Origin of the sequence: Sphingomonas sp. DC4900, from assembly GCF_049896485.1 — a bacterium.
GTDB lineage: Bacteria > Pseudomonadota > Alphaproteobacteria > Sphingomonadales > Sphingomonadaceae > Sphingomonas > Sphingomonas aquatilis.
Window position 1 is genome coordinate 1 of record NZ_JAFCUK010000001.1, and the last position, 223934, is coordinate 223934.

General features: G+C 68.2%; 218 protein-coding genes and 3 tRNA genes. 85 read left to right on the plus strand and 136 right to left on the minus strand.

Annotated features, from left to right (window positions below):
• Nucleotides 1-341: 341 nt before the first annotated feature.
• Nucleotides 342-1823 (plus strand): lipopolysaccharide biosynthesis protein, encoded by a 1482-nt coding sequence (locus ACP690_RS00005; RefSeq protein ID WP_426259764.1) that lies wholly within the window; start codon nt 342-344, stop codon nt 1821-1823.
• Between the two features lie 19 nt (nt 1824-1842).
• On the opposite strand, the gene ACP690_RS00010 is transcribed toward ACP690_RS00005, so the two are convergent.
• Complete coding sequence (locus ACP690_RS00010; protein WP_018250558.1) at nt 1843-2271, minus strand: CBS domain-containing protein; 429 nt, start codon at nt 2269-2271, stop codon at nt 1843-1845.
• A 96-nt stretch (nt 2272-2367) separates the two neighbouring features.
• On the opposite strand from ACP690_RS00010, the gene ACP690_RS00015 reads away from it, so the two are divergent.
• Nucleotides 2368-2676, plus strand: coding sequence for a hypothetical protein (locus ACP690_RS00015; RefSeq protein WP_043061179.1), 309 nt, complete (start codon nt 2368-2370; stop codon nt 2674-2676).
• A 214-nt stretch (nt 2677-2890) separates the two neighbouring features.
• Here ACP690_RS00015 and ACP690_RS00020 read toward each other — a convergent pair whose 3' ends face one another.
• The 4 genes from ACP690_RS00020 to hisS all read right to left on the minus strand — a co-directional run bounded on the left by ACP690_RS00020 (nt 2891) and on the right by hisS (nt 7509).
• Nucleotides 2891-3811: a DUF4167 domain-containing protein gene (locus tag ACP690_RS00020; protein WP_426259765.1), complete on the minus strand. Its 921-nt coding sequence runs from the start codon at nt 3809-3811 to the stop codon at nt 2891-2893.
• A gap of 280 nt (nt 3812-4091) precedes the next feature.
• Nucleotides 4092-4922, minus strand: coding sequence for a peptide chain release factor N(5)-glutamine methyltransferase (gene prmC / locus ACP690_RS00025; protein WP_426259766.1), 831 nt, complete (start codon nt 4920-4922; stop codon nt 4092-4094).
• A 144-nt stretch (nt 4923-5066) separates the two neighbouring features.
• Entirely contained in the window at nt 5067-6143 is a 1077-nt protein-coding gene (gene prfA, locus ACP690_RS00030) for a peptide chain release factor 1 (protein WP_017980675.1), read from the minus strand.
• A gap of 121 nt (nt 6144-6264) precedes the next feature.
• Complete coding sequence (gene hisS, locus ACP690_RS00035; RefSeq protein WP_426259767.1) at nt 6265-7509, minus strand: histidine--tRNA ligase; 1245 nt, start codon at nt 7507-7509, stop codon at nt 6265-6267.
• Nucleotides 7510-7827: 318 nt separating this feature from the next.
• On the opposite strand from hisS, the gene ACP690_RS00040 reads away from it, so the two are divergent.
• From ACP690_RS00040 to ppa, 3 genes are all read left to right on the plus strand, one after another.
• Nucleotides 7828-8487, plus strand: a complete 660-nt coding sequence (locus ACP690_RS00040; protein ID WP_426259768.1) for a DUF1345 domain-containing protein — start codon at nt 7828-7830, stop codon at nt 8485-8487.
• Between the two features lie 217 nt (nt 8488-8704).
• Nucleotides 8705-10621, plus strand: a complete 1917-nt coding sequence (locus ACP690_RS00045; protein WP_043061174.1) for a M61 family metallopeptidase — start codon at nt 8705-8707, stop codon at nt 10619-10621.
• Between the two features lie 34 nt (nt 10622-10655).
• Nucleotides 10656-11234 (plus strand): inorganic diphosphatase, encoded by a 579-nt coding sequence (gene ppa, locus ACP690_RS00050; RefSeq protein WP_017980671.1) that lies wholly within the window; start codon nt 10656-10658, stop codon nt 11232-11234.
• A 260-nt stretch (nt 11235-11494) separates the two neighbouring features.
• Here the strand turns inward: ppa and ACP690_RS00055 are convergent, their stop codons facing one another.
• The 5 genes from ACP690_RS00055 to ispG are packed head-to-tail and all read right to left on the minus strand — an operon-like array spanning nt 11495 to nt 14683.
• Nucleotides 11495-11977 (minus strand): GNAT family N-acetyltransferase, encoded by a 483-nt coding sequence (locus ACP690_RS00055; protein WP_426259769.1) that lies wholly within the window; start codon nt 11975-11977, stop codon nt 11495-11497.
• Nucleotides 11974-12867 (minus strand): DMT family transporter, encoded by an 894-nt coding sequence (locus tag ACP690_RS00060; RefSeq protein ID WP_426259770.1) that lies wholly within the window; start codon nt 12865-12867, stop codon nt 11974-11976. Before ACP690_RS00060 ends, ACP690_RS00055 begins: the two co-directional genes overlap by 4 nt.
• The gene (locus ACP690_RS00065) at nt 12864-13247 is read right to left on the minus strand and encodes a type II toxin-antitoxin system VapC family toxin (RefSeq protein WP_426259771.1); all 384 of its coding nucleotides are present in this window, start codon (nt 13245-13247) and stop codon (nt 12864-12866) included. Before ACP690_RS00065 ends, ACP690_RS00060 begins: the two co-directional genes overlap by 4 nt.
• Nucleotides 13244-13519 carry an AbrB/MazE/SpoVT family DNA-binding domain-containing protein gene (locus ACP690_RS00070; RefSeq protein WP_017980667.1) on the minus strand — a complete coding sequence of 92 codons (276 nt, stop codon included), beginning with the start codon at nt 13517-13519 and terminating at the stop codon, nt 13244-13246. Before ACP690_RS00070 ends, ACP690_RS00065 begins: the two co-directional genes overlap by 4 nt.
• A gap of 36 nt (nt 13520-13555) precedes the next feature.
• On the minus strand, nt 13556-14683 hold the full coding sequence (gene ispG / locus ACP690_RS00075) for a flavodoxin-dependent (E)-4-hydroxy-3-methylbut-2-enyl-diphosphate synthase (RefSeq protein WP_426259772.1): 1128 nt from the start codon (nt 14681-14683) through the stop codon (nt 13556-13558).
• A 63-nt stretch (nt 14684-14746) separates the two neighbouring features.
• On the opposite strand from ispG, the gene ACP690_RS00080 reads away from it, so the two are divergent.
• Genes ACP690_RS00080 through ACP690_RS00095 form a run of 4 tightly spaced genes read left to right on the plus strand, consistent with a single transcriptional unit; the run spans nt 14747 to nt 18774 of the window.
• Nucleotides 14747-15895 (plus strand): acyltransferase family protein, encoded by a 1149-nt coding sequence (locus ACP690_RS00080; RefSeq protein ID WP_426259773.1) that lies wholly within the window; start codon nt 14747-14749, stop codon nt 15893-15895.
• A complete protein-coding gene (locus tag ACP690_RS00085) occupies nt 15892-16809 on the plus strand; it encodes an isoaspartyl peptidase/L-asparaginase family protein (RefSeq protein ID WP_426259774.1) in 918 nt (305 codons plus the stop codon). The genes ACP690_RS00080 and ACP690_RS00085 overlap by 4 nt, the downstream gene beginning before the upstream one ends.
• Before the next feature lie 16 nt (nt 16810-16825).
• Nucleotides 16826-17866 (plus strand): DUF6624 domain-containing protein, encoded by a 1041-nt coding sequence (locus ACP690_RS00090; RefSeq protein WP_426259775.1) that lies wholly within the window; start codon nt 16826-16828, stop codon nt 17864-17866.
• 47 nt (nt 17867-17913) lie between these two features.
• Nucleotides 17914-18774, plus strand: a complete 861-nt coding sequence (locus ACP690_RS00095) for a S1/P1 nuclease (RefSeq protein ID WP_426259776.1) — start codon at nt 17914-17916, stop codon at nt 18772-18774.
• A gap of 84 nt (nt 18775-18858) precedes the next feature.
• Here ACP690_RS00095 and ACP690_RS00100 read toward each other — a convergent pair whose 3' ends face one another.
• The 12 genes from ACP690_RS00100 to ACP690_RS00155 all read right to left on the minus strand — a co-directional run bounded on the left by ACP690_RS00100 (nt 18859) and on the right by ACP690_RS00155 (nt 28641).
• The gene (locus ACP690_RS00100) at nt 18859-19104 is read right to left on the minus strand and encodes a hypothetical protein (protein WP_318842609.1); all 246 of its coding nucleotides are present in this window, start codon (nt 19102-19104) and stop codon (nt 18859-18861) included.
• On the minus strand, nt 19088-19309 hold the full coding sequence (locus ACP690_RS00105) for a hypothetical protein (RefSeq protein ID WP_017980660.1): 222 nt from the start codon (nt 19307-19309) through the stop codon (nt 19088-19090). The genes ACP690_RS00100 and ACP690_RS00105 overlap by 17 nt, the downstream gene beginning before the upstream one ends.
• A gap of 12 nt (nt 19310-19321) precedes the next feature.
• Complete coding sequence (locus ACP690_RS00110) at nt 19322-20218, minus strand: SPFH domain-containing protein (RefSeq protein ID WP_020493471.1); 897 nt, start codon at nt 20216-20218, stop codon at nt 19322-19324.
• Nucleotides 20219-20437: 219 nt separating this feature from the next.
• Complete coding sequence (gene pal, locus ACP690_RS00115; RefSeq protein WP_017980658.1) at nt 20438-20962, minus strand: peptidoglycan-associated lipoprotein Pal; 525 nt, start codon at nt 20960-20962, stop codon at nt 20438-20440.
• A 56-nt stretch (nt 20963-21018) separates the two neighbouring features.
• A complete protein-coding gene (tolB, locus tag ACP690_RS00120; protein WP_426259777.1) occupies nt 21019-22434 on the minus strand; it encodes a Tol-Pal system beta propeller repeat protein TolB in 1416 nt (471 codons plus the stop codon).
• A gap of 178 nt (nt 22435-22612) precedes the next feature.
• Nucleotides 22613-23629, minus strand: coding sequence for a cell envelope biogenesis protein TolA (locus tag ACP690_RS00125; RefSeq protein WP_426259778.1), 1017 nt, complete (start codon nt 23627-23629; stop codon nt 22613-22615).
• On the minus strand, nt 23629-24069 hold the full coding sequence (tolR, locus tag ACP690_RS00130) for a protein TolR (protein ID WP_426259779.1): 441 nt from the start codon (nt 24067-24069) through the stop codon (nt 23629-23631). The genes ACP690_RS00125 and tolR overlap by 1 nt, the downstream gene beginning before the upstream one ends.
• Before the next feature lie 50 nt (nt 24070-24119).
• Entirely contained in the window at nt 24120-24812 is a 693-nt protein-coding gene (tolQ, locus tag ACP690_RS00135; protein ID WP_017980654.1) for a protein TolQ, read from the minus strand.
• A complete protein-coding gene (locus ACP690_RS00140; RefSeq protein WP_017980653.1) occupies nt 24809-25273 on the minus strand; it encodes a YbgC/FadM family acyl-CoA thioesterase in 465 nt (154 codons plus the stop codon). Before ACP690_RS00140 ends, tolQ begins: the two co-directional genes overlap by 4 nt.
• A gap of 63 nt (nt 25274-25336) precedes the next feature.
• Nucleotides 25337-26086 (minus strand): hypothetical protein, encoded by a 750-nt coding sequence (locus tag ACP690_RS00145; protein ID WP_426259780.1) that lies wholly within the window; start codon nt 26084-26086, stop codon nt 25337-25339.
• 279 nt (nt 26087-26365) lie between these two features.
• Entirely contained in the window at nt 26366-27352 is a 987-nt protein-coding gene (locus ACP690_RS00150) for an NAD(P)H-dependent flavin oxidoreductase (RefSeq protein ID WP_426260012.1), read from the minus strand.
• A 29-nt stretch (nt 27353-27381) separates the two neighbouring features.
• A complete protein-coding gene (locus tag ACP690_RS00155; protein ID WP_017980650.1) occupies nt 27382-28641 on the minus strand; it encodes an aspartate kinase in 1260 nt (419 codons plus the stop codon).
• Nucleotides 28642-28694: 53 nt separating this feature from the next.
• Between ACP690_RS00155 and ubiG the strand changes: the two genes are divergently transcribed.
• From ubiG to ACP690_RS00170, 3 genes are all read left to right on the plus strand, one after another.
• Nucleotides 28695-29456 (plus strand): bifunctional 2-polyprenyl-6-hydroxyphenol methylase/3-demethylubiquinol 3-O-methyltransferase UbiG, encoded by a 762-nt coding sequence (gene ubiG / locus ACP690_RS00160; RefSeq protein ID WP_426259781.1) that lies wholly within the window; start codon nt 28695-28697, stop codon nt 29454-29456.
• Between the two features lie 159 nt (nt 29457-29615).
• Nucleotides 29616-31025, plus strand: coding sequence for a hypothetical protein (locus tag ACP690_RS00165; protein ID WP_244057354.1), 1410 nt, complete (start codon nt 29616-29618; stop codon nt 31023-31025).
• The gene (locus ACP690_RS00170; protein ID WP_017980647.1) at nt 31022-31741 is read left to right on the plus strand and encodes a polysaccharide deacetylase family protein; all 720 of its coding nucleotides are present in this window, start codon (nt 31022-31024) and stop codon (nt 31739-31741) included. Before ACP690_RS00165 ends, ACP690_RS00170 begins: the two co-directional genes overlap by 4 nt.
• A 371-nt stretch (nt 31742-32112) precedes the next feature.
• On the opposite strand, the gene ACP690_RS00175 is transcribed toward ACP690_RS00170, so the two are convergent.
• Genes ACP690_RS00175 through ACP690_RS00185 form a run of 3 tightly spaced genes read right to left on the minus strand, consistent with a single transcriptional unit; the run spans nt 32113 to nt 34775 of the window.
• Nucleotides 32113-33297: a glycosyltransferase gene (locus ACP690_RS00175; protein WP_017980646.1), complete on the minus strand. Its 1185-nt coding sequence runs from the start codon at nt 33295-33297 to the stop codon at nt 32113-32115.
• A gap of 3 nt (nt 33298-33300) precedes the next feature.
• The gene (locus tag ACP690_RS00180) at nt 33301-33834 is read right to left on the minus strand and encodes a DUF2141 domain-containing protein (protein ID WP_043061156.1); all 534 of its coding nucleotides are present in this window, start codon (nt 33832-33834) and stop codon (nt 33301-33303) included.
• Nucleotides 33831-34775, minus strand: coding sequence for a hypothetical protein (locus tag ACP690_RS00185; RefSeq protein WP_017980644.1), 945 nt, complete (start codon nt 34773-34775; stop codon nt 33831-33833). The genes ACP690_RS00180 and ACP690_RS00185 overlap by 4 nt, the downstream gene beginning before the upstream one ends.
• A 113-nt stretch (nt 34776-34888) precedes the next feature.
• Between ACP690_RS00185 and ACP690_RS00190 the strand changes: the two genes are divergently transcribed.
• Nucleotides 34889-36031, plus strand: coding sequence for a glycosyltransferase (locus tag ACP690_RS00190; protein WP_426259782.1), 1143 nt, complete (start codon nt 34889-34891; stop codon nt 36029-36031).
• Nucleotides 36032-36037: 6 nt separating this feature from the next.
• Here the strand turns inward: ACP690_RS00190 and ACP690_RS00195 are convergent, their stop codons facing one another.
• The 5 genes from ACP690_RS00195 to pyrE are packed head-to-tail and all read right to left on the minus strand — an operon-like array spanning nt 36038 to nt 39836.
• On the minus strand, nt 36038-37102 hold the full coding sequence (locus ACP690_RS00195; protein ID WP_043061155.1) for an AI-2E family transporter: 1065 nt from the start codon (nt 37100-37102) through the stop codon (nt 36038-36040).
• 16 nt (nt 37103-37118) lie between these two features.
• Nucleotides 37119-38072, minus strand: a complete 954-nt coding sequence (lepB, locus tag ACP690_RS00200) for a signal peptidase I (RefSeq protein WP_244057347.1) — start codon at nt 38070-38072, stop codon at nt 37119-37121.
• Nucleotides 38069-38479 carry a holo-ACP synthase gene (acpS, locus tag ACP690_RS00205; protein ID WP_017980640.1) on the minus strand — a complete coding sequence of 137 codons (411 nt, stop codon included), beginning with the start codon at nt 38477-38479 and terminating at the stop codon, nt 38069-38071. The genes lepB and acpS overlap by 4 nt, the downstream gene beginning before the upstream one ends.
• Nucleotides 38480-38526: 47 nt before the next feature.
• Nucleotides 38527-39258: a pyridoxine 5'-phosphate synthase gene (locus ACP690_RS00210; protein WP_017980639.1), complete on the minus strand. Its 732-nt coding sequence runs from the start codon at nt 39256-39258 to the stop codon at nt 38527-38529.
• On the minus strand, nt 39255-39836 hold the full coding sequence (pyrE, locus tag ACP690_RS00215) for an orotate phosphoribosyltransferase (RefSeq protein WP_024310309.1): 582 nt from the start codon (nt 39834-39836) through the stop codon (nt 39255-39257). Before pyrE ends, ACP690_RS00210 begins: the two co-directional genes overlap by 4 nt.
• A gap of 214 nt (nt 39837-40050) precedes the next feature.
• On the opposite strand from pyrE, the gene coxB reads away from it, so the two are divergent.
• The 4 genes from coxB (at nt 40051) to ACP690_RS00235 (ending at nt 46448) form a co-directional block, all read left to right on the plus strand.
• Complete coding sequence (gene coxB, locus ACP690_RS00220; RefSeq protein ID WP_408022265.1) at nt 40051-41202, plus strand: cytochrome c oxidase subunit II; 1152 nt, start codon at nt 40051-40053, stop codon at nt 41200-41202.
• Nucleotide 41203: 1 nt separating this feature from the next.
• Complete coding sequence (gene ctaD, locus ACP690_RS00225) at nt 41204-42865, plus strand: cytochrome c oxidase subunit I (protein ID WP_043061152.1); 1662 nt, start codon at nt 41204-41206, stop codon at nt 42863-42865.
• 443 nt (nt 42866-43308) lie between these two features.
• Entirely contained in the window at nt 43309-45057 is a 1749-nt protein-coding gene (locus ACP690_RS00230) for a DUF1800 domain-containing protein (protein ID WP_426259783.1), read from the plus strand.
• Nucleotides 45058-45062: 5 nt separating this feature from the next.
• The gene (locus ACP690_RS00235; protein ID WP_426259784.1) at nt 45063-46448 is read left to right on the plus strand and encodes a DUF1501 domain-containing protein; all 1386 of its coding nucleotides are present in this window, start codon (nt 45063-45065) and stop codon (nt 46446-46448) included.
• Between the two features lie 3 nt (nt 46449-46451).
• Here the strand turns inward: ACP690_RS00235 and ACP690_RS00240 are convergent, their stop codons facing one another.
• The 13 genes from ACP690_RS00240 to ACP690_RS00300 all read right to left on the minus strand — a co-directional run bounded on the left by ACP690_RS00240 (nt 46452) and on the right by ACP690_RS00300 (nt 60608).
• On the minus strand, nt 46452-47153 hold the full coding sequence (locus ACP690_RS00240) for a GIN domain-containing protein (RefSeq protein WP_426259785.1): 702 nt from the start codon (nt 47151-47153) through the stop codon (nt 46452-46454).
• Between the two features lie 44 nt (nt 47154-47197).
• Nucleotides 47198-47923 carry a head GIN domain-containing protein gene (locus tag ACP690_RS00245; protein ID WP_426259786.1) on the minus strand — a complete coding sequence of 242 codons (726 nt, stop codon included), beginning with the start codon at nt 47921-47923 and terminating at the stop codon, nt 47198-47200.
• 66 nt (nt 47924-47989) lie between these two features.
• Nucleotides 47990-48718 carry a GIN domain-containing protein gene (locus ACP690_RS00250; protein ID WP_426259787.1) on the minus strand — a complete coding sequence of 243 codons (729 nt, stop codon included), beginning with the start codon at nt 48716-48718 and terminating at the stop codon, nt 47990-47992.
• 148 nt (nt 48719-48866) lie between these two features.
• The gene (locus ACP690_RS00255; protein WP_017980630.1) at nt 48867-49400 is read right to left on the minus strand and encodes a CarD family transcriptional regulator; all 534 of its coding nucleotides are present in this window, start codon (nt 49398-49400) and stop codon (nt 48867-48869) included.
• 209 nt (nt 49401-49609) lie between these two features.
• Nucleotides 49610-49951 (minus strand): ferredoxin FdxA, encoded by a 342-nt coding sequence (fdxA, locus tag ACP690_RS00260; RefSeq protein WP_017980629.1) that lies wholly within the window; start codon nt 49949-49951, stop codon nt 49610-49612.
• Between the two features lie 102 nt (nt 49952-50053).
• The gene (locus tag ACP690_RS00265) at nt 50054-50347 is read right to left on the minus strand and encodes an RNA-binding S4 domain-containing protein (protein ID WP_426255379.1); all 294 of its coding nucleotides are present in this window, start codon (nt 50345-50347) and stop codon (nt 50054-50056) included.
• A complete protein-coding gene (locus tag ACP690_RS00270) occupies nt 50340-52814 on the minus strand; it encodes a helicase-related protein (RefSeq protein WP_426259788.1) in 2475 nt (824 codons plus the stop codon). The genes ACP690_RS00265 and ACP690_RS00270 overlap by 8 nt, the downstream gene beginning before the upstream one ends.
• A gap of 58 nt (nt 52815-52872) precedes the next feature.
• Nucleotides 52873-53049, minus strand: a complete 177-nt coding sequence (locus tag ACP690_RS00275; protein ID WP_426259789.1) for a Trm112 family protein — start codon at nt 53047-53049, stop codon at nt 52873-52875.
• Nucleotides 53046-53672, minus strand: coding sequence for an LON peptidase substrate-binding domain-containing protein (locus tag ACP690_RS00280; RefSeq protein WP_426259790.1), 627 nt, complete (start codon nt 53670-53672; stop codon nt 53046-53048). The genes ACP690_RS00275 and ACP690_RS00280 overlap by 4 nt, the downstream gene beginning before the upstream one ends.
• The gene (locus ACP690_RS00285; protein WP_426259791.1) at nt 53669-54577 is read right to left on the minus strand and encodes a tetratricopeptide repeat protein; all 909 of its coding nucleotides are present in this window, start codon (nt 54575-54577) and stop codon (nt 53669-53671) included. The genes ACP690_RS00280 and ACP690_RS00285 overlap by 4 nt, the downstream gene beginning before the upstream one ends.
• A 320-nt stretch (nt 54578-54897) precedes the next feature.
• Entirely contained in the window at nt 54898-58230 is a 3333-nt protein-coding gene (locus ACP690_RS00290) for an error-prone DNA polymerase (protein WP_426259792.1), read from the minus strand.
• 157 nt (nt 58231-58387) lie between these two features.
• A complete protein-coding gene (locus ACP690_RS00295) occupies nt 58388-59941 on the minus strand; it encodes a Y-family DNA polymerase (protein WP_426259793.1) in 1554 nt (517 codons plus the stop codon).
• Nucleotides 59838-60608 carry an ImuA family protein gene (locus tag ACP690_RS00300; RefSeq protein ID WP_426259794.1) on the minus strand — a complete coding sequence of 257 codons (771 nt, stop codon included), beginning with the start codon at nt 60606-60608 and terminating at the stop codon, nt 59838-59840. Before ACP690_RS00300 ends, ACP690_RS00295 begins: the two co-directional genes overlap by 104 nt.
• A 152-nt stretch (nt 60609-60760) precedes the next feature.
• Here ACP690_RS00300 and ACP690_RS00305 point away from each other — a divergent pair.
• Nucleotides 60761-60835: transfer RNA gene (locus ACP690_RS00305), tRNA-Gly, on the plus strand.
• Nucleotides 60836-61115: 280 nt separating this feature from the next.
• On the opposite strand, the gene ACP690_RS00310 is transcribed toward ACP690_RS00305, so the two are convergent.
• Nucleotides 61116-61511 (minus strand): VOC family protein, encoded by a 396-nt coding sequence (locus ACP690_RS00310; protein ID WP_426259795.1) that lies wholly within the window; start codon nt 61509-61511, stop codon nt 61116-61118.
• A 267-nt stretch (nt 61512-61778) separates the two neighbouring features.
• Between ACP690_RS00310 and ACP690_RS00315 the strand changes: the two genes are divergently transcribed.
• On the plus strand, nt 61779-62426 hold the full coding sequence (locus ACP690_RS00315; RefSeq protein WP_426259796.1) for a YoaK family protein: 648 nt from the start codon (nt 61779-61781) through the stop codon (nt 62424-62426).
• Between the two features lie 31 nt (nt 62427-62457).
• On the opposite strand, the gene ACP690_RS00320 is transcribed toward ACP690_RS00315, so the two are convergent.
• The 7 genes from ACP690_RS00320 to ACP690_RS00350 form a co-directional block, all read right to left on the minus strand.
• A complete protein-coding gene (locus ACP690_RS00320; protein ID WP_426259797.1) occupies nt 62458-64479 on the minus strand; it encodes a biotin carboxylase N-terminal domain-containing protein in 2022 nt (673 codons plus the stop codon).
• 126 nt (nt 64480-64605) lie between these two features.
• The gene (locus tag ACP690_RS00325; protein WP_017980617.1) at nt 64606-64845 is read right to left on the minus strand and encodes a hypothetical protein; all 240 of its coding nucleotides are present in this window, start codon (nt 64843-64845) and stop codon (nt 64606-64608) included.
• Nucleotides 64842-65927, minus strand: coding sequence for a biotin synthase BioB (bioB, locus tag ACP690_RS00330; protein WP_426259798.1), 1086 nt, complete (start codon nt 65925-65927; stop codon nt 64842-64844). Before bioB ends, ACP690_RS00325 begins: the two co-directional genes overlap by 4 nt.
• 56 nt (nt 65928-65983) lie before the next feature.
• Nucleotides 65984-68188: a methylmalonyl-CoA mutase gene (gene scpA, locus ACP690_RS00335; RefSeq protein WP_426259799.1), complete on the minus strand. Its 2205-nt coding sequence runs from the start codon at nt 68186-68188 to the stop codon at nt 65984-65986.
• Nucleotides 68175-68594: a methylmalonyl-CoA epimerase gene (gene mce, locus ACP690_RS00340; protein ID WP_017980613.1), complete on the minus strand. Its 420-nt coding sequence runs from the start codon at nt 68592-68594 to the stop codon at nt 68175-68177. Before mce ends, scpA begins: the two co-directional genes overlap by 14 nt.
• Nucleotides 68591-68851 (minus strand): hypothetical protein, encoded by a 261-nt coding sequence (locus tag ACP690_RS00345; RefSeq protein ID WP_244057320.1) that lies wholly within the window; start codon nt 68849-68851, stop codon nt 68591-68593. Before ACP690_RS00345 ends, mce begins: the two co-directional genes overlap by 4 nt.
• The gene (locus ACP690_RS00350; RefSeq protein ID WP_426259800.1) at nt 68832-70358 is read right to left on the minus strand and encodes an acyl-CoA carboxylase subunit beta; all 1527 of its coding nucleotides are present in this window, start codon (nt 70356-70358) and stop codon (nt 68832-68834) included. The genes ACP690_RS00345 and ACP690_RS00350 overlap by 20 nt, the downstream gene beginning before the upstream one ends.
• Nucleotides 70359-70458: 100 nt before the next feature.
• Here ACP690_RS00350 and ACP690_RS00355 point away from each other — a divergent pair, with 100 nt between their 5' ends.
• The 3 genes from ACP690_RS00355 to ACP690_RS00365 all read left to right on the plus strand — a co-directional run bounded on the left by ACP690_RS00355 (nt 70459) and on the right by ACP690_RS00365 (nt 73270).
• The gene (locus ACP690_RS00355; protein ID WP_426259801.1) at nt 70459-71859 is read left to right on the plus strand and encodes a helix-turn-helix domain-containing protein; all 1401 of its coding nucleotides are present in this window, start codon (nt 70459-70461) and stop codon (nt 71857-71859) included.
• Between the two features lie 177 nt (nt 71860-72036).
• Complete coding sequence (locus tag ACP690_RS00360; protein WP_426259802.1) at nt 72037-72840, plus strand: DUF72 domain-containing protein; 804 nt, start codon at nt 72037-72039, stop codon at nt 72838-72840.
• A gap of 58 nt (nt 72841-72898) precedes the next feature.
• Nucleotides 72899-73270, plus strand: a complete 372-nt coding sequence (locus ACP690_RS00365) for a hypothetical protein (protein ID WP_426259803.1) — start codon at nt 72899-72901, stop codon at nt 73268-73270.
• Between the two features lie 70 nt (nt 73271-73340).
• Here the strand turns inward: ACP690_RS00365 and ACP690_RS00370 are convergent, their stop codons facing one another.
• Both ACP690_RS00370 and ACP690_RS00375 read right to left on the minus strand, forming a co-directional pair.
• Nucleotides 73341-73859 carry a YceD family protein gene (locus tag ACP690_RS00370; RefSeq protein ID WP_426259804.1) on the minus strand — a complete coding sequence of 173 codons (519 nt, stop codon included), beginning with the start codon at nt 73857-73859 and terminating at the stop codon, nt 73341-73343.
• Nucleotides 73856-74362, minus strand: coding sequence for a ubiquinol-cytochrome C chaperone family protein (locus tag ACP690_RS00375; protein ID WP_226341879.1), 507 nt, complete (start codon nt 74360-74362; stop codon nt 73856-73858). The genes ACP690_RS00370 and ACP690_RS00375 overlap by 4 nt, the downstream gene beginning before the upstream one ends.
• Nucleotides 74363-74501: 139 nt before the next feature.
• On the opposite strand from ACP690_RS00375, the gene ACP690_RS00380 reads away from it, so the two are divergent.
• On the plus strand, nt 74502-75020 hold the full coding sequence (locus ACP690_RS00380; RefSeq protein WP_244304953.1) for an outer membrane protein assembly factor BamE: 519 nt from the start codon (nt 74502-74504) through the stop codon (nt 75018-75020).
• 159 nt (nt 75021-75179) lie between these two features.
• Here ACP690_RS00380 and pbpC read toward each other — a convergent pair whose 3' ends face one another.
• Nucleotides 75180-77300, minus strand: a complete 2121-nt coding sequence (pbpC, locus tag ACP690_RS00385) for a penicillin-binding protein 1C (protein WP_426259805.1) — start codon at nt 77298-77300, stop codon at nt 75180-75182.
• Between the two features lie 255 nt (nt 77301-77555).
• A complete protein-coding gene (locus ACP690_RS00390; protein WP_426259806.1) occupies nt 77556-83312 on the minus strand; it encodes an alpha-2-macroglobulin family protein in 5757 nt (1918 codons plus the stop codon).
• 240 nt (nt 83313-83552) lie between these two features.
• Here ACP690_RS00390 and ACP690_RS00395 point away from each other — a divergent pair, with 240 nt between their 5' ends.
• From ACP690_RS00395 to ACP690_RS00415, 5 genes are all read left to right on the plus strand, one after another.
• The gene (locus ACP690_RS00395) at nt 83553-84923 is read left to right on the plus strand and encodes a glycosyl transferase family protein (RefSeq protein ID WP_426259807.1); all 1371 of its coding nucleotides are present in this window, start codon (nt 83553-83555) and stop codon (nt 84921-84923) included.
• Complete coding sequence (locus tag ACP690_RS00400; protein ID WP_426259808.1) at nt 84920-85930, plus strand: hypothetical protein; 1011 nt, start codon at nt 84920-84922, stop codon at nt 85928-85930. Before ACP690_RS00395 ends, ACP690_RS00400 begins: the two co-directional genes overlap by 4 nt.
• A gap of 197 nt (nt 85931-86127) precedes the next feature.
• Nucleotides 86128-87042 carry a sulfite exporter TauE/SafE family protein gene (locus ACP690_RS00405; RefSeq protein ID WP_043061052.1) on the plus strand — a complete coding sequence of 305 codons (915 nt, stop codon included), beginning with the start codon at nt 86128-86130 and terminating at the stop codon, nt 87040-87042.
• The gene (locus ACP690_RS00410) at nt 87039-87827 is read left to right on the plus strand and encodes a TIGR02186 family protein (protein WP_017980544.1); all 789 of its coding nucleotides are present in this window, start codon (nt 87039-87041) and stop codon (nt 87825-87827) included. The genes ACP690_RS00405 and ACP690_RS00410 overlap by 4 nt, the downstream gene beginning before the upstream one ends.
• A 67-nt stretch (nt 87828-87894) precedes the next feature.
• On the plus strand, nt 87895-89580 hold the full coding sequence (locus tag ACP690_RS00415) for an ATP-binding protein (RefSeq protein ID WP_017980543.1): 1686 nt from the start codon (nt 87895-87897) through the stop codon (nt 89578-89580).
• A gap of 138 nt (nt 89581-89718) precedes the next feature.
• On the opposite strand, the gene ACP690_RS00420 is transcribed toward ACP690_RS00415, so the two are convergent.
• The 3 genes from ACP690_RS00420 to ACP690_RS00430 form a co-directional block, all read right to left on the minus strand.
• Nucleotides 89719-91206: a peptidoglycan DD-metalloendopeptidase family protein gene (locus tag ACP690_RS00420; RefSeq protein WP_426259809.1), complete on the minus strand. Its 1488-nt coding sequence runs from the start codon at nt 91204-91206 to the stop codon at nt 89719-89721.
• 151 nt (nt 91207-91357) lie between these two features.
• Nucleotides 91358-91903 carry an MAPEG family protein gene (locus tag ACP690_RS00425; protein ID WP_426259810.1) on the minus strand — a complete coding sequence of 182 codons (546 nt, stop codon included), beginning with the start codon at nt 91901-91903 and terminating at the stop codon, nt 91358-91360.
• Nucleotides 91900-93114: a UbiH/UbiF/VisC/COQ6 family ubiquinone biosynthesis hydroxylase gene (locus tag ACP690_RS00430; RefSeq protein ID WP_426259811.1), complete on the minus strand. Its 1215-nt coding sequence runs from the start codon at nt 93112-93114 to the stop codon at nt 91900-91902. Before ACP690_RS00430 ends, ACP690_RS00425 begins: the two co-directional genes overlap by 4 nt.
• A gap of 555 nt (nt 93115-93669) precedes the next feature.
• Here ACP690_RS00430 and ACP690_RS00435 point away from each other — a divergent pair.
• Entirely contained in the window at nt 93670-95997 is a 2328-nt protein-coding gene (locus ACP690_RS00435) for a DNA translocase FtsK (protein ID WP_426259812.1), read from the plus strand.
• A gap of 9 nt (nt 95998-96006) precedes the next feature.
• On the opposite strand, the gene ACP690_RS00440 is transcribed toward ACP690_RS00435, so the two are convergent.
• Complete coding sequence (locus ACP690_RS00440) at nt 96007-96393, minus strand: STAS/SEC14 domain-containing protein (protein WP_244057304.1); 387 nt, start codon at nt 96391-96393, stop codon at nt 96007-96009.
• 42 nt (nt 96394-96435) lie between these two features.
• Nucleotides 96436-97164 (minus strand): Crp/Fnr family transcriptional regulator, encoded by a 729-nt coding sequence (locus ACP690_RS00445; RefSeq protein WP_426259813.1) that lies wholly within the window; start codon nt 97162-97164, stop codon nt 96436-96438.
• 106 nt (nt 97165-97270) lie between these two features.
• Here ACP690_RS00445 and ACP690_RS00450 point away from each other — a divergent pair, with 106 nt between their 5' ends.
• From ACP690_RS00450 to ribA, 5 genes are all read left to right on the plus strand, one after another.
• Complete coding sequence (locus ACP690_RS00450) at nt 97271-97759, plus strand: hypothetical protein (RefSeq protein ID WP_426259814.1); 489 nt, start codon at nt 97271-97273, stop codon at nt 97757-97759.
• 92 nt (nt 97760-97851) lie between these two features.
• A complete protein-coding gene (locus ACP690_RS00455) occupies nt 97852-99777 on the plus strand; it encodes a S9 family peptidase (protein WP_426259815.1) in 1926 nt (641 codons plus the stop codon).
• A 299-nt stretch (nt 99778-100076) separates the two neighbouring features.
• Nucleotides 100077-100691, plus strand: a complete 615-nt coding sequence (locus tag ACP690_RS00460; protein ID WP_426259816.1) for a LolA family protein — start codon at nt 100077-100079, stop codon at nt 100689-100691.
• A gap of 421 nt (nt 100692-101112) precedes the next feature.
• Nucleotides 101113-101895 (plus strand): exodeoxyribonuclease III, encoded by a 783-nt coding sequence (locus ACP690_RS00465; protein WP_017980531.1) that lies wholly within the window; start codon nt 101113-101115, stop codon nt 101893-101895.
• The gene (gene ribA, locus ACP690_RS00470; RefSeq protein ID WP_426259817.1) at nt 101895-102959 is read left to right on the plus strand and encodes a GTP cyclohydrolase II; all 1065 of its coding nucleotides are present in this window, start codon (nt 101895-101897) and stop codon (nt 102957-102959) included. The genes ACP690_RS00465 and ribA overlap by 1 nt, the downstream gene beginning before the upstream one ends.
• A 6-nt stretch (nt 102960-102965) precedes the next feature.
• On the opposite strand, the gene ACP690_RS00475 is transcribed toward ribA, so the two are convergent.
• The 12 genes from ACP690_RS00475 to ACP690_RS00530 form a co-directional block, all read right to left on the minus strand.
• Nucleotides 102966-103454 carry an MmcB family DNA repair protein gene (locus ACP690_RS00475; RefSeq protein ID WP_017980529.1) on the minus strand — a complete coding sequence of 163 codons (489 nt, stop codon included), beginning with the start codon at nt 103452-103454 and terminating at the stop codon, nt 102966-102968.
• Between the two features lie 49 nt (nt 103455-103503).
• On the minus strand, nt 103504-104166 hold the full coding sequence (locus ACP690_RS00480) for a cell wall hydrolase (protein WP_017980528.1): 663 nt from the start codon (nt 104164-104166) through the stop codon (nt 103504-103506).
• Nucleotides 104167-104319: 153 nt separating this feature from the next.
• On the minus strand, nt 104320-104646 hold the full coding sequence (locus ACP690_RS00485) for a DUF1491 family protein (protein ID WP_426259818.1): 327 nt from the start codon (nt 104644-104646) through the stop codon (nt 104320-104322).
• Nucleotides 104643-105110, minus strand: coding sequence for a PaaI family thioesterase (locus ACP690_RS00490; protein WP_017980526.1), 468 nt, complete (start codon nt 105108-105110; stop codon nt 104643-104645). The genes ACP690_RS00485 and ACP690_RS00490 overlap by 4 nt, the downstream gene beginning before the upstream one ends.
• A complete protein-coding gene (locus tag ACP690_RS00495) occupies nt 105107-105571 on the minus strand; it encodes a PTS sugar transporter subunit IIA (RefSeq protein ID WP_295561969.1) in 465 nt (154 codons plus the stop codon). The genes ACP690_RS00490 and ACP690_RS00495 overlap by 4 nt, the downstream gene beginning before the upstream one ends.
• Before the next feature lie 66 nt (nt 105572-105637).
• Complete coding sequence (gene hpf / locus ACP690_RS00500) at nt 105638-106252, minus strand: ribosome hibernation-promoting factor, HPF/YfiA family (RefSeq protein WP_426255440.1); 615 nt, start codon at nt 106250-106252, stop codon at nt 105638-105640.
• Nucleotides 106253-106302: 50 nt separating this feature from the next.
• The gene (dnaQ, locus tag ACP690_RS00505) at nt 106303-106998 is read right to left on the minus strand and encodes a DNA polymerase III subunit epsilon (protein ID WP_043061066.1); all 696 of its coding nucleotides are present in this window, start codon (nt 106996-106998) and stop codon (nt 106303-106305) included.
• Between the two features lie 7 nt (nt 106999-107005).
• Nucleotides 107006-107608, minus strand: a complete 603-nt coding sequence (gene coaE / locus ACP690_RS00510) for a dephospho-CoA kinase (protein ID WP_426255659.1) — start codon at nt 107606-107608, stop codon at nt 107006-107008.
• A gap of 11 nt (nt 107609-107619) precedes the next feature.
• Nucleotides 107620-108432 carry a shikimate dehydrogenase gene (gene aroE / locus ACP690_RS00515; RefSeq protein ID WP_426259819.1) on the minus strand — a complete coding sequence of 271 codons (813 nt, stop codon included), beginning with the start codon at nt 108430-108432 and terminating at the stop codon, nt 107620-107622.
• Nucleotides 108429-108776, minus strand: coding sequence for a hypothetical protein (locus tag ACP690_RS00520; RefSeq protein ID WP_426255442.1), 348 nt, complete (start codon nt 108774-108776; stop codon nt 108429-108431). The genes aroE and ACP690_RS00520 overlap by 4 nt, the downstream gene beginning before the upstream one ends.
• Entirely contained in the window at nt 108773-109366 is a 594-nt protein-coding gene (locus ACP690_RS00525; RefSeq protein ID WP_426259820.1) for a Maf family protein, read from the minus strand. The genes ACP690_RS00520 and ACP690_RS00525 overlap by 4 nt, the downstream gene beginning before the upstream one ends.
• A gap of 132 nt (nt 109367-109498) precedes the next feature.
• Nucleotides 109499-110308 (minus strand): pyruvate, water dikinase regulatory protein, encoded by an 810-nt coding sequence (locus ACP690_RS00530; RefSeq protein WP_426259821.1) that lies wholly within the window; start codon nt 110306-110308, stop codon nt 109499-109501.
• A gap of 366 nt (nt 110309-110674) precedes the next feature.
• On the opposite strand from ACP690_RS00530, the gene hemE reads away from it, so the two are divergent.
• From hemE to ACP690_RS00550, 4 genes are all read left to right on the plus strand, one after another.
• Nucleotides 110675-111640 carry a uroporphyrinogen decarboxylase gene (hemE, locus tag ACP690_RS00535; protein WP_426260013.1) on the plus strand — a complete coding sequence of 322 codons (966 nt, stop codon included), beginning with the start codon at nt 110675-110677 and terminating at the stop codon, nt 111638-111640.
• The gene (locus ACP690_RS00540) at nt 111640-112086 is read left to right on the plus strand and encodes a CopD family protein (RefSeq protein WP_426259822.1); all 447 of its coding nucleotides are present in this window, start codon (nt 111640-111642) and stop codon (nt 112084-112086) included. Before hemE ends, ACP690_RS00540 begins: the two co-directional genes overlap by 1 nt.
• 169 nt (nt 112087-112255) lie before the next feature.
• Nucleotides 112256-113512, plus strand: a complete 1257-nt coding sequence (rho, locus tag ACP690_RS00545) for a transcription termination factor Rho (RefSeq protein ID WP_024310316.1) — start codon at nt 112256-112258, stop codon at nt 113510-113512.
• Nucleotides 113513-113846: 334 nt separating this feature from the next.
• Nucleotides 113847-114551, plus strand: a complete 705-nt coding sequence (locus tag ACP690_RS00550; RefSeq protein WP_029720500.1) for a TerC family protein — start codon at nt 113847-113849, stop codon at nt 114549-114551.
• 33 nt (nt 114552-114584) lie between these two features.
• Here the strand turns inward: ACP690_RS00550 and ACP690_RS00555 are convergent, their stop codons facing one another.
• A complete protein-coding gene (locus ACP690_RS00555; protein WP_426259823.1) occupies nt 114585-115295 on the minus strand; it encodes a dienelactone hydrolase family protein in 711 nt (236 codons plus the stop codon).
• 72 nt (nt 115296-115367) lie between these two features.
• Between ACP690_RS00555 and ACP690_RS00560 the strand changes: the two genes are divergently transcribed.
• Genes ACP690_RS00560 through ACP690_RS00590 form a run of 7 tightly spaced genes read left to right on the plus strand, consistent with a single transcriptional unit; the run spans nt 115368 to nt 121812 of the window.
• Nucleotides 115368-115613 (plus strand): DUF6489 family protein, encoded by a 246-nt coding sequence (locus ACP690_RS00560; protein WP_024310317.1) that lies wholly within the window; start codon nt 115368-115370, stop codon nt 115611-115613.
• Nucleotides 115613-116887, plus strand: a complete 1275-nt coding sequence (gene mnmE / locus ACP690_RS00565; RefSeq protein ID WP_426259824.1) for a tRNA uridine-5-carboxymethylaminomethyl(34) synthesis GTPase MnmE — start codon at nt 115613-115615, stop codon at nt 116885-116887. The genes ACP690_RS00560 and mnmE overlap by 1 nt, the downstream gene beginning before the upstream one ends.
• A gap of 54 nt (nt 116888-116941) precedes the next feature.
• Nucleotides 116942-118777: a tRNA uridine-5-carboxymethylaminomethyl(34) synthesis enzyme MnmG gene (gene mnmG / locus ACP690_RS00570; RefSeq protein WP_426259825.1), complete on the plus strand. Its 1836-nt coding sequence runs from the start codon at nt 116942-116944 to the stop codon at nt 118775-118777.
• Nucleotides 118774-119391: a 16S rRNA (guanine(527)-N(7))-methyltransferase RsmG gene (gene rsmG, locus ACP690_RS00575; RefSeq protein ID WP_426259826.1), complete on the plus strand. Its 618-nt coding sequence runs from the start codon at nt 118774-118776 to the stop codon at nt 119389-119391. The genes mnmG and rsmG overlap by 4 nt, the downstream gene beginning before the upstream one ends.
• The gene (locus ACP690_RS00580) at nt 119388-120170 is read left to right on the plus strand and encodes a ParA family protein (RefSeq protein ID WP_017980507.1); all 783 of its coding nucleotides are present in this window, start codon (nt 119388-119390) and stop codon (nt 120168-120170) included. Before rsmG ends, ACP690_RS00580 begins: the two co-directional genes overlap by 4 nt.
• Nucleotides 120167-121072 (plus strand): ParB/RepB/Spo0J family partition protein, encoded by a 906-nt coding sequence (locus tag ACP690_RS00585; protein ID WP_147036238.1) that lies wholly within the window; start codon nt 120167-120169, stop codon nt 121070-121072. The genes ACP690_RS00580 and ACP690_RS00585 overlap by 4 nt, the downstream gene beginning before the upstream one ends.
• Nucleotides 121069-121812, plus strand: a complete 744-nt coding sequence (locus ACP690_RS00590; protein ID WP_426259827.1) for a dienelactone hydrolase family protein — start codon at nt 121069-121071, stop codon at nt 121810-121812. The genes ACP690_RS00585 and ACP690_RS00590 overlap by 4 nt, the downstream gene beginning before the upstream one ends.
• A 100-nt stretch (nt 121813-121912) precedes the next feature.
• Here the strand turns inward: ACP690_RS00590 and holA are convergent, their stop codons facing one another.
• The 4 genes from holA to ACP690_RS00610 form a co-directional block, all read right to left on the minus strand.
• Nucleotides 121913-122932, minus strand: coding sequence for a DNA polymerase III subunit delta (holA, locus tag ACP690_RS00595; protein ID WP_426259828.1), 1020 nt, complete (start codon nt 122930-122932; stop codon nt 121913-121915).
• Nucleotides 122929-123444, minus strand: a complete 516-nt coding sequence (gene lptE, locus ACP690_RS00600) for an LPS assembly lipoprotein LptE (protein WP_063687028.1) — start codon at nt 123442-123444, stop codon at nt 122929-122931. The genes holA and lptE overlap by 4 nt, the downstream gene beginning before the upstream one ends.
• Complete coding sequence (leuS, locus tag ACP690_RS00605) at nt 123441-125939, minus strand: leucine--tRNA ligase (protein ID WP_426259829.1); 2499 nt, start codon at nt 125937-125939, stop codon at nt 123441-123443. Before leuS ends, lptE begins: the two co-directional genes overlap by 4 nt.
• A gap of 62 nt (nt 125940-126001) precedes the next feature.
• Nucleotides 126002-126445 (minus strand): DUF3576 domain-containing protein, encoded by a 444-nt coding sequence (locus ACP690_RS00610; RefSeq protein WP_017980501.1) that lies wholly within the window; start codon nt 126443-126445, stop codon nt 126002-126004.
• Nucleotides 126446-126698: 253 nt separating this feature from the next.
• On the opposite strand from ACP690_RS00610, the gene ACP690_RS00615 reads away from it, so the two are divergent.
• Nucleotides 126699-127394 carry a hypothetical protein gene (locus ACP690_RS00615; protein ID WP_426259830.1) on the plus strand — a complete coding sequence of 232 codons (696 nt, stop codon included), beginning with the start codon at nt 126699-126701 and terminating at the stop codon, nt 127392-127394.
• A 157-nt stretch (nt 127395-127551) separates the two neighbouring features.
• Here ACP690_RS00615 and ACP690_RS00620 read toward each other — a convergent pair whose 3' ends face one another.
• On the minus strand, nt 127552-128028 hold the full coding sequence (locus tag ACP690_RS00620) for a thiamine phosphate synthase (protein ID WP_426257143.1): 477 nt from the start codon (nt 128026-128028) through the stop codon (nt 127552-127554).
• A gap of 69 nt (nt 128029-128097) precedes the next feature.
• Here ACP690_RS00620 and ACP690_RS00625 point away from each other — a divergent pair, with 69 nt between their 5' ends.
• Together ACP690_RS00625 and ACP690_RS00630 are read left to right on the plus strand one after the other, a co-directional pair.
• Nucleotides 128098-128790, plus strand: a complete 693-nt coding sequence (locus ACP690_RS00625; RefSeq protein ID WP_426255458.1) for a YggS family pyridoxal phosphate-dependent enzyme — start codon at nt 128098-128100, stop codon at nt 128788-128790.
• Nucleotides 128787-129452, plus strand: a complete 666-nt coding sequence (locus ACP690_RS00630; RefSeq protein WP_426255459.1) for an HAD family hydrolase — start codon at nt 128787-128789, stop codon at nt 129450-129452. The genes ACP690_RS00625 and ACP690_RS00630 overlap by 4 nt, the downstream gene beginning before the upstream one ends.
• Before the next feature lie 209 nt (nt 129453-129661).
• Here ACP690_RS00630 and ACP690_RS00635 read toward each other — a convergent pair whose 3' ends face one another.
• Nucleotides 129662-130261 (minus strand): ankyrin repeat domain-containing protein, encoded by a 600-nt coding sequence (locus tag ACP690_RS00635; protein WP_017980496.1) that lies wholly within the window; start codon nt 130259-130261, stop codon nt 129662-129664.
• A gap of 60 nt (nt 130262-130321) precedes the next feature.
• Between ACP690_RS00635 and ACP690_RS00640 the strand changes: the two genes are divergently transcribed.
• The 3 genes from ACP690_RS00640 to ACP690_RS00650 are packed head-to-tail and all read left to right on the plus strand — an operon-like array spanning nt 130322 to nt 132011.
• On the plus strand, nt 130322-130915 hold the full coding sequence (locus tag ACP690_RS00640) for an SCO family protein (RefSeq protein ID WP_426255460.1): 594 nt from the start codon (nt 130322-130324) through the stop codon (nt 130913-130915).
• Complete coding sequence (locus tag ACP690_RS00645) at nt 130912-131340, plus strand: YcgN family cysteine cluster protein (protein ID WP_043061080.1); 429 nt, start codon at nt 130912-130914, stop codon at nt 131338-131340. The genes ACP690_RS00640 and ACP690_RS00645 overlap by 4 nt, the downstream gene beginning before the upstream one ends.
• Complete coding sequence (locus ACP690_RS00650) at nt 131337-132011, plus strand: M48 family metallopeptidase (RefSeq protein WP_426259831.1); 675 nt, start codon at nt 131337-131339, stop codon at nt 132009-132011. Before ACP690_RS00645 ends, ACP690_RS00650 begins: the two co-directional genes overlap by 4 nt.
• On the opposite strand, the gene ACP690_RS00655 is transcribed toward ACP690_RS00650, so the two are convergent.
• From ACP690_RS00655 to ACP690_RS00670, 4 genes are all read right to left on the minus strand, one after another.
• A complete protein-coding gene (locus ACP690_RS00655; RefSeq protein ID WP_043061082.1) occupies nt 131987-134185 on the minus strand; it encodes a transglycosylase domain-containing protein in 2199 nt (732 codons plus the stop codon). The genes ACP690_RS00650 and ACP690_RS00655 overlap by 25 nt on opposite strands.
• A gap of 94 nt (nt 134186-134279) precedes the next feature.
• Nucleotides 134280-135362, minus strand: coding sequence for an NAD(P)/FAD-dependent oxidoreductase (locus ACP690_RS00660; RefSeq protein ID WP_426259832.1), 1083 nt, complete (start codon nt 135360-135362; stop codon nt 134280-134282).
• Complete coding sequence (locus ACP690_RS00665) at nt 135341-136030, minus strand: methyltransferase domain-containing protein (RefSeq protein ID WP_426259833.1); 690 nt, start codon at nt 136028-136030, stop codon at nt 135341-135343. Before ACP690_RS00665 ends, ACP690_RS00660 begins: the two co-directional genes overlap by 22 nt.
• Entirely contained in the window at nt 136027-137103 is a 1077-nt protein-coding gene (locus ACP690_RS00670) for a type III polyketide synthase (protein ID WP_426259834.1), read from the minus strand. The genes ACP690_RS00665 and ACP690_RS00670 overlap by 4 nt, the downstream gene beginning before the upstream one ends.
• 204 nt (nt 137104-137307) lie before the next feature.
• Between ACP690_RS00670 and ACP690_RS00675 the strand changes: the two genes are divergently transcribed.
• The gene (locus tag ACP690_RS00675) at nt 137308-137796 is read left to right on the plus strand and encodes a hypothetical protein (protein WP_294313789.1); all 489 of its coding nucleotides are present in this window, start codon (nt 137308-137310) and stop codon (nt 137794-137796) included.
• Between the two features lie 31 nt (nt 137797-137827).
• Here ACP690_RS00675 and ACP690_RS00680 read toward each other — a convergent pair.
• A tRNA-Leu gene (locus ACP690_RS00680) sits at nt 137828-137914 on the minus strand.
• Nucleotides 137915-138037: 123 nt separating this feature from the next.
• On the opposite strand from ACP690_RS00680, the gene ACP690_RS00685 reads away from it, so the two are divergent.
• Nucleotides 138038-139402, plus strand: a complete 1365-nt coding sequence (locus tag ACP690_RS00685; RefSeq protein ID WP_426259835.1) for an MATE family efflux transporter — start codon at nt 138038-138040, stop codon at nt 139400-139402.
• Here the strand turns inward: ACP690_RS00685 and ACP690_RS00690 are convergent.
• Complete coding sequence (locus ACP690_RS00690; protein ID WP_426259836.1) at nt 139371-140159, minus strand: MJ0042-type zinc finger domain-containing protein; 789 nt, start codon at nt 140157-140159, stop codon at nt 139371-139373. The two genes, ACP690_RS00685 and ACP690_RS00690, sit on opposite strands and share 32 nt — an antisense overlap.
• 181 nt (nt 140160-140340) lie before the next feature.
• Here ACP690_RS00690 and ftsE point away from each other — a divergent pair, with 181 nt between their 5' ends.
• From ftsE to ACP690_RS00710, 4 genes are read left to right on the plus strand one after another with little or no spacing between them, the layout of a single operon-like run.
• On the plus strand, nt 140341-141051 hold the full coding sequence (ftsE, locus tag ACP690_RS00695) for a cell division ATP-binding protein FtsE (RefSeq protein ID WP_426259837.1): 711 nt from the start codon (nt 140341-140343) through the stop codon (nt 141049-141051).
• A complete protein-coding gene (locus ACP690_RS00700) occupies nt 141048-141932 on the plus strand; it encodes a cell division protein FtsX (RefSeq protein WP_426259838.1) in 885 nt (294 codons plus the stop codon). Before ftsE ends, ACP690_RS00700 begins: the two co-directional genes overlap by 4 nt.
• Before the next feature lie 13 nt (nt 141933-141945).
• On the plus strand, nt 141946-142482 hold the full coding sequence (locus ACP690_RS00705; protein WP_017980483.1) for a YdcF family protein: 537 nt from the start codon (nt 141946-141948) through the stop codon (nt 142480-142482).
• Nucleotides 142479-143162, plus strand: coding sequence for a lysophospholipid acyltransferase family protein (locus tag ACP690_RS00710; RefSeq protein ID WP_426259839.1), 684 nt, complete (start codon nt 142479-142481; stop codon nt 143160-143162). The genes ACP690_RS00705 and ACP690_RS00710 overlap by 4 nt, the downstream gene beginning before the upstream one ends.
• A 206-nt stretch (nt 143163-143368) precedes the next feature.
• Here the strand turns inward: ACP690_RS00710 and ACP690_RS00715 are convergent, their stop codons facing one another.
• Both ACP690_RS00715 and hisC read right to left on the minus strand, forming a co-directional pair.
• Nucleotides 143369-144274: a prephenate/arogenate dehydrogenase family protein gene (locus ACP690_RS00715; protein WP_426259840.1), complete on the minus strand. Its 906-nt coding sequence runs from the start codon at nt 144272-144274 to the stop codon at nt 143369-143371.
• Entirely contained in the window at nt 144274-145380 is a 1107-nt protein-coding gene (gene hisC / locus ACP690_RS00720) for a histidinol-phosphate transaminase (protein WP_426259841.1), read from the minus strand. Before hisC ends, ACP690_RS00715 begins: the two co-directional genes overlap by 1 nt.
• Nucleotides 145381-145455: 75 nt before the next feature.
• Here hisC and metX point away from each other — a divergent pair, with 75 nt between their 5' ends.
• The 4 genes from metX to ACP690_RS00740 all read left to right on the plus strand — a co-directional run bounded on the left by metX (nt 145456) and on the right by ACP690_RS00740 (nt 148103).
• A complete protein-coding gene (gene metX / locus ACP690_RS00725) occupies nt 145456-146586 on the plus strand; it encodes a homoserine O-acetyltransferase MetX (protein WP_426259842.1) in 1131 nt (376 codons plus the stop codon).
• Entirely contained in the window at nt 146586-147026 is a 441-nt protein-coding gene (locus ACP690_RS00730; protein WP_426260014.1) for a GNAT family N-acetyltransferase, read from the plus strand. The genes metX and ACP690_RS00730 overlap by 1 nt, the downstream gene beginning before the upstream one ends.
• Nucleotides 147023-147610 (plus strand): methionine biosynthesis protein MetW, encoded by a 588-nt coding sequence (metW, locus tag ACP690_RS00735; RefSeq protein WP_244057242.1) that lies wholly within the window; start codon nt 147023-147025, stop codon nt 147608-147610. Before ACP690_RS00730 ends, metW begins: the two co-directional genes overlap by 4 nt.
• Before the next feature lie 85 nt (nt 147611-147695).
• Nucleotides 147696-148103, plus strand: coding sequence for a response regulator (locus ACP690_RS00740; protein ID WP_017980476.1), 408 nt, complete (start codon nt 147696-147698; stop codon nt 148101-148103).
• Here ACP690_RS00740 and ACP690_RS00745 read toward each other — a convergent pair.
• From ACP690_RS00745 to ACP690_RS00770, 6 genes are all read right to left on the minus strand, one after another.
• Nucleotides 148100-149623 (minus strand): sensor histidine kinase, encoded by a 1524-nt coding sequence (locus ACP690_RS00745; protein WP_426255473.1) that lies wholly within the window; start codon nt 149621-149623, stop codon nt 148100-148102. The two genes, ACP690_RS00740 and ACP690_RS00745, sit on opposite strands and share 4 nt — an antisense overlap.
• A 14-nt stretch (nt 149624-149637) precedes the next feature.
• The gene (ssb, locus tag ACP690_RS00750; RefSeq protein ID WP_017980474.1) at nt 149638-150213 is read right to left on the minus strand and encodes a single-stranded DNA-binding protein; all 576 of its coding nucleotides are present in this window, start codon (nt 150211-150213) and stop codon (nt 149638-149640) included.
• A 168-nt stretch (nt 150214-150381) separates the two neighbouring features.
• Nucleotides 150382-152244 (minus strand): ferrous iron transporter B, encoded by a 1863-nt coding sequence (gene feoB, locus ACP690_RS00755; RefSeq protein WP_426259843.1) that lies wholly within the window; start codon nt 152242-152244, stop codon nt 150382-150384.
• 13 nt (nt 152245-152257) lie between these two features.
• Nucleotides 152258-152530: a FeoA family protein gene (locus ACP690_RS00760; RefSeq protein WP_063686980.1), complete on the minus strand. Its 273-nt coding sequence runs from the start codon at nt 152528-152530 to the stop codon at nt 152258-152260.
• A gap of 121 nt (nt 152531-152651) precedes the next feature.
• Nucleotides 152652-153323, minus strand: a complete 672-nt coding sequence (locus ACP690_RS00765; protein ID WP_426255476.1) for a COQ9 family protein — start codon at nt 153321-153323, stop codon at nt 152652-152654.
• Nucleotides 153320-154273, minus strand: a complete 954-nt coding sequence (locus tag ACP690_RS00770; protein ID WP_426259844.1) for a DMT family transporter — start codon at nt 154271-154273, stop codon at nt 153320-153322. The genes ACP690_RS00765 and ACP690_RS00770 overlap by 4 nt, the downstream gene beginning before the upstream one ends.
• A gap of 52 nt (nt 154274-154325) precedes the next feature.
• Between ACP690_RS00770 and ACP690_RS00775 the strand changes: the two genes are divergently transcribed.
• Nucleotides 154326-155399 carry an alkene reductase gene (locus ACP690_RS00775; RefSeq protein ID WP_426259845.1) on the plus strand — a complete coding sequence of 358 codons (1074 nt, stop codon included), beginning with the start codon at nt 154326-154328 and terminating at the stop codon, nt 155397-155399.
• Nucleotides 155400-155444: 45 nt separating this feature from the next.
• Here the strand turns inward: ACP690_RS00775 and ACP690_RS00780 are convergent, their stop codons facing one another.
• The 3 genes from ACP690_RS00780 to recQ all read right to left on the minus strand — a co-directional run bounded on the left by ACP690_RS00780 (nt 155445) and on the right by recQ (nt 158274).
• Nucleotides 155445-155864 carry a hypothetical protein gene (locus ACP690_RS00780; protein WP_426259846.1) on the minus strand — a complete coding sequence of 140 codons (420 nt, stop codon included), beginning with the start codon at nt 155862-155864 and terminating at the stop codon, nt 155445-155447.
• 7 nt (nt 155865-155871) lie between these two features.
• Nucleotides 155872-156306 carry a TIGR01244 family sulfur transferase gene (locus ACP690_RS00785; RefSeq protein WP_426259847.1) on the minus strand — a complete coding sequence of 145 codons (435 nt, stop codon included), beginning with the start codon at nt 156304-156306 and terminating at the stop codon, nt 155872-155874.
• A gap of 198 nt (nt 156307-156504) precedes the next feature.
• Nucleotides 156505-158274 carry a DNA helicase RecQ gene (gene recQ / locus ACP690_RS00790; RefSeq protein ID WP_426259848.1) on the minus strand — a complete coding sequence of 590 codons (1770 nt, stop codon included), beginning with the start codon at nt 158272-158274 and terminating at the stop codon, nt 156505-156507.
• Between the two features lie 152 nt (nt 158275-158426).
• Here recQ and ACP690_RS00795 point away from each other — a divergent pair, with 152 nt between their 5' ends.
• Nucleotides 158427-159326 carry a hypothetical protein gene (locus ACP690_RS00795; RefSeq protein WP_426259849.1) on the plus strand — a complete coding sequence of 300 codons (900 nt, stop codon included), beginning with the start codon at nt 158427-158429 and terminating at the stop codon, nt 159324-159326.
• On the opposite strand, the gene ACP690_RS00800 is transcribed toward ACP690_RS00795, so the two are convergent.
• On the minus strand, nt 159327-161174 hold the full coding sequence (locus ACP690_RS00800) for an ABCB family ABC transporter ATP-binding protein/permease (protein ID WP_426259850.1): 1848 nt from the start codon (nt 161172-161174) through the stop codon (nt 159327-159329).
• A gap of 96 nt (nt 161175-161270) precedes the next feature.
• On the opposite strand from ACP690_RS00800, the gene ACP690_RS00805 reads away from it, so the two are divergent.
• Nucleotides 161271-161501 (plus strand): hypothetical protein, encoded by a 231-nt coding sequence (locus tag ACP690_RS00805; RefSeq protein ID WP_043061008.1) that lies wholly within the window; start codon nt 161271-161273, stop codon nt 161499-161501.
• A gap of 141 nt (nt 161502-161642) precedes the next feature.
• Here the strand turns inward: ACP690_RS00805 and ACP690_RS00810 are convergent, their stop codons facing one another.
• Nucleotides 161643-162317, minus strand: a complete 675-nt coding sequence (locus tag ACP690_RS00810; protein ID WP_426259851.1) for an energy transducer TonB — start codon at nt 162315-162317, stop codon at nt 161643-161645.
• Nucleotides 162318-162541: 224 nt separating this feature from the next.
• The gene (locus ACP690_RS00815; protein ID WP_426259852.1) at nt 162542-163888 is read right to left on the minus strand and encodes a glutamate--tRNA ligase; all 1347 of its coding nucleotides are present in this window, start codon (nt 163886-163888) and stop codon (nt 162542-162544) included.
• Nucleotides 163889-163979: 91 nt separating this feature from the next.
• On the opposite strand from ACP690_RS00815, the gene ACP690_RS00820 reads away from it, so the two are divergent.
• Nucleotides 163980-164915 carry a ribose-phosphate pyrophosphokinase gene (locus tag ACP690_RS00820; RefSeq protein WP_024310320.1) on the plus strand — a complete coding sequence of 312 codons (936 nt, stop codon included), beginning with the start codon at nt 163980-163982 and terminating at the stop codon, nt 164913-164915.
• Nucleotides 164916-165026: 111 nt separating this feature from the next.
• Here the strand turns inward: ACP690_RS00820 and ACP690_RS00825 are convergent, their stop codons facing one another.
• Nucleotides 165027-165377, minus strand: coding sequence for a PilZ domain-containing protein (locus tag ACP690_RS00825; RefSeq protein WP_017980458.1), 351 nt, complete (start codon nt 165375-165377; stop codon nt 165027-165029).
• A 24-nt stretch (nt 165378-165401) separates the two neighbouring features.
• A complete protein-coding gene (locus tag ACP690_RS00830) occupies nt 165402-165917 on the minus strand; it encodes a sterol desaturase family protein (protein WP_294313763.1) in 516 nt (171 codons plus the stop codon).
• A gap of 131 nt (nt 165918-166048) precedes the next feature.
• On the opposite strand from ACP690_RS00830, the gene sucC reads away from it, so the two are divergent.
• The 3 genes from sucC (at nt 166049) to ACP690_RS00845 (ending at nt 169254) form a co-directional block, all read left to right on the plus strand.
• Entirely contained in the window at nt 166049-167248 is a 1200-nt protein-coding gene (gene sucC, locus ACP690_RS00835) for an ADP-forming succinate--CoA ligase subunit beta (protein ID WP_017980456.1), read from the plus strand.
• 333 nt (nt 167249-167581) lie between these two features.
• A complete protein-coding gene (locus tag ACP690_RS00840) occupies nt 167582-168328 on the plus strand; it encodes an electron transfer flavoprotein subunit beta/FixA family protein (protein ID WP_017980455.1) in 747 nt (248 codons plus the stop codon).
• Nucleotides 168325-169254: an electron transfer flavoprotein subunit alpha/FixB family protein gene (locus ACP690_RS00845; RefSeq protein WP_426259853.1), complete on the plus strand. Its 930-nt coding sequence runs from the start codon at nt 168325-168327 to the stop codon at nt 169252-169254. Before ACP690_RS00840 ends, ACP690_RS00845 begins: the two co-directional genes overlap by 4 nt.
• A 423-nt stretch (nt 169255-169677) precedes the next feature.
• Here ACP690_RS00845 and ACP690_RS00850 read toward each other — a convergent pair whose 3' ends face one another.
• The 8 genes from ACP690_RS00850 to ACP690_RS00885 form a co-directional block, all read right to left on the minus strand.
• Nucleotides 169678-169917, minus strand: a complete 240-nt coding sequence (locus tag ACP690_RS00850; protein ID WP_426259854.1) for a hypothetical protein — start codon at nt 169915-169917, stop codon at nt 169678-169680.
• Between the two features lie 12 nt (nt 169918-169929).
• Nucleotides 169930-170667, minus strand: coding sequence for a gamma-glutamyl-gamma-aminobutyrate hydrolase family protein (locus tag ACP690_RS00855; RefSeq protein ID WP_426260015.1), 738 nt, complete (start codon nt 170665-170667; stop codon nt 169930-169932).
• 41 nt (nt 170668-170708) lie between these two features.
• Nucleotides 170709-171677 carry a serine O-acetyltransferase EpsC gene (gene epsC, locus ACP690_RS00860; protein WP_426259855.1) on the minus strand — a complete coding sequence of 323 codons (969 nt, stop codon included), beginning with the start codon at nt 171675-171677 and terminating at the stop codon, nt 170709-170711.
• 90 nt (nt 171678-171767) lie between these two features.
• The gene (locus ACP690_RS00865; protein WP_426259856.1) at nt 171768-173006 is read right to left on the minus strand and encodes an MFS transporter; all 1239 of its coding nucleotides are present in this window, start codon (nt 173004-173006) and stop codon (nt 171768-171770) included.
• Nucleotides 172993-174186, minus strand: a complete 1194-nt coding sequence (gene nhaA, locus ACP690_RS00870) for a Na+/H+ antiporter NhaA (protein WP_426259857.1) — start codon at nt 174184-174186, stop codon at nt 172993-172995. The genes ACP690_RS00865 and nhaA overlap by 14 nt, the downstream gene beginning before the upstream one ends.
• Nucleotides 174183-175397: an MFS transporter gene (locus ACP690_RS00875; RefSeq protein WP_426255490.1), complete on the minus strand. Its 1215-nt coding sequence runs from the start codon at nt 175395-175397 to the stop codon at nt 174183-174185. Before ACP690_RS00875 ends, nhaA begins: the two co-directional genes overlap by 4 nt.
• Nucleotides 175398-175612: 215 nt before the next feature.
• Complete coding sequence (locus tag ACP690_RS00880) at nt 175613-177196, minus strand: lysine--tRNA ligase (RefSeq protein ID WP_426259858.1); 1584 nt, start codon at nt 177194-177196, stop codon at nt 175613-175615.
• A gap of 58 nt (nt 177197-177254) precedes the next feature.
• Complete coding sequence (locus ACP690_RS00885; RefSeq protein ID WP_043060996.1) at nt 177255-177566, minus strand: hypothetical protein; 312 nt, start codon at nt 177564-177566, stop codon at nt 177255-177257.
• 136 nt (nt 177567-177702) lie between these two features.
• Here ACP690_RS00885 and ACP690_RS00890 point away from each other — a divergent pair, with 136 nt between their 5' ends.
• The 3 genes from ACP690_RS00890 (at nt 177703) to ACP690_RS00900 (ending at nt 182138) form a co-directional block, all read left to right on the plus strand.
• Nucleotides 177703-180432: an ATP-dependent DNA helicase gene (locus ACP690_RS00890; RefSeq protein WP_426259859.1), complete on the plus strand. Its 2730-nt coding sequence runs from the start codon at nt 177703-177705 to the stop codon at nt 180430-180432.
• A complete protein-coding gene (locus ACP690_RS00895; RefSeq protein WP_426259860.1) occupies nt 180429-180968 on the plus strand; it encodes a SixA phosphatase family protein in 540 nt (179 codons plus the stop codon). The genes ACP690_RS00890 and ACP690_RS00895 overlap by 4 nt, the downstream gene beginning before the upstream one ends.
• A gap of 69 nt (nt 180969-181037) precedes the next feature.
• Nucleotides 181038-182138 (plus strand): AI-2E family transporter, encoded by a 1101-nt coding sequence (locus ACP690_RS00900; protein WP_426259861.1) that lies wholly within the window; start codon nt 181038-181040, stop codon nt 182136-182138.
• Nucleotides 182139-182254: 116 nt separating this feature from the next.
• Here ACP690_RS00900 and ACP690_RS00905 read toward each other — a convergent pair whose 3' ends face one another.
• The 12 genes from ACP690_RS00905 to ACP690_RS00960 all read right to left on the minus strand — a co-directional run bounded on the left by ACP690_RS00905 (nt 182255) and on the right by ACP690_RS00960 (nt 194159).
• On the minus strand, nt 182255-182629 hold the full coding sequence (locus ACP690_RS00905) for a hypothetical protein (RefSeq protein WP_145957884.1): 375 nt from the start codon (nt 182627-182629) through the stop codon (nt 182255-182257).
• A gap of 85 nt (nt 182630-182714) precedes the next feature.
• Complete coding sequence (ftsH, locus tag ACP690_RS00910; protein WP_017980441.1) at nt 182715-184694, minus strand: ATP-dependent zinc metalloprotease FtsH; 1980 nt, start codon at nt 184692-184694, stop codon at nt 182715-182717.
• A 74-nt stretch (nt 184695-184768) separates the two neighbouring features.
• Entirely contained in the window at nt 184769-185794 is a 1026-nt protein-coding gene (gene tilS / locus ACP690_RS00915) for a tRNA lysidine(34) synthetase TilS (protein WP_426255495.1), read from the minus strand.
• The gene (locus tag ACP690_RS00920) at nt 185757-186701 is read right to left on the minus strand and encodes a hypothetical protein (protein WP_426255496.1); all 945 of its coding nucleotides are present in this window, start codon (nt 186699-186701) and stop codon (nt 185757-185759) included. Before ACP690_RS00920 ends, tilS begins: the two co-directional genes overlap by 38 nt.
• 76 nt (nt 186702-186777) lie before the next feature.
• Nucleotides 186778-187761: a helix-turn-helix domain-containing protein gene (locus ACP690_RS00925; protein WP_426255497.1), complete on the minus strand. Its 984-nt coding sequence runs from the start codon at nt 187759-187761 to the stop codon at nt 186778-186780.
• Nucleotides 187762-187863: 102 nt separating this feature from the next.
• Entirely contained in the window at nt 187864-190137 is a 2274-nt protein-coding gene (gene ptsP / locus ACP690_RS00930; protein WP_043060989.1) for a phosphoenolpyruvate--protein phosphotransferase, read from the minus strand.
• 45 nt (nt 190138-190182) lie between these two features.
• On the minus strand, nt 190183-190371 hold the full coding sequence (locus ACP690_RS00935; protein WP_244057197.1) for a hypothetical protein: 189 nt from the start codon (nt 190369-190371) through the stop codon (nt 190183-190185).
• Nucleotides 190364-191389 carry a Holliday junction branch migration DNA helicase RuvB gene (ruvB, locus tag ACP690_RS00940; RefSeq protein WP_426255498.1) on the minus strand — a complete coding sequence of 342 codons (1026 nt, stop codon included), beginning with the start codon at nt 191387-191389 and terminating at the stop codon, nt 190364-190366. The genes ACP690_RS00935 and ruvB overlap by 8 nt, the downstream gene beginning before the upstream one ends.
• Nucleotides 191390-191592: 203 nt before the next feature.
• Nucleotides 191593-192189, minus strand: a complete 597-nt coding sequence (gene ruvA, locus ACP690_RS00945) for a Holliday junction branch migration protein RuvA (protein ID WP_063686924.1) — start codon at nt 192187-192189, stop codon at nt 191593-191595.
• The gene (gene ruvC, locus ACP690_RS00950) at nt 192186-192692 is read right to left on the minus strand and encodes a crossover junction endodeoxyribonuclease RuvC (RefSeq protein ID WP_017980431.1); all 507 of its coding nucleotides are present in this window, start codon (nt 192690-192692) and stop codon (nt 192186-192188) included. The genes ruvA and ruvC overlap by 4 nt, the downstream gene beginning before the upstream one ends.
• Nucleotides 192693-192846: 154 nt before the next feature.
• Nucleotides 192847-193590, minus strand: coding sequence for a YebC/PmpR family DNA-binding transcriptional regulator (locus ACP690_RS00955; RefSeq protein WP_017980430.1), 744 nt, complete (start codon nt 193588-193590; stop codon nt 192847-192849).
• Nucleotides 193591-193619: 29 nt separating this feature from the next.
• Nucleotides 193620-194159 carry a DUF1003 domain-containing protein gene (locus ACP690_RS00960; RefSeq protein ID WP_116460241.1) on the minus strand — a complete coding sequence of 180 codons (540 nt, stop codon included), beginning with the start codon at nt 194157-194159 and terminating at the stop codon, nt 193620-193622.
• Nucleotides 194160-194281: 122 nt separating this feature from the next.
• On the opposite strand from ACP690_RS00960, the gene ACP690_RS00965 reads away from it, so the two are divergent.
• Complete coding sequence (locus tag ACP690_RS00965; protein WP_063686920.1) at nt 194282-195745, plus strand: ATP-binding protein; 1464 nt, start codon at nt 194282-194284, stop codon at nt 195743-195745.
• Nucleotides 195746-195751: 6 nt separating this feature from the next.
• On the opposite strand, the gene ACP690_RS00970 is transcribed toward ACP690_RS00965, so the two are convergent.
• From ACP690_RS00970 to ACP690_RS00985, 4 genes are all read right to left on the minus strand, one after another.
• A complete protein-coding gene (locus ACP690_RS00970; RefSeq protein WP_426259862.1) occupies nt 195752-196189 on the minus strand; it encodes a nuclear transport factor 2 family protein in 438 nt (145 codons plus the stop codon).
• 68 nt (nt 196190-196257) lie between these two features.
• On the minus strand, nt 196258-196548 hold the full coding sequence (locus ACP690_RS00975) for a DUF1294 domain-containing protein (RefSeq protein WP_426259863.1): 291 nt from the start codon (nt 196546-196548) through the stop codon (nt 196258-196260).
• Between the two features lie 52 nt (nt 196549-196600).
• Nucleotides 196601-196864: a DUF2312 domain-containing protein gene (locus ACP690_RS00980; RefSeq protein WP_018250588.1), complete on the minus strand. Its 264-nt coding sequence runs from the start codon at nt 196862-196864 to the stop codon at nt 196601-196603.
• A 118-nt stretch (nt 196865-196982) separates the two neighbouring features.
• Nucleotides 196983-197372, minus strand: coding sequence for a DUF1244 domain-containing protein (locus ACP690_RS00985; RefSeq protein ID WP_063689793.1), 390 nt, complete (start codon nt 197370-197372; stop codon nt 196983-196985).
• A gap of 75 nt (nt 197373-197447) precedes the next feature.
• Here ACP690_RS00985 and pyk point away from each other — a divergent pair, with 75 nt between their 5' ends.
• Nucleotides 197448-198902 carry a pyruvate kinase gene (gene pyk, locus ACP690_RS00990; protein ID WP_017980423.1) on the plus strand — a complete coding sequence of 485 codons (1455 nt, stop codon included), beginning with the start codon at nt 197448-197450 and terminating at the stop codon, nt 198900-198902.
• Between the two features lie 166 nt (nt 198903-199068).
• Nucleotides 199069-200088: a glycosyltransferase family 2 protein gene (locus ACP690_RS00995; RefSeq protein WP_426259864.1), complete on the plus strand. Its 1020-nt coding sequence runs from the start codon at nt 199069-199071 to the stop codon at nt 200086-200088.
• A 178-nt stretch (nt 200089-200266) separates the two neighbouring features.
• Here ACP690_RS00995 and ACP690_RS01000 read toward each other — a convergent pair whose 3' ends face one another.
• Complete coding sequence (locus tag ACP690_RS01000; protein ID WP_295563550.1) at nt 200267-200995, minus strand: class I SAM-dependent methyltransferase; 729 nt, start codon at nt 200993-200995, stop codon at nt 200267-200269.
• 3 nt (nt 200996-200998) lie between these two features.
• Complete coding sequence (locus tag ACP690_RS01005) at nt 200999-201430, minus strand: GtrA family protein (protein ID WP_043060904.1); 432 nt, start codon at nt 201428-201430, stop codon at nt 200999-201001.
• A 59-nt stretch (nt 201431-201489) separates the two neighbouring features.
• Here ACP690_RS01005 and ACP690_RS01010 point away from each other — a divergent pair, with 59 nt between their 5' ends.
• Nucleotides 201490-203271 (plus strand): AcrB/AcrD/AcrF family protein, encoded by a 1782-nt coding sequence (locus tag ACP690_RS01010; protein WP_426259865.1) that lies wholly within the window; start codon nt 201490-201492, stop codon nt 203269-203271.
• 133 nt (nt 203272-203404) lie between these two features.
• On the opposite strand, the gene ACP690_RS01015 is transcribed toward ACP690_RS01010, so the two are convergent.
• Complete coding sequence (locus ACP690_RS01015) at nt 203405-204676, minus strand: dicarboxylate/amino acid:cation symporter (protein WP_017980418.1); 1272 nt, start codon at nt 204674-204676, stop codon at nt 203405-203407.
• Nucleotides 204677-205003: 327 nt separating this feature from the next.
• On the opposite strand from ACP690_RS01015, the gene ACP690_RS01020 reads away from it, so the two are divergent.
• Nucleotides 205004-205564 (plus strand): hypothetical protein, encoded by a 561-nt coding sequence (locus tag ACP690_RS01020; RefSeq protein WP_426255504.1) that lies wholly within the window; start codon nt 205004-205006, stop codon nt 205562-205564.
• A 226-nt stretch (nt 205565-205790) separates the two neighbouring features.
• On the opposite strand, the gene ACP690_RS01025 is transcribed toward ACP690_RS01020, so the two are convergent.
• Nucleotides 205791-205865: transfer RNA gene (locus tag ACP690_RS01025), tRNA-Thr, on the minus strand.
• Nucleotides 205866-205960: 95 nt separating this feature from the next.
• On the opposite strand from ACP690_RS01025, the gene ACP690_RS01030 reads away from it, so the two are divergent.
• Nucleotides 205961-206116: a hypothetical protein gene (locus tag ACP690_RS01030; RefSeq protein ID WP_244057170.1), complete on the plus strand. Its 156-nt coding sequence runs from the start codon at nt 205961-205963 to the stop codon at nt 206114-206116.
• On the opposite strand, the gene ACP690_RS01035 is transcribed toward ACP690_RS01030, so the two are convergent.
• Nucleotides 206113-207915: an aminopeptidase P family protein gene (locus ACP690_RS01035; RefSeq protein WP_426259866.1), complete on the minus strand. Its 1803-nt coding sequence runs from the start codon at nt 207913-207915 to the stop codon at nt 206113-206115. The genes ACP690_RS01030 and ACP690_RS01035 overlap by 4 nt on opposite strands.
• Nucleotides 207916-208067: 152 nt before the next feature.
• On the minus strand, nt 208068-208997 hold the full coding sequence (locus ACP690_RS01040) for a DUF808 domain-containing protein (RefSeq protein WP_426259867.1): 930 nt from the start codon (nt 208995-208997) through the stop codon (nt 208068-208070).
• A gap of 186 nt (nt 208998-209183) precedes the next feature.
• Here ACP690_RS01040 and ACP690_RS01045 point away from each other — a divergent pair, with 186 nt between their 5' ends.
• From ACP690_RS01045 to ACP690_RS01055, 3 genes are read left to right on the plus strand one after another with little or no spacing between them, the layout of a single operon-like run.
• Nucleotides 209184-211259, plus strand: coding sequence for a S9 family peptidase (locus ACP690_RS01045; RefSeq protein ID WP_426260016.1), 2076 nt, complete (start codon nt 209184-209186; stop codon nt 211257-211259).
• The gene (locus ACP690_RS01050) at nt 211256-211822 is read left to right on the plus strand and encodes a DedA family protein (RefSeq protein WP_426260017.1); all 567 of its coding nucleotides are present in this window, start codon (nt 211256-211258) and stop codon (nt 211820-211822) included. Before ACP690_RS01045 ends, ACP690_RS01050 begins: the two co-directional genes overlap by 4 nt.
• The gene (locus ACP690_RS01055; protein WP_426259868.1) at nt 211819-212217 is read left to right on the plus strand and encodes an acyl-CoA thioesterase; all 399 of its coding nucleotides are present in this window, start codon (nt 211819-211821) and stop codon (nt 212215-212217) included. The genes ACP690_RS01050 and ACP690_RS01055 overlap by 4 nt, the downstream gene beginning before the upstream one ends.
• A gap of 1334 nt (nt 212218-213551) precedes the next feature.
• Here ACP690_RS01055 and ppc read toward each other — a convergent pair.
• From ppc to ACP690_RS01070, 3 genes are all read right to left on the minus strand, one after another.
• Nucleotides 213552-216236: a phosphoenolpyruvate carboxylase gene (gene ppc / locus ACP690_RS01060; RefSeq protein WP_426259869.1), complete on the minus strand. Its 2685-nt coding sequence runs from the start codon at nt 216234-216236 to the stop codon at nt 213552-213554.
• A 323-nt stretch (nt 216237-216559) separates the two neighbouring features.
• Complete coding sequence (locus ACP690_RS01065) at nt 216560-217015, minus strand: hypothetical protein (protein WP_017980403.1); 456 nt, start codon at nt 217013-217015, stop codon at nt 216560-216562.
• 28 nt (nt 217016-217043) lie between these two features.
• On the minus strand, nt 217044-217610 hold the full coding sequence (locus tag ACP690_RS01070; RefSeq protein WP_017980402.1) for an HNH endonuclease: 567 nt from the start codon (nt 217608-217610) through the stop codon (nt 217044-217046).
• Nucleotides 217611-217726: 116 nt separating this feature from the next.
• Between ACP690_RS01070 and gluQRS the strand changes: the two genes are divergently transcribed.
• From gluQRS to ACP690_RS01095, 5 genes are all read left to right on the plus strand, one after another.
• Nucleotides 217727-218620, plus strand: a complete 894-nt coding sequence (gene gluQRS / locus ACP690_RS01075; RefSeq protein ID WP_426259870.1) for a tRNA glutamyl-Q(34) synthetase GluQRS — start codon at nt 217727-217729, stop codon at nt 218618-218620.
• Nucleotides 218621-218629: 9 nt separating this feature from the next.
• Nucleotides 218630-218860, plus strand: a complete 231-nt coding sequence (locus ACP690_RS01080; protein ID WP_017980400.1) for a twin transmembrane helix small protein — start codon at nt 218630-218632, stop codon at nt 218858-218860.
• An 18-nt stretch (nt 218861-218878) separates the two neighbouring features.
• Complete coding sequence (locus ACP690_RS01085; protein WP_147037443.1) at nt 218879-219427, plus strand: cob(I)yrinic acid a,c-diamide adenosyltransferase; 549 nt, start codon at nt 218879-218881, stop codon at nt 219425-219427.
• 584 nt (nt 219428-220011) lie between these two features.
• Nucleotides 220012-221346 (plus strand): NupC/NupG family nucleoside CNT transporter, encoded by a 1335-nt coding sequence (locus tag ACP690_RS01090; RefSeq protein ID WP_294213785.1) that lies wholly within the window; start codon nt 220012-220014, stop codon nt 221344-221346.
• A 159-nt stretch (nt 221347-221505) separates the two neighbouring features.
• Nucleotides 221506-222825, plus strand: a complete 1320-nt coding sequence (locus tag ACP690_RS01095; protein ID WP_426259871.1) for an amino acid permease — start codon at nt 221506-221508, stop codon at nt 222823-222825.
• A 71-nt stretch (nt 222826-222896) separates the two neighbouring features.
• Here the strand turns inward: ACP690_RS01095 and ACP690_RS01100 are convergent, their stop codons facing one another.
• Entirely contained in the window at nt 222897-223043 is a 147-nt protein-coding gene (locus tag ACP690_RS01100) for a hypothetical protein (RefSeq protein ID WP_017980396.1), read from the minus strand.
• An 11-nt stretch (nt 223044-223054) separates the two neighbouring features.
• Nucleotides 223055-223924, minus strand: a complete 870-nt coding sequence (locus ACP690_RS01105; RefSeq protein ID WP_426260018.1) for a 3-hydroxybutyryl-CoA dehydrogenase — start codon at nt 223922-223924, stop codon at nt 223055-223057.
• Nucleotides 223925-223934: the final 10 nt, after the last annotated feature.

Sequence of the window (223934 nt, forward strand, 5' to 3'; positions counted from 1 at the left end):
AGGACATGGAACGGCTTGTTAGCTTAACGTGCGCTTCGAGCCTTGAGGACCCAAAACACACGAGCCGCCGCCCACATGTCCCTTCATCTTACCTACAATGTCAAAGAGCCGACAAAAACCGACGCCCAGTCAATCCCTCTTTTTGGAGGGCGACCCCGGCGCCTGGATTTCGGTGACCGTAGAAGCGAACCGTGTGGTCCGTCGCTGCGGTGACGTCCCTCTAGGCGGGGTGTTCCGAACGGTCAAACACTTTTTTGCATTTTTCTTTCAGGGGACGTGCAAACCCGCAGAAAAGCTGGGATTTACGGGATGTGAAGACCCCCTCCCCTACCCCCCGCCAGATGGCCACTACCGCGAATCATGCCGACAACCGGCGCGAATCACTCGAGAATCAGGTGCGACGCGCGATTCTGTGGCGATCGGGCAGCCAGATTTTCGCCCAGACGGTGCAATGGGCCGCGACCTTCCTGGTCATCCGGATTCTCGATCCACGCGATTACGGCCTGTACGCGATGACCTCGGTCGTGCTGGTGTTCCTTAACATGCTCAATGGCTACGGCCTAGCGAGCGGGCTGATCCAGCGCGACGACGTGACGCCGCATCAGACGCGGCAGCTGTTCGGGATGCTGATCGCGCTGAACGGGACGCTCGCGATCGTGCAGCTGATCCTCGCGCCGGTCGCCGCCGCCTATTACCGCCAGCCCGAAGTCGCACAGCTGCTGCGCGTGCAGGCGCTGATCTATTGCGTCACCCCCTTTGCAGCGCTGCCCTATGCGCTGCTCAGCCGGCAGATGGAGTTCCGGCGGCAGGCGACCGCCAATGTCGCGGCTTCGCTGGCGGGTGCGGCGACGGCGCTCGCGGGCGCGCTCGCCGGTCTTGGCGTTTGGACATTGGTGTGGGCGCCGATCGCGCTGTTCGCGGTGCGCGCGGCGATGCTGACCTGGGGCGCCCGATCGCTGATGTGGCCGAGCTTCGACTTTCGCGGCGCCGGCCACCTCGCCCGCTATGGCGGGGTGATGGCGGCGGGGCAGTTCTTCTGGTTCCTGCAGAGCCAGGCCGACGTGTTCATCGGCGGACGCTGGTTCAGCGCCCACCAGCTCGGCATCTACACCACCGCGCTGTTTCTGGCGCAGATCTTCGTGTCGAAGTTCGTGCCGCCGCTCAACGAAGTGGCGTTCAGCGCCTATGCGCGCATCCAGCATGACGACGCCGCGGTGTCGCGCGCCTTCGTGCGATCGGTGCGGATCATCATGCTGGCGGCGATGCCCTTCTACGCCGGCCTTGCCGTCACCGCCTATCCGCTGGTGCTGACGGTGCTCGACGCGAAATGGGTGGAGGTGGCGCCGGTGGTGCAGATCATCGCGCTGGCGATGCCGTTCATGACGATCCAGGTCCTCTATTCCCCCGCCTGCGATGCGCGCGGGCGGCCGGGAATCGGTGCGCGCAACGGCGCGTTCGGCGCGCTGGTGCTCGCCACGACCTTCCTGGTCGGGGTGCATTGGGGGCCGGTCGGGCTCGCATGGAGCTGGGTGGTGGCCTACCCGGTGTATCTGGCGGTGAGCAGCTGGCGGTCGCTGCCGGTGATCGGCGTCGCACCGCTGGCGCTGATCCGGGCGGTCGCGCCAGCGGTAGTCGCCGCCGCCGTGATGGCGGGCGTCGTCCGACTGGTGGAAGCGCTGCTGCCGCCGCTGGCGCCGCCGGTGCAGCTGGCGATCCTCGTCGGCGTGGGGGCCGCGACCTATGGCGGCTGGCTCGCGCTGTTCGCGCGCGGCACGGTGCGCGAGCTGATCGCGATCCTGCGCAAGCGGCCGCTGCCCGCCTGACAGCGCCGTTCGACCCGTCCTATCCCTGCTGGATATAGTCGCGCATCGCTGCGGCATCCGCCTCGATCCGGTCGATGCGGTATTTGACCAGATCGCCGATCGAGACGAAGCCGACCATCCGCCCGTCCTCGACCACCGGCAGATGACGGATGCGCCGCCGCGTCATCAGCGACAGTGCGCCGATGACGTTTTCCTGCGCGCCGACGCTCTGCACGGGCTGCGTCATCACCTCGGACAACGGCCGGTCGAGCGCGCCCGCGCCGGCTTGCGCCAGGCAATGAACGACGTCGCGTTCGGAGAAGATGCCCACCGGCACGCCATCGTCGCAGACCGGCACCGCGCCGATCCGCTTCTCCGCCAGCACCGCCACCGCCTCGCCGACGCGCGTCTGCGGGGTCAGCGCGATGACATCGTCGCCCTTGGTGCGCAGGATTGCCGCGATCGTCATGTTCATCCTCCTCCGTCACATCCGACTCGGTCCCGTCCGACTCTTCGGGCCGGATCGGGGTTGAGCAGATCATGTTTGCGCGTCATTGGCAAAGCCATGGATCAGCGCCCCGCCGGACTGGACGATCCCGCGCTCGCGGCGCACGCCTGGGCGCGGTTTCGCAGCATCATGGCGTGGATGATCGCCGTCGCCGCGGCGTGCAGCGCGGGCGCGATCGTCGGCCTTGCCTGGGTGCATGGGCCGTTGCGGCTGATCACCATGGCGGCGGTAATTGGCGGGGTCGGCGGATCGATCGCGCTCGCCGGCGCGCTGATGGGTCTGGTGTTCCTGAGTTCGGGCACCGGGCATGACGAACACGTCGAGCGCCACGATCCGCCCGCGCCGGGACCGCGGCACGATCGCTAGGCGGCGGGCGCAGAGGCACGCGTCCCCCCGCATCTTTGCATAACGATCCCCTCGTCGGCGTGAGCGGGGTCACGCGGCGCTCCCCCCGCATGCGTTGCGGCGAACGCCCGCCGGTGCAGGAGCGGCGTTTCCGGGTGAGTGCCGCGACCACCAAAGCAAAAAGGGCCGGCTCCTCGTCGGAACCGGCCCCTTCTGGCGTTCGGATAGCGCGCGCTTATTCGGCGGCGGGCACTTCCACCGCGGGCGTGCGCGGGGTGCGACGGCGGCGCGGCTTGGGCGCCTCTTCGTCGGAATCGTTCGCCGCAGCGATGTTGAGCGAGGGCGGCAGGCGATCGGCGTCGACGCCATTGCCCTGATCCTCGGCCGCGGGCGCTTCGACCTGCGCATCCCGACGCGGGCGACCGCGGCGCTTGGGCGCGGGGGCGTCGGCGGCGATCACGGTCTCGGCGCGCTCGGTGAGCGATTCGCCCTCTGCGATCGGATCGGCACGATGCTGGCCGGCAACCTCGACCGGCGCCTGCTCCGCCTCGAAGCGGGGCCGGCGGACGCGGTCCTCGCGCTGGGGACGGTCTTCACGCTGAGGGCGATCGTCACGCTGCTGGCGATCGTCGCGATTGCCGCGCTCTTCGCGATTGCCGCGATCGTCCCAGGTCCGGCCCTGGCGCTGGTCGCCGTCCTGGCGGTCGCGATCCTGGCGATCCTGACGGTCGCGGCTCTGGCGCTGCGGGCGATCCTCGCGGCCCTGCCCATCGCGCGCCTGCACCTCACCGTCCTGCTCGCCGGCCCGGATCGGTTCGCCTTCGTCGCCGTAATCCTCGTCGTCGTTCAGGTCGAACGGCTGCTGGCGGCGCGGCTGATTATCCTCGAAGCGGCCGCGCTGATCGGCGAGCACGCGGAAATAATGGTCGGCGAACTGCAGATAATATTCGGTGTTGACGCGGTCGCCCTGGCGCTGCGCCTCCATGGCGAGGTTCTTGTACTTCTCGAACAGCTGGTTCGCGTTGCCGCGTGCGCGGCTATCGATGCGGTTGCCGTTGTCGGGACGCCCCTGGCCACCCTGCCGCGGCCCGTTGTTGCCGCCGCCGTTGTTGCCACCACGGCCGCGACGGCGGCCGTTCTGCCGATTGTTAATCAAGCTGATGTCCCATGATCTGAGTAATGGTCCTCAAAACCAATCCGGCCCTTCGGGCCTGACGCACGGTCAAACGGTGCCATCCTTTGCGTCCGCGGCGTGCCCTTCGAGGCGACGCTGGAGCCTGTCACGGCCCCCGCCCATGCGGCGACCTGATGACGAAAGAATGCGGGTGACCGTCCTACGACCCCTTGTGATCGTCGATGGTGCTTGCCCCGGCCCGACCAATAGCTGGCGCGAGGGCGTTCCTACAAGCGAAATATGTGGATGGTCGTGCCATCTTTCAACCGGCGGCGCGGGGCGTGACGAGAAGGCAGCGGTCGCGCTGCCCCAGATCGCGATGGACGACGCTGTCGAGGCCGGCTGCATCAAACAGCGCGGCGACCGCCGCGGCCTGGGTATGGCCGATCTCCACCGCCGCACAGCCGCCGGGCGCGATCAACCGCGCGAGTTGCGCCGCAAGCAGGCGATAATCGTCGAGGCCATCGGTGCCCGCAAACAAGGCGGAGCCCGGTTCGTGGCGGCGCACTTCGTCGGGCAGCGGCTCGTCGGTGCCGATATAGGGCGGGTTGGCGAGGACGAGATCGAAGCGCGCATCGATCGCCGCCGCCCAGTCGCCGCGGACGAAGGCGGTGCGGTGCGCCATCCCCAATGTGACGGCGTTGGATGTGGCGAACGCCAGCGCCTGCGCGGAGCGATCGACACCGATCCCGTGCGCCGGCCATTCGTCGAGGGCGGCGAGCAACAGCGTCCCCGGACCGGTGCCGAGATCGAGCACGGTCGCGGGCGCGCGGTTGCCGAAATGCGCGAGCGCGGCGATCAGCAGCGTCTCGCTGTCGGGTCGCGGCACCAACGCGCCGGGACCGACGGATAGGTCGATCGTCCAGAAGCCGCGCGTGCCGGTAATATAGGCCACCGGCTCGTGCGCGGCGCGCCGTTCGACCAGGCCTGCAAAGGTGGCGGGGACGGGCCGCTCCATGTCGAGCAGCAGCGCGTTGCGATCGATCCCCAGCGCGTGCGCCATGAGCAATTCCGCATCGAGCCGCGCGGTGGGGGAAAAGCCGAAGCGCGCGGTGGCGTCGGCGAGCGCAGTGCGGAGGTTGGCGGCGCTCACCGTCCACCCGCTTCGTCATCCCGGCGAACGCCGGGAACCATGGACACGCGACGCATCGGTTTCACCCTTACGCTGGCCACACCGCCGTCCATGGATCCCGGCGTTCGCCGGGATGACGGAGGAAGGAAGCGGGGCCCCGCGCCCTCACCCATCCAGCGACGCCAGCCGCTCCGCCTCGTCCTCGGCGATCAGCGCGCCGATCAGTTCGTCCATCTCGCCCTGCAGGATTTCGGGCAGGCGATGCAGCGTCAGGTTGATGCGATGGTCCGTCACGCGGCCTTGCGGGAAATTGTACGTCCGGATGCGCTCGGATCGGTCGCCCGATCCCACCATCGCGCGTCGCGTGCCCGAGCGTTCGCTCGCCAGCCGCTCGCGTTCGGCTTCGTACAGGCGCGTGCGCAGCACCTTCAGCGCCTTGGCCTTGTTCTTGTGCTGCGACTTTTCATCCTGCTGGATCACGACGAGGCCGGTCGGCAAGTGCGTGATGCGCACCGCGCTGTCGGTGGTGTTGACCGACTGGCCGCCGGGGCCCGACGAACGGTACACGTCGATGCGCAGGTCCTTGTCGTCGATGCGCACGTCGACCTCTTCGGCTTCGGGCAGCACCGCGACGGTGGCGGCGGAGGTGTGGATGCGTCCGCCCGCCTCGGTGACGGGCACGCGCTGGACGCGATGGACGCCCGCCTCGAACTTCAGTTTCGCGAACACGCCCGTGCCGGTGACGCTGGCGACGACTTCCTTGAACCCGCCCGCATCGGACGACGAGCTGGAGATCACCTCGACCCGCCAGCCCTGTGTTTCGGCATAGCGCTGGTACATGCGCAACAGGTCGCCCGCGAACAGCGCCGCCTCGTCACCGCCGGTGCCGGCGCGGATTTCGAGCATCGCCGCGCGTTCGTCCGCCGCATCGCGCGGCAGCAGCGCGAGCGCGAGCCGCCGGTCCGCTGCCTCCAGCGCGCGGGCGTTGTCGCGCAACTCCTCCGCCGCCAGGCTGCGCAATTCCTCGTCGCCGGTATCCTCCGCCATATAGGCGAGGCTGTCCGCCTCCTGCCGCAGCCGCCGCACCTCGCTCGCCGCCTGCGCGACGGGTTCCAGCTCGGCATATTCCTTCGACACCGCGACGAAGCGGTCGGAGGGCAGGTCGCCGGTCGCCATCTGCGCCTGCAACTCGTCCCGCCGCGCCTCGATCTGCGCGATCCGTTCGGGGGAGATGGTGGTCATGCGCGTGCCGCTCCCACTCCGTCATTCCCGCGCAGGCGGGAATCCAGACGCGCAGACGCTGCGGCTCCTGCCAGACGGCAGCGGTTATGGATCCCCGCCTGCGCGGGGATGACGACGGGGGTCATCGCAGCGCCTCGGCCACGTCCGCAAAGGCGACCTTCCGCTGGTCCCCCGTCGCCAGATCCTTCACCGCCACGACGCCCGCCGCCAGTTCGTCGTCGCCCAGGATAAGGGCATAGCGCGCGCCGAGGGCATCCGCCTTGGCGAGCCGCTGCTTCATCTTGCCCTTATACGCCATGTCGACCGCAACGCCGCCGCGCCGCAGATCGGCAAGCAGACCGAGCGCCCGCGCTTCTGCGGCCGCCCCCATGGGCACGATCACCGCATCGATCGTCGCCTTCGCCGGCTCGTCCAGCAACATCGCCAGCCGCTCGACGCCAGCCGCCCAGCCGACGCCCGCGGTGGGTGCGCCGCCTAGGCTCTCGACCAGCCCATCGTACCGCCCGCCGGCGAGCACCGTGCCCTGCGCGCCCAGCCGGTCGGTGACGAACTCGAACGCCGTGTGCCGGTAATAGTCCAGCCCGCGCACCAGCCGCGGGTTGCGCGTCCACCGCACCCCCGCCGCATCCAGCCCCGCCGTCACCGCATCGAAGAACGCGCGCGCTTCATCGGTCAGATAGGCGTCGATATCGGGCGCCGCATCGGCGATCGGCCGGTCGCGTGGGTCCTTCGAATCGAGGATGCGCATCGGGTTCTTCTCGAGCCGGGTCAGGCTGTCTTCGGACAGCGCCCCGCGATGCGCTTCGAAATGCGCGACGAGGCCCGCGCGCCATGCGTCCCGCGTCTCGGCGTCGCCCAAGGTATTGAGCTGCAACGTCACGCCCTCGGCAATGCCCAGCTCGTGCAGCAGCTGGTCCGCCATCACCAGCAGCTCGACATCCGCCGCCGGCTCGGGCGCGCCCAAAATCTCGGCGTCGATCTGGTGGAACTGACGATACCGCCCCTTCTGCGGGCGTTCGTATCGGAACACCGCACCGCTGGTTGCGACCTTCAGCGGCGCATATTGCTGCCAGCCTTCGGTCAGGAACGCGCGCGCGATACCCGCGGTGAACTCCGGCCGCAGGGTCAGCGAATCGCCGCCGCGGTCGGGGAAGGTGTACATCTCCTTCGACACGACGTCGGTCGTCTCGCCGATCGAGCGGGCGAAGACCTCGGTCGCCTCGAACACCGGCAGGTCGACGCGCTGGAAGCAGTACAGGCGGCGGACGCGTTCGAACGTCTCGATCACGGTCGCGAAACGGCGCTGCTCGTCGCCGAAGATATCCTGGGTTCCGCGCACCCGGCGCGGCGTTTCGATACGGGCCATATGGTGGCGGTATCTAGGGTCCAGACCCATAACTGACAACGGCCGTGACGGAGCCGTATTTGGCGCCAGGCCAGGAGCAGGGAGGGAGCGATGCCGAAGCATCGTAACCGACGCGCGACGCCGCCCGGCGCCAAATACGGCCCGCCGCACAGCGGTCGCGCGGAGCCGCCCGCCGGACGGCGTCGCTTGCTTGCGCGTGGCGCAGCCACGCGTCTGCGCTGCGCTCCTTGCCGGCGGGCGGCTCCGCGCGATCACGGTCATTGGCAGTTGTGGGTCTGGACCCTAGGCGACGCCGATGCCAAGCGCTAGCACCCCAACATGACCAATCCGCGCCGCTATTGGGGAATCGGCAACCGCATCGCACCGCCGCGCTTCGCGCTGTTCGGGGCGATCTTCGCCATCGGGCTAGCCGCCCTGATCCCTGTCGTCGGCAAGGGGCGCGGGATCATGGGGGCGTTCGATGCCGCCGCGATCGTCTTCCTCCTGTCGCTCGTCTCGCTGTTCCGCCACGCCAATGCCGCGCGGATGCGGCGGGCGACGCGCGAGAACGACGCCAATCGCGCGCTGCTGCTGGCGATCACCGCGGCGACGATGGGCGTGATCCTGGTCGCGGTGGCAGGCGAGCTGAAGGGCCGCAACGACACGCTGGCGATCGTGCTGGTCGTGACGACGCTGGCGCTGAGCTGGCTGTTTTCGAACATGGTCTACGCCATGCATTACGCGCATCTGTTCTACAGCGCCGATGACGATGGCGAGGGGGACGCGGGCGGCATCGACTTTCCGGGGTGCAAGGAACCCGATTACTGGGACTTCCTGTATTTCAGCGCCACGCTGGGCATGACGTTCCAGACGTCGGACGTCTCCATCACCTCGCGGCGCATCCGCCGCGTCGTGCTGGGACAGTGCCTCGCCGCCTTCGTCTTCAATCTTGGCGTGATCGCCTTCACCATTAACGTGCTGGGCGGCGGCGGAAACTAAGTCCTTCTCGTCTCGTCACCCCGGATTTGATCCGGGGTCCCGCTGTTGCCCACAGGGAAAGAAGAAGCGGGATCCCGGCTCAAGGCCGGGATGACGGGTGTGGATATCGGATGGTGCCAGATCACGGGGCGGAATTCCCCGTTGCCCGCGTAAGGGCTGGACGCCGCGGCTTTGCGAAGCTTACACCGGCGTATTCGTTTCTTGCCGAAGGCTCGCCATGCTCCGTTCCATCGCCGTCGCCTCCCTGCTCCTGTCCACCGCCGCGCCGGCCCTTGCACAGGTCCCGCCGGGCAATTCGGCACCGCAGCCGGTGCCCTTCGTCGACACGATCCCGGCGCCGCAGGATACGCCCTATCCCGGCACGATCCTGCTCAACGTCGATGCGACCAACACCGAACAGGGCATCTTCCGCGTGAAGGAGACGATCCCCGTCGCCAAGGCGGGGCCGATGGCGCTGCTGTTCCCCAAGTGGCTGCCCGGCGCGCATAGCCCGCGCGGTGAGATCGAGAAGCTAGCCGGCCTCGTCATCAAGGCGAATGGCCGCGTCATTCCGTGGACGCGCGACATGGTCGACGTCTTCGCCTTCCATATCGACGTGCCGCAGGGCGCGCGCAATCTGGACGTCGAATTCCAGTTCATTTCGGCCACCAAGCCCGATCAGGGCCGCATCGTCGCGACGCCCAACATGATCAGCCTCGAACCCAATTCGGTCAGCCTGTATCCTGCGGGCTATTTCACCCGTCAGATCCCGATCCAGATGACGGTGAAGTTCCCGACCGGCTGGACCGCGGCGGGCGCGGTGCCGGCCAAGGCGAACGGCTCAACCTACGTCTACGACAAGACGAATTACGAGATTCTCGTCGATTCGCCGCTGCTCGCCGGCCGCTACGGCAAGACGTGGCCGCTGTCGGAGCGCGTGAACCTCAACGTCTTCGCCGACGATCCCAAGGAACTCGCCGCGACGCCCGAGCAGATCGACGCGCACAAGCGGCTGGTCGAGCAGGCCGAAAAGACGTTCGGCGCGCATCATTACGACCATTACGAATTCCTGCTGTCGATCAGCGACCAGCTGGGCGGCATCGGGCTGGAGCATCACCGCTCGTCGGAGAACGGCGTGACGCCGGGCTATTTCACCGAATGGAACGCCAGCCCCGGCCGCCGCAACCTGCTGCCGCACGAATTCACCCACAGCTGGGACGGCAAGTTCCGCCGGGGTGCCGAGCTGTGGACGCCCGACTATCGCACGCCGATGCGCGACAAGTCGCTGTGGGTCTATGAAGGGCAGACGCAATTCTGGGGCTATGTGCTCCAGGCGCGCTCGGGTCTCGTCAGCAAGCAGGACACGCTGGACGCCTATGCGGGCATCGCCGGCAGCTACGATCTCGCCCCGGCGCGCCAGTGGCGCGACCTGATCGACACGACCAACGATCCCATCATCTCGGCACGCCGGCCCAAGGGCTGGACCAGCTGGCAGCGCAGCGAAGACTATTACAACGAAGGCCTGATGGTCTGGATGGAAGTCGACGCAATGCTCCGCCAGAAGTCGGGCGGCACCAAGTCGATCGACGATTTCGCCAAGGCCTTCTTCGGCATCCGCAACGGCGACTGGGGTGAGGTGACCTATACGTTCGACGACGTCGCCAACACGCTGAACGGCATCGTGCCCTATGACTGGGCAAGCTTCCTCACCAAGCGCCTGACCGAGACGGGCCAGCCCGCGCCGGTCGATGGCTTCGCGATGAACGGCTACAAGCTCGTCTACACCGCCGAACCGACGAAATACTTCACCAACGCCGAAAAGAGCGGCGGCGTGAACGTCACCTATTCGATCGGCCTGTCGGTGGCCAAGGATGGGGAGGCGACCGCGGTGATCTGGGACAGCCCGGCGTTCAAGGCGGGGATGGACGTCGGCACCGTCATTCAGGCGGTCAACGGCACCGCCTATAGCGGCGACGTGCTGAAGGCGGCGATCGTCGCGGCACAGACCTCGAAGGAGCCGATCAAGCTGCTGGTCAAGAGCGGGCCGCGTTATCGCGAAGTCGCCATCGACTATCACGGCGGTCCCCGCTATCCGCGCCTCCAGAAGACTGGCACCGGCGAAACCGGACTCGACAAGCTTCTGATGCCGCGCTGAGGGGCAGCAGGCATAGGATTATCAAGGGACTTTCATGCGTATCGATCTGATTCCGGTCGGCAAGAGCCCGCCCGACGACCTCAACGTCATCATCGAGGTGCCGACCGGCGGCGAGCCGGTCAAATATGAGTTCGACAAGGCGTCGGGCGCGCTGTTCGTCGATCGCATCCTGCATACGCCGATGCGCTATCCGGCGAACTACGGCTTCGTGCCGCACACGCTGTCGCCGGACGGCGATCCGCTCGACGCGCTCGTCGTCGCGCGCTCGCCGTTCATCCCGGGCTGCGTCGTGCGCGCGCGTCCGATCGCGGTGCTGAATCTGGAAGACGAAGCCGGCGGCGACGAAAAGCTCGTCTGCGTCCCGGTCGATTCGACCTTCCCCTATTATTCGAACGTCGGTGAAAAGGACGATCTGCCCGAGATCGTCTTCGAACAGATCGAACACTTCTTCACCCACTATAAGGATCTGGAGAAGAAGAAGTGGGTGCGCATCGGCACCTGGGGCGACCGCGAGGAAGCGCGCCGCATCGTGATGGAAGCGATCGACCGCTACGACGCCGCGAAGAAGCAGGGCGAAGAGCCGCACGACCACGACGTCCCCGGCCGCGACTGATCCACGCCAAAATTCCTCCCTCGCGTTAGCGGGGGAGGGGGACCGCCGGCGTAGCCGGTGGTGGAGGGGGCGGCGCCACGCGCAACGCCCCTTTTTCACGCCGCAAGCAACCGAACACCTCCCCCGCCAGGGGGAGGTGGCAGCGCGCACGCGCTGACGGAGGGGGAGGGACGCGGCGCCCGTGCTGCACGCACAATCGCTTATTCTCCCCACCACCCCTCTGTGAGCGCCGCGCAACCCCCTCCCCGCCTGGGGAGAAATCAGGCCCCTGCCATCCGCCTGAGCGCCTCACCCTCGACGCGCTGCACCGTCCAGTCCTCCAGCCCCACCGCCCCCATCCGGCGGTAGACCGCGATCGCATCGACATTCCAGTCGAGCACCGCCCATTCGAAGCGCGCGCAGTTTCGCTCCACGGCTATGCCAGCGAGATGGCGCAGCAGCGCGCCGCCCACGCCCTTCCCGCGTGCTGCCGGCGTCACGTACAGATCCTCCAGATACAGGCCGCGCCGCCCCTTCCACGTCGAAAAATTGTGGAAGAACAGCGCGAAGCCGACCGGCGCCCCCGCCTCTTCGGCGATCACCGCTTCCGCCGCCGGCTGCTGCCCGAATAGCGCCTCGCCAAGCATCGCCTCGGTCGCCTCGACCGCATCGGGCTCACGCTCGAACGCGGCGAGGTCCTGCACGAAGCGCAGGATCGTCGCGACATCGTCGGGCGTTGCGGGGCGGATCGGGATGTCGGTCATAACGATGCTTCCGTTTGCGGGGCGGGGATGGGGCGGCGCACCGCGACCAGGCACCCGGCGATGATGAGCACGGCGCCCGCGACCGTCCACGGCGACACGCGCTCGGCGAAGACCAGCCAGCCGAACAAGGCGGACCAGACGAAGGCGGTATATTCGACGGGCGCCAGCACCTGCGCCTCGGCACGCGCATAGGCCCAGGCGAGCGCGACCGCCGACACCGATCCCAGCGCCGCCGATGCGGCAATCGCGGGCAGCTGCTCGACGCGCGGCACGCCGGCGAACCAGGGTGCGCCGATCAGCAGCAGTCCGCCCAACACGATGCTGGTGAACAGCGCCACCTCCAGCGGATCGGCCGCCTGCGCCTGCCGTCGCAGCAGGATCAGGCTGCCCGCATAGAGGATCGACGCGATCAGAATCGCGACGCTGCCGAGCACCATATCCTCCGACGCGCGCGCCTGTACCTGACCCGCGGCGATCGCGAACACACCGAGGCTTGCGACCAGCGACCCACCGATCGCACTGCGCTGGATGCGTTCGCCGAGCGTCAGCGCGGCCAGGAACAGCGCGATCAGCGGCGCGAGGAAGGTCAGCGCCACGCCCTGCGCCATCGGCACGCGCACGAGGCCCCAGAAGAACAGCAGCACCGACGCCCCACCGACGCTGCCGCGCGCCAAATGCAACCGCAGCGCCGCCCACGCCGGCCACCGCCCGCCCCGCGCGATGAAGATCGGCGCCAGCAACGCCACCCCCGCCACCGATCGCCAGAGCACCGCAAAATAGGCGCCGCTCGCAATGGACAGCCCTTTCATGATGGCGTCCATCCCTGCGTAGACGGCAATCCCGCCTGCAGCGACGCCGAAGGCGGTGACGGGGGATGTGGCGCGGCTCATCGGATCAGGCGGATGTCGACATCCAGTCCCAGTCCCATCCATTTGGCATCAGCGGTCAGGACGGTGGCATCCAGCATCAGTCCCATCGACAGACAGGCTCGATCGGCAAAGGACGTATCGGCCCCGGTCAGCTGCGAATGAAGGGCTGCCGAAATTCGAGCCTGACGGGCATCGAACGCGACGACCGAAATGCCCAACCGCGAGAGTTGCGTTTCGACCAGAATCGGATCCATGCCGCGGCGTGCAACCTTATGGAGCACCTCATCGAGATTGACGGCGTTCAGCACAGCGCCATCGCAGACGTCCGCGACCATGTCGCCGCCCGCCTCATCGAAGATCATCGCGAGAATGGCGGAGGCATCGATGACAAGGGTGCTCACGCGCCCGTCTCGCCTGCCTCGCGCCGCGCCTCCATCGCGCGGTCTTCGAGCAGCTCGGCGACGACGCTGCCGTGCGGAGCGATATCTTCTCGCATCGATCGGAAGGATTGCCGGACGTCATCGACGATTTGCTCACGCGTTCGCAACACGACGGCGCCCTTGGCGTCGCGATCGATGACCAGCGAATCGCCGTCCTTGATGCCGAGCTCGCGGCGGATATCCGCCGGGATCACCACCTTGCCGCCCGCGATTACCTTGGCATGATAGGTCATGTCAGAACCTCCAGGTCCTGACCTATAGCACAGGACCTATTCCGCCGCCACGACCTGCGACTCGGCCGACGCTGCCTCGATCTCCGCCGCCTTGGCTTCGACCAGGCGGACGATGTGGTCGATCATGCCTTCGTCCTGCACATGGTGGTTGGTCACGCCGGAAAGATAGACCATGTGCTTGCCGTTGCCGCCGCCGGTGATGCCGATGTCGGTCTCGCGCGCTTCGCCGGGGCCGTTGACGACGCAGCCGAGCACCGACAGGCTCATCGGCGTGCGGATGTGCTGGAGCCGTTCCTCAAGCGCCTGCACGGTACGGATCACGTCGAACCCCTGCCGCGCGCACGACGGGCACGACACGACACGCACGCCGCGGTTGCGGATGCCGAGCGCCTTCAAGATTTCGAAGCCGACGCGCACCTCGTCCTCCGGCTCGGCGGAGAGTGAAACGCGGATCGTGTCGCCGATCCCGTACCAGAGCAGGCTGCCGATCCCGATCGCCGACTTTACGGTGCCGCCGACGAAGCCGCCTGCTTCGGTGATGCCGAGGTGCAGCGGGCAATCCACTGCTTCGGCGAGCTGCTGATAGGCCGCGACCGCCAGGAACAGGTCCGACGCCTTCACCGCGACCTTATATTCGTGGAAATCGTGGTCCTGCAGCAGCTTGATGTGATCGAGCGCGCTTTCCACCAGCGCATCCGGGCACGGCTCGCCGTATTTTTCGAGCAGGTCCTTTTCAAGGCTGCCGCCGTTGACGCCGATGCGGATCGCACAGCCATTGGCCTTGGCGGCGCGGACGACTTCGGCGACGCGCTCCGACGACCCGATATTGCCGGGATTGATGCGCAGGCACGCCGCGCCGGCATCTGCTGCCTCCAGCGCGCGCTTGTAGTGGAAGTGGATGTCCGCGACGATCGGCACGCGCGATCCCCGCACGATCTGCTTCAGCGCCGCGGTCGATTCGACGTCGGGGCAGGAAACGCGGATGATGTCGACGCCCGCATCCTCGCAGCGGCGGATCTGGTCGATCGTCGCGCGAATATCGGGGGTGGGCGTGTTGGTCATCGTCTGCACGGTGACGGGCGCATCGCCGCCGACGGGAACGGTGCCGACCATGATCTGGCGGCTTTGACGGCGGACGATGTCGCGCCACGGACGTAAGGACATGGCGTCTATATATAGCAGCCGGGTTGCGGTTCAAAGACGCTGGTGTAGGGCAGCAGCAGTTCCATGACGCGTCCCCCAATTCCTCGCCATTACGGCCTCGACTGGCTGCGCGTCGCCGCCTTTGCGATCCTGATCGTCTATCACGTCGGCATGGTGTTCGTGCCCTGGGGCTTCCACGCCAAGAGCGCGCATGGCGCCGACTGGGTGGTACTGCCGATGCTCGCGGTGAACGCCTGGCGATTGAGCCTGCTGTTCGTCGTATCGGGCTATGCCAGCCGGGCGTTGCTGACCCGCGCACACGGTCCCGGCGGCTTTCTGCGCCAGCGTTCGCTGCGCCTGCTGGTGCCGCTGGCGTTCGGCGTCGCGGTGATCGTACCGCCGCAAAGCTGGGTCGAACTCGTCACGCAGCACGGCTATCGCGCCGGCTTCGCGACCTTCTGGACCCACGATTATTTCCGCTTCGGCAGGCTCGGCGGGATCGGTCTGCCCGCGCTCAACCATCTGTGGTTCGTCGCCTATCTGTGGTTGTACACGGCTGTGCTGGCGGCGGGCGTCGCGCTGATCCGCACCCAGGCACCGCAGCGGGTATTCGACCGGATCTTCGCCGGGCCGCTGCTGATGATCATCCCGACTGCGTGGCTGGTGTGCATCCACGGCTGGTGGTTCCCCATGGGATATGAGACGCACGATCCGCTCCACGACCTGATGGCGCATCTGAGCTACCTGCCCGCCTTCCTGTTCGGCTTCGCGCTGGCGGGATCGGCGCCGGTGCTGGCGGCGTGCGTGCGCTGGCGCTGGGCGGGGCTGGCGATGGCGATCCTGGGCTATGGCTTCATTCTAGCGGTGGAGCTGGTCGGCGGCGACGCGCCGCGCTGGCTGTATCCCACCTACGGGGCCGCACATGCGCTGCAGCAATGGGGCGCGACGCTCGCGCTGATCGGCATGGCCGAGCGGCACTGGAATCGTGACGCGCCGGCACGCGCCATGCTGACCGAAGCGGTCTTCCCCGTCTACCTCGTCCACCAGACGATCATCGTCCTCGTCGCCTATTGGCTGATCCCCGCTCGACTGGCCGGCGGTGCCGAATTTGCAGTGCTGATCGCCGCGACGATCGCCGGCTGCTGGGCCTTTTACGCGATCGGCCGCCGCATCGCGATCCTGCGCCCGCTGATCGGGCTGCGTCCCCTGTCGTCACAGAAGGTAGCATCATGAGCTGGTCCCTTGTCCTGCACGGCGGCGCCGGATCGATCGAGCGCCACCGCCTGACGCCCGAACAGGACGCGGGCGCCCGCGCGGGCCTGTCGCGCGCGCTCGACGCCGGCGGGGCGATCCTGTCGGACGGCGGCAGCGCGCTCGATGCAGTGGAAGCCGCCGTCCAGGTGCTGGAAGACGATCCGCACTTCAACGCCGGCCGCGGCGCCGCCTTCACCCGCGATGGCGGGATCGAACTGGATGCGGCGATCATGGACGGCGCCACGCGGGCGGCCGGCGCCGTCGCGGGGATCACGCAGACGCGCTCCCCCGTCGCGCTCGCGCGTCGGGTAATGGCGGCAAGCCCCCATGTCCTGCTGAGCGGCACCGGCGCCGAGCAGTTCGCCCGCGATCAGGGCCTGGAGGTCGCACCCGAAGGCTGGTTCGAGACGCCCGAGCGCCGCCGCCAGCTCGACGAGATGCTGTCGCGCAACGCCGACGCCTTCGACGTCGACATGAAATACGGCACCGTCGGCGCGGTCGCGCGCGATGTGGCGGGCCATGTCGCCGCCGCCACCTCGACCGGTGGCGTGACGGGCAAGCGCTGGGGCCGGATCGGCGATTCGCCGCTGATCGGCGCGGGCACCTTCGCCGACGATCGTGCCTGCGCGGTATCGTGTACCGGTTCGGGCGAATTCTTCATCCGCGTCGGCGTGGGCCATGAGATCGCGGCGCGCATCCGGCTTGCCGAGGACACAGCGCAAGCGGCCGCGGACGCCGTGATGGCAGAGGTGCGCGCGCTCGGCGGCACCGGTGGCGTCATCGTCACGACGCCTGCAGGCGATGCGCTGTGGAGCCTCACCACCCCCGGCATGTACCGCGCCCGCGCCACCGCGGCTGGTGCTCGCGAGGTCGCGATCTACGGCGACGAGTGATCGTCACGATCCGGCCATGATCCGCGCCGAGCATGGCGTCATGATCCGTCGCCTCGCCCTGCTCGCCGCCGCACTGCTCGCCACCGCCGAGGCGCCGCCCCCGCCCGCGACGCTGACCCCCTATATCACCGGCGGGACGTTCCGGCCGGGTGACTATGGCTGGCTGCGCGGTGCCTTCGATGACGCGACGCCTGCACAGAAGGCCGAATGGCACGTACTGGACGCCTGGCTGAAGCAGTGCCGGCAGAACAGTGCCGCACAGACCCGCGCCGAACTGATCGCGCTCGGCATCGCCGATCCCAAGATTCGCCCTACCGCTTACGGGGATGCGCCCTGCGGCGCGGTGGGCCGGGCCTTCCCACAAGGCGACATGGGCGACGATTGGTCGCTGTTTCAGACGAAGCTGGCAAGCGCCCGGCGCGTCGCCGTCACGCTCGTCTGGTCGGCCGCGCTGGCGCAGGCGGTCGGGGACGAGGCGGGCGACATCCTGACCGCACAGCTGATCGCCCGGCCGATCACCGATCAGGTCCTGCGCACGTCGCTGGCGTGGAATCAGGGTCCGACGAAGGGCGCACCGCCGCTCGATCCGATGGAGGCGGGAATCGTCCGCGGCCTCACCTGGTCGGCGATCGCCGCGCGCGATCATGCCAATACCGCATGGATGAAGACGGTGGTCGCCAAACATGGCTGGCCGACGATCGCCATGGTCGGAGCGCAGGCATCGTCGAGCGCTTGGCTGCTGGTACAGCATGCCGACGACGATCCCGTCTTCCAGCTCAAGATGCTGCGGCTGATGGAGCCGCTTGCCGCGCGCGGGCAGGTGTCGCCCCGGAATCACGCGCTGCTCTACGATCGCGTCATGCTCCAGATGGTCGGGACGCAGCGCTACGGGACGCAGATGAGCTGCGAGACGGGCAGCTGGCAGCCCTTCCCCTTGGAAGATGCCGCGAAGGTCGAAGGCTATCGCCGCGCCGCCGGGCTCAATACGATGGCGCAGAACGCCGCGCGCATTCTGCACGAAAACGGCCCCTGCCCGCCGATGCCCACAGCCCACTGACGCAAAGCCGCTTCTGCCCGTCACATTCCGACGCTAATACCAAGGTCATGACACTCGTCCGCTTTGCCCTTGCCGCGCTGCCCGCGCTCGTCCTTGCCGCGCCTGCCCAGGCCTATTGGGAGTTCGGGCATGAGACGGTCGCGAAGATCGCCTATGCCAATGTCACGCCGCAGACGCGCCGCGCCATCGACCGGCTGCTCGCCGAGACGCCCAAGCTCGACACGCCCGAATGCCCCGCGACGACGATCGAGGGCGCGAGCACCTGGGCCGATTGCGTCAAACCGCTGAAAGGACCCGACGGCAAATCGCGCTTCGGCTATGCCTATACCTGGCACTTTCAGGACGTGAACATCTGCCAGCCCTTTACGCTGGAAGAGGCGTGCAAGGACGGCAATTGCGTGTCCGCGCAGATCACGCGCGACGTCGCGATCCTGAAAAACAAGCGCCTGCCGGTGAAGGAGCGGGCGCAGGCGCTCGTGTTCCTGATCCACTTCGTCGGCGACCTGCACCAGCCGCTGCACGCGGGCGAAAAGAACGACAAGGGCGGCAATGACGTCGCCGCCGCCTACGGCAGCTACAGCCCCAAGCGGTTCAACCTGCATTCGATCTGGGACGGCACGCTCGCCGAACGCGCGATCACGACCGGGCCGAGCCTCGTGCGCCGCTACCCCGCCGCCGAAAAGCGCCGCATCGCCGCGGGCAATGTCGTCGACTGGAGCCGCGAATCGTATCAGGTCGCGCATGACGTCGTTTACGCAAGCGCGCTAAAGGGCGATCCGTGTGCGCCCTCCCCCGCCAAGGTGACGCTGGACGAAGCGACGATCGAAAAGCTGGTCCCGGTCGCGCGGCTGGAAGTGGAGCGCGGCGGGCTGCGGCTGGCGAAGCTGCTGGATCAAGCGCTGGGGTGATCTGCTCGTGAGGCGTGTCGCTCGTGCTTCACGTCTCCCGTCACCCCGGACTTGTTCCGGAGTGACGCAGCCTGTCGGGCGAGCTTACCGCGCGCCTCGCCATCGCCAGTGCCAGCCGCCGCGCGTTTTGACGGCGGCGATCCACACCAGGACCAGCGTAGCGGTCAGCACTACGAGCCATCCCCCACGTGGCTGCCAATGCTTCACCCCGATCACCACCGCCAGATAGGCCACCAGCACCGCCCATCCCTGCCACGCAATCGGCAGGCCCGCGCCATAGCCGAACCGCTTGGGCGCGAACCACGCGCCATCGTCACGCTCCTGCATCATCGTCCTCCTGCTGCTTAGGCGGGCGGCCGCGCTTTGCCGCGACCGGCGCCTCCAGCTTCACCCCCCGCCGGGCGAGCGCCTCGCGCAGCAGGCACTCGACCTGCGCATTGACGCTGCGCAGGTCGCCCGCCGCGCTCCGCTCGATCGCCGCATACAGCGCGGGATCGACGCGAAGGGGAAACGCCTTTTTGGGGGGAGAAGCCATCGATCGATACGCTTACTGGTAGAGCGAACCCGCGTTGACGACGGGCTGTGTGTCGCGCTCGCCGCACAGCACGACCATCAGGTTCGACACCATGGCCGCACGCCGCTCGTCGTCCAGCTCGACGACGTTCTTCGCCGACAGTTGGTCGAGCGCCAGTTCGACCATGCCGACCGCACCTTCGACCAGCGTGGTGCGCGCCGCGACCACGGCCTGCGCCTGTTGCCGGCGCAGCATCGCCCCTGCAATCTCCTGCGCATAGGCAAGATGCGTGAAGCCGCATTCGTCGACGGTGATCCCCGCCACCGCGAGTCGTGCGATCAGTTCGGCGCGGAGTTCCGCCCCCACCTGATCGTGGTTGCCGCGCAACGTGATCTCCTGATGCTCGTAATCGTCATAGGGGTAGCGCGAGCCGATCGTGCGCACCGCCGCCTCGATCTGGACGTTCACGAACGCCTTGTAATCGTCGACGTCGAACAGCGCCTGCGCGGTGTCGGTGACGCGCCACACGACCTGCGCCGCCATCTCGATCGGGTTGCCACGCAGATCGTTGACCTTGATCCGGTCCGAAATGACGTTGTTGGCACGCACCGACACTTTCCGGCGCATCAGCCAGGGCAGCACCCAGCGCAGACCCGATTCGCGATCGGTGCCGGCATAGCTGCCGAACAAGGTGATCGCGCCCGCCTGATTGGGCTGCAACATGTAGAAACCGGCCGCGATGAACACGGTGCCGATCGCGCATAGCAGCGGCACGATCGCAAGGATCGGCGGCATCGCGTCGGATGCGAGTTCGACGATGACGAACACCGCGATCACGACCAGCAGCGCCGCCAGCGCCAGCATCGTATAACCGCTCGCTGTGGCGGCACGCCGTTCCTGCGACCGCGTGAGACTCCCCTGTTGCACCACCCTGTCCTCCAATTAATGTGATATCACATTTATATCGGATTTTAGGGGATGCAAGGGGATTCGCTTTGACCCATCCCGTCACCCCGGCCGAAGAGCCGGGGTCCCGCTTCTTCGATGCGGTCGGCGGAAGAAGCAGGCCCCCGGGTCAAGCCCGGGGCGACGGGAGGGATCGGATCGTCAGCGGCCCATCGGGCCTGGGAGGGGGCGCCCCTCGGGTCGTCAGTTCAGGACGACCGTCACCGCACGGCGGTTCTGCGCCCAGGCCGCCTCGTCCGATCCCAGCGCGACGGGGCGTTCCTTGCCGTAGCTGATCGTGGTCAGGCGCGACGGATCGATGCCCTTGGCGACCAGATAATTCTTGGCCGCATTGGCGCGGCGATCGCCCAGTGCCAGATTGTATTCGCGCGTGCCGCGTTCGTCGCAATGGCCCTCGATCGTCGCGCGGACGTTCGGGTAGCGCTGCATCCACGCCGCCTGGCTGTCGAGGATCGCACGCGCGTCGGCGTCGATGTCGCTCTGGTCGGTGCCGAACAGAACCGTGTTCGACGTCACCGAGCGGCGGAAGTCGGCGTCAGAGCCGGGCACGATCGCGCCATCGACCGGTCCGGTGTTCGCCGGCGGCGCCGTGTTGAGGCCGGCGGTGTTGTCGACCGGGGGCGGCGGCAGCTGCTTGGGCTTGTGCGCACAGGCGGCGAGCGACGCCAGCGCCGCGCCGGTCAACAGGATGTTGGTCAATTTGGTCATCGTTGTGACTCCGTTGGTGATCGTTTCGCCCCCGAAACACCCCTGCCGAAAACGCGTCAGGGCCGCAAAGGTCCCCAGGCCGGATCCGAGCCGTCGAGCGGCGTCGGGATCTTGCGCTCGACCTGACCGGTCAGGTCGACCATCCACAGATCCGCCTTGCCCGAACTGCCTGGCGTCGAGCGGTAGAAGGTGATGACGCGGCCATTGGGGGACCAGCTGGGCCCTTCGTCCTGCCAGCCGTCGGTCAGGATCTTTTCGCCGCTGCCCGTCGGGGACATGATGCCGATGCGGAAATTGCCGCCCAGCTTGGTGAAGGCGATCAGGTCGCCGCGCGGGCTCCACACCGGCGTGGCATAGCGCCCGCCGCCGAAGCTGATCCGCTGCTGCCCCGATCCGTCGGCGTTCATGACATAGATTTGCTGCCCGCCCGACCGGTCGCTCTCGAACACAATTCTAGAGCCGTCGGGCGAGTAGCTGCCGCCGGTGTCGATGCCGGGCGAGGTGGTCAGCCGCTGCGGCGTGCCGCCCTGCGCCGAAACGCGGTAGATGTCCGTGTTGCCGTTCTGCGCCATCGAGAACAGGATCCAGCGGCCATCTGGCGAGAAACGCGGCGCGAAGGTGAGGCTGACGTTCTGCACCACGCGGCGCGGGCGACCCGAGCCGAGATCGTAGACGTAGATCGCCGGCTTGTCGTTTTCATAGCTCATGAAGACGATAGACTGCTGGTTCGGCGCGAAGCGCGGCGTCAGGACGATCGACTGGCCGTTGGTCAGGAAGCGGTGGTTGGCACCGTCCTGGTCCATGATCGCGAGGCGCTTGATGCGCTTGGCCTTGGGGCCCGTCTCGCTGACATAGACGACGCGGCTGTCGAAATAGGGGCCTTCGCCGGTCAGGCGCGCATAGACCATGTCGGCGCATTTGTGCCCGGCACGCCGCCAGTCGGACGGCGCGACGACGAAGCCGGTGCGCTTCAGCTCGATCTTCGAAAAGACGTCGTACAGATAGCAGCCGATGGTCAGATTGCCGTCGCCATTGGCGCGGACGAAGCCCTGCACCAGCGCCTGCGCGCCCGTGCCGCCCCAGTAATCGAAGGCCGGCGCATTCACCTCCTGAAAACCGACGGGGCGTAGCTGGTTGGCGCCGAGCGGGGTGAACAGGCCGGAATTGCGCAGGTCGTTGGCGATGATGTCCGCCATCTGCCGGCCGAGTGCGTCGGTGCGGCCCGCGGGCGTATCGACCACCTCGGCGGTCGGCATGGCCGGGATCGCGATCGGCATCGGCGCGGAGACGCCGCCCGTGACCGACACTTCCAGCGGTGCGGGCGTCTGCCCGGCAGGCGCGGCCTGATCCTGCGGCGCCGGTGCGGCGGTGGCGGACTGCGCCGGGGCGGGCGCCTGCTGCGCGAAGGCAGGCAGGGCTAGCGCAGGCAGGGCAACGGTAACGCTCAGCGCGACCAGCAACGACCGGATCATGACCATCCTCTCACATTCGATTCGCACGCTATCGGTTCCGCTTCCACTCCGTCACCCCGGACTTGGTCCGGGGTCCACCAAGCTGCATGGGCAACGCTGTAGCCGCTTGCCACTCCCCAAGCCGCAGAGTGGACCCCGGACCAAGTCCGGGGTGACGGAGTGAGTGGGGCCGGTGCCGTCACTGCAATTTCCAGTTGAAGCGGATCGCGTTCCATCCGCCCGACGGCGTCGAATAATATTCGGGTGGCAGTTTGAGTGGCGAACAGCCCTTGAACGCGGCGATCCCCAGATCGATCACGCGCTGCTTGTACCGCTCGTTCTCGTCGGTGATGCCCGACTGGCGTACCATCTTCGGCGTCGCCGCGAGCGAGCCATCCTCGTTGAGCCGCAGGTCGAGCACCGTCAGGATTTCGTTGGCACCCGGCCCCGGATTGACCTGTCGCATCGCGCACGGTCGGATCTGGCGTTCGATCGCGTCGATGATCCCGGCAAGCGCCCGCGCGTCGATCTTGGCGGCGCGCGGCGCGGTGGAAGTGCTGATCGACTTCTCGCTGGTCAGCCCGGCGAGGAAGTTGTCACCCAGGCGCGAGCCGCGCGGGCGCGCTGCCTTGGCGGTTTCGCTGCTACCGCTGCCCTTCGCGGCGGACGATTTGGCGGCGCTCGCCGATTTGCCCTTGCCCGTCTTCGCCGGTTCGGCGGCGGGTTTCGCCGCGGCCTTGGCGGGCGCGGGCTTCGCGGCCGGCTTGGGCGCCGCCTCGGCGACGGGCCGGGGCTTCGGCGCGGCCTTCACCGGCGCGGGTTTCGGTTTGGGCTGCGGCTTGGGTTCGGGTTTAGCCGGCTTCGGCTCCGCCTTGGGGGCAGGCTTGGGCGCCGGTTTCGGTTCGGGCTTGGGCTGCGGCGGCGCCGGCTTGGGTTCGGGCGGCGCGGGTTCCGGTTCTGCGGCGGGTTCGGGCTCGGCAGGCGCGGCGGCATCCTCCGGCTCGCCGGCATCGGGCGCGACCGATTGCGCGGGCGGCGTCACAGATTGCGGCGCGGTCGCTTCCAGCCCGACATCCTTGACGAGGCTGACCTCCATCGGCGTCTGCTGCAATTTCTCCGGATTGGGCGTGGCGAGAAAGCCGATCGACAGCAGGCCGAAGAGCACGATGTGCCCCGCAACCGCGATCCCCAGTCCGACCTTCTCGACGCGATCCATTAGTTCTGCTCGCCGCCTTCCACCGTCAGCAGCGACACGCGGTTGAGCCCGGCGCGGTTCAGCTCGCCCATCACGCGCATCACCTGCCCGTAATCGAGCGCGCGATCGGCGCGCAGGAACACCTGCGGCGGCTGGCCGCCCGCCTGCACCGCGGCGATCTGCTCCAGCCGCTGCGGCAGCGCGGCGGCGCTTACTTCCTCGTCATCGATGTACAGCTTGCCCTGCGCATCGAGCGACAGCTGCACCGGCTTCTGGTCCTGATCCAACGCCTTGGCGCGGCTGTCGGGTAGGTTCACCGGCACGCCTGCGGTCAGCAGCGGCGCTGTCACCATGAAGATGATGAGCAGCACCAACATCACGTCGACGAGCGGCGTGACGTTGATGTCCGCCATCGGTGCGCGCCGGCCGCGCCCGCGCTGCGAGGGGAGGTTCATCGCCATCGTTTATTCCTCCCTCGCTTCAGCGGGGGAGGACTTGATCGCCACGCCCCTCACCGCGAGCCGTCCAGCTGGCGCGACAGCGTGGTGTGGAAGCCGTCGGCGAAGCGGTTCAGTGCCGCCTCGATCCGGTTCACGCCGTGGCTGAAGCGATTGTAGGCGATCACCGCCGGAATCGCTGCGAACAGGCCGATCGCGGTGGCGAACAGCGCCTCGGCAATGCCCGGCGCGACGACGGCGAGCGACGAGTTCTGCGCCTGGGCGATGCCGGTGAAGCTGCGCATGATGCCCCACACCGTACCGAACAGCCCGACGAAGGGCGCGACCGATCCGATCGTCGCAAGGATGTTCAGCCGGTCGCCGATCCGGTCGATCTCGCCCGCGGCCGCCGCGCCCATCGCGGTGGCGAGGCGTTCGCGCGTGCCGTTCTTGTCGATCGTGCCGCCCGCGGTGGAGCGGCGCCATTCCTTCACGCCCGCGACGAAGACGCGCGCCGAGGGCAGGTCCTTGTCGCTTTCCGCCTTGTAGAAGGCGTCGATATCCTCCGCCTTCCAGAAATCGCGTTCGAAGCCGGCCATGCCCTTGCGGATCCGGCCCAGCCGCCGCCAGAAGGCGATGATCAGCGCCCAGGTCCAGATGCTGGCGCCGAGCAGGCCGAGCATCACGACCTTCACGACGATATCCGCCTGCAGGAACAGTGCGACGGGCGACAGCGTCGCCGCATCCATGTTGAACACCGGATTCATGAATTGGTCCCCTGCCAGATCAGGCGTTGGTAGATGGCGAGCCAGTCGGCCGGTTGACGCTTCGGCCGTCCCGATGGCGCGACGAGCGCCGCCGTGACCTCGGCCTCGGTCAGCACAAGCGAACCGCGCCTGACTGTTTGATGAATGACCACGCTCGCCGGGCTTGCGCGGATCACGCGACTGGCGACGATCAGCGCGTCGTCCAGCCTGGCGGGCGCGCGATAGCGGATGGCGAGGTCGACGATCGCATAGGCGCCCTCGCCCGCCTCATGAACGGCCCGCTGGTCGATCCCGGCGACGCGCAGCATGTCGGAGCGGGCGCGCTCCATGTAGCGCAGGTAATTGGCGTGGTAGACGACGCCCGACAGATCGGTGTCTTCGAAATAGACGCGCAGCGGGAACAGGTGCTCGCGCCCCTCGAACCGTCCGCCCGCGGGCTGGTCGATGCATCCCTCGTCCATTGCGAGGGGGCGTTAACCCAACCCGGCCCTAGGGGAAACCCTTAGCCGCGCCTGCGCACCGCCTTATTGCGTGACGGTGCCGGCATCGGCGAAGGCACTGGGGTCCAGTTTGAGGCGCGGATGCGCCGCCGGCGTCGCGGCCGGCACCGCCTGCACGACCAGCGGGCGCGGGGTGAACGGCGTCACGCTCGCCATCCGCGTCGCCGCGGCCTGTTGCGCGCGCCACGCGTCATAGGCCGCGTAGAAATCGGTGAACGGCTTTTCGAGCACGGCGAGTCGGCCGGCGGCGAAGGCGGGCAGGTCTGCGGGTGCGACGCTCTGCACGTCGGTCAGCGTCGCGGCGGCGGCATTGCAGAAGGCCTCATGCGCCGGCACCTGGCTGAAGAAATTGTAGAGCCGCGTCATCGCGTCGTCATAGCGGTCCTGCCAGTCGCCGCCGCCCGCCTTGAACTCGCCCGCGAGCCGCGTCTGCGCGGAGGCGAGCATCGCCTTCTGCGCCGTGAGCAGCGTGTTGTAGTCCGCCACGACCTGCACCGATTCGGGGCCACGGCAGGCGAGCGCCGCGACGTTCAATGCGGCGCGCAGGTGCCAGACCGCGCCGTCGGCGCTGAGGTTGCGATTCGGCGTCGCATAGCGGCCATCGGCCATCAGTGCGGGGATCGGCATGCCGACATAGGCGCCCTTCGGCATCGTCAGCGGCGCGGGGGCGGGCTTGGGCAGCGTCGCCACCACGGGCGGCGGCTGCACCCGGCGCGTCGCACAGCCAGCGAGCAGCGCCAGCACGGTCATGGAAATGGCAATCGAACGGCGCATCGTCCCGGCGTCCCTTTCGCCCCCCGGCGTGTGAGGGCGACTCTGCGGTCGGATGGTTAACGAAGCGTTAGCGGTGCGGTGAGCCGCGGTCGGGTTGGGATGGGGCGTGGTGCGCACTGGAGAGGCACCTCGTCTCTCCTCCGTCACCCCGGACTGGTTCCGGGGTCCACCGGGCCACACGGGGAAGGCAGGAGGCTCAACGCCATCCCCCTCGCCGCAGAGTGGACCCCGGAACGAGTCCGGGGCGACGGAGGGGTTAGGCCTATTGCATGGCCCCAATCACGCCGCCCGCTTGTCCAGCGCCGTGGCCGCTTCCGTCATCAGGCTGGCGATGATGTCCGCGATCGGCTCTTCCTTGGTCACCATGCCGACCGACTGGCCGGCCATGACGCTGCCGTGCTCGACATCGCCGTCGATCACCGCGCGGCGCAGCGCACCGGCCCAATAATGTTCGATCTGCAACTGCGCCTCGGCCATCGCGACGCTGCCTTCGTCCAGGCTCTGCGCCACTTCGCGCTGCTTGGCGGTGAACAATTCGCCGCCGGCGTTCTTCAGCGCGCGCACCGGGATCACCGGCAGGCGCGGGTCGATCTGCACGCTCGCCACCGCGTCGCGGGCGCTGGCGCGAATGAACGCCTTCTTGAAATTGGGATGCGCGATCGATTCGGTTGCGCAGACGAAGCGCGTGCCGAGCTGCACGCCCGCGGCCCCCATGTCGAGATAGCCCGCGATCGCCTCGCCACGACCGATGCCGCCAGCGACGAACACGGGCACCGATTCGGCGATCTCGGGCAGCATTTCCTGCGCGAGCACGCTGGTCGAGACGGGGCCGATATGGCCGCCCGCCTCCATGCCCTCGATCACCAGCGCATCGACGCCCGACCGGATCAGCTTCTTGGCGAGCGCCAGCGTCGGCGCGAAGCAGATGACCTTGGCGCCGCTCTCCTTGATCGCTTCCAGCGACCCCTTGGGCGGCAGGCCCCCGGCGAGCACGACATGGCCGACCTTGTGCTTGGCGCAGACCGCGATCAGGTCGAAGAGCGCCGGGTGCATCGTGATGAGGTTCACGCCGAACGGCTTGTCCGTCAGCGCCTTCGTGCCCGCGATCTCGGCATCAAGCAGTTCGGGCGTCATCGCTCCGCACGCGATCACGCCGAACCCGCCGGCGTTCGACATGGCGGCGACGAGGTTGCGCTCGCTGACCCACGACATGGCGCCCGCCATGATGGCGACCTCGCTGCCGAGGAACGCGGCGCCGCGCGCCATGCGGCGCGTCAGGCGCTCTTCGCCGACGCTCACGCCGCCGCCTCTGCGTCGAGGCCATAGGCCGTATGCAGCACGCGCACCGCCAGCTCGGTTTCATCCTCGTGGATCAGGACCGAGACCTTGATCTCGCTGGTCGAGATCGCCTGGATGTTGATCCCGCGCGCGCCGAGCGTCGTGAACATCGTGCTCGCGACACCCGCATGGCTGCGCATGCCGACGCCGACGACCGAAATCTTGGCGACGCGCGTGTCATGGACCAGCTCGCCGAAGCCGATCGCCTCGCGCCCCTGGTTCAGCGCCTCGAGGCTACGCGCGAGGTCCGCGGACGGCACGGTGAAGGTGACGTCGGTCGAACCGTGGTTGTGCGCGATATTCTGGATGATCATGTCGACGTTGATGTTCGCCGCCGCCAGGGGCTCGAAGATCGCGGCCACCGCGCCCGGCTTGTCGGGGACGGATGTCAGCGTGATCTTCGCTTCGTTCTTGTCGTGCGCGATGCCGGTGATCAGCTGGCGTTCCACGTCGTCAATCTCCTCTTCGCCGACGATCATCGTGCCGGGCAATGTATCCGCCATCGGCGCGTCCTCGCCCGTGAAGGACGAGAGCACCTGGACGCGGACCTGTTCCTTCATCGCGAGGCCGACCGATCGGGTCTGCAACACCTTCGCGCCGACGCTGGCGAGTTCCAGCATCTCTTCGTACGTCACCTTGGCGAGTTTCCGCGCGCGCGGCACGATGCGCGGATCGGTGGTGTAGACGCCATCGACGTCGGTGTAGATGTCGCAGCGGTCCGCCTTCACCGCCGCCGCGACCGCGACCGCCGACGTATCCGACCCACCGCGCCCCAGCGTCGTGACCCGGCCATCCTCAGACCGGCCCTGAAAGCCGGGGATCACCGCCACCTCGCCCGCCGCCATGCTGGCGAGCAGCGCGTCCGTCTCGATCGTGCCGATCCGCGCCTTGGCGTGCGCATCGTCGGTATGGATCGGCAGCTGCCAGCCGAGCCAGCTGCGCGCCTGCACGCCTGCCGCCTGCAAGGCGATCGCCAGCAGGCCGCTGGTGATCTGTTCGCCCGCGGCGACGACGACGTCATATTCGCGTGGGTCGTACAGCGACGAGGCTTCGCGGCAGAAGCCGACCAGCCGGTCCGTCTCGCCCGCCATCGCCGACACGACGACCGCAACCTCGTTGCCCGCCTCCACCTCGCGTTTGACGCGCGCCGCAACGCTCCGGATGCGCTCGATCCCGGCCATCGACGTGCCGCCGAACTTCATCACGATACGTGCCATCGCGTCTCGCCAAACTCCTTGGGTGAAAGGGTGCGCCCTGATAGGTAGCGGCCATGGCAAGCGCAAGCAGCACGATCGATCCCTCCGGCGGCGTTACCGGCGCCACCACCATCGACCCCCGCGAGGCCGAGCATTTCGGACGCATGGCGAAGGACTGGTGGGACCCCAAAGGCTCGTCGGCGATGCTCCACAAGCTCAACCCGGTGCGGCTGCGCTACATCAGGGCCGCGATCGACCTGCATTGGGACGGTGACGACACCAGCTTCACGCCGCTCGCGGGCAAGTCGGCGCTCGACGTCGGCTGCGGCGCAGGACTGCTCGCCGAACCGCTCGCACGGCTCGGCGCGGCCGTCACCGGCATCGATGCGGCGGCGGAAAATATCGCGGTGGCAGAAGCGCATGCGGCGCAGAGCGGCCTCGCCATCGATTATCGCGCGACCGGCATCGAACGCATGTCCGGCCGCTTCGACCTCGTCACCAGCCTCGAGGTCATCGAGCATGTCAGCGACCCCGCCGGCTTCGTCCGCGGCCTCGCCGAAGCCCTGAACGACGACGGCCTGCTGATCCTCTCGACCCCCAACCGCACCCCGCTCTCCCGCCTCGCGCTCATCACGCTGGCGGAAGGCACCGGCCGCATCCCGCGCGGCACGCACGATTGGGACAAGTTCCTGACCCCCGAAGAGCTCACCGACCTGCTGACCCGCGCCGGCCTGACGGTGACGGACGTGACGGGGCTGAGCTTCTCGCCCGCAACCGGCTTCACCTTGAGCGATTCGACCGCCCTCGACTATTTCGTGACGGCGAAGCGCGTCTAAGTCCTCCCTCGCTTCAGCGGGGGAGGGGGACTGCGGCCGAAGGCCGTGGTGGAGGGGGCGTTTCCACCAACACGACGCCCACCGCGTCCTCCCCCCTCCGTCACCGCTATCGCGGCGCCACCTCCCCCTGGCGGGGGAGGAATGATAACGGGGCGGCCCATGCCACTGTTCACCAACCCTCGTTTGCGGCTGCCCCTGCTGATCCTCGTCGCCATCGCGGCACGGGCGCTGACGTTCGGCAATCCGGTCGTCCATGTCGACGAGGAATTCTATTATTTCACCGGCACCGCGCTGTGGCACGGCCTGCTGCCGTTCGTGGATGTATGGGACCGAAAGCCCGTCGGCCTGTTCCTCCTCTACGCCCTCCCCGCCGGCCTCGGCTTTCCCGCCGGCATCTGGGCGTATCAGGCGATGGCGCTCGCCAGCCTGGTCGCGACCGCGGCGCTGGTCGCGCGCCTTGCGACCCGCGCCGGATTCGCCGCCGGCGCCACCGCGGGCGCGCTCGCTTATATCCTGTGGTTCGACCTGCTCGGCGGGCAGGGCGGGCAATCGCCGGTCTTCTACAATCTGCTGATGGTCGGCGCCGCGCTGCTCGCACTGCGCGGCACGCGGCGCGCCGGTCTCGCGGCGATGGCGCTGGTCGGCGTTGCGCTGCAGATCAAATATTCGGTCGTGTTCGAGGGGCTGTTCCTCGGCCTGTGGCTGCTCGCCGACGACTGGCGCGCGCGCAAAAGCCCCGGCGGCCTCATCGGATACGGTCTCGCTTTGGTTGCCCTAGCGATGCTGCCCACCGCGCTCGCCGCCGTCGCTTATGCGGCGATCGGCCAATGGGACGCCTTCGTCTTCGCCAATTTCCTGTCGATCTTCCACCGCAACCCCGATCCGCTCGGCGAACTCGCCGGCAACCTCGGCCAGATCGTCCTCGTCATCTCGCCGATCGTCGCGATCGCCAGTCTGGCGCTGCACCGGAGCGCGATGACGCGCGCGCGCCGCTTCGTCGCACTCTGGCTCGCTGCATCGATCGCAGGCGTGATCGTGTTCCGGCCGTGGTTCGACCATTACAGCCTGCCCGTTCTGCTGCCCGCCTGCGCCGCTGCGGCGGGCCTGCTGGGGCGCGACGACTGGCAGCGCTGGCGCACACCCGCCCTGCTGCTGACCGCTGCGCTCGCCGGGCAGATCGTCGTGGCCGTCCAGCGTGACGGGCGCGGCCAGCCACGACAATTCGCCCAACTCACGGCAGCGGTGGGGCGTGGGGCCGGTTGTCTGTATGTCTATTCGGGCAATCCTATGCTTTATGCCGCGACGGGGCGCTGCATGCTGTCGCGCTACGTGTTCGGCAGCCACCTCAACCGGCGCCGCGAGGCTGGCGCGATCGGGATCGACCAAGATACCGAAATCCGCCGCATCCTCGCCGCTCGTCCCGCCGTCGTCGTCATGCGCCCGCCCTATGGCGGCGAACGGCCCGAAGCGCGCGCGGCGGTGATGGCGGCGATGGCCGCCGACTACGCCCTCGCCGCCGCACTGCCGATGGGCAACGAGACGATCAGCGTCTATAAACGGCTGCGATGAAACGCCTGTTCGCCTCGATCCACGACGTCTCGCCCCGCTTCGAGGGTGAGGTCGACCGCCTGCTCGACCATCTCGCCCCCCATGTCGGCCGCCGCCTCGCGATGCTGGTGGTGCCGGACCATTGGTCGAGCGCGCCGATCACGCCGGCCTTCGCGACGCGCCTGCGTGGCTGGGCGGACGAGGGCATCGAGATGTTCGTCCACGGCTGGACGCACCGCGACGACAGCGCCCACACCGGCGCCGCCGCCTCGCTGAAGGCCAAGCACATGACCGCGGGCGAAGGGGAGTTTCTGGGCCTCAGCCATGCCGAGGCGCTGATCCGCATGCGCCGCGGCAAGGCGTTGGTCGAGGACATCACCGGCCGCGCCGCCACCGGCTTCATCGCGCCGGCCTGGCTGTATTCGCAGGGCGCGCGCGCGGCGCTGAAGGACGCCGGCTTCGCGTTGGCGGAGGATCATGCGCGGGTGTGGCAGCCCGGCGGCGAGGTCGTCGCCCGCGGGCCGGTCATCACCTGGGCCAGCCGAAGCCGGCCGCGGCAGTTGAGTTCGCTGTTCGCCGCGGGCGCGCTGCGGCATGTGCTGCAGCCGACCAGGAATGTGCGCATCGCGGTACATCCGGGCGACACCACCGTACCGGCGCTGATGCGCAGCATCACGACGACCTTCGCGGCATTCGGGGGACACAAGCCAGCCGCTTATGCGGAATTGCTAGGCTAACCCCACCCACCCCGTCACCCCGGACGTGTTCCGGGGTCCACCGAGCCACAAGGGGGTGGCAAGAGGCTCGAACCGCCCCCCTCGCCGCAGAGTGGACCCCGGACCAAGTCCGGGGTGACGGTGAGAGAAGATCGCCTGCTCAGGCGCCAAACGCGAGCCAGCGCCCTTGGCGATCACGTCGGACTGATCCAGCATGCAAGGCATACGTCCGCGGTCGACGCGAGTCGTTCGACAGCCCTCCACCACCCACCCCGTCACCCCGGACTTGGTCCGGGGTCCACCGGGCCGCAAGGGGGCGACAAGAGGCTCAAACCGTCCCCCTCGCCGCGGAGTGGACCCCGGAACAAGTCCGGGGTGACGGGGGAGAAGCCTCAGGCGCTGCGCCGCATCCCGTCCTTACGCGCGATCACATCGGCGTAATGCGCGACCAGCTCCGCCGCGTGCTGCTCGTCGGTGCGCACCTTGCCCGCCGCGACGCCGGCCGCGCGGCGCACCACGGCGCGGTCGCGTGCCAGCATCCGCAGGATCGCGTCGGCGCACGAATGCGCGTCGCGCTGGGCATAGACCTCGGCGAACAACGGCTCGGCGATTTCCGCGGTGCCGCCGCCATCGGGCACGATCAGCGGCGTGCCGCTTGCCAGCGCCTCGGCGGGCACCAGCCCGAACGTCTCCGTCCCGCAGCCATGGATATAGGCGTCCGCGCTCGCCATGATCGTCGCGAGGCGGCGGCGGTCGTAGACCGGGCGGAACAGACGGATGTGCGGATTGGCGCCGATGTGCCGTTCCAGCGTCTTGGTATCCATGCCCTGGCCCAGGATGACGAGGCCGACCGGCGCCTGCGTGCCGACGCGGCGGACCGCGTCGATCACCGTCGGCCAGCGCTTTTCGGGATGGTGGCGCCCGACGCCGAGCAGCAGGTGTGCGTCCGCCGGCAGCCCGCATTGCTGGAGCAGCGCGACGCGGAGCGCCTCGTCGCGCAGGCTGGGCGAGAAATGCGCGCGCTCGATCCCCAGCGGCATCGTCGCATCGACGCGCACGCCGCGCGCGCCCAGCTGCTTGGTCAGCGACGGGCCGTTGGTGACGATCGTGTCGTACTGGTCGAAACAGTGCGTCAGATAGCGATCGTACCACGAAAACGCCCGCTCGATCCGCGGCGCGGAGGCGAAGGTCTTGAGCCAGCGCTTCGGATAGGCTTCGACATTGTCGTTGTGCAGGAAGAACGAACGGATCGCCCGCCCCTTCCACTGCGCGACGATCCAGGCCGAGCGCCACGGTGAGCAATTCTCGACGACGTCGGGGTCCAGCGCATCGAGCCGACGGTGGATCGGCTCGGCATCCCAGAACAGGCCGTAATTGGCGTCGAACGGCATGCCCGGCGCCTTGATATAGTGGATCGCGCCGCCGCCGGGTCGTTCCTCGATCCGATCCTCGCGACCGGGGGCGAGCACGATCAGCTCATGCCCCATCGACGCCAGCACCTCGATCTTGCGATCGATATAGGTGCGCACGCCGCCGCCGGTCGGCGAGTAGATCTCGTTGACGTCGACGATCCGCATCGCTCAGTCGCCCTTGACCGGGCCGAACCCGCCCAGGCCGCGCAGATATTGCATGCGGACGGTCCGCTCCACGGTGCCGCCGCCGACATCGATGATCGCCTGATCCACCTTTGGCCGCGACATGCCGAGCTTCCCCGTGCCGACGAAGCCGGCACCGTCCTGAAAGAAGTTGAACTTGTTCTTGCCGTCGCGGTCGTGCGTGACGAGCAGCGCATAGCGGCCGGGGCGCGGCACGCGGATGCAGACGTTGACCGGGCCGCTGCCCGGCGTATTCGCCCAGACGCGGCGGAAGGTCTTGCCCTCGGCGACGAGATTGTCGTCGTCCTTCAGGAAATCCGCTTCGGTCGCCGGATACAGTTCCAGCTTAATGCGGCCCTTGCGGTCCTTCAGGCCCGTCACCTGCACCAGAATCGCCGACCCGCCGCCGGCGCTGCACGCCGCGGCATCGCTGCCCAGCACCTGCGCGCCGGCCGGCGTTGCCGCCATCAGCAGTGCCACGGCGAGGATCGCACGCTTGGTCATATCCGGCGTCTTCATACCCGTTTCCTGGTCGCGAGATGGTAAAGGCTGAACCCCAACACAAGCACCGCATGCAGCAGCAGCACGGCGGCGGCGGTGAAGGCGATCAGCTCCGACAAGGCCTGATCTTGCCCGATCATCAGGATCGCAAAATTGGCGAAAAGGAGGTCCTTGTTGGGCAGCAAAGGCAGGCGCGAGAACAACATACGCCCCGCCGACAGGAACACCCAGATGCCGAGCGGCACGCTGGGCATCGCCAGCGCCCAGGCCAGCGCCAGGAAGAACGCCCCGCCGACGAGGCGCAGGCAGTGGATCCCGAACACCGCCCACAGGTCGGCGCGCGGCAGCGAGAACACCTTCCGCGAAAAGATCAGGAAGGGCAGCGACGTGCCGAAGATCACCGCGAGGCTGCCGTAGACGTAGCGGACCATGTCGTGCGGGATCAGGTTGCGCCCGACCGGCAGTGCGATCGCGATCATCGCCAGCGTCACCGCATTGCCGGCGATCGCCGACAGGATCGACACGTCTTTCACCGCCCCGAACGGCGCCGCGACCAGCTGCGCGCGCTGGCGGGCCCAGGCGTAGAAATAGGCCTCGCCCGAATAGCCCATGACGACGTCGTTCGAGATGCGCTTCTTGTTGAGCGCGACGAAGCCCGCCGCGGGAATCCGCCACAGCCGGTAGAAGATCCAGTAATCCGCAAGCGGCGGGATGAAATACAGCGCCAGGAATGCGAGATAGAACCACGGGCTGTGCGGCGTCGCCCGCTCGAGACCGTCCAGCCCCGAGCTCAGCAGCTCGTGCGCGAGACCGCCGAGCATGGCGAGCGTCACCAACCCGCCGATGATCGCCGGCCAGCGGCTGCGAATCGTCTTCAGGGGCTGCAGCCCGTCGATATCGGAGGAGGAGGACGGTTCGGTCTGGTCCGGGAACCCGTCTGCTTTATGATCGATCTGCACCCAGTGGTCCGAACATGAAGGTGGCGCGATGTAGCCGGCAGCGCGCCGACTTGCACATGAATTCCCTTTCACTGTCGTCTCGGGCAGCAATATGGCAAGAGGCGTAACGAACCATGGCCGCGACCCACATCCTCACCTACGCGCAGGACCTGGCCGGTGGCGGCGTCGAGCGTGCGCAATTGCGCCTTGCGCGCGGCTGGCTGGCCGCCGGACGTCGCGTCACGCTGGCGATCGGCGATGCCAGCGGACCCTTGGCGTCCGAGATTCCACCCGGGCTGGAGATCGTGCCGCTCGGCAATCGCGGCTATCTGACGCAGGCGCGAATCGCCGACTGGGTCCGTAAACATGACCCCGATGTCATTTTCTGCGGTGGCAGCCATTACACGTTGGTCGCGGCCTGGTTGCGCTGGCGGCTGGGTGCGGACTGCCCGCCGATCATCGGCAAATTATCCAATGCCGTGACGCGCGGCGACCATGGCCGCGTCGCGGATGCCGCGCATCGGCTGTGGCTGGCGCAGCATGGCCGGTTCCTCGACCATCTCGTCGCGATGACGCCCGCCACCGCGGCGCAGGCCGCGCGCCTCACCGGCATGCAGCGACGCACCAGCGTGATCCCCAACCCGCCCGCACCGCGGATCGTCGATCCGACTGCGCCGGCGATCCCGCTGCCGCCGGGCCGCGTCGTGCTGGGCGTCGGTCGCCTGGTGCCGCAGAAGCGCTGGGACCGGCTGATCGCCGCCCTGCCGCTGATGCCCAAGGACGTGCAGGTCGTGATCCTGGGCGAAGGCGAGTTGCGCGGGGCGCTGGAGCGGCAGGCGCGCGAGGCGGGGCTGGCGAACCGCGTCCACCTGCCCGGCCATGTTGCGGACCCGATCGCGGCGATGGCGGCAGCCCGCGTGCTCGCGCTGCCCTCCGATTACGAAGGCGTGCCGGGGGTCTTGCGCGAATCGCTGTCGGTGGGGACGCCGGTCGTGTCGACCGCGTGCAGCCCGTCGGTACGCGAGATCGTGTCCTCGCCCGCGTTCGGCACGGTGGTGTCGGCGGACGACCCCGCCGTCTTCGCCGCGGCGCTGACCCGCTGGCTCGATGCGCCGCGCCCTGATCCGGTCGCGCAGCCGGGCAGCGATTCGGCCGACCGCTATCTCATGCTGTTCGATCGACTGGCGGGCGAAGTCCGCACCAGCCAGAAGGCGCGGCGCGGGGCCTATACCGGCGCTGGCACGTTACCCGTGCCGGCGACGCAGCCGCTGTCCTGATTGGCGTCAGCCCTCGGCGGTGTCGTCCCGCTCCGATTCGCGTTCGGCGCTGCGCTCCAGCGCAGTCTTGACCATCGCGGTCATCGGGTCGGCCAGCGCCAGCCCCAGAATGCCGAACAGCGCGCTCGCCATGATCTGTGCGCCCAGCGTCAGCGCCGGCGGCAGATCGACGGTCTTCTTCGCGACGATCGGCAGCAGCACATAGCCGTCGAACCCCTGTACGATCACATAGGTGCCGATCGCCCAGAAGCCGACATGCGTGCCCGCCGAAAAGCCCACCGCGATCATCAGCGCGCCGCTGATGAAGGCGCCGATATTGGGGATGAAGGCGAGCAGGCCGGTCAGGATGCCGAGGATCATCGCCATCGGCACGCCACCGATCGCCAGCGCGGTGCCGGTCAGCACGCCCTCCGCGACCATGCCGAGCAGGCGCCCGGCGAGCAGGCGACGCAGCGTCTTGCCCATGCGTTCGAGAACGGTCGCGAATTCGGCGCGATGATCGCGCGGCACCATCCATTCCAGCCCGCGCTGGTAGGTGCGCGGGTCCATCGCGACGAACAGGCCGATGACGATGATCATGAACATCGTCGTCAGCGCACCGAAGGCGGTGCCGACCCACGAGGTGATCCGCCCGACCGACGACAGCGCCTGTTTGGCGATGCCGCTGACGTCGGACGCGCCGGGCATCAGCCCTTGCGAACTCAGCCAGCTCGCCGCGCGATTCGCCTGCGTTTCCAGCGTCGAGCGCAGCTGCCCGAACTGGTCGGCGACCTGCACGCCGGTAAGGTAGAAGGTGCCGATCAGGAAGGCGATCGTCAGCAGCACGACGATCAGCAGCCGCCAGCCACGCCCGATCGGAAGCACCTTGCCGAGCAGCCGCACGCCGCCGTCGAGCAGCGCCGCGAACACGAGGCCGGCGAAGATGATCAGCAGCGGCTGGACGAGAATCACCGCCAGCGCGATCGCGCCGGCGAGGCCCAGCCAGACGGTCGCGCGCTTCAGCTCGCGCCGGACGAACGGATCGCGCAGCTCATTGGGGCTTGCCTCCCGCGTGAGCGGCGCGTCCGTCATCGTGATGGTCCTTGCGTCAGTGGGTCTGGGCGGGATGGAGCGACAGGCCAGCCCGGCCCGAACGCAGCGATCCCCACCAGGTCAGCGGGTTGAGTGTCGCATCGCCGTCGAGGCTGAAGGTCAGGAATTCCGCACGGCCGCCGAGATTCTCATACGGCACCGGCCCGCCCAGACCCAATTGGGTCAGCGGGAAACGGCTGTCCGCCGAGCGATCGCGGTTGTCGCCCATCAGGAAGACATGGTTGGCCGGAATGGTCACCGGGCCATAATTGTCGCCGGGGCTGTCGGGTTCCAGATCGACCGTGTCGTAATGGCGGCCGTTCGGCAGCGTTTCGGTGACGATCGGCAGGTGGCATACCTCGCCCTTGCCCCCCGGCGCCGGGCGCTTGGCACCATAATAATCGGTCTCGCTGCACGGGCTGTTGGTGTCGACCGGAATGTCGACATAGTGGAGCGGCCCGCGTGTGATCGGCTTGCCGTTCAGGATCACCGTGCCGCCACGCACCGCCAGCGTATCGCCGGGCAGGCCGATGACGCGCTTGATGTAATCGTTCTGCGTGCCCGGCGGCGTCACGATGACGACATCGCCGCGCGTTGGCAGGCTGCCGAACAGGCGGCCGTGGATGAACGGCAAGCCGACGCTCCAGCTTTCCTCAGGCCGGCGCAGCACCAGCCCCTTGAAGATCGCGACCGGGTTGGGGATCGTCGGCGAGACGAACGACCAGCCATAGGCGAATTTCGACACCACCAGCCGATCGCCGACACGCAGGCCCGGCAGCATCGATTCGCTCGGGATATAGAACGGCTTGGCGACGAAGCTGTGGAAACCGAGCACGATCAGGACGAGCCAGAAGATGCCCTTCACCTCGCCCCACCAGTCTGTCGTCTTCTTGGGCGACGCCTCGGCAGGCGGCGGCGCTACCGTCCCGTTCTGAGCGGACTCGTTACCGTCCAACACCGCTTCCTTCATGCTCTGGGGTCCGGGATCGCCTCGATGATCACAAAGGCCTGCGCCCAGGGATGATCGTCGGTCAGGGTCAGATGTACATGCGCGAGGTGGCCCTCGGGGATCATGGCGTCAAGCCTGTCCTTTGCACCGCCGGTCAGGCTGAGCGTCGGCGCGCCGGAGGGGGCGTTGACGACGCCGATGTCTTTCATGAACACGCCCGCCTTGAAGCCCGTGCCGACCGCCTTCGAAAACGCTTCCTTGGCGGCGAAGCGCTTGGCGAGCGTGCCGGCCTTGGTAAACGGCCGCTTCGCGGCCCGCGCGCGCTCGGCATCGGTGAAGACGCGGGTTTCGAAGCGATCCCCAAACCGGTCGAGCGACTGCTGGATCCGCTCGATATTGCACAGGTCGGAGCCGAGGCCGACGATCATGACCCCATTCCTCCCCGCGCTGCGCGCGGAGAGGAATGGGGCAGCTCTCACCCACGCGCGGCATCCATGTCCTCGCGCATCCGCCGCACGGCGCCGTCGAGGCCGACGAACAGCGCCTCGCCGATCAGGAAATGGCCGATGTTGAGTTCGCGCACCTGCGGGATGGCGGCGATCGGACCGACATTGTCGAAGGTCAGGCCATGGCCCGCATGCACCTCGATCCCGTTCTTCGCCGCCAGCGCCGCGGCGTCGGACAGGCGGCGCAGCTCGGCGGTGCGCGCCTCGCCGTCCAGTTCGGCGTAGCGGCCGGTGTGCAACTCGACGACCGGCGCGCCGAGGCGGATCGCCGCATCGATCTGCGCCGCATCGGGCTCGATGAACAGAGAGACGCGCACCCCCGCCTCGCGCAGCTGCGCGACGATGGGCGACAGGCGCTCGAACTGCCCCGCCGCGTCGATCCCGCCCTCGGTCGTGCGTTCCTCGCGCTTTTCGGGGACGATGCACGCCGCGTGCGGGCGGTGCTTCAGCGCGATCGCGAGCATTTCGTCGGTCGCCGCCATCTCCAGATTGAGCGGCACGGTCAGGCCGGTCGCGAGCCGCGCGATATCGTCGTCGGTGATGTGCCGGCGATCCTCACGCAGATGCGCGGTGATGCCGTCCGCCCCCGCCTCGACCGCCAGCAGCGCCGCCCGCACCGGGTCGGGATACCCCGACCCGCGCGCATTGCGCACCGTCGCGACGTGATCGATGTTGACGCCGAGACGCAGATGCCCGGTCATGCCGCCCGGCTCCCCGGCTTGATCGCGGGGATCGCTTCCAGTTCGGGCGGCAAGGCGTCGGGCTGGTAGGTCGGCACGTCGAGCCGGATCAGCGGGAAGAAAGGCACGTCGAACGCCGCCTTGCCACCCGAACGGTCGACCAGCGAAGCCATGGCGATCACGCGCCCGCCCGCCGCCTCGATCGCGGCGATCGCCTCGCGGCTCGACAGGCCCGTGGTGACGACGTCCTCCATCATCAGCACCTCCTGGCCCGGCTCCAGGCGGAAGCCGCGGCGCAGTTCGAACGTGCCGGTGGGACGCTCGACGAACATCGCCTCGACGCCCAGCGCACGCGCCATCTCATGGCCCGCGATCACGCCGCCCATCGCGGGGCTGACGACCGCGCTGATCCTAGCCTTCAGTTCGGCGGGAATGCGCTGCACCAGCGCGTCGGACAGGCGGGCGCCGCGGCGCGGGTCCATCAGCACGCGCGCGCATTGCAGGTAGCGAGAGCTGCGCAGGCCCGACGACAGGATGAAATGCCCTTCGAGCAGCGCGTCCGCGGCGCGGAATTCGGCCAGCACGTCGTCGTCGGTCATCGTCATTCGTCCCGCACAGGAAACCGTATCGTCGGCGCTCATAGGTACTCCGTCCCGCCCCCTCAAGCGCCCGGCCACCATAAACATGGGGGTAACGCTTGAGGCGGGGCGCCCTGCCGCGTATAGCCGTGGCAAAAGGGGTGCATTCGTGTGCCCATAACGGCCCGTTGCCGGGCGGGCGAGGGAACTGAACGGGGTGACGACACGCATGCGCATGAGGTTCAAGGGAATCGTGCTGGCCGCAGGGCTGGCGCTGACCGGCCTGGGGGCGAGCGCCGTGGCGCAGGCCCCCGCGTCGCCCGCTCCGCAAGGGGCCGCCGCCCCCGCGGGCGTGTCCAACATCGCCCCCACCACCGCCAACGCGACCGCGCCTGCGGCGCCGGAATCGCCTGCGCTCGCGATGGACGGCGCGCCGGCGATGACCGCCAAGCCCGGCGTCGGCCACCCGGTCGCCGGCCGCATCGGCCTGCAGCCGCAGGTGACGACCAATGGGCAGTTCGCCCACTGGTTCCACGATTCGATCCTGCTGCCGCTGATCATCTTGATCAGCCTGCTGGTGCTGGTGCTGCTGATCTGGGTGGTGATCCGCTATCGCCGCGCCGCCAATCCGATCCCGTCGAAGACCAGCCACAACACCGCGATCGAGGTGATCTGGACGCTGGCGCCGGTCATCATCCTGGTGCTGATCGCCGTGCCGTCGATCGGTCTGCTCCAGGCGCAGTTCAAGCCGGCTCCGGCGGGCGCGGTGACGCTGAAGGCGATCGGCAACCAATGGTATTGGTCGTATCAGTACCCGGATAACGGCGGGTTCGAAGTCACCGCCAACATGCTGAAGGAAAAGGACCAGGTCGCCAAGGGCGAGCGGTTCCGCACCGACGCCGACGGTCCCCGCCTGCTCGCGGTCGACAATCGCATCGTGCTCCCCGTGGGCGTGCCGATCCGCCTGATCACCACCTCGCAGGACGTGATCCACAGCTGGGCGGTCCCCGCCTTCTGGATCAAGCTGGACGCTGTGCCCGGCCGCCTCAACGAGACGAGCTTCACGATCAAGGAACCCGGCCTGTACTTCGGCCAGTGCTCCGAATTGTGCGGCGCGCGCCACGCCTTCATGCCGATCGCCGTCGAGGCGGTGTCGCCCGCGCAGTTCGCCGCGTGGGTGAAGGCCAAGGGCGGCACGATGCCCGGCACCAAGGCGCCGTCGGACAAGGTGATCCCGCAGCCGGGCGCCGAAGGATCGGCGACCAAGCAGGCGGAAGCCAAGGCAGCCGACGCCGTCACCGGCCCGGTCACCAACGCGACGACCGCCGCCCCCACCACCTCGCAGGGTGCGACCGGCAACCCGGCCACCGGCAACGCGGGACAGTAAGATGACCGATACCGCCCTCCACCCCAACGCCTTCGTCGCGCACGACGATCACGCGCACCACGACGCGGACCACAAGCCGGGCTTCTTCGCCCGCTGGTTCATGTCGACCAACCACAAGGACATCGGCACGCTGTATCTGATCTTCGCGATCGTCGCGGGGATCATCGGCGGCGCGATTTCCGGCCTGATGCGCGCCGAGCTCGCGCAGCCGGGCATCCAGTATCTGGTCGGCTGGGCGAACTTCCTGCCCGGCGGCGACGGCGGCCTCGACCACGCGCTCCACCTGTGGAACGTGCTGATCACCGCGCACGGCCTGATCATGGTGTTCTTCATGGTGATGCCGGCGATGATCGGCGGCTTCGGCAACTGGTTCGTGCCGATCATGATCGGCGCGCCGGACATGGCCTTCCCGCGGATGAACAACGTCAGCTTCTGGCTGCTCATCCCGGCGTTCACGCTGCTGCTCGCCTCGCCCTTCTTCGGCGGCGCCGGCACCGGCTGGACGGTCTATGCTCCGCTGTCGACCTATGGCGAGCCGGGACCGTCGGTGGACATGGCGATCCTGTCGCTCCACCTCGCCGGCGCAAGCTCGATTTTGGGCGCAATCAACTTCATCACCACCATCTTCAACATGCGCGCACCCGGCATGACGCTGCACAAAATGCCGCTGTTCGTGTGGTCGGTGCTCGTCACCGCCTTTCTGCTGCTGCTCTCGCTGCCGGTGCTCGCCGCGGCGATCACGATGCTGCTGACCGATCGCAACTTCGGCACGACCTTCTTCGATCCGGCCGGCGGTGGTGACCCGATCCTGTACCAGCATCTGTTCTGGTTCTTCGGCCACCCCGAAGTGTACATCATGATCCTGCCGGGCTTCGGCATCGTCAGCCAGATCATCGCGACGTTTAGCCGCAAGCCCGTCTTCGGCTATCTCGGCATGGCCTACGCCATGGTCGCGATCGGCGTCGTCGGCTTCGTCGTGTGGGCGCACCACATGTTCGTCACCGGCCTCAGCGTGAACGTGAAGATGTACTTCACCGCCGCGACGATGGTGATCGCGGTGCCGACCGGCATCAAGATCTTCAGCTGGATCGCGACGATGTGGGGCGGTTCGCTGACCTTCAAGACGCCGATGGTCTGGGCGATCGGCTTCATCTTCATGTTCACCGTCGGCGGCGTCACCGGCGTCGTGCTCGCCAACGGCGGCATCGACGATTACATGCAGGACACCTATTACGTGGTGGCGCACTTCCACTACGTGCTCAGCCTTGGTGCGGTGTTCGGCCTGTTCGCCGGCTTCTACTACTGGTTCCCGAAGATGTTCGGGAAGATGTACAACGAGTTCCTCGGCCAGGCGCACTTTTGGGTGTTCTTCGTCGGCGTGAACGTGCTGTTCTTCCCGATGCACTTCTTGGGCCTGCAGGGCATGCCGCGTCGCTATCCGGACTATCCGGACGCCTATGCGACCTACAATGCGCTGGCGACGCACGGCTATGAGATCATGGCCGCGGGCATGGCGATCTTCTTCGTCAACGTGATCTATTCACTGATCGCGGGTCCGAAGGCGCCGGACAATCCCTGGGGCGAAGGCGCGACGACGCTGGAATGGACGCTGTCCTCGCCGCCGCCGTATCACCAGTTCGAGACGCTGCCGAAGATCGACTGACGGCGAGGGCAAGCGTTGCAAGCAAGCTTGCAACGCGGTGCGAGCGGCAAAACGCTCGCAGGCCTTCGGCCCGGCCGACGCGGCAAGGCCGCGATCGACGTCACGGGATTTAATCCCGTGACGGGCCAACGATAAAAGATGAAGCCCCGGAGAATTCCTCCGGGGCTTTTCGTTTGCCGGCCGCCCTCCCCGGATTTGGCGCGTGGGGGAAAGCATGGGGCGAACATTCCCCCGCGGAGCAGTGGACCCCGGAACACGTCCGGGGTGACCGAGGGAGTTGGGCGGCCTCCCATTCGTTACGCGTACGACCAATCCGGCTCTGTATGCGCCGACTTGAGGCCACACCCTGCTTATCCGTTAACACTTTGACACGTATGATGTCGGCGTCTTCGATACGTCGGCAGGTGGGTGCCGCCGTCGCGGGGGTGGGGACCGACAATCATATGCTGGACGCGGAACGGGCGGGCGCGGGGGCGTCGCCGGAAGACGTGGGCGACACCGGAGCGGGCGATGCGCCGACGCTGCCGATCGCCCTGGGCGGAGCGACGGGCGCGTCCGCCGCGCTGAAGATCGGCAGCGCGATCGCGCCCGCGGTGCTACTCGCGGCCTGCGGCGGCGGAGGCGGCGGGTCGACACCGACACCGACCGCATCGACACCGGTCGTCGTCACGCCCGCTGCGATCACCGCGACCCAGGCGAGCCGCTTCCTCGCGCAGACAACGATGGGGGCGACGCGCGTGATGATCGATACGGTCATCAGCCGCCGCTACGAAGGCTGGATCGACGACCAGTTCGCCTTGCCGCGCGCGACGTCGCACTGGGACTGGCTGGTGGCGAACGGCTATAACATCGCCGCCAACATCAATAGCGAGACCGGCTTCGACGCGACGATGTGGCGGCAGATGATCGTCGAGCCCGATCAGCTGCGCCAGCGGATCGGCATGGCGCTGCTCGACATGCTCGTCGTCGGCATCGGCGGCGTGAACCTCAACTGGAAACAGTTCGCCACCGCGGCGTATGTCGACGTGCTGCTGGACAATGCGTTCGGTAACTACCGCACGCTGCTGGGCGCGATCACCACCAACGCGGCGATGGGATCGTTCCTCACCTTTCTCGGCAATCGCAAGGCGAACACGACGACCGGCGCGCAGCCGGACGAGAATTACGCGCGTGAGCTGATGCAGCTGTTCACGCTAGGCCTCTACCAGCTCAACATGGACGGCAGCGTCAAGACGAACGGCGGCACCCCGCTGGAAACCTATGGCCCAGCCGACGTCAGCGGCCTCGCGCGCGTGTTTACCGGCCTCAGCCTGGCGAGCAACGTCAACACGACGCCCGATCGCTATCGCCAGCCGCTGGTGATGAACGCAACGATCAACGAAACGGGCAGCGCCACCTTCCTCGGTACCACCGTCAGCGGCGGCGGCACGGCGGCGGTAGACAAGGCGCTCGATACGATCTTCGCGCATCCGAACATCGCGCCCTTCGTGTCGAAACAGCTGATCCAGCGGCTCGTCACCAGCAACCCCAGCCCCGCCTATGTCGGCCGCGTCGCGTCGGTCTTCGCCAACAACGGCTCGGGGACGCGCGGCGACCTGAAGGCCGTGATCAAGGCCATTCTGCTCGATACCGAGGCGCGCAGCGACGACGCGTTGACCGGCACCACCGCCGGCAAATTGCGCGAGCCGGTGATGCGGCTCACCGCCTGGGCACGGCTTGCCAAGATCAACTCGGCGTCGAACGCCTGGGCGTTCGGCGACACGTCCAGCCAGTCCACCCGGCTCGCCCAATCGATGGGGCGCAGCGGATCAGTCTTCAACTTCTTCCGTCCCGGCTATGCACCACCCGCAACCGGGATCAGCAACGCCGGCCTCGTCGCGCCCGAATTCCAGATCACCAACGAACAGAGCGTCGTCGCCTACGTCAACTACATGCAGGGCCTGGTCGCCAACGGCACCGGCGACATGAAGCCCGATTACAGCGACCTGACCGCCAAGGCATCCGACAGCGCGGCGTTGGTCGATGAGATCAACGTCGTGCTGGCTGCCGGCCAGCTGAGCAGCGCCACCGTCACCGCGATCCGTGCGGCGGTGGACAGCGTCGCGACGACCGCGACCAACGCCGCGACCAACCGCGTCGGCATCGCCCTGCTGCTGACGCTCGCCTCCCCCGACTTCCTGACGCAGCGGTGACCATCATGGACACGACCCGCGATTCCTCCCGCCGTGCCTTTCTGAAGCGCTCCGCCGCTTTGGGGCTTGCCGGCGTCGCCACACCCTTCGTCACCAGCCTTGCCGCGATCGGCGAAGCCGCCGCAGCGACCGCGACCGACTATAAGGCGCTGGTCTGCGTCTTCCTGTACGGCGGCATGGACTATGCCAATACGCTCGCCGCCTATGACGCGGACAGCTACGCCAAATATCTGGCGGCGCGATCGAACATCGCGCTGACCCGCGAATCGCTCAGCAGTACGTTGCTCAACCCCGCGACCGGCCTGCCCAACGGCCGACAATATGCGCTGGCGCCGACGATGGGATCGCTGCTGCCGCTGTTCGATGCAGGCAAGCTCGCGGTGGCGCTCAACGTCGGCACGCTGGTGCAGCCGACGACGAAGGCGCAATATCAGGCGAACAGCGTGAAGCTGCCGCCCAAGCTCTTCAGCCACAACGACCAGCAAAGCTATTTCCAGGCGTCCAACCCCGAAGGCGCGACCAGCGGCTGGGGCGGGCGGATGGGCGACCTGTTCCAGTCGGGCAATGGCGCGGCAACGCTGACCTGCATCAATGCCAGCGGCAATGCGGTGTACCTGACGGGCAAGTCGGCGGTGCAATATGCCATCGGCACCGGCGGCCCGATCGCGCTGCTCAACAATGCGACCTCGCTTTATGGATCGACCGCCGCGGCAGCGACGCTGCGCAGCCTGATGACCGGCAGCAGCGGCAATCTGTTCGCCGACGAACATGCCCGCGTCTCGAAGCGTGCGCTCGACACCTATTCACAGGTCACCAGTGCGCTCGCCGGAGCGCCGGCCAGTGGCTTCTCGCTATTCCCCGGCAACAACGGCCTTGCCGATCAGCTGAAGATGGTCGCGCGGCTGATCGCCGTCTCGTCGCAGCTGGGGGCGAAGCGGCAGGTGTTCTTCGTGTCGATCGGCGGGTTCGATCTGCACGACAATCTCGTCGCGCAGCATCCCGGGCTGATGGGCAAGGTCGCCGATGCGATGCGCGCCTTCTACGACACGACCGTCGCACTGGGCGTCGCGGATCAGGTGACGAGCTTCACCGCGTCCGATTTCGGGCGGACGTTGCAGTCGAACGACGACGGGTCGGACCATGGCTGGGGCAGCCATCATTTCGTGCTGGGCGGTGCGGTGAAGGGCCGGCGCTTCTATGGCACCCCGCCGGCGATCGGCAACAACACCGCCGATGACGTGGGACAGGGCCGCCTGCTGCCGACGATCTCGGTCGACCAATATGCCGCGACGCTGGCGAACTGGTTCGGGGTGAGCAGCGGCAACATGACGACGGTGCTGCCCAACATGGGCAATTACAATGCGTCGAGCTGGAACCTCGGCTTCGTCTGACGCTCAGCCGCAGGTGACCGGGGCGCCGGCCGGCGCGACGACGCGGCACTTCGGCCGGCCGGCGACCTCAACGGTGCCAAGGCCGGTGCTCGTCACCTGCGCGGTATAGCGCGCCTGCGCCCGCACGGTCCCGGGTCCGTCGAGACGGACGACCACGTCGCCCGCATCGAGGGCACGTGCATCGATCGTCCCCGATCCGCCGTCGAACAGCCGCGCGGCGGCGACGCGGCCGGCAAGCGTGATCTGCCCGTCACCCACCTGCTGCGCGGCAAGGCGATCGCCATCGACCGACGCCGCGCCGATCGTTGCGGCGCCCATTGCGGCAAGATCGATGCTGGCGCCCTTCAGCTGGGCGGCCGAGACTTTGCTCGCCCCCGTCACGCTGATCGCGCTTAACCGCGGCGTCGACAACAGGATGCGCAGCGGCGTGGTGGGACGCGCCCGATCCTGCTCGGTCCAGGTGCCGGCGCGCGCGGTCCGGATCGTCAGCGTCGATCCCTCGACGCGGATGTCGACGTCGCCGATCGCGCCATCATCGCCCACCACCGTCGCACCAGGTGATCCCGTCGTAACGGTCACGTCGAAGGCGCCAAACACCCGCAACCGATCGAAGCTGCCGATCGACACGCGCCGCTCCCCCGCGCTCGCCGCCGATGGCAGCGCGAGGGACGACAGAACCAGCAGGGCGGAGGCGGGACGGATCATGGTCGCAGCCTCGCACCGCCGCCACGCGGCGGCAAGAGTCTGCGTTATCGGCCGCAGCGGACCGAACCCGATCCCTTCTTCGATACGTCGCACTGTGCCGCCGCGCCCAGATCGACGTTGCCCGATCCCATCAGCTCCACTTTCGCCCGGCCGCTGACCGCGGCGCGGACGTTGCCCGATCCGGCGACGGTCACGTCCGCCTCGCCGACGCGCAGACCCGCCGCATCGAGGCTGCCCGATCCCATGACGTTGGCCTCCAGTCGCTTGATCGCTCCCCCGGCGCGCAGCGTGCCCGCACCCGCGATATTCACCTCGGCCGCGTCGGTGGTCAGCGCAGCGATGTTGAGATCCCCCGATCCGGCAATATTTGCCTCGAACGTCGTGCCTTCGATCCGATCGACCGTCATCGTGCCGGATCCGACGATATTGGCCTCGGACAGGCGCGGCAGCGTCACGAAGACCTTCACGCCCTTGCCGCCGCCGAAGCCGAACACACGCTTCTGGCGGCCGATGACCAGATCGCGGCCATCACGCGCGATGCGCAGCCTATCGAGTTCGTCCGCCGGCCCCTCGGCGCGCACGGAAAAGGCCGTGCCGGCGCGGACGTCGACATCGTCGCCACCCGCCACCGCGATCCGGTCGAACCCCTCCACTGCATAGGTTCGGGTCGGGCCGCTGCCACTCGCGGGCACGGTGCTGCCCTCGTCGCTGCTGACCGAACAGGCGGTCAGCGATGCCGCTCCCATCAACGCGATTGCAATCCGGTGCATGGCCTGTCCCCTCTATGTGTATTGCTATATTAATACACATAGAGGGGCATCGCAAGTCGTCTGCGGTCAGTTGCCGCAGCGCACCCGCCCGCCGCCGACCTTGCTGACCGTGCAGCGCGCCTGCGGCCCCAGATCGACCATGCCGCTGCCCGCCATCGACACTTGCGCCGGACCGCTGACGGTCGCACGGACCGTGCCCGACCCGCCGACGGATACCTGTGCGTTGGAGGCGCGCAGACCAGCAGCGGCGATCCCGCCCGATCCGCCGACATTGGCCTCCAGCGTGCCCACTGTTCCTGCGGCCGAGATCATCCCCGACCCGCCGACGTTGAATTCGGCGGTCCGCGCTTCGAGCGCGTCGATGCGCAGCGATCCCGATCCGCCGACGCCGGCCGAGAACCGGTCACCGCCCGCGCGATCGGCGTTCAGGCTGCCCGATCCACCGACACTGGCGGCGCGGAGTGCGGGCATAGTGACGTGGACGACGATCTGCCGCTCCATCGTGCTGCTTTCGCGCTCGTCATAGCGCCGTCCGACGACCAGCGCCGATCCATCGCGCGCGATGCGGAAGTTGACGAACGCCGCCGCCGGCCCCTCCGCCCGCACGCTATAGCCATTGCCGATATGGACGACGACACGTTCCGACCCACCCAGTCGGATCGCATCGAAATCGCGCACCGGATAGACCATCGCCTCACCCTGCCGCTGCCCGGCGATACCGGGGCCATGGTCGCGTTCCGCGGCGATCGCAGCGGTGGCGGCGAGCGGGATCAGGGCAAGCGCAAGATATTTCATGGCGGGCATCCTCTCGTGGTGTGGCCGGATGCTAGCCGATCGCCTACAGATGTAAACACCAGATCGTTCGGAGGGGGGCACGACCGGCCAAACGAAAAAGGGCGGCCCGTTGCGGGGCCGCCCTCTTCGCTTGCACGCGGCGAACGGCTTACGCCGGCACCTTGTCCTTGTTGTAGATCGCCGCGGCGGCGCGCAGAATATCGAGGATCTTTTCCTGCGCCTTCAGCTCGTCCACCTCTTCCATCGCGGCGAGTTCGCGCGCGAGGCGGCTGCACGCCGCTTCGAAGATCTGGCGTTCCGAATAGCTCTGCTCGGGCTGGTCGTCGGCACGGAACAGGTCGCGGACCACTTCGGCGATCGACGCGAGGTCGCCCGAATTGATCTTCGCTTCATATTCCTGCGCGCGGCGCGACCACATGGTGCGCTTGACCTTGGGCTTGCCCTTCAGCGTTTCCATCGCTTCGCGCATCGTCTTGTCCGACGACAGCTTGCGCATGCCGACCGACTCGGCCTTGTTGGTGGGGACGCGGAGCGTCATGCGCTCTTTTTCGAAGCGGAGCACGTACAGCTCCAGGCTGGTTCCGGCGATCTCCTGCTTCTGCAGTTCGATCACACGGCCGACGCCGTGCTTGGGATAAACAACGTAATCACCGACATCGAAGGACAATGCCTTGGCAGCCATGAACGGGCCTTTCTAAGGTCGCATCGCTCGCGTGAACGGTCCGTGGCGGAAAACCGCTGGGCAGGACCGACGAGGATGGTTGGTACGAGTGTCTCCTGATCGGGCATGACTCATCCTGCCCGTCGTGGACCCATTTAACACACTCGCAACAAAATTACCAGCGCGGTTGAGTCGCTTAGCTTCGCTCAACCCACTGGAATCGCGCAACCTCAGTCGCCGGCACCCGGCTCGGGCGAGAAGAATTTGTCGTACTTGCCCTCGACACCCTTCATCGCGTCCGCGTCGGGCGGCGTCTGGTCCAGCTTGCGCGTGACGTTGGGCCATTGCGCGGAGAAGGTCGTGTTGAGCTCCAGCCACTGTTCCAGGCCGCTCTCGGTATCGGGCAGGATCGCCTCGGCCGGGCATTCGGGCTCGCACACGCCGCAGTCGATGCATTCGCTGGGGTTGATGACGAGCATGTTCTCGCCTTCGTAGAAGCAGTCCACCGGACACACCTCGACGCAGTCCATATACTTGCAGCGGATGCAGGCATCGGTGACGACGTAGGTCATGGGGCTTCCTTGCGGCCTTGGGCGATCGATCTCCGCCCTATGAACCAGGGGACGAAGAACGGGGTACGAACGCGAGGCTGCTATGCCGCGTTCCGGCTCACGTCAATCGATCGCGGGTGTCTGCGATACGTTCGCAACCAGTTCCTGGTAGCAACCTTGCGCTTCGGGTGCCGGTCCACGGCGCAGCGGCAGCGCCTCGACGCGCAGCACGCGGACGCGCCCCTGGTGCGCGAAGGTCAGGATATTGCCGACGCGCACCGGCGCCGCGCTGCGCCCCACCGGGCGGCCGTCGATGCGCAAACGCCCCTCGCACGCAATCGCCTGCGCCGCCTCGCGCGTCTTGGCGAGCCGCACGAACCACAGGTAGCGATCGAGCCGCATCGTCGCGTCAGCCATGCCCGCTCCATCCCGCGAGTGCCGCAAAGGCGCCGGTCGCGGGCGGTGCGGGCCGCGCCTCACGCCGGACCGTACGGCGCCCTTGCCAGATCCACGTCGGTGCCTCGCTGCCGCGCACGCTGCGAAAGCCGAGTTCGGCCATCAGCCGTTCGAACGTCGCCGGCTCGACGCCCATCGAAATGCCGAGCGCCGGATCGGGCGCGAACGGCTTCCTGCCCTGCCGCGCATCATGCGCCGCGCGCGCGATCCGCTCGACGAGGTCGAGCCGCACCGCCTGTGCGCCAAGCGGCCGAAAGCCACTGGCGACCTGCGCCCCCGGGCTGCCACGTGCCAGCACGCTCGCGCCGTCGCGTGGCAGCACCGGTGCCGGTCCCCGCACGCCGAGCAGCGCCGTCCGCCAGCGCGCCGCGCCGGGCTTGAGCAATCGCGCATCGAACAGGTCGAGCGCGCCGATCGTCACCCCCGCCTTGCGCAGCCGCTTGCGTTCGTCGGGCGACAGGCCGTCCACCGCCTCGCGCAAGGCGATCCGGGGGGCGAGCCCGCCGGCCGCCTCCAGCTCTCCGGCCACGACGCGCAAGGCTGGCGTCGCCTGCGGATCGCGCGCCATATCGGCAAGTGCGATCAGCGCCGGCACGTGGCGGCGGAGCATCGCGTCGAACCAGCGCACCAGCCGCGCCTGCACCGCCTCACGCTGCGGCTTGGCGAGGCAATCGAGATCGCGCTGCAGCTCCAGCTGCGGCCGCGCCAGCGAGCGCCCCGGCGTCAGCTTGGCCACGCCATGCCCGTTCCAGACGATCATGCCGTCGACGAGGGTCAGCGCCGCATCCTCTGCCGCCGCCAGCGCCTCGCCCCGCCGACCGCGTTCGGTGACCAGCCGTTTTTCCGCCGCGGCGAGCAACAGGCGGCGATCCGCGGCCCGCGCGGCCGGATCGACGGTGAAACGGAAGCCATCGAGCCGCCCGATCGGATGATCCTCGACCAACACCTCGCCTTCCGGCCCGATCGTCACGGGCAGCAACGACGCATCGGCACCGATCTGACGGATCAGCGCGGTCGTGCGCTTGTCGACGAAGCGTTGCGTCAGGCTGGCGTGCAGCCCGTCGGACAGCCGTTCCTCGATCGCCTTGGCGCGATCGGCGCCCGCGGCAGGATCGGCGAGCCAGTCGGGGCGCTGCGCGATATAGGCCCAGCTGCGGATCGCCGCGATCCGCCCGGCGATCGTCTCGACATCGCCCGAAATCGTATCGAGCCGCGCCACCTCGTCGGCGAACCATTGATTGGGGACGACACCGCGCCCTTCGGACAGATAGGTGAAGACGCGCGACACGAAGCGCGCATGCGGATCGAGCCCCAGCTTGCGGAAATCGGGCAGGCCGCACGCCGCCCATAGCCGCTTGACCATCGCCGGCGACCGCACCCGGTCGCGCACCCAGCTCTCGTCCGCCAGCCGTTTCAGCACCGCAAGATCGGTCGCCTGCGGCGCGGCGAGCAGCACGCCCGGTTCGGGCCGCCGCTCCAGGCTGGCGATCAGCGCGTCGATGCTGGCGAAGTCCGGCTCGCCATTACGCCAATAGAGGTTGCCGATCGGGGGGAAGCGATGCTCCTCGATCGCGAACACCTCTTCGGGCAGGAACGCGCCCGGCCCCTCTTCGGTCACGCCGCCGAACGTGCCATCGCGCTGGTGCCGCCCGGCGCGGCCGGCGATCTGCGCCATCTCGGCGACGGTCGGCCGCCGTGTACGGCGTCCGTCGAACTTGTGCAGCCCGGCGAAGGCGACGTGCGCGACGTCCATGTTGAGGCCCATGCCGATCGCATCGGTCGCGACCAGATAATCGACCTCGCCCGCCTGGAACATCGCGACCTGCGCGTTGCGGGTGCGGGGGGACAGCGCGCCCATCACCACCGCCGCCCCGCCGCGCAAACGCCGCAGCATCTCGGCGACGGCGTAGACCTCCTCCGCGCTGAACGCGACGATCGCGGAGCGCTTGGGCAAGCGGCTGATCTTCTTGGCGCCCGCATAGGTCAGCTTCGAAAAGCGCGGCCGCCCGATGATCTCCGCATCGGGCACCACCGCGCGAATCATCGGCCTGAGTGCTTCGGAGCCCAGAATCATCGTCTCCTCGCGCCCGCGCCGCCGCAGCAGCCGATCGGTGAAGACGTGCCCGCGCTCCGGGTCCGTCCCCAGCTGCGCCTCGTCCAGCCCGACGAAGGCAACGTCGGTATCCGGCATCGATTCGACCGTACACAAATGCCAGCGCGCGTTCGGAGGGACGATCTTTTCCTCGCCCGTCACCAGCGCGACCTGATCGGCACCCTTCAGCTTGACGACGCGGTCGTACACCTCGCGCGCCAGCAGCCGCAGCGGAAAGCCCATGATGCCGCTGGAGTGCGCGCACATCCGCTCGACGGCGAGATGGGTCTTGCCCGTGTTCGTGGGTCCGAGGACCGCCGTAACCGCCGCTTTCATGGCAACAACATCGTGCGTCGCGGGCCGGTGCGCAATGATGGAGATGAAGGCGGGCGGGCTACAGCCGCCGCGCCTCCTCGGGCAGCATCACCGGTACGCCGTCGCGGACCGGATAGGCGAGGCCCGCCGCTTCCGACACCAGTTCCTGCGCAGCCTCGTCATAGCGCAGCGGCTGCCGCGTCACCGGGCAGACCAGCCGTTCGAGCAGCCAGGGATCGAGTGGGGCGGCGCTCATTGCAGCGTCACCCGCTCGTCGCCGTCATGCCGGCCGAAGAATTGCATCAGCTGGATGATAAGCTCCGCGCGCGATTCGATATCCGATGCTTCGAGCAACGCCTGCTTCGCCGCGGCGTCGAACGGCGCGATCTGCGCGATGCCGTTGACTAGGCTTTCGTCGTCCAGCCGCCCCACCGCGTCCCAGTCGACCGCATAACCCTGTGCATCGGCAAAGCGACGCGATTCCTGCTCCAGCGACGATCGACGGCCCAGCGACAGCGTCTCGTCCGCGCGGACCGGCAGCAGCTCCGCCTCGATCTGGCGGAACGGCGTCGTCACGTCGAGTTCGCGCACCACGCGGAACAGCGCGACACCCTCCAGCACCAGATTGTACCGGCCGTCGTCCAGCGCCTCGACCTCGGCGATCTTGCCGACGCAGCCGATGTCGTACAGCGCGGACCGTTCCTCGACCGTCGCCGGCATCGTCAGCGGCTGGATCATCCCGATCCGCCGGTCGCGCGCCATCGCGTCCGACACCATCGCCCGATAGCGCGGCTCGAAGATGTGCAGCGGCAGGTGCATGCCCGGGAACAGCAGCGCCCCGGGCAGCGGAAAGATCGACAGGCGGGTCCCCTGCGTCATCCGAACAGGATCGCGGACAGGCGGCGCCGCTGCGTGGACACCCAGGGGTCCATCAGGCCGACGACCTCGAACAGCTTGAGCAGCTGCTGACGCGCCGCGCCCTCGTTCCAGTCGCGCTCGGCGGCGATGATGTGGAGCAGATTGTCGGCTGCGGCATCGCGATCGCCCGCTGCCATCTGGGCGTTCGCCAGCGCGAAGCGGCGTTCGTGATCGTCGGGGTGCGCGGCGACCTCGGCGGCGAGGCCGGCGGTGTCCTCGCCCTGCGGCGCGCTCTGTGCGAGCGCGAGCGCCGCCTTGGCGCGCTCGATCCCGGCGTCCTTGATGTCGGCGGGCAGCGCGTCGATCGCGACCTGGGCTTCGTCGGTCTGCCCCGCCGCGACGAGCGCGCGAATGCGACCCGACAGGATGGCCGGATTGTCCGGCGCCATCTCGAACAGCTGGTCGAAGATCGACAACGCCCGCTCGGCATCGCCGCTCGCCAGCACATCCTCGCCCATCGCGATCAGCGGTTCGATCTCGGCGGCGGCATCGGCCGCCTCCGACTGGATCGGCAGCTGCTTCAGCAACTGATCCAGGATCGTGCGCAGCTGCGATTCGGTGCGGGCGCTGGTCAGGTCGGCGACCAGCTGCCCCTGGAACATCGCATAGACGGTGGGGATCGACTTGATCTGGAATTGCGCGGCGATGAACTGGTTCTTGTCGGTATCGACCTTGGCCAGCACCACGCCCTTGTCGGCATAGGCCGCGGCGACCTTGTCCAGCACCGGGCCCAACGCCTTGCACGGCCCGCACCATTCAGCCCAGAAATCGATGATGACGAGGGACGTCATCGACGGTTCGACGACGTCGCGGCGGAAATCCTCGACCGCCTGCTTGTCGGCTGGCGACAGTCCTAACGTGGCCACGTCTTGCTCCCTTCGTCCATTCTTCGCGCCCATGTGGGGCAGGCAAGCGCCGACGCCAAGGCTTTTGCTACCAACTCCTCCCCCGCCAGGGGGAGGTGGCAGCGCGCCAGCGCTGACGGAGGGGGAGGACGGCGGTGTACTCGGCCGCGCAGACGCCGCCTACCTCCCCCTCCGTCACGCCTCCGGCGCGCCACCTCCCCCTGCCGGGGGAGGACTTCGGGTGGAAGCCAAACCGGCCCAGGAGGATGGCCAACGCCTTTTGCTTTGCCCTTGTCGCCGGTTGGCCGCTGGAACGAATCAGAGGGGTCGACGGACGGACCTCAATGAAAGTCCCGCGATTTCGGCAGGATACGCACATCCCGCGGATGCCGCCCGCGCGGATCCTGGCTGACGATCGGCTTCGGACGGATCACCTCATCCACCGGCGCGAGGGGCATCTGGCCGTCATAGTCCGACGACAGCCGCCGAAGCTCCACGGTGCGGTCATAGGCCTTGACCGTCATCAGATGGACGACGCCCTCCTCGCTGCGCTGGATCACGCCCTCCAGCACCAACAGCCGCGCCGCCATGATTGCGCGCCGGTTCGCCTCGAAATCGCGCGCCCATAGCAGCGCGTTGGTGATGCCCGTCTCGTCCTCGATCGTGACGAAGATCGCATTGCCCTTGCCCGGCCGCTGGCGGACCAGCACCACGCCGGCGACGCGCGCGCGCCGCCCGTCCCTCGCCCGCGCCGCCTGCTCGCTCGACAGCACGCCTTCGGCCGCGAACAGCGGCCGCAGGAATCGCATCGGATGCCCCTTCAGCGACAGGCGCGTCGTCTGGTAATCCGCCGCCACCTCTTCGCTGATCGGCATCGCGGGCAGCGGCGGATCGGCCTCTTCGCGCAATTCGGGTGCCTCCGCCGCGGCGAACAGCGCCAGCTGTTTGGGCGGTGTCCGCCGCACGTCCCACAAAGCGGCACGGCGGGGCAGCGCGATCGATCCGAACGCATCGGCATCGGCGAGCAGGTTCAGCCCCCGCGTCGGCAGGCCCGCACGGCCCGCGACCTGTTCGACGCTCGCAAAGGGCCCCCCTTCCCGCGCATCGACCAGCGCGGTCGCCCAATCCTGCCGAAACCCGTCGATCTGCCGAAACCCCAACCGGATTGCGAAATCCCCATCCTCGGTCCGCTCAAGCACATTGTCCCACGCGCTGGCATTCACATCGATCGGCCGCACCACCACGCCATGCGCGCGGGCGTCCTCGACCAGCTGCGCCGGCGCGTAAAAGCCCATGGGTTGCGAATTGAGGATCGCACAGCCGAACACCGCCGGGTGGAAGCATTTGATCCACGACGACACATAGACCAGCCGCGCGAACGACAGCGCATGGCTTTCGGGAAAGCCGTAGCTGCCGAACCCTTCGATCTGCTTGTAACAGCGTTCCGCGAAGTCGCGGCTGTAGCCGCGGCGGACCATGCCCTCGACCAGCTTTTCCTGAAAGTTGTCCATGCCGCCCACCTTGCGGAATGTCGCCATGGCGCGGCGCAGCTGGTTCGCCTCGTCCGGCGTAAAACCGGCCGCGACGATGGCGAGCTTCATCGCCTGCTCCTGGAACAGCGGCACGCCGTAGGTGTCCTTGAGCAGGTTACGCAATTCGTCCGGCGGCCCGAAAGCAGGGTCGGGTGAGGGATAGTCGACCGCCTCCTTCTCGGCGCGGCGACGCAGATAGGGGTGGACCATGTCGCCCTCGATCGGCCCCGGCCGTACGATCGCCACCTGCACGACCAGATCGTAGAGCCTCTTCGGCCTGAGGCGTGGCAGCATATTGATCTGCGCGCGGCTTTCCACCTGGAACACGCCGATGCTGTCGCCCTTGCACAGCATATCGTAGACGGCGGGATGCTCGTCGTTGGCGATCGTTTCGAGCTGGTGCGTCCCCAGGCCATGCGCCGCCATCAGGTCGAACGCCTTGCGGATGCAGGTGAGCATGCCGAGCGCCAGGATATCGACCTTCATCAGACCCAGACAGTCGATATCGTCCTTGTCCCATTCGATGAAGGTCCGCTTCTCCATCGCACCGTTGTGGATCGGCACCGTCTCGTCGAGCCGGTTCTGTGTCAGCACATATCCGCCGACATGCTGCGACAGGTGCCGCGGAAATTCGAGCAATTGCCCCACCAGATCGCGCAGGCGGGCGATCTCGGGCGTTTCGATATCGAACCCGGTCTGGTTGAGATGCTTGTCCTCCAGCCGATGCGCGAAACTGCCCCAGATGGTACTGGTCAGTCGCTGGGTCACATCCTCGGACAGGCCAAGCACCTTGCCCACCTCGCGCACGGCACTGCGCGGGCGGTAATGGATTACCGTCGCCGCGATCGCCGCGCGATGCCGACCGTAGCGCTCGTAGATATACTGCATCACCTCTTCGCGGCGCTCATGTTCGAAATCGACGTCGATGTCGGGCGGCTCGTCCCGCTCGGCCGATACGAATCGTGAGAACAGCAGGTCGTGCTGCATCGGATCGACCGATGTGACGCCCAGCACGTAACAGACCGCCGAATTGGCCGCCGAGCCGCGCCCCTGGCACAGGATCGGCGGGTCGAGTGTGCGCGCGAAGCGGACGATATCGTGCACGGTCAGGAAGTAATGCGCGTATTCTCGATCCCGAATCAGCGCGAACTCTTCACGCAACAACCCAAGCAACTTGTCCGGCACATATCCGTCGTATCGATCGATCGCACTCTGCCATGCGAGGTGTTCCAGCCAGTCCTGCGCCAGCCATCCCGTGGGCACGGGCTCGTGCGGATATTCGTAGCGCAACTGATCCAGGCTGAACGTGATGCGATCGAGCAGGCGCAGGCTTTCGGTCGCCGCATCGGGCCACACTTCGAACAGGCGGGCCATTTCCTGCGGCGGCTTCAGGTGACGCTCGGCATTGGCGGCCAGCAGACGGCCGGCGCGCGCCACCGTTCGTCCTTCTCGGATACAGGTCACGACGTCGTGAAGGGGCCGGGCGTCGGGGTGCGCATACAGCGCATCGGTCGTCGCCAGCAGCGGTACGCCGGCGCGACGGGCCAGATCGACATAGCCCGCCAGTCGCCGCCGATCGGCACCGGCCCGCGGCATGGTGACGCCCAACCACACACGCCCCGGCGCCATGTCCGTAAGCAGCGAAAGGGTGGCGCCAAGTCCCCCATCGCTCCGCATCGGTGGGAGCATCGCATCCGGCATGGCTTCGACCGGCGTCGCACTGCTCTGCGGCAAGGCGATCAGGAGCAGATCCTCGCAATGCCGGGCAAGATCGCCGAGTCCCAGAATGCAGCCGCCCTTCACGGCGCGCCGGTTACCGACCGTCAGCAGCCGGGTGAGCCGGCCCCAGCCATGACGGGTCGCGGGGTAGGCGACGATGTCTGGCGTGCCATCGGCGAACACCAAGCGTGCGCCCACGACCAATCGGAAGCCGATCGGCGGCAAGGCATTGCCAAGCAATCCCTTCTCCGCCCGTTGCAAGGCATCATAAGCGCGGACGACGCCAGCGACCGTGTTGCGATCGGCAATGCCGATCCCGGCAAGCTTCAGTTGCACCGCGCGGGCGACCATGTCGCTGGGCGGGCTCGCGCCATACAGGAACGAGTAATTGGTTGCCGCGACCAGCTCAGCGAACCCGCTCATGGCGCGACCGCATCGCTGTCCCCCTCCACCCCGTCACCCAAGACTCGTTGCGGGGCCCACCGAGCCGCAAGGGGGCGGCAGGAGCCTCCAGCCATCCCCCCAGTCGCACAGTGGACCCCGGACCAAGTCCGGGGTGACGGAGTAGGCAGGGCGCCCCTCATGCGAACAGCCCATGGACGTACCAGCGCGGGTGCGCCTGTTCGCTATGCAGGCCGTGGCGGAAGATCCAGAAGCGCCGCCCCCGGCGATCCTCGATCCGGTAATAATCGCGCGTCGGGATCGCGGCGTCGTGGCGGCGCCACCATTCGCCCGCGATCCGCTCCGGCCCCTCGGCGCGCGCGACCTCGTGGACGCGGCGGCGCCAGCGGAAGCGGTGCGGCGGGCCGTCGGGCACCTCCGCCATCACCGCCTCGATCGGCTGCGGCGGATCGAACAGATAGATGGGCCTCAGCGGCGGCTCCCCCGCTTCCGCCTGCGGCCACTCCCCCGCGGGCGGCGGCGCGGCGGCGGGCAGCATCAGCTCGGCCTGCTCGGGGATATGGCTGTCGCGCGGTGCGAATCGCCGCACCCGCTCGCGCCCCAGCCGGGTCGACAGGCGATCGATCAGCTCCGCCACCGCCGGCGCCTGGGTCGCCCCCTCGCCCCCCTCCAGCCGCAGCTGCGCCGCATCGAGCCGCTCGGCGAGCGTCACGTCGAGCCGGATCAGGTCATAGCCGTAGCCGGGATCGAGCGGGTCGGCGAGCGCGTCGATTCGCTCGGCAAACAGCCGCATCAGCAGCGCGACGTCGCGCGTCGGCTGCCCCGTCTCGACCCGCAGCGACTGGATGTGGCCATCGCTGCGGAACAGCCGCGCCTCCCATCGGCGCCCGCCCTGATGGCGCTGGCCGAGCGTGTTTCCCGCCTCGCCCGCCAGCTCCTCGATCACCTCCAGCGCATAGTCGGTCCGCGCGATCGGTTCGGCAAAGCGCCGTTCCACCACCACCGGCGCGACGCGCACGCGCGGCCGGACCGGCGCCTTATAGTCGCCCGACAGCCGCCGCACCGCCGTCGCCGCTTCCTCGCCGAAGCGCGCGGCGATGCCGGCGAGCGGGCGCGCCATCACGTCGCCCACCGTCTTCAACCCCGCGCGGGTCAGCGCCACCGTCGCGTCCGCATCCAGCTCCAGCGCCGCGACCGGCAGGCGCTTCACCGCGCGCGTCTCGTCGGGCGCCGGCGCGCCGGCATAGCGGGCGAGCGCACAGGCGATTTCGGGCGTATCGCCGAACGCATGGCGCGTCAGGATCCCACGCCGCGCCATCCGCGCCTCGACATCGGCGGCGAGCGGACGCTCCCCTTCGAAAGCATGGACGCACCCCGCGATGTCGATCACCAGCGCATCGGGGGGCAGCAGCGCCACCGTCGGGCTGTAGCGCGTGCAGCCATCCGCCAGCCGTTCCAGCCAGTCCATGTCAGCATGCGGGTCGGCCGGAAACACCTCCAGCTCGGGCACCCGTGCGCGGGCATCGGCCAGCGTCAGCCCCGGCTCAAGCCCGGCGCGCGCTGCGGCCAGATCGGTCGCGGTCAGCCGGATCGCCTGGCCCACCGTCTCGACGAAGGCGACCGGCGCCTCACCGCCGACGAACAGATGCGGCCGGGTGGCGCGCAGCCGCTCGATCGGGAGCCACGGAAAGACCAGCGCCAGATAGCGGCGCGTCACGGAAACTCTTGGCATCACGATCCCACTCCACGCGCCAGCGCTGCCCCGCGGGGCCGCCACGCCGGCGCACACATTCGACGTCGAAAGCCGGCAGGCCTGGCGCGCCCTCCCCCAGCCCCTGATCCAGCGCGGTCGAGGGCACGGCGGCGACGCTCCACCGCGTCGCAGCGGCACTCGCCACCGGTTCCGCGCCGATCCGCAGCGACAGCAAGGTGACGCCCGACGCCTCCGCCGCCAGCATCAGCCGCCGCGTCGCGGTGAGGTCCAGCCCCGGCATCGGCCCGGCGCTTTCGACCAGCACCATGCCCAGCCCCCCGCAGCGCGCCGCATCCGCCGCCGCGCGCAGCAGCGCCGATTCGTCGGCGACGACGACCAGCAGCACCGAATCGGCCGCCAGCCCCAGGTCTGCGAGGCCGCTGGCATGCAACCGGCCTTGCGCCCGCTCCCCCGCCTCGGTGCGTAGCCACAGCAGCGGCACCGCCCCGGCGGCGAGCGCCAAGGCCAGTCCGAACCCCGCGGCGCTCGCCCCATCCTCGCCCTCCAACGCATAGATTTCATGGAGTTGCGCGCGCGCCAGCCCTTCCGTTCGCCAGGCGTCGATCGGTGCCGCCGCCGCTTGCGCAGCCCCGCCGGCAGCGGCAAGGCCACGCAGACGGGCGATCAGGGCGGACGAGTCGGACATATATGTTCTTGTAATGTTCCAGATATCGAGTCGCCAAGTCGAAATCGTTTGCGAAAATCACAAGATGGGGCTTGCGGCCCCGCGCAGTCGCCGCTAGTGGACGCGCCTCACCCAGCCGGTGGCTCCAACGAGCAGCCGGCACAGGCGCCAGAGCGGGCGTAGCTCAGGGGTAGAGCACAACCTTGCCAAGGTTGGGGTCGAGGGTTCGAATCCCTTCGCCCGCTCCAGTTTTTCCTATAGTGTCATGTGGTTACGACGGTCCTTCGGGGCCGTTTTTCGGCTTCCCCGGCTTGCCGCTCGGTAATGCAGTAGCATGGAGGAAGGCGACGCGGTCCAGTGACCGGCGCGCTGAGTCTTCATGGCACCAAGCGTTCTACCCCCTGACCGCGGATGTGCCTCGATTGCCGCGATCCGGTCTTGAAGTGTCGCCGGTGGCCCCGGCAGGCATGATTCGCGCTCATCGGGCAATCCTGACCTCGTCAGTCATTCGGTTCGTCGGCCGTAGCGTCAGTCGAAGGGGGCCATGACGTCGGCAGGATGTTTGGTCGTGTGTTCGACATATTCGACCAGCATGCCATCGGGGTGACGCACCAGCATGTTGCGCCCGGTCGGAACCGACTTTGCCGCTTCCAGGATCGTGCTGCCGGTCGTCGGGAGATGCGCGGCGAACGCGTCGAGATCCTCGACCATGAAGGTCGCTTCGGTGGCACGGAACGGCGCCAGGCTTGCGTCGGTGCCGGCGATGAACAGGATCGAGGCGACCTGTGCCAGCTTCAGGTCATGTTCCGGGTAGTCGAACGCCAGACGCCGCTTCTGCCCGATCAAGGCTTCATAGAAGCTGACGGCCGCATCGATCTCGTCGAGCGAAAGGTAGCGGCGGACGAGGATGTTCAGGATTCGCATATCGGTGGTGCTCCGAAGGCCGTGATGCTGACCATATCGCACCAGCCTGGCCGAACGCGCGCCGCGGGTCGAGCCCGGCGCCCGCGGGGCACTGGTGCAGGGCTTTGGCGGGGTCATGCTCTGCGGCGCGGTCTGCACCACCGGCCTGTCGGGGCTGAGTTCGCTCGTCTTCGGCCGCCGGAAAGCTGCAATCGTCGATGCAAACGATGCCCCATCCCTCCCACGTCCCTTGAGTCCCCGCCCGCTCTCCCCCAACACTCCCGGCCGATGACACGCTACGACTGCCGCTTCTGGTTTCTCGCCGCCGGTCTTTCGGCGACGGCGGGTTATGTCGATGCGATCGGGTTTCTGCGGCTGGGCGGGTTCTTCGTGTCGTTCATGAGCGGCAATTCGACGCGGTTCGCGGTCGGTGCGGTGACGGATGCGCATGTCGCATATGTGGCGGGCACGTTGATCGCGGGCTTTGCGGCCGGCGTGGCGGGCGGGACATGGCTGTCGGTGCGCCACGGGGGTGGGCGCCTGCCCGTCTCACTGCTGCTGATGGGCGCGCTGCTGGCGCTGGCCGCGGCGAGCGATGGACGATGGCCCGCGATGGCGACCAGCCTGATGATGGCGGCGGCGATGGGCGCGGCGAACACCATCTTTCAGCGCGATGGCGAGGTGAGCATCGGCGTCACCTATATGACCGGGACGCTGGTGAAATGCGTGCAACGGCTGACGGCGGCGCTGATGGGCAGCGGGCCGCGCTGGGCGTGGCTGCCCTATGCTTTGCTGTGGATGGGGCTGGTTGCGGGCGCGTGCGGCGGGGCCGCCGTTTATGGCGTGGTGGGAACGGCGGGCGTGTGGCTGGCGGTCGCCGCGGTCGCGTTGCTCGCCGTATATGCGCGCGCGATCGGGCAGCCACACGCCCCCTGACCGCCGGGCGCGCACGCCCGGCGGCGGTGGCTCATTCCATTTCGAGGATGATCTGGTCGACCGCCAGGCTGTCGCCCGCAGCGGCGGAGACCGCCTTCACCCGGCCCGCCTTCTGGGCGCGCAGGATATTCTCCATCTTCATCGCTTCGACCACGGCGAGCGGCTGGCCCGCCTCCACCGCATCGCCCGCGCCGACGTCGAGGCGGACGAGAAGGCCCGGCATCGGCGCGATCAGGAAGCGCGATAGGTCGGGCGGCACCTTCTCGATCATATGCTGCGCGTACGGCGCGGCGTGCGCGGGCAGGACGCGGACGTCGTGGCTCGCGCCGCGCGTGGTCAGGCGGAAGCCGCTGCGGATCGGCAGGATGCGGACGGTAAGCTGCGCATCCTCCCCGTTTTCTCGGCCGATCTCAGCCTCCACCATCCGGTCACCGGGGGTATATTCCAACGCGATATCGAGCGCGTCGCCGTCGACGGTGATGCCGTCGGTCGAGACCGCCACGGCATGATCCTCGCCATCGATCCGCGCAGCCCAGGCATGCGGCGGCTGCAGGCGGCTGCCGAGCTGGCCGTCGATGCGGCGCGCGCGGTCGGCCTGCGCGGTCGCGGCGAAGGCGGCGATGGCGGCGAGATGGCGCTTCAGCTCGGCGTCGGCGGGGGCGCCGTGGAAGCCATCGCGATATTCCTCGGCGATGAACCCCGTGGTGATATTGCCCGACCGGAAGCGCGGGTGCTGCATCAGCGCCGACAGGAAGTCGATGTTGGTGCCCGGCCCCTCGATCTCGAACGCGTCCAGCGCGGCGATCTGCGCGTCAATCGCCGCCTCGCGCGTCGGCGCCCAGGTGACGAGCTTGGCGATCATTGGATCGTAGAACATGCTGACCTCGCCGCCCTCGGCGACGCCGTCGTCGACACGGATGCGGGGTTCGTCAGCTTGCGTCGACGACGGCGTGGATTCGGGCGGATTGTACCGCACCAGCCGCCCGATGCTGGGCAGGAAGCCGCGATACGGGTCCTCGGCATAGACGCGGTTTTCGACCGACCAGCCGTTGATGCCGACCTGATCCTGGGTGATCGACAGCGGCTCCCCCGCCGCCACGCGGATCATCTGTTCGACGAGGTCGAGGCCGGTGATCTCCTCGGTCACCGGATGCTCCACCTGCAGCCGCGTGTTCATCTCGAGGAAGTAGAAGCTCTCGCCGCTCGTATCCGCGCCCGAGACGATCAGCTCGACCGTACCCGCACTGTAATAACCCACCGCGCGGGCCAGCGCGACCGCCTGTTCGCCCATCGCCTTGCGCATCGCCGGTGTCACGAAGGGCGAGGGCGCTTCCTCGACCACCTTCTGATGGCGGCGCTGCACCGAGCATTCGCGCTCGTTGAGGTACAGGATGTTGCCATGCTGGTCGCCAAGCACCTGAATTTCGATGTGGCGCGGCGATTCGATGAACTTCTCGATGAAGACGCGATCGTCGCCGAAGCTGGCGAGGCCCTCGCGCTTGGTCGCCTCGAACCCTTCGCGCACGTCCTGTTCGCTGTAGGCGAGGCGCATGCCCTTGCCGCCGCCGCCGGCGGACGCCTTCATCATCACCGGATAACCGATGTCGGTCGCGATCCGCACCGCCTCGTCGGTGTCGGCGATCTCGCCAAGGAAGCCGGGGACGACGTTGACGCCCGCTTCCTTGGCCAGCTTCTTCGATTCGATCTTGTCGCCCATCGCCGCGATCGCGTTCGGCGGCGGCCCGACGAAGGCGATGCCCGCCTCGGCGCACGCCTTGGCGAAGCTTTCGCGTTCGGACAGGAAGCCATAGCCGGGGTGGATACAGTCCGCGCCCGTCTCCTTGGCGGCGAGCAGGATCAGCTCGGCCTTGAGATAGCTTTCCGCGGCAGGTGCCGGCCCCAGGCGCACCGCCTCGTCCGCCATCAGCACGTGGGGGGAGCGCGCGTCGGCATCGGAATAAACCGCGACCGTCTTGATCCCCATGCGCTTCGCGGTGCGGAACACGCGGCAGGCGATCTCACCGCGATTGGCGACCAGGATTTTCTTGAACATCCTCTTCTCCCCTCCCGCTCGCGGGAGGGGCCGGGGGAGGGCCTGTCCGCGCGCGGGCATCGTTTTGATGATGGGGAGGACGGGCCCTCCCCCAACCCCTTCCGCAAGCGGAAGGGGAATGGCTGTCTATTTTCCGACCTGCTTTACGACGTGACGGGCAAACCAGTGGCAGAACAGGGTGCACAGCACGGCGTAGAGCAGCGTTGGCACCGCGTAAAAAAGGTACGTCGTGACGTAGCTCGCCGACCTGGCTAACTGGACCGTCACGATCGCGCCGCCATCGAGAGTGATGCTCGTTGCGAGCAACCAGAACGACGTCGAGACGATCGTAAAGACAATCGCCGCGAAGCGGACCAGACCTTTCACTCCGCCGCCTCGGCCAACACCGCGTCACCCCGGGCTTGACCCGGGGTCCCGCTTCTTTCCACGGAACCGCAGGCGCGGGACCCCGGCTCAAGACCGGGGTGACGCGCACTGGGCTCCGCCGCCATCGGCGTCACGCCCAGCTTCGCGAACAGCGCGGCATCCTTGTCGTCGCCGGCGTTGCCCGCGGTGAGCAGCTTGTCGCCGGTGAAGATCGAATTGGCCCCCGCCATGAAGCACAAAGCCTGCGCCGAATCCGACATGCTTTCGCGCCCCGCCGACAAGCGGACCATGCTCTCGGGCATGGTGATGCGCGCGACGGCGACGGTGCGGACGAATTCGATCTCGTCGATCTTGGCGAGCGGCGTGTCGGCGAGCATGTCGCCCAGCACCGTACCCTTCACCGGCACCAGCGCATTGACCGGCACGCTGCCGGGATGCTCGGGCAGGGTGGCGAGTGCATGGATGAAGCCGACGCGATCCTCGCGCGTCTCGCCCATGCCGACGATGCCGCCACAGCACACGTTGATCCCCGCGCTCCGCACCGCATCAAGCGTGTCGAGCCGCTCCTGGAAGCTGCGCGTGGTGATGACGTCGCCATAGCGTTCGGGCGAAGTGTCGATATTGTGGTTGTAGTAATCGAGGCCCGCGTCGGCGAGTTGCTTGGCCTGGTGCGGCTCCAGCATCCCCAAGGTCATGCACGTTTCCATGCCCATGCCGCGCACGCCCTCGACCATCGCGACGATCGCGCCCATGTCGCGGTCCTTGGGGTTGCGCCACGCCGCGCCCATGCAGAAGCGGGTCGAGCCATTGTCCTTGGCCTGCGCCGCCGCCTGCAGCACGGCGCGCACGTCCATCAGCTTCGTCGCCTTGACCCCGCTGTCGGCGCTGACCGACTGCGAGCAATAGCCGCAATCCTCCGGACAGCCGCCGGTCTTGATCGACAGCAGCGTCGACAGCTGCACCTGCCCCGCCGCGTGATGCGCGCGGTGGACGGTCTGCGCCCGCCACATCAATTCGTCGAACGGCAGGTCGAACAGCGCGGCGATCTCCTCGCGCGTCCAGTCGTTGCGTACCGGGCTCATGGCTGCACTCACGTCATCGTCCTCAACTCTACTCGACCGCGGCTGTAGCAGACTGCTCACGCGGCATCCTCCTGCGGCGGCATATTGTGGCCGAGCAGGCGCAGCACCTCTTCGGCCGCCTTGATGAGGTTGGTGCCGGGGCCGAAGATCGCCTGTACGCCCGCGTCGCGCAGCGCCTGATAATCCTGCGCCGGGATCACCCCGCCGGCGATCACCTTGATGTCGGCGCGGCCCGCGTCGCGCAGGTGGCCGATCAGTTCGGGGATCAGCGTCTTGTGCCCGGCGGCGAGGCTGGAGGCGCCGACGACGTCGACGTCCTCCTCCAGTGCTAGCACCGCGGCTTCCTTCGGCGTCTGGAACAGCGGGCCGGGGACGACCTCGAACCCCAGATCGCCGAACATGCTGCTGACCAGATTGGCCCCGCGATCGTGCCCGTCCTGCCCCATCTTCGCGACGAGCATGCGCGGTTTGCGCCCCAGCCGCCGCCCGGTGGCGGCGACGCCCTCGGCAAGCCGATCCCAGCGCATGTCGTCGGTATAGGCCCCGCCATAGATGCCCTTCACCGGCGTCGGCTGCGTGCCGAAGCGGCCGAACACATCCTCCATCGCAGAGGAAATTTCGCCGAGCGTCGCCCGCGCGCGGGCCGCGTCCACGGCGAGCGCGAGCAGATTGTCCTTACCGCGCGCGCCCTCACGCAGCGCATCGAGTGCCGCGCGGCACGCCGCCTCGTCGCGGGTCGCCTTGACCCGTTCGATGCGGCGAATCTGTGCCTCACGCACCGCGATGTTATCGACGTCGAGGATGTCGATCGGATCCTCGTCGGCCTTGCGGTATTTGTTGACGCCGACGATCACGTCCTCGCCCCGGTCGACGCGCGCGGCGCGGGCGGCGGAGGCTTCCTCGATCATCGCCTTGGGCCAGCCCGCCGCGACCGCCTTGGCCATGCCGCCTTCGGCCTGCACGCGCTCGATGATCTCCCATGCACCGTCGACCAGGCTCTGCGTCAGGCTCTCGACGTAATAGGAGCCGCCGAGCGGGTCGACGACCTTGGTCATCCCCGTCTCTTCCTGGATCACGATCTGCGTATTGCGTGCGATGCGGGCGGAGAAATCGGTCGGCAGCGCAATGGCTTCGTCGAGCGCGTTGGTGTGCAGCGATTGGGTGCCGCCCAGCATCGCCGCCATCGCCTCGATCGTCGTGCGCATGACGTTGTTGTACGGGTCCTGCTCGGTCAGCGAGACACCGCTGGTCTGGCAGTGGGTGCGCAGCATCTTGCTGCGTTCGTCCTTCGCGCCCAGCTGCGTCATCGCGCGATGCCACAGCACGCGCGCGGCGCGCAGCTTGGCGATCTCCATGAAGAAGTTCATGCCGATCGCGAAGAAGAAGCTCAGGCGGCCGGCGAACTTGTCGATGTCGAGGCCGGATGCCACGCCGTATTTCACATATTCCATGCCGTCGGCGATGGTGAAGGCGAGCTCGTGGAGCTGCGTCGCCCCCGCCTCCTGCATGTGATAGCCCGAAATCGAGATGCTGTTAAACTTGGGCATCTCGCGGCTGGTGTAGCCGAAGATATCCGAGATGATCCGCATGCTTGGTTCGGGCGGGTAGATGTAGGTGTTGCGGACCATGAACTCCTTGAGGATGTCGTTCTGGATGGTCCCGTCGAGCAGCTTGCGGTCGACGCCCTGCTCTTCGCCTGCGACGATGAAGAAGGCGAGGATCGGGATCACCGCGCCGTTCATCGTCATGCTGACGCTCATCTGATCGAGCGGGATGCCGTCGAACAGGATCTTCATGTCCTCGACGCTGTCGATCGCGACGCCCGCCTTGCCGACATCGCCGGTGACGCGCGGATGGTCGCTATCATAGCCGCGGTGGGTGGCGAGGTCGAAGGCGACGCTAAGCCCCTTCTGCCCGGCGGCGAGATTGCGCCGGTAGAAGGCGTTCGATTCCTCGGCGGTCGAGAAGCCGGCGTACTGGCGGATCGTCCACGGCCGGCCCGCATACATCGACGCGCGCACGCCGCGCGTGAACGGCGCGAAGCCGGGCAGGCCGGGATCGGCGGTGACATCCTCAGCCGTATAGAGCGGCTTGACCGCGATGCCTTCGGGCGTCGGCCAAATGAGGTCCTTGCCCTTCACCTCCTTCGCGGCGGCGACCTGCCAGTCGGCGAGCGTCGGGCGCGGCGTCGGTTCGGGTGTGGGCTGCGCCTTGGGGGCGGCGCCGCTGTCCTCGCCGGTGTTGGTCTCAATGATCGCCATGCGGCGTCTCCATCAGTTCGACGAGCACGCCGCCCATGTTCTTGGGATGTACGAAGACGATCGGTGTTCCGTGCGCACCGATGCGGGGTTCGCCGAGCACGGTTGCGCCCTTGGCCTTCAGGTCTGCAACGGCGGCGTGAATGTCGGGCACTTCGAAACAGACGTGATGCTGCCCGCCCGCCGGATTCTTCTTCAGGAAGCCGGCGATAGGCGAACTGTCGTCATAGGGCTCGATCAGCTCGATCTGCGTGTTGGGCGTGTCGATGAAGCACACCTTCACCCCCTGCGCGGGCAGGTCGAAGGGTTCGCCGACCACCGCCGCGCCGAGTAGGGTGCGATAGGTCTCGATCGACTGCGCGATCGACGGTGTCGCGATACCGACGTGGTTGAGGCGGCCGAGGGTCATCGCTTATCTTCCAAGCTCACGACAGTATTTGGCGGGCACCAGACGGAGACAAACGCGTCGGCGTGATACTCGATTTGCATATCGTCTAAGCTGTTTTCGACCAGCGCAACCACTTTAGCGAACTTCCCGGGTTCGATATCGAAGATGTTGAGCCAGGGTTCGAGCATCAGCCGCATGGGCTCGGCGTGCTTGTTTTCGATCCACAGCACGACCGGACGGATCGCATCCGCCACCTTTTTAGAGCGGAATATTGTCATGCTTCTTCCACGGATTCTCGAGGCTCTTGCCGCGTAGCTTCCGCAAACCGAGCGCGATGCGCCGCCGCGTCGAGTGCGGCTGAATCACCTCGTCGATAAAGCCCTTGCTCGCCGCGACGAAGGGGTTGGCGAAGCGCGCCTCATATTCCGCCGTCCGCTCGGCGATTTCCTCGGGCGTCTTTCCGCGGAAGATGATCTCCACCGCCCCCTTCGCGCCCATCACCGCGATCTCGGCGGTCGGCCAGGCGTAGTTCAAATCGCCGCGCAGGTGCTTCGACGCCATCACGTCATAGGCGCCGCCATAGGCCTTGCGCGTGATGACGGTGATCTTCGGCACGGTCGCCTCGGCATAGGCGAACAGCAGCTTGGCGCCGTGCTTGATGATGCCGTTATGCTCCTGCGCGGTGCCGGGCAGGAAGCCGGGGACGTCGACGAACGTCAGAATCGGAATCTCGAACGCATCGCAGAAGCGCACGAATCGCGCCGCCTTCTTCGAGCTGTTGATGTCGAGCACGCCCGCCAGCACCATCGGCTGGTTGGCGACGATGCCGACGGTCTTGCCCTCGATCCGGCCGAAGCCGGTGATGATGTTCGCCGCATGCGCCGGCTGCGTCGCGAAGAAGTCCCCTTCGTCGACCACCTTCCGGATCAGCTCGTGCATGTCATAGGGCTGGTTGGCGCTGGCCGGCACCAGCGTGTCGAGGCTTGGCTCCAGTCGGTCCCAGGCGTCGGCGGTCGGGCGTTCCGGCACCGCCTCGCGGTTCGACAGCGGCAGGAAGTCGATGAAGTCGCGCGCGGCGAGCAGCGCCTCGATATCGTTCTCGAACGCATTGTCGGCGACGCTCGTCTTGGTGGTGTGCGTCACGGCACCGCCCAGCGCCTCCTGCGTCACCACCTCGTTGGTTACCGTCTTCACCACGTCGGGGCCGGTGACGAACATGTACGAGGAATCCTTCACCATGAAGATGAAGTCGGTCATCGCCGGCGAATAGACCGCGCCGCCCGCGCACGGGCCCATGATGAGGCTGAGCTGCGGCACCACGCCGGATGCCAGCACGTTGCGCTGGAACACCTCGGCATAACCGCCCAGGCTCGCGACGCCCTCCTGAATGCGCGCGCCGCCCGAATCGTTCAGACCGATGACGGGTGCGCCGACCTTCATCGCGGTGTCCATCACCTTGCAGATCTTCTGCGCGTGGCGTTCGGACAGCGATCCGCCGAAGACGGTGAAATCCTGGCTGAAGACATAGACCAGCCGGCCGTTGATCGTGCCTGATCCGGTGACGACGCCGTCGCCGGGGATCACCTGATCCGCCATGCCGAAATCGACGCAATTGTGCTCGACGTACATGTCGATCTCTTCGAACGAGCCTTCGTCGAGCAGGATGTCGAGCCGTTCGCGCGCGGTCAGCTTGCCCTTGGCGTGCTGCGCGGCGACGCGCTTTTCCCCGCCTCCGGCCCTGGCGGCGGCGCGACGGCGTTCGAGTTCGTTCAGCGTGGAAGACATGGGCAAACTCCTGCGCGGCTGTTTCTGCCGGTCTAGGCGCTGCTTTCAACTGTGGGTTTGCAAAATTGCAATTTGCACGTTTGCAAACTAGGTCCGTTCGATGACCGTCGAGCCGCCCCGTCCCCGTCTGTTCGCCGGCGATCGGGTGCGCACGCTGCGGGCGCGGCTGTCGCTCAGCCAGACGGCGCTCAGCCAGCGCCTCGGCATTTCGACCAGTTACCTCTCGCAGATCGAAAGCGGTGACCGGCCGATCACCGGCGGCGTCCTGGCGGCGCTGGCGCGCGCCTTTCCGCTCGACTGGGTCGACGTCGCGCCGGAGGAGGAATCGGCGGCGCTGGTCGCCGCGCTGGCGGCCGGGACCGACCCGTCCGTACCCGCCGCACAGCTCGACGAGGATGCGGTGCGCCGCGGCGTGCGCCAGCAGCCCCTGCTCGCACGACGGATGGCGGCGCTGCACGCCGCGCTCCAGCGCACGCAGGAGCAGCTGCGCGTGCTCGACGACCGCGTCGATGCCGGCGGCAGCCAGCCCGTGCCGCTCCCGTGGGAAGAGGTGCGCGACTGGTTCCAGGGCAGCGGCAATTACATCGACGCGCTCGATCGCTTCGCCGAGAGCCTCGCGGCCGATCTGTCCGGCGCGCGCGCCTATGCCGAACGGCTGGAGCGCGCCCACGGCATCCGATTGATCGACGATGGCGACGCCCTGCGCAGCTACGATCCCGCCGCCGCGACGCTGCGCATCGACGCCGCGCAACCGATCGAAACGCGCGCCTTCCAGATGGCGCACCAGCTGATCCGGCTCGAGGCAGCGGATCTGATCGAGCGGATCGTCGCCGACGCTCCGTTGCAGTCGGAGGCGGCGCGCGAGCTGCTGCGCGTCGGCCTCGCCAATTACGGCGCGGGCGCGCTGATGATGCCCTATGCCGCCTTCCGCAGCGCCGCGCGGCAGCAGCGCCACGACGTCGACGCGCTGCGCCAGCGCTTCGGGGTCAGCTTCGAACAGGTGTGCCACCGCCTCTCGACACTGCGCCGCCCCGGCGCACCCGGCATCCCCTTCTTCTTCTGCCGGATCGACATGGCGGGCAACATCACCAAGCGACATTCGGCGACGCGGCTGCAATTCGCGCAATATGGCGGTGCCTGCCCTCTGTGGGTCGCGCACGAGGCGGTGGCGATCAGCGACCGCATCCTCGTCCAGGTCGCCGAAATGCCCGACGGCGTGCGCTACGTTTCGATGGCGAAGGGGCTGGTGAAGGCCACCGCGAGCTACCGCCGCTCCCCCCGCCGCTATGCCGTGGTGCTTGGCTGCGAGGTCGAGCATGCCGCCGCCTTCGTCTATGCCGACGGACTCGACGTCGCCGGTGCGGACAGCGCGACGCGGATCGGCCCCTCCTGCCGCATCTGCCCCCGCCGCGACTGCGACCAGCGCGCCTTCCCGCCGGTGGGCCGCGACCTGCTGATCGATCCCGACCGGCGCGGGATCGTCCCCTATCGCTTCGACTGAGTGCGCGCACCGGCGCGGAGGACGCAAAGACGCCTCATGCGCGACAGCGCCCTTCTCCGCTGGGGCTCATTGTAAGGAGTGACCGACGCCACCGGCCCAACCTCTCTGCGCTCTCCGCGTCTCTGCGCGAAAAATCTGCCTCGCCGCAAGGCATGTCCCCCGGTCGCACGCGCCGTTATGCTCCCGCCCATGACGATACGAATCGGGATCGGCGGCTGGACCTACGAGCCGTGGCGCGGGACTTTCTATCCCGAGAAATGGCCGCAGAAGCGCGAGCTGGAATATGCCGCATCGCAGATGACCGCGATCGAGATCAACGGCACCTATTATTCGAGCTTCAAGCCCGCGAGCTTCGCCAATTGGGCGGCGGCAGTGCCCGACGGCTTCGTCTTCACACTGAAGGCGTCGCGCTACTGCACCAACCGCAAGGTGCTGGCCGACGCCGGCGAATCGATCGAACGCTTCGTCGGACAGGGCATCACGGAGCTGGGCGACAAGCTCGGCCCGATCCTGTGGCAGTTCATGGCGACGAAAAAATTCGACGCCGACGACATGGGTGCCTTCCTCAAGCTCTTGCCGGCCAAGCACAACGGCATCCCCCTCCGCCACGCCATCCAGGTCCGCCACGACAGCTTCGCCGACCCCGCCTTCATCGCCATGGCGCGCGCAGCCAACGTCGCGATCGTCTACGCCGATTCGGCCGACTATCCCGCGATCGCCGACGTCACCGCCGACTTCGTCTACGCCCGGCTGGAAAACGCGGTGGAGGCGGAGCCGGCGGGCTACAGCGATGCTGCGCTCGACCGCTGGGCGAAAGCGGCTCGCGACTGGCAAGCCGGCGGCCGCCCCGAGGGCCTGCCCTACGTCACCCCCGACACGCCCGCGAAGGCCCAGCGCGACACGTTCGTCTTCTTCATCAACGGCGCAAAAGTGCGCGCGCCGCACGGGGCGAAGGCACTGATCGAGCGGGTACGGGGGTAGGCAGATCGGCGGCTTACGCCAATTGGGGACGTACCTTTGAGGTTGCATCTTGAGGATCATGCTTGGCTGGTTGCGCAAAAAGCTCGTGAACACCTCGCCGCTGACGCGCTGGAATGTCAGCTTTTCGGATGGCGACATCGTGACCAGCGATGGTCAGGGCGCTGAACGAAAGCTGCCCCTTCGCGACCTACGTCGGGTTGTAGTCGCGACAGACGATAGCGGCCCTTGGGGCGCAGACGTCGTGTTTCTGTTGTTCTCAAATGCCCCAGACCCTGCCGCCGTCTTTCCACTCGAAGCGACCGGGCGAGAGGGCTTCGTGGAATGGCTGGGTGCCCAACCGGGCTTTCAAGACCGCGAATTAGCCAAAGCGATGGGTTCGACGCGGGTCGCGAGGTTCGAAGTCTTGGCTATCAAGCCGAAGGTCAGCTAGCCCCCAGTAACGGACGAGCCAACCTCAGTTCGATTGCCGCCCTTTCGGATTGAACGGCGGCGACCATTCGTCACCCCCCCGCCAGCTTCGCCTTCAGATCCTTCAGCGCGCCGAAGGGCCCAGCCTCTTCCTCGCTGATGACACCCGCGGCCTTCAGCGCGTCGGCGGCGTCGGGGCTGCGGGGGAAGGGGTCGAGCGACAGCGCGAGGGTTTCGGCGGCAACCTCGCCGAGGTCGATTCCGCCGCCCTCGATCTCCACCGTGTCGAGCGCGCCGGCGTCGAGTTCCACCTCGTCCTGACCGTCGAGACGCTCGACGAACAGCAGCGCGACCGGTTCGTCGATCGTTGCAGGCAGCGGCACGCCCGTGACCGAACACGCCTGCGACACCGCGCCCGTCACCCGACCGCGCACGGCGATGCCGGCGGCCTCGCGGCGCAGCGTCAGTTCCGCCTCGAGTCGCTCGACCGCGATCAGATCGAAGCGCCGTGCCAAGGCGGCGCGTTCGGCCTCGTCAGCGATGATGTGGACGGCACGATCGCCCGCACCGATCGCGTCGAGGCGTTCGGGGCGACTGAATTCGGGGGTCATGGCAGGTCTCCGGCGGTCAGGCGGTCGAGCGGCGTCGCGTCGAGTGCGGTGCGGAATGCAGTCAGGTGCTGCGCCACATGCGCCACGGCCTCCGGCGCGGGCGCCTCGCCGCGGTACAGGTTGCGGACCAGCGCCGGCGTCAGGTCGCCCGCCGCCAGCCCGTCGCGATAGGCGCCGAGACGGCCGCCGAGCATGCTCATCATCTTGCCGACATGCTTACCGACGACCAGGTCGCCCATGCCCATCTGCCGAAGCTGCCCGTCCATATCGTCGACGAAGCGTTCGGTGAGGTGCGCCGACAGCGTCGCGGCGGCGGGCTCCGCCTCCAGCCGCAGCAGCACCATCGTCAGCACCGCGGCGATCATGTCGAACCGGCCATCGACCGTGTCGGGCACGGCGCCGGCCAGATACCAATGCTCCGCCCGCCCGCGCGTCACCACCGCATTGTACAGCGGCAGCGCCTGGTCCTGTCGCTCGCCGAACAATCGTCCCCACCAACCCACTGTGCGCCCGTCCTCCCTGGCACGCCCCGCGGCACTGCCGCTTGAAGCCTTGTCGTTCCTCGCATATCGAGGCGATCGGCGGGCGATGCAATCGATCCTGCGCGCGCCATGGGCGGGAAAGCCGCCGCTGGAGATTGTGATGAGCGTATCCGTTGCCCGTTTCGGCGCCCGCGCCCGTGCCCGCGTGGGTCTGATCGCGGGACTGGCCTGTGTCCTGGGTGCCGGCGCCTGCACGCCGCTGCGGTCGCACCAGGGCTATATCATCGACGCCGATCTGGTGAATTCGGTGCAGCCGGGCGTCGATAACCGCGCATCGGTGGCGCAGGTGCTCGGCCGGCCGACGATCGCGAGCCAGTTCGGGGCACAGGACTGGTATTACGTCTCGCGCGACAGCCGGAACCTCAATTTCCAGAAGCCCAAGGCGAAGGACCAGATCGCGCTGAAGATCACCTTCGATCCCAACGGCACGGTCAAGTCGGTGACGCGCACCGGCATCGATCAGATCGCCAATGTCGATCCGTACGGCAAGACGACGCCGACGCTGGGTAAGAAGCGCGGCTTCTTCGAGGATCTGTTCGGCAACATCGGCACGGTCGGTGCGGCGGGCGCAGGCGGCCCCGGCGGCAGCAACACCGGCGGCGGTCGCAACACGCCGTAACGGCCCCGGCTGGCCACCACGGCGTTGGCCGCGCCGCCTGCTACGCATCGGCGCGGCCGTGCCGTGCTTGGACCGGCACTGATCCCAAAAGGGGTTAAGGGATCAGTGGCGGCTAACGCGTCATGCGGGCTTTGGTTCTTTCGTGGCGCACGATTTTCGTCAGCGCACCGTGAACAGGATCTGGTCGACGATCCGGCCACCGCCATCGACCAGCCGCAGCCGGTGCAGCCCCGGCCCCGGCATCACGGGTTCGCCGTGATCCGCCGGCCCCAGATCGCGTGAATCGAGCTGGATGCGATGCGCGGCAGCACTGCCGCTGACCCCGATCACCAAGCGCTGGCGATCCGCCGGAATATCGGGATCGAGCGCATAGACGCTGCCCGCCACCGGATTGGTGAAGCGCGGCCGATGCGCCTCGGCCGGCGCGGCGGCGACCCGCGTCTGCGCAGTGCCGCGAACGAAAAACTCCTGCCGCGCCTGTTCGCGCGTGTCGGTGAAGGCGACGCGGCTCGCGACGACATCGGCGGGCTTCGGCGGCGCGCGACCGGGCGCGCGGGCATGCAGGGCCAGCATCACGTCGCGCCATACCGGCGCCGCGCCGCTGGTGCCCGACACCGCGCGCATCGGGTCGCCCTCCGCATTGCCGACCCACACGCCGACGGTGAAGCGATCCGAATAGCCGATGCACCAATTGTCGCGCATCGCCTTGGACGTGCCCGTCTTCACCGCCGCCCAGAACGGCAGGCGCAACGCCGAATCGAGGCCGAAGGTCGCGGCACGCGCATTGGGATCGGATATCATGTCGCCGACGATCCACGCCGCCGCAGGGGAGACGATCGCGCGCGGCGCCACCCGCGGCTGGTCTAGCGTCAGCCGCAGCGGGCTCCACCGCCCGCCCTGCGCCAGCGTGCGATAGGCGTCGGCCTGCTCCAGCAACGTCACCTCCGCGGACCCCAGCGCGAGCGAGAAGCCGTAATAGGCGCCGTCCTCCACCAGTCCGCGATAGCCCAGGTCCCACAACCGATCGCGGAACGGCTCCACCCCGACGAGCAGCAGCGTCCGCACCGCCGGCACGTTGAGCGACCCCGCCAGCGCGATCCGCGCCGACACCGGTCCCTTGAATCCACGGTCGTAATTCTGCGGCACGTACAAGCCCGATGCGGTGTCGAGCTGCACCGGCGAATCGTCGAGGATCGACGCGGGGGTGAGGTAGCGCCGCTCGATTCCCAGCGCGTACAGGAACGGCTTCAGCGTCGATCCCGCCTGGCGATAGGCATTGGCGTTATCCACCGCCGGTGCGGTCGACGCGCCGCCGATCCCGCCGACATAGGCGAGCACGTCGCCGCTCGCATTATCGACCACCACCACCGCGCCATCCCGCGCGCGCGTGCCGCCGAGGCCGAGCAATTGCCGCCGCAGCGCCGCCGCCGCCATCCGTTGCACTCCGGCATCGAGCGTCGTGGTGATGCGCAGCCCCGGCTTCGTCAGCAACCGGTCCGACAGATGCGGCGCCAATCCCGGATCGAGCGCCAAGCTGCGCGCCGGCCCCAGCATCGCGGCGACCTGCGGCGCGAACCGCGTGCAATCCGCCCCCCCCGACAGCGCACACGCCCGCCGCGCGATCGTTGCCGCATCGGCGCGCGGATCGGGCAGCAGCGCGGCGAGCAGCAGCGCATCATCGCGGGTCAGGCTGGCCGGCGTCTTGCCGAACAGCCCCAGCGCCGCCGCGCCGATCCCCTGCGCCTCACCGCGATAGCCGGCGAGGTTCAGATAGGCTTCGAGGATCTGGTCCTTGCTCCACCGCGCCTCCAGCGCACGGCCCGCGCGGATCTGGCGCACCTTGTCGATCCACCCGCGCGCGCCCGGCCGCGCCAGCGTCGGCGACAGAAAGCCCGCGACCTGCATCGACAGCGTCGACGCCCCGCGTGCCCGCTGCCGCTCGATCCGCGCGCGCGTCGCCCCGGCCAGCGCCACCCAGTCGACACCGCCATGATCGAAGAAACGATGATCCTCCGCCCGCACGATCGCGGCGCGGGCATCGGGCGCGATCACGGACAGCGGCGTCCAGGCGAGCCGCCGCGCCGCGAAATCGACGCGTGCGCTGTCGATCAGCGCGCCGTGCCGATCGTACAGCCACGCCTCCGACGGTCGCCACCGCGCGCGGACGGTGGCGTAGTCCGGGAGGGGTGGTGGGCGCGTGGCGTAATCGAGGCCGCCACCGATGACGGCGACGACGCCGACCAGTGCGAGGGCGCGCCGGGGGGTGAAGCGGAACGCCACGTCAGACGCTCAGGCCAGCAGCCCCGCCGCTCTGCCACCCCGCTTGCCCCACCCACTCCGTCACCCCGGACTCGTTCCGGGGTCCACCGTGGGGCTGGGGGGACGGCCTGCGCCTCCGGCCTTCCCCCTCGCCGCGGAGTGGACCCCGGACCACGTCCGGGGTGACAGGGGATGTGAGGCGACCGCAGCGCCGCCATCCAGGGCGTCCTGATTCGGCGCTGCATCGCCGCGCCCTCCTCGCAATGACGGCCCCCCTCACCGCTGCCCCACCACCACCGGCTGGTTCGGCACCTGCGCCCGCACGCTCGGCGAATACATCGCCTCCACCCGCGTCGGCGGCAGGCTAAACCGGCCCGCGCCGTTCAGCCGCAGCGCATAGCTCACCGTGAAGCGCCCGCGCGGCACCCAGGCGAAGAAGGCGCGCCAGCTGTCGTTGCCACGCTCGATATACGACGGCTGCACGCCGTCGCTGTCGCCGCCCTCCCCCAGCATCTGCGACTGGTTGGCGAGGTCGCCGATGATCGTCGCGCCCGCGGGGATCGGATCGTCGACCACCACCCAGTTGCGCTCGGCACTGGCATCGACGGTGATCGTCACGCGCAGCACGTCGCCGCGCGTTAGCTGCCCGCGTTCACGCGCCTGCACCACCTGCACCGTCCGCGTCGCGCGGTATCCGGCGAAGACGGGGCTGGTCAGCGGCACCGCAGCGCGCACCAGCACCGTCGCCCATGGCCCCGCCCCACCACTTTGTCGCAGGACCAGCGGCGTCTGTGCCGGCGGCAGCGGCAGACTGACCGTCCGCGCGTCGGCGGCGAGCGGCCAGCTGCGCGACGCGCTCGCCGAACCCAGCTGCAGCGTCGTCGTGCCCGCAATCGCCTGCGCCGGATACAGCCCCGCGAACTTGCGCACCGCCACCGCGCCCCAGGCATTGGCCGTCGTCGTGTCCCAATGGCCGCGCGACTGGCGCAGGCTGACGCCGACCATCATCTTCGCCGCCTCGTCCTGCCAGCCCGGTCGCCCGAGCGTAACGAGCAGCGCCTTGATCGCCGCCTCGTCGCCCGACGCCATCAGCCACCACGGCGCCGACGACGCGTCGGACAGGTCGAGCCGCGTGCCTTCGTAGACCAGCCGGCTGCGCAGCACGCCCTCCGCCTGCGCCTTCAACGCCGCCGCATTGGCGGCCGGCACCCGGTCGAGCGCCGCGATATAATCGGCGAGGAGCGAGGTCGGCATGTCCTGTGCCGGCAGGCCGATCTGCCCCAGCATTGCGGGCGTGGCTTCCCCGGCCCGCGCGAGCGCCGCGAACGCCACCAGCTTCTGCTGGCGCGGATCGCCATAGGTCTCATGCCGGACGCGGCCGTCGAGCACCGCCTTCAGCCCCTCCACCATCCGCGCGCGCGAGGCCGGCGGCAGCGGCAGCCCCGCCTCGCTGGTCAGCGACAGCACATAGGCCGTCAGCGCCTCCGACCCGTCGAGCGATTCGCGCGGCCAGTAACGCAGCAACCCGTCGGATGCCTGATAGGTCGGGATCGCCCCCGCCAGCGCGCTCCACCGCGCCGCATCGCCGAGCGCGACGATCCGGCTCAATTGCTGTTCGAAGCAATTGTACGGATAGCGCGTCATGTAATCGCGCACGCCCGCCAGCGGCGGCGCGAGCGTGTCGGTCAGCTGTACGTCGACCGATCCGCGCCCCGGCAGCGCGCCCGCGGGGGCCGCGATCGGCAGGCTGGTGGTGTCGCTGACCCGGGTCAGCGCCGCCGCCCAGGTTTCGACCGGTACCGCCGGCACCACCTGCTGGCTGACGGTCAGCCGGTCGCTTGCCTTGCCGTCCTTCGACGTTGCCGTGACCTGCCAGCGCAGCGTCCCGCTCGCCTGTGGGGCGGTCAGGTTCCACGCGACCGGCACCGCGCGTCCGGCGGGGATCGTCACGGTCAGCGGCTTGCCTTGCGCGATCCGCGGGAACACCTCCACCTTCGCGGTGACGGTCATCGGGTGATCGCTTCCGTTGCGCAGCGTAAAGCCTGCCGCATACCAGTCGCCGCTGCGCACCAGCGGCGGCAGGCCGGCATAGACCGACAGATCCTGCGCGGTGCGGATCGCGGTCGATCCAGTGCCGAACAGCCCGTTGCCGTCGGTGGCGATCGCGACCAGCTTGAACGACGACAGCGCATCGGACAGCGGCACGCGCAGCGTCGCACGCCCGCTCGCGTCGAGCGGCACCTGCCCCTGCCACAACAGCACCGGCTTAAAATTCTCGCGGTTGATCGCCGCCGCGGCATCGCCGCCGCCACCGCCCGCTTCCACCGCCTTGCGACCGTAATGCCGCTTGCCGACGACCTGCATCTGCGCGGTCGAGGTGAGCACGGACAGCGGCCGCTCGCCCATCATCGCGGTCAGCACGTCCCAGCTGTCGTTGGGGGCGAGCTGCAACAGCGCCTCGTCCACCGCGACGAAGGCGACATCGGCGCTCGTCGCCGGCGAGCCGTCCGGCCGCTTCACCTGCACTGCGACCGCCGCCGTGCCGCGCGGCGCAAAGCGTTCGTGATCGGCTTTCACCGTCACGCCCAACGTATGCGTCTCCCACCCCACCTTCACCTTGGCGATACCGAGGCGGAAGGCGGGCTTGGCGAGGTCGACCAAAGCGGTCGGTTCGGGGGCGGGCTCGCTCTTCACCAACCCCAGCGACTGGCCGATGCCGCGCAGCCAGCTGGTCCAGCCGCTCTCCACCCGCCCGCGCACCGCGAGGACGGAGACGAAGACGTCGGGCGCGTACGATCCCGGCAGCGGCACCTCGACCACCGGATCGGTGCCGCTGAGGTCGGTGACGAAGCTCGACAGCACGCCCTCGCGCTCCACCGTCACCAGCGCGGTCGCGGCGCGGAACGGCATGCGCACCTGGAATCGCGCCGTCTCGCCCGCCTTGTAGGCGGTGCGTTCGGGGATCACGTCCATCCGGTCACCATTGTCGCCGCCGAACCACCAGGCGTCGTCGCCGACCAGCCACACCGATTGCACCGCGCGTGCGACATTTCCGTCCGCATCGGTCGTCGTCGCGACCGCATAGACCTCGCCCGACACGCCGGGATCGATCGTGCAGCTGGCCAGCCCCTGCGCATCGGTGGTGGCGGTGCAGGCCGCCGCCAGCTTCGTCGTGCGCATCTGGTTGTCATAGGCGTAGAAGCCGCCGATCAGCCGCCGCCGCGCGGTGAGGATCTGACGGCTGTACAGCGCGACCGAGACCGTCTGCCCCTTGATCGGCTTGCCGCGCGCGTCGAGCGCGACGAACTTCAGCCGCAGGTCGTCCTGTTTCATCAGCCAGCCGTCGGTCTTGATGCCCAGCTGCACCGCGGACGGCAGGATCGGGATCACGCGGCTTGCGGTCAGCACCTCGCCATTGGCGTCCTGATAATCCATCTCGACGCGCATGTCGGCGAGCCCGTCGAGCGCGGGCACGTCGACGTTGATATGGCCCGTGCCGTCACCGCCCAGCGTCGCCGGCAGTGTCTGCGTCGGGGGCAGCGGCGTCTCGCGATCGTCGCCGTCGCCGTTCATGGCGCGCGTGCCTTCCTCCACCTTGGCACCGCCGAAGGTGTACGCCTCATAGCCTTCCGGGTTGGCGCTATGTGCGAACCAGCCGACGCGCACGTCGACGGGCAGGTTGCTCGCGCCGCCGCCGGAGAGGTAGCCGACATACAGATCGAGCGGCAGCGACTTGGGCCGCACCGCCGGCGCCTTCGGCCCGGTCACGCTCGCCCGCATTGTCGGCAATTTGTATTCGTCGACCTTGAACGACTGCGACGTATAGGTGACGTCGTCGCCCCGCACGCCATCACGCACGATGCGCAGGTCATAGTCGCCCATCGGCGCGCCCTGCGGCACCGTCCAGCTCGTCTCGCCCACCCCGCGCGCATCGATATTGAGCGGCAGGTCGAACTGCGTGTCCGATCCGCGATGCGCGAGGCGCAGCGTGCCGCTGAAGCCCGGCGGGATCGCAAAGCCGCTACCATCCGGACGGCGGACGATATGCTTCATGTGGATCGTCTCGCCCTGGCGCACCAGCGCGCGGTCGAAGACGGTGTGGAACGTCTCGGACGGCGCCGAATAGCCATAGGGCAATTCGAAATCGTACGGCCGGATGCCCTCGCCCCACGTCGTCAGCGCAAAGCTGAAATCGTCGCCGTTGCGTGCAGACACCATCAACGGATGCGCGGTCGCGGTGTCGGAACAGCTGCCGTAGGTCTCGGGCTCGGGCAGCCCCTTGGGCACCATCAGCCCGCCGCTGCGATCGGTGACGCCCCGCGCCAGCAGGCGGCCAGTGCAGCTGTCGCTCACCTGCACGCTCGCGTTGGCGACCGGCTTGCCGCTGTCGAGCGCGGTCACCCAGGCAAGGCTGCGCTCGCGGCCCCATTTGAAATGCACCGCCATGTTGGTGACGAGCGCCGCGGTCGCGACGTAGCGCGGCGCGTTGCGCCCGAGCAGCGACCGACCGAGCCGCGGACTGGCGAGCTCGACCACGTAGAACCCCGGCTTGCCGAGCGGAATGCCGACGACCTCGAATGCGCGCCCCTTGCCCGGCAGGCCCAGCGTCAGCCCCGCGCCCTGATCGCCCAGAATTGATCGGTCGCCGGTGTGGTTGATGCGCGCGACGACCTCGTCGCCGCGCTTCACGTCCTCGATACGGGTCTCGCCCGCCGCGGTGACGGTTCGTAGCCATTCGGCGACCGCCGCGTCCGAATCGCCCACCTTCAGCGTCCGCCCGCCGATCGCCAGGCTCTTGCCCTGCAACGCCGGTTCGACGTTGCGCACGGTGACGGGCAGCACGCCGCCTTGCGCCGATTCGAGGATGCCGAAATCGGCCGCGAACTTTACCAGCGGCGGCGCTTCGTCGAACTTCACCTCCAGCGGAAAGCGTTCGGCGTTGCTCAAGGCTCGTCCGCTTTCGTCCTTGATCCCGGCGGGCAGCGTCAGCTTCGCGGTCGCATCGGCGGGCAGCGGCGCCTTGAAGGTGACGTCACTGATCGTCGCCTTCTTCTTATCGTCGTCATCGAACGTCGGCGCGATCGATTTGCCGTCCGCGAAGGTCAGCCGGATCGCCGCGGCCTGGCTCATCGGCACCGGCGCGGTGAAGCGGACGTACGCGGGCTGTACCGGGCTGCACCCGGCCTGCGGGTTGGTACGGCTGCATTCGAAGCGCGCGGCGAACGGCTTGCGTACGGTAAAGTCGAACCGCTGGTCCGTGCCGGCCAGCTTACCGGACGCCGAGGCAATCCCCTTGCCCCACACCAGCGCCATGTCGCGCCCCGGCGGCAGCGCGCGGCGGCATTTCAGGGCGGTGATCCCCGCATAGGCGGTCTGTCGCTCCGCAGGCGTGGCGGGCACCGCCTCGGGCAGCCCGGCATTCTCCAGGAAGCTGCGCACCGACCAGTTGCGCGTGCCCATCTCGCCCAGCAGCTTCGCGGGCAGGCCGGCATCGAGCACGTCGACCGGAATCTTCTCGCCCAGCCCGTCGACCGCGCAATAGGCATTGGCCGCGACCGAAGCGCGCGTCGGCGCGACCGGCGCGGCGACCAGGAACACCTGATCCTCTTCGATCTCGTCCCCCGACGGCAGCACCGCGAGCGCGCGCGGCCCGCCCGCCTCGACCGTGTAATTCGCCCGCCCGGAGAAGCTGTAGCCCGATACGCTCTTCAGCCCCTCGACCGCGTCGAAGCTGCATTTGGCATCGCCGGTCAGCGGCGCGGCGAAATCGAACACCCAGGTCTGCGGATCGACCCAGCGGCCGGTGCCGGCACAGCCTGTCTTGAACGGCGCCTTCACTCGCGGGTCGCCCAGCGGTACCATCGCCTGGCTGAAGCGGATCGTATAGCGTTCGATCGCACCGCCGCCGTTCGCACCGGCGCCGCCCGTACCGGGCTGGGCGAGCACCACCTGCGGGCTGTCGTCACCGAACGCCGCGACGGGCGCCAGAGCCAGTGCCAGCACCGCCAACCGTACCGCCGCATTCCGCCGCATGCCCGCGCCCCCCTTGTTGCGCCATGTCTAGGCCGTTCGCGGGGCCGAATCCAGCGGGCCGGAGCTGCCTGCCCCACGCGAATGTGCAGGCCATTATTGATCCGATTCGCGCGAAGACCTCGAAGCCGGCGGCACGACCGGCCCGTTATCTTGGGCCAATTCATATCGATGCCAGAAGTGACTTGCCGAACTTAAGTCCATAACGGAGGTTTGTCGCCGGGGCGGACCGGGGGGTGGCGCGTGGATTGGATCACCGCGATTATTGACGCCGCTGCGCGCGAAACCATGTTGTTCGCCGCCGCCGGCCTGTTGATCGGCGGCCTGGACGATCTGATCGTCGACCTGTGTTTCCTGGTGCGACGTGGAATGGGACGCGGCGCCATTCCCGCGCATCTCGATCGACTGCCGGCGCCGACCGGCAGCGGATGCCTCGCGATCTTCGTAGCCGCCTGGGACGAACAGGCGGTGATCGGCCAGATGCTCGCCACCGCCGTCGCGCGCATCGATCATCCCGATTACCGGCTCTACGTCGGCGTCTATCCCAACGATCCCGGCACGATCGCCGCAGCGCATGCGGTGGCGGCGACTGACCCGCGCATCCGCGTGATCGTCGGCCCGCGCAACGGCCCGACCACCAAGGCCGATTGCCTCAACAGCCTGTGGCGCGCGCTCGTCGCCGACGCCGCGGACGGCCCGATCAAGGCGGTGGTGCTGCACGATGCCGAGGATGTCGTCCACGCCGCCGAACTCACCGTGTTCGACACGCTGATCGAGGGATGCGCCGTCGTGCAGTTGCCCGTGCTGCCGCTGGTCCGTCGCGGATCGTTGGTATCCGGCCACTATGCCGACGAATTCGCCTATGCGCATATCGTCCAGCAGCCGGTGCGCGCGATGCTGGGCGCCGCGATGCCGCTCGCCGGTACGGGCTGCGCGATCGCGACCGACATGCTCGCGGCCATCGCCGCGGATCGGGGCGGCGCGCCGTTCGACGACACCAGCCTGACCGAGGATTACGAGCTCGGCCTTCACATCGCCGAACGCGGTGGCCGCAGCCGCTTCGCCCGCGTGCGCGATCCCCGTGACGACAGCCTGATCGCGGTGCGCGCCTATTTCCCCGACAGCGTGCCCACCGCCACGCGGCAAAAGGCGCGGTGGATGACCGGGATCGCGCTCGCCGGATGGGATCGCACCGGCTGGGGGCGGCCGCAGGCGCTGGCCGACCACTGGATGCGCTTTCGCGACCGGCGCGCGCCCGTGTCGGTGCTGGTGCTCGCAATCGCTTATGCTGCGATCCTCCTGTGGCCGCTGTCCGTCGCGCTGCACTGGCTGACCGGAACCGCGGTGGCGGATGACCGGCTCGCCGACTGGCTGCTGACCGCGACCACGCTGCTGCTCGTCTGGCGGCTGGGCATGCGGGTCGGCTGCACCGCGCACGATCATGGCTGGTGCCAGGCGGGCTGGTCGCTGCCGCGATTCTTCGTCGGCAACATCATCGCGCTGATCGCCGCGCCACGCGCGATCCGGCGCTACCTCACGCTGCTGCGCGGCGGCCCGCTGATCTGGGACAAGACCGCGCACGCCTTTCCGGAGCCAGGCACGCCGCTGGCATGACCGGCGGGCGCCCCTTGCGCTTTCTCGCGATCGTGCTCGGCGGCTGGATCGGCATGCGAACCCTGGCCCTGTTGCAGACAGGCGAGCTGCCGCTGGCGCCGCTCGCTGGCCCGGTCGAGCATATCGTCGCCGCACTCGGGGTCGGGACGGCGGAGGCGGCCGGGCGCTCCCCGCTTCCGATGCGCGGCGCCACACCGATCCCACGGCCGAACCCCACGCAAATCGCGGCGCCGCCACCACTGTCGCGCATCCCGACCGCCGCCACTCAAACGGACGGCGACCGCCCCGCGCCCGCCATGACGACGACGCCAACGCCCCGCCCCACGCCGCCACCGCCCCTGCTCCCGCTCGCAACGCCCGCCGCGACCACCCCGCGGGGACCGTCGCGTCTTGCCGGCAGCGTCTGGGGCATCACCCGCGACGGCGGGATCGGGCAGGCCAGCGGCGGCCAGCTCGGCGGATCGCAGGCGGGGATTCGCGTCACCTATGCGCTGGGCGCATCGCGCCGCGTCGCGCTCGCGGTGCGGTTCTCGACCCCGCTCGCCGGCCGTGGTGCGGAAGCGGCACTGGGCCTCGACTGGCAGCCCACCCGATTGCCGATCCACCTGCTCGCCGAACGCCGCATCGCGCTCGACGGCGGCCGCGGCGGCGCGATGCTCGGTCTCGTCGGCGGCTATGGCCCCGCGCCCATCGCCGGGCCGGTCACGGTCGAGGGCTATGGCCAGGCGGGACTGATCGCGCGCGACGGCACCGAAGCCTTCGTCGATGGCGCTCTCCGCCTCGCGCATCCCGTCGCGCACCGGGGCAAGGCGCGCCTCGACGCCGGAATCGGTGCATGGGGCGGGGCGCAGCGCGGCGCCGCGCGGCTCGACATCGGCCCGTCGCTCGGCCTCGTCGTGCCGGTCGCGAACCACAACCTCCGCCTGACCGCCGACTGGCGCCAGCGCATCGCCGGCAACGCCCGCCCCGATTCGGGCCCCGCCCTCTCGATCGGCACCAACTTCTGACGACGGGCCCCGAACGCCCCCTCCCGTCACCCCGGCCATGAGCCGGGGTCCCGCTTTTCCGGCGGTCGACCCAAAGCGGGACCCCGGATCAAGTCCGGGGTGACGAGATAAGACCGGTCTCTGTCCGGCACGGCCCGCCGAACCGCACGATGACGATGGTCCTAGTCCCGCGGCGCCAGCCGCGTATAAAGCCTTTCGTGGACCTCTACCTCCCCATCGCCAACCTGTCGGTCAACGCGCTGGTCATCATCCTGCTGGGCGGCGGCGTCGGGCTGCTGTCGGGCATGTTCGGGGTCGGCGGCGGCTTTCTGACGACGCCGTTGCTCATCATCTACGGCATTCCGCCCACCGTCGCCGCCGCTTCCTCGGCCAGCCAGGTGACGGGCGCGAGCGTGTCGGGCGTCTTCGCGCATTTCCATCGCGGCGGCGTCGATGTGAAGATGGGCAGCGTGCTGGTTGCCGGCGGTATCCTCGGCAGCGGGGCGGGCGCGTGGATCTTCCAGCTGCTCAAAGCGAGTGGCCAGATCGATACGGTGATCGGCGTCGTCTATGTCGCCATGCTGGGATCGATCGGTACGCTGATGGCGCGCGAATCGATCGGTGCGATCGGCGTCGCCAAGGGCCGCGTCCGCCCCCGCGCGCGCAAGCGGCGCCACCATCCGCTGGTCGCCGCGCTGCCGCTGCGCACGCGTTTCTACGCGTCGGGCCTCTACATCTCGCCGCTCGCCCCGCTGCTGCTCGGCTTCTTCACCGGCATCCTCACCATCCTGCTCGGCATCGGCGGCGGCTTCATCCTGGTGCCGGCGATGATCTACCTGCTCGGCATGGCGACCAGCGTCGTCGTCGGCACCAGCCTGTTCCAGACGCTGTTCGTCACCGCGGTCGCGACGATGGTGCACGCGACCACCACCAAGGCGGTCGACATCGTGCTCGCCGGCCTGCTGCTGCTCGGATCGGTGACGGGGGCGCAATTGGGCGCGCGCTTCGCCAGCCGGGTGAAGCCCGAATATCTCCGCCTTGCGCTCGCGATCATGGTGCTGCTCGTCGGTCTGCGCATCCTGCTCGGCCTCGTCTGGCGGCCGGAGGAAATCTTCACGGTCGAGCTGACGTGAGCGCGCGCGCGGCTCTGCTGCTCGTCGCGCCGGCGCTGCTGGCGTCGTCGGCGCCGCCGGGCGGCTTTGCGACGGCGAAACCGGTGCTCGTCCCCGACGTGTCGCAGCGCCAGATCGAGATCGCCTACAGCTTTACGGGCGCCGAGCTGCTGCTGTTCGGCGCGATCCTCTACCCCGGCGGCCGCCTGCCCCCCGGCGAATCGCCGACGGATATCGTGGTGATCGTGAAGGGCCCGACGCAATCGGTGCTGGTCCGCGAAAAGGAAAAGATCGCCGGCATCTGGGTCAATGCCCAGCATCAGCGCTACAGTTCGGCGCCCAGTTTCTACGCGCTCGCCTCGTCGCGCCCGATCGACCGGATCGTCGACGAACGCACCCGCGCGATTTACGAACTGGGGCTCGACAGCCTGCAATTGTCCCCCGGCTCCAATGCGGTCAGCACGGTCGAGCATCGCTTTCAGCAGGGCCTCGTCGACCTGCGCCGCCGGGCCGGCCTGTATGTCGAGGCGCCGCGCGCGGTCGAGATTACCGACGACGTCTTGTACCGCGCGCGACTCACCATCCCGGCGCGCGTCCCCGTCGGGCGATTCACCGCAGAAACCTTCCTGATCCGCGACGGCCGCGTGCTGGCGGCGGCGGTACGCGACATCGATATCCGCAAATCGGGCTTCGAACGCTTCGTTGCGCGCGCCGCCGAACGGCATGCGTTCCTGTACGGAATCGCGGCGGTGGCGCTGTCGATCGCGCTCGGCTGGGGCGCCGGCTGGGTCGCGCGCCGTGTGTGACCGTTCCCAACGCTAAATTAACCAGCGCCCTCTACCTTCGGTCCGGTATGAACGGGGATCGGGCGTGATGAACGATATGGCGGGGGCGGGTTCGTTTTCGCAAGGTACGCCGTTGAGCGCGGCGGACGTGCAGGAAACGATCGGCCTGTCCGGCGCACCGATCGGTTGCGTCCTGACGATCGCGGGCAGCAGCAGCCGTGTGCTGTTCGACCGCAATGCGCTGGCCCTGTCCGCGCAAGGATCCGATCCGGTTTCCGCCGGCGCGGGCCAGGTCGGCACCCAGATCAAGATGCGCATCGGCCAATCGTGGTTGGTCGCCAACGTCCGCAGCCTGACGCTGCGCGACGGGTCGAGCGACTGGGTCGCCGCCGAAATCGACTTCCTGGGCGAAGGCATGGAGGAACAGCTGACCGGCCGCCTATACGGCTTCCGCCGCGGCGTGACGCGCTATCCGATTCCGGGGTGCGAGGTGTTCCCGATCACCACCGCCGACCTTCAACAGATCTATTCGGCCAGCAACCGCGCGCATATCCAGATCGGCACCGTCTATCCGACCCGCGACGTGCGCGCCTCGCTCTACATCGACGCGATGCTCGGCAAGCATTTCGCGCTCGTGGGCTCGACCGGCACCGGCAAATCGACCAGCGCCGCGCTGATCCTCCACCGCATCTGCGAACTGGCGCCGCAGGGCCATGTGCTGATGATCGATCCGCACGGCGAATATGGCGCCGCCTTCGGCAACAATGGCGCGCTGTACGACGTCAACAATCTCCAGATGCCCTATTGGCTGATGAACTTCGAGGAGCATTGCGAGGTCTTCGTCACCGCCCGCGGCGAAGACAGCCAGCTCGACCGCGACATCCTGGCGAAGTGCCTGCTGATGGCACGCGGCAAGAATCGCCTGGGACAGGGTGTCGCCAAGCTCACCGTCGACGCGCCGATCCCCTATCTGCTCAGCGACCTCACCAATTTCATCAGCCTCGAAATGGGCAAGATGGATCGCGCCGGCGACACCGCCCCCTATCTCAGGCTCAAGACCAAGATCGAAGAGATCAAGGCCGATCCGCGCTACGGCTTCATGTTCTCCGGCATGCTCGTTGCCGACTCGATGGCGGATTTCCTCGCCCGCATCTTCCGCATGCCGGGCGGCGGCAAGCCGATCTCGATCATCGACGTGTCGGGCGTGCCGTCGGAAATCACCTCGGTCGTCGTCGCGATGCTCAGCCGCATGACCTTCGACTTCGCGATCTGGGCGCGCAACGAGCCCAGGCGCCCGATCCTGCTCGTCTGCGAAGAGGCGCACCGCTACATCCCGAGCAGCCTTGGTGCCGACGGGCGCAACGCCTCGGTCGGCCGCATCCTCGGCCGCATCGCCAAGGAAGGGCGCAAATATGGCGTCAGCCTGGGGCTGATCACGCAGCGTCCGTCCGACCTCGAGGAAGGCGTGCTGTCGCAATGCGGCACGATCATCGCGATGCGCCTCAACAACGAACGCGACCAGGCCTTCGTCCGCGCGGCGATGCCGGAGGGCGCGCGCGGCTTTCTCGATGCGATCCCGGCGCTGCGCAACCGCGAATGCATCGTCTGCGGCGAAGGCGTCGCGGTGCCGATCCGCGTCAGCTTCGACAACCTCGAACCCGCCAAGCAACCCGCGTCCACCGACCCCATTTTCTCGCAACTCTGGTGCGACGCCGGTGGCGAAGACGATATCATCGCCCGCACCATTCTCCGCTGGCGCGCTCAGGGGCGGTGAGTCGGACGCGCTGCGCCCAATCCAGCCGTCATCCCAGCGCAGGCTGGGATCTCCCGATGATTGCGCGCCGCAGGAGCCGCTGAAGACCCCAGCTTTCGCTGGGGTGACGCTCTCAAACGGGCGCCAAGCGGGACCCGTCTACCGCCCGCCCACCGGCACCGCGAGCAGCCCGGCCGCGTAGCTGCGGAACCGCCGCAGGTCGCTGCCCGACAGCGCCGCGACGCTGGCGAAGCTGATCGAGCGCGGGTTTACCGTCTGGCCGTTGCGCCATACTTCCCAGTGCAGATGCGGCCCGGTCGACAGGCCGGTCGAGCCGACATAGCCGATCACCTGCCCCTGCCGCACGTGCTGGCCGCGCGTCACCGCGATACGGCTCATATGGCCATAGCCGCTGGCAAGGCCGCCGGCATGGCCGAGCTTGACGAAATTGCCGTAACCGCCCGAGCGCCCCGCGCCCTGCACCACGCCGTCGAGCACCGCATAGATCGGCGAGCCATAAGGCGCACCGATGTCGACGCCCTTGTGCATTTTCAGATAGCCGAGCAGCGGATGCATGCGGAACCCGAAGGACGAGGTGATCCGCCCCGCCACCGGCATGCCCATGAAGCCGCGGCGTTCGCTCTGCCCCTTGGCGTCGAACCAGCTCGCATGGCCGTCCGCATCGTCCCAGCGGACGAGTTCGACCTTGCGGCGTCCCTGGTCGATGCCGGCGAACAGCAGGTCGCCGAGCCGCTGTTCGCCCGTCGCGGCGCGGTCGCGCTGGATGATCAGGTCGAAGCTGTCGGCGGCCCCCACGTCGCGGCCGATCGACAGGCGCGTCGCCAGCGCCTTGATATAGCTTTCCACCACGCGCGCCGGCGCGCCGGCCGCGCGTGCCGAACGGTACAGACTGGAACCGACGAGGCCCTGGATGCGCAGCGGCGTGCGGTCGACAGCGATCGGCTGGCGCGTCAGCACCAGCCCGGTGGCGGCCCGATCGAGCGTCAGCGCCAGATCGAAGCGCGCGCGCAGCGACAGCTTTTCGAGCGGCCGGGCGACGGTGCGCGTCGGGCGGCGGCCGAGCGTCAGCGACAGGCGGGTGCCCGGCTGAATGTCGTCGAGCGATACCGCCTGCGCGATCAGCTCCGCCGCACGCGCCGCATCGGCGCGGCCGACGCCGGCACGGGTCAGGACGTGCGCCAGCGCATCGCCCTCGCCCAGCGTCGCGCTCAGCTCGACATGCGGGCGTTCGGGTGCCTCGGCGAGCGGCGAGACGAGGTCGTTCGCCGCCATGCGATGGCCGGTGTCGCCGCCCCAGGCGAGCGGCGCGATGGCTTGGCCGCGCGCCTCTTCCCAGGCGGCGCCGTCGAGCGCGGCGGGGGTGGCGCCGACGAGAGGGCGCACGCCGGGGTTCAGCGCCCAGACCGTCGCCAGCAGGCCGGTCAGCGTTGCGAGGCCGCGCCACCAGTCGCGCGTGCCGATCTGCGCGCCGAGGTCGGGCGCCCAGTCGATCGCGCCCCAGTCGATACCGAACAGCCCCGGCGTCCGCACCGCCGGCCGCGCGCCGGGCACGCCCGGCAGGCGCACGAACGGGCGCGCCGCGGTGCCGCCGGCCAGCTCATAGCCTTGATCGTTGCGCAAAAACACGCGGGCGGCGCCTCATGATCCGTGCGCCGCGTCCCCCCGGCGTCAGGGTGGCAGCGTTGTGGGGCCAAAGCGCTAAAGTCAAATTAACCGCGGAATGTGCGGGTTACGCCTGCGACGAGCCGGTTGCCCGCTGCGGCAGACAGGGGCCGGATTAGCGCAGCAGCGCCAGCGCCGCCATCAGCAGCGCGGCGACGCTGGGATAGAAGGTCAGGCCGAAGCCCAGCGCGCGCGCCGCCGCGCCGTCGCGATAGCCACTCCAGAACAGCAGCCGCCCGGCCGAGAAACAGGCCGCGAACAGCGCAACGGCCACACGCGCATGATCGTCGAGCAGCGTCAGCGCGCCATAAGCGATCGCGGCGAGCAGCGCCTGTTCGGCGGTGTTGCGCAGGATGGCATTGGCCACGTCGACACGGGGGTCGACGCCGTCGCCGCCATCGATCGCACTCGCCGACGCGAAGCGCCGCCGTGCGACGTCGCCGATGGCCGCCGCCACCCATAGGCCGAGCGTCAGCAGCGCGACGCCCAGCGTCCAGCCGCGCGCCTCCAGCATCATCGCATCGCCGCGGGCGTAGCCGATCAGCGCCAGCGCCACCGTCACGACGACGGCGATGCCCATGGCGCGCGTCACGCCCGCCTGCGCGCGGGCAAGCGGCGTCGCGGCTGCCCGCGTCGCCGGATCGACCGGCGTCTCGCTCACACCAGCAGGCCCTGCAGCAGCTTGGGCAAGGTGCCGCTTTCGCCGCGCGCTTCCGCCATGAAGCGGTCCTTCAGCGGCGGCAGGCGATCGACCGCGGAAATGCCGAAGCGGCGCACCGCGCTCGCCGTCTTGCCCGGAATGCCGAACAAGCGCGTCAGCGTATCGGTGGCGGCGGCAACCATGAACGTGTCGAGCCCGCGCCAGCGCTGGTAGCGTTCGAGCAGCGCCGGATCGCCCAGGTCCAGCCCCAGCCGTTTGCCCTCGACCAGCACCTCCGCCAGCGTCGCGACGTCGCGCAGGCCCAGGTTCAGCCCCTGCCCCGCGATCGGATGGATGCCGTGCGCGGCATCACCGACCAGCGCCAGCCGCTCCGCAGTGATCCGCGCAGCATGGTGGAAGCCCAGCGGATAGCTCGCGCGCGGCGATGCTGCGCTGAGTTCGCCGAGGAACCCGCCCATCCGCTTGGTCGCCTCTGCCAAAAAGGCGCGGTCGCCCAGCTTCATCATGCCCGGCCCGTCCGCGCCCTTCACCGACCAGACGATCGCCGATCGATGGCCGATGTCGTCGTCGGGCAGCGGCAGCAGCGCGAACGGCCCGGCGGGGTAGAAGATTTCGTAGGCGACGTCCTCGTGGGGATATTCGTGGTGGAAGGCGCCGACGATCGCGGCATGGTCATATTGCCAGCGCGCCACCGGAATCCCCGCCGCCTCGCGCGTCGGCGAATTGCGCCCCTCCGCCACGATCACCAGCGGCGCGGTGACGGTGATGCCGTCGCTCAACGTCGCGGTGACCTGATGCTCGCCGCGTACCAGCTCGGTCGCGCGCGTCTGCATGCGCAGGTCGACATGGGTCGCAGCAGTCGCGGCGGCGAACAGCGCGGCGCGCAGCGCCTTGTTTTCGTACATCGTGCCGAGCGGATCATCGTTGTCGCCAGGCCGGAAATCGAGCTTGCCCGGCGCCAGCCCGTCGCTGACCCGGATATGCCGGATCGCACAGCCCTGGCCCGCCAGCGCCTTGCCCACGCCGATCGCATCCAGCATCCGCCCGCTCGCGCTGGCGATCGCCGACGCGCGCCCGTCGAAGCCCGGGGCGTGGACCACCGCGGGGTCGGCGGGATCGACGACGATGCTCGTGACCCCATGCGCGTCGAGCGCCAGTGCGAGGGTGGCGCCGACCAGGCCGCCGCCGAGGATGATGACGTCCGAATTCATGTGCATCCCCTTACAGGTCGCCGCGCACCGTGCCAACGCTCCCTACGGTCGTAGGGCAGGCGTTGTTCCCGGCGTGGGAGCGGTTCGGAAAGTCACAAAAGTCACGCCGACGCACGTGTTTTTCGAAACGGGGGGCCTGCGGTGAGACAGAGCGTGGAAGGGGTGGCACGGATGGGGCGTGTAGGACAGCGGGAATGTGGTCGGCCGATTTCGTTATCCATATTCAATGGGTTGGCGGTTGACAGCAGTAGCGGCGATCCAACGGGTCCGACGCTTCGTAGCCGACGCCTTGCCCCTGAACTGTTTTGCCCATCCCCGTTCACCTGGTGAGCAGGTTGCCGAGCCTCCCAGGCTCGGCTGAAACCATCCGGGGGATGGTTTCACCTGCTCACTGTCGAAGGGCGGCTATCCGCGAGCGCGACGCTGGTGGCACGCGCCCTTCGACAGGCTCAGGGCGAACGGGTGAAGCAGGCGATCGGCCCGCCATCTTGACGGAATCGCCCCATCGGCCGATGAACCCGCGTTAACTTTTCGGAACATTGAAGGAATCGAGCGATGGCGAGCCGTGCGCAGCCAGGGCTGTTGCGTGAGACGGTGAAGGCGGGCGCCGTGCGGGGTGGCGCGTTGGTCGCCGCGATCGCGCTGTTCGTCGCCACCGCGGTGATGGTGCTCGCGCTGGCGAGCTACCGCGCCAGCGACGCCGCGCTCAACACCGCCTCCGGGGGCCCGGTCCAGAATCTCGCGGGCCCGCCCGGCGCCTGGTTCGCCGACCTTGCGCTCACGCTGTTCGGCCCGGCGGTCGCCTTGCTGCTGCCGATCGCGCCGATCGTCGCCGCGCGGCTGTGGCGCGATCGGCCCGCGGGTCGCTGGCTCGCGATGCTGCGCAATGCCGCGATCGGCGTCGCGCTGATCGCCGCCGCGCTCGCCTTCGTCTCCGATGCGTCGGTGCTGGCGCTGCCCGCCGGCTGGGGCGGCGTCGCCGGCCTGTCGATTGCGAAGGCGGCGGAATGGGGCCTGTCCTTCATCGGCCAGCCGGGCGCCGAACGCTGGGCGGCACGCGGCATCGGCCTGATCGTCGGTATCGCCGGCATCGTGATCTGGGCCAAGAGCCTCGACATCGACCTCGGCGACCGCCGCTTCCGCCTGCGCCGCACGCGTGGCGACGCGATCGGTGCCGATGACGATGGCGACGATCTGTACGACGACGCCTATGACGACGGGGACGAGGAACCGCTCCAGCTCGCGCGCAAGGTCGTCGAACCGCGCGCGGTCGCGACGCCAGACCCGCGTCCCGCCCCCAACATCGCCGACCGCAATCTCGCGCCCTCCGCCGCCAAGCCCAAGCCCAAGCAGCAGAGCCTGGATCTCGGCCACAGCTATACGCTGCCGCAGCTCGACCTGCTGACCCCTGCGCCGCCGGCGCCGAAGGGCACGATCGACAAGGCGTCGCTGGAGCGCAACGCGCGCCTGCTCGAAAACGTGCTCGACGACTTCAAGGTGCACGGCGTCATCAACGAAGTGCGCCCCGGCCCGGTCGTGACGATGTACGAACTCGAGCCCGCGCCGGGTATCAAGGCCAGCCGCGTCATCGCGCTCGCCGACGATATCGCGCGCAACATGTCGGCGATCTCGGCGCGCGTCGCGGTGATCCCGGGGCGCAACGTCATCGGCATCGAACTGCCCAACCAGAAGCGCGAATCGGTCAGTTTGCACGAACTCGTCGGCAGCCAGACGTTCGAGGATCAGGCCGCGCAGCTGCCGATCATCCTCGGCAAGAACATCGCCGGCGATCCGGTGATCGCCGATCTCGCGCCCATGCCCCACCTGCTCGTCGCCGGCACCACCGGTTCGGGCAAGTCGGTCGGCCTCAACTGCATGATCTTGAGCCTGCTCTACCGGCTGACGCCCGAACAGTGCCGGATGATCATGATCGATCCCAAGATGCTCGAACTGAGCATGTACGACGATATCCCGCACCTGCTGTCGCCGGTCGTTACCGATCCCGCCAAGGCGGTGCGCGCGCTCAAATGGGCGGTCGAGACGATGGAGGATCGCTACCGCCAGATGTCGTCGGTCGGCGTGCGCAGCCTGGCGGGCTTCAACGACAAGGTCCGCGCGGCGAAGGCGAAGGGGCAGCGCCTCGGCCGCCGCGTCCAGACCGGCTATCACCCCGACACCGGCCAGCCGGTGTATGAGGAAGAGCAGCTCGACTACGAACCGCTGCCGCAGATCGTCGTCATCGTCGACGAGCTTGCCGACCTGATGATGACCGCGGGCAAGGAGGTGGAATTCCTGATCCAGCGGCTCGCGCAAAAGGCGCGCGCGGCGGGCATCCACCTGATCATGGCGACGCAGCGTCCGTCGGTCGACGTCATCACCGGCGTCATCAAGGCGAACCTGCCGACGCGCATCAGCTTCCACGTCACAAGCAAGATCGACAGCCGCACGATCCTGGGCGAACAGGGCGCCGAACAGCTGCTGGGCCGCGGCGACATGCTCTACATGCCCGGCGGCAAGGGCATCGTCCGCGTCCACGGCCCCTTCGTCAGCGACGACGAGGTGCGCGCCATCGCCGATCACTGGCGCGCGCAGGGCCAGCCCGATTACATCAGCTCGGTCACCGAAGAACCCGAGGACAGCTTCGCGCTCGATGGCGCACCAGAGGGCGAGGACACCGCCGAGGACCAGCAGTATCGCGCCGCGATCCAGCTGGTGTGCGAGTCGCAAAAGGCCTCGACCAGCTGGCTGCAACGCCAGCTGCGCATCGGCTACAATTCGGCCGCGCGGCTGATCGAACGCATGGAAAAGGACGGCATCGTCGGCCGCCCCGACCATGTCGGCCGCCGCGAAGTGCTGCGCGATACCGAAGGCCACGCGATCTGAGGCGGGGGATCAGACCCCGTCCGGAGAGAACAGCCATGCCACGGCCGCGTCGCGGTCGACGAAGTAGCGGAATTCGGCGTGGTCGCGATTGGCGCGCTCGGCCTGAAACCTGGTGAGCGCGGCGCCCGTGTAGACCGCGACGCGTCGTGATCGCACCGCGGGATCGGCCATCATCGCGATGAATCCCGCCACGACCTCCTGGCTCTGCACCATCGCACCCGAATAGTCGCACAGGCTGACCGGCTCGCGGCCCGTTGCGCGGATACGGGCAACCGCATCCTCCAGCGCACGACGGAAATCGGCCAGCGTCTCCAGCGTCCAGAAGCCCTGCATCGCGGTCTCGAAGCAGCCGCGATCCATATCGACCGTCACGCGAAACGTCGGGTGCGTATCCATCCGACGCCCTCTATGCCGCCGGGGTTACGAGTCGGTGAAGCCCTACCGCGCCGCCGGTAGCCACGCCGGCTCGAACGCCGGCTGGCGCGGCGGCAGCGGCGAGAGCTGCCGCAGGCGATCGACATCGAGCAATCGCACGCGATGCCCCGTCCGCGCGATCAGTCCCTCGTCCTCTAGCGCGCGCACCGTGCGGTTGACGTGCACCCCGGTCAGCCCGAGCAGATCGCCGATCACCTCCTGCGTCAGCGGCAGATCGAACGCATCGTCCTCCACCATGCCGATCGGCGTCAGCCGGGTGTGCAGGTCGATCAACAGCCGCGCCAGCTGTTCGCGCGCCGAGGCATTGCCGGTGATCGCCAGCATATCCATCAGCGCCAGCCGCTCCATCTGCACCGCCACCGTGAACAGCGCGGCGAGCCGCGGCGCCGTCTCGTACAACCGCCCGAACCGCGCATAGGGCACGAGGGCGGTCACCGATTCGGTGATCGCGGTCAGCGTGTCCGCCGCCTCCGACAGCACCATCGTCGGCGTACCCAGCATGTCGCCGGGCAGATGCACCTTCTGGATCAGGCGGTTGCCGCTGCGCAGGATGATCGACGAGGCCACCCAGCCTTTCAGCTGCAGGTAAAAGCCGCTTACCGCATCGCCTTCGCGCTGGAAGACTTCGCCGCGCCGGCGCACCACTGCGCCCTCGCCGAGCGTGCCGAGCAGTTCGACTTCGGTGCGGGTGAGATCGGCGAACGCGCGGTAACGGTGGATCGGATACGTCATATACGTCAGGTTTGCCGACCGTTACGCTGGCGTTCAAGCTGAACCCCCTTGATGCAAAGCAGGACGCCGGCATGATGGCGCCCTCACGCCGCAGGGGGCATCGATCATGACACGCGTCAGCGCTACGACACGTTCGGTCCAGACGCTGCCGATGCTGGCACTGCTTGCGACCTCCGCGTCCGCCATCCTACCCCCGTCGCGTGAGCAGGCGGTGATGGACGCGATCGAGCGCAGTATCGTCCTGCCCCAGAAAGCCTGGCCCTTCGCCGCCTACGGCCGCAACTATGCCTGGTCGGATACGACGCATGTTGTCGCGACCTATATCCTGCCTTCGCTGCCGTCCGACCCGCGCGAGGGGTGCGACCTCCTGACCGACGACTTTAAGACGCGGCCCTGCACGCCCGAAAAGAACGCCGAGATGGACCGTCAGGAGACCCAGTTTCTGACCGCCGAAACCCCCGCCGGCAACCGCCGGTGGTTCGCGCAGCCAATCGACCTGCCCTCCATCGACGATGGCGGCTGCATCCAGGTCACGGTCCAGTATGACGTCGTTAGCCGCAGCATCACGCGCGCCCAGTGCAACGGCTACGCCTGATGACATCGCACTCTGCGCACCATTTTCCTTGATCCCCGCCGCCAAGCTGGCAAGGTGTAGCTAAGACATAATACACCGGGGAGTATTATTCGATGAAACACATCGCCGCCGCCGCCGCGCTTCTGCTTGCCGGCACCGCCATGGCGCAGGACAGCGCTACCGTCGCGCCGCCCGCCGCGATCGTGGCGGACGGTATCCCGCCGGTGCCGCAGGCGCTCGCCGATGCGACGCGGCCCTATATGGAATCGCGCTCGTCGGCGTTCGGCGGCTGGAATCCGGTGACGCGCGGCGTGCTGATCGCGACGCGCTTCGGCAATACGGTGCAGGCGCACGAGGTCGCGATGCCGATGGGCGCGCGCCGCCAGCTGTCGTTCGAGGCGGATGCGATCGCCCGCGCGAGCTATGCGCCCAAGCGCGGCGACGTGATGGTCGTGCAGAAAGACGTCGGCGGCAGCGAATTCTGGCAGCTCTACACGCTGAAAGACGGCCGCCTGACGCTGCTGACCGACGGCAAGAGCCGCAACGCGATCAACGCCTGGAGCCATGACGGCCGCTGGCTCGGCTATTCGTCGACGCGGCGCAACGGCGCGGACAACGACCTCTACGTCATCGATCCGCGCGATCCGAAGAGCGACCGGCTGGTCGCGCAGGTGAAGGGCGGCGGCTGGGCGATCAGCGACTTCGCGCCCGATGCGAAGACCGCGGTCGTCACCGAATATCGCTCTGTCAACAAGACCAACCTGTACCGGATGGACGTCGCGACCGGCGCGATGACACCGATCGGCGATCCTGCCGCCGCCATCGCCTATGGCGAGGCCAAGTTCGCACCGGACGGCACCTTGTGGGTCACGTCGGACGAGGGATCGGACTTCCAGCGCCTCGGCACGATCGATCCGAAGACGGGCCGCTTCACCGCGGTCGCCCCCGAACCGAAGTGGGACGTCGACGCCTTCGACATTTCGGACGACGGCCGCACCATCGCCTATGTCGTCAATGAAGCGGGCATCGATCGGCTGAAGCTGCTCGACATCGCGAGCCGCCGCGCCCGCACCGTGCCGCTGCCCGCCGGCAGCATCGGCGGCGTGGCATTCGCGCCATGGGGCGCGCTGGGCTTCTCGCTCAATTCCGCCAAGGCGCCGACCGACACCTATTCGCTCGATCCCGCGACGCTGACGGTGACGCGCTGGACGGCGAGCGAAACCGGCGGCCTCGATCCCGCGCGCAACGTCGAACCGGAATTCGTCGAGGTGAAGAGCTTCGACGGCGAACCCGTGTCGGGCTTCCTCTACCGCCCCGATCCCAAGCGCTGGCCGGGCAAGCGCCCGCTCCTCTTCAACATCCACGGGGGACCGGAGGGGCAGTCGACCCCCGGCTTCCTGGGGCGCAACAATTACCTGCTCAACGAATTGGGCATCGCGCTCTTCTATCCCAACGTCCGCGGCTCGACCGGGTTCGGCAAGCGCTTCGTCGCGCTCGACAACGGGCCGTTCAAGCGGGAAGATTCGGTGAAGGACATCGGCGCCTTCCTCGACCGATTCGACAAGGACCCACGCATCGATTCGAAGCGGATCGCGGAGACCGGCGGCAGCTACGGCGGCTATATGTGTTACGCGCTCGCGATCCGGTACGGCGACCGGTTCAAGGCGGCGAACTGCATCGTCGCCATCTCCAACTTCGTCACCTTCCTCGAAAACACGCAAAGCTATCGCCGCGACCTGCGCCGCGTCGAATATGGCGACGAGCGCGATCCCGCCCAGCGCGCCAAGCTGGTCGAGATCAGCCCGCTCACCCGCGCGAAGGAGCTGAAGATCCCGCTGATGGTCGTCACCGGCGGCAACGATCCGCGTGTGCCCGCATCGGAAGCCAATCAGATGGTCGCCGCGGTGCGCGCGAACGGCGTGCCCGCCTGGCACCTGCTCGCCAAGGACGAAGGCCATGGCTACGCCAAGAAGGAGAACCAGGACTATCAGTTCTGGACCAGCCTGATGTTCTGGCAGGCGAACCTGCTGGGGAAGTGATGGATTGGATGGCATTTAAGCACTTGCGATAAAACGATGGATTAGAATCACCGGCCCTCATACCCCGGCCGTACCGCACCCGCCCTCACCCTTCGCCGCCTATGGCGGCTCTTCCCTCTCCCATTGGGAGAGGGAGGGAGCGGCGCAGCCGCGGAAGGGTGGGGATGGGCCCACGACATCACCTTCAAAAACGAACCGATCCTTTTCTTTCGGGTGTTCACGTCGTCCATGTTCCCGGCACCAACACCCGTCCCGACAGTTAAGGGCCGGTTCAACGCCTTCCCGCCATCAGGACCCGCATGACCCGATACGCTCTTGCTCTCACCCTGCCGATCGCCCTCGTCGCGCCGGCCGCTCTGCCCGCCCAGGCGACCGGCGACCTCGCCGCGGTGCAGCGCCACCTCCAGTCGGTCGATACGATGACCGCCGACTTCACGCAGACCGACCGCAACGGCAAGGTGCTGACCGGTACGTTCACGCTCAAGAAGCCGGGCAAGCTGCGCTTCCAGTATGAAAAGGGCGTGCCGATCCTGATCGTGGCAGAGGGCGGCGCGCTGACCTTCATCGATTATTCGGTGCGGCAGGTGCAGCGCTGGCCGATCAAGAATTCGCCGCTGGGCGTGCTGCTCGATCCGACGCGCGACATCACCCGCTATGCCAAGCTCGTCCAGACGGGCAACGACCGCGTCGTCTCGGTCGAGGCGAACGATCCCAAGCATCCCGAATATGGCAAGATCACGTTGATCTTCGCCCGCGACTCGTCGGCCCCGGCAGGACTCGCGCTGCAGGGATGGGTCGCGCTCGACAGCCAGAACAACCGCACGACGATTCGCCTGTCGAATCAGCGATTCGGCGTGCCGGTGAGCGACCAGACGTTCAAATGGAACGATCCGCGGAGGCCGAACGTCCGCTAGGCCGGGTTCATTCATGTACCCGACAGGTTTGCTGGCCTAGAGACGTCCTCGCGGATGTGGGGCGTTCGGGATTTTTTCCCCCTGTTGCCCGGATGACCATCAACCACTTCCCGCCTGCGTGACGAACGCTAGGTCGGCCCTCGCTCCATGCCCCCGGAGCGAGGGCCTTTCCGTTCATGCGGGGCAAGCCCGCATGCACCGGCCGGCGGGCACAGCCCGTCCGACGTCATGGGCTTCGCCCATGACGCGCCCCCTCTCCCGTTCGCCCTGAGCCTGTCGAAGGGCACGTTGCCACCAGTGTGGAGCTCGGGGAAAGCTGCCCTTCGACAGGCTCAGGGCGAACGGAATGCGCGTGGCGCATACGGCCCCAAGATCGCCCCCAACCTTGCCCCCCTCCCCGCCCCCGCCTAGATGCACCGGCGTGAAGATCGTCTCCTGGAACATCAATTCGGTCCGCTTCCGGATCGCCATCGTCGAACAGTTCCTGCGCGAGGTGGAACCCGACATCCTGTGCCTCCAGGAAACCAAGGTCATCGACGCCGACTTCCCCTTCGATGCCTTCCGCGCGCTCGGCTACGACCATATCGTCATCCACGGCCAGCGCATGCACCATGGTGTCGCGATCCTCAGCCGCGTGCCGCTGATCGAAGACGACCGCTTCGACTGGCAGGCGAACCAGGAGGCGCGCCACGTCGGCGTGCGCCTGCCCAACGGCGTCCGACTGGAAAACGTCTACGTCCCCGCCGGCGGTGACGTCCCCGATCGCGACGTGAACCCCAAATTCGGCCAGAAGCTCGACTTCGTCGAACGGATGACGCGCTGGTCGGAAACGCTCGACGTACCGACCATCCTGACCGGCGACTTCAACATCGCGCCGCTGCCCAGCGACGTCTGGAGCCACAAGGCGCTGCTGAAGGTCGTCAGCCACACCCCCATCGAGGTCGAGGCGCTCGATCGTCTCCAGGCCTCGAACGATTGGGTCGACCTGGGGCGGCATTTCCACCCCGCCCCCGCGCGCCTTCACACGTGGTGGAGCTATCGTTCGCCCGACTGGACCAAGAACGATCGCGGCCGCCGGCTCGACCATATGTGGGCGACGCGCGATGTCGCCGAAAAGGCCACGGCGCATGTCGTCCACGAAGCCTGCCGCAGCTGGCTGAGCCCATCGGACCATGTGCCGATCCTGACCGAGTTCGCCTTCTGATGAGCGCGTCCGCCCGCGATGTCGCGCGCGCGATCGACGCGCTGCGCCGCGGCTGGCCGATCGCCATCGCCGCGCCGGGTGAGGCCCCCCTGCCCCTGCTCGCGGTCGAAACCGCCGATCCGATCGGGCTCGAATCCTTCGTGGGCGGGGGCGCCTTCCCGCTGCTCATCTCCAACGGCCGCGCTGCGACGCTGAAGCTGACCAACCAGCTTGCCGCCGCCGATCCCGATACGCCGGTCGCGGTCGAACCGGCGCCGTGGCTCGACTTTTCCACCGCGGTCGCGCTCGCCGATCCGCAGTTCGATCTCGCGACGCCGCTGAAAGGGCCGTTCCGCACGATGGCGATCGATCGCCCGGCGGCGAGCCTCGCGGCGATCCGGCTGGCGCGGATCGCGGGACTGCTGCCCGCCTTCGTCCTCGACGGCACCGGCGCGGAGGTGACGATCGATCCGGCCGCGATCGACGCGCATCAGGCATCCGGCGCGTTGCGTCTCGCGACGCGCGCCCGGTTGCCGGTCGACGGCGCCGAGGATGCCGAGATCGTCGCGTTTCGATCGCCCGATTCGAGCGACGAACATGTCGCACTTCTGGTTGGCCAGCCCAATGGATCGCCGCCGCTGGTCCGCCTGCATAGCGAATGCCTTACCGGCGACGTGCTCGGCAGCCTGAAATGCGACTGCGGACCGCAGCTGCGCGCGGCGATCGAGGCGATCAAGGCGCAGGGCTGGGGCATGTTGCTGTATTTGCGGCAGGAAGGTCGCGGGATCGGCCTGGTCAACAAGCTGCGCGCCTATGCGTTACAGGATCAGGGGTTCGACACGGTCGATGCCAACACGCGGCTGGGCTTTGCGATCGACGCGCGTGATTTCGGCGTGGCGGCGCGGATGCTGTCGCTGCTTGGGCAGCGCACAGTGCGGCTGTTGACCAACAACCCGGCCAAGGTTGCGGGACTGGAAGCGGCGGGCGTGACGGTGATCGAACGCGTCGCGCACGCGCTGCCGCCCAATCCCCACAATGCACGCTATCTGGCAACGAAGCGGGACCGGACCGGCCACCAGCTCTGACTTCGCTCAGACGAACGCCTCCGGGTCGGTGAGTCCCGTCAGCCGTCGCGCCGCGCGCCGCGCGAAGGCGAGGGTGCAGCGTTTGCGAACGTGCGCGGCCAGCGGTACGCTATGCGCCTCGCGCAGGATCGCCGCGTCGTAGCGATCGGCGACGATCACGCCCGTCCGCTCCGGCAGGAACGCCGCACCGTCCAGTGGCGCGGTATCGAACCCCGCCGGCACCGCCCAATAATAGCGGTCGCAGTGACCGAGATAGTCGGGCCATTTGCCGTCACCCATCAGGTCGGCGCGCGACACCTTGATCTCGACGATCACCAACTGTCCGCGCGCGTCGATCGCCATAAGGTCGGCACGGCGGCCGCCCTCCAGCGGGACTTCGGGGATAGTGACGAGGTCGTGGCGCAGCAGCATCCGTGTGACGCCCCGCGCGACGTCGGCGGCGCAGATCGCGGGATCGCCGCCCTCAACGCAAGAAACCGGAGCCATGTCGAGCATGACCCCGGTTTAGAACATTCAGCGAACGAGGCAAGCGCCCCGTGGCGGATCAGCGATAGAAGACGTGGTTGCCGATCATCGCGATCTTGGTGACATTGGCACCGGGGCGACGGTTCGGCGTGTTGAAGAACAGCGCCTTGGGTGCCGGGCTGTCCCAGGCCGCATCCAGCGCGACGCGCGCGACGGCGAGGGCGGTGCGATAGGTCGCGCGCCCTTCGTCGATCGCCGGGATTTCGCCGTGGCGCACGAAGCTGAACTGGCCGCGCTGCTTCACGACCGAGCAGATGTCGCTGGGGAAGCGGCCCGACTTCGACCGGTTGATGATGACGTTGGCAACGGCGAGCTGGCCCGCGAGCGGTTCGCCCTTCGATTCGAAATAGATCGCGCCGGCAAGGCAGCGCTGCGTCTCGTCGACGTCGGCGCTGTCCTGCGCGGCAACGGCTTCGGCGAGGCTGTTATACTCTTCGTCTTCGCTGGCTTCGACCGTGGGGAGCGGCTGGACCACCGGCTTAGCGGGTCCGAACGTCGCGGCAACGGGAGCGGGAGAGACGGGGACCGATGCCGGAACGACCGGATCGGTGGAGGGGGCGGTCGGTGCGGGAATCGCGGTGCGATTCAGATCCGAGGCCCGGACCGGCGAGCTGTGGCTGATCAGGCCCGCCAGAGAGAAAGACATCACCGCGATGGCCGCGGCGCGCTGCAAAATCGTCATCAACGTATTCGATATGCGGTTGGACCACGGACCCGATCAGTCAGGCTGATCGTCCGGGCATCCCCCCGACTGCGTCACCGACCCGGATCGCACCCAGGCGCGGCACAACGCGCATTCAACGTGCGCGAGCCATCGTCACACATCCGTCACGAGTCAATTCGACAGGATCGTTTCAGCGGCGAACCGTTCGGCTTCCGGGATATCCAGTTCGACGACCCATAGATCGGGGTCGCGACTGCGCCGCCGCCGCCAATAGGCTTCGGCACCATCGGGCGGGACCGATTCGGCTAGAATTGCCACGCCATCGAATTCGATCGTGCGTTCGAGAACCCGAACCGGAGATGAACGGGATTCGATCAGCAGCAGAATTGCGCCCCCTTGCGGATCGCCCTTCGCCCGCACCATCGCCATGCCGCCCGCATCGTTGACCCGGCGCAGCAGGGCCCCGACCACCAAGTGCGTCGGCAGCCGATCGCTCACGGTGCGGCGCGATAGCCCGGCAGGCCGGACAGCGCGATCTGCGAGCGCATGAACGTGCCGGTGCCGCGCGCCGCCTCTTCGCCATCGGCGTCGATCAGCCGCGCATCGGCGACATAGACGCGGCGCTTGCCGCTGATCCAGCGCCCTTCGGCGATGACGGGCCCCGCCTTCATCGGCCGGGTAAGCAGCAGGTTGAATGCCGTCGTCAGCAGAAACCGGTCGGTGACGAGGCTGTTCGCCGCATAGAAAGCGGCGTCGTCCAGCATCTTGAAATAGCTGGTGCCATGCGCGGCGCCGGCCGCGTGATAATGTTCGGGCCCGATCAGGAAGTGGATGCGCGCGACACCCGCCGCCACGATTTCGAGCCGCGATTCGAACAGGCGGTTGATCGGTGCGGCAGCGTAGAGCGATTCGAGGCTGCGATAATGCGCCTGTGCGCCGCTGTCGTCGGCCGTCCCGCTCACGCCGCGTCGCGTGCCGCGTCGGCGGTGAACAATGCGTAGAGCGCATCGGGCGATCCCGCGCCGCGCAGCTTCGTAAGGAACGTTCGGTCGCGTAAGCGCCGCGACACGCGGGCGAGCGCCTTCAGGTGATCCGCACCGGCATCGACCGGCGACAGCAGCATGAACACCAGATCGACGGGCAGATCGTCGACCGCGTCGAATTCGATCGGCTGGGCAAGGCGCATGAAGACGCCGGTCACCGCGGGCAGATCGGGCAGGCGCGCATGCGGAATGGCGACTCCGCCGCCAAAGCCGGTCGAGCCGATCTTTTCGCGCGCCGCCAGCAGTTCGGCGGTCAGGCGACCGTCGATACCCAGACCCTCGGCCGCGGACGCAAGCTGCGCGAACAAAGCCTTTTTATGCGCGACGGCGACGTCCTTATAGACCGCCTCGGGGCGCAGCAGATCGCTGAAGTCGTTCATCCCGGTCTCGAATAAAAGAAAAGGGCCCCGCCGGGCCCGTAACAGTACCGGCGGGGGGTGGAAAGATCAGCTTGCGGCGGGCTGCTGTGCCTGCACGCTGCCGCGCTGGGGCTCGACCCAGCCGATGGTGCCGTCGCCGCGACGATAGACCATATTGTAGGCGCCGGTGCCCGCATTCTTGAACAGGAGCGCCGCGGTATTGCGCAGATCGAGCATCATCACCGCATCCGACACGCTGGCATCGGGGATGTCGACGCGCGTTTCGGCGATGATGAGCGGCGCGTCGCCCACATCGTCCTCGCTCGCTGCCGGCTCCCGGAACAGCGTATAGCCCGCATTGTCATAGCCCATGTCTTCCTGAATGGCCGCCGCCTCGCTGGCGTGGCGATCCTTCAGGCGGCGCATGTAGCGACGCAGCTGCTTTTCGATCTTTTCGGCTGCCCCGTCGAACGCGAGGTGCGCCTCTTGCGCCTGGTGGCTGCCCTTCAGCACCAGACCCTTCATGACGTGCACCACGATATCGCAGCGGAAGCCGACGTCATGCGGCCCCTTGCCGAACGTCACTTCGGACGAAATGGCGCGCGCGAAATGCTTGGTGGCGATACCCTGAAGCCGGTCGCTCACATGATTCTTGAGCGCGTCGCCGGTTGCGACCTGATGACCAGAAATCCGGATATCCATCGTCTTCTCCATTGATAGGGGCTGACCTGTTGGCCTTTGCCCGGTTGGCGTTAATCGAACGCCGCGACCCCCCAGATTGGATCCTGCAACTTGGAAACAAATGCCGCATGGGCGGCAAGTTCCGCCTCGGACGGGCGGAAGGTGCGCGGCGGGCGTACCGTGACCGGACGGCGGACGACCGGCGCCAGCGTGTCCGCGGTCGCGACCTCGCTGACCAGCCCCAGGCCGATCTGCCGTCCGCCCATCAGCTCGACATAGACCTGCGCCAGCAGCTGTGCGTCGAGCAGCGCGCCGTGGTGGACACGGTGCGACCGATCGACACCATAGCGGGTGCAGAGCGCATCGAGCGTATGCTTGGCGCCGGGATGGCGGCTGCGCGCGATCTGCAGCGTGTCGACCATCCGCGTCTTGTGGCAGATCGGCGGGAAGCCGAGCGCGCCCAGCTCGCCGTTCAGGAAGCCGAAGTCGAACGAGGCGTTGTGCGCGACGAGCGGCGCATCACCCAGAAAGTCGAGCAGCTCCGCCACGCCCTCGGCGAACACCGGAAACTTCGACAGGAATGCCGCGGACAGGCCGTGGACGCGCTCGGCCTCGGCCGGCATGTCGCGTTCGGGGTGGTAATAAGCGTGAAAGGTGCGGCCGGTTTCGACCCGGTTGACCATCTCGACACAGCCGATTTCGACCAACCGATCGCCTTCGCTGAATTTGAAGCCGGTGGTCTCGGTATCGAAGACGATCTCACGCATTACCCTCTTATCCGCCTGCTTCGGCCCTCATGCAAGCGATGACGCGGCGGACGGCCTCTCGCGTCTGGTCGATCGCGACATCGGTGGCGATGACGACGTCGGCACGCGTGCGCTTCTCCGCATCGGGCATCTGGCGTGCGAGAATGGCGTCGAATTTGGCGGGCGTCATGCCGGAACGGGCGAGCGTGCGCGCCCGCTGCACCTCGGGGGCTGCCGAGACGACCGCGATCCGGTCGACATGCGCGTCGCCGCCGGTTTCGAAGAGCAGGGGAATGTCGAAGACGACGAACGCCGCATCGGCGTTGGCGGCGAGGAAAGCCGCACGCTCCTCCGCCACGGCGGGGTGGACGATCCCCTCCAGCCGGCGCATCGCGTCGTCATCGCCGAGGACGGCCGCCGACAGCTTCGCCCGATCCACACCCCTATCCGACGTGGTGCCGGGAAACGCCGCCTCGATCGCCGCGACGACACGGCCGCCGGGGCCTTGCAGGCGATGCACCGTCGCGTCGGCGTCGAACACCGGCACCGCCTCGGCGGCAAACATCGTGGCAACCGTCGACTTGCCCATACCGATCGAGCCCGTGAGGCCGAGGATAAGCGGGCGCGCGATCGACGGAGCGGTCACGCCAGCAGCGCCTCGCGAAGCTCATCGTCGCGATCGCGTGGGGGTGCGACGCCGAAGAACAGTTCGAACGCCAGCGCCGCTTGGCCGATCAGCATCTCGAGTCCATCGACTGTCTCCAGCCCTCGCGCGCGCGCTGCCGCGAGCAGGGGCGTTTCGAGCGGCGAATAGACGATGTCATACACGACGCTATCGTCGTCGAGGTCGGGCAGGTCGACGGGCAGGGGGGGCTGGCCGGTCATGCCGAGCGTGCTGGCGTTGACCAGCAGCGCGGTGTCGGGCGGCACCGGTGCGGTCAAAGGCAGCGCCTGCCCCTTGAGGCCGAAGGACGACAGCAATACCCCCGCCTTCAACACGTTGCGGTTGAGCAGCGTCACCGGCCCCACGTTCATCCGGGCGAGCGCGAACAGCACCGCGCGCGCCGCGCCGCCGGCCCCGATCACCGTGACCGGCCGATCGGCGAAATCGAACCCAGCGATCGGCGCATAGAAGCCGCCGGCATCGGTGTTGGTCCCGACCAGCGCGCCGTCCTCGGCGCGGAAGACGGTGTTGATCGCACCGATGCCGCCGCGCACGTCCCCGCGATCCTCGACATGGTCGAGCGCGGCAAGCTTGTGCGGCATCGTGATGTTGCAGCCACGCCAGGCGGGATCGTCGCGCCGCTCGGCGAAGAAGCGCGGCAGGTCGTCGGTCGTGACCAGCGTCTTGCGATAGTCGGCGTCGAGGCCCAGCTGATCGAGCCAGAACCGATGGATGATCGGCGATTTCGACTGCGCGATCGGATCACCGATCACGTCTGCATAAGGGGTCATGAAGAATTCCGGCATTCGAAGCGACCGTCGCAGACGAGGTCGATGGTGAGCGCGCCCACACCGATCAGCACGACCGGCGCGGCCAGCGCGAGGATGGCGGCGAGCAGCAACGGACGACGTTTCGCCGCAAACTTTGCCAGCGCCGCGACGATGCCGAGGACCAGCGCCCCGATCAGGCAGGGCAAGGCAGACATCAGGCCGACGAACAACACGGTCAGTGGCCAGCCGCCCGCATTCGGTGAATCATAGAGCATCGGCGAAAACAGGATCGCCATCGCCGCGAACGGCAGGCCGAGGCCGGCGATCACCGCCACGATGATGGCCAGCGCGCGATCGCCGTTCATGCGAGCAGCATCCCGCGGACGCGCAAATAATCGAGCACGTTGAGCAACGGCAGCCCCAGAACGGTGAATTGACTCCCCTCGATGCGGCTGAACAGCTGCGCGCCGGGTCCTTCGATCCGATAGCAGCCGACGCAGCCGCTGATCGCCGGCCATTCCTGGTCGAGATACGCCTGGATGAAGACGGGGGAGAGGGGGCGGACATGCATCCGCGCCGCCTCGACATGGCGCCAGACCGGGCGTCCGGCTTCGGCGATCACCGCGGCGCTCCACAATTCATGGCGGGTGCCCGACATGGCGGCGAGATGCTCGGCCGCCTGGTCACGACTCTCGGGCTTGTCGAGCAGACGGCCATCGGCGAGCGCGACGACGCTGTCGCTGCCCAGCACCAGCCGATCGGGATGGCGCAGGCTGACCTTCACCGCCTTCAATTCGGCAAGCGCATCGGCCAGGTCGCGCGGGGACCGACCGGCGAGCGACGCCTTGGCGGCATCCTCGTCAACGCCCGCCGCAGTCGCGTCGAACGGGACGCCAGCCGCGGTGAGCATCGCTCGGCGCGAGGCGCTTTGCGAGGCGAGGAGGAGGGGGGTCATCTCAAATCTCCGTCATTCCCGCGAAGGCGGGAATCCAGAACCACTGACGCTGGTGATCGAGCCGCAACGGTAGCGCGTCTGGATCCCCGCCTGCGCGGGGATGACGACTTTGAGGGAGGGGCAACAGACACATCATCCCTTCCGCTCATTCGCCAGCGCGATGATCGCCGCGGCCGTCTCCTCGATCGAGCGGCGCGTTACGTCGATCACCGGCCAGCCATTGTCGGCGAACATCCGCCGCGCAAAGGCGATCTCGCGCGTCACCGCTTCCTCCTCGACATAAGCGGTGTCGGGCATCTGGTTGAGCGACAGCAGGCGGTTGCGCCGGATCTGGATCAGCCGGTCGGCGCTGGTCGTCAGCCCGACGACGAGCGGGCGCGTCAGGTCGAACAGCATCCGCGGCGGCGGACTTTCGACGACGATCGGGATGTTCGCGGTCTTCCACCCGCGGTTGGCGAGATAGATGGAGGTCGGCGTCTTCGACGACCGCGACACGCCCGCGAGGACGATATCCGCTTCCTCCCAATCCTCGTGCGCGATGCCGTCGTCGTGCGCGATCGTCCATTGAATCGCATCGACGCGGGCGAAGTAGGCGGCGTCGAGCGCATGCTGGCGCCCCGGCCGCGCCTTCGCCTGCTGGCCGAGCAGGCCCGACAGCGCATCGTTGACCGGATCGAGCGGCGCCACCGCCGGCAACCCCAGCGCCAGACACCGCTGCTCGAGGATACGGCGGGTCGCGGCGTTGACCAGCGTGAAGATCACCAGCCCGGGGTTCTGCGCGATCTCCTGGAGGATGCGCTCCAAATGCGCCTCGGTCCGGACCATCGGCCAGAAATGGCGCACGGTCTCGACGTCGTCATATTGCGCGAGCGCGGCCTTCGCGATGTTCTCCAGCGTCTCACCGGTCGAGTCCGATAGAAGGTGGAGGTGGAGGCGCATCATCGCGACCTCCGGGGCAGACCTGTGGACAACATGGGGATGATCGATAGGACAAGTCGGCAGGTCCGCCAAGCGACCCTCACGCCGTGGACAACCCGCATTTCATCCACATGTTCGCCAACATGGCACGTTTTTATCCACAGATCGTGGAAAACGGGGACATGGCGAACCGAATCGACACGATTCCGTGCGTCCTTGCCCGTCAACCTGTGGGTGATTAGGGCATGAAACCGCTTATCCCGTGTTCCACGTGCCAATCACTTCATCATCCTTTCTAAGAATCTTATTATAGGAAGAAGGACGCTGACCGATCCTGTGAACAAGCCGCTGCTCGCCACGCTGAAGGGTGCGAAGCCGGCCGTGCCGCCGATGTGGCTCATGCGTCAGGCTGGGCGCTATTTGCCCGAGTATCGCGCACTGCGGGCGGAGAAGGGCGGCTTCCTGGCGCTGGCCACCGACCCGGTCGCGGCAGCCGAGGTGACGCTGCAACCGATCCGCCGCTTCGGTTTCGACGGCGCGATCCTGTTCTCCGATATCCTGATGGTGCCCTGGGCGCTGGGGCAGGAGCTGACGTTCGGACCGGGCGAGGGGCCACGGCTGACCCCGCCGTTGGTCGATCATGCGCTGGGGGCGCTGGAACGGATGCCTCAGCGCCTCGAGCCTGTCTATGCAACCTGTGAGCGGGTGGCGGCCGCCTTGCCGCCTGAGACCACCTTTCTGGGCTTTGCCGGCAGTCCCTGGACAGTCGCGACCTATATGGTGGCGGGGCAGGGGTCGAAGGATCAGGGCGAGACGCGCGGTTTCGCTTATGCCGACCCGGCTGCATTCGGTGCGATCATCGATGCGATCGTCGCCATGACGATCGACTATCTCGCTCGCCAGATCGAAAACGGCGTCGAAGCGGTTCAGCTGTTCGACAGCTGGGCGGGATCGCTGTCGCCCGACCAATTCGAACGCTGGGTGATCGCGCCCAATGCGGCGATCGTCGCCGGGCTGCGAGCGCGGTGTCCGAACGCGGTCATCATCGGCTTCCCAAAGGGGGCAGGGGGCAAGCTGCCCGCCTATGCCCGTGAAACTGGCGTCGATGCGATCGGGTTGGATGAGACGGTCGATCCGGCCTGGGCGGACGCGGTGCTGCCCAAGGGGTTGCCGGTACAGGGCAATCTCGACCCATTGGCGTTGCTCGCCGGCGGTGCGGCCTTGGACGCGGGCATCGACCGGGTGCTCTCCGCCTTCCGTGACCGGCCGCACGTCTTCAACCTCGGCCATGGCATCGGCCAGTTCACCCCGATCGCGCATGTCGAGCATCTGATCCAACGGGTAAGGAGCGCGTAATGGAAGCCCTGGCAGGCGCCTATCTGTGGATCGTCGCGGCGCACGTGATCTTCGTCATCTTCTGGATGGCGGGCCTGTTCATGCTGCCGCGCTACCTCGTCTATCATCAGGAGGCACTGGCGGCGGGGCGCAGCGACGAGGCGGCGCAATGGGTGGAGCGCGAGGGCAAGATCCGCAGCATCATCCTGACCCCGGCGATGATCGTGGTATGGGTGCTCGGCCTGACGCTCGCGACCGTGGGCCAGCATTGGGGCGAGGGGTGGCTGCACGCCAAATTCGCCTTCGTGCTGCTGCTGTCGGGCTATCACGGCTGGGCGGTCGGCTATGCCAAAAGGCTGGCGCGGGGCGAGATGCGGCTCGATGGCCGCACGCTGCGCATGATCAACGAGGTACCGGCGCTGCTGGCGACGGTGATCGTCGTGCTGGTGTTCGTAAAGCCGTTCTGAGCGGCGCGACGCTGTTCTGCGCTTGACGGGGGCCTTGGGCCCTCTTACCTCCTGCCGACGCGTAGAGCCGCCGCCCGGTGGCTCCGCGTTCCTCCTCCGGCTGTTCGTCGCTGCGGTTCCTTCGCCGATCTGAAGCCTCTCCCCACTGCCTACGCATTCGGATTATTCCATGCATCTTAAAGACTTGAAGAAGAAGACCCCCGCCGACCTGGTCAGCATGGCCGAGGAATTGGGGGTCGAGGGCGCCTCGACGCTGCGCAAGCAGGATCTGCTGTTCGCGATCCTGAAGGTGCAGGCGGAGAATGGCGACCAGATTATGGGCCTCGGCACGATCGAGGTTCTGCAGGACGGTTTCGGCTTCCTGCGCTCGCCGGAAGCGAACTACCTCGCCGGCCCGGACGATATCTATGTGTCGCCCAATCAGGTCCGCAAGCACGGCCTGCGTACGGGCGATACCGTCGAGGGCGAGATCCGCGCGCCCAAGGATGGCGAACGCTATTTCGCACTGACCAAGCTGACCTCGGTGAACTTCGACGATCCCGAAGCCGTCCGCCACCGCGTCAATTTCGACAACCTGACGCCGCTGTATCCGGAATCGAAGCTGACGCTCGATCCCGCCGATCCGACGCAGAAAGACAAGTCGGCGCGCGTCATCGACATCGTCTCGCCGCAGGGCAAGGGCCAGCGCACGCTGATCGTCGCGCCGCCGCGCGTCGGCAAGACGGTGATGCTGCAGAACATCGCGAAGGCGATCACCGACAACCATCCCGAGGTGTTCCTGCTCGTCCTGCTGATCGACGAGCGGCCCGAGGAAGTCACCGACATGCAGCGCAGCGTGAAGGGCGAGGTCGTCTCCTCGACCTTCGACGAACCCGCGCAGCGTCACGTGCAGGTCGCCGAAATGGTGATCGAAAAGGCCAAGCGCCTGGTCGAGCACAAGAAGGACGTCGTGATCCTTCTCGACAGCATCACGCGCCTCGGCCGTGCCTACAACACCGTGGTGCCGTCGTCGGGCAAGGTGCTGACCGGCGGTGTCGACGCCAATGCGTTGCAGCGGCCCAAGCGCTTCTTCGGCGCGGCGCGTAACATCGAAGAGGGCGGTTCGCTCTCGATCATCGCCACCGCGCTGATCGACACGGGCAGCCGCATGGACGAGGTGATCTTCGAAGAGTTCAAGGGCACGGGTAACTCCGAAATCGTCCTCGACCGCAAGGTCGCCGACAAGCGCGTCTTCCCGGCGCTGGACGTCGGCAAGTCGGGCACGCGCAAGGAAGAGCTGCTGGTCGACAAGGACAAGCTCAGCAAGCAGTGGGTGCTGCGCCGTATCCTGATGCAGATGGGCACGATCGATGCGATGGAATTCCTGCTCGACAAGATGAAGAATTCGAAGACTAACGAAGACTTCTTCGACAGTATGAACCAATAGCCGGGCATGGCCGGCCGCATATTGCGGCCGGACTCATGCCGGCTCGGCCGGCGGGCGTGCCACGGCACGTCCCGTCCGACGCGGGCTTCGCCCGCGTCCGCCGAACTCCATCCGTCACCCCGGCCGCAGAGCCGGGGTCCCGCTTGTTGTTTCACCGTCCCGGGCAGACATAGCGGGACCCCGGGTCAAGCCCGGGGTGACGACGTGTTGCCCGCGCTTCGTCACCAGCAACAGAACGTCACAATCCTCATCCACGCGTCGCCGATGGCTTTTGCGCGTTGCTGCGGTATGCACCACGGCATCAACGGGGAGTAACGACGTGTCCATCATCGCCATGCTGAGCGCGGCCGCCGCCAGCGGGCCGGGGTCTCCGGCCGAGATCTGGCAGCATATTATCAACGATTTTTCGAACATCACGACTCCTGCGGCGCTGTCGGCGTTCGTGCAGGTGCTGATGATCGACGTCGTGCTGGCGGGCGACAATGCGATCGTCGTCGGCGCGTTGGCCGCGGGCTTGCCGGTCGATCAGCGCAAGAAGGTCATCCTGATCGGCATTCTTGCCGCGCTCGTCCTGCGCATCATCTTCGCGCTGGCGGTCAGCTGGCTGCTCGGCGTGATCGGGCTGATCTTCGCGGGCGGCATCCTGCTGCTATGGGTCGCGTGGAAGATGTGGCGTGAGCTGCGGGGCGAGCACAACGCCGGCTCACCCGAGGTCGACGGCGACGAGACCGCCGGCCTGAAGCCCGCCAAGAGCTTTGCGGCCGCTGCCTGGGCCGTTGCGGTGGCCGACGTGTCGATGAGCCTCGACAACGTGCTCGCCGTTGCCGGCGCCGCGCGCGATCATCCCGGCATCCTCATCATCGGACTGCTGCTGTCGGTCGCACTGATGGGCATCGCGGCGAACCTGATCGCCAAATATATCGAGCGCTATCGCTGGATCGCCTACGTCGGGCTGGCGGTGATCGTCTATGTCGCGGGCAAGATGATCTACGAAGGGGTGGTCGACCCCAATGTCGGGCTGATGAAGCTGTTCGGATAAGGGAAGGGGGGCCGCGAAGCCCCCCTTTTCATGTCAGCCTAGATGCGCCGCGAAGAAGCTGGCGGTGCGCTGATCGGCAAGGTTTGCAGACTCGTCCGAACGGCGCTGGCCGAACTCGGTTGCGAAGCCGTGGTCCTCGCCGGGATAGTCGAACAGCGTCACCTTCGCATGATCGTCCAGCCCGGCGTGCATGCGGGCCTGCGCATCCTTGTCGACGAAATGGTCCTCCTGCGGAATGTGGAGCAGCACAGGGTGCGCGATCGCATGCGCTTCGCCCAACAGTCCGTCGATGCCGACGCCGTAATAGCCGACACTGGCGTCCACATCGGTACGCGCCGCAGTCATGAAGGCCAGGCGACCGCCGAGGCAGTACCCCACGACCCCGACCTTGCCGCCCTCGGCCAGCATGCCCCGCGCGGTGCGGATCGTCGCTTCGATATCGCGGATGCCGGCGTCCTGATCGAACTGCCCCATCAGGTCGAGTGCGCGTTGCATCTGGTCCGGAACGTCCGGGTCCAGCTCGACGCCCGGTGCGATCTGCCAGAATAGGTCGGGGGCGAGCGCAAGATAGCCATCCGCCGCCAGCCGATCGCATTTGCTGCGGATGCCGGTGTTCACGCCGAAGATTTCCTGAATGACGACAATCGCCGCACGCGGCGTGCTCGCAGGTTCGGCGACATAGGTGTCGAAACGGCCTTTGCCGTCTAGCGTGTCGATGGTGATCGTCCGGGACGTGGCAGTCATGGGTGCTCCTCTCGCGCAGCCGATCCGGCTGGGCTATGGCAAACGCCACAGGGCCGCAACGGGATGCATGCGATGAAGGTAACGGTGGACGTCGATCTGACCCCGGAAGAGGCGCGCCGCGCGATGGGCCTGCCCGACCTGACGCCGCTGCACGAGCGCTATGTCGCCGCGATGCTGGAAACGATGAACGGCCAGGTCCGCCCCGAACTGCTCGAGAACATGATGAAGAGCTGGGCGCCGATGGGCGAAGCGGGCTTCGCGATGTGGCGCCAGATGTTCGAGACGGCGACCAAGACGGGCGGCGGCTCGGGCAGCTGATGACGACGATCTTCGCGCTGTCGAGCGGCGCGGCGCCGGCCGGTATCGGGGTCATCCGGGTGAGTGGTCCAGACGCAATGACGGCGGTGGTCAAGCTGGCGGGGTCCTTGCCGCCACCCCGCGAGGCACGGGTGCGCGCGTTGCGCGATGCCGGGGGTGCGCTGCTAGACCGCGCACTGGTGTTGGTCTTTCCCGGACCGGCAACGGCCACCGGCGAAGATCTGGTCGAATTGCATTGCCATGGCGGCCGTGCGGTGATCGCAGCGGTGCTGCGGAGCTTAGGGGAGCAGCCTGGCCTCCGCCCGGCGGTTGGAGGCGAATTCACGCGCCGTGCGCTGGCGAATGGGCGCATCGATCTGGCTGAGGCTGCGGGTCTCGCCGACCTGTTGTCAGCCGACACCGAGCGGCAGCGCGTTGCCGCGCTCGCAGCGGCGGAAGGCGTTGTGAGCCAGCGCGTGCGCAATTGGCTCGACCGGCTGGCGATGCTGTCGGCGATGGTCGAGGCGCAACTCGATTTTGCCGATGAGGATGATGTCGACGACGACTCGGCGGCGATGGTGGCGGTGGTCGAGGGTCAGCGCGCGCTGGCGACGGAGCTGGCGGCGGTGCTCGCCAACCCGCCCGTCGAACGGCTGCGCGACGGGATCAGCGTGGTGCTCGCCGGCCCACCCAATGCGGGCAAGTCGACGCTCATCAACCTGCTGAGCCAGCGTGAGCTTGCGATCGTCTCTCCGATCGCCGGCACGACCCGGGATCGGATCGAGGCGACCGTGGTGCGGGACGGTCTGGTCTATGTGCTGACCGATACGGCGGGGCTGACCGAAAGCGATGATCCCGTGGAGCAGATCGGCGTCACGCGCGCGGAGAACGCGATGGTTGCGGCGGACGTGCTGCTGTGGCTGGGCGATACCCCGCCACCGCGCGACGATGCGCTATGGCTGCACGCGCGGGCTGACGTGCCCGGCCGGGTTGCGGCGCAGGGAACGCAGGCGGCGGTGTCGCAGGATGATGCCTCCAGCATCGAGGCGGTATGGCGTCTGATTGCCGCGCGGGGGGAGGCCATGGTGCCCCGAGGTGACGCGCTGGCGTTTCGCGAAAGCGAACGCGCGGCCTGCCGGGATGCTCTGGACGCGATACGACAGCCGGATGGCGACCCGCTCGTCATTGCCGAGCAGCTGCGATTGGCGCGACGGGCACTGGCCACGATCCTGGGCATCGATGCCACGGAGACGATGCTCGACGCCCTGTTCGGACGCTTCTGCATCGGCAAGTGATGTTCCACGTGGAACAGTTTTGACGTTCCGCACGCGCTGGCATAGGCGCATCGTATGTATGACGTGATCGTCGTCGGTGGTGGCCATGCCGGCACCGAAGCCGCCGCTGCCGCCGCGCGCCGCGGCGCAAACACCTTGTTGCTCAGCCACGACCGACGCTTGATCGGGGCGATGTCGTGCAACCCGGCGATCGGCGGCTTGGGCAAGGGGCATATCGTTCGTGAGGTCGATGCGTTCGATGGCCTGATCGGTCGCGCCGCAGACGCAGCCGCGATCCACTATCGGATGCTCAACCGCAGCAAGGGTGCGGCGGTACAGGGACCACGCATTCAGGCGGACCGGCGACGCTATGCCGCGGCAATCCAGGCGATGCTCGCCGCCCTCCCGACGCTGACGATCGGCGAAGGCGATGTCGACGCATTGGTCATCGACGGGGGTCGCGCGACCGGTGTCGTATTGGGCGATGGCTCGCGGATCGCGGGGCGGACCGTAGTGCTGGCGACCGGCACCTTCCTTGGCGGTAGGATGTTCCGGGGTGACGAACGCCATGAGGGTGGCCGCATCGGCGAACGCGCGGCACGCAAGCTGGCGGAACAATTGCGGGCGCTGGCCCTGCCGCTGTCGCGTTTGAAGACCGGCACCCCGCCCCGGATCGACGGTCGCACGATCGACTGGGCGCGGCTCGACGAGCAGCCGTCCGATACGGAGCCGTGGACCATGTCACCGATGACCTCGGCGCGTCTGCTGCCGCAGGTCGCCTGTGCGATCACCCGCACCAATGGCGCGACGCATGATGCGATCCGCAGTGGGCTCGATCGCTCGCCGCTGTTCGGGGGGGCGATCGCGGGGCAGGGCCCCCGCTATTGCCCGTCGATCGAAGACAAGGTGCATCGTTTTGGTGACCGGGACGGGCATCAGGTCTTCCTCGAACCCGAGGGATTGGACGATGCGACCGTCTATCCGAACGGCCTGTCCACGTCCTTGCCCGTCGATGTGCAGACCACGATGATCCGTAGCATCGCCGGGCTCGAGCGCGCGGCGATCACGCTGCCCGGCTATGCCGTGGAATATGATTATCTCGACCCGCGCAGTCTGGACGCGACGCTTGCGCTGGCGGCGATCCCCGGCGTCTATTGCGCGGGGCAGATCAACGGCACGACGGGCTATGAAGAAGCGGCGGGACAGGGTCTTGTCGCCGGCCTCAACGCGGCAGCGACCGCGTGCGATCTGGAGCCCTGCGTTCTCGATCGCGCTTCGAGCTACACAGGGGTGATGATCGACGACCTGGTGTTGCAGGGGGTCACCGAACCCTATCGCATGCTGACCGCGCGCGCCGAATATCGCCTGTCGCTGCGCGCCGACAATGCGGAGACGCGGCTCGGCCCGATCGCCGAACGGCTTGGATGTTTGAGCGACGCCCGACGAGCACACCAGCGCGATCTGCACGAGCAGCGAACGGCAATCCGCGCAGGATTGTCGGGCATGGTCACCGCATCGCAACTCGCCCAGCGCGGTGCAAAGGTGGCGCAGGATGGCAGTCGGCGGACGGCCTATGAATGGCTGCGCATGTCGGGCGTCACGCTCGACATGGTCGCGCCCCACGTGGTTGGCATCGCCCCGGCTGGGGTCCTTGACGAAGTGATCGAGGATGCGCGTTACGCTCCCTACCTCGAGCGACAGGCCGAGGAGGTCGAGCGGATGCGTCGTGACGAGCATGCGGTGCTGCCGTCCGACCTGGATTATGGCGCGGTGCCTGGGCTGTCGAACGAGATGATCGATCGCCTCTGTAAAGCGCGTCCGGGCTCGCTGGGTGCAGCCTCGCGCGTGCAAGGCGTGACCCCGGCGGCGCTGTCCGCCATCTATCTTTACGCACAAAGGCGGGCAGCATGACCGAAGATGACGCTCGCGAATTGATGACGACGCGTTTCGGACCGGATCGCGTCGAGCGGATCGCCGCGTTTCTCGATATGGTGGTCGCTGAGAATGATCAGCAAAACCTGATCGCGCCATCGACGATCGATACGATCTGGGTGCGCCACGCGCTCGACTCGGCACAGTTGATGTTTCACGTGGAACAATCGGCGAAGTCGTGGATGGATATCGGCACCGGGGGCGGTTTCCCTGGTATGATCGTCGCGCTGCTCTTCGACGGCAAGGTGACGATGGTGGAACCACGAAAGAAGCGGGCTACGTTTTTGCAGGCATGTGTCGACCACCTCAGCATCGCCAACGCCGATGTGGTGGCGAGCAAGGTCGAGGCTGTCTCGGGACGGTACGACATTATCTCCGCCCGCGCGGTGGCATCGGTCGAAAAGCTTTTGCAAGCGGCGGCGCCATGCGCCAAACCAGACACGCGTTGGATCCTGCCTCGCGGTCGGATTGAGCCGGAGCAGCTTACCGCGCTTCGCCGTCAGCGCGATCGAGTGTTTCACGTGGAACATAGTCTTACCGATCCAGACTCGGCGATCCTCATCGTCGATCGTCACAAGGGGCGCGCTTCATGACCTGTATCGCCGTCGCCAATCAAAAGGGTGGGGTGGGCAAGACCACCAGCGCGATCAACCTCGCCACGGCACTGTCGGCGACCGGCAAGAGCGTCCTGCTGATCGATCTCGACCCGCAGGGGAACGCGTCGACGGGTCTCGGCATCGGTCAGGCCAAGCGTGGTCGATCGAGCTATCACGTCCTCGTCGGCGAGGCGGAGATTGCCGATGCCGTCATCAGCACGCCGGTGCCGCGCCTCGATCTGGTGCCCGCGACACAGGATCTGTCGGGCGCCGAGATCGAGCTGGTTGAGTTCGACCATCGCACCCATCGTCTCGATCGCGCGCTGGCGCAGGTAAAGGGGCGCTGGGACATCGTGTTGATCGATTGTCCGCCGTCGCTGGGTCTGCTGACGATCAACGCCATGGTCGCCGCGGACAAATTGTTGGTGCCGCTGCAATGCGAATTCTTCGCGTTGGAAGGCCTGTCGCAGCTCCTCACGACGGTCGAACGGATTCGCGAGCGGTTCAATCCCGGCCTCGCCATCCTCGGCGTCGCGCTCACCATGTACGACCGTCGCAACCGCCTGACCGATCAGGTCGCGGCCGACGTCCGCGCGGTATTGGGGCAGGTGGTGTTCGATACGGTGATCCCGCGCAACGTCCGCCTGTCCGAAGCGCCGAGCCATGGTCTGCCCGCGCTGATCTACGATCATCGCTGTTCGGGTTCCCAGGCCTATATCGACCTTGCGCGCGAGCTGATCGCACGCCTGCCGCAAACAGCCGCGGTGGCGGCATGAGCGATGGTGGCAAGCGCAGCCGTCCCGCCGGGCTGGGGCGGGGCCTCAGCGCGTTGCTGGGTGAGATGGCGACCGAGGCACCCGTCACGCCCGGTGCCAAGAGCAATACGCCGAGCGGCGTACGCATGCTGCCGGTCAGCGCCTTGGCGCCGCACCCCGATCAGCCGCGTCGCCATTTCGACGATGCACTGCTCGACGAACTCGCCGCCTCGATCGCCGCGCGCGGGCTGATCCAGCCGATCGTCGTCCGTCCGCACGGCCACGACTATCAGATCGTCGCGGGCGAACGCCGCTGGCGTGCGGCGCAGCGGGCCCGGCTGCACGAAGTGCCCGTCGTCGTTCGCGACTTCGACGATGCGCAGACACTCGAGATCGCGCTGATCGAGAATATCCAGCGCCAGGATCTCAACGCGATCGAAGAGGCGCAGGCGTACCAGCGGCTTGCCGGCGAATATGGCCATACGCAGGAAGCGCTGGCCAAGATCGTCCACAAATCGCGTAGTCACGTCGCTAACCTATTGCGATTGCTTGAACTTCCTGCGGATGTGCAGGCGCGCGTCACCGATGGTTCGCTGTCGATGGGCCACGCCCGCGCCCTGCTCGGCGCGCGTGATGTCGAGATATTGGCAGAGCAGGTCGTCGCCCGCGGCCTGTCGGTGCGCGAAACCGAAAAGCTCGCCCGCGGCGCCAAGCCGGAGCGGGCAGGGGGCAGCCGCGGCGGTGGCGCGGCCCCACAGGCGCCCGACGCCGATATCGCGGCGCTGGAGCGCCAACTGTCCGATCTGCTCGGTCTCAACGTCCGCATCGCGCACAGCGAGAAGGGTGGCACGCTGACGCTGACCTATGGCACGCTCGATCAACTCGACATGGTGTGCCAGCGCCTGACCGGCGACACGATATGATCTTCCGATCGGACGAGCACGACGATCTGCCGACGCCGGATGGCGGGGTGATGCGGACGCACTGGTTCCGTCCGGTGGCGGAGGGGCGTTATCCGGGGCTGTTGCTGTTTTCGGAAATCTATCAGGTCACCGACCCGATCCGCCGGCTTGCGGCGTTCTTCGCGGGGCACGGCTATGTCGTGGCGGTGCCCGAGGTCTATCACGAATACGAGGCGCCGGGCACGGTGCTCCGCTACGATCCGCCGGGCACCGATCGCGGCAATGCGCTGAAGATCGCGAAGCCCGTCGCGGCCTATGATAGCGACGCCCGGATTGCGCTCGACGCGCTCGTCGCGCATCCGGCCTGTACCGGCGCGCTGGGAACGATCGGCGTGTGCCTGGGCGGCCATCTGGCCTATCGCGCCGCGCTCGACCCACGCGTCCGCGCCGCCGCGTGTTTCTATCCCACCGATATCCACAGCGGTACGCTGGGCGAGGGGCGCTGCGACGACAGCCTGGCGCGCATGGCCGATCTCAAGGCGGAGACGCTGTTCGTCTGGGGCCGGCAGGACCCGCATGTCCCTTATGCAGGGCGAGAGGCGATCCGGACACGCCTCGAAGAGGTGGGCGCGACGTATGAATGGCATGAGGTGAACGCGCAGCATGCGTTCCTGCGCGACGAAGGGCCGCGCTACGATCCGGCGTTGTTCGTGGCGGCTACCGGCTGGGCGCTGGCGCTGTTCGGGCGGGTGCTGCGGTAAGCCAATCTGATCGTCATCCCAGCGCGCGCTGGGATCTGCCGGTTATAACGCGCACCAAGAGCCCGGCCTGCGCAGGCGTGACGATACGAGCGAGGCGGGCCTACCCCCGCCGCTCGACCCCACGCGTCAGTTCGGTCAGCGCATGGTCCGCGAGAACGCCGCCCGCATTGCCGCTCGCCATCACCGCCCGCTCGGCATGGCGTACGCGGTCGAGCGCGGCCGCCAGCATCGCGGCATTCCAGCGCCGCAGCGCCTGCGCGGTCGCGGCTTCCTCCCGAAAGAAGACGCGGTGGCGTTTGAACACGCTGTCCTGCCCCGCGCCGGCGTCGATCTCCGCCTTCATCTCGGCCAGCGTCATCAGCTTGCGCGCAAGTTGGCGCAGCCACGGAATGGGCGAGGTACCGGCCTCGCTCAACCGGGCCAGTTCCGCACCCAGCACCGCGGTCTGCCCGCCGACGACGGCGTCGACCACCCGGCTCGTCTCCGCTTCACCCAGATCCGCGCCGATCGCGTCGAGCGCCGCATCGTCCAGGTCGTGCGGGCGGTCAGGCGCCGCGTCGAGGAATAGCGCCAGTTTCTCGATCTCGCGCGCCAGCACCGCACGATCGCCGCCGCAGGCGGCCGCCAGCCGCGCCGGCACATTGCCGCCGGGGCGCAGGCCCGCATCGCGCGCCATGCCCGCTGCCAGGCGCTCCAGATCGGCCGCGGTGGGTTCATAGGCGCCGAACGCCATCGCCCGGCGCGAATCGATCGCCAGCTTGACGATCTTGGCGGTCGATTTGACCGTGGGTGCCAGCGCCACCACCGGGTTGCCGGCATGATCCGCCTCCAGCAGCGCGGTGAACGCCTCCAGGCATTCCTCGCCCGCCGGGGACACGCGGATATGCCGCGCACCACCGAACAAGGACATGGAGGCCGCCTCGTCAGACAAGCGCGCCGGATCGGAGCGCAGCGTGGCGCCGTCCAGATCGATACGCTCCGCCTCCGGCCCCATCGCCTTGGCGAGCAATCCGGCAAGCTCCGCCGCCGCCGAGGCATCGGGACCGTGGAGCAGATACAGGCGGATATCCGGCGACGGGCGTTCCAGCGCCGATCGGATATCGCGCGCGTTAGCCTTCATCGCCCCGCAGGACGGCCGTTGGCGTAGACGGCAAGGCGCGAGACGATCTGGTCCGCAACGATCCCCGACAGGCGCTCCAGCGCCGTATTCTCCGCCGCGATCGTCGCATATTCGGATTGGACGACGTCGATGCCCGCGTCCGATCCTGCCGTCGCATCGACCAAGACGCTGCCGTCGTTGAGGTCGACCAGCTGATAGCGCGCGCGCAGCGTCCGCCGCTCGCGCGTCACGCTGTCGTCGCGACGCACGCCGAAGCCGGCGATCTTGTCGTCGAGCTTCACGTCGAGGCGATAGCGCGGCGCATTGCTGCCATCCGCCGCCAGCCGGTCGCGCAGCGCATTGCTCATCAACCAGCCCGCCTTGCCCTCGATCGGCGCGACCTCGACATGAGACAGCGTGCCCGCGACCGCGCCGCCCGCACCGCCGCCATATAGCGGCTTGAGACCGCAGGCGCTGGCCATCAGCGCGAGCGGTACGAGGAGCGTCAGGCGAAGCGCGGGAAAACGGATCATGCGACGATATTCACCAATCGGCCGGGAACGACGATCACTTTTTTGGGGGCCTTGCCGTCGAGGCTGCGGACGATCTTGTCGCTGGCCAGCGCTACGGCCTGCAACGCGTCGCGGTCCATGTCCTTGGGCACGGTCAGCGTATCGCGCAGTTTGCCGTTAACCTGCACCGCGATCGTCACCTCATCCTCGACCAGCAGGCGCGCATCGACCTCGGGCCAGGGCGCATCGGCGATCAGGCCGTCCATGCCCTTGGCCGCCCAAGCCTCCTCGGCGATATGCGGCACCATCGGCGCGACGAGCAGCATCAGCGTGTAGACCGCGTTGCGGCGCGAGGCGCCGGGCGCGGCGCGCTCGATCGCGGTGACGAGTTCGTATAGCCGCGCAACCGCCTTGTTGAAGGCGAGCGCCTCGATGTCCTGTTCGATACCCAGGATCGTCTGGTGTAGCTTGCGATCGAGCGCCGCATCGTCGCCCTCACCGGGTTCCGGCGTCTCGCCGTCGAACAGGCGCCACAGCCGCTGGACGAAGCGCCATGCGCCCTCGATCCCCGATTCGCTCCACGGCAGATCGCGCTCGGGCGGCGAGTCGGACAGCATGAACCAGCGCGTCGCGTCGGCGCCGTACCGGTCGACGATCGGCTCGGGATCGACCGTGTTCTTCTTCGACTTCGACATCTTCTCGACGCGGCCGACCGTGATCGGGTTACCGGTCGCGGTTTCGATGCCGTCGCGAATATCGCCGGGCGACAGCCAGCGGCCGTCCGAGGATTTGTACGTCTCGTGCGTCACCATGCCCTGCGTGAACAGGCCGGTGAACGGCTCGGCGATGTCGAGCAGTCCCATGTGCTTGAGCGCCCGCGTCCAGAAGCGCGCGTAGAGCAGGTGAAGAATCGCATGCTCCACGCCGCCGATATATTGGCCGACCGGCAGCCAGCTCTCGGCAACGGCGCGATCGAACGGCTTGTCCTTCGGCTGGCTGGCGAAGCGAATGAAATACCAGGACGAATCGGCGAACGTATCGAGCGTGTCGGTCTCGCGCAGTGCCGGCTTGCCGCACGACGGGCAATCGACATGCTTCCACGTCGGATGGCGATCGAGCGGGTTGCCCGGCACGTCGAACGACACGTCGTCGGGCAGCACGACCGGCAGCTGATCCTTCGGCACCGGCACCACGCCGCAGCTTTCGCAATGGATCACCGGGATCGGCGTGCCCCAATAGCGCTGGCGGCTGACGCCCCAGTCGCGCAGGCGATAGACGGTCGACCCCTTGCCCCAACCGCCCTCTTCGGCCTTCGCGATAACCGCGCGCTTGGCGGCCTCCACGTCCATCCCGTCGAGGAAGGACGAGTTCACCAGCGCGCCCGGACCGGTGTAGGCCTCGTCGCCCTCGAAGACCGGATCGGTCATGTCGCCATCCGCGACGACGCGCTGCACCGGCAGGTCGTACTTGCGCGCAAAATCGAGGTCGCGCTGGTCGTGCGCCGGCACGCCCATCACCGCGCCGGTGCCGTACTCCATCAGCACGAAGTTCGCGATATAGACCGGCAGCTGGCGCCCGGGATCGAACGGATGCGCGGCAGTGAGGCCGGTGTCGTAGCCCAGCTTTTCCTGCGTCTCCAATTCGGCCGCGGTCGTGCCGCCCTGCTTGCAGCGCGCGATGAAAGTGGCAACCTCCGGGTTGCCGGCAAGCGCCTGCGCGATCGGATGATCCGCCGCCACCGCGACGAAGCTCGCGCCGAAGATCGTGTCGGGCCGCGTCGAGAACACCTCGATCGTCTCGCCATTCGACACCTGGAATCCGAAGGTCAGGCCCTGGCTCTTGCCGATCCAGTTCTCCTGCATCAGCTTGACCTTGTCGGGCCAGTGCGCCAGCTTGCCCAGCCCCTCGATCAGCTCGTCGGCGAACTGCGTGATCTTCAGGAACCACTGGTTCAGCTTGCGCTTCTCGACCAACGCGCCCGACCGCCAGCCGCGCCCGTCGATCACCTGCTCGTTGGCAAGCACGGTCATGTCGACCGGATCCCAGTTGACCGCCGATTCCTTGCGATAGACCAGGCCGTTTTCGAGCATGTCGAGGAACAGCGCCTGTTCGTGCCCGTAATAATCGGGCTTGCAGGTGGCGAGCTCACGGCTCCAGTCAAGCGCGAAGCCCAGGCGCTTCAGCTGCGCCTTCATCGTCTCGATATTGGCGAGCGTCCACGTGCCCGGATGCACGCCCTTTTCCATGGCGGCATTCTCGGCCGGCATGCCGAACGCGTCCCAGCCCATCGGGTGGAGCACTTCATAGCCACGCATCCGGCGGAAGCGCGCCAGCACGTCGCCCATCGTATAGTTGCGGACATGGCCCATGTGGATGCGCCCCGACGGATAGGGGAACATCTCGAGGACGTAGCTTTGCGGCTTGCCGCTGTTATCCTTGGCGGCAAAGGTCTGGCGATCGTCCCAGACCTTCTGCCAGGCCGAGTCCGCGGTCAGCGCGTTGAAACGCGTGGTCATTCAGCAATTTCCGTTATCAGCGCGGTGCCGGCCGCAAGGGGGCTCGGCACCGCAGGCAGGCATCAGCCCGCGATAGACGCCCGGCGCAGGTCGCGGGCGCGGGTGAGGATGATGTCTTCCAGCTTCTGCGTCGTCGCGGCCTGCACCGGCGCCGACACCCACTGGCCGCCGCGGTTCACTTCGCGCAGCGCCGCGACACGGAGCGCATCGGCACGCAGGTCCTGGTCGAGGATCGACACGGTCACCTTCATCCGCTCGGTCGGCACCTGCGGGTTGACGTACCAGTCGGTGACGATGACGCCGCCGTTGGAATCGGTCTGGAGCAGCGGCATGAACGACAGCGTGTCGAGGCTCGCGCGCCACAGGTAGGAGTTGACGCCGATCGTCGTGATCTTCGACGCGGCGAGATCGGCGCTCGCGACGGTCTTGTTGCCGCGACCACCGCAAGCGGCGAGCGGCAGGGCGATGGCGGCGACCATGAGGGCGGTGCGCAACGAGCGGATCATGGGCGTGACTGTCCTGCAGAAAAAGAAGCGCTCTCGCTCTATAGATGCGCACGATCACCCGCAAGCGAGCCGTGATTCGACCGGATTGGAACGATCGGCCGCCGAAACCTGTGTGCCGATTGCAACAGTCGGACAAAATGATGCCTGAGCCAGCAATACTTCCATATTGGCGCGCGCCGGAATCGTGTTAGGCGCGTTGCAGCGGGAGTCGAGGGGACTGCTTGTGTTTGCGAAGCGTGCCGGTGGGCGTGCGATGACTGTGTTGATGGCGGGAGCGCTGGTCGCTGCCGGCGTCGCCGTCGCGCCCGCATTCGGCGCCGCCGAACGCGCCCAGCCCGCCCGTCGTATCACGTCTGCCACGCCGCGCTTTACGGGATCGTTCACTCCGGCCGCGGCCGACCCGCGACTCGCCGCGGCGATCGCGCGCGGCGGGCTCGACGGCATGGACTTCCGCTTCACCCCGGCAGAGGCGCGGCAGGACAAGCGCGCCGTGACCGTCGCGGTCCGCGTCCGCTCGAACCGCGTCGCGCTCGCCGATGCCGCCCGCACCACCGCCTCGGCACCGACCGTCGGCATCCAGCCGATCGCCTACAATCTCGGCGCTTCGGTGGGCTGGAAGCGCTTCGCGGTCTCAGGGGGCATCAACCACATCGATCTCGGCCCCGTGCCGGGCAGCCGCGAATCGACCGATGTCGCGCTCACCTATCGCGCCGGCCGCGCCAGCAGCCGCGTGATGGCGGTCTCCGATCGTCCGCTCGACACCACGCCGAAGCTGACGCAGGAACCGTCGAGCTATTCGGTCGACGTCAGCAGCTCCTATTCGCTGACCCGCAACCTCGATCTGACCGCCGGCATGCGCTACCGCTCGGATCGCGACCGCCTGACCCGCCTCGACGATACGCGGCGCGACAGCCAGTCGGTCTACGTGGGCACCGCCTTCCGCTTCTGATCGCTGATGACGGGGCGGGCGTGACCTGACCACACGTCACGCAGCAAAGGCTGGGATCTCCTGGCGAGCGCGCGCAGCAGCAGCACACTGCGGCTAATCGAAACATTGTCCCCCGTCATTGCGTCGCTACGCTCGCAATGACGGCAAAAGGGGTCGATTAGCGCCTGCCCGGCATCAGCCCATCGATCGCCGCCCAGCCATCGAAGCCATAGCGGCGGATCGCCAACCAGCGTGCGCCCGTCATCCCGCCGAGCGCGACACGGCCGCCGCCAAGCCCTCGTCCGATACCCGCCGCTCGCCGCACACCCAGCGTCCGCGCACCCGGATGCGACCGGGTGGCAAAGACCGGCGACACGAACAGGTACGCAGCCCCCGCGCGGATACCGCGAATCGCCTCGCGCCGGTCATGTGCTGCATGGGTGAGGGCCCGCCGACCGCCATGCGACCCGACGCCCGGCATCCCGCCGGCCGCACTGATCCGCAACTGGCGTGCCGCCGCCAGCCGCCGCACCGTCAGGAACAGCCGGTGCCGCTCGCCTCGCGGCAGGCCGTAATGGCGGAACACCACGCCAGCGCCAGGCGGCAGCGCGCGGATCGCGGGCAGCAGCGCCGCACCGATGCGTTCGTCGGTCATCAGCCACGCATGACGGCGGGGAGACAGATTGCGGTTCAGATCGGCCACCACCCCGCTATAGCGAGCGTCATGACCGCCGACACCCTGTCCCCGCCTGCGCCCTCCGCTCTCCACAATGTCACCACCGCCATCGCCCAAGCCGCGCACATCGCCGGCCGGAAGGCGGAGGCGGTGACGCTGATCGCCGTCTCCAAGACGCACGACGCCGATGTGATCCGCCCGCTGCTCGACGAAGGCCATCGCGTCTTCGGCGAAAATCGCGTTGCCGAGGCGGCGGAGAAATGGCCGACGCTGCGCGCGGCCTATCCGGGCGTGTCGCTCCACCTGATCGGCCAGCTCCAGTCGAACAAGGCCGACGACGCGGTCGCGCTGTTCGACGCGATCCATTCGGTGGATCGCCCGTCGCTGGTCGAGGCGTTGGGCAAGGCGATGGCGAAGACCGGCCGCCGGCCCGACTGTTTCGTGCAGGTCAATATCGGCGCGGAAGACCAGAAGGGCGGCTGCGCCATCGCCGATCTGCCCGCCCTGCTCGATCAGGCGCGCGCTGCCGGTCTGCCGATCGTCGGACTGATGTGCATTCCGCCCGCGGACGTCGAGCCCGCACCCTATTTCGCGCTTCTCGCCAAGCTGGCGCGCGAGGCTGGCCTGACCGGGCTCAGCATGGGCATGTCGTCCGATTATCCGACCGCGGTGACGATCGGGGCGACGCACGTCCGCGTCGGCAGCGCCTTGTTCGGCGCGCGTGGCGGAGCCGCCGCATGACGCCGCGTGGCCTGTTGTTCGACTTCGACGGCGTGCTGATCGAGAGCGAATTCGCCGGCAACCGCCAGCTTGCCGAATGGCTCACCGACGCGGGCTATCCGACGACCCCCGCAGATTCGATGGCGAATTTCATGGGGCTCGCCGGCCCCGATTTCCGTACGGCGATCGAGGCGTGGATCGGCGGCCCGATCCCCGCAAGCTTCGACGCGGCGCGGGACGCGGAGGATGCGCGCGCGATGGCGGAGGGGATCGATGCGGTGGCCGGTGCCGTCGCCTTCGTGCGCTCGCTACCCGCTGATCTGCCGCGCGCGGTCGTCTCGTCCAGCCCGACGCGCTGGATCCGCCGCCACCTCGACCATATCGGGCTCGCCGACGCGTTCGGAGACCATATCTACAGCGGCCGCGAGCACGTGACCCGCGGCAAGCCCGCGCCCGACCTCTATTGGCATGGCGCTGCGGCGATCGGCGTGCCGATCGAGGCGTGCGCGATCCTCGAGGACTCCCCGGTCGGCGCCACCGGCGCGGTCGCGTCCGGCGGCCACGTCATCGGCCTGTGCGCCGGCACGCATTGCGCCATCGGCCACGACGCGCGGCTGAAGGCGCTGGGCGTCCAGGCGATCGCGCACGACTTCACTGAGGTCGCAAGACTGTTGGGCCTCTAACCCACCCCGTCATCCCGGCCCTGCGCCGTGGCACCGATCAGTCCTCCCCTGCCAGGGGGAGGTGGCGCCGCCGAACGCGGTGACGGAGGGGGAGGTCAGGGCGCGCGTTGTTGGCAGGGACGTTCCATTCCGCCCCCTCCGTCATGCCGGCGGCATGCCACCTTCCCCTGGCGGGGGAGGATCATGCAACCCCGCAGAAGTCGCCCGTCCTACAGCCGCGGGCCGGAGACCTGGGCGCGCACCTTCTTCGGCGCATCCTTGAACAGCGCCACCATCGCCGGATTGCGCGAATCGCGCACCGCATAGTCGCGCGCCGAAAGACCGGCGAGATTGTCCGTCTGGTCGGGGTCGGCGCCCTTGTTGATGAGCGTGCGCGCGATGCCTTCGTTGCGGGTGTTCACCGCCAGGATCAGCGGCGTCTGGCCCGACGAATTGGCGAGATTGGGGTTCGCCTTGAACATCAGCAGCAGGTCGACCAGATCGTCGCGTCCGGCCATCACCGCCAGCGCCAGCGGCGTATTACCCTTGGCATCGCGGATGTTGGGATCGGCCTTATGCTGCAGCAGATACTGCATGTAGAGATTGCCCGAATGACTCGTCAGGTCGTGCAGCGCGCCGCGGCCGGTGGTGGGCGATTTGGTGTTGATGATCGTGCTGCCCGGCGTTTCGATCATCGTGGTGACGGTCTTGCCGTCCTCCTTCTCGATCGCCTGCAGGAATTTGTAGCTTTCGGACTGTTGCTGCGCGGCGGCGGGGGTGATTACGGCGGCGGCGAGGCTGAGGGCGAGCAGGAAAGGGCGGCGGATCATCGTAGGTCCCTTGGACAAGACTTGCGGGCGCACCGGTAACAGATCACAGCTGCCACGGTCATGAACATTCTGCGCCTCGCCCGCCTCGCCGTGCCCGCCGCCGCTTTGGCGGTGGCCGCCTGCCAGCCCGCAGCCACTACGGCGCCGCCGCTTGCCGGCGCGAAGATCGGCGGGCCGTTCAGTCTAGTCAATCAGGACGGCCGCACCGTCACCGACCGCGATTTCGCGGGCAAATACCGCATCATGTATTTCGGCTACACCTATTGCCCCGATGTCTGCCCCACCGATGCGGCGGCGATCGGCAAGGGCGTGGCGTTGCTCGCCAAGAGCGATCCCGATCTCGCCAAGCGGATCGTACCGATCTTCGTCAGCGTCGATCCCGAACGCGACACGCCCAAGGTCCTGAAAAGCTTCGTCTCCGCCTTTTCGCCGCAGATGGTCGGGCTGACCGGCACGCCCGCCCAGATCACCGCAGTGTCGCAGGCCTATGGCGTGTTCGCCGGCAAGGGCGAAGCGCAGCCCGGTGGCGGCTATCTGGTGAATCACAGCCGCGCCACCTATCTGATGAGCCCGGACGGCAAGCCGCTCGCGCTGCTGCCGTCGGACAAGGGGCCGCAAGCCGTGGCCGACGAGATCAAGCGCTGGGCGAGATGAATAAATTCTGGGAGCTGCCGATCGAGCAGCTCGATCGCGGCCAATGGGAGGCTCTGTGCGACGGCTGTGGCAAATGCTGCATCCACAAGCTGGAGGACGAGGATACGGGCGAGGTCGTGCCGACCAACGTCGCCTGCCGGCTCTTGAACCGCCGCACCGGCTTTTGCTCCGACTACAAGCACCGCCGAGCCTATGTGCCCGAATGCGTGCGGCTGACCGCGGGCAACGTCCGCGACATCGACTGGCTGCCCAGCACCTGCGCCTACCGCCTGCGTGCTGCGGGCGAGCCGTTGCGCGACTGGCATTATCTGATCAGCGGCGATCGCGAGACGGTCCACACCGCCGGCATCTCGGTCCGCGGCTGGACGGTCAGCGAGGACGATGTCGGCGACCTCGAAAACCATATCGTCGATCGCGAGCTGTGAGCGACCCGTTCGAGGTCGTCCGTCACCCCACCGCGCGGCGCGTGCGCCTGTCGATCGATCCGGCGAGCGGCCGAGCGCGGCTGGTGCTGCCGCGCCGCGCTGCGCTGAAGCCCGCACTCGCCTGGGCGCGCGGCAAGGCGGACTGGATCGCCGAACAGCAGGCGCGGCTACCGTCCGCGCGGCCCTATGCGCCGGGCATGGTGCTGACCGTCGCCGACCAGCCGCTGACCATCGACTGGCAGCCGGGTAGCCGCCGACGGGTCGAGGTGGTGGGCGACACGCTGTCGCTATCCGGCCCACTCGACACGCTGCCGCGCCGCGTCGAGACGTGGCTGAAGCGCACCGCGCTCGCCCAGCTGACCGACGACACGGCCTATTATGCGCAACGCGCGGGGGTGATCGTGACGAAGGTCGCGATCGGCGATGCGCGTGGGCGCTGGGGCAGCTGCGCCGTCGACGGCGTCATCCGCTACAGCTGGCGACTGATTCTGGCGCCGGGCTGGGTGCGCCGCGCGACGGTGGCGCATGAGGTCGCGCACCGCGTCCACATGAACCACGGCCCCGCCTTCCATGCGCTGGTCGCGCAGCTGTACGACGGCGATCCGACTCCGGCGCGCGCCTGGCTGCGCACGCACGGCGCGGGGCTTCACTGGGTCGGGCGATCGTCCTGAACCGGGCGCTGTAGCGGCGCGCGCGGCGGCAGATAGCCATCGCGCGGCGGCGGGCCCTGCCGCGACGGAGCGGTGGCGGAGGGCACACGCTGCCCGTCCCGCGCGCCGTCACGCGGCGCCGGATCGCGCGACGGCGCATCGCGGCCGGTGACGCGGTCGATCAGGTCGTTGAGCTGCTGCTGCGGCGGCGTGTCGGGGGCGCCGCCGTCCGCCGGTTCGCCCTGCGCCTGCGGATCGCTTTCGCGCGGCGCCTGGGGTAGCGGATTGCCATCCGGGTCGACCATCGGCGCGCCCGCAGAGCCATCGTCGGGCTGGCCGTAATAGGCCTCCTCATCCGGCTCCAGCTGCCAGTCGGGCAGGGTGACCTGCGTGTCGAACTGCTCGATCGGCCGGTTGGCGGTGGCGGGCTTCATGAACGCCGCCCACGCCTTGGCCGGCGCGGTGCCGCCGTGCAGCCCGGCGACGGGCTTGGCGTCGTCGCGGCCCATCCACACGCCGGTGGTAAGCCCGCTCGAGAAGCCCAGGAACCAGCCGTCCTTCAGCGAGGTGGTGGTGCCGGTCTTGCCCGCGACCGGCCGGCCGATCTGCGCGGCGCGGCCGGTGCCGGTGTTCACCGCGGTCTGCAACAGGTCGATCATCTCGGCCGCGACATAGGGCGCGACGAGGACGCGGCTGCGATCTACCTCGTGGCTGTAGATCGTCTGGCCGTTCGCGGTGACGCGGGTGATGCCATAGGGCGTCACCGCAACGCCTTTGTTGGCGACGCTGGCGAAGGCGCTGGTCATGTCGATCAGCCGCACATCGCTGGTCCCCAGCACCATCGCGGGATGCGTGTTGATCGGCGTCGTGATGCCGAAGCGGCGCGCCATCGCGGCAATGGTGGAAAAGCCCACTTCCTGCCCCAGCTTCGCCGCCACCGTATTCAGCGAATAGGCGAAGGCGGTGCGCAGACTGACCGGGCCGGAGTTGCGCCGCGAATCGTTGCGCGGGCTCCACCCGTCGATCGTCACGGGTTCGTCGACGATCGTATCCTCGGGCTTATGACCCGCCTCCAGTGCGGCGAGATAGACGAACAGCTTGAACGCCGATCCCGGCTGGCGCACCGCCTGCGTCGCGCGGTTGTAGATCGAGGTGACGTAATCCTTGCCGCCGACCATCGCGCGCACGCCGCCGTCGCGATCCAGGCTGACCAGCGCGCCCTGCACGCCGTTCGGCGCATTGGCGCGAATCGCCGCATCCGCCTCGCGCTGCATCGCGGGGTCCAGCGTCGTCCACACCTCCAGCGGCGCGCTGGTCTCGTCGATCAGCGTATCGAGCTGCGGCAGCGCCCAGTCGGTGAAGTAGCGCGCGCTGTTCTGCTGGCGTTCGGGCGTCAGCTTCAGGTCGGCGACGTCCGCCGCCTGCGCCTGCGCCTCGGTGATGTCGCCTGCGCGCACCATCTGTTGCAGCACCACCCCGGCGCGGCCGCGCGCGGCCTCGGCATCGGCGGTCGGCGAGTAATTGGACGGCGCCTTCACCAGCCCGGCGATCACCGCGGCCTCGCCGATGCTCAGGTGATTCGCGCCATGGCCGAAGAACTTCCGGCTCGCGGCGTCGATGCCATAGGTGCCGCCGCCGTAATACATCTTGTTGAGGTACAGCTCGAGGATCTCGTCCTTGCTGAACTTGCGTTCCAGCGCGAGCGCCAGGATCCATTCGCGGAATTTGCGCCCGAATTTCTTCTGGTTGTTCAGGAAGACGTTGCGCGCCAGCTGCTGCGTGATCGTCGACCCGCCCTGCACCCAGCGTCCGCGTTCGAAGCGGACCTGCACCGACCGCGCGATGCCGATCGGGTCGACGCCCGGATGCCCGCGGAACCGGCGATCCTCGACCGCGACGGTCGCCTGCCGCATGATCCTGGGGATCTGCGCATAGGGCAGCCATTCGCCGTAGCTCGGCCCCAGCGAGGCGATGATGCTGCCGTCGGCGGCATGGACGCGGATCATCTGGCCGTTGGGCGAGCTCTTCAGCTCGTCGAAGCTCGGCAGCTGCGAGCGCGCGACATAGACCGCGATCACCAGCGCGCCGAAGGCGAGGATGCCGAGACCGATCAGAATCTGGAGGGTAACGACGATCCGCCGGCGCCAACGAGAGCGGGGGGCGGGAGCGGAGCGGGAGGTGCGCGCACGAGCCATGGAGGGGCCCGCGATTACGCGCTTCCGGGGCGGGTCACAAGCACGCGCGCATCGTGCCGCGCCGATTTGCGCGGACGCTGCGACCGGTGGCGGCTCAGCCCGCCACCCGCGTCGCGCTGGCGATGAGTCCGATGAGCCCGGGCGGCGCCAACGCCACGCCCAGGGCCGCCCAGCGCCGCTCCGCCAGCGTCCGGATCGCGCCTGCGACCGTCATTGGCCGGATCAGCTGCCGCGCGAACCGTGCCTGCCACGCCGCCGATCCCGCGGGGCCGTCGCGCAGGCAGGCGTCCGCGGCGCTGATCCCGCTCGCCAGCGCGATGCCCATACCTTCGCCAGCTAGGCTGGGGATGACCCCCGCCTGGTCGCCCAGCCGGAACAGCCCCGCCGCACCGCCGCGCTCGCGCCAGCCATAGGGCACGTTGGCGATCGCATCGATCGGCGCATCCGACGCGTGATAGGCGAGCCGCTCGCCCAGCCGCGGATGCGCCGCGCCCAGTGCGTCCAGCAGCGCGGGCAGGCTGCCCGCCTCGTGCAGGCGCGACCGGTGGACCGCCATGCACAGATTGGCGCTGCCATCCTCCTGCAAGGCGATGCCGGCATAGCCGCGGTCGAACAGGTGCAGCTCGATCCGCCCGCGCAGCGCCTGCTCCAGCGCGGGTGCCGGGCCCAGCCGCACGCGCACGCCCAACGTCGGGTCCGTGCCGCGCGCCTCCGCCGGCCGGGCGAGGCCGCGCAGGTCGTGCTTGCCGGTGGCGAGGAACAGCGCGTCGCCGCGCAGCGGGCAGCCGTCGTCCAGCCACACCGCATCGCCCTCCACCCGGCGCACCGTGACGCCGGTCTCCAGCCCCGCGCCGCTCGCCTGCGCCTGTTCGCGGAGCAAGGTATCGAGCCGCCGCCGCGACACGCCGACGGCGGGGCGGGGCAGGCGTGTGGTCCGTACGCGCTGGCCCGCGAACAGCACCACCTCGGTCAGCCGATCGCGGTTGAGCGCATCGGCGTCGATACCCAGTTCCTTCAGCCGATCGAGCGTCCGCCAGCTCACGAAGCCGCCACACAAGGCATCCGCCGCCGCATGCCGCTCGAGCAGCAGCGGCGTCACGCCACCACGCGCCAGGCGGATCGCTGCGGTCGATCCGGCCGGCCCGCCGCCGACGATCAGCGCAGCCGTTCGACGCATAGCCGGAAGGGGAAGGCGCGGAATACCCGCGCATAAGAGATACCCGCCTCGGCGAGCAGGGGCGGCCATTCGGCTGGGCGATAGGAGCGCGCGATCGACAGCGTGCCGTCGTGCCGCACGATCGGATGCCAGCGCGCGATCCGCGCCAGCAGTGGGAAGCCCGCATGCGCGAAACCATGCCGATGCAGGTCGTTGACCAGCCAGCCACGCTTGGCTTCGGTCTCCATGAAGCGCAGAAAGGCGATCAGCTGATTGTGCGTCATGTGATGCGCGACCAGGCTCGACAGGATCACATCCCATCCGCCGCCCGCCAGATCGGCATAATCGCCGGTGATCCAGCGGATCGGCAGCTCGGGCGAAGTATGCGCGCGCGCCGCCGCCTCGCTGCGCGGGTTGAGGTCGACACCGACCAGCTCGACCGGCAGCCGCCGCTTCGCCGCCCAGCGCGCGATCCGCCGCAGCATGTCGCCGTCGCCGAACCCGACGTCGAGGATGCGCAGCCGATCGGCGCCGCGCGCGGCCCGCGCCAGGAAGCGCAACGTCGGTCGCGCCGCCATCGTGACGACGTTGACGCGGGCAAGGTCGGCGACCACCGCGGCATAGACGTCCGCGGGCAGATCGTCCGCGTCCATCAGTTCGTCCGCCTGGGCACGGGTGGCGAGCGTCATGCCACGAACCGCAGCCGCAATCCTTCGGCGGCAAGCCCGGGACCGAAGGCGAGTGCGACACCCTGATCCACCGCGGGCGGCGCGGCGAGCAGGCGGGCCAGCACGAACATCAGCGTCGCCGACGACATGTTGCCATTGTCGCTCAGCACCGCGCGCGACGCCGCCAGCGCGGTGCCGTCGAGCGCCAGCGCGCCCTGCACGGCATCCAGGATCGATCGTCCGCCGGCATGCACCGCCCAGAACAGGTCCTGCGCCGGCGCCCCGTCGGTCAGCGTCGCGACCAGCGCGGGATCGTGCAGTGCTGCGGCGATGCGGCCCGGCACCGCGCCGTCGAGGTGCATCGCAAAGCCCGTGTCGGTGATATTCCAGCGGATCAGCGCCTCGCTGTCGGGCAGCGTCGCGGCAAAGGGTGCCTCCAGCGTCAGCCCCTGCGTCTCCGCATCGGCGCCCGTCACCAGCGCCGCGGCGGCACCGTCGCCGAATTGCAGCATGGCGAGCAGCGGCTCGATCTCGTGAGTCGCCTGCAGATGCAGCGTCGACAGCTCCACCGTCACCACCAGCACGCGGGCGGCGGGGTCGGACCGGACGATATGCCGCGCGGTGCGCAACGCGACCACTGCGGCATAGCAGCCCATGAATCCGATCAGCAGCCGCTCCGCGGTCGGCAGGCCCAGCCGCGCGGCGATGATCTGGTCGATTCCCGGCGCGACGAAGCCGGTGCAGCTCGCCACGACCAGATGGGTTACGCCGTCCAGCTCCACGCGCGTCGCCAGATCGTCGATCGCGGCGAGGGCCAGCGCCGGCGCAGCCTCGGCATACACCGCCATCCGCGCCGCCGTACCGGGCAGCGCGTCCGCATAGAATCCGCCCGCATCGACGGGGCTGTGCCCCGCGCTGCCGGGCAGAACCGACCAGCGGTGCGTGATGCCGGCGCGTGCGGCCATGCGATCGAACAGCGCGGCATGGCGCGGCTCGACCTGGGCCTTGGCCCAGCCGATGAAGGCATTGTGGATATCGTTCGCGGGCACGGCCGTACCGATGGCGCGCAGGCAGGCGTAAGGGGGGAGCGGCACCGGGGTCCTTCACACGTCCGCCGAAACGGCGCACGACGGGCAAAAACGCGTCGCCGCCGAAATGGATGCATGCCTCACGATAAAATGGCGATTGGTGCGTTTCGGTCGCATCGGTGGTAATGAAACTATCCGAGAATTTCTTGTGTTTCCCGATGGATGTCGCATAGATTTGCGCTCGACAACCAACGCTTTGGGGGGCGCCGGATGGCGGGGGAATCCATTGCCGGGCTGGTCAAGGACCTGACGGCGCAACTGTCGGCCATCGCCAGTGAATTTGGCGCGCGCGCGGATCGGCTCGCGCACGGCGATACCGGCGACGAAACGCACGACCGGCCAAACCGCGATGAGGCGGCGGCGGCACCCGATGCACGCGAGCTTGCCAAGCAATTGCTGGCGCAGCGCATGGCGCGTTTCGACCACTTTCCGGCCGAACTGTTCCACGAGCCCGCGTGGGACATGCTGCTCGCGCTGTTCGTCGCGCATGAGGAGCGGCGGACGCTGAACGTCAAGGCGCTGGTCGGCACCGCGCACACGCCCGTTACCACGTCGCAGCGCTGGATCGATCATCTGCACAAGCTGAAGCTGGTCGATCGCGTCATCGATCCGCACGACCGGCGGCGCATGGAGGTCTCGCTCAGCGACACCGGCCAGACCGCGGTCCGCGCCTATCTGCGCCGGCTGGGCGCCGCCTGACCGACGGGCGTTCTGCGATTTTTTCGAAAAGTGGTGCGGCCGAGAAGACTCGAACTTCCACGGGCTTTCGCCCACAACGACCTCAACGTTGCGCGTCTACCAATTCCGCCACGGCCGCACGTGATGAGAATACCGGGCGGAGCCGGCATCTGGCAGGCGCAGGCCCCTAGCAAAGCGTTTCATGCTCCGCAAGCGCCCCTTTTTCGTTTTCGCGGCCTGCCCACTCCGGTAGCGCGGGGCCATGACGGTCCGCCAAGCTCTTTCGACCCATGGCGAAACCCGGCGCCTGCTGGCGCTCGCCTGGCCGGTGGTGCTGACCAGCCTCAACTGGACGCTGCTGCAGGTGACCGACGTGATGGTCGTCGGTCTCGTCGCCACCGAAGAGGTGGCGGCGCTGGGCGCCAGCCGCGCGCTGGGCTTCGTCGGCATCGTCGCCGGCCTTTCGTGGCTGTCGGGCGTGCTGGTGATGGCCTCGCGCGCCGACGGCGCGGGCGACCTGCCGCGCACCGGCGGCGTGCTGCGCGAAGGGCTGGTGCTGGGGCTGCTGCTCGGCGTCGCGATCGGCGGGCTGTTCCTGGTTGCCGCCGAACCCCTGCTCGCGCTGGTCGGCGTCGCGGCGGACCGGATCGACGAAAGCGCGCGCGTCGTCCGCGCCTTTGCCATCGCCTTTCCGTTCCAGCTGGTGAACGTCGCTGCCGCCTTCTTCCTCGAAGGGGTCAGCCGCCCCGGCCGCGTCGCCGCGGTCAATCTGTCGGTGCTGCCGGTCAACGCCGTGCTCGCCTGGGCGCTGTCGGCAGGGCATCTCGGCCTGCCGGCATTGGGGGCGGTGGGGGCGGCGCTCGCGACCAGCATCGCTTCGCTGCTCGGCGCCGCCGGAATGGTGGCGAGCGCACTCACCCTGCCGCGCGCCCGGGAGCGTGAGGTGCGGCGCACCGACCGTGCCGCCTGGGCCGGCGTGCCGCGCGGTGTCGTGGCGCTCGCCGCCTTCGGCCTCGTCCCCGCGATCGCCTCGGGGCTGGAGCTTGCCGGCTTTTCGATCCTGATCGCGCTGTCGACGCAATTGGGCGACGTCGCCGCCCATGCCTTTCAGATCGTCTTTTCGATCCACAACGTCACCTTCGCCATCGCGATCGGACTGGGATCGGCGGCGGGGGTGCGTGCGGGCAATGCGGTGGGGGAGGGGCAGCCGGCCGCCGCCATCCCTCGCACGCTGATCGCGGTCGGGCTGGCGATCGGTGCGCTCGGCCTGCTGATGCTGATCTTACGGGCGACCGCGCCGGGAATCGTCGCGCTGTTCCCGGCAACGGCACCCGTCCATGTCCTCGGCACCGCGATGTTGGCGGTCTGGGCGCCGTTCATCGTCTTCGACGGTATCCAGGTCGTGCTGATGTACGCCTTGCGCAGCCTCGGCGATCAGGTGGCGGCGGGGGTCAACAGCATTTTCGCCTATTTCATCGTGTCGGGCGGCCTGGGCTGGTGGCTGGTACATCAGGGGATGGGGCCGATGGCGCTGGTCTGGGCGTCGGGCCTCGGCATGGTGGCCGCCGCGCTGCTGCACGGCGGCCGGTTCGCGCTTATGGGTTGGCGGCTTCGCCGGCAAAGCTGAGCTCCAGCCGCTTCGAATTGGACGGCACGTCCAGCTTGGCCGAATTGAAGTCGATCGACGCCCCCGGGTTCAGCGTCCGCTGCTGCGGATTGATCGTCCAGCTGTAGACGATGCGGCCCTGGGCATCGCGCAGCTCGGCACGGATATCCGGCACGCGCTGCTTTTCGGACGACGGGTTGGTGATCTGCCCGCTGACCGCGAACAGTTCGGATCCGTTTTCCAGCTCGCGCCGCTCGATCGGATTGTCCTTCAGCCGCAGCGGCGATTCGTCGGTGCCGACCGGCAGGCCGACGCGCGCGAGCAATCCCGGCGCGCCGACGAACAGGATCGCGCCGATCCCGGCGATCAGCAGCAGCCCGACCAGCACCGCGATCACCGTCCAACGGCGCAGCGCGTTGCGGCGCGGCCGGAACGGCGGGCGATGCGCGAAGGCGTCGTAATCGGGCGCGGCAACGACCGGCTCGGGCGCGGCGACGCGCGCACCGGGCAGCACCGCGGGCTCCAGGAATGGCGGCGGCGCCTCCTCGTCGGGCGCATCGGGCAGGTCGAAGCGCGGCTGGTCCGCCATGACGGGCGGCGGCGGCGGAGGAGGAGGGGGCGGGGGCGCGGGTGGGGTAAGCGCCTCTGCCTCGGGCACCGGCGGTTCCTGGAACCAGCTGTGCCGGCAATTGGCGCAGCGTACGGTGCGGCCCTCCACCCCGATCGCGCTGTCGGGCACCAGATAGCGGGTGCTGCATTCGGGACATTCGAGGATCATGCGCGACGCTTTACGACAGATGGCCGTGCGGGGAAGAGACCTCCGCGGGATAGCCGCGATTGTAAGCACGTACGCCGCCTGCGTGGCAAGCTTGAAGCCGCGGCGTCGCCATGCGAAGGCTTGACCGAACACGGCCGCTGACGGCCCTTGGCACCTAGATGGAGCGGTTGCGGCCAGGCGCATGGCAAATATCGTGCAGTTCGAAAATGTTGGGCTGCGGTACGGCACCGGGCAGGAAACGCTGTCCGATATCAGCTTCACGCTGACCAGCGGCGCCTTCTATTTCCTGACCGGGGCAAGCGGCGCCGGCAAGACCTCGCTGCTGAAGCTCCTGTATCTGGCGCAGCGCCCCAGCCGCGGCATCATCCGCCTGTTCGGCGAGGATGCGGTGACGATGCCGCGCGCGCGGCTGCCCGGATTTCGCCGCCGCATCGGCGTCGTCTTCCAGGATTTCCGGCTGGTCCCGCACCTGACCGCCTGGGACAATATCGCGCTGCCCCTGCGCGTCGCCGGGGTGGAGGAGGCCGATATCGAACAACCGGTGCGCGAAATGCTCGCCTGGGTCGGGCTGGCCGACCGTGCCGGCGCGCGGCCCGCGACGCTGTCGGGCGGCGAGCAGCAGCGCGTCGCCATCGCCCGCGCGGTGATCGGCCGCCCGGAAGTGCTGGTGGCGGACGAACCGACCGGCAACGTCGATCCCGACATGGCCGATCGCCTGATCCATCTGTTCGAATCGCTCAACAAACTGGGCACCACCGTCGTCGTTGCCACGCACGACCTGCACCTGCTCAGCCGCGTCGCGGGCGCGCAGATGATGCGGCTCGACAAGGGGCAGCTGCTCGATCCCACCGGCTCGCTCCGCTACCCCCCGACGCTGAAGGGGCTGGCATGAGCGCGGGCGGCACCAATCGCGCCGACCGCCGCGTGTTGGACGAGGCGGGCGGCTTTCGCGCGATGACTGGGGTGATGGCGATCATGCTGTTCCTCACCCTGCTCGCCGCCGCGCTCGGCCTCGGCACGCGCCAGTCGGCGACGGCGCTCGAACGCCAGCTCGCCGGGCGGCTGACGGTGCAGGTGGTCGATGGCAGCCCGGTCGCGCGCGACGCGGTCGCCGCACGGATCCTCGCCGTGCTGCGCGCGCTGCCCGACGTGCGCCGCGCGACGCCGGTGCCGCGCGCCGAGCTGATGCGCCTGCTCGAACCGTGGCTGGGGCGCAGCGACGCCGATCCCGATCTGCCCGTACCCGCGATGATCGACGTCGACCTCGCCGACGGCGCCGACGCCGGCCGGATCGTCGCAGCGGTTCACGATATCAGCGCGACGGCGCGGATCGACCGGCACCAGCGCTGGATGTCGCCGGTCGGCAGCTTCCTCGACACGCTGACCTGGCTTGCGCTCGGCCTCGTGGCGCTGATGCTGGCGGCGACCGGCGCGGTCGTCGTCCTGGCGGCCCGCGCAGGTCTGGAGACGCATCGCGCGACGATCGAGGTGATGCACATGCTCGGCGCCACCGACGTGCAGGTCGCGCGGCTCTTCCAGCGCCGCCTCGCGCTCGATGCGGCGATCGGCGGGGTGGCGGGCAGCGTCGCTGCGCTCGCCATGCTGTTGTTCCTCGCCACGCGCGTCGCGGCGCTGGGATCTCAATTGCTCAGCGGCATCACATTGTCCTTCAGCGACTGGGCGTTGCTGGTCCTGCTGCCGGTCGGCTTCGTCCTGCTCGCGACCGTCATCGCGCGGGTCACGATCGTGGCGGCGCTGAGGCGCATCCTGTGACGGGGCGCCTGCTATGATCGTCCGGCTGATGGGGTTCGCCGCGCTCGGCTGGTGCCTGGGCTTTGCCGCTTTCATGCTGCTGCTGCCGCCGCCGCTCACCGGCAACACCACCGACGCGATCGTCGTGCCGACCGGCGGCGCGGGGCGGATCGATCGCGGCATCGCGCTGCTGCAGGCCAGGCAGGCGCGACGGATGCTCGTCACCGGCGTCGCGCCCGGGGTGCGGCCGATCGACCTCGCCCGCACCTATCACACCTCGCCGAAGCTCTTTGCCTGCTGCATCGATCTGGGCGCCGACGCCGTCGACACGCGCTCGAACGCCGAGGAAACCGCCGCCTGGGTCAAGACCCACGGCTATCGCACCGTCCGCCTCGTCACCTCCGACTGGCACGTGCCGCGCGCGCGGATGGAACTGGCGGCGGTGCTGGGGCCGGGCGTCATCGTGATGGGGGATGGCGTGCCCAGCACGCCGCGGCTCGGCACGCTCGTCAACGAATATAACAAGCTGCTGCTGCGCCGCGTCGCGCTGTGGCTGGGGATCGGGGCATGAACCGCCTGCGCACGTTGCTGTTTTCGCTGTTCTTCTACGGCCTGTCGGTGCCGATCGTGCTGGCGGTGCCTATCTCTGCGTTGTTCGGCCGGCGCGCGGTGATGCGGCATGCGCATGTCTGGGCGCGCATGCACCGGCTGCTCTATCGCACCATCATGGGCATCCGCGTCGTCGTAGAGGGGCAGCGCCCGGCAGGGCCCGTCTTCTACGCCGCCAAGCACCAGGCGATGTTCGAAACGCTGGAGCTGCAATTGCTGCTCGGCGGCCCGGCGATGGTCATCAAGCGCGAACTCAGCCGCATCCCCTTCTGGGGTTGGGCGGCGCTGCGATATGGCGGCATCGTCGCCGATCGCGAGGCGTCGGCGAGCGCGCTGCGCGCGATGATGCGCGATGCCAAGGCGCTGAAGGCGGAAGGCCGCTCGATCCTGATCTATCCGGAGGGCACGCGCGTCGCGCCGGGTGAGCGGCCGCCGCTGCAATCGGGTTTCGCCGGCCTCTACCGGGCGCTGGCCATGCCGTGCGTGCCGATCGCGCTCGACACGGGCCGCGTCTGGCCCCGGCACGGGCCCAAGCGCCCGGGCGTGGTGACGATCCGCATCGGCGACGTCATCCCTGCCGGCCTGCCCCGCGACGAGATCGAGGCGCGTGTCCATACGGCGATCAACGTGCTGGACGTGTAGGATCGGGTTGCCGGCTACATCCCCCAACTCGTCATTGCTAGCGTAGCGAAGCAATCCAGAGCCGGACCAGGACGCCCTGAATTGCTTCGCTACGCTCGCAATGACGGAGGGATAGCTCCGTCTCATCCCGACAGAAATTGAAACGATAGGTCTCGATCGTTTCCGTTCAGGTGCTCATGGTGTCCACGTCGCCGTAAGCGGAACGCTCAGTGGCTCCGCCCGAAGTCCGGCTTGGCGTCGTCCTGCCCCTGTTCGATGATCGACCGGCGGATCGCCCGCGTCCGGGTGAAGAGGTCGAACAACTGGTCGCCGTCGCCCCAGCGGATCGCGCGTTGCAGCATCGTCACGTCCTCGGTCAGCCGTTGCAGGATCTCCAGCACCGCCTCGCGATTGTTCAGGAACACGTCGCGCCACATCGTCGGGTCGGACGCGGCGATGCGGGTGAAGTCGCGGAAGCCGCCCGCCGAAAATTTGATGACCTCGCTCTGCGTCACCTCTTCCAGGTCGCTCGCGGTGCCGACGATCGAATAGGCGATCAGGTGCGGCACATGGCTGGTCACCGCCAGCACCAGGTCGTGATGCTTGGGTGTCATCACCTCGACCTGCGCGCCAAGCGCCTCCCAGAACGCGCGCAGCCGCAGCGTCGGCGCTTCTGCCGTGCCCTCTTCGGGGGTCAGGATGCACCAGCGCCCGCGGAACAGCGTCGCAAAGCCCGCCTCGGGCCCGCTATGCTCGGTGCCCGCGACCGGATGACCGGGCACGATCGTCGCCTCCGGCAACACGGCCCGCAACGCGGCAAGCACGCTCTCCTTCGACCCGCCCACGTCGCTGACGATCGCATCGGCGGGCAGGTCGTCGGCGAATTCCGCCGCGACCGCACCCATCGCGCCGACCGGCACGCACAGCATCACGAGGTCGGCGTCGATCACTGCCGCGCCTGCCGTGTCGGCGATATCGTCAGCGAGCTCGATCCGCTCCGCGATGCTGCGCACCTCGGGCGAGGCGTCGTAACCGGTGATCCGTACCGTCGGCATCGTGGCCCGCACCGCGCGCGCCACCGACGAGCCGATCAGCCCCAGCCCGATGATCGTGACGCGTGCGAAAGGCAGCATCAGCCCGCCTTTTCCACCTCGGCGCGCAGCACGTCGACCACCGCGCGCATTTCCTCTTCGGTGCCGATCGTGATGCGCAGGCCATGGGGCAGTCCCTGGCCGGGCAGCCAGCGCGTCGCATAGCCCGCCGCCATCAGCGCCTTGTACGCGTCCTCGGCGGAGAGGCCGCCCTCGAACAGCACGAGCACGAAATTGGCCTTGCTCGGCACCGCGCGCAGGCCCGGCAGCGCGTCGACCTGTTCGCTGAACCACCCGCGCCACTGGCGATTGTGTTCGCGGCTGTGCGCGACGAAGGCCGCATCGTTCAGCGCCGCGGTCGCGGCGGCCTGCGCCCCGATGCTGAATGCGAAGGGCGCGCGGATGCGGTGCATCGCATTGATGATCTCCGCCGACGCATAGCCCCAGCCCACCCGCTCGGACGCGAGACCGAAGATCTTCGAGAAGGTGCGCGTCACCAGCACGTTGGACTGCGTGCGTGCCAGCTCCAGCCCGCTGTCGTCGTCCTCCGGCTCCAGATATTCGGTATAGGCCTGGTCGAGTACCAGCAGCACCGACTTGGGCAGCCCGGCGTGGAGCCGCGCGATCTCCTCGCGGGTGGTATAGGTGCCCGTCGGATTGTTCGGGTTGGCGACGAACACGACCTTGGTCTTCTCGGTCACGGCGGCCAGGATCGCGTCGACATCGGTCGCATAGTCGCGATCGGCGACGATCACCGGCGTCGCGCCCACGCGCCGCGTCGCGATCTCGTACACCGCAAAGCCGTAGCGGACGTGGATGATCTCGTCGCCCGGCCCGGCGAAGGTGCCGGCGGCCAGGTGCAACACCTCGTCCGACCCGGTGCCATAGATCAGTCGCTCCGCCTCGACGCCGTAATGGCTGGCAAGCGCGCCGCGCAGGTCGACCGCCGCGGCGTCGGGATAACGCTCCAGATGCCCCGCCGCGTCGCGATACGCCGCCCGCGCGCCCTCGGGCGTACCGAACGGATTCTCGTTCGACGACAGCTTGACGACCTTGCGGCCGTCCTCACTGGTGGCGCGACCGGGGATGTAGGGGGCGATGCCCAGGATCCAGGGCTTCGGGGCGGGGGCGGTTGTGGTGTCCGACATGGCCGCGAGCCTTAGCGGGGCGGCGGCGACGTTGACAACTTGCTTCCACGCGCGCCCCGCCGTAGCGATGCGCCCATGAGCGAGGATATGCGGTTCGGCTGCGGGCGACAGGCGACGCTGCCGGGGCCACTGCGCCTCGATGGCGGCACGTTGCTGTCGCCGGTCGAGATCGCCTACGAAACGTACGGCACGCTCGATGCCGATGGCGGCAACGCGATCCTGATCTGCCATGCGTTGACGATGGATCAGTACGTCGCCTCCACCCATCCGCGCACCGGCAAGCCCGGCTGGTGGACGCGGTTGGTCGGCCCCGGCAAGCCGATCGATCCGGCGCGCGATTTCGTCATATGTTCGAACGTCATCGGCAGCTGCATGGGCTCGTCCGGCCCGGCGAGCATCAATCCCGCCACGGGGCGCCCCTGGGGCATGGCCTTCCCGGTCATCACCATCCGCGACATGGTGCGTGCGCAGGCCATGCTGCTCGACCATCTCGGCGTCGCCCGGCTGAAGGCGGTGGTCGGCGGCTCGATGGGGGGCATGCAGGCGCTCAGCTGGGCGGCGACCTTCCCGGACCGCGTCGCCGCGGCGGTGGTGATCGCCTCGACCGCCCGCCACTCTGCGCAGAATATCGCCTTCCACGAAGTCGGCCGCCAGGCGATCATGGCCGATCCCAAATGGCGCGGCGGCGATTATTATGACGACGATCCCCCCGCCGCCGGCCTCGCCGTCGCGCGCATGGCCGCGCACATCACATACCTGTCCGAAGCCGGCCTCACCGAAAAGTTCGGCCGCCGGTTGCAGGCGCGCCCGGGCAAGCAGGACGGCGCCAAGAGTTTCGGCTTCGACGCCGATTTCCAGGTCGAAAGCTATCTGCGCCATCAGGGCCTCGCCTTCGTCGACCGGTTCGACGCCAACAGCTACCTCTACATCACCCGCGCGCTCGACTATTTCGATTTGGCTGAGGAACATGGCGGCCTGCTCGCCAACGCCTTTCGAGGGCCGGCGACGCGCTTCTGCCTGGTCAGTTTCGATACCGACTGGCTGTATCCGACGCAGGAATCGCGCAACATCGTCGCCGCGCTCAACGCTGCCGGCGCACCGGTCAGCTTTGTCGAGCTGTCCAGCCCCTATGGCCACGACGCCTTCCTGCTCGACGCGCCGGAGATGAACCGCGTGATCGACGGTTTCCTGAAAGGCGGGCGATGATGGACCTTGGGATCGACCTCGACGACGACAAGGGCCGCCTGGATGTCGCGCGAATCCATGGCTGGCTCGCATCGAGCTATTGGTCGCCGGGGATCGACCGGGCGTTGGTCGAACGCGCCATCGCCGGCTCGCACTGCCTGGGTGCCTACGCTGGCGGCGAGCAGGTGGGTTTCGCCCGCGCGATCACCGATCACGCGACCTTCGCCTGGATCGCCGATGTCTGGATCGACGAAGCGGCGCGGGGGCAGGGGCTGGGGCGGCGTATGGTCGGCTGGTTCGTCGACCATCCCGCCTTTGCCGGCATCCGCCGCATTGGCCTTGTCACCGCTGACGCACATGGCGTGTACGAGGCGCTCGGCTTCCACGCGCTGCTCCGCCCCGATCGCTTCATGGAGCGTCTGTCGCCCGCGGCCGCCGCGCTGTTGAAGACGGCGTCATGACGCTGCGCCCCGACCTCGCCGTCATCGCCGGCCATGTTGCGCAGGGATCGCGCGTGCTCGACATCGGCTGCGGCGACGGCGCGCTGATGGCGGCGCTGCGCGACCAGCGGGGCTGCGACGCGCGCGGGCTGGAGCTCGACGCGGGCAATGTCGCGGCGGCGGTGGGGCGCGGGCTGTCGGTGATCCAGGGCGACGCTGATATCGACCTCGCTGCCTATCCCGATCGCAGCTTCGACTATGCGATCCTCAGCCAGACGCTGCAGACCGCGCGAGCACCTGACGTCGTGCTCGATCATCTGCTCCGTATCGGCCGGCGCGCCTTCGTCAGCTTCCCCAATTTCGCGCAATGGCGCATCCGCCTGTCGCTGCTGTGGGGTGGTCGGATGCCGGTGACGCGGCAATTGCCCGAACAATGGTATGACACCCCCAACATCCATCACGTCACGATCGACGACTTTCGCGCCTTTCTGAAAGCGCGCGGCGTGACCGTGGAGGGGGCATGGTTTCTGTCGGGTGACCGACAACGCAGTTCGGCAGCGGCCAACCTGCTGGCACAGCATGCGGTTTTTCTGTTGCGGCGTTGACGGCGCACGTCCGTATCGGACATAAACCTGTGCGGTTCGGAACAAACCTATGTGAAAGCGGTTTCTCGCCTCCGAGCCAGGATGGATGATGACCAAAACCGCACTAATCGTCGAGGATGAGATTTTTGTCGCCCTCGACTTGGAGCGTATCCTGGTCGATGGTGGCTATCAGGTTGCCGGCATCGCCGCGGATGCGGAAAGTGCGTTGCAGGCGGCACCGGGTTGCGGCTTCGCCTTCGTCGATGTCAACCTGCGCGACGGGCCGACCGGCCCGCGTATCGCGGAACAGATCGCGCGCGATTATGGCGTGAAAGTCGTCTTCGTCACCGCCAATCCGGCACAGATCGATTGCGGGCGAGACTGCGCGCTGGGCTATATCCGCAAACCGTTCAGTGAATCGGCGATCCTCGCTGCGGCGGCTCTCGCGGCGGAGGGGCGGTCTCCCGCCGCCAACGACGATATCGTTTTGCTCGATTCGAGCCGTCAGGCCTAAGCGCGGTTCAGCGTCGCGATCGGCACGCGGACCGTTACGACCAGTCCTTCCGCCTTCCATTCGCGCGTCACCACCCCGCCCAGCTGCCGCACGGCGGACAGTTCGATCAGTTGGCTGCCGAAACCGTGCGGCCCATCCGGCGCGGCGACCGAGGGGCCGCCGCGTTCGCTCCAGCACAGCACGACGTCCGCGTCGTCGCGCGCGACGGTGACGTCGACGGCACCGTCCTCGCTCGACAGGGCGCCATATTTCATCGCGTTGGTGGCGAGCTCGTGGAACAGCAGCGCGAGCGGGGTGGCCGAGCGATCGTCGATCGTGACCGCATCGCCGCTGACCGTGATCGGCTGATAGTCCCCACGCCGATACGGTTCGAACAACTCGCTGAGCAGGCCGTGCAGCGAATTCTGCTGCATCGCGGGCCGCGAGTTGGGGCTGTGTGGCCGTACGAAATCATGGGCGCGCCCCAGCGCGATGATCCGGTCACGCAGATCGGCGGCGGCCGGCGCGAACTCGGGTCGCGCGCGCGCCGCGAACGAAATCAGGCCGGAGATCACCGAGAAGATGTTCTTGATCCGGTGCGACAGTTCCTGGCTGATCAGTTCGCGCTCGTGTAGCGCCAGTTTCTGTTCGTGGATGTCGGTACAGGTGCCGAACCAGCGCGTGATCTGCCCGTCCGTGTCGCGGATCGGCAGGGCTCGGCCCAGGACCCAGCGATAGGTGCCGTCGGCATGGCGCAGGCGATATTCGATCTGATACGGCGCGCCCGTTTCCAGCGAGTGGCGCCATATCTCCCATGCGCGGGCCTGATCGTCGGGATGGAACATGTCGTTCCATCCCTCGCCATCGGTCGATCCGTCCGGCACGCCGGTAAATTCGTACCAGCGCGCGTTGTAATAATCGTGGAATCCGTCGGGCAGCGTCGACCACACCATCTGCGGCATGGTGTCGGCCAGCGTGCGGAAGCGATCCTCGCTGTCGGACAGGCGTTGGCGCGTGTCGCGATCGGTGCGGCGCCACGTGGCGGCATCGCGGCTGTCGCGCAGCCGGGCCATCACCGCCTCCGCCAGCGTTTCCAGCCCTTGCCGTTGCAGCGGGGTCAGCCCCTCGGGCCGTGGCCGGGTGTCGAGCACGCACAGCGACCCCAGCGGCACGCCGTCGTCGGCGACCAGAGGTGCGCCGGCATAGAAGCGGATGTGCGCCTCACCCGTCACCAGGGACATGGCGGAAAAGCGCGTATCGCGCGTCGCGTCCGGCACCACGGTGATGCCGTGTTCCATCATGGCGAACGCACAGAAGGACGTGTCGCGCGGCGTTTCGGTCATGTCGACGCCGGTGTGCGACAGGAAGGTCTGGCGCGTCGCCTCGACCAGGCTGATCAGCGCGATCGGCGCGTCGCACAGGGCCGCGGCAAAGTCCGTGATCCGGCTGAGCGCGGCATCGTCGCGCAGCGACTGCGGGTCGTGCGCGGCGAGAGCTTCGGCCCGGCGCGTCTCGCTCGCCGGTTCACAGACGGGTGTCATCGCTGAACGACGGCTCAGAACGGCACGTCGTCGTCGAGATCGTCGGCGAAGCCGCCGCCCGGACCACCACTCTGCCCGCCGCCGAAGCCACCACGGCCGCCGCCGGATGCCCCACCAGACGAACCGCCGCGGCTGCCGCCGCCGTAGCTGCCGCTCGACCCGCCACCGAAGTCGTCGCCGCCGCCCCAGTCGTTGCCGCCACCGCTACGGCCGCCACCGCCGCCGCCCTGGCCGCCATTGGGGCCGTCGAGCATGGTCAACACGCTGTTGAAGCCCTGCAGCACGATCTCGGTCGAATATTTGTCCTGACCGTTCTGGTCCTGCCACTTACGGGTCTGGAGCTGGCCCTCGATATAGACCTTCGACCCCTTGCGCAGGAATCGCTCGGCGACGTTGGCGAGGCCTTCGTTGAAGATCGCGACCGAATGCCATTCGGTCTTTTCCTTGCGCTCGCCGCTGTTGCGGTCCTTCCACGATTCGGACGTGGCGATGCGCAGGTTGACCACCTTGCCGCCGTTCTGGAAGCTGCGGCTTTCGGGGTCGCGCCCCAGGTTGCCGACCAGAATGACCTTGTTGACGCTGCCTGCCACGAAACGACGACTCCGATGATAGTTCGATTTGCTCGGTGGAGCAGAAGAGGATACCAGAAGGTGGCGTAGGACCCGAGTGCAGGTTGTCCGGTGGAAGGGACAATCGCTTCTGGCCAGAAGGACCGGGTCCTACGCAGTTCAGCAAGGTTGGACCCCTGCCGTGCCTCACTAAAGACCGGCGAATACCGCCAACCAGTATGTGATGCCGGCCATGATGTACGCCGCAGCGAACAAATAGCCAACCATGAACAGCGGCCACTTCCACCCGTTCGTCTCGCGCCGGGTCACGGCGATCGTGCTGATGCACTGCGGTGCGAAGACGAACCACATCAGGAACGCGAGCGCGGTCGGCAGCGTCCAGCGGCCGCGGATCTGGTCGGTGATGCGGTCGGTGCCGCTGCCGTCCTTGTCGTCGATCGCATAGACGGTGCCGATCGCCGACACCGCGACTTCACGCGCCGCCATCGCCGGCAGCAGCGCCAGTGCGATGTCGCGGTTGAAGCCGATCGGCTTGACGACATATTCGATGCCATGGCCGATCCGGCCGGCGACCGAATAGTCGACCGGACTGATCCCGCTGCCCTCGGGCGGTTTGGGGAAGCTGAGCAGCAGCCACAGCACCACGGTCGTCGCCGCGATGATCGTGCCCGCGCGCTTCAGGAAGATCACCGCGCGCTGCCACAGCCCCAGCGCGACGTCGCGCATCCGCGGCATCTGATATTTGGGCATTTCCATCATGAAGCCCGACGAGGCGCCTTTGGTGACGGTACGCCGCAGGATCAGCGCCGCGACATAGGCGCCGGCGATGCCGGTGATGAGCAGCCCGAACATCACCACACCCTGCAACCGCACGAAGGGCAGCAGCGGCGTGTTGGGGATCATCGCGCCGATGATGAGGGTATAGACCGGCCAGCGTGCGCTGCACGTCATCAGCGGCGCGATGAGGATGGTGGTCAGCCGGTCCTTCTCGTCGTCGATCACGCGCGTCGCCATGATGCCGGGAACGGCGCAGGCGAAGCTCGACAGCAGAGGAATGAACGCGCGTCCCGACAGGCCGACGGTCGCCATCAACCGGTCCATCAGGAACGCCGCCCGGACCATATAGCCCGACGATTCGAGCACGAGGATGAAGAGGAACAGGATCAGGATCTGCGGCAGGAAGACGATCACCGCGCCCACGCCGGCGATCAGCCCGTCGGTCAGCAGCGAGCGGACGAAGCCGTCGGGCATCGCGCTCTTGATCGCATTCTGCAGCGCGCCGAAGCCCGCATCGATCGCGTCGGCGGGTACGGACGCCCAGGTGAACACCGCCTGGAACATCACGAACAGGATCGTCACCAGCAGCAGCGGCCCCGCGACCGGGTGCAGCGCCACCGCGTCGAGCGCGTGCGCCCAGCGTCGTCCCGCCGTCTCCGACACCGTCGCCGCCGCGGCGATCTGTCGCGCGCGGCGTTGCAGCGTCACGATATCGTCATCGATGCTGCCATCCGAGGGGCGCAGGCGCGTCGCCGCGCCGCCGACCAGGATCGATCCCAGCGCCGCCCGCAGGCCGTCCAGCCCGCGCTTGCGCACCGCGACGGTCGCGATCACCGGCACGCCCAGCTCGCGCTCCAGCACCGCCGCGTCGAGCGTCAGCCCGTCACGTTCGGCAAGATCGACCATGTTGAGCGCGACGACCACCGGCAGGCCGAGCGCGATCAGCTGCAAAGTGAATCGCAGATGGTTGTCGAGATTGGCCGCGTCGACCACCACGACCAGCGCGTCGGGCAGGCGTTCCAGGCTGCTCGCGCCGGTGACGACGTCGCGCGTCACGCGTTCGTCGGGACTGGAGGGTTCGAGGCTATAGGCGCCGGGCAGGTCGATCAGCTCGACCGGGCGACCATCGTCCAGCACCAGCCGGCCCGAATGCCGCTCGACGGTGACGCCGGGATAATTGCCGACCTTCTGCCGCGCGCCCGTCAGCGCGTTGAACAGCGCGCTCTTGCCGGCATTGGGATTGCCGACCAGCGCCACCAGCGGGGCTGCATGCACGGTCTGCGTCGGCTTATTCGGCGCCGGCCGGCAGCGCGACGTGGACGGCTCCCGCGACCGCGCGGCGCAGCGCGACGGTCATCCGCCCGATCCGGCAGGCGATCGGGCCGTTGCCCAGCGAGGCGCGGTGCAGCACCTCCACCGACACGCCCTCATCGAAACCCAGTTCGCGCAACCGCCGCGCCTCGGGCGCGGCGAGTCGCGCCCAGTCGATCCCCGCCACCGTCGCCGGCTGACGCCGGGGCAGCGAGACGAGATCGAGGGATGGCGTACGCGACATATCCATGCTGCGAGTGATTATCATTTACGCAGTGGCGAGTAAAGGGTGCGTCTCCGACCTATCGGGATGCGACGTGGCGCGCGGCATGCAGTCCGTCCCCCGGACCAGGTCCGGGGTGGCGTAGTGCTCACACCACCGGATAGCGCAGCCGCCCGACGAAGCGCGACAGGCTGGGCCGGTGCTCGTAGCGCTTGACGAACCCCGCCTTGGCCTTCTCGAACCGCATGATCCCGTCGATCCGCCGCGACAGAAACGCGCGCGTGTCGGCCTGCCCCTCGCTGTCGTCGTCCAGAAACACCGTGATCGTCGCGGTATAGACGCCGAGTAGGATCGTCCGCTTCGTGTAGTGATTATAGTCTGTTGCGGTATCGCCGGCCATGCGCCACATCGTATCGACGCTGCGCCAGCCGAGCTTCGCCGCGCGCGCGACATTCTGCGGCATGGCGAGGATGGTCAGCGCGCGGCGCAGCGCCTCGCGATCGGGGGCCAAAGCGTCGAGCCGCGACTCGACCAGCCCGGCGATGCGTTCGCGGATCTTCATCGTCGCAAGGCGTTCGGGCGGGAGCGCCTGCGCCATCGCCGCATCGATGTGCGCGAACCAGGCATCGATCATATCGACCGCACCGCCGGAAAAGGCGAGTCGCGCGACGTCGCGGTCGATCCCCGCCGCCTCGGCCGCCATATCGCGCGCGGCGTCGCCCCAGCCGTCGAACGCGGCGTTGGCGGCGATGCCGGGGGCGAGCGACACGCGAATCTCGTCGAGCGTCAGGTCGCTGGTGTCGATCGTATCCTGGGTCATGCCGCCATCTCCTGCGCCCGCGCGCGCGTCGGTGCAACCTCGGCGCGGCGTACCAATACCAGCGCCACCGCGACCAACGCCACGCCGATCCAATCGGCTCCCTGCAACCGCTCGCCATAGGCGATCCAGCCCACAGCGCCGGCGACGATCGGCTGGATCAGCAGCGCGATGCCGACGATCAGCGGTGACATGCGGCCCAATGCGTAGATCATGCAGCCCTGCCCGAAGACCTGGCTGACGAGGGCGAGGCCGAGCAGCGCGCTCCAATGCCCCGGCCACACGCGCTCGCCGAGCAACACCGCGAACACGAGCAGCGGCAGCGCGGTCGCGCAGCTCGCCAGCGTCAGCGCAGGCAGCGGTCGCATCCTTTCGCGCACCTTGGCCATCATGATGAAATAGACGGTGTAGAGGATGCCGGCGACGATGCAGAGCAGATCGCCCGCCAGGTTGCGCGGATCGACCTGGTACGACCGGCCCATCAACAGCCCGGCACCGACCGCCGCGAGCAGCAGCGCGATCCCCTGTCCCCGCGACGGCCAGGCGCGCGCGACCAGAAACCCGTACAGCGGATAGATCAGGATCGCCGAATTGCCGAACAGCGTCGCATTGGCCATCGTCGTGCGCACGATGCCAAGGTGCCAGCTCGCCAGATCGGCGGCGAAGGCGACGCCGCCGACGGCGATCAGCAGCCACAGTCCGCCCGGCATCCGCACCGGCCGCGCGCCTGCCGCCAGCGACAGTGCGGCGAGGAAGGGGATCGCCAGCGTGATCCGCCAGAACCCCGCCGCCACCGGCCCAACATCGGCCAACCGCACGAACCACGGCCCGAATGCGAGCGCGATATTCGCCAGGATCAGCGCGACGAAGCCCAGCGCAGGCGCGGTGTCCGTAGCGGCAACCGGAACCGTTGGCGCAGGCACAGTTTTTCTTGTGGGGTCCGGCCGATGCATGCCGCCCTGTAGCGTCCTATCTTCCCCGCGTCAGGCCACTAACGGAGCATCCATGCCGAGCCTTTTCGACCCCATCCAGCTGGGCGATATCCACGCCGCCAACCGCATCTTCATGTCGCCGCTGACCCGCGGCCGCTCGACCGACGGCCATGTGCCGACCGAGATCATGATCGACTATTACCGCCAGCGCGCCAGCGCCGGCCTCATCATCACCGAAGGCACCGGCATCAGCCAGGAAGGGCTGGGCTGGCCCAACGCGCCGGGCCTGTGGACCGACGAGCAGGTCGAGGCGTGGAAGCCGGTGACCGCGGCGGTGCATGAGGCGGGCGGCAAGATCGTCGCGCAGATCTGGCACATGGGCCGCCTGTCGCGCCCCGACGTGATCGGCATGACGCCGCTGTCGTCCTCGGCGACGCGCGCGCCCTATCACAAGGAGCCGAACCCCTATGGCGAGGCGCGCGCCGCGACGCTCGACGATATCGCCCGCGTGCAGGACGATTACGCGACCGCCGCGCGCAACGCGATCCGTGCCGGATTCGATGGCGTGCAGCTGCACGGCGCCAATGGCTATCTGATCGACCAGTTCCTGCGTGACGGCACCAACCATCGCGACGATGATTACGGCGGCAGCCCGGAAAACCGCATCCGCTTCATGCGCGAATCGGTGGCACGCGTCGCCGATGCGATCGGTGCGGGCCGCACCGGCATCCGCCTGTCGCCCAACGGTGAAACGCAGGGCGCCGACGACAGCGACCCCGCCAGCGTCTTCGTGCCCGCCGCCGCGGCGCTCGACGCGCTCGGCATCGCCTTCCTCGAACTGCGCGAACAGGGCCCCGACGGCACCTTCGGCAAGAGCGACGTGCCCAAGCTCAGCCCCGAAATCCGCAAGGTCTTCAAGGGGCCACTGGTGCTGAACCAGGATTATGACGGCGCCAGCGCACAGGCCGATCTGGATTCGGGTGTCGCGGATGCGATCGCCTTCGGTCGCAAATATATCGCCAACCCCGATCTGGTCGAACGCCTGCGCCAGGGCGCGTCGCTCAACCAGGACGACCCGAAGACCTGGTATAGCAAGGGCCGCGAGGGCTACACCGACTATCCCGCGCTGGAAAAGCAGGACGCCTAATCCGCCGGTCCCTCCTCCGGTCGCGCCGGGGGAGGGATACCGGCTTCAGCCGATCATCTTCTTGAGGTCCGCCGGCGCCAAGCGCCGCACGTCGAGCGCATCGACGCCCGCGATCAGCACCCGGCCCATGCGCCGGTCGCCGCTGTCGATCTCGATCCCTTCGACCGTCGACCGCAGCGCGAGCCAGGCGATCTCGCACACCGTGATCCTTTTGCCATAGCGGCGCATCACCGCGACGCGGCCCGCGCGGTCGACCGCCAGCGCGCTCACGCCATCCGCGCCGACCACCGCACCCAACGTTTCGAAGCCCCCAAGCGCCTCGTCCGCCGCCGCGGCGGCCTCCTCGGGCGACTCGATCCGGCCGACGCGTCCGCGGCGCACCGCCCAGACGATGCCGCCGACGACCAGCAGCACCATTAGGCCCGCGATCAGCGCGATCCCGATCGCCGTCTCATCGAAGCGCATGGCCGGATCACTGCCCGCCGGCGAGCGCGTCCAGCGTCGGGCGCATACCCGACAGATCGTAGCCGGCGGCCCGCGCCTGGGCGACGAGCAGTTCGGGGTTGCGCCCCGCCTTCGCCGCGGCAAGCGCCCACAGGTTGCAGCTGCGCGTCCCCGACCGGCAATAGGCGAGCATGGGCCCGTCTGCGCCGACCAGCGCCTGCGTCATCGCGTCGATCTGCGGGTGCGAGAAGCCGGCATGCGTGATCGGGATCGCGACATAGGTCAGGCCCGCCGCCTCTGCCGCGGCGCGGATCGCCTCGCCCGCCGGCTGGCCCGCTTCCTCCTCGTCGGGGCGGTTGTTGACGATGCCCACAAAGCCCGCCGCCTTGATCGCCGCCATGTCCTCGGGCGTGATCTGGGGGGCGACGCTGATGGATTCGTTGATCGTGCGGATATCGGCCATCCGGTCCCGTTACGCGATCAACCGAGCCGCGTCAGCCGTTTTGGTCGCGGTCCGACAGGATTTTAGTGCAGCGATCGCCCGGTCCACAACCACCGTTCGTGCTGAGCCTGTCGAAGCACAGGCGTCCCCACGCGCGACGCCGCTCGGGGTAGCCTGCCCTTCAACAGGCTCAGGGCGAACGGGGGACTTGGCTCGCCGCTAATCCGCCGCGCGGATCACCTCCAGAAACGCATCCCCATACGCCTCCAGCTTCCGCGCGCCGATGCCGGACAGGTGCATCAGTGCCGAGCGGCTCGTCGGCCGCTGCGCCGCCATCTCGCGCAGCACCGAATCATGGAAGATGACATAGGGCGGCACGCCGGCCTCCTTGGCCAGATCGCGGCGGCAGGTCCGCAGCGCCTCGAATAGCGGATTGTCGGCCGGGTTGATCGCGATGCCAGCATCGCGCTTCTTGCCGCGGACCCGCTTGGGCGGCAGCACCAGCATCACCCGCGCGCCCTCCTTCAGGATCGGCCGCGCACCGGGGCCGAACTCCAACCCGCCATGGGCATTCGTACGCAAGGCATCGCGCAGCAGCAGCGCGCGCGCCACCGGCTTGACCAGCGCCGCCTCCTCGCCCGCTACGATGCCCCAGACCGACAGCGCCTCATGCCCGCGATCGACGCTGCGGTCGGTCGACTGGCCCAGCAGCACCTGCTCGATATAGCCCGCGCCGAACAGTTGGCCGGTGCGGAAGACGGCGGACAGGAACTTCTGCGCGACCGTCGTCGCATCGACCGCATCGGGGGACCCCAGGCAATTGTCGCAATTGCCGCAGTCTTCAACGAGGTCTTCGCCGAAATGCTTCAGCAGGATGCGACGCCGGCAGCCCGCCGTCTCGACCAGCGCCCCCAGCGCGGCCAGCCGCGTCCGTTCGCCGGCCTGCCGCTCAGGCTCGATCTCGCCGATCCGCTGGCGCGCGCGCGCGAAATCCTCCGCACCCCAGAACAGATGCGCGACCGCTGGATCGCCGTCGCGTCCTGCACGGCCGGTTTCCTGATAATAGGCCTCGATCGATTTCGGCAGGCCGGCATGCGCGACGAAGCGGACGTCGGGCTTGTCGATACCCATGCCGAACGCGACCGTGGCGCAGATCACCATGTCTTCGCTCGCGACGAAATCCGCCTGGTTTTTCGCGCGGATATGCTGCTCCAGCCCCGCATGATAGGCGCGGGTCGGCCGGCCGGTGCGGGCAAGCGCCTCCGCCAGTTTTTCGGTTGCCGCGCGGGTTTGCGCATAAACAATGCCGGGGCCGGGCGTGCCTGCGATCACGTCGGCGATCTGCTTGGTCGTGTTCGCCTTGGGGGTAATCGCATAGCGGATATTGGGCCGGTCGAAGCCCGACACGATCAGCCCATCCTGCGGAATGCCGAGCTGCGCGAGGATATCGGCGCGGGTATGCGCGTCCGCCGTCGCGGTCAGCGCCAGTCGCGGCACGTCCGGGAACGCGTCCATCAGCGGTGCAAGCAGGCGATAATCGGGGCGGAAATCATGCCCCCACTCGCTGACGCAATGCGCCTCGTCGATCGCGAACAGGCTGAGCTTCGCGCTGCCCAGGAGCTCGCGGAAATGCCCGGTCGAGGCGCGTTCGGGCGCGATATAGAGCAGGTCGAGTTCGCCAGCCTTGAACCGCGCGATCGTCTCGCCACGATTCTGGTCGGCGCTGGTCAGCGTGCCCGCGCGAATGCCCACCGCTTCGGCGGCACGCAGCTGGTCGTGCATCAGCGCGATGAGCGGCGAGACGACGACGCACGTCCCCTCCAGCATCACCGACGGCAGCTGGTAGCACAGCGACTTACCCGCGCCCGTGGGCATCACCCCCAGCGTCCGCTCGCCGGCCAGCACCCGCGACACCACCTCTTCCTGCACGCCGCGGAACCCCGCAAAGCCGAAGACGCGGGACAGGGTAGGCAGGGGATCGGGACGCATTACCGGCCCATGTAGGCGGGACCCGGCGCAGGCGCCACCCGTCGCATCCTGGCCAGCGACGCAAAACAGGCTGGCTCCGGCCTTCGATCCGCCACCGAAACGACACGATCGCCCTGTCTCTTGCTTGTGGCCACGGCGGGAGGGAACAGGCGATGCGCAGGACGATGACGGTGACGACGGCGCTGCTGCTGATCGGTGCGGCGCCAGCGCCGCGAGAATATGTCGTGCCCGCTGACGGCGTGGTCGCGGCGCGGTTGAACGGCGTGGGCTTACGCCTGCGGATCGATCCCGGCACGACGGCGATGCCGCTCGTGACCGACGAGATCGCAACGCGCGCGCATGTCAAATCCGGCATGTTCGGCACGCTCTATGGCGTCGGGCCGGTCCATATCGCGGGAAAGACCGGTGTCGCAAAGCTCGACCTTGCTGGCACGATCCTAAAGCGCCGCATCTCCTTCGCGCCCAAGGCGTATGCCGAGGGTTTAGATGGTGTGATGGGGCCTGGTGGGCTGGAGGCTCCGGTCATTCGCTTCGCGCTGCGTCCGTCGATCCCCGGCGAGCGCACCGTCGCGCTGCCGATGGTCGATCAGGGTGGGCTGATGGCTGGCTGGGCCGAACGCTTCGCGCTGATCGAGGTCGGGGGCCAGCCGCTGCGGGTGCGTTTCGATCCGCACCATCCCCGCACCCTCGCCACCGCGGGGGCCGCAGTGCGGTTGGCCTCGGCCTTCGACGGGACGATCTCCGGCGTGGCCGGACAGCAGGAGATTGCTTTCGGCATCAAGCGCCCGATCCGTACGCTGACACTGGCGCGCGCGCTCGGCGTCGGGCCACTGTCGCTGCATACGCTCGGGGTGCGGACCATGGACAACGGTAATGCATCGGACATCGCCGAGGCAGGGACCAAGGCCGATCCCAATGAGATCGTCGTCACGGCCAAGGGCAAGCACGACCCCAACCGCGATCGCCTGTCGCTGGGCGCCGATACGCTTGCGCACTGTTCGTCGATCGTGTTCGATAAGCCGGCCAAGGTGATTCGCCTGACCTGCGCCTGATCACTCCGCCGCCAACGCACCCTCACCGGCGCCCGCGACATCCTCGTCGTCGCGCTCCTGGGCCTGGCGTGCCCACATTTCGGCGTAGAGGCCGCCGCGCTTCAACAGTTCCGCGTGCGTGCCGCGCTCCGCCACCCGGCCGCCGTCGAGGACGACGATCTGGTCGGCATGCACCACCGTCGACAGGCGATGCGCGATGACGATCGTGGTGCGACCGCGCTCGATCGCCTTCAGCGTGTCGAGGATCTCCGCCTCGGTGCGGCTGTCGAGCGCGCTGGTCGCTTCGTCCAATATCAGGATCGGCGGGTTCTTCAGCAGCGTGCGCGCGATCGCGACGCGCTGCTTCTCGCCGCCCGACAGCTTCAGTCCGCGCTCGCCCACGCGGGTCGCGAAGCCATCGGGCTGGCGTTCGATGAAGCCGGCGATCGCCGCACCCGACGCGGCCTGGGCGATCTCCGCGTCCGACGCGCCTTCGCGGCCATAGCCGATGTTGTAGCCGATCGTGTCGTTGAACAGCACGGTGTCCTGCGGCACGATGCCGATCGCGGTGCGCAGGGAGGCTTGCGTCACGGTGCGCACGTCCTGGCCGTCGATCGTGATCGCGCCTGCGTCGACATCGTAAAAGCGGTACATCAGCCGCGCGAGCGTCGACTTGCCCGCGCCCGATGGCCCCACCACCGCCAGCGTCGTGCCCGCCGGAATGTCGAGGTCGAGGCCCTTCAGGATTTCGCGATCGGCATCATAGCCGAAATGCACGTCCTCGAACCGCACGCGCCCGCGATCCACCACCAGCGGCGCGGCGTTCGGTGCGTCGACAACCTCGGCGGGCGTGTCGATCAGCGCGAACATGCTTGCCATATCGATTACGCCCTGGCGGATCGTGCGATAGACCATGCCGAGTAGGTCGAGCGGCCGGAACAGCTGCGACAGCAGGGTCGAGACGAACACCACGTCGCCCGCTGAAAACCGCCCCTGGCTCCACCCCCAGGCGACATAGGCCATGCCGCCGCCGAGCATCGCGTTGGTGATCAGCGCCTGCCCGACGTTGAGCCATGCGAGGCTGTTTTCCGACTTGGTCGCCGCGGCGGCATAGGCGCTGATCGCCGCGTCGTAGCGCTTCGCTTCACGCTCCTCGGCCCCGAAATATTTGACCGTCTCGAAATTCAGCAGCGAATCGACCGCATGCGCGACCGCGCCGGTGTCGAGATCATTCATCTGCGCCCGCAACGCGTTGCGCCAGTCGGTCACCTTCTGCGTGAAGACGATATAGATCGCGACCATCGCCACCGTCGCGGCGACCAGCGGCCAGCCGAAGCTGGTCCAGAAGATCGTCAACACCATGGCCAGCTCCAGCACCGTCGGCGCGATGTTGAACAGCAGGAAATACAGCATCGTATCGATGCTCTTGGTGCCGCGTTCGACCACCTTGGTGACGGCGCCGGTGCGCCGTTCCAGATGGAAGCGCAGCGACAGGCCGTGCAGGTGACGGAAGACGCTCGCCGCCAGTCGCCGCGTCGCATCCTGCCCGACGCGTTCGAACACCGCGTTACGCAGATTGTCGAACAGCGTCGTCGAAAAGCGCGAGGCGGCATAGCCGACCACCAGCAGCACGACGATCGTGACGAGGCTTCGGTCGCCGACGCTCATTCGGTCGACCGCATATTTCAACGTATAGGCCGCGCCGAAGACCTGAACGATCTTGCTCGCGACGACGAGCAGCATCGCGGTGACGATGCGCGCCTTCAGCCCCGTTTCACCCGCAGGCCACAGATAGGGGAGGAAACGGCGCAGCGTCGGCAGCAACGGCTGGTCGGCGCGGGTCTGGCTGGTCGGATCGGTGGGCGGCATTGCCGCTTATGTAGGCACGGCGCCCCGGCGAAGAAAGCGCGGCGCGGAACATACTAGCGCCCTCGCGAATTTTACCAGTTGACAAGCGAGGGCATCATGGAACCGTTGTTCTACGTGATGGCGATCATGGGCTGCGGCGACGGCAACGTCCAATGCACCGAGGCTCGGGTCGTCCCGATCCACTATCAGTCGATGGCGCAATGCCGGGCGGCACTGCCTGATCAGCTCGCGCGCAACACGGACGTGCCCTATCCGATGATCGGCGCGCAATGCCGTACGTCGGGCGCGCAGATCGCAAAGGCGGACGTCAAGCCGCGTCGGTCGTAACCCGTCTTCAGCGACACGGGGTGGGCGTCATTTCGGCGGAGGCCGGGGTTTTCCAGCGTTAGCGACTGGCAGAAGCCGGGAAAGGCTTTGGTCCGCTTTGGGGTGACGCGTCCCGGACGGACGCGTCACCGCTATGCGGTTTTACCCGGCATCCTCCATGCGGAACGTCAGCGTCATCGTCCGCCACGCCTCGACCGGCACGTTGCCGCGTGTCGCCGGCTTGAAGCGCCACGCCTTCAGCGCCCGTTCCTGCGTCGTACGCCAGAAGGCATCACTGGTCGCGTTGACCTGTTCGATCTGCTTCACGCGCCCGTCTACGCCGACCAGCACGCGCACCGTCACGCGCCCATCGCGATTGGCGCGGCGTTCGACCGCGGGATAATCCGGCTGGAAGGCGTCGGCGTAGCGCGAATCGATGCTGGGGCCGACAAACGGCAGTGGCGCGGGCGGTGCCGGTGCCTCGACCGCCGGCCCAGGATCGGTGCCGATGATCTTGGTCGGTGCCGGTGGCGTCGGGATCGTCGTTAGGGCGAGGTCGGTCGGATTGGTCGGCACCGTGATTTCCGGCACGGGTGTGAGGATCGTCTCGGTCGCATGATGCGGCGCCGTTTCGGCTGGCTTTACCTCTGGCATTGGCGGCGGAGGTGGCGGGTCGAGCGGGATATTGCCGATGACCAGCACATGGTCGGGCCCCTCGGGCAGGATCTTCGGCCCCGCGAACATCAGCGCCGCGACCAGCGCGGCGTTGATCGCGATGGCGGCGGTCAGGCCGCCGGGGTTGAAACGGGTCGGCTTGGCGTAGCGATCTGCATACATCGTCCGTCTCCTCTCTGTCGGGTCGCCCTCGACCGGGGCGACGCCGCTCAGACATGAAACGTTACACCATAACATAGTGTCGTCAAGGGGTTGGGCGATGCCGCTCAGCGGCGGAGAGGCAGGCGGGCAGGGGAGAAAGGGCTCACGCCTGAGCGGGACGCCAGCGCGCGCGATTTACCCGTCCGAACGGCAATCTTTGGCGCGCCCGAGACGCGCGCCCGATCTTATCCAGCCGCTTGCGATGCGTCCCGCAGGCGCGCGACGGCGCGCACCTGCCCGATAAGCGGCAACAGCGCCGCCATGTCGGGGCCGTGGTCCAGCCCGGTCAACGCCTGACGCAGCGGTAGAAACAGCGCCTTGCCCTTGCGACCCGTCGCCGTCTTGAGCGCTGTCGTCAGCGCCGCCCAGGCGTCATCACGCCAGTCCAGACCCTCTGCGACCGCCGCCGCGTCGGCGAGATAGGCACGCGCCTCGTCATCCTGCATCGGCGCGGCGATCGGCCCCTCAATTACCTGCCACCAGTCCGCCGCCTCGGCGACGCGCGACAGGTTCGGCCGCACCGCGTCCCATTCCGCCGCGCCCATGCCGTCGGGCAGCCGATCGGCGACCGCGTCATAGGTCAGCTGGTGGACGATCCGCGCATTCACCTGCGCCAGCTCCGCCTCGTCGAATCGCGCCGGCGCGCGGCCGAAGCGGGCGAAGTCGAACGCGGCGATCAGCGGTGCGGGATCGACCATCGGCTCGACCGGATCGCTCGTCCCGATCCGCGCGAGCAGCGCGACGACCGCCTGCGGCTCGACGCCCGCGTCGCGGAAATGCGCGACGCCCAGCGATCCCAGACGCTTGGACAATTTGCCCTCGGCGCCGGTCAGCAGCGCTTCGTGCGCGAAGGCGGGTGGCGTGACGCCCATCGCATCGAACATCTGCAATTGCAGTGCGGTGTTGGACACATGGTCTTCGCCGCGCACGACATGGGTGATGCCCAGATCGGCATCGTCGATCGCCGATGGCAGCATATACAGCCACGATCCATCGGCGCGGCGCACGACGGGATCGCTCATCGTCTTCGCATCGAAGCTTTGGGCCCCGCGGATCAGATCGTCCCAATGGATCGGTGCGTCATGATCCAGCTTGAACCGCCAGTGCGGCGCGACGCCATCCGCCTCAAACTGCGCCTTTTGCGCATCACTCAGCGTCAGCGCCGCGCGATCGTAGACCGGTGGCAGGCCGCGCCCGAGCAGGATCTTGCGCTTCAGGTCCAGCTCCTGTGCGCTCTCATAGGCCGGATAAATGCGCCCCGCCGCGACCAGTGCGTCGAACCGCGCCTGATACAGCGCGAATCGCTCCGACTGGCGCACCTCGGCATCGGGCGTCAGGCCCAGCCAGGCGAGATCGGCGCGGATGCCGTCGACGAACCGCTCCTCCGACCGCTCTGCATCGGTGTCGTCGATGCGCAGCACGAACCGCCCGCGCTGCCCCCGCGCGAACATCCAATTGTGCAGCCCCGCCCGGATATTGCCGACGTGGAGCATGCCGGTGGGAGAGGGCGCGAAGCGGGTGATGACGGTCATGCTCGCGCTCCTACCGCCGCGGGCGGGCGAAGCGAAGCGGTTTGCGAAAGGCGCCATCGACGATAAAGGGCGGCACAAGGGAGCCCAGCGCATGAAACTGATCACCGGCAATTCGAACCTTCCGCTCGCGCAGGCGATCGCGAACTATCTCGAAAGCCCGCTGACCGACGCGCTGGTCCGCCGGTTCGCCGACGAGGAGATCTTCGTCGAAATCCAGGAAAACGTGCGCGGCGAGGACGTGTTCGTGCTCCAGTCGACCGGTTTCCCGGCGAACGACAATCTGATGGAGCTGCTGATCATCATCGATGCGCTGAAGCGCGCCTCGGCCAAGCGCATCACGGCGGTCATCCCCTATATGGGCTATGCGCGCCAGGACCGGAAACCGGGGCCGCGCACGCCCATTTCGGCCAAGCTCGTCGCCAATCTGGTCACCGTCGCCGGCGCCGATCGCGTGCTGTCGGTCGATCTGCACGCCGGGCAGATCCAGGGCTTCTTCGATATCCCGACCGACAATCTCTATGCCGCGCCGGTGATGAGCGCGGACATCCACGCGCGCTTCAAGGGCCGCAATCTGATGGTCGTCTCGCCCGACGTCGGCGGCGTCGTGCGCGCGCGCCAGCTCGCCAAGCGACTCGACAACGCGCCGCTCGCGATCGTCGACAAGCGCCGCGAGCGCGCCGGCGAATCGGAGGTGATGAACATCATCGGCGACGTCGAAGGGCGCTTCTGCATCCTGGTCGACGATATCGTCGATTCCGCCGGCACGCTGTGTAACGCCGCGGCGGCGCTGCGGCAGGCGGGGGCGGAGGATGTCGTCGCCTATGTCACGCACGGCGTCCTGTCGGGCGGTGCGGTCGCGCGCGTCGAGGGATCGGTGCTGACCGAACTCGTCATCACCGATTCGATCGGCAATCACGAATCGATCGGCGCGACGTCGAAGATCCGCCACCTGCCGATCGCGCCGCTGCTGGGCGAGGCGATCAAGCGGATCGCCGACGAAACGAGCGTGTCGTCGCTGTTCGACTGACGGGCGCAGGCGCGGCCACGCCCGCGCCAATGCGCGACGCGTAGCGCCTGACACGGCCAGCGGGCGTGCACAGCGTGACGCTACGGACGACGGCTTTACCGGCGTCAGCGCCTATCGCTGGCTGAGCGCGATGATGTGGTCGAACACCGCCGGGTGCAGCGGCTTGGCGAAGGCGCAGCCGTATTGCGTCTTGTCCCGCCACGCGACCACGGCCTCCAGACCGGCCAGCCCCGGCAGCGTCAGCCACACGATCGTGCCCGGCCATAGCGTGAAGGACGTTTCGGCGCGGAACCCCATCAGCGACAGGTCGGTCACGTCGATTTCGAACCGGGTCTGTCCGCGATCGCGCAGGTGCGCGCGCATCGTCACCGCCTTGCGCAACGATCGGCGCGACTCGGCGCCCTCCTCCGTCCCGTTGAGGGCGATGGGCTGGTACGGCGGCGTGAAGGTCGGCTGTTCCATGGCTGTATCGTGCCACGGAAGGCGTTACTTTTCTGCCAACGGCTCCCCGGCGGGCGCCCGCACCCCCTGCCGCCCGCGCCGCTTGAGTTCGGCCTTCAGGGCTTCGGGCCGGGGAGCGACCAGGAAGCCGAAGCTGACGTTGCCCTCGCGCGTCTCGACGACATGGTGCAGCCGATGCGCCTGGACGATCCGCTTCATGTAGGTGGACTTGGGCAGATAGCGCGTCGGGATCCGCTGATGGACGATGATGTCGTGGAACCCGAAATAGATCGCGCCATAGGCCGCGATCCCCGCGCCGATCCACGCGAAGCCCGGCCACCAGCCCAGCTGCACCCCGCCCAGCAACAGCACGAACGAGGGCACCGCGAAGATCGCCGCGTACAGGTCGTTAAGCTCCCAATTGCCTTCGCGCTTGGTGTGGTGGCTCGCATGCAGGAACCAGCCCGGCCCATGCATGATCCAGCGGTGCGCGGCATAGGCAAAGCCCTCCATGCCGATCACCGTCGCCAGAAACAGAAGGATGCCGATCGGCCAGGACATGCGTATTCCATCTAATGCGAAGCGTTTGCGATAACGATCGATCCCCGTGCTATATCCGGGGTGGATTCGTCGCGCCGCCTGTGCAAAGGGCGGCGGCAATCTCCTCTTTATAGCATAATGCGAGGCAGGCCATGAACATCCACGAATATCAAGCCAAGGAACTGCTGGCGAAGTTCGGCGTGCCCGTGCCGGCAGGCTTTGCGGCGCTCAGCGTCGAGGAAGCGGTCGAGGCATCGAAGAAGCTCCCCGGACCGCTGTATGTCGTCAAGGCGCAGATCCACGCCGGCGGCCGCGGCAAGGGCAAGTTCAAGGAACTCGGCCCCGACGCCAAGGGCGGCGTCCGCCTCGCCAAGACCGCTGACGAAGTCCGCGCGCACGCGACTGACATGCTCGGCAACACGCTGGTGACGATCCAGACCGGCGACGCCGGCAAGCAGGTCAACCGCCTGTACATCACCGACGGCGTCGACATCGCCAAGGAATTCTACCTCGCGCTGCTCGTCAACCGCGCGACCGGCCGCGTCTCGATGGTCGCTTCGACCGAAGGCGGCATGGACATCGAGACCGTGGCGCATGACACGCCCGAGAAAATCCATTCGATCGACATCGACACCGCGACCGGCTTCATGCCGCACCACGGCCGCGCCGTCGCCGCCGCGCTCGAACTGACCGGCGACCTCGCCAAGCAGGCGGCCAGCGTCGCGTCGAAGCTGTACGACGCGTTCCTCGGCACCGATGCCGAGCAGATCGAGATCAACCCGCTCGCCGTCACCGACGATGGCAAGCTGGTCGTGCTCGACGCCAAGGTCGGCTTCGATGGCAACGCCATGTTCCGTCACAAGGACCTGATGGAGCTGCGCGACACCACCGAAGAGGACGCGATGGAGCTGGAGGCGTCGAAGTACGACCTCGCCTACATCAAGCTCGACGGTGACATCGGCTGCATGGTCAACGGCGCCGGCCTCGCCATGGCGACGATGGACATCATCAAGCTGAACGGCATGTTCCCGGCCAACTTCCTCGATGTCGGCGGCGGCGCCAACAAGGAGAAGGTGACGGCGGCGTTCAAGATCATTCTCGCCGATCCGGCGGTGAAGGGTATCCTCGTCAACATCTTCGGCGGCATCATGAAGTGCGACATCATCGCCGAGGGCATCGTCGCGGCGGCGAAGGAAGTGAACCTGTCGGTGCCGCTGGTCGTCCGCCTGGAAGGCACGAACGTGCAGGCCGGCAAGGACATTCTGGCGAACTCGGGCCTCGCGATCGTTCCGGCGAACGACCTGGGCGATGCGGCGAAGAAGATCGTCGCAGAGGTCCAGAAGGCCGCGTGATCCCCAAGTCCTCCCCCGCAAGGGGGAGGTGGCGCCGCGCAGCGGTGACGGATGGGGAGGATAAGGGGGCGTTCGTAATGAAGGCCGTTCCTGACCTCCCCTTCGACCATTCGGCTGATGCCGAACGGTCCCCCCCTGGCGGGGGAGGACTTTGCGATAGAAAATTCCTCAGGCTCGGGCATCATGTCCGGGCCTGATTCGTTTGGGCGGTAGACCTGCCGTTACGGCAACCGGCGCTTTCCGTACCGGACTTGCGAAAGGCACGGAAAACCGCCATCTCACCCGCCGATACGACGCCAAAAAGGCGTCGGAGGCGCAATCGGAAGGAAGCCTATGAAGGTGCTGGTGCCGGTCAAGCGCGTGCTTGACTATAATGTGAAGCCCCGCGTGAAGGCGGACGGTTCGGGCGTGGATCTTGCCAACGTCAAGATGAGCATGAACCCCTTCGACGAAATCGCCGTCGAAGAGGCGATCCGCCTCAAGGACAAGGGCGTCACCGAGATCGTCGTCGTCTCGATCGGCGAGGCGAAGGCGCAGGAAACGATCCGCACCGCGCTCGCGATGGGGGCCGACCGCGGTATCCTCGTGACCAGCGACACCAAGGTTGAGCCGCTCGGCGTCGCCAAGATCCTCGCCAAGATCGTCGAGGAAGAGCAGCCGAGCCTCGTCATCCTGGGCAAGCAGGCGATCGACGACGACAACAACCAGACCGGCCAGATGCTCGCCGGCCTGCTCGGCTGGGGCCAGGGCACGTTCGCCTCGAAGGTCGAGCTGACGGACAGCGACGTCACCGTGACGCGTGAAGTCGATGGCGGCCTGGAAACGGACAAGTTCCCGCTCCCCGCGATCGTCACCACCGACCTGCGCCTCAACGAGCCGCGCTATGCCTCGCTGCCCAACATCATGAAGGCCAAGTCCAAGCCGCTCGCGCAGAAGACCGCCGCCGATTACGGCGTCGACGTCACGCCCCGCATCACGACGCTGAAGGTCGTCGAGCCGGGTAAGCGCCAGGCCGGGATCAAGGTCGCCGATGTCGACGAACTCGTGACCAAGCTGCATGCCATGGGGATTGCCAAGTGAAGACGCTCGTATGGGTCGAGCATGATGGCTCGACGGTAAAGGATGCCACGCTGTCGGCGGTCACCGCCGCGTCGAAGCTGGGTGAGGTGCATCTGCTCGTCGCCGGCCAGGGCGTCGATGGCGTCGCGCAGGCGGCGGCGAAGATCGCCGGCGTCGGCAAGGTCCATGTCGCCGACGACGCGGCCTACGCCCATGCCCTCGCCGAGAATATCGCGCCGCTGGTCGTGGAACTGATGGGGCATCACGATGCCTTCGTCGCGCCGTCGACGACCACCGGTAAGAATGTCGCGCCGCGCGTCGCCGCGCTGCTCGACGTGATGCAGATCAGCGACATCCTGTCGGTCGAGGGCGAGGACACGTTCACGCGGCCCATCTACGCCGGCAATGCGATCGCGACGGTGCAGACGTCGGACGCCAAGAAGGTGATCACCGTCCGCGGCACCGCCTTCGAAAAGGCAGCTGCCGAGGGTGGCTCGGCCGCGATCGAGGCGGTCGCGTCGGCGGGCGACAAGGGCGTCTCGTCCTATGTCGGCTCCGAGATCGCGCAGAATGCACGTCCCGAACTGACCTCGGCCAAGATCATCGTGTCGGGCGGCCGCGCGCTGCAGAATGGCGAGAACTTCCACGCGCTGATCGAGCCGCTCGCCGACAAGCTGGGTGCCGGCGTCGGCGCGAGCCGTGCGGCGGTCGACGCGGGCTTCGTGCCCAACGACTATCAGGTCGGCCAGACCGGCAAGATCGTTGCACCGGAAGTCTATATCGCGGTCGGCATTTCCGGCGCGATCCAGCACCTTGCCGGCATGAAGGACTCCAAGGTGATCGTCGCGATCAACAAGGACGAAGACGCCCCGATCTTCCAGGTCGCGGACATCGGCCTCGTCGGCGACCTGTTCAAGGTCGTGCCGGAACTCACCGAGAAGCTGTGACGGCGGAAGGCGGGCAACGCGGGTTGCCCGCCGGTGACAGCAGGCGCAGCCTCGCTGTCATCCGCCGACACGGGCAGCGCCGCCGTAGCGGCGACTGACGACGCGGGATTTACTCCCGCGTCGTGGGTCCGGAGAGGTTGGCTGGACTAGCCTCGCCTCCATTCCACCGCCGTCATCCCCGCGAAGGCTGCGACCTCCCGACGATAGCGCGCGAACAGCGTCGCCAAAGGCCCCGCCTACGCTGGGGCGACGACCCGGCCTGATGCGCTACCACTGAGTAACCGCGCGCCCGGCACTCACGGCGTCCCGCGCCTCGGATCGTCCCCACTCCCCACACAAAGAGACGGCCCGACACCAGCAATGTCGGACCGCCAGTCTACGCCTAGGGAGCTTACCTTGGCGTGTTCGAAAAAGGGGTAGGCGTTACAGCGCGTTGCCGGCTGCCGGGGCGGTGGCGTTGTCCGCGATATTGCCCGTCAGCGCGGTATCGCCAGCGGCCGAATTGCCGTCCGTTTCCAGACCCGCTGCATTGTCGAAGACGGCGCCGTCGTCGTTGAGCGTGACCGTTTCCGCGGCTGTGTTGCCCGATTCGGTCTTGGGGCCGCAGGCGGCAAGGCCCAGCGCGGCGAGGCCGAGGACGGGCAGCAGGATGGCAGTCTTCATGTCGTTCTCCCTTTAGAAACCGGATGGCGATGGAACGGGTGGGCGGCCGCGGTGCAGGGCGGCGCCGATCAGCGAAAAGAAGGCGCGGCTGGCGGGCGAGTCAGCGGCGTCCCATTCGGGATGCCATTGCACGCCCAGCACCTCGCCGCCGCAGGGGCGCGCCGACACCGCCTCAACGAGGCCATCGTCTGCCGCGATCGCCTCGATCGAGAGGCCGCGGCCCAGCCGGTCGATGCCCTGTTGATGCACCGAATTGACGCGGACGCGGCGGGCACCGGTCGCGCCCGCAAGCCGGCCGTTTGGGGTCAGCTCCACGTCATGACCGTGGTCGAACAGCGAATCGTAATCGCCCTCCCACGCGCCACGATGGTGGCGGCCGGGATGGCTGGCCGCGGCCAGCGTGCCGCCGAACAGCACGTTGATCTCCTGCAACCCGCGGCAGATGCCGAAGACGGGCTTGCCCGCCTCGATCATCCGTCCGGCAAGCGCCAGCGCGACCTCGTCGCGGCAATCGTCCGTCACCTGATCGTCCGGCAGGGGCGCGCCGCCATAGCGACCGGGCGCGACATGGCTGCGCGATCCGGTGAGCAGCAGTCCGTCGAGCACCGCGGAGAGCGTCTCGGTATCGGTGGTCCCCGGCATCGCGGGCACCAGCAACACCGTCGCCTGCGCCAGCGTCGTCAGCGGCGCGATGAAGCGGCTCGCGACGACCTGCACCGGCCGTGCCGCGACCTCGTTGCAGCACAGCACCCCGATGACGGGGCGGCGCGACAAAGGGCGGGCCTGCCCCATCACACCAGCGCCGCGACCAGCGTGTCGCGCAATGCCAGGCTGGCGGAGGCCGCGAGCAACGTGGCTTCGGGCTGCACCACCACGCCGCCGGCGGGCACGTCTTCGAGCAGCCAGACGTTGCCGCCGATCGTCGCACCGTCGCCGATCGTGACGCGGCCGAGGATCGTCGCGCCGGCATAGATGACGACATCGTCGCCGACGATCGGATGGCGCGCATACCGTTCGTGCGGGGATCGCCGCGCTGCGCCCAGCGGACTGCGCGCGCCGAGCGTCACGTGCTGGTACAGGCGCACGCCCGTGCCGACGATCGCGGTTTCGCCGATGACGACGCCGGTGCCATGGTCGATGAAGAAGCGCGCGCCGATCGTCGCACCGGGGTGGATGTCGATCCCGGTGCGTTCGTTGGCGAGCTCGGAAATCATGCGCGCGACGATCGGCGCGCCCAGATTGTGCAGCTGGTGCGCGATACGATGATGCAGGCTGGCGATCGCGCCGGGATAGCAGACGAGGATTTCGACGGTGCTGCCCGCGGCGGGATCGCCCAGGAAGGCGGCCTCGACGTCGCTGTCGATCAGCCGGCGGATATCGCCGAGCGTGCCGGCGAACAGCCGCACGATCGTCGCGGCCTGATCCGCGGCGAAGGCGGTGCGCGCCTCCATCTGCCAATAGCCGAGCTCACGGTCGATCTCGCGTTCCAGATCGGCGAAGGCGGCGGTCAGCTTGGCGGCGACGAAATGATCCTCGTCCTTCGGCGCCACGCGCTGCTGGCCCAGACGGCGGGGATAGAGCGCTTCGGCGAGCAGCGTGACGACGCGCTCGATCGCCTCGCGCGAAGGGAAGATGGCCGCGGCACGCTGGGGCTGCTGCCGGTCGCGCCAGGCCGCCCGGGCGCTGCGCAGCGCGCCGACCGCCTCGACCAGCGTCGCGCCGGCGGCAGGGGATTCGGGCGGTGAGGACAGCGTCGGCATGGCAAGTCTCCCAGACCTGCGAGCATATCCCTCCATTCCGATGGGAATAGAAAGAAAAGCTTTGCCGCCGACAAGATGGGCCCGGTTCGGTCAGGCTGCGGGCAGTCCGGGTCCGTTCGTTTCGGGCATCGGCAGCGGCGGTATCCGGGTCAGCAGCAGCGCCACCACCAATGCCAGAGCCGCGAGGATCAGGCAGAACAGCGTCACCCCCGGCCAGGCGCCGCGGCTCCACGCGATGCCGCCGGCCGAGCCCAGCACGCTCGATCCGAGGTAATAGAAGAACAGATACAGCGCGGCGCCTTGGCCGCGATGACCCGCCGCGCGCCGCCCCACCCAAGCGCTGGCGATCGAATGCGCGCCGAAGAAGCCGATCGTCACCAGCGCGATGCCGACGACGACCAGCCACAGCGGCGTCGCCGCCGCGACGGCGATGCCTGCGATCAGCACGACGATCGGCAGCCAGAACACCCGCCGTCGGCCAACCCGTCCCGCAAAGCCGCCGAACAGCGTCGAGCTCACCGATCCCAGGATATATAGCAGGAAGACCATGCCGACTGCCGCCTGGCTGAGGCCATATGGCGGCGCGATCAGGCGGAAGCCGGCGTAATTGTACAGCGTGACGAACAGGCCCATCAGCAGGAAGGCTTCGGCGTAGAGCAGCGGCAACGCCCGGTCGCGCAGCAGGGTCGCGATGCCGGCGAGCGGGTTGCGTGCGGTGCTCGCGACGAAGCGGCGTGACGGCGGTGCCAGCCGGCGAAACGCTTCCGCCATCACCACGCCGGCGAAGCCGACGCCGCCCAGTGCCCAGCGCCAATCCGCGACGTCCGCGATCAGGCTGGCGATCAGCCGTCCGCCCATGCCGCCCAGCGCGCTGCCGGCGATGTACAGGCCCATCGCCGCGCCCACCGTCGCCGCATCCACCTCTTCGGCGACATAGGCCATCGCCACTGCCGGCACGCCGGCAAGCGCGAGGCCGGTGAGCAGCCTAAGCGCCAGCAGCGCGTGCCATCCCGGCGCCACTGCCGCGGCGAGCGTCAACAGCCCCGCCGAAAACATCGCCGCGATCATCAATGGCCGCCGCCCGATCCGGTCGGACAGGACGCCCGCAAACAGGATTGCGATCGCCAGCGGTCCGGTTGCGAGCGACACGGCCAGCGACGCGCCCTCCGCACTCAGCGCATAATCGTGTGCGAACAACGGCAGCAGGGGTTGGACGGCGTAGAGCAGCGAAAAGGTCGAAAAGCCCGCGAACAGCATCGCCAGCGTCAGCCGGCGATAGGCGGGCGTGCCCAGCGCAATGGGCGCGATCACCGAGTCAGTGGGTGGCATGCGCCCGGCGTCCCGCGATCACCAGCACCGCCGCGCCTGCCAGCGCCGAAGCGATCGAACCGGCGAGGACGCCGATCTTAACCGCGTCCATCTGCGCAGGATCGGCGAAGGCGAGGCCACCGATGAATAGGCTCATCGTGAAGCCGATGCCGGCGATCAGCGCCATGCCGTACAGCTGCCCCCAGCTCACCCCCGCGGGGCGGCGTGCGATCCCCAGCCGGTCTGCGCCCCAGATCGCTGCCAGGATGCCGGTCTGCTTGCCCAGAAACAGTCCGAGTGCGATGCCGAGCACCAGCGGCTGGGCGAACGTCTCCAGCCCGACGCCGGTCAGCGACACGCCGGCATTGGCGAAGCCGAACAGCGGCACGATGGCAAAGGCGCTCCACGGATGCAGCGCATGCTCCAGCCGGTGGAGCGGCGATCCCGCCTCATCGCGGCGGATCGGCACCAGCATGGCGGTCATCACGCCGGCGATCGTCGCATGCACACCCGATTGCAGCACGAACAGCCACAGCGCGGCCCCTGCCAGAAGATAGGGCCACAGCGCCATCACCTGCCGCCGGTTGAGGACGTAGAGCACCAGCAGCGCAAGCCCCGCGCCGGCCAGCGCCAGGACGCGGATCGAATCGGTATAGGCGACGGCGATGATCGCCACCGCGCCCATGTCGTCGACGATCGCGACGGTGGTCAGCAGCAGCTTGAGCGACGAGGGCACGCGCGATCCAAGCAGCGCCAGCACGCCGATCGCAAAGGCGATGTCGGTCGCGGCGGGGATCGCCCAGCCGGGCTGCAATCCCGGCGTATCGCCCGCGACGAGCAGGAAGACGAGCGCCGGCACCGCCATCCCCGCGACCGCGGCGATGAACGGCAGCCGCCGCCGGTCGGCGCTGGCCAGCCGGCCACCGACGAACTCCCGCTTGATCTCCAGCCCGACGAGCAGGAAGAACAGCGCCATCAGCCCGTCGTTGATCCACAGGTGAACGGTCATCGGCCCCAAAGCGGGCGCGAGCGTCGGGCCGATCTGCGCGTGCAGCAGCGCCTCATAGCCATGCGCCGTCGCCGGCCAGTTGGCGGCGATCATCGCCAGCGCGGCCGCGGCGATCAGCACGATCCCACCCGCCGCCTCTCCGTGCAGAAAGGCGCGCAGCGCGTGGCGGCGATGGGCGGAGGCCTTGGTCATCCCGTCTGACGTAACGGCTCGCGCCCTGCTGGCAAGCCGAACCCGCCGCGCTCGATGGCGAACGAGACCGCCCAGATCGCAAAGCCGCCCAGCGCCAGACCGGCGCCGACCAGTCCGGTCGACGTCCAGCCGAGCCCGCCCGCAATGGCGAGGCCCCCCAGCCACGGGCCGATCGCGTTGGCGGTATTGAACGCCGAATGGTTCAGCGCCGCGGCCAGCGCCTGCGCGTCACCCGCCACGTCCATCAGCCGCGTCTGCAATACCGTGCCCAGCGCACCCCCTAAGCCGATCGCGAAGACGTCGGGGATCAGCGTCCACAGACTTCCCGCACATAAGGGATAGACCGCCAGCGACGCCGCCGACCACAGCAGCAGCGCACCCGCCGTCGGCATCAGCGCCCGGTCCGCGAAGCGCGGCACGATCAAATTGCCGATCGTCATGCCGGCACCGAACACCGCCAGCATGATCGGCACGGTCTGCGGTGCCACGCCGGTGACGTCGTGCAGCGTCGCGGCGAGATAGGTGTAGACCGCGAACATGCCGCCGAAGCCGATCGCACCGGTGCCGAGCGTCAGCCACACCTGCCGCCGCTTGAGGGCGCCGAGTTCGCGCAAAGGGCTGACGCTGCGATCGGGGCTGTCGATGGGGGCCAGCACGGCGACGAGGCTCGCGGTGGTCAGCGCCAGGAGTGCGACAAGCGCAAACACCCAGCGCCAGCTCGCCATTTGCCCCAGCCAGGTCGCAACCGGTACGCCGACGATCGTCGCAACGGTCAGGCCCAGCATCACGCGTCCGACCGCCTGCGTCCGCTGCGCGGTCGGCACCAGCGACGCGGCGACGAGCGAGGCGATTCCGAAATAGGCGCCATGCGGCAGGCCTGCGAGGAATCGGAACGCAAGCATCCAGCCATAAGACGGCGCGAGGGCGGACAGCGTATTGCCGATCGCAAACAGCGCCATCAGCCCGATCAACAGGCTGCGCCGCGCCATACGGGCCGACAGCACCGCGATCGTCGGTGCGCCGACCACCACGCCCAAGGCGTAGGCGCTGATGATATGCCCCACGGTCGGCGCGTCGATGCCCAGCCCGCGGGCCAGGTCCGGCTCCAGGCTCATCGCCGCAAATTCGGTCGTCCCGATCGCAAATCCGCCAACGGCGAGCGCAAGATGGACGAGGCCGGGATGCGCCTCGGCAGTCTGTCGTAACGTCATGGATGCTGCCCTAACCGACCTTGCTGCAGTGCAGCAAGATCAATGGCCAAGGGCGGCGCGTAGTTCCGCTTTAGTGCGCAAGAGCGATGGTAGATCCGCCCAATTCCTCCCCCGCGTCAGCGGTGGAGGGGGCGTTTCCGCAAACACGACCTCCGCCGCATACCTCCCCCTCCGTCACCGCTACGCGGCGCCACCTCCCCCTGGCGGGGGAGGACTTAGGCAGTGACCTTCGCCAGCGCCTCAGCGATCAGCGTCCGGCTGTTCTCCACCCCGTACAGCGCGATGAAGCTCCCCATGCGCGGCCCCTGTTCGGACCCCAGCAGTGTCTCGTACAGCGCCTTGAACCAGTCGCGTAAGCTTTCGAAGCCGGCGGTCTTGCCGATCTCGTAGACGACGTTCTGGATATCCTCCGCGCTCGCGTCGGCGGGCAGCGCGGCGAGATCGGCGTCCAGCCGGCGCAGCGCCTCCACCTCGACGCCCTCGGGCGCACGGCGCTTCAGCGTCGGCGCGACGAAATCGCGGGCATAAGCCAGCGCATAGCCGATCAGTCGGTCGAGCTCGGGGTCGCGCTCCGGCGTCGCATCGGGGACGTAATTGCGCAGATAGCCCCATACCTGCTCCTTGCTCGCCTCGCCCATCACGCCGACGAGGTTGAGCAGCAGCCCGAACGTCACCGGTAACGTCGCGCTCGGCACATTGCCGTCGTGGATGTGGTGGACGGGGTTGCCCAGCTTCTGCGGCAGTTCCTGCGTCGGATAATTGCCGCGGAACTGCCAATAATCGTCGACCGCGCGCGGGATGACGCCGAAATGCAGCGCCTTCGCCTTCTTGGGTTCGCGATAGGCGAAGAAGGCCAGACTCTCCTCAGGGCCATAGGTCAGCCACTGGTCGAGACTGAGGCCGTTGCCCTTGGACTTGGAAATCTTTTCGCCCTTTTCGTCGAGGAACATCTCGTAGTTGAAGCCTTCGGGCGGGCGTCCGCCGAGCACGCGCGCGATCTTCGACGATTGCGTCACCGAATCGATCAGGTCCTTGCCCGCCATTTCGTAGTCGACGCCGAGCGCCACCCAGCGCATCGCCCAGTCGACCTTCCATTGCAGCTTCGCCATGCCGCCCAGCGCGGACTGGACGATCCGTTCGCCGGTCTCGTCGGTGAAGGCGATCGTGCCGGCGTCCGCGTCGACCACCTCGACCGGCACCTGCAGCACGACACCGCTCGTCGGACTGACCGGCAGGACCGGCGAATAGGTCTCGCGCCGTTCCGCCCGCAGCGTCGGCAGCATCACGTCGAGGATGCCCTGATAGTGGCGCAGCACGCCCTTGATGGCGTCGTCGAACTTGCCGCCCTCGTAATAGTCCGTGGACGAGGCGAATTCGTAGTCGAAGCCGAACCGGTCGAGGAAGGCACGCAGCATCGCATTGTTGTGCGCGGCGAAGCTGTCGAACTTGCCGAACGGATCGGGGATGCGCGTCAGCGGCTTGCCGAGATGTTCGCGCAGCATGTCGCCGTTGGGGACATTGTCGGGCACCTTGCGCAACCCGTCCATGTCGTCGCTGAACGCGATCAGGCGCGTCGGCTGGTCGCTCAGCGCATGGAAGGCGTTGCGCACCATCGTCGTGCGCAGCACTTCGTTGAACGTGCCGATATGCGGCAGGCCCGACGGGCCATAGCCGGTTTCGAACAGGATCGGCTCACCAAGGGGCTTGCCGTCCGGAAAGCGTTTCAGCAGCTTACGCGCCTCTTCGAACGGCCAGGCCTTGGAGTCGAGAGCGGCGGAGCGCAGATCGGTATCGGTCATGATGCGCGCCGGACTAAGGTTCCAACGCGCATCCCGCAACACTTTGGATCGCGGCGCCTTAGCGGCAGCGACGCTTGGCGGTGATCGTGCGATCGATCGCCCGGCCGGCAAAGGCACCGCCGACGCCGCCTGCGATCGTGCCGAGCGCGCCATGGCCGAGCAGCGAATTGCCGACGAGCGCACCGCCGACGCCGCCCGCCACCAGGCCCGTCGTCCCGCTCGAATAGCGGCAGCCGTGCGCGTAGCGATAGCCGCGCTCATGCGCATAGCGGTGGTGATGCCGTTTGGCCTCGGCCTTGCTGACCGGCAGCGCGACGCTGGCAGGCAGGACGAGCGCGGCGGCGGTGAGCGCGAACAGCATATGGCGCATGATATATTTCCCTTTCGTGTCGAACGATGTCTGCCGAACGAGCGATAAAGGGCGCGGTTTCATGAATGCAGGATGACGTTCGCCGCGCACGGATTGGCGAGTTGCCATTCCGTTCCGGTGGAGTACAGCGGCACCGGTGATCGCTTATCCCGCCCTCCACGCCAGCCATGGCGGCATCTGGATCGCGACCGCGGAGGGTACGCGGCCGATTGGGCGCGGCGAGGCGATCCGCATCGCGGCGGATACGCCGGTGATCCTGCTCAACGCCGCATTGGTCGCGCAGCGGCTGGGCTACCCCGAGCTGTCGGGCCTCGACCTGCTCGAACTGTTCGCCTTCCTCCACCCCGCGCGCTTCGCGGTGCCGACGCCCAAGGGGCTCGCGCGGGCGGTCGATCTGTCACCGCCGACGCGTGATGAGGATGTCGCCGCCTTCCTGCGCGAAGCTGCCGCGGCATTGCTCGCCGTGCCGGAGGGCGACTGGCCCGAACGGGAGGGCGCGTGGACCGCGGTGCAGTCGCTCGGCCGGCTGCGCTGGCCCTGGGCCCCCGCGATTGGCCCGCTGATCGCCAAGCCGCGCACCAACGAACGCTGGCTGTTCGCCGCGCTGCCCGAATGGGAGGAGCACGCCCCGCGTCCCGCACCGCTGTCCGCCACCGTCCCGCCCGGCGATGCCGAGGCGCGGCTCCACGCCCTCACCGGCGCGGGCGCCGAGGAGCGCACCGGCCAGCGCGCCTTCGCCGCCGCCGCGACCGAAGCCTTCGCGCCGCGTGCGATGCGTGATGCGCCCAACATGGTCCTTGCGGAGGCGGGGACGGGGATCGGCAAGACCTTGGGCTATCTCGCCCCCGCCTCGCTCTGGGCCGAGCGCGCGGGCGGTGCGGTGTGGATCAGCACCTATACCAAGGCGCTGCAACGCCAGCTCGCCAAGGAAACCGAGCGCGTCTTCCCCGACGCCGCGGTGCGCCGCGAGAAGGTGGTGACGCGCAAGGGCCGCGAAAATTACCTGTGCCTGCTCAACCTGGAGGATGCGTTGCAGGGCGGCTTTGCCGGTCGCGCCGCGATTCTCGCGCATCTGGTCGCGCGCTGGGCGGCCTATAGCGCCGACGGCGACATGGTCGGCGGCGACCTGCCCGGCTGGCTACCGACGTTGTTCCGCCGCAACGGCCCGGCGGCACTGACCGACCGGCGCGGCGAATGTGTCTATGCTGGCTGCCCGCATTACCGGAAGTGCTTCATCGAACGCGCCGCGCGCGCTTCGGCGGATGCGGACATCGTGATCGCCAACCACGCGCTCGTCATGGTCAACGCCGCGCGCGGGCGGGAGACGACGACGCGCCCGACCCGCTACGTCTTCGACGAAGGCCATCACCTGTTCGAAGCAGCCGATTCGATGTTCGCCACCGCGCTGACCGGACAGGAGACGATCGAACTCAGGCGCTGGATCCTGGGCCCCGAAAGCGGCGGGCGCGGCCGGCGGCGCGGGCTCCAGGCGCGCCTGTCGGATGTGGCGAGCTACGACGAACAGGGCGGCATCGCGATCCAGGATGCGGTGGAGGCGGCACGCAACCTCGCCAGCGACGGCTGGCTGGGGCGGATCGCGGAGGGCGCGCCGTTCGGGCCGATCGAGCATCTGCTCGCCGCCGTCCGCGGCCTCACCTATGCCCGCGCCGAACAGCCGGGCGACGCGGGCTATGGCCTCGAAACCGAACTCGCCGAACCAACCCCGGAATTGATCGAAGCCGCCGCCCCCGCTGCCGCCGCGCTCGACGCTTTGGTCCGCCCGTTGGTGACGCTCGGCCGCCGGCTGGAGGCGGTGCTGGCGGAGGCGCCCGACTGGATGGACGGCCCGGCACGTGCGCGGATCGAGGGCGCGATCGCCTCGATCGGCTGGCGGGCGGAGACGGTGGCGGCGTGGCTGTCGCTGCTCGCGCGCGTCGGTGGCCCCGCCGATCCCGACCATGTCGACTGGCTCGCGGTCGAGCGGATCGAGGGGCGGGAATATGACATGGGCCTGCATCGCCACTGGCTCGATCCCACGCGCCCCTTTGCCGAGGTGGTGCTGAAGCCCGCGCATGGCGTGCTCGTCACCTCGGCGACGCTGACCGGCGGCGGCGACTGGCCGACCGCGGAGGCGCGTGTCGGCGCGCCGCACCTCGCCCGCGCGCCGTCGCGGTTCGAGGCGGCGAGCCCCTTTGCCTATGACCGCCAGGCCGAGGTGCTGATCGTCACCGACGTCAAGCGTGGCGACCTGCCCGCGCTGGCCAATGCCTATGCGCGGCTGATCGTCGCGGCGGGCGGCGGCACGCTCGGCCTGTTCACCGCGATCCGGCGATTGCGCGGCGTCCACGGCCGTATCGCCGACCGGCTGGCGCGCGAGGGCCTGCCGCTCCATGCGCAGCATGTTGATCCGATCGATACGGGCACGTTGGTCGACATCTTCCGCGACGATCCTGCCGCCTCGTTGCTCGGCACCGATGCCTTGCGCGACGGGGTGGACGTGCCTGGATCGTCGCTGCGGCTCGTCGTGATGGAGGGGGTGCCCTGGCCCAAGCCGAGCGTGCTCCACGCCGCGCGTCGGCTGGCGGGGGGCGGTTCGGCCTATGACGACCGTATCGTCCGCGCGCGGCTAGCCCAGGCGTTCGGCCGCCTCATCCGCCGCGCCGACGATTCGGGGGCGTTCGTGATGCTGTCGTCGGCCATGCCGTCGCGGTTGCTCACCGCCTTCCCGCCCGGCGTGGCCGTGAGCCGCGTGACGCTGGACGAGGCGGTGGCCCGCGTCGCCGCGCGCAGTGGCGGGCGGCTTTCCTTGTCGCCCGCGATCGGGCATGAGGCGCGCATCGCGGTCGAGGACGGAGACGCCGGTTGAAGACGCTGACGCTGCTGCGCCACGCCAAGTCCGGCTGGGACGATCCCGTCGCTCGCGATTTCGACCGTCCCTTGAACGACAAGGGTCGCCGCGCCGCGCAGACGATGGGCCGGCACATGCGCGACGAGGGCCTCGTCTTCGACCATATCGTCGCCTCGCCCGCGGTGCGCGTGATGGAGACGCTCGACGCGATCGCCAGCGGCTATGGCCGCAAGCTGGAACCGGTGTGGGAACGGCGCATCTACCTCGCCTCCGCCGCGACCCTGCTCGACGTGGTGCATGAGCTGCCGGATCAGGCGCAACGGGTCCTGATGGTCGGCCACAATCCCGGCCTCGAGGATCTCGCGATGCTGCTGGTGCCGTTTGGCGGCGGCGCGTTGCGCGACCGGCTCGAAGAAAAATACCCGACCGCGACGCTTGCCGAGATGGCGACCGGGGCGGAATGCTGGCGTGCGGTCGCCGAGGGGCAGGCGCGGCTCGACCGCTACGTCCGCCCGCGCGACCTCGATTCGGCGCTCGGCCCCGACGAGCGGTGACGGACCCGAAACGGTCCTGACGGGTTCTTGCCCCGTCCCGCAGTCGGCGGGGGTGCAGACGGGGGCGATATGATCGACAGGCGACGGCTGGAATCGGGGGGACTGATCGTCTTCCTCGTGGCGGTGAGCGTGGGCCTGCTCGCGATCGTGTCGTCGTTCATCGGCGCGCTGCTGTGGGCAGTGCTTGCCGCGATCCTGTTCCAGTCGCTGTTCCAATGGCTGCTCAAGCGCTGGCCGGGGCACCGCAACCGTGCGGCGGCGGCGACCTTGCTCATCATCTTCGTCGCGGTCATCATCCCGACGCTGGCGATCGGCGGCATGGTGATCGACCAGACCGCCGGCGTCTACGCCAAGGTGCAAAGCGGCCAGATCGATTTCGCCAGCTACTTCAAGCAGGTGCATGACGGCCTGCCGCAATGGGTGCAGCGCCCGCTCGACCGTTCGGGCCTCGGCAGTTTCGACAACGCGCAGGCCCGCATCGTCGAGGCGGTGCGCTCCAGCTTCCGCGGCATCGCGTCGCAGGCGCTGTCGATCGGCCGGAACACGGCGGCGTTCCTGCTCGCCTTCGGTGTTGGGCTCTACGTCACCTATTTCCTGCTGCGCGATGGCGATCGGCTCGCCCCCAAGATCCGGGACGCGCTGCCGCTGGAACGCGCCGTGGCCGACCGCCTGCTCGGTCGCCTCGTCGCGGTGGTGCGCGCGACGATCAAGGGATCGGTGCTCGTCGCACTCGCGCAAGGTGCGCTGGGCGCGATCACCTTCTGGATCGTCGGCCTGCCCGCAGCCCTGCTGTGGGGCCTGCTAATGGCACTCGTCGCGCTGCTGCCGGCGGTGGGGCCGGCCCTCGTCTGGGGGCCAGTGGCGATCTATTTGCTGGCGACGGGTGCCATTTGGCAGGCCGTGGTCGTCATCGTATCGGGCGTCGCGGTGATCGGTCTGGCCGACAATATCCTGCGCCCGATCCTGGTCGGTCGCGACACGGGCATCCCCGACTGGCTGGTGCTGGTGACGACGCTGGGCGGCATCGAGGTGGCGGGGCTCAGCGGCATCGTCGTCGGCCCGCTGGTCGCCGCGCTGTTCCTCACCGGCTGGCAAATCCTCACCGACGAGCGTGAGGGGCGGCGGGTGACGGCTGGCGCCGATGCCGCGGATGCACCGCGGGAGGGGTGACGTGCCACGCCAAGGACGCCGTTCACCCTGAGCTTATCGAAGGGTGGCTCTCCACAGGTGCTACGTTTGGGGAGCGCGCCCTTCGACAGGCTCAGGGCAAACGGCTGGGAAACACGTTAATTCCGTTGGCACGGATAGGTCTTCGCCAACACCCGCGCATAGCCGTCCTTCAATGGCAGTTTCTTGTCCGCCGGCGACAGCGCATCCAGCCCGCCCAGCATCTGGAGGATGCCGATCGATTCACCATCGGGGATGCAAGCGATCGGCGGCTTGCCCGCAGCGACCCGCGCCGCCCCCTCCGCACGAAGCTGGCGCGTCGCGGCATCGGCTTCCGCCTTCAGTACCGGATAATCGGGGTTGGTCAGCGCGGTGAAGGGGTTCGCGCGCAACGGCGCGGCCTTGGCCAGGAAGGTGCCGACGCTCATCGCAGCAGCGGCAGGCGTGGCGAGGCCCAGCGAAACGGCAAGGGCGATCAAAGGTTTATACGACAACGGCGGCACTCCGGATGGGAATGCCGCCGCATAATCAGATCAAACTGACGGCGGGCTGAACCGCCCCCCGTCTCTGTCGTTCGGATCAGGCGCCGAGCGGTGCCGGATTGCCGAAGGGACCGCCCGGACGGCGCGTCTTCGGGATCGAGGTGCCGGCGCGCGGCACGCTCGCCTTCGGACCCGACGGATCGCTGCGGCCGATCTCTTCACCGGCGATCAGCTTCTTGATCTCGTCGCCCGACAGCGTCTCATATTCGAGCAGCGCACCGGCGAGCAGGTGGAGCTGGTCGACATGGTCGGTCAGCAGCTGCTTGGCGCGGGTCAGACCTCCTTCGACGATGCTTTTGATTTCGTCGTCGATCAGCTGCGCGGTCGCATTCGACATGCGAACCGGCTGGCTCGACGAATAGCCGAGGAAGCTTTCGCCTTCAGGCTGCGCATATTCGACCGGGCCGACCTTGTCCGACATGCCCCATTTCGTGACCATGTCGCGGGCAAGGCCGGTCGCGTACTGGATGTCGCCCGATGCGCCCGACGATACCTTGTCATACCCGAAGATGATCTCTTCGGCGACACGGCCGCCCATCGCCACCGCCAGGTTCGCGTACATCTTGTCGCGATGGTAGCTGTAGCTGTCGCGCTCCGGCAGGCGCATCACCATGCCCAGCGCGCGACCGCGCGGGATGATCGTCGCCTTGTGGATCGGGTCGGACGCCTGCTCGTGGATCGACACGATCGCGTGGCCCGCCTCGTGATAGGCGGTCATGCGCTTCTCGTCCTCGGTCATGACCATCGACCGCCGCTCGGCGCCCATCATGACCTTGTCCTTGGCCTCTTCGAACTCGGCCATCGCCACCAGGCGCTTGCCCTTGCGCGCACCCATCAGCGCGGCTTCGTTGACGAGGTTGGCGAGGTCGGCGCCCGAGAAGCCCGGCGTACCACGCGCGATCGTACGCGCATCGACGTCGGGCGCCAGCGGCACCTTCTTCATATGGACTTCCAGGATCTTGACGCGACCCTCGATATCCGGCCGCGGCACGACGACCTGACGGTCGAAGCGGCCCGGACGCAACAGCGCGGGGTCGAGCACGTCGGGGCGGTTGGTCGCCGCGACGATGATGATCCCCTCGTTCGCCTCGAAGCCGTCCATCTCGACCAGCAGCTGGTTCAGCGTCTGTTCGCGCTCGTCATTGCCATTGCCTAGGCCCGCGCCGCGATGGCGGCCGACCGCGTCGATCTCGTCGATGAAGACGATGCACGGTGCCGACTTCTTGGCCTGTTCGAACATGTCACGCACGCGGCTCGCGCCGACGCCGACGAACATCTCGACGAAGTCCGAACCCGAAATGGTGAAGAACGGCACGCCCGCCTCACCCGCAATCGCACGGGCGAGCAGCGTCTTGCCGGTGCCGGGCGAACCGACCAGCAGCGCGCCCTTGGGGATCTTGCCGCCCAGTCGCGCGAACTTCGACGGGTCCTTTAGGAAGTCGACGATCTCGGTCAGCTCGGCCCGCGCCTCGTCGATGCCGGCGACATCGTCGAACGTGACCTTGCCTTCCTTCTGCGTCAGCATGCGGGCACGGCTCTTGCCGAAGCCCATCGCGCCACCGCCGGTATTCTTCTGCATCTGCTTGATGACGAAGAAGGCGATGCCCAGGAACAGCAGGAACGGCAGCGACTGGTACAGCAGCACCATCCACACCGACGTGCCCTCATCGGGCTTGGCGGAGATCGTCACGTTCTTCTGGCGCAGATGCGGCACCAGCGTCGGATCGCTGATCGGATAGGTGCGGAACTTCTCGCCGCTCGTGTAGGTGCCGGTGATCATGTCGCGGCTGATCGCCACGTCCTTCACCGTGCCCTCGTCGATCTGGTCGAGAAATTTCGAATAGGCGACGGTATTGCTGTTCGCGGCGCTGGTGCGGCCATCGAACATCGTCACGAACAGACCGAGCGCCAGCAGGATGCCGACCCAGATCAGCAGGCTCTTCATCCAGGGGCTGCCGCCGCCGTTGCCGCCATCATTCCCGCCGTCGCCGCGCGGCTGCTTGTCGTTGTCGTTCATGGGGTGCCTTTCACCGCACAAGATAGGCGCATGGAGGTTAATGGCAATGGAACACCCCGGCGGAATTGCGCCGATCAGCCGGCCGGCGACGACGAACGCCGCGGTGGGGCGGGGCGGAAGCGCCATTCGGGTCCATGCGGGCTGGCGATGACCCCCGCCTGCGTCGCGCGACGACCGGCCATGAGCGCATCGAGCAACGCCTCGATATTCGCCGATTCGTTCCACTGCGTGGTCGCAACGGCATTGGTCGCGATCACCTCTCCGATCGCGCGGCGTGCCAGCCGGCGCAGCACCTCGCGCGGCAGATCGGCGGCGTCGAGCCGGATGCTCGCGTCGAGGATGCGCACGCGCGTGCGCCACAGCCAGTCGACGATCGCGCGCAGATCGCCGTCCGCTTCCGCCAGCGCGGTCGCCGATCGGGCGAGCTGGGGCGGGCCGAGCCATTCATTGCCCTCGATCAGCCGGCGAAAGCGCGTGCGATCGTGTGCCGGATCGTGGTTGCTGGGATCGTCGACGAACGGCACGTCGGCACGCCGGACGATCGCGCGCAGCTCCGCGCGCCGCCATTCGAGCAGCGGCCGCACGATCGTCATACCTTCAACCATGGCCCGTGCCCGCACGCCGGCCAGCCCCGCAATCCCCGATCCGCGCGCGGCCCGCATCAGGAAGGTTTCGGCCTGATCGTCGACATGATGCGCCGTCGCGATCGCATCGACCCCCAGCGCGCGCGCATGGTCGGTCAGCAGCGCATAGCGCGCGCGCCGCGCCGCCGCCTGGATGCTCGCGCCGCCGATCGGTTCGGCGGGTGTCAGTATCGTATGCGGCACGCCGATCGCGCGGCAGTGATCGGTGACCATTGCCGCCTCCGCCGCCGCCTCCGCGCGCAGGCGATGGTCGACGGTCGCGACATGCAGCCCCTCGACCCCGCCGGCCTGCGCCAGCGTCAGCATCGCCATGCTGTCCGGCCCGCCCGAGACGGCCAGCAGGATACCGCCGCGCGGGGCGTGCCCCAGCGCGCGGATCAGGTCGTCCCGAAACCGCTGGCCTTCCGGCCCTGCGGGATCACTGGCATTTGGCGGCGGTGCGGCCCTTTTCGACATTCGCCTTCATCTGGCTGGAGATCTTGCTGCCGTATACGTCGGTCAGCTCGCCATAAACCTTGCACGCATCGGCCGGCTTGTTGAGCTTCATCAGTGCCTGCGCGAGATAATAGAGGCTTTCCGGCGCGCGTTCGCCATCCGGCATCTTCTTGTAATTGTCGTAGAATGCCATCGAGGCAAGGCTGGGCTTGCCCTCGTCCAGGTACGATCGGCCGAGCAGGTTCTGCGCATAGCTTGCGCGGCGATGCTTGGGATAGGTGGCGACCACCTTCTTCAGTTGCGCCTCGGCCTGCGGATATTGCTTCGCCGCCCACAGGCGATAGCCGTAGAGATAGTCGTCCTCGGGCGCGTCGCCGGTCGAGGGCTTCTCGACCTTGGCGGCGTTGGCGGAGGGCGCGGTGTCGCCCGCGGCGGCGACCGCGGTGGAGGTCGGGGTCTTCGCCGGCGTACGCCCAGGCTTGGCCGGCGCGTCGCTCGCCGCCGTGTCGCCGGTCAACGGCGCCGAGGCGGGGGTTTCGGCCAGCGCCGGCGTGCTCGCCATCGTCTTCAGCTTGGCATCGGTGCTGCGCTTGTACGCGTCGAAGGCGTCCTGCAGCTGGCGGACCTTATAGCCGTTCTGCTCGATCTGATCGGTCATCGACGCCATCTGGCTTTCCAGCGCGGTCACGCGGCTGGTCAGGTCGGCGACGGCGCTGGTCGCGGGCACGCCGCCGATTGGCTGCGGCGTATCGGGACGCGTGATCTCCGGCTGGAGATACTGGCCGGCGCCGCCTGGGAAGACCTTGCGCTGCACCGCGCGCATTTCGCTTTCCAGCTTGCCGACGCGGCCTTCGACGTTGCTTTGTGCCGATGCGGCGACCGGCGTCAGGATGGTGGCGGCAGCGAGCGCCCAGATGATCGTACGCATGGATGTGGCGCCCCCCGGCGCAGCCTTGGTTAACACGAAACGAGTCATAGCTGCATTGCCATGCCTGTCGCCAGCCTTAAGGCGCGGACGAATTGCCCGTCGTTGCCGGCGGTGGCGTCGGCGCCGTCTCGGCGGATTGCAAATTCGCCCGCTGCGTCTCGCTGGTCGCGGGACGATCGGCGAGACGCTCGCTGCGGCGGGGCGAGCGTTCTTCGCTCGATCGCATCGCGCTCGTCGCGGCGGCGCTGGGCGTCGCGGTCGGTGCCGGGGCGCCGGACAGGCGGGCGGCGATCGCCGCGCCGCTGACGCGCACGTCCTTGATCGCGCGCGATCCGTCGCCCAGCGGCGGGATGGCGGTGCCGTTCAGCGTCACGTCCAGCTTGTCGGGACGGCCGACATTGATCTTGGGATCGTTGGCGGTCGCCGGCACGGCAAAGGTTTCGCCCGGCTTCATCGTGCCGAGGTACAGCGTCTTGTTGTCGGCGTCATAGACGCGCAGCCACACTTCGTCCTTAGCCGTCAGCACCACCTGCCCGCCGGTCGGCGCGGCCGGCGTCGCGGCGGCGGTCGGCCGGGGCGTCACCGCCTGCGCCACCACGGCATCCTGCGCGGCGGGCGGCGTGGCGCCGTGCTGCTGGAACAGGTTGGTGCCATACCACAGACCGGCCAGGATCAGGACGGCGAGCGCGATGCCGACGCCCAGCACAGCGACGCCGCGCGAGGGCACGCGTGCCGGATCGGCGGTTTCATAAGGCACATATTCGGGCTGGCGCGGCCCCATCCGGTCGAGTTCGCGGCGCAGGTCGGCGGCCAGCTCCACCTCGTCCATACCCACGGCGCGGGCATAGGCCTTTGCGAAGCCCATCGCATAGGTGGGCGAGGGCAGGGCGCCATAATCGCCCGCTTCCAGCGCCTCCAGATGGCGCTGCGGCACGCGGGTGCGTGCGGCGATCTCCGCCAGGCTCAGGCCCCGGCTGTCCCGCGCGGCACGCAACCGATCGCCCGGCCGGGCCGGTTCGACGGGGGTGGGGGCAGGCTGGCCGGATTCGACCTCGTCCATTCGTATCTCCGGGGGAGGGGCGTTTGCGGATCGCTGACGGGCGGGACATTCCCCGATGGACTGCTGCAAGTCAACGCGCCCGAAACCCTATTCGGCGAGGTTTCAGGCCATGTCGACGCCTTGCGAGGTTGCCCAATCACTTAGCGCGGCGCGCATGTCGCGCGGCGGCCGGGCGATCAGCTCGGTCACGAACGCGCGGACTGCGTCATGGTCCAGGCTGCGTACCATCGCCTTGATCGGGCCGATCGCGGCGGGGGTGATCGACAGGCGGTTGATGCCCAGGCCGATCAGCGCCATCGCCTCCACCGGCCGCCCGCCCATCTCGCCGCACACCCCCAGGTCGACGCCCGCTTCGCGGCATGGCCCGACGACGCGCGACAGGAAGCGCAGGATCGACGGGCTCAGCCAGTCATAGCGTTCGGCGAGCCGCGGGTTGGCGCGATCGGCGGCGAACAGGAATTGCGTCAGGTCGTTCGTGCCGACCGACAGGAAGTCGAGATCGGGCAGCAGCAGGTCGAGCTGCTCGGCGAGTGCAGGCACTTCCAGCATCGCGCCATAGCGGATGCCCGTCGGCAGCCGCCGGCCGCGCGCGCCCAGCCATTGGCGCTGTGCCTCGAACAGCGCCTTCGCCTCGGCGAACTCCCAGGCCTCGCTGACCATCGGGAACATGACGTTGAGCGTGCGGCCCGACGCCGCCTCGATCAGCGCGCGCGCCTGCACCTTCATCAGGCCATCGCGATCCAGCGCCAGCCGCAACGCGCGCCAGCCCATCGCCGGATTCTCTTCGTCGGCATCGGCCTTGTTGAGATAGGGCAGCGCCTTGTCGCCACCGATGTCGACGGTGCGGAAGATCACCGGGCGATCCCCGGCGGCGTCCATCACCTCCTTGTAGAGGCGCTGCTGGCGTTCGCGCTGCGGCAGCGTCGCCGATACGAGGAACTGGAATTCGGTACGGAACAGGCCGATGCCGTCCGCCCCCGTCGTGTCGAGCGCCGCGACGTCATCGCGCAGGCCGGCATTGACCATCAGCGTGATGCGATGCCCGTCCTTCGTCACCGGCGGCACGTCGCGCAACGCGGCAAAGGCGGCCTTGCGCTTCTGGCGCAGCGCCAGCTTCGCCTCGAACGCCTCTTCCATCCCGCCCGACGGCCGCACGAACACGTTGCCCGCCACCGAATCGAGCAGCAGCAGGTCGCCCTCGGCGATCTGGCGGCGCACGTCGCGCACCCGGCCCAGCACCGGCACGCCCATCGCCCGCGCGACGATCGTCACGTGCGCGGTCAGCGACCCTTCCTCCAGCACCACGCCCTTCAACCGGCGCTTGTCATATTCCAGCAGCTCGGCCGGCCCCAGGTTGCGCGCGATCAGGATCGTATCCTGCCGCAGGCCCAGCTGCGCGGCGGTGCCCATCTGGCCCGACACGATGCGCAGCAGCCGGTTCGACAGATCCTCCAGGTCGTGCATGCGATCGGCGAGCAGCGGATCGTCGATCTGGCGCATGCGCTGGCGGGTGCGCTGCTGGACGCGCTCGATCGCCGCTTCCGCGGTCAGGCCGCTGTCGATCGCTTCATTGATCCGCCGTGCCCAGCCTTCGTCATAGGCGAACATCTTGTAGGTCTGCAGGACCTCCTCATGCTCGCCGCCGACGCCGAACTCCGCCTCGCGCGTCATCCGGTCGATCTGTTCGCGCATCTTGTCGAACGCGGCATAGACGCGGTGGCGCTCGGCGTCGGTATCCTCGGCGACGGTATGTTCGACGACGATGCGCGGCTGGTGGAAGACGGCATAGCCAGACCCCATGCCCTCGACCAGTTTCTGCCCCGGCAGGCGGATCGCAGCAGTCGACTTCTCGCGCCCGCTGGCGCCCGCCGCCGTGTCGATCAGCCCGGCATTGGCGATCAGCTCGGACAGCACCATCGCCACAGTCTGCAACGCCTCGATCTCGACGTCCTGGTACTTGCGCTGCTCGCTGTGCTGCACCGCAAGAACGCCCACCGCGCGCTCGCGCCGGATGATCGGCACGCCGGCAAAGCTGTGATAGCGTTCCTCGCCCGTCTCGGGCTTGTAGGCGAAGTCCGGATGGCTCGCGGCTTCGTCGAGGTTCAGGACCTCGACATCGTCGGCGATCGTGCCGACCAAGCCCTCGCCCAGCGCCAGCTTGGTGACATGGACCGCCGCCTGATCGAGCCCGCGCGTCGCAAACAGCTCCAACACGCCCTCGCGCAGCAGATAGATCGAACAGACCTCGCTATCCATCGCCTCGGCGATGATGCCGACGACGGCGTTCAGCTTCGCCTGCGCCGGGTTGCGCCCGGCCATGACGTCGTGAAGGCGGGTGAGGATTTCGCGGGCGGAGGCGACGGCCGAGCTGGGCATGTGCCTAGGGCTAACAGATGCCGCGGGCGGGTGCCACGCAACAATCTAGCGGAACGCAGTTTCCATCACTGTGCCGATCAGTCCAAGGACTGGAAACGTCAGGGCATAGATGACCACGATCCGCCGTGTGCTCCGCGCATAGCCCGGACGCAGCAGGAACCAGAAGAACACCACCGGCAGCACGATCAGGCCGAGCATCAACGGCGGGCTGATCGGCCGGGATGCCTCAGGCATCGAACAGCCCGTCCTGACTGCCCACCGGCGGGTTCAGCCCCAGATGCTTCCACCCGCCCGCGTTCAGCACGCGCCCGCGCGCGGTGCGGGCGACGAGGCCGAGCTGGATCAGATAAGGCTCGATCACCTCCTCGATCGTGTCACGCGGTTCGCTGAGGCCCGCGGCCAGCGTTTCGACGCCCACCGGGCCGCCGCGATAGATATCGGCGATCATATGAAGGTAGCGCCGATCCATCGCGTCGAGGCCCAGCGCATCCACCTCCAGCCGGTTGAGCGCGCGGTCGGCGGCGATCCGATCGACCGTCGGCGTGCCCGCGACATTGGCGAAGTCGCGCACCCGGCGCAGCAGCCGCCCGGCGATCCGCGGCGTCCCGCGCGCGCGCCGCGCGATTTCGGCGGCGCCGTCGGGCGCGATCGCCAGCTCGAGCAGCCCGGCGGCGCGCGTCACCACGCGGGTCAGCTCGTCCACCGTATAGAATTGCAGGCGGACGGGAATGCCGAAGCGATCGCGCAGCGGCGTCGTCAGCAGCCCCTGCCGCGTCGTCGCGCCGACCAGCGTAAAGCGCGGCAGGTCGATCCGGACCGAGCGTGCCGACGGCCCCTCGCCGATCATCAGATCGAGCGCGCGGTCCTCCATCGCCGGATACAGCACCTCCTCGACCGCGGGTTGCAGGCGGTGGATCTCGTCGATGAACAGCACGTCGCCGTCCTCGAGATTCGTGAGCAATGCGGCGAGGTCGCCCGACTTGGCGATGACGGGGCCGCTGGTTGCGCGGAACCCCACGCCCATCTCGCGCGCGATGATCTGCGCCAGTGTCGTCTTCCCCAGCCCCGGCGGCCCGAAGAACAGCACATGGTCCAGTGCATCCCCGCGCCCCCGCGCCGCCTCGATGAACACGCGCAAATTCTCGCGCGCCGCCTGCTGCCCGACGAAATCGTCGAGGCTCTTGGGGCGCAGCGCCGCGTCCACATCCTCGGGACGGCGGCTGGCGGTGAGGAGGCGGTCGCTATCGGTCACGACGCGCTGTCGTGTTCTGGATCAGACAGCGCGACCCATGGGTTTGCCTGTCTTGCCGAACGAGGTGGCAGGGACAAGCGGAGACGTCGGCATACCCACGCGTCTCCGCGACCTGCGATCCACGCCGACGGCGCGTCATCCACGGTGATCGTCACGGTCGCCATAGGTCGCTCCTAAACAGTGCGGAACGAAGCGGCAACGCCCTACTTCGCCGCCTTGCGCAGCGCCAGCCGCACCAGCGCGTCGAGCGTCGCGCCCGGGCCCAGATCCTCCTCCGCCGCACCGACCGCGTTCGCGGCCTCGGCGGGGCGGAAGCCGAGGTTGAGCAGCGCCGACACCGCATCCGCACTGGCGCCGACCGGCACCACCTGCGCCGCGGCGGCGGGGCCCAAAGCCACCGTCCCCACCTTGTCCTTCAACTCGCGCACGATTCGTTCGGCGAGCTTCGGGCCGACGCCGTTCGCGCGCGCGACCATCGCCTTGTCCTGCGCCGATACCGCGCGCGCGATCTCCTGCGTATCCAGCGCGGACAGGATGGCGAGCGCCACCCGCGCGCCCACCCCCTGCACGCCGGTGAGCAGGCGGAACCAGTCGCGCTCCTCGGCGCGCGCGAAGCCGACCAGGCGGATCGAATCCTCGGCGACCAGCATCTCGGTGTGCAGCATCGCCGCTTCGCCAACCGGGCCGATCGCCGCGAGCGTGCGCGCCGAGGCGCCGACGAGATAGCCGACGCCGCCGACGTCGATCACCGCGTAATCCACGCCCGTCGAATCGAGCCGGCCCTTGAGATGTGCGATCATGCCGTCACCCTAGCGCGGCGCGCCATGCCCTGGGCAGAGGCAAGATGGTGGGCGTGCGTGATCGCCACCGCCAGCGCGTCGGCGGCGTCGGGACCGGCAAGCTTGGCGCCCGGCAGCAGCACCGCCATCATCGCCTGGATCTGCCGCTTTTCCGCGCCGCCCGTCCCGACCACCGCCTTCTTGACGGTCGAGGGGTGATATTCGCCGATATGCAGCCCCGCGCTGGCGGCCGCGAGCAGCACGACGCCGCGCGCCTGCCCCAGCTTCAGCGTCGACTGCGCATTGGTGTTGCCCAGCACCTCTTCCACCGCCGCGCCGTCGGGGCGCTCGGCCAGGATCACGTCGACCAGCGCGGCATGCAGGTTGGACAGGCGGCGGGGCAGGGGCATCGACGGATCGGTCTTGATCTGGCCGTTGGCGATATGCCGCAACCGGTTGCCGTCGGCATGGATGACCCCCCAGCCGGTTGTGCCGAGTCCGGGGTCGAGGCCGAGGATGATCATGAATCATTCCTCCCTCGCTTCAGCGGGGGAGGGGGACCGCTCGCCAACGGCGAGTGGTGGAGGGGGGCCGCCGTGGAACGGCGGCTGCGCCGCCGCCCCCTCCACCATGCTGCGCATGGTCCCCCTCCCCCGCTTCGCGAGGGAGGAATGAGACTCAACCCAGCTTCTCCATCACCTCGTCGGACACTTCGTAATTGCCCCACACGGTCTGCACGTCGTCGTCGTCGTCCAGCGCGTCGATCAGCTTGAAGAGCGTCGCGGCATCGGCTTCGGTCACCGCGACCATCGTCTGTGGGCGCCAGGCGAGCTTCGCGCCTTCCGCTTCGCCGAGCACCGGCTCCAGCGCCTTGGCGACCTCGTGCAGGTCGGCCTGCGCGGTCCAGATTTCATGGCCTTCCTCGGTCGAGGTCACGTCCTCGGCCCCCGCCTCCAGCGCCGCCTCGAACACCTTTTCGGCGTCGCCGGCACTGGCGGGATAGTTGATCAGGCCGACGCGGTCGAAGGCATGGCTCACCGACCCGGACGCGCCCAAGTTGCCGCCGTTCTTCGACACCGCGGTGCGCACGTTGGTGGCGGTGCGGTTGCGGTTGTCGCTCAGCGCCTCGATGATCAGGCTGACGCCGCCGGGGCCGAAGCCCTCGTAGCGGATTTCCTCGTAATTCTCGGTATCGCCCTTCGATGCCTTGTCGATCGCGCGCTGGATATTGTCCTTGGGCATCGACTGCGCCTTGGCGGCGTTCACCGCGGCGCGCAGGCGCGGGTTCATGTCGGGGTCGGGCAGACCCATTTTCGCCGCCACGGTGATTTCGCGGCTGAGCTTGGAAAACATGCCCGAGCGCTTCTTATCCTGCGCGCCCTTGCGGTGCATGATGTTCTTGAACTTGGAATGGCCTGCCATGGATGCCTCTAGCGGATAATCCCGTGCCCTTACGCCGCGGACGCCGCATTCGCCAGCCTGTCGATCTTTTCCTCCAATGCCGTCAGGCGATCGAGGATCACGCCGTCCAGCTTTTCGTGCAGGCGCAGGATGTCGAGCTCGGCCCGCAAATTGGTCTCATAGTCCAGGCTGGCGGCCAGCCGGTCCTTCGCCGCCTGGCGGTTCTGGCTCATCATGATGACCGGTGCCTGGATCGCGGCGAGCGTCGAGAGCATCAGGTTGAGGAAGATATAGGGATAGGGGTCGAACGCCGCGCCGAAATGCGCGAGCACGTCCGAATTGAGCAGCATCCAGCCGAGCAGCACGACGGTGAAGCTGATGATGAAGCCCCAGGACCCGCCGATCGCCGCGACCTTGTCGGCCAGCCGGTCGCCGACACTGGCGCGCGCGTCGGCCTCGTCGGCGGCGTCGCGGCTGACCAATGTGCCGCTTTCGATGCTGTCGAGAACGCGGCGTTCCTCGGCATCGAGCGCATGCGCGGGCTTGCGCAGCAGCCGCAGGGCGAGGTCGGCGAACGGAATCTGGGCCATGCGGGGCATCCTCGCGCAGGGATAGCGGAACGGAACCGGCCCGTACCGGCCCGACCGCCCAGGGGCAACCGGGCGCAAACCGCTTGCCCGATGCCCCCCGGATCGGCCAAACGGCAGCCACAATGACCGTCAGCGTAGACATGGGAGCCGACGAGCGCGGCGCGCCCGTGACCATGGACCTCGAAGAACTCCTCGCCACCCGATTGCTCGTCCAGGGCAATTCCGGGTCGGGCAAGTCGCATCTGCTGCGCCGCCTGCTCGAAGGATCGGCGGGACAGGTGCAGCAGGTGGTGATCGACCCCGAGGGCGATTTCGTCACGCTCGCCGGCCCCTATGGCCATGTCGTGATCGAGGCGGCGGATTATTCGGTGCCCGAGATCGCGCGGATCGCCACCCGCCTGCGCGAACATCGCGCCAGCGTCGTGCTGAGTCTCGAAGGATTGGAGGCGGAAGGGCAGATGCGCTGCGCCGCCGCCTTCCTGTCAGCACTGTTCGATGCGCCGCGCGAACATTGGTATCCGGCGCTGGTCGTCGTCGACGAGGCGCAATTGTTCGCGCCGACGACGGGCGGCGAAGTCGCCGAAGAGGTGCGCCGCGCGTCGCTCAGCGCGATGACAAACCTGATGTGTCGCGGCCGCAAGCGCGGCCTCGCCGGCGTGATCGCGACGCAGCGCCTGGCCAAGCTCGCCAAGAACGTCGCGGCGGAAGCGTCCAACTTCCTGATGGGCCGCACCTTCCTCGACATCGACATGGCGCGCGCCGCCGATCTGCTCGGCATGGAGCGGCGCCAGGCGGACGGCATCCGCGATCTGGCGCGCGGCACCTTTCTGGCACTCGGCCCCGCCGTGTCGCGCCGGCCGATCACGGTGAAGATCGGTGCGGTCGCCACCTCCGCGCGCTCGGGCAGCCCCAAGCTCACGCCGCTGCCCAGCGCACCGGTCGAGAATTTGCAGGAACTCATCTTCGCGCCGCCGCCTGAAGAGGCGCCGCAGCTGCCGATGAGCTTCGATCCGCGCCCGCGTCGCGTGCCGACCGACGAACTGCTCGACACGATCGAACGCCCCGCCGCCCCCGCAACGCTCGCGCCCTTGCCCGACAAGTCGGACGCAGAGGTGGAGGGCATTTATGCCAGCGTGCTGGAGGCAATCGTCGCCGATCGCGATTCCGCGCTGCGCCCGCCGTCGGTGCTGTTCCAGGATTTCCAGGTCCGCTGCCGCATGGCCGGCCTCGCCAAGCCGCCGCTCGACCTGCCCGGCTTCACCCGGCGACTGTCCGCAGCGCGCGCCGGCATCTTCGACGTCACCGATCCCGACTGGGCGGAGGCGATGGAACTGGCCAACACCTTGCCCGACGACATGATCGGCGCCTTCCTGCTGATCGCGCGCGCGGCACGGGCCGGCGAGCCATGTCCGTCGGACGTGGCATTGGCGGAAACCTATGGCACCAGCTCGCTTGGGCGGGTGCGCCGCCTGATCGGCTATATCGAAAGCCGCGAGCTGATCGTCGCGCGCGTCGACCTCTCCGGCAAGCGCTCGATCACCATCCCGCGCCTGGGTTGGACGACCGCGGCGAGCGAGGCGGCCTAGGCGCCGCTATTTCGCCGGCGGGATCGGCGTGTACTGCGCCGATACGAGCTTCCATCCGTTGCGCGCGCGCATCGCGACATAACGGACGCGGATCGAACGGGTGACCGTCGTGCCGTCGGGACGTGTCATGGTGATCGTCCGCCGCTCCGTCTCGATGCCCGTCGCGCCGCGTACGACGATCTGCCGTTCGCTGCCCTGCATCGGCGGCGCCGGCCGGCGATCCTCGGGCCGGTAGAAGCCGAGGACCTTCGCCCGATCGTCGACGTCGCCGACCGGAGAGATCTCCTGATACTCGGGGTCGAGCGTATCGGCGAGCGCCGCTGCGTCGAAGTCCGTGCGGGCGGTGTTGAAGCGCTCCACCAGCCGTTCGATCGCTGCCGCATCGGGGGAAGGGGGCGCGGGCGTCGCCGCTGCCAGCATCGCCATTGCCCATCCGATCGCCATATACCCCGCCCCTCGCCCAAGTGACGTATATGGCTAATACGGTGCGGCGGCGTGGGTCAAGCGGGGCGTCAGACCAGCAGCGTCGCCAGACCGATCGCAAGGCCCGCATGGATCATCGCGATCAGATCGAGCTGCGTTGCGAACGGCTGCTTGCGCGTCTTGTGGCGAAACCGCCGCCGCGCCCAGAGCGCGCCCGGCGATCCGCCGAACAGCGCCAGGGCGAGCAGGGTCGATTCGCGTACCCGCCAGCCGCCCAATGCGGCGCGCGCCTTGTCATGGGCGAAGGCGAGCACCGTCATCAGGTTGATCGCCGCAAGGGACAGCAGGGCGGGGACGAGGAATGCGGACAGATTCGGCATCCCTCACGATCCGTATCGACGTCTTAGAAAATCATGACCTGCAATTCGCAGATCAGATCATGCCCAGCGCCTGCATGTAGACCTCGAGGATCGCTTCCTCTTCCTGATACTCTTCCTTCTTCTTCTTGCGGATGGAGAGGATCTTGCGGATCGCCTTGGGATCGTAGCCGCGGCCCTTGGCTTCGGCCATCACGTCCTTGATGTCGTCGGCGATGCCCTTCTTCTCTTCTTCGAGTCGCTCGGCGCGTTCGATCAGCAGGCGCAGTTCGTCCGCCGCGACCTGGCCGCCGCCCATGCCTTCTTGCCGGTCTTCCATATGTCCCACCCGCCACGGGTCGCCCGTGGCCCTTCTGATTCGCGTGAAAAGGATGCCGGCGCCGGGCCGGCAGGGGGGTGCGTCTAGGCGTTAACCGGTTTGCGCTCAAGCCCGGCCCTTAACCCCGGCCGGGCTCGGTCATCGCGGGCGGATCGGATGCGGGAAAGCTCTCGTCCAGCGCTTCGTCCAGGGCCGCATCCTTGGTGGCGTCGGCGGGGGGATTGCGCGTCATGCTCTCGTCCATCCGCGCGAGCTGTTCGGGCGTCGCCTCGGTCTGGTAGCGCGCCTTCCATTCGGCTTGCGGCATGCCGTAGATCGTCTCGCGCGCGGTCGCCTTGTCCAGCCCGCCGGCTTCCTCGATCCAGTCCGACAGGCAGTTGCGGCAGAATCCGGCCAGCCCCATCAGGTCGATGTTCTGCGCGTCGGTGCGGTGGCGCAGGTGGCGGACGAGGCGACGGAACGCCTGCGCGGCGACCGCATCGGGCAGCGAATCGAGTTTGTCGGTCACAGGCGTCTCCGATAGGTTGATCGCGGGTAGATAGGGATTAGAGGGAAGCGCGGCCATTCCCCAGGAGCCTGTTTCATGACCACTGCCATCGCGCCCCGATCGAGGAAGGTCCGCGTCCTCGCGACTCTCGGTCCGGCGAGCAATTCCCCCGAGATGATCGCCACGCTGTTCCAGGCGGGCGCCGACGCCTTCCGCGTCAATATGAGCCACGGCGACCAACAGTCCAAGGTCGCGGTGATCGAGGCGATCCGCGCGCTCGAAAAAGAGTTCGGCCGTCCGACGACGATCCTCGCCGATCTGCAGGGTCCCAAGCTGCGCGTCGGCAAGTTCGACGGCGGCCGGACCGTGCTGGAGCATAACAGCACCTTCGTGCTCGATCGCGATCCCACGCCGGGCGATGCGACCCGCGTCGAACTGCCGCATAAGGAAATCTTCGAAGCGATCGAGCCGGGCGCACGCCTGTTGCTCGACGACGGCAAGCTGGTGCTGCGCGTCACCGACCATGATTCCGACCGAATCACGACGGTCGTCGAGGTCGGCGGTCCGCTGTCGAACAACAAGGGGCTGAACGTCCCCGACGTGGTGCTGCCGATGGCGGCGCTGACCGAAAAGGATCGCAGCGACCTCGCCTTTGCGGTCGACCAGGGCGTCGATTGGATCGCGCTCTCCTTCGTGCAGCGGCCCGAGGATCTGTGGGAGGCGCGCAAGCTGATCGGCGGCAAGGCCGCGCTGCTCGCCAAGATCGAAAAGCCGCAGGCGATCGACCGCTTGGAAGAGATCGTCGAGGCGTGCGACGGCGTGATGGTCGCGCGCGGCGACCTGGGCGTCGAACTGCCGCCGCAGTCGGTGCCGCCCTTGCAGAAGCGTATCGTCGAAACCGCGCGTCGCCTCGGCCGCCCGGTCGTCGTCGCGACGCAGATGCTCGAATCGATGATCCAGAGCCCGTCGCCGACCCGCGCCGAAGTGTCCGACGTCGCCACCGCGATCTACGACGGCGCCGACGCGATCATGCTGTCGGCGGAAAGCGCCGCGGGCCAGTGGCCGGTCGAATCGGTCGCGATGATGAACTCGATCGGCGTTTCGGTCGAAAGCGATCCGATGCACGGCGACCGCGTCCACTTCACCGTGATGCGTCCCGATCCGACGACCGCCGACGCGCTGGCGGAAGCGGCCAAGCAGATCGCCAAGACCGTGTCGGCGACCGCGATCATCTGCTTTACCACCTCGGGCTCGACCGCGCGCCGCATCGCACGCGAGCGGCCGTCGGTGCCGTTGCTGGTGCTGACCCCCAACCGCGACACCGCGCGCCGGCTCGGCCTGCTGTGGGGCACGCATGCCGTCCACACCCGCGATGTCGAATCGTTCGAGGACATGGTTGGCAAGGCGAAGCGCATGGCGCTGCGCACCGGCATCGCCCATGCGGGCGATCGCGTGATCGTGATGGCGGGCGTCCCCTTCCGCACGCCCGGCTCGACCAACGTGCTCCACGTCGTCCACATCACCGGCGACGAACTGCGCGACTACGCCTGAACGGACCTCCCCCGTCACCCCGGCCGAAGAGCCGGGGTCCCGCTTCTTCCCGGCGCTGACGAAGAAGCGGGACCCCGGGTCTAGCCCGGGGTGACGGTAAGTGACGGCTTTCATCCATACGATACGTATGGATGACGGGGGCCGGACCCGTTACAGATGGAGCGTTATGTACCGTCCCGCGCTGTCCGTCGTCATTCCCTGCTACAATGAGGCCGCGTGCCTCGAGCTGCTGCACGCGCGCGTCTCGGCCGCGGCACGGGCGGCGGTGGGCGACGATCACGAGATCGTCCTGATCAACGACGGCAGCCGCGACGACAGCTGGCCGGTGATGCAGCGCCTGTCCGCCGCCGACCCGCGCGTCGTCGCGATCAACCTGTCGCGCAACCACGGCCACCAGCTCGCGCTGACCGCGGGTCTCGACCTGTGTTCGGGCGAGCAGATCCTCATCATCGACGCCGATCTGCAGGACCCGCCCGAATTGCTCGCCGAGATGCGCGCGACGATGGCGGCGCAGAGGGCGGACGTCGTCTATGCGGTGCGCCGCAAGCGCGACGGCGAGACGATCTTCAAGAAAGCGACCGCCGCCGCCTTCTACCGCGTGCTCGATCGCGTCACCGACACGCCGATCCCCTTGGACACCGGCGACTTCCGCCTGATGAGCCGCCGCGCGCTCGACGCGCTGCTGTCGCTGCCCGAACAGGCGCGCTTCATCCGCGGCATGGTTGCCTGGGTCGGCTTCCGCCAGGTGCCGTTCCCCTATGATCGCGCCGAGCGCCACGCGGGCGAGACCAACTACCCGCTCGGCAAGATGGTGCGCCTCGCCTTCGACGCGGTGACCGGCTTCTCCACCGCGCCGCTGCGCTTCGCCAGCCATGCCTCGGTGATCCTGGCGGCGGCGTCGCTGCTGCTGCTCGTCTACATCCTGTGGGGCTTCTTCGAAGGCTCGCCGGTGCAAGGCTGGACGTCGACGATGCTCGTCGTGACGGTACTCAGCGCAGTGCAGATGTTCGTGCTGGGCATGATCGGCGAATATCTCGGCAGGCTCTACATCGAATCAAAGCGGCGCCCGCTGTACCTCGTCGCCGACATCGCCGGGCCGGTGAGAGGCCATTCGACGCTCGGCTTCAACGCCGCCGAGCCCTCGCCGGAGTTCGAGGTCGCCGAGGAGCGCAAGGCGGCGGAGTGAAAGGCGGTTGCGCCGTATCCGCCCCCTCCGTCAGCGCTGACGCGCTGCCACCTCCCCCTGGCGGGGGAGGACGTGTCCCGTAATGCCTCCCCCGCCAGGGGGAGGTGGCGCGCCGAAGGCGTGACGGAGGGGGAGGACCCGGCGCCCCATGGTTTCGCCGCGACGGTTCTCCGCCGACCTACCGCGGCTCCGCCAGCGTCACGATCGACACGCCCGGCGTCAGCGGCACGCGGCCGACCGCATGGCGCTCCAGCCGGAAGATCGCCTCGAACAGTGCGTTCAGCGGTTTGGCGGGCGGCGAATCGTCGCTGTCGTCGCGGCCGGTCAAGCGGCCCGCGATCCGGGCCGCAGCCGCCAGCGGAAACAGCAGCGAATTGAAATAGGTAAGCTTCCGGCTTTTCAGCCCCGCCGCCGCGATCGCCTTGACCAGGCTGGCCTTGGAATAGCGGCGGTGGTGGTGGTTCACGACGTCGTGCGCGCTCCACATCCATTGGTGCGCCGGCACCGCGATCAGGATCTTGCCACCCGGTTTCAACAGGCTCGCCATGCCCTTCAGCGCGGCGACATCGTCCTCGATATGCTCGACGACGTCGAGCACCGCGACCAGATCATACGATCCCTTCGCCACGCCGGGCAGGTCGGGCAGGGGGGCATCGCCCACCGGCTTGCCGAGTCGCTCGCTCGCGATCGATCGCGCGGCGGGATCGATCTCGATCGCGTCGACGTCGCCGAACTGGCCGAGCATCGGCAGATTGTGCCCGGTGCCGCAGCCGATCTCCAGGATGCGCGCGCCCTTGGGTACGTTGCCGTAGCGCTCCAGATAATCGCTCAGGATGTCGCGACGCGCGCGATACCACCAATGGGTGGAATCATGCGCCGCCATGCGGTCGTAGACGATGCGGTCCATGATTTAAGCGAACACCAGCCAGCGATTGAGGATGAAGGTGACGATGGTGGCCAGCGCCACCGCAGGCAGCAGCGGCGCCCAGCCGGGAAGCCCCAGCACGGCCGTGCCGATCCACGTCACCAGCGCGTTGAGGGCCATGCCGGTGCCCTGTACCGCGACGAACTGCAGCTGCTGGCGCGGGCCGCGCCGTTCGGCGCCCTGTCCCTTGAAGCTCCAGCGGCTGTGCATGACGTAGCCGAATATCACCGCCACCGCAAAGGCGGGCGGCACGGCATAGACGGCATGCTCGCGCGCGAAGACCCACAGGGTCAGCGGCAGATAGACAGCCGAATAGATCAGCGTCGACAGCCCGCCGGTGATCCCGAAGCGCAGGATCTGGCCGCGCATGTCGTCGGCTTGCAGGATGTGGAGCAGGGCAGGCGCTTCCCTCGTCATCGGCCAGCCCCTAAAGGCAATGCGCCGGGAACGAAACGGTCAATTCGAGGGTCGCCAGTTTGTATAATCCCCCCCGCGGTCGGCTGGCCGATACGCTCGACAGGCGCTGGATCGCGCTGACGCTGCTCGCTTGGGTGGCGGTCGCGGCCTGGTACGTCTGGAACGACTGGAACATGGTGCGCTGGCTGTCGCTGGGCGACACCGACGACAATATGCGGCTGATGCAGGTGCGCGCCTGGCTGGGGGGGCAGGGCTGGTACGACCTCACCAACTATCGCCTCAATCCGCCCGTCGGCTTCAATATTCACTGGAGCCGCATCGTCGATCTGCCGATCGCCGGCCTCATCCTGTTTTTCCGCCTGTTCACCAGCAATTACTGGGCGGAGCGGCTGGCCTGCGGCATCGCGCCGCTGATCCCGCTGTCGATCACGATGCTGGGCGTCGGCGCCACCGTGCGGCGGCTGATCCATCCGCTGGCTTGGCCGCTGGCGATCGTGTTCCTGCTCGGCACCGCCGCGACGATGCTGATGTTCCTGCCCGAACGCATCGACCATCACGGCTGGCAGCTCGCGATGCTCAGCCTGACCGTTGCCGGCCTGTGCGACCAGCGCGACACCCGCGGCGGATTGATGGTGGGCCTGGCGAGCGCGGTCAGCCTGTCGATCGGGCTGGAAATGCTGCCCTATTGCGCGATGGCTGGCGCGATCCTGGCGTTGCGCTGGGTGTGGGACCGTGCCGAGGCGCGGCGGCTCGCGGCCTATGCGGTCAGCCTGGGCGGTGGTGCGGCGCTGGGCTTCGTGGCCTTCGCCTCCAATGCCAATTACGCGATGCGCTGCGACGCGCTGACGCCGGTGTGGCTCAGCGTCTGCGTCGCGGCGGGCGCGCTGTTGCTGTTGATGGCATGGGCGAACCCTGAATCGCGGGCCTTGCGTATCGCGATGGCGGTGGTCGCGGGCGGCGTGATCGTCGCGGGCTTCGTCCATTTCTTCCCGCAATGTCTCGGCCGGCCCGAAGGCGTATCGCCGGAGCTGGAGAAGAACTGGCTGAACAACGTCCGCGAAGCCAAGCCGATCTACAAACACCCCTTCCGCCTCGCCTTCCCGATCGCGGCGCTGCCGATCGTGGGGACGATCGGCGTGCTGTGGGGGACGTGGCGCGCGCGGCGGACGCCGGCGCTGATCGGCTGGACCGCCGTCGCGCTGTTCGTCGTCTTCGCGACGCTGATGCTGCTGTGGCAGGTGCGGGCCGGGCCGGCGGCGCAGATGCTCGCGGTGCCGGGCGCCACCCTGCTCGGTTGGATCATCCTGCCGTGGCTGCTCAACCACCGTTCGCTGCCCGTCCGCGTCGGCGGCACGGTGGCGGCGTTCCTGTTGGTCAGCGGGATGTTCGCCGGGCTGATCATCAAATACCTGCCGGTCGCGCGCCCGAACGCCTATACCAAGCGGGTCAACGGCGCGACGGGCAATTGCGTCCGCTACACGGTGCTGAAGGCGCTCGATCACTATCCGGCGCAGACGATCTTCACCTTCGTCGACCTGGGGCCACGGCTCATCACCGTGACGCACCACGATGCCATCGCCGGGCCCTATCACCGCAACGGCGACGCGATCCTCGACGTGCAGCACGCGTTCGGCGGGACTGCGGATCAGGCGCATGCCATCATCCGCCGCCACGGCGCGACGATGCTGCTCGTCTGCCCCAACCATTCGGAATCGACCAATTACCGCGCGCGCGATCCCGGCGGCTTCTACGACCAGCTCGCCCACGGCCAGACGCCGACCTGGCTGACGCCGCTGCCGCTGCCCAAGGGGTCGCCGCTCCGCCTGTTCAAGGTCGACTGACTGGCATCCGGCATTCCTCCCCCGCCAGGGGGAGGTGGCATGCCGCAGGCATGACGGAGGGGGAGGTCAGGGTAACGCTCCTGTTACGAAGCGCCTCCTATCCGCCCTCTCCGCTGCCCCGAATGGCGCGCCCCTAGGCGGCGAGCGCCTCCCCCGCCGGCAGGTCCTCGCTCAGCCGCTGGCGCTTGGCGACGATCGCCGGCACCAGCGCCTGGCCGGCGACGTTCACCGCGGTCCGGCCCATGTCGAGGATCGGGTCGATCGCCAGCAGCAGCCCCGCGCCCTCCAGCGGCAGACCCAGCGTCGACAGCGTCAGCGTCAGCATCACGAGCGCGCCGGTCAGCCCCGCGGTCGCCGCCGATCCCAGCACCGATACCGCGACGATCAGCAGATAATCGGTCCCGTGCAACGGGATGCCGTAATATTGCGCGACGAATAGCGCCGCGATCGCGGGATAGATGGCGGCGCATCCGTCCATCTTGGTCGTCGCCGCGAACGGCACGGCAAAGGCGGCATAGCCGCGCGGCACGCCCAGCCCTTGCTCGACCACCTGCTCGGTAACGGGCAGCGTCGCGATCGACGAGCGCGAGACGAAGCCCAGCTGGATCGCCGGCCAGGCGGCGGCGAAGAACCGCCGCGGGCTCATCCCGTTCGCCAGCAGCAGCAGCGGGTAGACGACGAACAGCACCAGCGCGAGGCCGACATAGACCGCGATGGCGAACGTGCCGAGCGCCGACAGCGACTGCCAGCCATAGCGGACGATCGCACTGCCCAGCAGCGCACCCGTCCCGATCGGGGTCAGCCGCACCACCCAGCGCAGGATGCGCCGGAAGATCGCGAGCGCCGATGCGTTGAACGCCAGGAACGGCGCGCCCGCCTCGCCCGTGCGCACCGCGGCGACGCCGATCGCGATCGCGACGACGATCAGCTGGAGCACGTTGAACGACAGCTTCGTGCTCGCGCCGCCGTCCTTCAGCGCGGTCGATGCTTCCAGCCCCAGGATGTTCGCCGGCACCAGCCCGCGCAGGAAATCGAGCCACGACCCTGCCGTATCCGGCCGCACCGCGGCGGCGGCGCTCACCCCGGCATGCGCGCCCGGTTGCAGCACAATGCCCAGCGTCAGCCCGATCGACACCGCGATCAGCGCGGTGATGCCGAACCAGATGAACGTGCTCGCCACCAGCTTCGCCGCATTGTTGAGGTCGCGCAGCGCCGCGATCGACGCGACGATCGCGGTGAACACCAGCGGCACCACCAGCGCCTTCAACAGCTGGACGAACATCTCGCCGACGATCCGCAAGGCGTCGGCCAGGCCGGTGAGGTCATAGCTGCGGGCGACGAAGCCCAGCACGAGCCCAAGGGCCATGCCGATGAAGACCTGTACGCCGAACGATGGGCGGGTCATGCGCCGAATTCCTGTGTCATCGCACCGATGTAGGCCCGTCGCGGCCGAAGGGGAGGCAAGAAAAGCGCGGGGGCATGAAACCCATGGTTGCGTGTTTAGGTGCCTCCGATCGATCGCGGAGCAACCGCGATCTGGTGGGTATCTCAAGGGCGCTTTGCCCCGCCGCAGCGGTAAGATCCTAGGGAGATAGGATTGCCAAAGATTTTAACACGTCAGACCGAGGATCAGGTTGCGCTGTTCACGACTAAAGCCCTCGTGGCATTGTCTTGGGGGAGATGGCTATATTGGCCCATGGTGAAAAGCGAATCGTCCAGCATACCCGCCCGAATGAAAGGCTGGCTGCCGGAATTGCTACTGTCCGGTGCGGTCATCGCCATCGTTGGCTCCACCGCTTGGTTTAAGTTACCAGTGGCGGCGTGGGGGCCGGCCCTCATTGCCGCCTTGGGGGTGATGTATTCCCGCATGTCATCCCGCGAGCAAGTGCGTGTCGCCGAGAGGAAGTTGTTCCTTGATCTGATGCAACGTCGGGTGGCGTGGCTTGATCAACTCGCAGATGCTGTTGGTAAGCGCGATGCCGAAGCCAGATTGATGTTGGAGCGCCTGTTGCGTGGCGACCCCCCGGGCGAGCCTGAACAGCTTTGGCGTATGCACGACTGCCAAAGAGACGCGCAGTGGCTATTCGATCACCCCATTTCCGAGTTGGTGGCCCAATTGATCGCCGCGTCAGCTGCGGTTGATGATACGCGCCTTAAGGCCCGGCAAGGTGATCGTTCGGCGGCGCTCTCGGTGAGCGAGAAGGGGTGGATAGTGGTGAACCTCATGACCGCCATAACCGCGGCCATCCGCCCTTACCTGTATGTCGGCGACATTAAGGCACCTCGGGCATGACGCTATCCAATTGTGAATTGTTGGCAATAACACTCAAGGTTAGGCGGGGTCATGCTTGCAACGCGCCACGCTTTATTGGGGAGCATCGACGCCGCGATGGTAGCGTGCGCCCGCTACGATGAGCTTTCCAAAGCCGCGAGCGTTTAGCCGACTTTCGATCCCACCGTTGTCCGGTCATTATCTCCCCGAGGGGAGGAGCGATTTAACCGCTAAGTCATTGAAAAAATGGTGCTGCCGGTGAGGATTGAACTCACGACCTCAGCCTTACCAAGGATGCGCTCTACCACTGAGCTACGGCAGCACTCGTTTTTCCGCCGGCGTTCGCCGCGGGAAGGGCGCCTAGAGACGACCGGGGGCGGATTGTCAAGCGTTACCGGACGGGGCTAGGGTCCGGGCATGGCAAATAGCGACGAACGGGCCGCCCGGCTGGCCGCGCAGCTGCGCGCGAACCTGCATCGGCGCAAGGCGCAGGCGCGCGCGGTGGCGGCGGGCACCGATCGCGGCACCGCGCCCGCGCCGGCGCCGCCACCGACCGACGGATCGGCCGATTAACCGCAGATCGGCGCGCACTTGGCATTGAGCCACGCGCGCTCTGCAATGTCGAGCTCGGGGCCGATCCGCGCCGCCACGTCGGCGTGATAGGCGTCCAGCCAGTCGCGCTCGTCGCGGGTCAGCAGCGCCGGGTCGATCAGCGTCCGCTCGATCGGCGCGAAGGTGAGCGTTTCGAAGCGCAGCATCGTCCGCTCGCGGTCGCCGCCGGGGATGGCGGCGGGGACGATCAGCAGCAGATTCTCGATCCGGATGCCGTATTCGCCGGCCTTGTAATAGCCCGGCTCGTTCGACAGCATCATGCCCGCGCGCAGCGGCTCCAGGCTGGCGCCGCCGGGGTAATTGGGCGCCGCGATCCGCTGCGGCCCTTCATGCACCGACAGATAGCTGCCGATGCCGTGGCCGGTGCCGTGCGCGAAATCGAGCCCCGCCTCCCATAATGGCCGGCGGGCGAAGGCGTCGATCTGCGCGCCGCTGGTCCCGTCGGGGAAGACCGCGGTGGCGATGGCGATATGGCCCTTCAGCACGCGGGTGAAGCGGTCGCGCATCTCCGCGGTCGGCGGCCCGACCGGCACGACGCGGGTCACGTCGGTGGTGCCATCCGCATATTGCCCGCCCGAATCGATCAGGAACAGCTGGCCGGGCAGGATCGGGGCGTTCGATTCCTCGGTGACGTGATAATGCGGGCTGGCGCCATGCGCACCGGTGGCCGAGATCGTGTCGAACGACGTGTCGAGCAGGCAGCCGGTCGCTTCGCGGAAGGCGAGCAGCTGCGCCGCGGCGGAGAGTTCGGTCTGGCCGCCCTTGGGCGCCTCCGCCTCGATCCAGCGCAGGAAGCGGCTCAGCGCGGCGCCGTCGCGGATGCTGGCGGCACGATGGCCGGCGATCTCGGCGGGGTTCTTCAGCGCCTTGGCGAGCACGACGGGGTCGCGCAGCGCCAGCACCTTGGCGCCGCCCGCGGTCAGCGCGTCGAACACCGCGGCGACGGCGCGCTCGGGATCGGCGGCGACGCGCTGGCCGGCATAGCCGCGCAGCGCGGGCGCGAAGGCGTCGCGGTCATGGATGCGCACCGCATTGCCGAGATGCTGGCGCACCGCATCGTCGACCTTCTCGGGCGCGACGAACAGGTCGGTCGTCCCGTCGCTGCCGACGATCGCATAGGAGAGTGCTACCGGCGTGTGTGCGACATCGGTGCCGCGCACGTTGAGCGCCCAGGCGATCGAATCGAGCGCGGTCAGCACCACTGCATCGGCGCGCTGCGCGCCCAGCCAGTCGGCGATCGCGGCGCGCTTGGCGGCGGAGGACTGGCCCGCGTGCGTATCGGCGTGGACGGTCATACGGGCGGGCGAGGGGGCGGGGCGGTCGGTCCACACTGCGTCGATCGGATTGCTCTCCACCGGCACCAGCGTGACGCCGCGGTCGGCGAGCGCGGCGGCGGTGTCCTTCGCCCAGGCGCTGGTGTGCAGCCACGGGTCGTAACCGATACGGCTTCCCTCGCTGGCATTGGCGGCGAGCCAGCCGGCGATGCTTTCCTGCGGCACGGGCACATAGGCCCAGTCGTCCGCCGACACCTGCTCGCGCACTTGCAGCGTATAGCGGCCGTCGGTGAAGATCGCGGCCTTCTCCGCCAGTACCACTGCACTGCCCGCCGATCCGCCGAAGCCGGTCAGCCAGCCCAGCCGCTGCGCATAGGCGCCGACATATTCGCTCATATGCTCGTCGGTCAGCGGCACGACGAAGCCGTCGAGGCCGCGGGCGGCGAGCTCTGCGCGGAGGGCGGCGAGGTTGGCATGAGGGGTCATCAAAGGGGTCCGTCAAAAGTCACAAAAGTCACGCCCAGGCATGTGTTTTCACTCTAGCACCAGGAGCGTCACAAGCCGAGTCGGTCCCGCTTTGCACGGCAGGAGCGTGTAGGACAGTTTCCCTTCGTGGCGATCCAACAGCGATGCGCGGATCAGTGCCGTTTGGGCAGCAGGTGCAGCACGCCGGCGATGACGCCGCCGATGACGATCCCGACGATGCCCGATCCGATCGCGCCGACCAGCCAGCCGACGACGCCGGACAGCACGCCGGACGACGCCGCAGGGACCTCCGCGGCATGGTGGATGACATGCGGGATGGCGGTGAAGCCGAACGCTTCCATCCCATGGACGATGATGCCGCCGCCGACCCACACCATCGCCGCGGTGCCGATGATCGACAGCGCCGACAGCACGCGCGGCATCGCCGCGACGAGGCCGCGGCCCAGCGCCTGGCTGCCCGATCCCGGCCTGCGGGCGAGGTGCAGACCGATATCGTCCATCTTCACGATCAGCGCGACGAGGCCATAGACGCCCGCGGTGATCGCCACCGCGACGAGCGCCAGCGCGATCGCCTGATTGACGAGGCTCTGATCGGCGAGTTCGGCAAGCGCGATCGCCATGATCTCGCCCGACAGGATCAGGTCGGTACGGATCGCGCTCGAGACCTGCCGGTTCTCCAGCTCTTCCGGCGAGGTGGCGGCCGCGGCCTCGTCGCCATGGCCGTGGCCGGTCAGCGCGCCGAGGATCTTCTCCGCCGCCTCGAAACACAGGAAGGCACCGCCCGCCATCAGGATCGGCGTGATCGCCCAGGGCGCCAGTGCGCTCAGGATCAGCGCCGCGGGCAGCAGGAACAGCAGCTTGTTGCGCAGGGAGCCCTTGGCGATCTTCCAGATGATCGGCAGCTCGCGCGCGGGGCTGAGGCCGACGACATAGGTCGGCGTCACCGCGGTATCGTCGATCACTACGCCCGCCGCCTTCGCCCCCGCCTTGCCCGCCGCGCCCGCGACATCGTCCAGGCTGGCGGCGGCAAGCTTCGCCATCGCCGCGATATCGTCGAGCAGTGCGACCAGTCCGCCGGCCATGTGTGTTCCCCTGTGTTATCCGCGATGTGCATGGCGGCGCGCGCGCACGGGTTCAACTGCGGTCGTGTTGCTGGCGTGTTGCTGGAGCGGGCCGGTCGCCACACGCCCCCGTCACCCCGGACCAAGTCCGGGGTGACGAAGAGGATGGCGTTCCCATCACCCGCCATCCTGTTCTACAGCAAGGCGATGACCGACCCCACGCCCCCCGTCGCCGAGCGCCGCCCCCACAGCTTCACCACGCACGGCGTGACGATCGACGACCCCTATGCCTGGCTGAAGGACCCCAACTATCCCGAGGTCACCGACCCCGACGTCCTCGCCTATCTCGAAGCCGAGAACGCCTATTTCGAAGCCGTCATGGCGCCGCACCAGCCGCTGGTCGACACGCTGTACGAAGAGATGAAGGCGCGCATCAAGGAGGACGAATCCTCGGTCCCGCAAAAGGACGGCGACTGGCTCTACTGGACCGCCTTCGAGACCGGCGGCCAGTATCGCAAATGGTGGCGCAAGCCCGTCGCCGGCGGGCCGGACGAACTGCTGCTCGACGAGCCCGCCCTTGCCGAGGGCAAGGACTATTTCCGCCTCGGCGCCTTCGCGATCAGCAACAACGGGCGGCTGCTCGCCTATGCGATCGACGACAGCGGCGCCGAGCGGTTCGAGGTGCGCGTAAAGGACCTCTCCACCGGCGAGCATCTGCCCGAGGTCATCCCCGGCATGCTGTCCGAGATCGTCTGGACCGCCGACGATACGGGCTTCCTGTACGGCGTCGCCAACGACCAGTGGCGCACCGACAATGCACGCTTCCACCGGCTCGGCACGGCGGTCGCGGACGACGTCGAGCTGTTCCACGAGGATGACGAAGGCTATCGTGTCGCCGTCGCCGAGACGAGCGATCGGCAGTGGATCGTCATTGGCACCGGCGATCACGTCACCAGCGAAGTCCGGCTGCTGCCCGCCAACGATCCCTTCGCCACGCCGATTCTGATCGCCCCCCGCAAGGAGGGCCGCGAGTATGACGTCGACGCGCACGACGGCACGCTCTTCATCCACACCAACGACACCGATCCGATGTGGCGGCTGTGTACCGCCAGCCTCGACGCGCCCGGCGACTGGCACGAGCTGATCCCGGCCGATCCGCATTTCTACATGACCGGGGTCGAATGCTATCGGGACTTCTTCGTCGTCGAAGGGCGCCGCGACGGCCTCGATCAGATCGCCATCCACCGCTACGACGCGCCGACCGTGCCCCAGCCGATCACCTTCCCGGAGGCGAGCTATGCCGCGGGCCTGGGCGACAATCCGGAATATGACGTCGCGACGCTGCGGCTGGGCTATGAATCGATGGTCACGCCGGGGACGGTCTATGACTATGACGTCGCCACCGGCGGCCTTACCGTCCTGAAGGTGCAGGAGATTCCTGCAGGCTATGACGCCGCCGGCTATCGCACCGAACGGCTGAAGATCACGGTCCGCGACGGCACGCAGGTGCCCGTATCGATCGTCTATCCGGCGGGCTTCCAGCGTGACGGGTCGCAGCCGCTGTTCCTCTACGCCTATGGCGCCTACGGCTATGCGATCCCGCCGGGCTTTTCGACCGGGCGCCTCAGCCTGCTCGACCGCGGCTTCGCGTATGCCATCGCGCATATCCGCGGCGGCGACGACCTCGGCCAGCAATGGTATCACGACGGCAAGCTCGAAAAGCGCACCAATACGTTCAACGACTTCGTCGACGTCGCCAAGGGGCTGATCGAGCAGGGGTGGACCAGCGCCGGCCGCATCGCCACCGCGGGCCGCTCGGCGGGCGGCGAGCTGATGGGCGCGATCGTCAATAGCGATCCCGATCTGTGGGGCGCGGTGATCGCCGACGTGCCGTTCGTCGACGTGCTCAACACCATGCTCGACGCCGATCTGCCGCTGACGCCGGGCGAATGGCCGGAATGGGGCAATCCGATCGAGGACAAGGCGGCGTTCGACCTGATCCGCAGCTACAGCCCCTACGACAATGTTACGACGCAGGATTACCCGCCGATGTTCATCTCGGGCGGATTGAACGATCCCCGCGTCACCTATTGGGAACCGGCGAAATGGGCGGCCAAGCTGCGTTCCACGAAGACCGATGACAATGTGCTGCTGCTAAAAACCAACATGGGGGCAGGGCATGGCGGGAAATCCGGCCGCTTCGAATCGTTACGCGAGGCCGCGGAGGAACATGCCTTCGTACTTTGGCAGTTAGGATTGGGGCAGATGGGAATAAGCGGCTGAGCATCGAGACACTGATCGCCGAATACGGCTTGGCCGCCGTTTTTCTGGGCGCGGGGATCGAAGGCGAGACGATGGTGCTCGCCGGCGGCCTGTTCGCGCATGAAGGCATGCTGTCGCTGCCCGGCGCGATGATCGCGGCGGCGTGCGGGTCGTTCGTCGCCGACCAATTGTTCTTCGCGGCGGGGCGGCGCTTCCGCTCGCACCGCTGGGTGCAGCATGCGCAGAAAAAGCCCGCCTTCGCCAAGGCGTTGACGACGCTGGAGCGCTATCCGGTCGGCTTCATTTTCGCCTTCCGCTTCCTGTACGGCCTGCGCACCGTCAGTCCGATCGCGATCGGCACCACGCATGTCCGCACGCGCCAGTTCCTGTGGATCAACGCGGTCGCCGCGGCCGTGTGGGGGGCGCTGTTCACCAGCCTCGGCTATGTGTTCGGCACGGGAATCGCCGAACTGCTCGGCCGCTACCGCCCGCACGGGCGGCAATGGCTGTGGGTCGCGGGCGCGGCGGTGCTGCTGGGCGGCGCCTTCGCCGCCTTCCGCTGGTGGCGGAGCCGACGGGCATGAGCGCGCGCTTCACGATGACGATCACCGCCGCGGCGGAGGACATCGACGAACTCGGCCACGTCAACAATGCCGTGTGGGTGCGCTGGATCCAGGACATCGCCGTCGCCCATTGGGACGCGGTGGCGCCGGCAGAGCATCGCGAAACGATGGTCTGGGTCGTGACCCGCCACGAAATCGACTATCGCGGCAATGTCGTCGCAGGCGAGACGGTGACCGGCGAAACCTGGGTCCCCGAACCCCCCAAGGGCGCCCGCTTCGACCGCCACGTCCGCTTCACCGGCGCCGACGGCAAGGTGAAGGTGGAGGCGGTCACGACCTGGGCCCTGCTGGAACGCGCCACCGGCCGCCTGATGCGCGTCCGGGCGGACGTGGCAGCGCCGTTCCTGGCCAACTGATCCGCCCTCCACAAACTTTCGTCACCCCAGCGCAGGCTGGGGTCCACCGGGCCGCCAGGGGGTGGCCAGAGCCTCCAGCCGTCCCCCTCGCCGCGGAGTCGACTCCGGACCAAGTCCGGGGTGACGGGGTGTGTCTGGCGAGCCTTGGCGCGCCGCCTCAGCGTCGGCTGCGGCCGCCTGATGCGCGTGCGACCCGAGGTGGCGGCGCCGTTTCTACCGTAAGTCCTCCCTCGCTTCAGCGGGGGAGGGGGACCGCCGCCGCAGGCGGTGGTGGAGGGGGCGTTTCCGCATACGGTCCGTTCGCCGTATCCTCCCCCTCCGACCGCCTGCGGCGGCCACCTCCCCCTGGCGGGGGAGGACTTGCATCACCCACTATTCCGCAGCGCTGGAACGCGTAACCGGCCGCCTGATGCGCGTGCGACCCGAGGTGGCGGCGCCGTTTCTGGCCAAGTGATCCGCCCTCCACAAACTTACGTCACCCCAGCGCAGGCTGGGGTCCACCGGGCCGCCAGGGGGTGGCCAGAGCCTCCAGCCATTCCCCTCGCCGCGGAGTGGACCCCGGACCAAGTCCGGGGTGACGGGGTGTGCCTGGCGTGCCTTGGCGCGTCGCCTCAGCGGGGGCTGCGGGCGACTGAGGCGCGTCCAGCCGGAGGTGGCGGCGCCGTTTCTACCGTAATTCCTCCCTCGCTTCAGCGGGGGAGGGGGACCGCCGCCGCAGGCGGTGGTGGAGGGGGCGTTTCCGCATATCGTTCGGTCGCCGTATCCTCCCCCTCCGACCGCCTACGGCGGCCACCTCCCCCTGGCGGGGGAGGACTCACATCACCCACTATTCCGCAGCGCTGGAACGCGCCACCGGCCGCCTGATGCGCGTCCGGCCGGACGTGGCAGCGCCGTTTCTGGCCAGCTGATCCGCCCTCCACAAACGTGCGTCACCCCAGCGCAGGCTGGGGTCCACCGGGCCGCCCGGGGGTGGCCAGAGCCTCCAGCCGTCCCCCTCGCCGCGGAGTGGACCCCGGAACAAGTCCGGGGTGACGGAGTGTGTCTGGCGAGCCTTGGCGCGCCGCCTCAGCGTCGGCTGCGGGCGACTGAGGCGCGTGCGGCCGGAGGTGGCGGCGCCGTTCCTGGCCAGCTGATCCGCCCTCCACAAACGTGCGTCACCCCAGCGCAGGCTGGGGTCCACCGGGCCGCCAGGGGGTGGCCAGAGCCTCCAGCCGTCCCCCTCGCCGCGGAGTGGATCCCGGACCAAGTCCGGGGTGACGGGGTGTGTCTGGCGTGCCTTGGCGCGCCGCCGCCGCGTCGGCTATGGACGCCCTCAGGGCATGACGCGCGCCGTCTCACCCACTATTCCGCAGCGCCGTCGCGATCGCGTTGATCGACAGCAGGATGCCTTCGCCGATGCGCGGATCGTCCTCGCCCGCGCGGTGGCGCTTCATCAGTTCGATCTGCAGGAAATTGAGCGGCTCGATATACGGCAGCCGCAGCCGGATCGAGGCATCGAGCGCCGGGTGCTTGTCCAGCAGCCGCGTCTGCCCCGTCACGTCGAGCAGCCCGTCGTGCGTCAGATGCCAGGCGTCGCGGATGCGGGTGAAGATGCCGTCGCGCAGGGCCTTGTCCTCGACCAGTTCGGCATAATGGCCGGCGATGGCGATGTCGGACTTCGCCAGCACCATCTCCATATTGGCGAGCGTCGCGGCGAACAGCGGCCACCCCTGCGCCATGTCGCGCAGCAGCGCCTTGTCTTCGAACGCCGCGATCGCCTGCCCCACGCCGTACCAGCCGGGCAGCATCGTGCGCGCCTGCGCCCAGCTGAACACCCAGGGGATGGCGCGCAGATCCTCGATCGCGTCGCTCTTCTTGCGGCTCGCCGGGCGGCTGCCGATCTTCAGCCCCGCGATCTCGCCGATCGGTGTCATCTGGCGGAAGAAGGTGCGGAAGCCGTCCGTCCCGTACACGAGGTCGCGATAGGCGTGGAACGCGGTGTCGGACAGCGCGTCCATCGCGCCGGTGAAGTCCGCATTCTGCGCGTTCGACAGCCGCTCGGGCTCCAGGCTGGCAAGCAAGGTCGCCGAAGCGATCGCCTCTAGATTGGTCATCGCGCTGTCGCGCGTCCCGTATTTCGCCGCGATCACCTCACCCTGTTCGGTGATGCGGATGCGGCCCTGCACCGTGCCGGGCGGTTGCGCGCGGATCGCCGCAAAGGCGCTGCCACCGCCACGTCCCACCGCGCCGCCGCGACCGTGGAACAGCTGCATGCCGACCCCCGCCGCCTCGAACACGGGCTTGAGCGCGGTCGACGCCTTGGACAGCTGCCACGTCGAGGTCAGGTAGCCGCCGTCCTTGTTGCTGTCCGAATAGCCGATCATCACTTCCTGATGGCCGCGCTTCGCCGCGATGTGCGCGATCTCGGGCAGCGCGAACCAGTCGGTCATGATGCCGGGCGCGGCCTCCAGATCGCCGACCGTCTCGAACAGCGGCACCGCCATGATCGCCGCCGACGGCTCTTCGCCACCGCGATACAGGCCAACTTCCTTCAGCAGCAGGTTGATCTCGAGCAGGTCGGACACCGACTGCGCCATCGACACGATATAATTGGTGATGCACGCGGGACCGTAGGTCGCATGCGCCTCCGCCGCGGCAAGCACGATCTGCAATTCGGACTGCGTCTCGTCCGAATAGGTGGTGAAGCGGCTGGCGAGCGGCCGGGCATGCGCCAGCTCGCGGCGCAGCAGCGCGACGCGTGCCGCCTCGTCGAGGCTGAGATAATCGTCTTCGACGCCTGCGGTCTTCAGCAGTTCGGCGACGACGCGTTCATGCACCGCGCTGTTCTGGCGCAGGTCGAGCGTCGCCAAGTGGAAGCCGAACGTCTCCACCGCGCGGATCAGCCGGCCGAGCGCGCCGCCGGTCTTGAGCGCCCCGGCGCTCGCCAGCGCATGCGCGATCGCGGCGAGGTCGGCGCGGAACGCCTGCGGGTCGGGATAGGGCTCGCCGGTCAGCCGGCCGGGGCGCGCGGCGGGCTTGCCGGTCAGTGCCTCGTGCGTCGCGGCGAGGCGTGCATAGATGCCCGACAGCGCACGGCGATAGGGTTCGTCGCTGCGGCTGGCGGCGGTATCGCCGCTCGCCTCGGCCAGCGCGAGCACCGCGTCGTCCACCGCGGCATGTTCGGTCGAGATCGACAGCTCCGCGCCCAGCGCATGCACCGCGTCGAGGTAGAAGCCGAGCACCGCCTCCGCCGCGCGCGACAAGGCTGTGCGCAGCGAATCGGCGGTGACGAAGGGATTGCCGTCGCGGTCGCCGCCGATCCAGCTGCCGGGCTTTACGAAGCTCGGCACGCGCTCCCCGAACGCGCGGTCCCAGCGCTGGTACAGCGCGGGGAGGGCGGGCAGGAACACGTCCCGCATGTAGCTCAGCGCCGTCTCGACCTCGTCGGTGACGTACAGTCGCTCGCGGCGCAGCACGCGCGTCTGCCACAGCAGCGCGATCTGGCGGGTGATCGCATCGTCGACCAGATCGCCGTCGGGCGTCTCGCTGCGGGCCGCATCCTTCAGCGCCATCAGCTCGGCGATGCGGTTCTTGTGGTCGATCATGCTCTTGCGCCGCACCTCGGTGGGGTGGGCGGTCAGCACCGGCACGATCAGCGCATGGGCGAGCAGTCGCTGCACCTCGGCGCGGTCGATCCCCTCCGCCTGCAACGTCGCGAGCGCCGCGGCGACATCCGCCCCCTGTTCGGCGGCGATGCCCTGCCGATCTTCGGCGAGGTTGGCGAGCATCGAGAAGAGCATGAATCCGCGGACGAAATCGAGCGTCTCGTCGAGGCCCAGGTCCTGCAGGTGGCGATGCACCGCATCGCCGTCGCCGGTGCCGCGATGACGCTCCACCGACGCCCGCCGGATCGCCTCGGTCGCCTCGAACAGCGCCTCGCCGCCATAGGCGCGAATGACGTCGCCGAGCTTCGCGCCCAGGAAGCGCACGTCGGGGTTGTTGGCAATCGGCGGAAGCGAAGCGGGGTCGATAGTGGCCATGCCCGCATGCTGCGCTGCGGCAGGGACCGGGTCAACCGGGCTTGGGGTTTGCGGGGCAAAAGGAGAGATGCGGAGCCTTTGCCGCAAATTCCTCGTCACCCCGGACTCGTTCCGGGGTCCACCGAGCCGCAAGGGGGGGGCTTGAGCCTCTCGCGATTGCCATGCGGCCCGAAGGACGTCGCTGACCTCCCCCTCCGTCACGCCTGCGGCGCGCCACCTCCCCCTGGCGGGGGAGGAATATCGTCAGTCCTCCCCCGCCAGGGGGAGGTGTCAGCGCAGCTGACGGAGGGGGAGGTCAGCGACGCGCGTCGCGACGAAATCCCCTATTGCGCCCGCGTCCCCTGGTTGCTCAGCGTATCGCCCAGCACCGGCGTGGTCGGCTGCGCCGGCGGGGCTCGGCCGGCGTCGCGGGCGGCGCGCCATTCGCTTTCCTCTTCCGACGTCACCGTGCCGTCGTGGTTGAGGTCCATCTGGTCGAAGCGGCGCATCGTGCCCTCGCTCCATTCGATCTGGCTGATCACGCCGTCCTTGTTGCGGTCCAGCCCCATCAGGCGGCTGTTCTGGCGCGGCAGCTCGGTCGCGTCGATGCGGTCGTCGCCGTTGCGGTCCAGGCTGCGGAAGCGCTGGTCCATCGCGGTCGAGAAATCGACGCGGCTGGTCACGGCGGGCGGCACAAAGCCTGCCGCATTGGCGACCGCATCCGCCTGCGCCGCTTTCTCCTCGCTCTTCTTGCCGCATGCGCTCAGCAGGGCCACCGCAAGGACCAGCGATGCCGTCATTCCGTGTCGCTGCAACTATCGTCTCCGCTTATGCTTCCAGCTCAACATCCCAGTAGAGCCAGTCGTGCCACGTGTCGTGCAGATAGTTGGGCGGAAAGGCGCGGCCATGTTCCTGAAGGTGCCAGTTGGTCGGGCGGATCGGCTCGACATACAGTGGCATGCCCGCTTGCTTCGGCGTGCGCCCGCCCTTCTTGAGGTTGCACGGCGCACAGGCGGTGACGACATTCTCCCACGTCGTCCGGCCCCCTTGCGCGCGCGGCACGACATGGTCGAACGTCAGGTCGCGGCTGACCCCGCAATATTGACAGGCGAAGCGATCGCGCAGGAACAGGTTGAAGCGGGTAAAGGCGGGAAAGGCGGAGGGGCGCACATATTGTTTGAGCGCGATGACCGACGGCAGCTTGATCGCCGCATTCGGGCTGCGCACCTCACGCTCGTAATGCGCGACGATGTCGACCCGGTCGAGGAACACCGCCTTGACTGCGGTCTGCCACGGCCAGACGCTCAAGGGATAATAGGACAAAGGCGTATAGTCCGCGTTGAGCACCAACGCGGGGCAATTGTCGGGATGGCGGATCAGATCGGGATGAAACACGGCTCCTCCCACGGGTTACCCATGGGCCATGTCGCCCACGAGAGTGACGGGGGTATGACAGCACGCGCCCTTGGGTGCGGTCAAGCGGCTTGCGGTGGCCGGCGGGGCCACGCGGCATGAGCGTCCCCGGTGCCGGCATCGTGGTCACGCGCTTCGCCCCCAGCCCCACGGGCCTGCTGCACCTAGGCCATGCCTATGCGGCGATCCAGGCACACGACCATGCCCGCGCCGCGCATGGCCGCTTCCTGCTGCGGATCGAGGATATCGACGGGACGCGCAGCCGCGAGCCATTCGTCGCCGGCATACTCGACGATCTCGCCTGGCTGGGTCTGTCGTGGGACGGCCCGGTGGTCCGCCAGTCGCAGCGGTTGGCGCCGTACGACGCGGCGCTCGCTCGGCTGCGCGCGGCGGGGCTGCTCTACCCGTGTTTCTGCACCCGCGCCGATATCGCGCGCGAGATTGCGGAGAGCGCCAGCGCGCCGCACCACGGCCCGGACGGACCGGTCTATCCCGGTCTCTGCCGGCATCTCGACCCGGCCGTGGCGGCAGCGCGGATCGCGGCAGGCGAGCCGCACGCCTGGCGGCTGCGTATGGAGCCGGCGCTGGCCCGCACCGGTCCGCTTCACTGGCACGACAGTGACGCGGGCGATCGCACCGCCGATCCGGCGGCGTTCGGTGACGTGGTGCTTGCGCGCAAGGACGCGCCCGCGAGCTATCACCTCGCGGTGACCGTGGACGATGCCGCCCAGGGCGTCACCGACGTCGTCCGCGGCGTCGATCTCTACCCGGCGACCGACGTCCACCGGCTGCTGCAGGCGCTGCTCGACCTGCCGACGCCGCTCTATCGCCACCACCCGCTGCTGACCGGCCCGGACGGCACGCGGCTCGCCAAGCGCAACGGCGCGCCTTCGCTCGCCGATCTGCGGCAGGCGGGCGAGGACGGACGCGCCCTCGCCGAGCGCTTGCGCGCCGGGCGGCTTCCCATTGGCTTTGCCGCGCGCGATGCTTAAGTATGTCGCATGAACACCTTCCTCGTCATTCTGCTGATCGCGGCGATGCTGGCGACGGTGGTCGCGCTGGTGCGGGGCGTCATCGCCTTCCTCCAGGATAGTCACGCCCAGGTCCGCAATGGCGAAGGGCCATCCGCGGCCTCGCTCAAATCGAACAAGATGATGCAGATGCGCGTCTTCTTTCAGGCGCTGGCAATCCTCATCATCGTCGTCATCCTGTTCGTCGGCGGCCGAACCTGAGCCGCTGACGCCCGCACTATGGTCAAGCTGAACCGCATCTACACGCGCACCGGCGACGCGGGCACGACGGGCCTCGTCGACGGATCGCGCGTGTCGAAGGCCGCCGCGGTGATGCAGGCGATCGGCGACGTCGACGAGGCGAACAGCGCGATCGGCGTCGCGATCGCCGCATTGCAGGGCGCGGCGCCCGCGGACCGATTGCTCGTCATCCAGAACGACCTGTTCGATCTCGGCGCGGATATCGCCACGCCGATGGGGATCGAGGGCGCGCTGCGCATCGTGCCCGCCCAGGTCGCGCGGCTGGAGGCGGAGATCGATGCGATGAACGAGGGCCTGTCCCCGCTCACCAGCTTCATCCTGCCCGGCGGCACCCCCGCCGCCGCGGCACTGCACCTCGCACGCGCGATCGTCCGCCGCGCGGAACGTAGCGTCGTGACGATGGGCAGCGAGGCGACACAGGCTCTCGCCTATCTCAACCGCCTGTCGGACTGGCTCTTCGTCGCTACCCGTGTGGTGAACGGCGCCGGCGAGGGCGACGTCCTGTGGAAGCCCGGCGCCAGCCGATAGGGCGGGGTGGGGGCGTCTCGTTCGTCACCCATCGTCATCCGGCGAGGGCCGGAATCCCCCGCAAACCGTGCCCGCCCAAAGCCACAGCCGCTCCCTAACGCTGCGATAACGCGCCAAGGCATACCCCAAACACCCCGTCACCCCGGACTCGTTCCGAGGTCCACTCCGCGGCGAGGGGGATGGCCGGAGCCTCTTGCCGCCCCCTCGCGGCTCGGTGGACCCCGGACCAAGTCCGGGGTGACGGGGTGGGTGCGGCAAGGTAACGCGCCATAGGACCCACGAAGCCCCCCCCCCACCGCCCTGTCCTACACGCCCCCCATCTGCTACACCCTCGTCATGACCCGTCCGCCCTTCGCCCCGCCGCTGCGCGACGGGCGCCGCGGACCCCTCGCTTCCGACGAATACGTACCGTCCACTTCGTCCACTTCCGCGCGCCCCCTCCCGCGCAAACCCCGATTCGCGCCATCGCCGCGGCCCACCGGGGCACCGCGCTTCAATCCTCACTTTCCTCGACAAAAAGCGCGTGTATGCTGCCCCGTCGCTGCCGGGGGGCCGCGGCTTTTCCCTATCCTCGCGGAAACACCATGAACCGTATTCTGATCGGCGTTGCCGGCATCCTCGTCATCCTCGGCATCGCCTTCGCGCTGTCCACCGACCGCAAGGCGATCCGGCTGCGCGTCGTCGGTGCGGCGTTCGCGTTGCAGGCGGCGATCGCGACGATCGTGCTCTACTGGGGGCCGGGTCGTGCGGCGCTCGCGGGGGCGTCGGCGGGCGTGTCGGCGCTGCTCGGCTATTCGCAGCGGGGCACGGAGTTTCTGTTCGGCAAGCTCGCCAGCCCCGATATCGGCGGCCAGAGCTTCGCGATCGCGGCGCTGCCGGTCATCATCTTCTTCGCCAGCCTCGTCTCGATCCTCTATTATCTCGGCGTCATGCAGGTCGTGGTGCGCTGGGTCGGCGGCGCGATCGAAAAGGTGATCGGCACGTCGAAGGTCGAATCCTTGTGTGCCGCGGCCAACATCTTCGTCGGCCAGTCCGAATCGCCGCTGGTGATCCGCCCCTATCTCGCCGGCCTCACCCCGCCGCAGCTGTTCACGGTGATGACCAGCGGCATGGCAGGCGTCGCGGGCACGATCCTTGCGGCCTATGCCTCGATGGGTATCCGCATCGAATATCTCCTCGCCGCCAGCTTCATGGCCGCGCCGGGCGGCATCCTGATGGCCAAGATCATCATGCCCGATCGCTCCATGCCGCCCGAAGGCGAGCTGCCGCTGGGCGACGTGCCCGACGAAAATCGCGTGATCGCACTCGCCGACCACCGCATCAGCGGCGCCGGCCCCGCCGCGCTGCTGCCGGAAGGCACGCCGGGCGAGCCGCTGCCCGAAGCGACGCACGACGAGGAAAAGCCCGCCAACCTCATCATGGCGGCGGCGCAGGGTGCGCAGACCGGCGTACGGCTCGCCGTCGCGGTCGGTGCGATGGTGCTCGCCTTCGTCGCGCTGGTCGCGCTGGCCAACGGCCTGCTCGGCGGGTTCGGCAATATGGTCGGCCTGCCGGGCTTAAGCTTCCAGGCGCTGCTCGGCTATCTCTTCCAGCCGGTCATGTTCCTGCTCAACGTGCCCTGGAACGAGGCGGGGATCGCCGGCGGCCTGTTCGGCGAGAAGATCGTGCTCAACGAATTCGTCGCCTATATCGATCTCGGCAAGCAGGCCGCGCAGCTTAGCCCGCGCACCATCGCCGTCGTCACCTTCGCGCTGTGCGGCTTCGCCAATTTCTCGTCGATCGCGATCCAGATGGCGGTGACGGGCAGCCTCGCCCCCAACCAGCGCCCGATGATCGCCAAGCTCGGCCTGCGCGCGCTCGCCGCGGGCAGCCTCGCCAACCTCATGTCGGCGGCGCTCGCCGGCCTGCTGATCGGCTAAGGCGGACATTATGACCGGCCCGCTCCCCCTCCCGACCACCCATACGGTATCCTGATGGGTGGCCGGGAGGGGGAGCGGGCCGGCACCGCCGGGAACCCCGCTCTTCCGCAGGGTTCCAAAAAAGCCCTCAAGCGCACGCTTGGGCCGGGCCAGCTGGCGATGATCGCGATCGGCGGGGCGGTGGGCACCGGGCTGTTCTTGGGCAGCGGCTTCGCGATCCAGCTCGCCGGGCCGGCGGTGCTGGTCAGCTATGCGATCGGTGGCCTCATTACGCTGGCGCTGATGGGCTGCCTCGCCGAAATGACCGTCGCCGATCCGGCGACCGGATCGTTCGGCCTGTTCGCCGAACGCTACCTCGGCCGCTTCGCCGGTTTCTTGGTCCGCTACGCCTATGTCACCTGCATCATCCTGGCGATCGGGACGGAGGTGACCGCGGTCGCGATCTACATGCGTTACTGGCTGCCCGACGTCGCCGGCGCATGGTGGATCGGCGGGTTCGGCCTCGCGCTGCTCGGCGTCAACCTCGTCAGCGTGCGGGCGTTCGGCGCGGTCGAATATCTGTTCTCGGCGATCAAGGTCGCCGCGATCCTCGCCTTCATCGCGCTCGGCCTGTGGGTGATCGGCCGCGGCGCACCGGGCGTCGGGCTGGCGAACTACACCGCCCACGGCGGCTTCGCGCCGCACGGTATCGGCGGTATCTGGAGCGCGGTGATCGTCTCGATCTTCAGCTACCTCAGTATCGAGATGATCGCGGTCGCGGCCGGCGAGGCACGCGATCCGGAGCGCGCGATCGTCCGCGCCTTCCGCTCGACGATGTTGCGCCTCGCGCTCTTCTACCTAGGCAGCCTCGCGGTGATGCTGGCGGTGCTGCCGTGGACGCAGGCCGGCACGGCGACCAGCCCGTTCGTGACGGTAATGGCGGCGAGCGGCCTGCCCTATGCCGCAGGGGTCATCAATGCGGTGGTGCTGGTCGCGGCGCTCTCGGCAATGAACAGCCAGCTCTACACCGCCTCGCGCATGCTGTTTAGCCTCGCCGACAGCGGCCTCGCGCCGCGGCGGCTGGGCGCGGTCGATGTGCGCGGCGTGCCGGTGGCGGCGCTGCTCGTGTCGGCGGCTGGAATCGCGGTGGCGGGTGGCGTCTATGCGTGGCGGCCCGATGCGGCGCTGGGCGTGATGATCGCCGTGTCGATCTTCGGCGCGCTGTTCACCTGGGGCATGATCTTCGTCACGCACCTCGCCTTCCGGCGGCGGCACGGGCCGCCGGCGGGGTTCCGGATGTGGGGCTATCCGTGGGTGAGCCTCGCCGGCGCAGGCGCGATCCTCGCGATCCTGGCGACGACGCCCTTCACCGCGGCCTTCGCGCTGACGCTGGTCTATGGCGTGCCGGTGCTGGCGGTGCTGGCGGGGGTGTATTGGGTATGCTTGCGCCCACCTTCGTCATCCCGGCGAACGCCGGGATCCATGGATACGAGAGGCTGATCGTAGCACGCGCCAATCGACGGCATCGAGTCCATGGATCCCGGCGTTCGCCGGGATGACGGAAAACGGGGTCATTCCCCCGTCCGGGTCTTCACCTTGTTGGGCAAATCCTTGCCCTTGGTCCGGCGCGAAGGCAGCTGCACCGGGTTCTTCTTCTTCCATTCCTTGAAGGTCATCGGACCTTCGGGCGTGTCGACGATCGTGTCGTCCAGGCTCATGTCCGGTCTCCTCAGCGCGTCGGCTCGGGTTGCGGTCCGCTGTAGTCGTAGAAGCCGCGGCCGGTCTTGCGGCCGTACCAGCCGGCCTCGACATACTTCACCAGCAGCGGCGCCGGCCGGAACTTGGGGTCGCCGGTGCCCTCGAACAACACGCGGGTGATCTCCAGGCAGGTGTCGAGGCCGATGAAGTCGGCCAGCGTCAGCGGTCCCATCGGATGGTTGAGCCCCAATTGGCAGGCGAGGTCGATATCGCGGATCGTCGCGACGCCTTCGCCCAGCGCGAAGATCGCCTCGTTGATCATCGGCATCAGCACGCGGTTGACGATGAAGCCCGGCGCATCGTTGGCGCGGACCACCGCCTTGCCCAGCCGCTCGGCATAATCCTCGATGATGCCGACGGTGGCGTCCGACGTCGCAAGCCCGCGGATCACCTCGATCAGGCCCATCACCGGCACCGGATTGAAGAAATGCACGCCGATGAACCGCGCCGGATCGGGTGTTGCCTGCGCCAGCCGCGTGATCGGGATCGACGAAGTGTTGGACGCGAGGATCGCATCCGGCCCGAGCACCTTGCCGACGGTGCCGAAGATCGCCCGCTTGATCTCCTCACGCTCGGTCGCCGCCTCGATGACGAGGCCGCAAGGCGCCATCGCGGCGACGTCGCCCACCGGCTCGATCCGATCGAGCGTAGCGTCACGCGTCGCGGCGTCGATCTTCTCCTTCTCGACCGCACGGGCGAGTAGCTTGGCGATCCCCGCCTTGCCCGCCTCGGCGCGCTCGACCGACACGTCGGACAGGATCACGCGATAGCCCGCGGCCGCGCTCACCTGCGCGATGCCAGCGCCCATCTGGCCCGCACCGATCACACCCACTGCCTGCATCATGTCTCTC

Excerpts from the sequence above, each read along its gene's own strand:
- tilS (WP_426255495.1), bottom strand. The coding sequence starts at position 185,794 with ATGTCGAAAAGGGCCGCACCGCCGCCAAATGCCAGTGATCCCGCAGGG.
- ACP690_RS00480 (WP_017980528.1), bottom strand. The coding sequence starts at position 104,166 with ATGACGATTTTGCAGCGCGCCGCGGCCATCGCGGTGATGTCTTTCTCT.
- ACP690_RS00145 (WP_426259780.1), bottom strand. The coding sequence starts at position 26,086 with ATGCGCCGTTCGATTGCCATTTCCATGACCGTGCTGGCGCTGCTCGCT.
- hisC (WP_426259841.1), bottom strand. The coding sequence starts at position 145,380 with ATGTCGGACACCACAACCGCCCCCGCCCCGAAGCCCTGGATCCTGGGC.
- ACP690_RS01055 (WP_426259868.1), top strand. The coding sequence starts at position 211,819 with ATGAGCGCGCGCTTCACGATGACGATCACCGCCGCGGCGGAGGACATC.
- ACP690_RS00760 (WP_063686980.1), bottom strand. The coding sequence starts at position 152,530 with ATGGATATGTCGCGTACGCCATCCCTCGATCTCGTCTCGCTGCCCCGG.
- holA (WP_426259828.1), bottom strand. The coding sequence starts at position 122,932 with ATGAAGGCTAACGCGCGCGATATCCGATCGGCGCTGGAACGCCCGTCG.
- ACP690_RS00300 (WP_426259794.1), bottom strand. The coding sequence starts at position 60,608 with ATGTCCGACTCGTCCGCCCTGATCGCCCGTCTGCGTGGCCTTGCCGCT.
- ACP690_RS00615 (WP_426259830.1), top strand. The coding sequence starts at position 126,699 with ATGACTGTGTTGATGGCGGGAGCGCTGGTCGCTGCCGGCGTCGCCGTC.
- lptE (WP_063687028.1), bottom strand. The coding sequence starts at position 123,444 with ATGATCCGTTTTCCCGCGCTTCGCCTGACGCTCCTCGTACCGCTCGCG.
- ACP690_RS00230 (WP_426259783.1), top strand. The coding sequence starts at position 43,309 with ATGCTGGACGCGGAACGGGCGGGCGCGGGGGCGTCGCCGGAAGACGTG.
- ptsP (WP_043060989.1), bottom strand. The coding sequence starts at position 190,137 with ATGCCCAGCTCGGCCGTCGCCTCCGCCCGCGAAATCCTCACCCGCCTT.
- ruvC (WP_017980431.1), bottom strand. The coding sequence starts at position 192,692 with ATGATCATCCTCGGCCTCGACCCCGGACTCGGCACAACCGGCTGGGGG.
- ACP690_RS00415 (WP_017980543.1), top strand. The coding sequence starts at position 87,895 with ATGAACGATATGGCGGGGGCGGGTTCGTTTTCGCAAGGTACGCCGTTG.
- ACP690_RS00885 (WP_043060996.1), bottom strand. The coding sequence starts at position 177,566 with ATGCGCCATATGCTGTTCGCGCTCACCGCCGCCGCGCTCGTCCTGCCT.
- ACP690_RS00800 (WP_426259850.1), bottom strand. The coding sequence starts at position 161,174 with ATGCCGCCCACCGATCCGACCAGCCAGACCCGCGCCGACCAGCCGTTG.
- ACP690_RS00820 (WP_024310320.1), top strand. The coding sequence starts at position 163,980 with ATGAAACTGATCACCGGCAATTCGAACCTTCCGCTCGCGCAGGCGATC.
- ACP690_RS00250 (WP_426259787.1), bottom strand. The coding sequence starts at position 48,718 with ATGAAATATCTTGCGCTTGCCCTGATCCCGCTCGCCGCCACCGCTGCG.
- ACP690_RS00455 (WP_426259815.1), top strand. The coding sequence starts at position 97,852 with ATGAAACACATCGCCGCCGCCGCCGCGCTTCTGCTTGCCGGCACCGCC.
- ACP690_RS00700 (WP_426259838.1), top strand. The coding sequence starts at position 141,048 with ATGAGCGCGGGCGGCACCAATCGCGCCGACCGCCGCGTGTTGGACGAG.
- ACP690_RS00140 (WP_017980653.1), bottom strand. The coding sequence starts at position 25,273 with ATGGACGAGGGATGCATCGACCAGCCCGCGGGCGGACGGTTCGAGGGG.
- ACP690_RS00400 (WP_426259808.1), top strand. The coding sequence starts at position 84,920 with ATGACCGGCGGGCGCCCCTTGCGCTTTCTCGCGATCGTGCTCGGCGGC.
- ACP690_RS00965 (WP_063686920.1), top strand. The coding sequence starts at position 194,282 with ATGACCGTCAGCGTAGACATGGGAGCCGACGAGCGCGGCGCGCCCGTG.
- ACP690_RS00090 (WP_426259775.1), top strand. The coding sequence starts at position 16,826 with ATGATCCGCGCCGAGCATGGCGTCATGATCCGTCGCCTCGCCCTGCTC.
- mnmE (WP_426259824.1), top strand. The coding sequence starts at position 115,613 with ATGACGACGATCTTCGCGCTGTCGAGCGGCGCGGCGCCGGCCGGTATC.
- ACP690_RS00370 (WP_426259804.1), bottom strand. The coding sequence starts at position 73,859 with ATGACCCCCGAATTCAGTCGCCCCGAACGCCTCGACGCGATCGGTGCG.
- ACP690_RS00935 (WP_244057197.1), bottom strand. The coding sequence starts at position 190,371 with ATGCCTGAGGCATCCCGGCCGATCAGCCCGCCGTTGATGCTCGGCCTG.
- ACP690_RS00155 (WP_017980650.1), bottom strand. The coding sequence starts at position 28,641 with ATGGCACGTATCGTGATGAAGTTCGGCGGCACGTCGATGGCCGGGATC.
- ACP690_RS00430 (WP_426259811.1), bottom strand. The coding sequence starts at position 93,114 with ATGAATTCGGACGTCATCATCCTCGGCGGCGGCCTGGTCGGCGCCACC.
- ACP690_RS00440 (WP_244057304.1), bottom strand. The coding sequence starts at position 96,393 with ATGGATACGCACCCGACGTTTCGCGTGACGGTCGATATGGATCGCGGC.
- ACP690_RS01080 (WP_017980400.1), top strand. The coding sequence starts at position 218,630 with ATGAACACCTTCCTCGTCATTCTGCTGATCGCGGCGATGCTGGCGACG.
- ACP690_RS00960 (WP_116460241.1), bottom strand. The coding sequence starts at position 194,159 with ATGGCCCAGATTCCGTTCGCCGACCTCGCCCTGCGGCTGCTGCGCAAG.
- ribA (WP_426259817.1), top strand. The coding sequence starts at position 101,895 with ATGAGCGCGTCCGCCCGCGATGTCGCGCGCGCGATCGACGCGCTGCGC.
- pyk (WP_017980423.1), top strand. The coding sequence starts at position 197,448 with ATGACCACTGCCATCGCGCCCCGATCGAGGAAGGTCCGCGTCCTCGCG.
- ACP690_RS00175 (WP_017980646.1), bottom strand. The coding sequence starts at position 33,297 with ATGCGGATCGTCGACGTCAACGAGATCTACTCGCCGACCGGCGGCGGC.
- ACP690_RS00705 (WP_017980483.1), top strand. The coding sequence starts at position 141,946 with ATGATCGTCCGGCTGATGGGGTTCGCCGCGCTCGGCTGGTGCCTGGGC.
- prfA (WP_017980675.1), bottom strand. The coding sequence starts at position 6,143 with ATGACCACCATCTCCCCCGAACGGATCGCGCAGATCGAGGCGCGGCGG.
- mnmG (WP_426259825.1), top strand. The coding sequence starts at position 116,942 with ATGTATGACGTGATCGTCGTCGGTGGTGGCCATGCCGGCACCGAAGCC.
- ACP690_RS00665 (WP_426259833.1), bottom strand. The coding sequence starts at position 136,030 with ATGACGCTCGCCACCCGTGCCCAGGCGGACGAACTGATGGACGCGGAC.
- ACP690_RS00975 (WP_426259863.1), bottom strand. The coding sequence starts at position 196,548 with ATGCCGAATCTGTCCGCATTCCTCGTCCCCGCCCTGCTGTCCCTTGCG.
- ACP690_RS00830 (WP_294313763.1), bottom strand. The coding sequence starts at position 165,917 with ATGTCCTGGCCGATCGGCATCCTTCTGTTTCTGGCGACGGTGATCGGC.
- ACP690_RS00095 (WP_426259776.1), top strand. The coding sequence starts at position 17,914 with ATGACACTCGTCCGCTTTGCCCTTGCCGCGCTGCCCGCGCTCGTCCTT.
- ACP690_RS00795 (WP_426259849.1), top strand. The coding sequence starts at position 158,427 with ATGCGCAGGACGATGACGGTGACGACGGCGCTGCTGCTGATCGGTGCG.
- ACP690_RS00210 (WP_017980639.1), bottom strand. The coding sequence starts at position 39,258 with ATGACCGGGCATCTGCGTCTCGGCGTCAACATCGATCACGTCGCGACG.
- ACP690_RS00080 (WP_426259773.1), top strand. The coding sequence starts at position 14,747 with ATGACGCGTCCCCCAATTCCTCGCCATTACGGCCTCGACTGGCTGCGC.
- pyrE (WP_024310309.1), bottom strand. The coding sequence starts at position 39,836 with ATGACCGACGACGACGTGCTGGCCGAATTCCGCGCCGCGGACGCGCTG.
- ACP690_RS00765 (WP_426255476.1), bottom strand. The coding sequence starts at position 153,323 with ATGACCCAGGATACGATCGACACCAGCGACCTGACGCTCGACGAGATT.
- ACP690_RS00255 (WP_017980630.1), bottom strand. The coding sequence starts at position 49,400 with ATGGCTGCCAAGGCATTGTCCTTCGATGTCGGTGATTACGTTGTTTAT.
- leuS (WP_426259829.1), bottom strand. The coding sequence starts at position 125,939 with ATGACCACGCGTTTCAACGCGCTGACCGCGGACTCGGCCTGGCAGAAG.
- ACP690_RS00015 (WP_043061179.1), top strand. The coding sequence starts at position 2,368 with ATGGATCAGCGCCCCGCCGGACTGGACGATCCCGCGCTCGCGGCGCAC.
- ACP690_RS00585 (WP_147036238.1), top strand. The coding sequence starts at position 120,167 with ATGAGCGATGGTGGCAAGCGCAGCCGTCCCGCCGGGCTGGGGCGGGGC.
- mce (WP_017980613.1), bottom strand. The coding sequence starts at position 68,594 with ATGACCCTCGGCCGCCTCAACCACGTCGGTATCGCGACACCGTCGATC.
- ACP690_RS00280 (WP_426259790.1), bottom strand. The coding sequence starts at position 53,672 with ATGACGCAGGGGACCCGCCTGTCGATCTTTCCGCTGCCCGGGGCGCTG.
- ACP690_RS01020 (WP_426255504.1), top strand. The coding sequence starts at position 205,004 with ATGAAAGGCTGGCTGCCGGAATTGCTACTGTCCGGTGCGGTCATCGCC.
- ACP690_RS00610 (WP_017980501.1), bottom strand. The coding sequence starts at position 126,445 with ATGATCCGCTCGTTGCGCACCGCCCTCATGGTCGCCGCCATCGCCCTG.
- ACP690_RS00955 (WP_017980430.1), bottom strand. The coding sequence starts at position 193,590 with ATGGCAGGCCATTCCAAGTTCAAGAACATCATGCACCGCAAGGGCGCG.
- ACP690_RS00530 (WP_426259821.1), bottom strand. The coding sequence starts at position 110,308 with ATGATGCGCCTCCACCTCCACCTTCTATCGGACTCGACCGGTGAGACG.
- ACP690_RS00270 (WP_426259788.1), bottom strand. The coding sequence starts at position 52,814 with ATGAAAGCGGCGGTTACGGCGGTCCTCGGACCCACGAACACGGGCAAG.
- ACP690_RS01045 (WP_426260016.1), top strand. The coding sequence starts at position 209,184 with ATGACCGACCCCACGCCCCCCGTCGCCGAGCGCCGCCCCCACAGCTTC.
- ispG (WP_426259772.1), bottom strand. The coding sequence starts at position 14,683 with ATGTCCTTACGTCCGTGGCGCGACATCGTCCGCCGTCAAAGCCGCCAG.
- ACP690_RS00900 (WP_426259861.1), top strand. The coding sequence starts at position 181,038 with ATGATCGACAGGCGACGGCTGGAATCGGGGGGACTGATCGTCTTCCTC.
- nhaA (WP_426259857.1), bottom strand. The coding sequence starts at position 174,186 with ATGACCAAGGCCTCCGCCCATCGCCGCCACGCGCTGCGCGCCTTTCTG.
- ACP690_RS00840 (WP_017980455.1), top strand. The coding sequence starts at position 167,582 with ATGAAGGTGCTGGTGCCGGTCAAGCGCGTGCTTGACTATAATGTGAAG.
- ACP690_RS00235 (WP_426259784.1), top strand. The coding sequence starts at position 45,063 with ATGGACACGACCCGCGATTCCTCCCGCCGTGCCTTTCTGAAGCGCTCC.
- ACP690_RS00365 (WP_426259803.1), top strand. The coding sequence starts at position 72,899 with ATGCTTGGCTGGTTGCGCAAAAAGCTCGTGAACACCTCGCCGCTGACG.
- ACP690_RS00540 (WP_426259822.1), top strand. The coding sequence starts at position 111,640 with ATGGAAGCCCTGGCAGGCGCCTATCTGTGGATCGTCGCGGCGCACGTG.
- ACP690_RS00070 (WP_017980667.1), bottom strand. The coding sequence starts at position 13,519 with ATGACCTATCATGCCAAGGTAATCGCGGGCGGCAAGGTGGTGATCCCG.
- ppc (WP_426259869.1), bottom strand. The coding sequence starts at position 216,236 with ATGGCCACTATCGACCCCGCTTCGCTTCCGCCGATTGCCAACAACCCC.
- ACP690_RS01005 (WP_043060904.1), bottom strand. The coding sequence starts at position 201,430 with ATGACGAGGGAAGCGCCTGCCCTGCTCCACATCCTGCAAGCCGACGAC.
- ACP690_RS00005 (WP_426259764.1), top strand. The coding sequence starts at position 342 with ATGGCCACTACCGCGAATCATGCCGACAACCGGCGCGAATCACTCGAG.
- ACP690_RS00245 (WP_426259786.1), bottom strand. The coding sequence starts at position 47,923 with ATGCACCGGATTGCAATCGCGTTGATGGGAGCGGCATCGCTGACCGCC.
- ACP690_RS00770 (WP_426259844.1), bottom strand. The coding sequence starts at position 154,273 with ATGCATCGGCCGGACCCCACAAGAAAAACTGTGCCTGCGCCAACGGTT.
- rho (WP_024310316.1), top strand. The coding sequence starts at position 112,256 with ATGCATCTTAAAGACTTGAAGAAGAAGACCCCCGCCGACCTGGTCAGC.
- ACP690_RS00320 (WP_426259797.1), bottom strand. The coding sequence starts at position 64,479 with ATGTTCAAGAAAATCCTGGTCGCCAATCGCGGTGAGATCGCCTGCCGC.
- ACP690_RS00690 (WP_426259836.1), bottom strand. The coding sequence starts at position 140,159 with ATGATCCTCGAATGTCCCGAATGCAGCACCCGCTATCTGGTGCCCGAC.
- ACP690_RS01085 (WP_147037443.1), top strand. The coding sequence starts at position 218,879 with ATGGTCAAGCTGAACCGCATCTACACGCGCACCGGCGACGCGGGCACG.
- ACP690_RS00190 (WP_426259782.1), top strand. The coding sequence starts at position 34,889 with ATGGCCGCGACCCACATCCTCACCTACGCGCAGGACCTGGCCGGTGGC.
- ACP690_RS00995 (WP_426259864.1), top strand. The coding sequence starts at position 199,069 with ATGTACCGTCCCGCGCTGTCCGTCGTCATTCCCTGCTACAATGAGGCC.
- ACP690_RS00315 (WP_426259796.1), top strand. The coding sequence starts at position 61,779 with ATGACACGCTACGACTGCCGCTTCTGGTTTCTCGCCGCCGGTCTTTCG.
- ACP690_RS00590 (WP_426259827.1), top strand. The coding sequence starts at position 121,069 with ATGATCTTCCGATCGGACGAGCACGACGATCTGCCGACGCCGGATGGC.
- ACP690_RS00495 (WP_295561969.1), bottom strand. The coding sequence starts at position 105,571 with ATGAACGACTTCAGCGATCTGCTGCGCCCCGAGGCGGTCTATAAGGAC.
- bioB (WP_426259798.1), bottom strand. The coding sequence starts at position 65,927 with ATGAGCCCGGTACGCAACGACTGGACGCGCGAGGAGATCGCCGCGCTG.
- ppa (WP_017980671.1), top strand. The coding sequence starts at position 10,656 with ATGCGTATCGATCTGATTCCGGTCGGCAAGAGCCCGCCCGACGACCTC.
- ACP690_RS00645 (WP_043061080.1), top strand. The coding sequence starts at position 130,912 with ATGAATAAATTCTGGGAGCTGCCGATCGAGCAGCTCGATCGCGGCCAA.
- ACP690_RS00630 (WP_426255459.1), top strand. The coding sequence starts at position 128,787 with ATGACGCCGCGTGGCCTGTTGTTCGACTTCGACGGCGTGCTGATCGAG.
- ACP690_RS00475 (WP_017980529.1), bottom strand. The coding sequence starts at position 103,454 with ATGCTCGACATGGCTCCGGTTTCTTGCGTTGAGGGCGGCGATCCCGCG.
- ACP690_RS00920 (WP_426255496.1), bottom strand. The coding sequence starts at position 186,701 with ATGCGTACGATCATCTGGGCGCTCGCTGCCGCCACCATCCTGACGCCG.
- ACP690_RS00740 (WP_017980476.1), top strand. The coding sequence starts at position 147,696 with ATGATGACCAAAACCGCACTAATCGTCGAGGATGAGATTTTTGTCGCC.
- sucC (WP_017980456.1), top strand. The coding sequence starts at position 166,049 with ATGAACATCCACGAATATCAAGCCAAGGAACTGCTGGCGAAGTTCGGC.
- ACP690_RS01000 (WP_295563550.1), bottom strand. The coding sequence starts at position 200,995 with ATGGACCGCATCGTCTACGACCGCATGGCGGCGCATGATTCCACCCAT.
- recQ (WP_426259848.1), bottom strand. The coding sequence starts at position 158,274 with ATGCGTCCCGATCCCCTGCCTACCCTGTCCCGCGTCTTCGGCTTTGCG.
- ACP690_RS00275 (WP_426259789.1), bottom strand. The coding sequence starts at position 53,049 with ATGAGCGCCGCCCCACTCGATCCCTGGCTGCTCGAACGGCTGGTCTGC.
- ACP690_RS01105 (WP_426260018.1), bottom strand. The coding sequence starts at position 223,924 with ATGCAGGCAGTGGGTGTGATCGGTGCGGGCCAGATGGGCGCTGGCATC.
- ACP690_RS01035 (WP_426259866.1), bottom strand. The coding sequence starts at position 207,915 with ATGACCCCTCATGCCAACCTCGCCGCCCTCCGCGCAGAGCTCGCCGCC.
- ACP690_RS00710 (WP_426259839.1), top strand. The coding sequence starts at position 142,479 with ATGAACCGCCTGCGCACGTTGCTGTTTTCGCTGTTCTTCTACGGCCTG.
- pal (WP_017980658.1), bottom strand. The coding sequence starts at position 20,962 with ATGACCAAATTGACCAACATCCTGTTGACCGGCGCGGCGCTGGCGTCG.
- ACP690_RS00355 (WP_426259801.1), top strand. The coding sequence starts at position 70,459 with ATGACCGTCGAGCCGCCCCGTCCCCGTCTGTTCGCCGGCGATCGGGTG.
- ACP690_RS01065 (WP_017980403.1), bottom strand. The coding sequence starts at position 217,015 with ATGACGGCATCGCTGGTCCTTGCGGTGGCCCTGCTGAGCGCATGCGGC.
- ACP690_RS00810 (WP_426259851.1), bottom strand. The coding sequence starts at position 162,317 with ATGTATGCAGATCGCTACGCCAAGCCGACCCGTTTCAACCCCGGCGGC.
- ACP690_RS00060 (WP_426259770.1), bottom strand. The coding sequence starts at position 12,867 with ATGAGCCGCGCCACATCCCCCGTCACCGCCTTCGGCGTCGCTGCAGGC.
- ACP690_RS00780 (WP_426259846.1), bottom strand. The coding sequence starts at position 155,864 with ATGCGCTTCGATGAGACGGCGATCGGGATCGCGCTGATCGCGGGCCTA.
- tolR (WP_426259779.1), bottom strand. The coding sequence starts at position 24,069 with ATGGCGATGAACCTCCCCTCGCAGCGCGGGCGCGGCCGGCGCGCACCG.
- ACP690_RS01015 (WP_017980418.1), bottom strand. The coding sequence starts at position 204,676 with ATGACCCGCCCATCGTTCGGCGTACAGGTCTTCATCGGCATGGCCCTT.
- ACP690_RS00345 (WP_244057320.1), bottom strand. The coding sequence starts at position 68,851 with ATGACAATATTCCGCTCTAAAAAGGTGGCGGATGCGATCCGTCCGGTC.
- tolQ (WP_017980654.1), bottom strand. The coding sequence starts at position 24,812 with ATGAATCCGGTGTTCAACATGGATGCGGCGACGCTGTCGCCCGTCGCA.
- ACP690_RS00125 (WP_426259778.1), bottom strand. The coding sequence starts at position 23,629 with ATGGATCGCGTCGAGAAGGTCGGACTGGGGATCGCGGTTGCGGGGCAC.
- ACP690_RS00815 (WP_426259852.1), bottom strand. The coding sequence starts at position 163,888 with ATGACCGTCATCACCCGCTTCGCGCCCTCTCCCACCGGCATGCTCCAC.
- ruvA (WP_063686924.1), bottom strand. The coding sequence starts at position 192,189 with ATGATCGCACATCTCAAGGGCCGGCTCGATTCGACGGGCGTGGATTAC.
- ACP690_RS00445 (WP_426259813.1), bottom strand. The coding sequence starts at position 97,164 with ATGACGTATCCGATCCACCGTTACCGCGCGTTCGCCGATCTCACCCGC.
- ACP690_RS00875 (WP_426255490.1), bottom strand. The coding sequence starts at position 175,397 with ATGACGTTACGACAGACTGCCGAGGCGCATCCCGGCCTCGTCCATCTT.
- ACP690_RS00380 (WP_244304953.1), top strand. The coding sequence starts at position 74,502 with ATGAGCGTATCCGTTGCCCGTTTCGGCGCCCGCGCCCGTGCCCGCGTG.
- ACP690_RS00460 (WP_426259816.1), top strand. The coding sequence starts at position 100,077 with ATGACCCGATACGCTCTTGCTCTCACCCTGCCGATCGCCCTCGTCGCG.
- ctaD (WP_043061152.1), top strand. The coding sequence starts at position 41,204 with ATGACCGATACCGCCCTCCACCCCAACGCCTTCGTCGCGCACGACGAT.
- ubiG (WP_426259781.1), top strand. The coding sequence starts at position 28,695 with ATGGCAAGCGCAAGCAGCACGATCGATCCCTCCGGCGGCGTTACCGGC.
- ACP690_RS00100 (WP_318842609.1), bottom strand. The coding sequence starts at position 19,104 with ATGATGCAGGAGCGTGACGATGGCGCGTGGTTCGCGCCCAAGCGGTTC.
- ACP690_RS00390 (WP_426259806.1), bottom strand. The coding sequence starts at position 83,312 with ATGCGGCGGAATGCGGCGGTACGGTTGGCGGTGCTGGCACTGGCTCTG.
- ACP690_RS00435 (WP_426259812.1), top strand. The coding sequence starts at position 93,670 with ATGGCGAGCCGTGCGCAGCCAGGGCTGTTGCGTGAGACGGTGAAGGCG.
- ACP690_RS01090 (WP_294213785.1), top strand. The coding sequence starts at position 220,012 with ATGAACCGTATTCTGATCGGCGTTGCCGGCATCCTCGTCATCCTCGGC.
- ACP690_RS00055 (WP_426259769.1), bottom strand. The coding sequence starts at position 11,977 with ATGACCGACATCCCGATCCGCCCCGCAACGCCCGACGATGTCGCGACG.
- lepB (WP_244057347.1), bottom strand. The coding sequence starts at position 38,072 with ATGAAGGAAGCGGTGTTGGACGGTAACGAGTCCGCTCAGAACGGGACG.
- ACP690_RS00775 (WP_426259845.1), top strand. The coding sequence starts at position 154,326 with ATGCCGAGCCTTTTCGACCCCATCCAGCTGGGCGATATCCACGCCGCC.
- ACP690_RS00170 (WP_017980647.1), top strand. The coding sequence starts at position 31,022 with ATGAAACGCCTGTTCGCCTCGATCCACGACGTCTCGCCCCGCTTCGAG.
- ACP690_RS00360 (WP_426259802.1), top strand. The coding sequence starts at position 72,037 with ATGCTCCCGCCCATGACGATACGAATCGGGATCGGCGGCTGGACCTAC.
- scpA (WP_426259799.1), bottom strand. The coding sequence starts at position 68,188 with ATGGCGATCATTGAGACCAACACCGGCGAGGACAGCGGCGCCGCCCCC.
- ftsH (WP_017980441.1), bottom strand. The coding sequence starts at position 184,694 with ATGAACGACAACGACAAGCAGCCGCGCGGCGACGGCGGGAATGATGGC.
- ACP690_RS01030 (WP_244057170.1), top strand. The coding sequence starts at position 205,961 with ATGGCAAATAGCGACGAACGGGCCGCCCGGCTGGCCGCGCAGCTGCGC.
- coxB (WP_408022265.1), top strand. The coding sequence starts at position 40,051 with ATGAGGTTCAAGGGAATCGTGCTGGCCGCAGGGCTGGCGCTGACCGGC.
- ACP690_RS00525 (WP_426259820.1), bottom strand. The coding sequence starts at position 109,366 with ATGACCCCCCTCCTCCTCGCCTCGCAAAGCGCCTCGCGCCGAGCGATG.
- ACP690_RS00805 (WP_043061008.1), top strand. The coding sequence starts at position 161,271 with ATGGAACCGTTGTTCTACGTGATGGCGATCATGGGCTGCGGCGACGGC.
- ACP690_RS00265 (WP_426255379.1), bottom strand. The coding sequence starts at position 50,347 with ATGGCTGACGCGACGATGCGGCTCGATCGCTACCTGTGGTTCGTGCGG.
- ACP690_RS00450 (WP_426259814.1), top strand. The coding sequence starts at position 97,271 with ATGACACGCGTCAGCGCTACGACACGTTCGGTCCAGACGCTGCCGATG.
- ACP690_RS00085 (WP_426259774.1), top strand. The coding sequence starts at position 15,892 with ATGAGCTGGTCCCTTGTCCTGCACGGCGGCGCCGGATCGATCGAGCGC.
- ACP690_RS00980 (WP_018250588.1), bottom strand. The coding sequence starts at position 196,864 with ATGGAAGACCGGCAAGAAGGCATGGGCGGCGGCCAGGTCGCGGCGGAC.
- hemE (WP_426260013.1), top strand. The coding sequence starts at position 110,675 with ATGTGGCTCATGCGTCAGGCTGGGCGCTATTTGCCCGAGTATCGCGCA.
- fdxA (WP_017980629.1), bottom strand. The coding sequence starts at position 49,951 with ATGACCTACGTCGTCACCGATGCCTGCATCCGCTGCAAGTATATGGAC.
- gluQRS (WP_426259870.1), top strand. The coding sequence starts at position 217,727 with ATGAGCGTCCCCGGTGCCGGCATCGTGGTCACGCGCTTCGCCCCCAGC.
- ACP690_RS00745 (WP_426255473.1), bottom strand. The coding sequence starts at position 149,623 with ATGACACCCGTCTGTGAACCGGCGAGCGAGACGCGCCGGGCCGAAGCT.
- ACP690_RS01100 (WP_017980396.1), bottom strand. The coding sequence starts at position 223,043 with ATGAGCCTGGACGACACGATCGTCGACACGCCCGAAGGTCCGATGACC.
- ACP690_RS00660 (WP_426259832.1), bottom strand. The coding sequence starts at position 135,362 with ATGCGTCGAACGGCTGCGCTGATCGTCGGCGGCGGGCCGGCCGGATCG.
- ACP690_RS00865 (WP_426259856.1), bottom strand. The coding sequence starts at position 173,006 with ATGCCACCCACTGACTCGGTGATCGCGCCCATTGCGCTGGGCACGCCC.
- ACP690_RS00150 (WP_426260012.1), bottom strand. The coding sequence starts at position 27,352 with ATGGCGCGCGGCGCCGCGTTCCTCGGCAGCGAGGTCGCCATCATGGCG.
- ACP690_RS00310 (WP_426259795.1), bottom strand. The coding sequence starts at position 61,511 with ATGCGAATCCTGAACATCCTCGTCCGCCGCTACCTTTCGCTCGACGAG.
- ACP690_RS00580 (WP_017980507.1), top strand. The coding sequence starts at position 119,388 with ATGACCTGTATCGCCGTCGCCAATCAAAAGGGTGGGGTGGGCAAGACC.
- hisS (WP_426259767.1), bottom strand. The coding sequence starts at position 7,509 with ATGGCCCGTATCGAAACGCCGCGCCGGGTGCGCGGAACCCAGGATATC.
- ACP690_RS00045 (WP_043061174.1), top strand. The coding sequence starts at position 8,705 with ATGCTCCGTTCCATCGCCGTCGCCTCCCTGCTCCTGTCCACCGCCGCG.
- ACP690_RS00880 (WP_426259858.1), bottom strand. The coding sequence starts at position 177,196 with ATGACCGATACCGATCTGCGCTCCGCCGCTCTCGACTCCAAGGCCTGG.
- ACP690_RS00195 (WP_043061155.1), bottom strand. The coding sequence starts at position 37,102 with ATGACGGACGCGCCGCTCACGCGGGAGGCAAGCCCCAATGAGCTGCGC.
- epsC (WP_426259855.1), bottom strand. The coding sequence starts at position 171,677 with ATGCCGACGCTGTCCTCACCGCCCGAATCCCCTGCCGCCGGCGCGACG.
- ACP690_RS00240 (WP_426259785.1), bottom strand. The coding sequence starts at position 47,153 with ATGATCCGTCCCGCCTCCGCCCTGCTGGTTCTGTCGTCCCTCGCGCTG.
- ACP690_RS00825 (WP_017980458.1), bottom strand. The coding sequence starts at position 165,377 with ATGGAACAGCCGACCTTCACGCCGCCGTACCAGCCCATCGCCCTCAAC.
- ACP690_RS00620 (WP_426257143.1), bottom strand. The coding sequence starts at position 128,028 with ATGACCGACGAACGCATCGGTGCGGCGCTGCTGCCCGCGATCCGCGCG.
- ACP690_RS00550 (WP_029720500.1), top strand. The coding sequence starts at position 113,847 with ATGCTGAGCGCGGCCGCCGCCAGCGGGCCGGGGTCTCCGGCCGAGATC.
- ACP690_RS00180 (WP_043061156.1), bottom strand. The coding sequence starts at position 33,834 with ATGAAGACGCCGGATATGACCAAGCGTGCGATCCTCGCCGTGGCACTG.
- ACP690_RS00970 (WP_426259862.1), bottom strand. The coding sequence starts at position 196,189 with ATGGCGATCGGATGGGCAATGGCGATGCTGGCAGCGGCGACGCCCGCG.
- ACP690_RS00925 (WP_426255497.1), bottom strand. The coding sequence starts at position 187,761 with ATGGACGAGGTCGAATCCGGCCAGCCTGCCCCCACCCCCGTCGAACCG.
- acpS (WP_017980640.1), bottom strand. The coding sequence starts at position 38,479 with ATGATCGTCGGCCTCGGCTCCGACCTGTGCAATATCGAGCGGATCCAG.
- aroE (WP_426259819.1), bottom strand. The coding sequence starts at position 108,432 with ATGACCCCTTATGCAGACGTGATCGGTGATCCGATCGCGCAGTCGAAA.
- ACP690_RS00730 (WP_426260014.1), top strand. The coding sequence starts at position 146,586 with ATGGACCTTGGGATCGACCTCGACGACGACAAGGGCCGCCTGGATGTC.
- ACP690_RS00640 (WP_426255460.1), top strand. The coding sequence starts at position 130,322 with ATGAACATTCTGCGCCTCGCCCGCCTCGCCGTGCCCGCCGCCGCTTTG.
- ACP690_RS00715 (WP_426259840.1), bottom strand. The coding sequence starts at position 144,274 with ATGCTGCCTTTCGCACGCGTCACGATCATCGGGCTGGGGCTGATCGGC.
- ACP690_RS01095 (WP_426259871.1), top strand. The coding sequence starts at position 221,506 with ATGATCGCGATCGGCGGGGCGGTGGGCACCGGGCTGTTCTTGGGCAGC.
- ACP690_RS00675 (WP_294313789.1), top strand. The coding sequence starts at position 137,308 with ATGGCGGGGGAATCCATTGCCGGGCTGGTCAAGGACCTGACGGCGCAA.
- ACP690_RS00635 (WP_017980496.1), bottom strand. The coding sequence starts at position 130,261 with ATGATCCGCCGCCCTTTCCTGCTCGCCCTCAGCCTCGCCGCCGCCGTA.
- hpf (WP_426255440.1), bottom strand. The coding sequence starts at position 106,252 with ATGGATATCCGGATTTCTGGTCATCAGGTCGCAACCGGCGACGCGCTC.
- ACP690_RS00555 (WP_426259823.1), bottom strand. The coding sequence starts at position 115,295 with ATGACTGCCACGTCCCGGACGATCACCATCGACACGCTAGACGGCAAA.
- dnaQ (WP_043061066.1), bottom strand. The coding sequence starts at position 106,998 with ATGCGTGAGATCGTCTTCGATACCGAGACCACCGGCTTCAAATTCAGC.
- ACP690_RS00295 (WP_426259793.1), bottom strand. The coding sequence starts at position 59,941 with ATGCCAAGAGTTTCCGTGACGCGCCGCTATCTGGCGCTGGTCTTTCCG.
- ACP690_RS00040 (WP_426259768.1), top strand. The coding sequence starts at position 7,828 with ATGACCAATCCGCGCCGCTATTGGGGAATCGGCAACCGCATCGCACCG.
- ACP690_RS00010 (WP_018250558.1), bottom strand. The coding sequence starts at position 2,271 with ATGACGATCGCGGCAATCCTGCGCACCAAGGGCGACGATGTCATCGCG.
- ACP690_RS00290 (WP_426259792.1), bottom strand. The coding sequence starts at position 58,230 with ATGAGCGGGTTCGCTGAGCTGGTCGCGGCAACCAATTACTCGTTCCTG.
- ACP690_RS00685 (WP_426259835.1), top strand. The coding sequence starts at position 138,038 with ATGACGGTCCGCCAAGCTCTTTCGACCCATGGCGAAACCCGGCGCCTG.
- ACP690_RS00350 (WP_426259800.1), bottom strand. The coding sequence starts at position 70,358 with ATGTCTTCCACGCTGAACGAACTCGAACGCCGTCGCGCCGCCGCCAGG.
- tolB (WP_426259777.1), bottom strand. The coding sequence starts at position 22,434 with ATGATCCGGTCGTTGCTGGTCGCGCTGAGCGTTACCGTTGCCCTGCCT.
- rsmG (WP_426259826.1), top strand. The coding sequence starts at position 118,774 with ATGACCGAAGATGACGCTCGCGAATTGATGACGACGCGTTTCGGACCG.
- ACP690_RS00520 (WP_426255442.1), bottom strand. The coding sequence starts at position 108,776 with ATGAACGGCGATCGCGCGCTGGCCATCATCGTGGCGGTGATCGCCGGC.
- metX (WP_426259842.1), top strand. The coding sequence starts at position 145,456 with ATGAGCGAGGATATGCGGTTCGGCTGCGGGCGACAGGCGACGCTGCCG.
- ACP690_RS00785 (WP_426259847.1), bottom strand. The coding sequence starts at position 156,306 with ATGGCCGATATCCGCACGATCAACGAATCCATCAGCGTCGCCCCCCAG.
- ACP690_RS00625 (WP_426255458.1), top strand. The coding sequence starts at position 128,098 with ATGACCGCCGACACCCTGTCCCCGCCTGCGCCCTCCGCTCTCCACAAT.
- metW (WP_244057242.1), top strand. The coding sequence starts at position 147,023 with ATGACGCTGCGCCCCGACCTCGCCGTCATCGCCGGCCATGTTGCGCAG.
- ftsE (WP_426259837.1), top strand. The coding sequence starts at position 140,341 with ATGGCAAATATCGTGCAGTTCGAAAATGTTGGGCTGCGGTACGGCACC.
- ACP690_RS00105 (WP_017980660.1), bottom strand. The coding sequence starts at position 19,309 with ATGGCTTCTCCCCCCAAAAAGGCGTTTCCCCTTCGCGTCGATCCCGCG.
- ACP690_RS01040 (WP_426259867.1), bottom strand. The coding sequence starts at position 208,997 with ATGGCCGGCGGACTGGTCGCACTGCTCGACGATATCGCGGCGATGGCG.
- ACP690_RS00165 (WP_244057354.1), top strand. The coding sequence starts at position 29,616 with ATGCCACTGTTCACCAACCCTCGTTTGCGGCTGCCCCTGCTGATCCTC.
- ACP690_RS00560 (WP_024310317.1), top strand. The coding sequence starts at position 115,368 with ATGAAGGTAACGGTGGACGTCGATCTGACCCCGGAAGAGGCGCGCCGC.
- ACP690_RS00655 (WP_043061082.1), bottom strand. The coding sequence starts at position 134,185 with ATGGCTCGTGCGCGCACCTCCCGCTCCGCTCCCGCCCCCCGCTCTCGT.
- ACP690_RS00850 (WP_426259854.1), bottom strand. The coding sequence starts at position 169,917 with ATGAAGACTGCCATCCTGCTGCCCGTCCTCGGCCTCGCCGCGCTGGGC.